This window comes from Streptomyces sp. NPDC085900 (assembly GCF_044540925.1).
Classification (GTDB): domain Bacteria; phylum Actinomycetota; class Actinomycetes; order Streptomycetales; family Streptomycetaceae; genus Streptomyces; species Streptomyces gilvifuscus.
In genome coordinates, this window is record NZ_JBITSP010000008.1 from 52793 (window position 1) to 279671 (window position 226879).

The 226879-nt window shown below is 69.9% G+C and carries 204 protein-coding genes and 11 pseudogenes (2 of these 215 cut by a window edge); 108 read left to right on the forward strand and 107 right to left on the reverse strand.

The features are described 5' to 3' along the window. From ACIGDI_RS26660 to ACIGDI_RS26680, 5 genes are all read left to right on the forward strand, one after another. On the forward strand, positions 1–10 hold the 3' portion of the coding sequence (locus ACIGDI_RS26660; RefSeq protein WP_200699468.1) for a hypothetical protein. Its footprint begins 230 nt before the window's first position; 10 of the gene's 240 nt are visible here — the last part of the coding sequence; its start codon lies beyond the left edge, outside the window; the stop codon is at positions 8–10. Further along, a complete protein-coding gene (locus tag ACIGDI_RS26665; protein ID WP_399901345.1) occupies positions 10–387 on the forward strand; it encodes a fic family toxin-antitoxin system, toxin component in 378 nt (125 codons plus the stop codon). Before ACIGDI_RS26660 ends, ACIGDI_RS26665 begins: the two co-directional genes overlap by 1 nt. Positions 388–549: 162 nt before the next feature. Next, positions 550–1242, forward strand: a complete 693-nt coding sequence (locus ACIGDI_RS26670) for an SMI1/KNR4 family protein (RefSeq protein WP_399901348.1) — start codon at positions 550–552, stop codon at positions 1240–1242. Positions 1243–1472: 230 nt separating this feature from the next. Further along, entirely contained in the window at positions 1473–1811 is a 339-nt protein-coding gene (locus ACIGDI_RS26675) for a hypothetical protein (protein WP_399901351.1), read from the forward strand. A 502-nt stretch (positions 1812–2313) separates the two neighbouring features. Further along, a complete protein-coding gene (locus tag ACIGDI_RS26680; RefSeq protein WP_200699465.1) occupies positions 2314–2559 on the forward strand; it encodes a hypothetical protein in 246 nt (81 codons plus the stop codon). A 30-nt stretch (positions 2560–2589) separates the two neighbouring features. On the opposite strand, the gene ACIGDI_RS26685 is transcribed toward ACIGDI_RS26680, so the two are convergent. After that, on the reverse strand, positions 2590–2805 hold the full coding sequence (locus tag ACIGDI_RS26685; RefSeq protein ID WP_399901355.1) for a hypothetical protein: 216 nt from the start codon (positions 2803–2805) through the stop codon (positions 2590–2592). A gap of 128 nt (positions 2806–2933) precedes the next feature. On the opposite strand from ACIGDI_RS26685, the gene ACIGDI_RS26690 reads away from it, so the two are divergent. Both ACIGDI_RS26690 and ACIGDI_RS26695 read left to right on the forward strand, forming a co-directional pair. Continuing rightward, the gene (locus ACIGDI_RS26690) at positions 2934–3770 is read left to right on the forward strand and encodes an ANTAR domain-containing protein (RefSeq protein WP_399901358.1); all 837 of its coding nucleotides are present in this window, start codon (positions 2934–2936) and stop codon (positions 3768–3770) included. Between the two features lie 156 nt (positions 3771–3926). After that, a complete protein-coding gene (locus ACIGDI_RS26695) occupies positions 3927–4589 on the forward strand; it encodes a LysE family translocator (protein WP_399901362.1) in 663 nt (220 codons plus the stop codon). A 15-nt stretch (positions 4590–4604) separates the two neighbouring features. Here ACIGDI_RS26695 and ACIGDI_RS26700 read toward each other — a convergent pair whose 3' ends face one another. Next, positions 4605–5807: an alkane 1-monooxygenase gene (locus ACIGDI_RS26700; protein ID WP_399901365.1), complete on the reverse strand. Its 1203-nt coding sequence runs from the start codon at positions 5805–5807 to the stop codon at positions 4605–4607. Positions 5808–5990: 183 nt separating this feature from the next. On the opposite strand from ACIGDI_RS26700, the gene ACIGDI_RS26705 reads away from it, so the two are divergent. Then, a complete protein-coding gene (locus ACIGDI_RS26705) occupies positions 5991–6626 on the forward strand; it encodes a TetR family transcriptional regulator (RefSeq protein ID WP_399901368.1) in 636 nt (211 codons plus the stop codon). Between the two features lie 27 nt (positions 6627–6653). Here ACIGDI_RS26705 and ACIGDI_RS26710 read toward each other — a convergent pair whose 3' ends face one another. Beyond that, positions 6654–7265, reverse strand: a complete 612-nt coding sequence (locus ACIGDI_RS26710; RefSeq protein WP_399901371.1) for a class I SAM-dependent methyltransferase — start codon at positions 7263–7265, stop codon at positions 6654–6656. An 89-nt stretch (positions 7266–7354) separates the two neighbouring features. Further along, complete coding sequence (locus tag ACIGDI_RS26715) at positions 7355–8989, reverse strand: LuxR C-terminal-related transcriptional regulator (RefSeq protein ID WP_399901374.1); 1635 nt, start codon at positions 8987–8989, stop codon at positions 7355–7357. A gap of 221 nt (positions 8990–9210) precedes the next feature. Between ACIGDI_RS26715 and ACIGDI_RS26720 the strand changes: the two genes are divergently transcribed. Next, positions 9211–9522: a WhiB family transcriptional regulator gene (locus ACIGDI_RS26720; RefSeq protein ID WP_200699461.1), complete on the forward strand. Its 312-nt coding sequence runs from the start codon at positions 9211–9213 to the stop codon at positions 9520–9522. 106 nt (positions 9523–9628) lie between these two features. Here the strand turns inward: ACIGDI_RS26720 and ACIGDI_RS26725 are convergent, their stop codons facing one another. Further along, a complete protein-coding gene (locus ACIGDI_RS26725) occupies positions 9629–10042 on the reverse strand; it encodes a DUF5994 family protein (RefSeq protein ID WP_399901377.1) in 414 nt (137 codons plus the stop codon). A gap of 620 nt (positions 10043–10662) precedes the next feature. Here ACIGDI_RS26725 and ACIGDI_RS26730 point away from each other — a divergent pair. After that, on the forward strand, positions 10663–11067 hold the full coding sequence (locus ACIGDI_RS26730) for a DUF5994 family protein (RefSeq protein ID WP_399901380.1): 405 nt from the start codon (positions 10663–10665) through the stop codon (positions 11065–11067). Between the two features lie 35 nt (positions 11068–11102). Here ACIGDI_RS26730 and ACIGDI_RS26735 read toward each other — a convergent pair whose 3' ends face one another. Next, positions 11103–11750 carry an MBL fold metallo-hydrolase gene (locus ACIGDI_RS26735; protein ID WP_399901383.1) on the reverse strand — a complete coding sequence of 216 codons (648 nt, stop codon included), beginning with the start codon at positions 11748–11750 and terminating at the stop codon, positions 11103–11105. A 120-nt stretch (positions 11751–11870) separates the two neighbouring features. Here ACIGDI_RS26735 and ACIGDI_RS26740 point away from each other — a divergent pair, with 120 nt between their 5' ends. Then, complete coding sequence (locus tag ACIGDI_RS26740) at positions 11871–12296, forward strand: MarR family winged helix-turn-helix transcriptional regulator (protein ID WP_399901386.1); 426 nt, start codon at positions 11871–11873, stop codon at positions 12294–12296. Positions 12297–12439: 143 nt separating this feature from the next. Continuing rightward, positions 12440–13513: an NAD(+)/NADH kinase gene (locus ACIGDI_RS26745; protein ID WP_399901389.1), complete on the forward strand. Its 1074-nt coding sequence runs from the start codon at positions 12440–12442 to the stop codon at positions 13511–13513. A gap of 49 nt (positions 13514–13562) precedes the next feature. Here ACIGDI_RS26745 and ACIGDI_RS26750 read toward each other — a convergent pair whose 3' ends face one another. Then, complete coding sequence (locus tag ACIGDI_RS26750) at positions 13563–14474, reverse strand: hypothetical protein (RefSeq protein WP_399901392.1); 912 nt, start codon at positions 14472–14474, stop codon at positions 13563–13565. A 531-nt stretch (positions 14475–15005) separates the two neighbouring features. Here ACIGDI_RS26750 and ACIGDI_RS26755 point away from each other — a divergent pair. Continuing rightward, positions 15006–16049: a ThiF family adenylyltransferase gene (locus ACIGDI_RS26755; protein WP_399901395.1), complete on the forward strand. Its 1044-nt coding sequence runs from the start codon at positions 15006–15008 to the stop codon at positions 16047–16049. Continuing rightward, positions 16046–16399 (forward strand): GNAT family N-acetyltransferase, encoded by a 354-nt coding sequence (locus ACIGDI_RS26760; protein WP_399901397.1) that lies wholly within the window; start codon positions 16046–16048, stop codon positions 16397–16399. The genes ACIGDI_RS26755 and ACIGDI_RS26760 overlap by 4 nt, the downstream gene beginning before the upstream one ends. Before the next feature lie 26 nt (positions 16400–16425). Here the strand turns inward: ACIGDI_RS26760 and ACIGDI_RS26765 are convergent. The 3 genes and pseudogenes from ACIGDI_RS26765 to ACIGDI_RS26775 all read right to left on the reverse strand — a co-directional run. Continuing rightward, positions 16426–17286: pseudogene (locus tag ACIGDI_RS26765) on the reverse strand (homoserine O-acetyltransferase); the annotation flags it as partial. Further along, positions 17283–18644 (reverse strand): bifunctional o-acetylhomoserine/o-acetylserine sulfhydrylase, encoded by a 1362-nt coding sequence (locus ACIGDI_RS26770; protein WP_399901400.1) that lies wholly within the window; start codon positions 18642–18644, stop codon positions 17283–17285. The pseudogene ACIGDI_RS26765 and the gene ACIGDI_RS26770, both read right to left, overlap by 4 nt. A 160-nt stretch (positions 18645–18804) precedes the next feature. Beyond that, positions 18805–19077 (reverse strand): hypothetical protein, encoded by a 273-nt coding sequence (locus ACIGDI_RS26775; protein WP_399901403.1) that lies wholly within the window; start codon positions 19075–19077, stop codon positions 18805–18807. 2 nt (positions 19078–19079) lie between these two features. Here ACIGDI_RS26775 and ACIGDI_RS26780 point away from each other — a divergent pair. The 4 genes and pseudogenes from ACIGDI_RS26780 to ACIGDI_RS26795 all read left to right on the forward strand — a co-directional run. Continuing rightward, positions 19080–19260, forward strand: a pseudogene (locus ACIGDI_RS26780) (transcriptional regulator); the annotation flags it as partial. A gap of 269 nt (positions 19261–19529) precedes the next feature. Then, positions 19530–22853, forward strand: coding sequence for a hypothetical protein (locus tag ACIGDI_RS26785; RefSeq protein WP_399901406.1), 3324 nt, complete (start codon positions 19530–19532; stop codon positions 22851–22853). A 179-nt stretch (positions 22854–23032) separates the two neighbouring features. After that, on the forward strand, positions 23033–23572 hold the full coding sequence (locus ACIGDI_RS26790) for a restriction endonuclease (RefSeq protein ID WP_399901409.1): 540 nt from the start codon (positions 23033–23035) through the stop codon (positions 23570–23572). A 364-nt stretch (positions 23573–23936) separates the two neighbouring features. Further along, positions 23937–24608 (forward strand): DUF4142 domain-containing protein, encoded by a 672-nt coding sequence (locus ACIGDI_RS26795; RefSeq protein WP_399902233.1) that lies wholly within the window; start codon positions 23937–23939, stop codon positions 24606–24608. A gap of 158 nt (positions 24609–24766) precedes the next feature. Here ACIGDI_RS26795 and ACIGDI_RS26800 read toward each other — a convergent pair whose 3' ends face one another. The 4 genes from ACIGDI_RS26800 to ACIGDI_RS26815 form a co-directional block, all read right to left on the reverse strand. Then, positions 24767–25549 carry a hypothetical protein gene (locus ACIGDI_RS26800; RefSeq protein WP_399901411.1) on the reverse strand — a complete coding sequence of 261 codons (783 nt, stop codon included), beginning with the start codon at positions 25547–25549 and terminating at the stop codon, positions 24767–24769. Next, complete coding sequence (locus tag ACIGDI_RS26805) at positions 25546–27177, reverse strand: serine/threonine-protein kinase (protein WP_399901414.1); 1632 nt, start codon at positions 27175–27177, stop codon at positions 25546–25548. Before ACIGDI_RS26805 ends, ACIGDI_RS26800 begins: the two co-directional genes overlap by 4 nt. Before the next feature lie 144 nt (positions 27178–27321). Continuing rightward, complete coding sequence (locus ACIGDI_RS26810) at positions 27322–27999, reverse strand: hypothetical protein (RefSeq protein ID WP_399901417.1); 678 nt, start codon at positions 27997–27999, stop codon at positions 27322–27324. 122 nt (positions 28000–28121) lie between these two features. Further along, positions 28122–28571 (reverse strand): spore-associated protein A, encoded by a 450-nt coding sequence (locus tag ACIGDI_RS26815; RefSeq protein ID WP_399901420.1) that lies wholly within the window; start codon positions 28569–28571, stop codon positions 28122–28124. Positions 28572–28856: 285 nt separating this feature from the next. Here ACIGDI_RS26815 and ACIGDI_RS26820 point away from each other — a divergent pair, with 285 nt between their 5' ends. Next, positions 28857–30368: a carotenoid oxygenase family protein gene (locus ACIGDI_RS26820; protein ID WP_399901423.1), complete on the forward strand. Its 1512-nt coding sequence runs from the start codon at positions 28857–28859 to the stop codon at positions 30366–30368. A 109-nt stretch (positions 30369–30477) separates the two neighbouring features. On the opposite strand, the gene ACIGDI_RS26825 is transcribed toward ACIGDI_RS26820, so the two are convergent. From ACIGDI_RS26825 to mmsA, 3 genes are all read right to left on the reverse strand, one after another. Next, positions 30478–31587: a substrate-binding domain-containing protein gene (locus ACIGDI_RS26825; protein ID WP_399901426.1), complete on the reverse strand. Its 1110-nt coding sequence runs from the start codon at positions 31585–31587 to the stop codon at positions 30478–30480. 248 nt (positions 31588–31835) lie between these two features. Further along, positions 31836–33134 carry a multiple monosaccharide ABC transporter permease gene (gene mmsB, locus ACIGDI_RS26830; protein WP_399901429.1) on the reverse strand — a complete coding sequence of 433 codons (1299 nt, stop codon included), beginning with the start codon at positions 33132–33134 and terminating at the stop codon, positions 31836–31838. Next, on the reverse strand, positions 33131–34681 hold the full coding sequence (mmsA, locus tag ACIGDI_RS26835) for a multiple monosaccharide ABC transporter ATP-binding protein (protein WP_399901432.1): 1551 nt from the start codon (positions 34679–34681) through the stop codon (positions 33131–33133). The genes mmsB and mmsA overlap by 4 nt, the downstream gene beginning before the upstream one ends. A gap of 214 nt (positions 34682–34895) precedes the next feature. On the opposite strand from mmsA, the gene ACIGDI_RS26840 reads away from it, so the two are divergent. Continuing rightward, positions 34896–36164: an ROK family transcriptional regulator gene (locus ACIGDI_RS26840; RefSeq protein WP_399901435.1), complete on the forward strand. Its 1269-nt coding sequence runs from the start codon at positions 34896–34898 to the stop codon at positions 36162–36164. A 25-nt stretch (positions 36165–36189) separates the two neighbouring features. Here ACIGDI_RS26840 and ACIGDI_RS26845 read toward each other — a convergent pair whose 3' ends face one another. Then, positions 36190–36528, reverse strand: coding sequence for a DUF4913 domain-containing protein (locus tag ACIGDI_RS26845; RefSeq protein WP_384816462.1), 339 nt, complete (start codon positions 36526–36528; stop codon positions 36190–36192). Between the two features lie 275 nt (positions 36529–36803). Between ACIGDI_RS26845 and ACIGDI_RS26850 the strand changes: the two genes are divergently transcribed. Next, complete coding sequence (locus ACIGDI_RS26850; protein ID WP_399901438.1) at positions 36804–38237, forward strand: hypothetical protein; 1434 nt, start codon at positions 36804–36806, stop codon at positions 38235–38237. A gap of 133 nt (positions 38238–38370) precedes the next feature. On the opposite strand, the gene ACIGDI_RS26855 is transcribed toward ACIGDI_RS26850, so the two are convergent. The 10 genes from ACIGDI_RS26855 to ACIGDI_RS26900 form a co-directional block, all read right to left on the reverse strand. Beyond that, a complete protein-coding gene (locus tag ACIGDI_RS26855; RefSeq protein WP_399901441.1) occupies positions 38371–39327 on the reverse strand; it encodes a YhjD/YihY/BrkB family envelope integrity protein in 957 nt (318 codons plus the stop codon). A gap of 7 nt (positions 39328–39334) precedes the next feature. Continuing rightward, positions 39335–39790: a hypothetical protein gene (locus tag ACIGDI_RS26860; protein ID WP_399901443.1), complete on the reverse strand. Its 456-nt coding sequence runs from the start codon at positions 39788–39790 to the stop codon at positions 39335–39337. 466 nt (positions 39791–40256) lie between these two features. Continuing rightward, positions 40257–41108 (reverse strand): GNAT family N-acetyltransferase, encoded by an 852-nt coding sequence (locus ACIGDI_RS26865; protein WP_399901446.1) that lies wholly within the window; start codon positions 41106–41108, stop codon positions 40257–40259. Between the two features lie 58 nt (positions 41109–41166). Continuing rightward, positions 41167–41832, reverse strand: a complete 666-nt coding sequence (locus ACIGDI_RS26870; RefSeq protein ID WP_399901449.1) for a dihydrofolate reductase family protein — start codon at positions 41830–41832, stop codon at positions 41167–41169. Then, positions 41832–42404 (reverse strand): SRPBCC family protein, encoded by a 573-nt coding sequence (locus ACIGDI_RS26875; protein ID WP_399901452.1) that lies wholly within the window; start codon positions 42402–42404, stop codon positions 41832–41834. The genes ACIGDI_RS26870 and ACIGDI_RS26875 overlap by 1 nt, the downstream gene beginning before the upstream one ends. Further along, positions 42388–42750 (reverse strand): ArsR/SmtB family transcription factor, encoded by a 363-nt coding sequence (locus ACIGDI_RS26880; protein ID WP_399901455.1) that lies wholly within the window; start codon positions 42748–42750, stop codon positions 42388–42390. Before ACIGDI_RS26880 ends, ACIGDI_RS26875 begins: the two co-directional genes overlap by 17 nt. A gap of 133 nt (positions 42751–42883) precedes the next feature. After that, a complete protein-coding gene (locus ACIGDI_RS26885; RefSeq protein WP_399901458.1) occupies positions 42884–43411 on the reverse strand; it encodes an STM3941 family protein in 528 nt (175 codons plus the stop codon). Positions 43412–43498: 87 nt separating this feature from the next. Beyond that, positions 43499–45535, reverse strand: a complete 2037-nt coding sequence (locus ACIGDI_RS26890; protein WP_399901461.1) for an ATP-binding protein — start codon at positions 45533–45535, stop codon at positions 43499–43501. A gap of 314 nt (positions 45536–45849) precedes the next feature. Next, a complete protein-coding gene (locus tag ACIGDI_RS26895; protein ID WP_399901464.1) occupies positions 45850–47463 on the reverse strand; it encodes an MFS transporter in 1614 nt (537 codons plus the stop codon). A 203-nt stretch (positions 47464–47666) separates the two neighbouring features. Then, a complete protein-coding gene (locus tag ACIGDI_RS26900; protein WP_399901467.1) occupies positions 47667–48164 on the reverse strand; it encodes a MarR family winged helix-turn-helix transcriptional regulator in 498 nt (165 codons plus the stop codon). 1341 nt (positions 48165–49505) lie between these two features. Here ACIGDI_RS26900 and ACIGDI_RS26905 point away from each other — a divergent pair. The 11 genes from ACIGDI_RS26905 to ACIGDI_RS26955 all read left to right on the forward strand — a co-directional run bounded on the left by ACIGDI_RS26905 (position 49506) and on the right by ACIGDI_RS26955 (position 62961). Next, positions 49506–51041, forward strand: a complete 1536-nt coding sequence (locus ACIGDI_RS26905; RefSeq protein WP_399901469.1) for an acyl-CoA dehydrogenase — start codon at positions 49506–49508, stop codon at positions 51039–51041. A gap of 43 nt (positions 51042–51084) precedes the next feature. Beyond that, positions 51085–51384, forward strand: coding sequence for an acyl carrier protein (locus tag ACIGDI_RS26910; RefSeq protein ID WP_200699430.1), 300 nt, complete (start codon positions 51085–51087; stop codon positions 51382–51384). Beyond that, the gene (locus ACIGDI_RS26915; RefSeq protein WP_399901472.1) at positions 51381–55400 is read left to right on the forward strand and encodes an amino acid adenylation domain-containing protein; all 4020 of its coding nucleotides are present in this window, start codon (positions 51381–51383) and stop codon (positions 55398–55400) included. Before ACIGDI_RS26910 ends, ACIGDI_RS26915 begins: the two co-directional genes overlap by 4 nt. Beyond that, positions 55384–55836 carry an SRPBCC family protein gene (locus ACIGDI_RS26920; protein WP_399901475.1) on the forward strand — a complete coding sequence of 151 codons (453 nt, stop codon included), beginning with the start codon at positions 55384–55386 and terminating at the stop codon, positions 55834–55836. Before ACIGDI_RS26915 ends, ACIGDI_RS26920 begins: the two co-directional genes overlap by 17 nt. Then, complete coding sequence (locus ACIGDI_RS26925; protein ID WP_399901478.1) at positions 55833–57128, forward strand: beta-ketoacyl-[acyl-carrier-protein] synthase family protein; 1296 nt, start codon at positions 55833–55835, stop codon at positions 57126–57128. The genes ACIGDI_RS26920 and ACIGDI_RS26925 overlap by 4 nt, the downstream gene beginning before the upstream one ends. A gap of 1 nt (position 57129) precedes the next feature. Then, positions 57130–58038, forward strand: coding sequence for a formyltetrahydrofolate deformylase (purU, locus tag ACIGDI_RS26930; protein ID WP_399901481.1), 909 nt, complete (start codon positions 57130–57132; stop codon positions 58036–58038). 157 nt (positions 58039–58195) lie between these two features. After that, positions 58196–59425, forward strand: coding sequence for a beta-ketoacyl-[acyl-carrier-protein] synthase family protein (locus tag ACIGDI_RS26935; RefSeq protein ID WP_399901484.1), 1230 nt, complete (start codon positions 58196–58198; stop codon positions 59423–59425). Between the two features lie 31 nt (positions 59426–59456). Continuing rightward, positions 59457–60008 carry an NADPH-dependent F420 reductase gene (locus ACIGDI_RS26940; protein ID WP_399901487.1) on the forward strand — a complete coding sequence of 184 codons (552 nt, stop codon included), beginning with the start codon at positions 59457–59459 and terminating at the stop codon, positions 60006–60008. A 285-nt stretch (positions 60009–60293) separates the two neighbouring features. Continuing rightward, positions 60294–60704, forward strand: coding sequence for a PepSY domain-containing protein (locus ACIGDI_RS26945; protein WP_399901489.1), 411 nt, complete (start codon positions 60294–60296; stop codon positions 60702–60704). An 89-nt stretch (positions 60705–60793) separates the two neighbouring features. Next, positions 60794–61525, forward strand: a complete 732-nt coding sequence (locus ACIGDI_RS26950; protein ID WP_399901492.1) for a response regulator transcription factor — start codon at positions 60794–60796, stop codon at positions 61523–61525. Further along, positions 61522–62961, forward strand: a complete 1440-nt coding sequence (locus ACIGDI_RS26955) for a sensor histidine kinase (RefSeq protein WP_399901495.1) — start codon at positions 61522–61524, stop codon at positions 62959–62961. The genes ACIGDI_RS26950 and ACIGDI_RS26955 overlap by 4 nt, the downstream gene beginning before the upstream one ends. Here ACIGDI_RS26955 and ACIGDI_RS26960 read toward each other — a convergent pair. Further along, complete coding sequence (locus ACIGDI_RS26960; protein ID WP_399901497.1) at positions 62952–63884, reverse strand: hypothetical protein; 933 nt, start codon at positions 63882–63884, stop codon at positions 62952–62954. The genes ACIGDI_RS26955 and ACIGDI_RS26960 overlap by 10 nt on opposite strands. Positions 63885–63980: 96 nt before the next feature. Here ACIGDI_RS26960 and ACIGDI_RS26965 point away from each other — a divergent pair, with 96 nt between their 5' ends. Next, entirely contained in the window at positions 63981–64190 is a 210-nt protein-coding gene (locus ACIGDI_RS26965) for a hypothetical protein (protein WP_399901500.1), read from the forward strand. A 304-nt stretch (positions 64191–64494) separates the two neighbouring features. Here ACIGDI_RS26965 and ACIGDI_RS26970 read toward each other — a convergent pair whose 3' ends face one another. After that, the gene (locus ACIGDI_RS26970; protein ID WP_399901503.1) at positions 64495–65847 is read right to left on the reverse strand and encodes a sensor histidine kinase; all 1353 of its coding nucleotides are present in this window, start codon (positions 65845–65847) and stop codon (positions 64495–64497) included. 47 nt (positions 65848–65894) lie between these two features. After that, positions 65895–66584, reverse strand: coding sequence for a response regulator transcription factor (locus tag ACIGDI_RS26975; RefSeq protein ID WP_385238235.1), 690 nt, complete (start codon positions 66582–66584; stop codon positions 65895–65897). A 153-nt stretch (positions 66585–66737) separates the two neighbouring features. Between ACIGDI_RS26975 and ACIGDI_RS26980 the strand changes: the two genes are divergently transcribed. The 6 genes from ACIGDI_RS26980 (at position 66738) to ACIGDI_RS27005 (ending at position 72447) form a co-directional block, all read left to right on the forward strand. Then, complete coding sequence (locus tag ACIGDI_RS26980; protein ID WP_399901506.1) at positions 66738–67265, forward strand: hypothetical protein; 528 nt, start codon at positions 66738–66740, stop codon at positions 67263–67265. Positions 67266–67485: 220 nt separating this feature from the next. Further along, complete coding sequence (locus tag ACIGDI_RS26985; RefSeq protein WP_399901509.1) at positions 67486–69744, forward strand: MMPL family transporter; 2259 nt, start codon at positions 67486–67488, stop codon at positions 69742–69744. Next, entirely contained in the window at positions 69741–70454 is a 714-nt protein-coding gene (locus tag ACIGDI_RS26990; protein WP_399901512.1) for an LmeA family phospholipid-binding protein, read from the forward strand. The genes ACIGDI_RS26985 and ACIGDI_RS26990 overlap by 4 nt, the downstream gene beginning before the upstream one ends. 95 nt (positions 70455–70549) lie before the next feature. Next, positions 70550–71398 (forward strand): inositol monophosphatase family protein, encoded by an 849-nt coding sequence (locus tag ACIGDI_RS26995; protein WP_399901515.1) that lies wholly within the window; start codon positions 70550–70552, stop codon positions 71396–71398. Next, the gene (locus ACIGDI_RS27000; protein WP_399901518.1) at positions 71395–71613 is read left to right on the forward strand and encodes a hypothetical protein; all 219 of its coding nucleotides are present in this window, start codon (positions 71395–71397) and stop codon (positions 71611–71613) included. The genes ACIGDI_RS26995 and ACIGDI_RS27000 overlap by 4 nt, the downstream gene beginning before the upstream one ends. 87 nt (positions 71614–71700) lie before the next feature. Beyond that, positions 71701–72447, forward strand: coding sequence for an SOS response-associated peptidase (locus ACIGDI_RS27005; protein WP_399901521.1), 747 nt, complete (start codon positions 71701–71703; stop codon positions 72445–72447). Positions 72448–72495: 48 nt separating this feature from the next. Here the strand turns inward: ACIGDI_RS27005 and ACIGDI_RS27010 are convergent, their stop codons facing one another. Next, complete coding sequence (locus ACIGDI_RS27010) at positions 72496–72840, reverse strand: cytoplasmic protein (protein ID WP_399901523.1); 345 nt, start codon at positions 72838–72840, stop codon at positions 72496–72498. 22 nt (positions 72841–72862) lie between these two features. Between ACIGDI_RS27010 and ACIGDI_RS27015 the strand changes: the two genes are divergently transcribed. Next, on the forward strand, positions 72863–73483 hold the full coding sequence (locus ACIGDI_RS27015; protein ID WP_399901526.1) for a TetR/AcrR family transcriptional regulator: 621 nt from the start codon (positions 72863–72865) through the stop codon (positions 73481–73483). A gap of 6 nt (positions 73484–73489) precedes the next feature. Here ACIGDI_RS27015 and ACIGDI_RS27020 read toward each other — a convergent pair whose 3' ends face one another. The 4 genes and pseudogenes from ACIGDI_RS27020 to ACIGDI_RS27035 all read right to left on the reverse strand — a co-directional run. Beyond that, positions 73490–74101, reverse strand: coding sequence for a dihydrofolate reductase family protein (locus ACIGDI_RS27020; protein WP_399901529.1), 612 nt, complete (start codon positions 74099–74101; stop codon positions 73490–73492). Between the two features lie 74 nt (positions 74102–74175). Then, a complete protein-coding gene (locus ACIGDI_RS27025; RefSeq protein ID WP_399901532.1) occupies positions 74176–75018 on the reverse strand; it encodes a helix-turn-helix domain-containing protein in 843 nt (280 codons plus the stop codon). 99 nt (positions 75019–75117) lie between these two features. Next, positions 75118–76247 (reverse strand): annotated as a pseudogene (locus ACIGDI_RS27030) (MFS transporter). Between the two features lie 78 nt (positions 76248–76325). After that, positions 76326–76886: pseudogene (locus ACIGDI_RS27035) on the reverse strand (aldehyde dehydrogenase family protein); the annotation flags it as partial. Between ACIGDI_RS27035 and ACIGDI_RS27040 the strand changes: the two are divergent. From ACIGDI_RS27040 to ACIGDI_RS27055, 4 genes and pseudogenes are all read left to right on the forward strand, one after another. Then, positions 76887–77288: pseudogene (locus ACIGDI_RS27040) on the forward strand (LysR substrate-binding domain-containing protein); the annotation flags it as partial. 346 nt (positions 77289–77634) lie between these two features. Next, complete coding sequence (locus tag ACIGDI_RS27045; RefSeq protein WP_399901534.1) at positions 77635–78327, forward strand: hypothetical protein; 693 nt, start codon at positions 77635–77637, stop codon at positions 78325–78327. Between the two features lie 132 nt (positions 78328–78459). Continuing rightward, positions 78460–79206: a phosphotransferase family protein gene (locus tag ACIGDI_RS27050; protein ID WP_399901537.1), complete on the forward strand. Its 747-nt coding sequence runs from the start codon at positions 78460–78462 to the stop codon at positions 79204–79206. A 100-nt stretch (positions 79207–79306) separates the two neighbouring features. Beyond that, a pseudogene (locus ACIGDI_RS27055) lies at positions 79307–79696 on the forward strand (helix-turn-helix domain-containing protein); the annotation flags it as partial. A gap of 315 nt (positions 79697–80011) precedes the next feature. Here the strand turns inward: ACIGDI_RS27055 and ACIGDI_RS27060 are convergent. The 5 genes from ACIGDI_RS27060 to ACIGDI_RS27080 all read right to left on the reverse strand — a co-directional run bounded on the left by ACIGDI_RS27060 (position 80012) and on the right by ACIGDI_RS27080 (position 85476). Then, positions 80012–80260 (reverse strand): hypothetical protein, encoded by a 249-nt coding sequence (locus ACIGDI_RS27060; protein ID WP_399901539.1) that lies wholly within the window; start codon positions 80258–80260, stop codon positions 80012–80014. A 165-nt stretch (positions 80261–80425) separates the two neighbouring features. Continuing rightward, positions 80426–81331 carry an RNA polymerase sigma-70 factor gene (locus ACIGDI_RS27065; RefSeq protein WP_399901542.1) on the reverse strand — a complete coding sequence of 302 codons (906 nt, stop codon included), beginning with the start codon at positions 81329–81331 and terminating at the stop codon, positions 80426–80428. Beyond that, positions 81328–82521: an NAD(P)/FAD-dependent oxidoreductase gene (locus ACIGDI_RS27070; RefSeq protein ID WP_399901545.1), complete on the reverse strand. Its 1194-nt coding sequence runs from the start codon at positions 82519–82521 to the stop codon at positions 81328–81330. Before ACIGDI_RS27070 ends, ACIGDI_RS27065 begins: the two co-directional genes overlap by 4 nt. Before the next feature lie 197 nt (positions 82522–82718). Then, complete coding sequence (gene manD / locus ACIGDI_RS27075; RefSeq protein WP_399901548.1) at positions 82719–83966, reverse strand: D-mannonate dehydratase ManD; 1248 nt, start codon at positions 83964–83966, stop codon at positions 82719–82721. 67 nt (positions 83967–84033) lie between these two features. Beyond that, on the reverse strand, positions 84034–85476 hold the full coding sequence (locus ACIGDI_RS27080; protein ID WP_399901551.1) for a gluconokinase, GntK/IdnK-type: 1443 nt from the start codon (positions 85474–85476) through the stop codon (positions 84034–84036). Between the two features lie 332 nt (positions 85477–85808). Between ACIGDI_RS27080 and ACIGDI_RS27085 the strand changes: the two genes are divergently transcribed. Further along, the gene (locus ACIGDI_RS27085; RefSeq protein WP_399901554.1) at positions 85809–86006 is read left to right on the forward strand and encodes a hypothetical protein; all 198 of its coding nucleotides are present in this window, start codon (positions 85809–85811) and stop codon (positions 86004–86006) included. 110 nt (positions 86007–86116) lie between these two features. On the opposite strand, the gene ACIGDI_RS27090 is transcribed toward ACIGDI_RS27085, so the two are convergent. From ACIGDI_RS27090 to ACIGDI_RS27105, 4 genes are all read right to left on the reverse strand, one after another. Next, a complete protein-coding gene (locus tag ACIGDI_RS27090; protein WP_399901556.1) occupies positions 86117–86530 on the reverse strand; it encodes a VOC family protein in 414 nt (137 codons plus the stop codon). Then, a complete protein-coding gene (locus ACIGDI_RS27095) occupies positions 86527–87111 on the reverse strand; it encodes a dihydrofolate reductase family protein (protein ID WP_399901558.1) in 585 nt (194 codons plus the stop codon). Before ACIGDI_RS27095 ends, ACIGDI_RS27090 begins: the two co-directional genes overlap by 4 nt. Positions 87112–87320: 209 nt before the next feature. Continuing rightward, entirely contained in the window at positions 87321–87884 is a 564-nt protein-coding gene (locus ACIGDI_RS27100; RefSeq protein ID WP_399901561.1) for a DinB family protein, read from the reverse strand. A gap of 113 nt (positions 87885–87997) precedes the next feature. Further along, complete coding sequence (locus ACIGDI_RS27105; protein ID WP_272175999.1) at positions 87998–88387, reverse strand: VOC family protein; 390 nt, start codon at positions 88385–88387, stop codon at positions 87998–88000. A 223-nt stretch (positions 88388–88610) separates the two neighbouring features. Here ACIGDI_RS27105 and ACIGDI_RS27110 point away from each other — a divergent pair, with 223 nt between their 5' ends. After that, complete coding sequence (locus tag ACIGDI_RS27110; RefSeq protein WP_399901564.1) at positions 88611–89513, forward strand: hypothetical protein; 903 nt, start codon at positions 88611–88613, stop codon at positions 89511–89513. 143 nt (positions 89514–89656) lie between these two features. Here ACIGDI_RS27110 and ACIGDI_RS27115 read toward each other — a convergent pair whose 3' ends face one another. Further along, positions 89657–90052, reverse strand: coding sequence for a cupin domain-containing protein (locus ACIGDI_RS27115; protein WP_399901567.1), 396 nt, complete (start codon positions 90050–90052; stop codon positions 89657–89659). 52 nt (positions 90053–90104) lie between these two features. Between ACIGDI_RS27115 and ACIGDI_RS27120 the strand changes: the two genes are divergently transcribed. Next, complete coding sequence (locus tag ACIGDI_RS27120) at positions 90105–91115, forward strand: GlxA family transcriptional regulator (protein WP_399901570.1); 1011 nt, start codon at positions 90105–90107, stop codon at positions 91113–91115. 226 nt (positions 91116–91341) lie between these two features. Here ACIGDI_RS27120 and ACIGDI_RS27125 read toward each other — a convergent pair whose 3' ends face one another. After that, a complete protein-coding gene (locus tag ACIGDI_RS27125) occupies positions 91342–93312 on the reverse strand; it encodes a lamin tail domain-containing protein (protein ID WP_399901573.1) in 1971 nt (656 codons plus the stop codon). A 180-nt stretch (positions 93313–93492) separates the two neighbouring features. Here ACIGDI_RS27125 and ACIGDI_RS27130 point away from each other — a divergent pair, with 180 nt between their 5' ends. Together ACIGDI_RS27130 and ACIGDI_RS27135 are read left to right on the forward strand one after the other, a co-directional pair. Beyond that, complete coding sequence (locus ACIGDI_RS27130) at positions 93493–94038, forward strand: AAA family ATPase (protein WP_399902237.1); 546 nt, start codon at positions 93493–93495, stop codon at positions 94036–94038. Positions 94039–94158: 120 nt separating this feature from the next. Continuing rightward, positions 94159–94338 carry a hypothetical protein gene (locus tag ACIGDI_RS27135; protein ID WP_399901576.1) on the forward strand — a complete coding sequence of 60 codons (180 nt, stop codon included), beginning with the start codon at positions 94159–94161 and terminating at the stop codon, positions 94336–94338. Between the two features lie 189 nt (positions 94339–94527). On the opposite strand, the gene ACIGDI_RS27140 is transcribed toward ACIGDI_RS27135, so the two are convergent. Further along, complete coding sequence (locus ACIGDI_RS27140; protein WP_058927601.1) at positions 94528–94962, reverse strand: response regulator; 435 nt, start codon at positions 94960–94962, stop codon at positions 94528–94530. Positions 94963–94965: 3 nt separating this feature from the next. After that, a complete protein-coding gene (locus ACIGDI_RS27145; RefSeq protein WP_399901579.1) occupies positions 94966–95286 on the reverse strand; it encodes a hypothetical protein in 321 nt (106 codons plus the stop codon). A 176-nt stretch (positions 95287–95462) separates the two neighbouring features. Here ACIGDI_RS27145 and ACIGDI_RS27150 point away from each other — a divergent pair, with 176 nt between their 5' ends. The 4 genes from ACIGDI_RS27150 (at position 95463) to ACIGDI_RS27165 (ending at position 99845) form a co-directional block, all read left to right on the forward strand. Then, positions 95463–97073, forward strand: a complete 1611-nt coding sequence (locus ACIGDI_RS27150) for an ATP-binding protein (protein ID WP_399901582.1) — start codon at positions 95463–95465, stop codon at positions 97071–97073. Beyond that, positions 97070–98284 (forward strand): PP2C family protein-serine/threonine phosphatase, encoded by a 1215-nt coding sequence (locus ACIGDI_RS27155; protein ID WP_399901585.1) that lies wholly within the window; start codon positions 97070–97072, stop codon positions 98282–98284. The genes ACIGDI_RS27150 and ACIGDI_RS27155 overlap by 4 nt, the downstream gene beginning before the upstream one ends. Before the next feature lie 159 nt (positions 98285–98443). Next, positions 98444–99112 carry a Type 1 glutamine amidotransferase-like domain-containing protein gene (locus ACIGDI_RS27160; protein ID WP_399902240.1) on the forward strand — a complete coding sequence of 223 codons (669 nt, stop codon included), beginning with the start codon at positions 98444–98446 and terminating at the stop codon, positions 99110–99112. 268 nt (positions 99113–99380) lie between these two features. Further along, positions 99381–99845: a hypothetical protein gene (locus tag ACIGDI_RS27165; protein ID WP_399901588.1), complete on the forward strand. Its 465-nt coding sequence runs from the start codon at positions 99381–99383 to the stop codon at positions 99843–99845. Positions 99846–99997: 152 nt separating this feature from the next. Here ACIGDI_RS27165 and ACIGDI_RS27170 read toward each other — a convergent pair whose 3' ends face one another. Further along, positions 99998–100459 carry a hypothetical protein gene (locus tag ACIGDI_RS27170; RefSeq protein WP_399901591.1) on the reverse strand — a complete coding sequence of 154 codons (462 nt, stop codon included), beginning with the start codon at positions 100457–100459 and terminating at the stop codon, positions 99998–100000. A gap of 266 nt (positions 100460–100725) precedes the next feature. Here ACIGDI_RS27170 and ACIGDI_RS27175 point away from each other — a divergent pair, with 266 nt between their 5' ends. Further along, a complete protein-coding gene (locus ACIGDI_RS27175; RefSeq protein ID WP_399902242.1) occupies positions 100726–101541 on the forward strand; it encodes a hypothetical protein in 816 nt (271 codons plus the stop codon). Positions 101542–101771: 230 nt separating this feature from the next. Here ACIGDI_RS27175 and ACIGDI_RS27180 read toward each other — a convergent pair whose 3' ends face one another. Continuing rightward, on the reverse strand, positions 101772–102164 hold the full coding sequence (locus tag ACIGDI_RS27180) for a peptidase inhibitor family I36 protein (protein WP_399901594.1): 393 nt from the start codon (positions 102162–102164) through the stop codon (positions 101772–101774). A 332-nt stretch (positions 102165–102496) separates the two neighbouring features. On the opposite strand from ACIGDI_RS27180, the gene ACIGDI_RS27185 reads away from it, so the two are divergent. The 3 genes from ACIGDI_RS27185 to ACIGDI_RS27195 all read left to right on the forward strand — a co-directional run bounded on the left by ACIGDI_RS27185 (position 102497) and on the right by ACIGDI_RS27195 (position 104141). After that, positions 102497–103186: a hypothetical protein gene (locus tag ACIGDI_RS27185; RefSeq protein WP_399901596.1), complete on the forward strand. Its 690-nt coding sequence runs from the start codon at positions 102497–102499 to the stop codon at positions 103184–103186. Positions 103187–103465: 279 nt separating this feature from the next. Next, complete coding sequence (locus ACIGDI_RS27190; protein ID WP_399901599.1) at positions 103466–103726, forward strand: hypothetical protein; 261 nt, start codon at positions 103466–103468, stop codon at positions 103724–103726. 28 nt (positions 103727–103754) lie between these two features. Then, entirely contained in the window at positions 103755–104141 is a 387-nt protein-coding gene (locus ACIGDI_RS27195) for a hypothetical protein (protein WP_399901601.1), read from the forward strand. A 1268-nt stretch (positions 104142–105409) separates the two neighbouring features. Here ACIGDI_RS27195 and ACIGDI_RS27200 read toward each other — a convergent pair. From ACIGDI_RS27200 to ACIGDI_RS27215, 4 genes are all read right to left on the reverse strand, one after another. Then, the gene (locus tag ACIGDI_RS27200; protein WP_399901604.1) at positions 105410–106312 is read right to left on the reverse strand and encodes a class I SAM-dependent methyltransferase; all 903 of its coding nucleotides are present in this window, start codon (positions 106310–106312) and stop codon (positions 105410–105412) included. Positions 106313–106646: 334 nt separating this feature from the next. Next, on the reverse strand, positions 106647–107489 hold the full coding sequence (locus ACIGDI_RS27205; RefSeq protein ID WP_399901606.1) for a MerR family transcriptional regulator: 843 nt from the start codon (positions 107487–107489) through the stop codon (positions 106647–106649). 46 nt (positions 107490–107535) lie between these two features. Continuing rightward, complete coding sequence (locus tag ACIGDI_RS27210; RefSeq protein ID WP_399901608.1) at positions 107536–107856, reverse strand: nuclear transport factor 2 family protein; 321 nt, start codon at positions 107854–107856, stop codon at positions 107536–107538. Between the two features lie 32 nt (positions 107857–107888). Continuing rightward, the gene (locus tag ACIGDI_RS27215) at positions 107889–108662 is read right to left on the reverse strand and encodes an SDR family oxidoreductase (RefSeq protein ID WP_399901611.1); all 774 of its coding nucleotides are present in this window, start codon (positions 108660–108662) and stop codon (positions 107889–107891) included. 69 nt (positions 108663–108731) lie between these two features. Between ACIGDI_RS27215 and ACIGDI_RS27220 the strand changes: the two genes are divergently transcribed. Both ACIGDI_RS27220 and ACIGDI_RS27225 read left to right on the forward strand, forming a co-directional pair. Continuing rightward, a complete protein-coding gene (locus ACIGDI_RS27220; protein ID WP_399901614.1) occupies positions 108732–108971 on the forward strand; it encodes a hypothetical protein in 240 nt (79 codons plus the stop codon). A gap of 116 nt (positions 108972–109087) precedes the next feature. Beyond that, positions 109088–109390, forward strand: a complete 303-nt coding sequence (locus tag ACIGDI_RS27225; protein WP_399901617.1) for a hypothetical protein — start codon at positions 109088–109090, stop codon at positions 109388–109390. 148 nt (positions 109391–109538) lie between these two features. Here ACIGDI_RS27225 and ACIGDI_RS27230 read toward each other — a convergent pair whose 3' ends face one another. The 3 genes from ACIGDI_RS27230 to ACIGDI_RS27240 all read right to left on the reverse strand — a co-directional run bounded on the left by ACIGDI_RS27230 (position 109539) and on the right by ACIGDI_RS27240 (position 112654). After that, on the reverse strand, positions 109539–109943 hold the full coding sequence (locus tag ACIGDI_RS27230) for a DUF6174 domain-containing protein (protein ID WP_399901620.1): 405 nt from the start codon (positions 109941–109943) through the stop codon (positions 109539–109541). Positions 109944–110104: 161 nt separating this feature from the next. Beyond that, a complete protein-coding gene (locus ACIGDI_RS27235; protein ID WP_399901623.1) occupies positions 110105–111295 on the reverse strand; it encodes a beta-1,3-glucanase family protein in 1191 nt (396 codons plus the stop codon). An 87-nt stretch (positions 111296–111382) separates the two neighbouring features. After that, positions 111383–112654: a family 16 glycosylhydrolase gene (locus ACIGDI_RS27240; protein ID WP_399901626.1), complete on the reverse strand. Its 1272-nt coding sequence runs from the start codon at positions 112652–112654 to the stop codon at positions 111383–111385. A gap of 1227 nt (positions 112655–113881) precedes the next feature. Here ACIGDI_RS27240 and ACIGDI_RS27245 point away from each other — a divergent pair. Next, complete coding sequence (locus tag ACIGDI_RS27245) at positions 113882–114793, forward strand: helix-turn-helix domain-containing protein (RefSeq protein ID WP_399901629.1); 912 nt, start codon at positions 113882–113884, stop codon at positions 114791–114793. Positions 114794–114868: 75 nt separating this feature from the next. Here ACIGDI_RS27245 and ACIGDI_RS27250 read toward each other — a convergent pair whose 3' ends face one another. Both ACIGDI_RS27250 and ACIGDI_RS27255 read right to left on the reverse strand, forming a co-directional pair. Then, on the reverse strand, positions 114869–115558 hold the full coding sequence (locus ACIGDI_RS27250; protein ID WP_399901632.1) for a response regulator: 690 nt from the start codon (positions 115556–115558) through the stop codon (positions 114869–114871). After that, the gene (locus tag ACIGDI_RS27255) at positions 115555–117222 is read right to left on the reverse strand and encodes an ATP-binding protein (RefSeq protein WP_399901635.1); all 1668 of its coding nucleotides are present in this window, start codon (positions 117220–117222) and stop codon (positions 115555–115557) included. Before ACIGDI_RS27255 ends, ACIGDI_RS27250 begins: the two co-directional genes overlap by 4 nt. A 235-nt stretch (positions 117223–117457) precedes the next feature. Between ACIGDI_RS27255 and ACIGDI_RS27260 the strand changes: the two genes are divergently transcribed. From ACIGDI_RS27260 to ACIGDI_RS27295, 8 genes are all read left to right on the forward strand, one after another. Next, entirely contained in the window at positions 117458–118318 is an 861-nt protein-coding gene (locus tag ACIGDI_RS27260; RefSeq protein WP_399901638.1) for an ABC transporter ATP-binding protein, read from the forward strand. Then, the gene (locus ACIGDI_RS27265; protein ID WP_399901640.1) at positions 118315–119193 is read left to right on the forward strand and encodes an ABC transporter permease; all 879 of its coding nucleotides are present in this window, start codon (positions 118315–118317) and stop codon (positions 119191–119193) included. The genes ACIGDI_RS27260 and ACIGDI_RS27265 overlap by 4 nt, the downstream gene beginning before the upstream one ends. Positions 119194–119246: 53 nt before the next feature. Then, positions 119247–120332 (forward strand): ABC transporter substrate-binding protein, encoded by a 1086-nt coding sequence (locus tag ACIGDI_RS27270; RefSeq protein WP_399901642.1) that lies wholly within the window; start codon positions 119247–119249, stop codon positions 120330–120332. Positions 120333–120519: 187 nt separating this feature from the next. Next, positions 120520–121173: a response regulator transcription factor gene (locus ACIGDI_RS27275; protein WP_399901644.1), complete on the forward strand. Its 654-nt coding sequence runs from the start codon at positions 120520–120522 to the stop codon at positions 121171–121173. Further along, positions 121164–122432 carry a sensor histidine kinase gene (locus tag ACIGDI_RS27280; protein WP_399901646.1) on the forward strand — a complete coding sequence of 423 codons (1269 nt, stop codon included), beginning with the start codon at positions 121164–121166 and terminating at the stop codon, positions 122430–122432. The genes ACIGDI_RS27275 and ACIGDI_RS27280 overlap by 10 nt, the downstream gene beginning before the upstream one ends. Before the next feature lie 38 nt (positions 122433–122470). Next, positions 122471–123742, forward strand: coding sequence for a hypothetical protein (locus ACIGDI_RS27285; protein ID WP_399901649.1), 1272 nt, complete (start codon positions 122471–122473; stop codon positions 123740–123742). 127 nt (positions 123743–123869) lie between these two features. Next, complete coding sequence (locus tag ACIGDI_RS27290; RefSeq protein WP_399901651.1) at positions 123870–124280, forward strand: BlaI/MecI/CopY family transcriptional regulator; 411 nt, start codon at positions 123870–123872, stop codon at positions 124278–124280. A 4-nt stretch (positions 124281–124284) separates the two neighbouring features. Continuing rightward, complete coding sequence (locus ACIGDI_RS27295) at positions 124285–125307, forward strand: M56 family metallopeptidase (protein WP_399901654.1); 1023 nt, start codon at positions 124285–124287, stop codon at positions 125305–125307. A gap of 70 nt (positions 125308–125377) precedes the next feature. On the opposite strand, the gene rfbD is transcribed toward ACIGDI_RS27295, so the two are convergent. From rfbD to ACIGDI_RS27310, 3 genes are read right to left on the reverse strand one after another with little or no spacing between them, the layout of a single operon-like run. Continuing rightward, the gene (rfbD, locus tag ACIGDI_RS27300) at positions 125378–126262 is read right to left on the reverse strand and encodes a dTDP-4-dehydrorhamnose reductase (protein ID WP_399901657.1); all 885 of its coding nucleotides are present in this window, start codon (positions 126260–126262) and stop codon (positions 125378–125380) included. Further along, on the reverse strand, positions 126259–127242 hold the full coding sequence (rfbB, locus tag ACIGDI_RS27305; protein WP_399901660.1) for a dTDP-glucose 4,6-dehydratase: 984 nt from the start codon (positions 127240–127242) through the stop codon (positions 126259–126261). Before rfbB ends, rfbD begins: the two co-directional genes overlap by 4 nt. Continuing rightward, positions 127239–128306 (reverse strand): glucose-1-phosphate thymidylyltransferase, encoded by a 1068-nt coding sequence (locus ACIGDI_RS27310; RefSeq protein ID WP_399901662.1) that lies wholly within the window; start codon positions 128304–128306, stop codon positions 127239–127241. The genes rfbB and ACIGDI_RS27310 overlap by 4 nt, the downstream gene beginning before the upstream one ends. Before the next feature lie 444 nt (positions 128307–128750). Here ACIGDI_RS27310 and ACIGDI_RS27315 point away from each other — a divergent pair, with 444 nt between their 5' ends. The 4 genes from ACIGDI_RS27315 (at position 128751) to ACIGDI_RS27330 (ending at position 133589) form a co-directional block, all read left to right on the forward strand. After that, a complete protein-coding gene (locus tag ACIGDI_RS27315) occupies positions 128751–130745 on the forward strand; it encodes a glycosyltransferase (protein ID WP_399901665.1) in 1995 nt (664 codons plus the stop codon). A 27-nt stretch (positions 130746–130772) separates the two neighbouring features. Beyond that, a complete protein-coding gene (gene rfbC, locus ACIGDI_RS27320) occupies positions 130773–131369 on the forward strand; it encodes a dTDP-4-dehydrorhamnose 3,5-epimerase (RefSeq protein ID WP_399901668.1) in 597 nt (198 codons plus the stop codon). Between the two features lie 154 nt (positions 131370–131523). Next, a complete protein-coding gene (locus ACIGDI_RS27325) occupies positions 131524–132786 on the forward strand; it encodes an alpha/beta hydrolase (RefSeq protein WP_399901671.1) in 1263 nt (420 codons plus the stop codon). Between the two features lie 158 nt (positions 132787–132944). Further along, the gene (locus ACIGDI_RS27330) at positions 132945–133589 is read left to right on the forward strand and encodes a DUF2461 family protein (protein WP_399901674.1); all 645 of its coding nucleotides are present in this window, start codon (positions 132945–132947) and stop codon (positions 133587–133589) included. A 41-nt stretch (positions 133590–133630) separates the two neighbouring features. Here the strand turns inward: ACIGDI_RS27330 and ACIGDI_RS27335 are convergent, their stop codons facing one another. Continuing rightward, positions 133631–135046, reverse strand: coding sequence for a cytochrome P450 (locus ACIGDI_RS27335; RefSeq protein ID WP_399901677.1), 1416 nt, complete (start codon positions 135044–135046; stop codon positions 133631–133633). A 240-nt stretch (positions 135047–135286) separates the two neighbouring features. Here ACIGDI_RS27335 and ACIGDI_RS27340 point away from each other — a divergent pair, with 240 nt between their 5' ends. Then, a complete protein-coding gene (locus ACIGDI_RS27340; protein WP_399901680.1) occupies positions 135287–136276 on the forward strand; it encodes an alpha/beta fold hydrolase in 990 nt (329 codons plus the stop codon). Positions 136277–136286: 10 nt separating this feature from the next. Here the strand turns inward: ACIGDI_RS27340 and ACIGDI_RS27345 are convergent, their stop codons facing one another. From ACIGDI_RS27345 to ACIGDI_RS27355, 3 genes are all read right to left on the reverse strand, one after another. After that, the gene (locus tag ACIGDI_RS27345; RefSeq protein ID WP_399901683.1) at positions 136287–137201 is read right to left on the reverse strand and encodes an NAD-dependent protein deacetylase of SIR2 family; all 915 of its coding nucleotides are present in this window, start codon (positions 137199–137201) and stop codon (positions 136287–136289) included. After that, positions 137198–138127 (reverse strand): protein-ADP-ribose hydrolase, encoded by a 930-nt coding sequence (locus ACIGDI_RS27350; protein ID WP_399901686.1) that lies wholly within the window; start codon positions 138125–138127, stop codon positions 137198–137200. Before ACIGDI_RS27350 ends, ACIGDI_RS27345 begins: the two co-directional genes overlap by 4 nt. A 280-nt stretch (positions 138128–138407) precedes the next feature. After that, positions 138408–139169, reverse strand: coding sequence for a nuclear transport factor 2 family protein (locus tag ACIGDI_RS27355; RefSeq protein ID WP_399901688.1), 762 nt, complete (start codon positions 139167–139169; stop codon positions 138408–138410). Between the two features lie 129 nt (positions 139170–139298). Here ACIGDI_RS27355 and ACIGDI_RS27360 point away from each other — a divergent pair, with 129 nt between their 5' ends. From ACIGDI_RS27360 to ACIGDI_RS27415, 12 genes are all read left to right on the forward strand, one after another. After that, the gene (locus tag ACIGDI_RS27360) at positions 139299–140195 is read left to right on the forward strand and encodes a helix-turn-helix domain-containing protein (RefSeq protein ID WP_399901691.1); all 897 of its coding nucleotides are present in this window, start codon (positions 139299–139301) and stop codon (positions 140193–140195) included. 446 nt (positions 140196–140641) lie between these two features. Next, a complete protein-coding gene (locus tag ACIGDI_RS27365) occupies positions 140642–141919 on the forward strand; it encodes a glycosyltransferase (protein WP_399901694.1) in 1278 nt (425 codons plus the stop codon). A gap of 28 nt (positions 141920–141947) precedes the next feature. After that, positions 141948–144317 (forward strand): ArnT family glycosyltransferase, encoded by a 2370-nt coding sequence (locus tag ACIGDI_RS27370; RefSeq protein ID WP_399901697.1) that lies wholly within the window; start codon positions 141948–141950, stop codon positions 144315–144317. A gap of 37 nt (positions 144318–144354) precedes the next feature. Beyond that, positions 144355–145092 carry a response regulator transcription factor gene (locus ACIGDI_RS27375; protein ID WP_399901699.1) on the forward strand — a complete coding sequence of 246 codons (738 nt, stop codon included), beginning with the start codon at positions 144355–144357 and terminating at the stop codon, positions 145090–145092. After that, the gene (locus ACIGDI_RS27380) at positions 145089–146612 is read left to right on the forward strand and encodes a sensor histidine kinase (RefSeq protein WP_399901702.1); all 1524 of its coding nucleotides are present in this window, start codon (positions 145089–145091) and stop codon (positions 146610–146612) included. Before ACIGDI_RS27375 ends, ACIGDI_RS27380 begins: the two co-directional genes overlap by 4 nt. Before the next feature lie 154 nt (positions 146613–146766). Continuing rightward, positions 146767–147030 (forward strand): carboxymuconolactone decarboxylase family protein, encoded by a 264-nt coding sequence (locus tag ACIGDI_RS27385; protein WP_399901704.1) that lies wholly within the window; start codon positions 146767–146769, stop codon positions 147028–147030. 96 nt (positions 147031–147126) lie between these two features. Continuing rightward, the gene (locus ACIGDI_RS27390) at positions 147127–147540 is read left to right on the forward strand and encodes an SHOCT domain-containing protein (RefSeq protein ID WP_399901707.1); all 414 of its coding nucleotides are present in this window, start codon (positions 147127–147129) and stop codon (positions 147538–147540) included. Positions 147541–147624: 84 nt separating this feature from the next. Beyond that, the gene (locus ACIGDI_RS27395) at positions 147625–149043 is read left to right on the forward strand and encodes a DUF2252 domain-containing protein (RefSeq protein WP_399901710.1); all 1419 of its coding nucleotides are present in this window, start codon (positions 147625–147627) and stop codon (positions 149041–149043) included. A 102-nt stretch (positions 149044–149145) separates the two neighbouring features. Next, a complete protein-coding gene (locus tag ACIGDI_RS27400; RefSeq protein WP_399901713.1) occupies positions 149146–150486 on the forward strand; it encodes a cation:proton antiporter in 1341 nt (446 codons plus the stop codon). A 128-nt stretch (positions 150487–150614) separates the two neighbouring features. Further along, positions 150615–150875: a hypothetical protein gene (locus tag ACIGDI_RS27405; protein WP_399901716.1), complete on the forward strand. Its 261-nt coding sequence runs from the start codon at positions 150615–150617 to the stop codon at positions 150873–150875. Between the two features lie 526 nt (positions 150876–151401). Then, complete coding sequence (locus tag ACIGDI_RS27410; protein WP_399901719.1) at positions 151402–152223, forward strand: PIG-L family deacetylase; 822 nt, start codon at positions 151402–151404, stop codon at positions 152221–152223. Positions 152224–152395: 172 nt separating this feature from the next. Next, on the forward strand, positions 152396–152806 hold the full coding sequence (locus tag ACIGDI_RS27415) for an ankyrin repeat domain-containing protein (RefSeq protein ID WP_399901722.1): 411 nt from the start codon (positions 152396–152398) through the stop codon (positions 152804–152806). Positions 152807–152869: 63 nt separating this feature from the next. Here ACIGDI_RS27415 and ACIGDI_RS27420 read toward each other — a convergent pair. Together ACIGDI_RS27420 and ACIGDI_RS27425 are read right to left on the reverse strand one after the other, a co-directional pair. Next, positions 152870–152989, reverse strand: a pseudogene (locus tag ACIGDI_RS27420) (transposase); the annotation flags it as partial. Between the two features lie 95 nt (positions 152990–153084). Continuing rightward, on the reverse strand, positions 153085–153516 hold the full coding sequence (locus ACIGDI_RS27425) for a hypothetical protein (protein WP_399901724.1): 432 nt from the start codon (positions 153514–153516) through the stop codon (positions 153085–153087). Between the two features lie 343 nt (positions 153517–153859). Here ACIGDI_RS27425 and ACIGDI_RS27430 point away from each other — a divergent pair, with 343 nt between their 5' ends. From ACIGDI_RS27430 to ACIGDI_RS27450, 5 genes are all read left to right on the forward strand, one after another. Beyond that, entirely contained in the window at positions 153860–154726 is an 867-nt protein-coding gene (locus ACIGDI_RS27430) for a DUF4132 domain-containing protein (RefSeq protein WP_399901727.1), read from the forward strand. Beyond that, positions 154723–159627: a DNA-binding protein gene (locus tag ACIGDI_RS27435; RefSeq protein ID WP_399901730.1), complete on the forward strand. Its 4905-nt coding sequence runs from the start codon at positions 154723–154725 to the stop codon at positions 159625–159627. Before ACIGDI_RS27430 ends, ACIGDI_RS27435 begins: the two co-directional genes overlap by 4 nt. A 96-nt stretch (positions 159628–159723) precedes the next feature. Continuing rightward, positions 159724–160884, forward strand: coding sequence for an AAA family ATPase (locus tag ACIGDI_RS27440; RefSeq protein WP_399901733.1), 1161 nt, complete (start codon positions 159724–159726; stop codon positions 160882–160884). Further along, complete coding sequence (locus tag ACIGDI_RS27445) at positions 160881–164489, forward strand: DUF5682 family protein (RefSeq protein ID WP_399901736.1); 3609 nt, start codon at positions 160881–160883, stop codon at positions 164487–164489. Before ACIGDI_RS27440 ends, ACIGDI_RS27445 begins: the two co-directional genes overlap by 4 nt. Continuing rightward, complete coding sequence (locus ACIGDI_RS27450) at positions 164486–166363, forward strand: hypothetical protein (protein ID WP_399901739.1); 1878 nt, start codon at positions 164486–164488, stop codon at positions 166361–166363. The genes ACIGDI_RS27445 and ACIGDI_RS27450 overlap by 4 nt, the downstream gene beginning before the upstream one ends. A gap of 179 nt (positions 166364–166542) precedes the next feature. Here the strand turns inward: ACIGDI_RS27450 and ACIGDI_RS27455 are convergent, their stop codons facing one another. Beyond that, complete coding sequence (locus ACIGDI_RS27455) at positions 166543–167046, reverse strand: hypothetical protein (protein ID WP_399901742.1); 504 nt, start codon at positions 167044–167046, stop codon at positions 166543–166545. 338 nt (positions 167047–167384) lie between these two features. Here ACIGDI_RS27455 and ACIGDI_RS27460 point away from each other — a divergent pair, with 338 nt between their 5' ends. Then, on the forward strand, positions 167385–167885 hold the full coding sequence (locus tag ACIGDI_RS27460; RefSeq protein ID WP_399901745.1) for a hypothetical protein: 501 nt from the start codon (positions 167385–167387) through the stop codon (positions 167883–167885). Positions 167886–168020: 135 nt separating this feature from the next. Here the strand turns inward: ACIGDI_RS27460 and ACIGDI_RS27465 are convergent, their stop codons facing one another. After that, entirely contained in the window at positions 168021–169016 is a 996-nt protein-coding gene (locus ACIGDI_RS27465; RefSeq protein WP_399901748.1) for an Lrp/AsnC family transcriptional regulator, read from the reverse strand. Positions 169017–169138: 122 nt separating this feature from the next. Between ACIGDI_RS27465 and ACIGDI_RS27470 the strand changes: the two genes are divergently transcribed. Together ACIGDI_RS27470 and ACIGDI_RS27475 are read left to right on the forward strand one after the other, a co-directional pair. Further along, positions 169139–169276 carry a hypothetical protein gene (locus ACIGDI_RS27470; RefSeq protein ID WP_399901751.1) on the forward strand — a complete coding sequence of 46 codons (138 nt, stop codon included), beginning with the start codon at positions 169139–169141 and terminating at the stop codon, positions 169274–169276. Positions 169277–169523: 247 nt separating this feature from the next. Then, a complete protein-coding gene (locus ACIGDI_RS27475) occupies positions 169524–171167 on the forward strand; it encodes a DHA2 family efflux MFS transporter permease subunit (protein ID WP_399901753.1) in 1644 nt (547 codons plus the stop codon). A gap of 180 nt (positions 171168–171347) precedes the next feature. On the opposite strand, the gene ACIGDI_RS27480 is transcribed toward ACIGDI_RS27475, so the two are convergent. Together ACIGDI_RS27480 and ACIGDI_RS27485 are read right to left on the reverse strand one after the other, a co-directional pair. Further along, positions 171348–174131, reverse strand: coding sequence for a protein kinase (locus tag ACIGDI_RS27480; protein ID WP_399901756.1), 2784 nt, complete (start codon positions 174129–174131; stop codon positions 171348–171350). Between the two features lie 254 nt (positions 174132–174385). Beyond that, a complete protein-coding gene (locus ACIGDI_RS27485) occupies positions 174386–174784 on the reverse strand; it encodes an STAS domain-containing protein (RefSeq protein ID WP_399902245.1) in 399 nt (132 codons plus the stop codon). Between the two features lie 182 nt (positions 174785–174966). Here ACIGDI_RS27485 and ACIGDI_RS27490 point away from each other — a divergent pair, with 182 nt between their 5' ends. The 3 genes and pseudogenes from ACIGDI_RS27490 (at position 174967) to ACIGDI_RS27500 (ending at position 177296) form a co-directional block, all read left to right on the forward strand. Then, positions 174967–175419 (forward strand): ATP-binding protein, encoded by a 453-nt coding sequence (locus ACIGDI_RS27490; protein WP_399901759.1) that lies wholly within the window; start codon positions 174967–174969, stop codon positions 175417–175419. A gap of 34 nt (positions 175420–175453) precedes the next feature. Next, positions 175454–176572: pseudogene (locus ACIGDI_RS27495) on the forward strand (IS630 family transposase); the annotation flags it as partial. Between the two features lie 310 nt (positions 176573–176882). Beyond that, positions 176883–177296 (forward strand): hypothetical protein, encoded by a 414-nt coding sequence (locus ACIGDI_RS27500; RefSeq protein ID WP_399901762.1) that lies wholly within the window; start codon positions 176883–176885, stop codon positions 177294–177296. Positions 177297–177372: 76 nt separating this feature from the next. Here the strand turns inward: ACIGDI_RS27500 and ACIGDI_RS27505 are convergent, their stop codons facing one another. Both ACIGDI_RS27505 and ACIGDI_RS27510 read right to left on the reverse strand, forming a co-directional pair. Then, on the reverse strand, positions 177373–177834 hold the full coding sequence (locus ACIGDI_RS27505) for a hypothetical protein (RefSeq protein ID WP_399901765.1): 462 nt from the start codon (positions 177832–177834) through the stop codon (positions 177373–177375). Positions 177835–178372: 538 nt separating this feature from the next. Further along, positions 178373–179221 (reverse strand): hypothetical protein, encoded by an 849-nt coding sequence (locus ACIGDI_RS27510; RefSeq protein ID WP_399901768.1) that lies wholly within the window; start codon positions 179219–179221, stop codon positions 178373–178375. A gap of 711 nt (positions 179222–179932) precedes the next feature. Between ACIGDI_RS27510 and ACIGDI_RS27515 the strand changes: the two genes are divergently transcribed. Further along, on the forward strand, positions 179933–180559 hold the full coding sequence (locus tag ACIGDI_RS27515; protein WP_399902248.1) for a TetR/AcrR family transcriptional regulator: 627 nt from the start codon (positions 179933–179935) through the stop codon (positions 180557–180559). A gap of 197 nt (positions 180560–180756) precedes the next feature. Here the strand turns inward: ACIGDI_RS27515 and ACIGDI_RS27520 are convergent, their stop codons facing one another. The 5 genes from ACIGDI_RS27520 to ACIGDI_RS27540 are packed head-to-tail and all read right to left on the reverse strand — an operon-like array spanning position 180757 to position 185425. Then, complete coding sequence (locus tag ACIGDI_RS27520; protein WP_399902251.1) at positions 180757–181668, reverse strand: amidohydrolase family protein; 912 nt, start codon at positions 181666–181668, stop codon at positions 180757–180759. 3 nt (positions 181669–181671) lie between these two features. Further along, on the reverse strand, positions 181672–182082 hold the full coding sequence (locus ACIGDI_RS27525) for a hypothetical protein (RefSeq protein WP_399901771.1): 411 nt from the start codon (positions 182080–182082) through the stop codon (positions 181672–181674). Next, a complete protein-coding gene (locus ACIGDI_RS27530; protein ID WP_399901774.1) occupies positions 182079–183671 on the reverse strand; it encodes an FAD-dependent oxidoreductase in 1593 nt (530 codons plus the stop codon). The genes ACIGDI_RS27525 and ACIGDI_RS27530 overlap by 4 nt, the downstream gene beginning before the upstream one ends. Next, on the reverse strand, positions 183668–184573 hold the full coding sequence (locus ACIGDI_RS27535) for an alpha/beta fold hydrolase (RefSeq protein WP_399902254.1): 906 nt from the start codon (positions 184571–184573) through the stop codon (positions 183668–183670). The genes ACIGDI_RS27530 and ACIGDI_RS27535 overlap by 4 nt, the downstream gene beginning before the upstream one ends. 18 nt (positions 184574–184591) lie before the next feature. Next, positions 184592–185425, reverse strand: a complete 834-nt coding sequence (locus ACIGDI_RS27540; RefSeq protein ID WP_399901777.1) for an alpha/beta fold hydrolase — start codon at positions 185423–185425, stop codon at positions 184592–184594. 248 nt (positions 185426–185673) lie between these two features. Between ACIGDI_RS27540 and ACIGDI_RS27545 the strand changes: the two genes are divergently transcribed. Further along, a complete protein-coding gene (locus ACIGDI_RS27545; RefSeq protein ID WP_399901780.1) occupies positions 185674–186168 on the forward strand; it encodes a GNAT family N-acetyltransferase in 495 nt (164 codons plus the stop codon). A 487-nt stretch (positions 186169–186655) separates the two neighbouring features. Here the strand turns inward: ACIGDI_RS27545 and ACIGDI_RS27550 are convergent, their stop codons facing one another. The 5 genes and pseudogenes from ACIGDI_RS27550 to ACIGDI_RS27570 all read right to left on the reverse strand — a co-directional run bounded on the left by ACIGDI_RS27550 (position 186656) and on the right by ACIGDI_RS27570 (position 190196). Beyond that, complete coding sequence (locus tag ACIGDI_RS27550) at positions 186656–187606, reverse strand: expansin EXLX1 family cellulose-binding protein (RefSeq protein WP_399901782.1); 951 nt, start codon at positions 187604–187606, stop codon at positions 186656–186658. 185 nt (positions 187607–187791) lie between these two features. Continuing rightward, positions 187792–187937, reverse strand: a pseudogene (locus tag ACIGDI_RS27555) (substrate-binding domain-containing protein); the annotation flags it as partial. 57 nt (positions 187938–187994) lie between these two features. Next, entirely contained in the window at positions 187995–189152 is a 1158-nt protein-coding gene (locus ACIGDI_RS27560) for an NAD(P)/FAD-dependent oxidoreductase (RefSeq protein ID WP_399901785.1), read from the reverse strand. Next, a complete protein-coding gene (locus tag ACIGDI_RS27565) occupies positions 189149–189346 on the reverse strand; it encodes a ferredoxin (RefSeq protein WP_399901788.1) in 198 nt (65 codons plus the stop codon). Before ACIGDI_RS27565 ends, ACIGDI_RS27560 begins: the two co-directional genes overlap by 4 nt. 40 nt (positions 189347–189386) lie before the next feature. After that, positions 189387–190196, reverse strand: coding sequence for a cytochrome P450 (locus tag ACIGDI_RS27570; RefSeq protein ID WP_399901791.1), 810 nt, complete (start codon positions 190194–190196; stop codon positions 189387–189389). Positions 190197–191597: 1401 nt separating this feature from the next. Here ACIGDI_RS27570 and ACIGDI_RS27575 point away from each other — a divergent pair. Beyond that, positions 191598–192707 carry an epoxide hydrolase family protein gene (locus ACIGDI_RS27575; protein ID WP_399901794.1) on the forward strand — a complete coding sequence of 370 codons (1110 nt, stop codon included), beginning with the start codon at positions 191598–191600 and terminating at the stop codon, positions 192705–192707. 103 nt (positions 192708–192810) lie between these two features. On the opposite strand, the gene ACIGDI_RS27580 is transcribed toward ACIGDI_RS27575, so the two are convergent. Then, positions 192811–194640 carry an alkyl/aryl-sulfatase gene (locus ACIGDI_RS27580; RefSeq protein ID WP_399901797.1) on the reverse strand — a complete coding sequence of 610 codons (1830 nt, stop codon included), beginning with the start codon at positions 194638–194640 and terminating at the stop codon, positions 192811–192813. A 221-nt stretch (positions 194641–194861) separates the two neighbouring features. Then, positions 194862–195422 (reverse strand): carboxymuconolactone decarboxylase family protein, encoded by a 561-nt coding sequence (locus ACIGDI_RS27585; protein ID WP_399901799.1) that lies wholly within the window; start codon positions 195420–195422, stop codon positions 194862–194864. On the opposite strand from ACIGDI_RS27585, the gene ACIGDI_RS27590 reads away from it, so the two are divergent. After that, the gene (locus ACIGDI_RS27590; RefSeq protein ID WP_399901802.1) at positions 195412–195675 is read left to right on the forward strand and encodes a hypothetical protein; all 264 of its coding nucleotides are present in this window, start codon (positions 195412–195414) and stop codon (positions 195673–195675) included. The two genes, ACIGDI_RS27585 and ACIGDI_RS27590, sit on opposite strands and share 11 nt — an antisense overlap. Before the next feature lie 142 nt (positions 195676–195817). Here the strand turns inward: ACIGDI_RS27590 and ACIGDI_RS27595 are convergent, their stop codons facing one another. Together ACIGDI_RS27595 and ACIGDI_RS27600 are read right to left on the reverse strand one after the other, a co-directional pair. Continuing rightward, the gene (locus ACIGDI_RS27595; RefSeq protein ID WP_399901805.1) at positions 195818–196570 is read right to left on the reverse strand and encodes a class I SAM-dependent methyltransferase; all 753 of its coding nucleotides are present in this window, start codon (positions 196568–196570) and stop codon (positions 195818–195820) included. A 469-nt stretch (positions 196571–197039) separates the two neighbouring features. Further along, the gene (locus ACIGDI_RS27600; protein ID WP_399901808.1) at positions 197040–197462 is read right to left on the reverse strand and encodes an Hsp20/alpha crystallin family protein; all 423 of its coding nucleotides are present in this window, start codon (positions 197460–197462) and stop codon (positions 197040–197042) included. A 357-nt stretch (positions 197463–197819) separates the two neighbouring features. On the opposite strand from ACIGDI_RS27600, the gene ACIGDI_RS27605 reads away from it, so the two are divergent. Continuing rightward, positions 197820–198242 (forward strand): Hsp20/alpha crystallin family protein, encoded by a 423-nt coding sequence (locus ACIGDI_RS27605; RefSeq protein ID WP_399901811.1) that lies wholly within the window; start codon positions 197820–197822, stop codon positions 198240–198242. A gap of 78 nt (positions 198243–198320) precedes the next feature. Here the strand turns inward: ACIGDI_RS27605 and ACIGDI_RS27610 are convergent, their stop codons facing one another. From ACIGDI_RS27610 to ACIGDI_RS27620, 3 genes are all read right to left on the reverse strand, one after another. Next, on the reverse strand, positions 198321–199415 hold the full coding sequence (locus ACIGDI_RS27610) for a glutamate--cysteine ligase (RefSeq protein WP_399901814.1): 1095 nt from the start codon (positions 199413–199415) through the stop codon (positions 198321–198323). A 484-nt stretch (positions 199416–199899) separates the two neighbouring features. Next, positions 199900–200415, reverse strand: coding sequence for a TspO/MBR family protein (locus ACIGDI_RS27615; protein WP_399901817.1), 516 nt, complete (start codon positions 200413–200415; stop codon positions 199900–199902). Between the two features lie 72 nt (positions 200416–200487). Further along, on the reverse strand, positions 200488–201936 hold the full coding sequence (locus ACIGDI_RS27620) for a LuxR C-terminal-related transcriptional regulator (RefSeq protein ID WP_399901820.1): 1449 nt from the start codon (positions 201934–201936) through the stop codon (positions 200488–200490). A 316-nt stretch (positions 201937–202252) separates the two neighbouring features. Here ACIGDI_RS27620 and ACIGDI_RS27625 point away from each other — a divergent pair, with 316 nt between their 5' ends. Then, positions 202253–202918, forward strand: coding sequence for a cutinase family protein (locus tag ACIGDI_RS27625; RefSeq protein ID WP_399901823.1), 666 nt, complete (start codon positions 202253–202255; stop codon positions 202916–202918). A gap of 347 nt (positions 202919–203265) precedes the next feature. On the opposite strand, the gene ACIGDI_RS27630 is transcribed toward ACIGDI_RS27625, so the two are convergent. The 5 genes from ACIGDI_RS27630 to ACIGDI_RS27650 all read right to left on the reverse strand — a co-directional run bounded on the left by ACIGDI_RS27630 (position 203266) and on the right by ACIGDI_RS27650 (position 209786). Continuing rightward, entirely contained in the window at positions 203266–203922 is a 657-nt protein-coding gene (locus ACIGDI_RS27630; protein WP_399901826.1) for a hypothetical protein, read from the reverse strand. Then, positions 203919–204752: an ATP-binding cassette domain-containing protein gene (locus ACIGDI_RS27635; protein WP_399902257.1), complete on the reverse strand. Its 834-nt coding sequence runs from the start codon at positions 204750–204752 to the stop codon at positions 203919–203921. The genes ACIGDI_RS27630 and ACIGDI_RS27635 overlap by 4 nt, the downstream gene beginning before the upstream one ends. Positions 204753–205019: 267 nt before the next feature. Then, the gene (locus ACIGDI_RS27640; protein ID WP_399901829.1) at positions 205020–207101 is read right to left on the reverse strand and encodes a HEAT repeat domain-containing protein; all 2082 of its coding nucleotides are present in this window, start codon (positions 207099–207101) and stop codon (positions 205020–205022) included. A 135-nt stretch (positions 207102–207236) separates the two neighbouring features. After that, the gene (locus tag ACIGDI_RS27645; RefSeq protein WP_399901833.1) at positions 207237–209285 is read right to left on the reverse strand and encodes a SpoIIE family protein phosphatase; all 2049 of its coding nucleotides are present in this window, start codon (positions 209283–209285) and stop codon (positions 207237–207239) included. 72 nt (positions 209286–209357) lie between these two features. Further along, entirely contained in the window at positions 209358–209786 is a 429-nt protein-coding gene (locus ACIGDI_RS27650) for a hypothetical protein (protein WP_399901836.1), read from the reverse strand. A gap of 419 nt (positions 209787–210205) precedes the next feature. Here ACIGDI_RS27650 and ACIGDI_RS27655 point away from each other — a divergent pair, with 419 nt between their 5' ends. After that, positions 210206–210502, forward strand: a complete 297-nt coding sequence (locus tag ACIGDI_RS27655) for a hypothetical protein (protein ID WP_399901839.1) — start codon at positions 210206–210208, stop codon at positions 210500–210502. 306 nt (positions 210503–210808) lie between these two features. Here the strand turns inward: ACIGDI_RS27655 and ACIGDI_RS27660 are convergent, their stop codons facing one another. From ACIGDI_RS27660 to ACIGDI_RS27695, 8 genes and pseudogenes are all read right to left on the reverse strand, one after another. Continuing rightward, positions 210809–211609, reverse strand: coding sequence for a hypothetical protein (locus ACIGDI_RS27660; RefSeq protein ID WP_399901842.1), 801 nt, complete (start codon positions 211607–211609; stop codon positions 210809–210811). A gap of 725 nt (positions 211610–212334) precedes the next feature. After that, positions 212335–212943 (reverse strand): GNAT family N-acetyltransferase, encoded by a 609-nt coding sequence (locus ACIGDI_RS27665; RefSeq protein ID WP_399901845.1) that lies wholly within the window; start codon positions 212941–212943, stop codon positions 212335–212337. Continuing rightward, positions 212936–215014, reverse strand: a complete 2079-nt coding sequence (locus ACIGDI_RS27670) for a penicillin acylase family protein (RefSeq protein ID WP_399901848.1) — start codon at positions 215012–215014, stop codon at positions 212936–212938. Before ACIGDI_RS27670 ends, ACIGDI_RS27665 begins: the two co-directional genes overlap by 8 nt. Positions 215015–215385: 371 nt before the next feature. Then, positions 215386–215661, reverse strand: a complete 276-nt coding sequence (locus ACIGDI_RS27675; protein ID WP_399901851.1) for a DUF3253 domain-containing protein — start codon at positions 215659–215661, stop codon at positions 215386–215388. Positions 215662–215741: 80 nt separating this feature from the next. Then, positions 215742–216143, reverse strand: a complete 402-nt coding sequence (locus tag ACIGDI_RS27680) for a hypothetical protein (RefSeq protein ID WP_399901853.1) — start codon at positions 216141–216143, stop codon at positions 215742–215744. Between the two features lie 252 nt (positions 216144–216395). Then, positions 216396–219347 carry a hypothetical protein gene (locus ACIGDI_RS27685; RefSeq protein WP_399901856.1) on the reverse strand — a complete coding sequence of 984 codons (2952 nt, stop codon included), beginning with the start codon at positions 219345–219347 and terminating at the stop codon, positions 216396–216398. 254 nt (positions 219348–219601) lie between these two features. Continuing rightward, a pseudogene (locus ACIGDI_RS27690) lies at positions 219602–219874 on the reverse strand (RICIN domain-containing protein); the annotation flags it as partial. Positions 219875–220088: 214 nt separating this feature from the next. Continuing rightward, positions 220089–220622 (reverse strand): YbhB/YbcL family Raf kinase inhibitor-like protein, encoded by a 534-nt coding sequence (locus ACIGDI_RS27695; RefSeq protein WP_399901859.1) that lies wholly within the window; start codon positions 220620–220622, stop codon positions 220089–220091. Between the two features lie 97 nt (positions 220623–220719). On the opposite strand from ACIGDI_RS27695, the gene ACIGDI_RS27700 reads away from it, so the two are divergent. Beyond that, the gene (locus ACIGDI_RS27700; protein ID WP_399901862.1) at positions 220720–221412 is read left to right on the forward strand and encodes a GntR family transcriptional regulator; all 693 of its coding nucleotides are present in this window, start codon (positions 220720–220722) and stop codon (positions 221410–221412) included. A 107-nt stretch (positions 221413–221519) separates the two neighbouring features. Here the strand turns inward: ACIGDI_RS27700 and ACIGDI_RS27705 are convergent, their stop codons facing one another. Next, the gene (locus ACIGDI_RS27705) at positions 221520–221933 is read right to left on the reverse strand and encodes a hypothetical protein (protein ID WP_399901864.1); all 414 of its coding nucleotides are present in this window, start codon (positions 221931–221933) and stop codon (positions 221520–221522) included. 647 nt (positions 221934–222580) lie between these two features. Next, a pseudogene (locus ACIGDI_RS27710) lies at positions 222581–223176 on the reverse strand (IS5/IS1182 family transposase); the annotation flags it as partial. Positions 223177–223493: 317 nt separating this feature from the next. On the opposite strand from ACIGDI_RS27710, the gene ACIGDI_RS27715 reads away from it, so the two are divergent. The 4 genes from ACIGDI_RS27715 to ACIGDI_RS27730 all read left to right on the forward strand — a co-directional run. Beyond that, complete coding sequence (locus ACIGDI_RS27715) at positions 223494–224567, forward strand: LLM class flavin-dependent oxidoreductase (protein WP_399901867.1); 1074 nt, start codon at positions 223494–223496, stop codon at positions 224565–224567. A 67-nt stretch (positions 224568–224634) separates the two neighbouring features. Further along, on the forward strand, positions 224635–224802 hold the full coding sequence (locus ACIGDI_RS27720; protein WP_107067791.1) for a thiomuracin/GE37468 family thiazolyl RiPP peptide: 168 nt from the start codon (positions 224635–224637) through the stop codon (positions 224800–224802). Between the two features lie 65 nt (positions 224803–224867). After that, positions 224868–225035 carry a thiomuracin/GE37468 family thiazolyl RiPP peptide gene (locus ACIGDI_RS27725; RefSeq protein WP_159027190.1) on the forward strand — a complete coding sequence of 56 codons (168 nt, stop codon included), beginning with the start codon at positions 224868–224870 and terminating at the stop codon, positions 225033–225035. 121 nt (positions 225036–225156) lie between these two features. Beyond that, a protein-coding gene (locus ACIGDI_RS27730; protein ID WP_399901871.1) for a hypothetical protein crosses the window boundary here: on the forward strand, positions 225157–226879 show its 5' portion. It continues 272 nt past the right edge of the window; 1723 of the gene's 1995 nt are visible here — the first part of the coding sequence; it begins with the start codon at positions 225157–225159; its stop codon lies off the right edge, out of view.

A 226879-nucleotide genomic window follows, 5' to 3' on the forward strand; every position in this document is an offset into this window, starting at 1 on the left:
CGCGGCCTGATGGACATGCACATCGACGTTCCCTGGATCCTGCAGGTCGCCGAGGCCGCCGGGGCGGACGATCCGGCTCCCGACGACTACGGCGTTCCCGTCTCGGCGGTCGCCCGACACCGGGCCGAGCTGTTCGAGCAGCCCATCTACGACGGCCCCTACGCCAAAGCCGCCGCCCTCGTGCACACGCTGGGCCGGTGCCGCTGGCTGGAGCGCTCCAACATGGCCGTCGCCGCCGCATCCGGCGTCATGTATCTCGAGGCCGCCGGAATCACCGTCAAGCCCGACCGTGAGGATGCCGTCGCCCTCAAGGACCTGTTGCTCGATCCCGCCTGCACCGCGGGAAGGATCGCCACCCTGCTGGGGACCTGGCCCACCGCCACGTGACGGCGCCACGGTGGTGGCACTCGCGGTAGACGCGGGGCCGACCGCCGAGGAATGTGTCGAACTCCAGCCCGTCTAGCCCCTCTAGCCTTCCAGCGCTTCCAGCGCTTCCAGCGCCGAGATAATCGCGTGTCTGTGCGCCCCGTGTACCACTAGCGTGTGTCCATGATCGAGGACATATGGGCGGGGGTCAGGGAGCGGGTGCTCCGACTGGGCGAACACCCCGGGACGGAGAAGATCTTCGGGGCGCGGGGCCACGGCTTCCGGCTCGGCCCGGTCCTGGACGAAGGAGAGTTGCGGGCGCTGGAGGCGGACCTGGGGATCGGCCTGCCGGTGGAGTATCGGAGCTTTCTGCGCTGTGTCGGAGGCGGCGGTGCCGGCCCCGACTACGGCCTGATGACGCCCGTCTCGGATGACAGCGGGTGGCAATGGCGCGGCGTCGGACTCGCCTACCCCGGACAGCCCACCACGGCCCGGTTCGCCGGGCAGCCCTTCGTGGCCGAGGCGTTGCAGGAGGAACTCGACTCGCTCGAGACGCAGGAGCCCGAGAGGGGCGCTTTCGCATCCGAGGACGCGTTCCGCCGCGCGTACGCGGCATGGGACGCACGCTACGAGGAGCTGAGTGACGCTCAGGAGGCCGGCGCGGTGTTCCTCAGTGAGCAGGGGTGCGGCTACACGTCGCTGCTGGTGATGACGGGCCCCCACCGGGGTGCCATCTGGGAGGACCTGCGGCCGGCGGACGGGGGGATCAGGCCGTCCGGACAGAACTTCGCCCAGTGGTACCGGAGTTGGCTCGAGCGCACGGAACAGCAACTCCAGGCCCTGTCCTCGGCACCGGAAGCCCCGGATCGGGTCTGAGCGCCGCTGCTCCGTCGCGCCACCGACCCTCGTACGTACGACTGATCGCGAACGGATAGTTTCTATCCTGCAACAGTTGGCATATAAACTTGTCAGGGTTCCGGTTATCTATCTGGGGGGCGTCGGTGGCGTGGTTCTCGAAGCGAAGACGGGACGAACCTGCCTCCGACTTCGGGGACGCCAACGTGGCCATTGAGCTGAGTCAGGCGGATTTCCGGATTCTCGTCCGCGTGATCGAACATGCCAGAGAGCGGATGGAGGCCGTCGGCGGCAGTGACGCCGACACGATCCGCAATGCCAGCGGTGCCGAACTCCTGCCGATGCTCTATCCCCGGGTCGGGACCGCCGTCGCCCGAGGCCACGCGGTGGCGATGCTCGTGTCCGAGATCCGGCACGTGGAGGCCGCCGTCATCAACCTGGAGTCCTACGGGGGACACGAGACCGTCCTCATAGAGGGCTACGCACTCCTGAAACGGCTGACCGCGCTCAAAGAACGGGCCAGAGTGGCGGAGACGGTCGACGGGATCCTCACGCTGCCTCGGCCCACACCGCACGCTCCCTGCGGCTGATCCAGGTCGGACGGCCGTCACGGAACCCTGCGCTCAAACGCGGAATCGCCCGAATGTTGCGAATCGGCCGCAATGTCACGAGGTGTTCGCAGGGCGGTGGGCGCACTGTCACGGGCAGCAACCAGGCCGGACCGGTACCGGTTGACGACGGCATGAACGAGCACCCCCAGCACGATGAGTACGTTTCCGGTGTACGCGCCGGACAGCTCGAACCCTCTGCTCAGGACGGCGGTTGTTTCGCGAGCGTCGACGCGGAGTGTTCCTGGTGTGCCCAGATGCAGGCCGCTGAAGAGGCGGCTGCCTGCGCCCGTCGACCGGACACGCGCACGTCCGAGCGCCCGTGACGCACTGCCGTACGGCTGTCGCCGCCTGAGCATCGGCGGATACGACAAGCATCGGATTGCATCCTTCGCGTGGTAACTCGCGCGGACCGCAACTGACAACCGGCCAACTCGCCTCTCCCACATCGACATCGACACCACCTGTGAGCAAGGAGCGCGGTATGACCCTGACGACCGACTCGTTGATCAGCACTCTGCACACCGACGACTACCTGATGCCGCCCCCCAACCCCGCGGACCGACTGCCCTGCCACATCGAGCCGCGTGACCTGCGCCGTCTGGAACTGCACGCGGTGCTCACCGCGGCCGGCATCGCCCCGCTGCCCGGCGACTGCGAAGCCATCGACCAGATCAGCGCCCTGCCCGCGGAGGTACATCAAGCCCTGCACCGCTGGCTGACCGCGTAGACGGCTCCGGGACCGAGCGGGGCCATTCGGTCAGGCCTTGCGGTCGGACGAGGCGGCGCACCGCAGCCACTCGCCGACCACGTCCTGGCACTCGTCGAGAGCCGGGTCACGACTGCCGCCAGGCGCGTGGGCCGGAGACCGGTCGGCACGCAGCGGCAGGCGGGCGCAGTACAAGGCCCGCTCGGCACCCACCCGCCCTGCGTCCGGCCGGTCCACCCCCTGTCGGTAAGTGACGGGCTCGGGCATGCATACAGTGGAGCCAGGTGTTCCGGCCGGAAGCACCGCATGACGCGCCCGTGCGCGACGCGCAGTCGCGTGACGCCGCACGGTCGCCGCAGAGTACTGGAGGCCCGACCGTGACCGACCATCCCAGCATGCCCGTCGCGCCGTCCGGCGGGGAACACTCCAGCGCCGAGGACGCCGTGCAGGGCGCCGGGGATGACGCCGTCGGGGAGCGGAACCGGCGGCTGGCCCACGCCGGTGTCGCACGGGCCGAGAAGCTGCTCATGTCGCGGTACGGCATCTCTTCCCAGCAGGAGGCCTTCGATCTGCTGCGCCGCACGTCTCAGCGGTTCAACATCAAACTCCATGTTCTTGCCGAGGTCGCGGCCCGCCTTCCCGCCCCCGATGCGCAAGCTCCCCACTGGGCCCCGAGCCGTCGGCGCGGGCCCGAGCCGCCGATGCCCGCGCTGCGGGCGAGCGGAGCGGGACGGGCCGGCTACGGCGCTGTCCTCAAGGCCGCCCTGGATCGGACGCTGCATCTCACGGGCGCCGAGATGGGCAACGTACAGGTGGTGGAGAGCGGGACGCTGCGCATGGAGAGGCACACCGGCCTGGACCGTCACTTCACCGACTACTTCGCCTTTGTCGGCACCTCGACGACCTCCTGCGCGCAGGCCGCCGAAGAGGTCCGGCAGGTCACCGTCAAGGATGTCGCCGCCTCCGACATCTTCGACGAAGGTTCTCGCAGGACGATCCTGGAGGCCGGTAGCCAGGCCTGTCACAGTGTGCCGCTGCTCGGTCCGAACGGCGAGGTGAGGGGCATGATCTCCTCCCATCACGAGCGTCCGCTGCACGGTCTGTCACCTGACCGCCTCGACGCGCTGCACGAACTCGGCAGGCAGGTCGGCCTGTGGCTGTCGTGGCACCGCCGCACCGTCGTCCCCGTCGCCCTCGACCACCTCCACCGAACCGTCACCGGCCGGAACTGACAGCCCGTCACTCCGGCACCGATCGCCAAGCGGGCAGGGTCACTCCGGCGTCGGCTCCACCTTTTGGACCACCAACCTCCTCCGACGGTCACTGTCCCGGGCCACCCGGGGTACCCGAGGCCACCTTCGCTCCAGACCCGACGAAACGGAGAGTGGATGTCGGTCGATCTCCTCGGCTTCCTCGGAGTGGTCCTGGTGGCCTACGTCGTCCCCGGCCCCGACTTCCTGGTGGTGCTCAGATCGGCCACCGAGCATCCCGTGAAGGGGCGGGCCGCAGCGCTGGGTGCCCAGGCAGGCTTGTGCGTGCACATGCTCGCCGCCGCCCTCGGGCTCTCAGTGATCGCCGCGCGTTCGCCGGTGGTCTACGACGCCGTCAAACTGCTGGGTGCGGCCTACCTCGTCCACCTGGGAATCCGCGCGGTGCTGGCCGCCCGTCGGGCGGCCGAGGAGCGGCGTGCCGGGCGCAATCGCACAGAGGGCGTCACAACACCGCACGCGAAGAGTGTGGTTGGACCCGGCGCCGGCCGTTGGCGATCCGGTTTCGCGCAGGGATTCCTCACCAACGTACTCAACCCCAAGGCCGCGTTGTTCTTCCTCAGCATCCTGCCGCAGTTCGTCCACGGCGGCGGATCGACGACCCGGCAGATCTTCCTCCTCGGCCTTCTGGACGTGTTGATCGGTGTCGTCTACTGGTTCGCGTTGGTCGCCGTCGCGGCGCGCCTTCGCGCGATTCTGGCTCGTCCGAGGATCCGTGACCGGTGGGAACTGATCACAGGCTGGCTGTTCATCGCCATAGGCATCGGCGTCGCGGCCGCCTGAGAAGCGCTGTGCCTGTCAGCCGGCGTTTCGCGCGTCCGGCGGAGTGTTGGGTGCGGTGGCGGTCAGTGCGCCCGTGGTGCCGAAGAGCCGGCGTCGCAGGGGCGGATGGAGGTTGGCGCGGGTCAGGTCGCTGTCGTAGTGGGTCATCAGCCGGTGGTCCATCACCCGGCGCCACAGCGGCGGGAACCAGGCCAGCACGATCATGGTGGCGTAGCCCGAGGGGAGTTGGGGCGCCTCGTCGAAGTGCCGCAGGGTCTGGTACCGGCGCAGCGGGTTGGCGTGGTGGTCGGAGTGCCGCTGCAACTGGAAGAGGAAGAGGTTGCTGACCGTGTTGTCGCTGTTCCAGCTGTGGCGGGGCGCCACGCGTTCATAGCGGCCGTCCGGTCGGCGACGCCGCAGGAGGCCGTAGTGCTCCAGGTAGTTGACCGTCTCCAGAAGGCAGAAGCCGAGCACCGCCTGGAGCGCCAGATACGGCAGGACCCGCAGGCCGAACACCGCGGTGAGTACGGCGAACAAGGCGGCCGAGAGCGCCCAGGCGGTCAGGATCTCGTTGTGCGGGCCGAACACCGCTCGCTTGCGCCGGGACAGTCGGCGCGCCTCGAGTTCCCAGGCCGAGCGGAGACTGCCCCACACGGTGCGCGGCAGGAACCGCCAGAAGCTCTCGCCCATGCGGCTGCTCGCGGGGTCGTCGGGGGTGGCGACCCGGACGTGGTGACCGTGGTTGTGCTCGACGTAGAAGTGCCCGTACCAGGTCTGCGCGAGCGCCATGCGGCTCAGCCGCCGCTCCAACTGCTCACGCTTGTGACCGAGTTCGTGGGCGGTGTTGATGGCGACGCCGGCTACGACGCCTGTCGTCACGGCGAGTCCCAGGTCGTCGGCGACCGACAGCCGGCCGGTCGCCCACTGGTCGCAGGCCCAGATGAGGGCGCCGAACTGGAGCGGCAGGTAGAGGTAGGTGCACCAGCGGTAGTAGCGGTCGGCTTCCAGGCGCGGCATGGCCTCGTCCGGTGGGTTGGCGCCGTCCGGTCCGGTCAGCCAGTCGATGAGGGGCACGAGGACGAAGGCGAAGAACGGACCCCACCACCAGAAGACGCGCAGGTGCGTGAGGGCGACCAGACCGCCCGCCTGGAACGGCAGGGTCGGCACGGCCAGGGCGAGCAGCCACAGGGGGCGTTTGGGATCCCGCCAGACGCGGGCATCGTACGGCGCTGGCTCCACGAGGACTCCTTGACGAAGGGCGCGTGCTTCCGCCGCACCGGTCCGGGACGGCGGAAGCACGCGTTGGGGGGTGAGCAGACAGTGCCACGGAGACGCGAGCGCTGACAAAGGAAGCGCCATGTAAACGTTCTGACGCTATGTCAGGTGCAGTGTGTGGAGACGGGGCGATGGCAGACTGCCGGGGTGCGCGAGAACCGTCCGTCCCTTCCCTCCGGGCCCCGTCCCGATCCGCCCCGGGTGGCGTGGCGCAAGCAGATGCGGGAGCGGGTGCTCCAAGAGGCCCGCGCGCTGGCCGCCGAGGGCGGCTGGGACCGGGTGAGGGTGGGCGACCTGGCACTGCGGGCGGACGTCTCGCGGCCCTCGATCTACAAGGAGTTCGGCGACCGGGCGGGCATCGGGCAGGCACTGGTGCTGCGCGAGACGGAGGAGTTCCTGCGAGGCCTCGCCGCGGTGCTGGACGAGCGCCGCGACGACCTCGCGGCCGCGTTGCGGGCCGGGGTCGCCCACGCCCTGGTCGAGGCGGGCACCAACCCCTTCATCGGTGCCGTACTCACCGCGGCCCGTGGTGGCACGGACGCGCTGCTGCCGTTCTTGACGAGCAGGCCCGAACCCGTCTTCACCAGCGCCTCGGAGCTGCTGGCGCAGTGGCTGGGCGAGGTGGCGCCGACGGTGGCGGCCGACCGCCGGGTGGAGGCGGCCGACCTCGCGGTGCGGCTGACGATCAGTCACATGCTCCTGCGCTCCCCGCTGACCGCGGACGCGCCCGAGCGCGTCTCGCGCGCGGCCTGTGCGGTGCTGGGGCTGCCGCCCGGTCCCTGACCACCGGGAAGTGCCCCGCCCGCGTGGTCAGGCGGTGCGCCGTACCAGATGGAACGTGGGCGCCGCCTTGCGCAGCGGCGCCGGCATCCCCTCGGTCGGTGCGGATTCGCTGTCGATGAGGTGCCAGCCGGGGAACGCGGTCTCGATGTCCGTGGCGTCGGCGCCCCGGGGCAGGGGTTTCGGCGCGGCGCCGGGCCGGAAGGCGAGAAGGATCATCAGAGCGTCCGGCGCCGCCACAGCGGTGGCCGAACGCCCCATGGCGGCGCGCTGTTCGTCGTCCAGGCCGTGGAAGCACCCGATGTCCAGCAGCAGGCGGTACGGCCCGCCGACCTCGGTGCGGTCCAGCGCGGTGACGTCGCCCTGAAGGACCCGTACCTCCACACCCGCCTCCGCGACGCGGGCGCGGGCGCGGCGCACCGCCTTGCCGATCAGGTCCACGCCGGTGGCCTGCCAACCGCGCTGGGCGAGGGCGACGAGGTGCAGCCCGGAGCCGCAGCCCAGGTCGAGCGCGCGTCCCGGCCCGCCGAGCTCCGTCTCGGCTCGGGCGATCAGCTTGTCGAGGGCGGCCGCGCCGCTGGTGCCGGCCCGCTCCCAAGGCGTGAGGTTCAGTGCGTACGCGACGGCGTATCCCCTGCTCATGACGGCTCCTGGGTCGTATCGGTTGGGGTGACCGTAGGAGCCCGGTGCGGCCGTCCGCATCGGGAGAACTATGCAGATCGCCTGTGGGTTCAGACGAGGTGGTGTTCGTAGGCGAACGCGGTGGCCGCGGCCCGCGACGACAGGTCCAGCTTGGTGAAGATGTTGGCGACGTGCCGGGCGACCGTCTTCTCCGAGAGGAACATCGACTCGGCGATGGCCCGGTTGGTGGCGCCGGTCGCCACCGCCCTGAGGACCTCGACCTCCCGCAAGGTCAGCCTGCCGGGGGCGGGTGGCACGGAACGGCGGGTCAGGCCGTCCATTCGCTCGACCTCCGGTACGGCACCCAGCTGCTCGAAGATCCAGCGGGCCGCACCGAGTTCGAGCTCGGCGCTCTCCTGGTCACCGAGGGCTCGGCAGGCGAGGGCGATCAGGGTGCGGCAGCGGGCCGCGTCGTAGGGGGCCGGAATCGCCTGGGCCAGCGACCGGGCGCGGCGCAGGCACGGCAGCGCCGCCACCGGATCGCCCTCAGCGAGTCGGACGGCACCGATGGCCTGCTGGGCCGCCGCGTCGAGCAGTGGGGCGGACCGCGCGCCGGAGATCTCGACGAGCTCCTCGGCCGCGCGCCGTGCCGCTTCGACGTCGTCGGCGGCGAGCGCGATCTCGACGTACGCGGGCAGCAGCCGTGCGCGCAGCGATGGGCGGCTCGCTTCGTCGAGGGCGCGGCGGATCGCGGCGAGCGCTGTGCCGGTTCGCCGTTCGGCGAGGCGCAGCAGGGCGAAGCCGGGCTGTGGGTCGTGCCCGACGCGGATCGCCGCTCGGTAGGCCGCTTCGGCGGCGACGAGGTCCCCGCGCAACCGCAGGAGCTCACCGCGCTGGTAGAGCGCCATCCCGGTGGCCGGGTCACGCATGAGGGCCTCGGCCTGGGCGCAGGCGCGGGCGACCTCCGCGTCCGCGTCCGGCCAGGAGCCGGTGAGCTGGAGGATCTCGGCACGGTGGACGGTGCACTGCCCGCGGTAGGGGACGAGGTCAGGCTGTGCGGCGCACCACCGGCTCAGCGCGCTGGTCCACTCCCGACTGCGGCGGACGTCGAAGACGTCGCGGCAGGTGTTGATCACGGCGCAGTAGACAAGGCCGACGAGCTGCGGCGATACGTCCTCGGCGGTGGTCACCCGGACCATCACCTCGTCCAGCTCGGAGAGGCCGGCCTCGACAGCGCCGCTGCCCACCAGGGCCTGGCCGTGCGCGTTGTGGGCGAGGACGGCCAGATCGGGGTCGCCGAACCGCGCGGCGTACCCGATCGCCTGCTCGGCGAGGGCGAGTGAGGTCGGTAGATCGTTGCCGAAGAACGCGGCCATGGCGCGGGGTACCAGCAGGAACCCGGTCCACACCGAGTCGGTCACGGAATGTGTGTCAAGGACGCTGCGGACACGACCGAACCATCCGCCGCCGCGGGCCGGCTCGTCTCGCAGCGTGAGTGCGAGGGCCAGCCAGTACGCCACGCGGCAGGCACCGCCGACGTCTCCTGCCCGCGTGTAGGCGTGGTGCGCCCGCTCGCGTGCGGTGTCGGACTCGGCGTCGTGACCGGTCAGGAAGGCGGCCAGCCCCCACCGTTCGAGGTCTACGGCGGTGAGATCGGCGCTCGCCGCGGCGGCGAAGAGGTCGCGGGCGGCGCCCCATCGGTGCTGGGCGTACTCGGTGCGCGCTGCCTCCGGTGTTGCCGTCACAGCGGGGATCATATGCGGGCCGATGCCCTGTTTGCGCCGGGACGGACATTGCGGCATCCCTTAGTTCTTCCCCACTCGGCAGGCAAGCATCGATCACCCGAAGGTGTGATGGTGCGGAGCAAACGCAGGAACGATCCTGTCAACGACGTAACGTCATATGCCTGTTGCTCAGGGCAACAGGCAACTCACAGCAGGAATCAGGGGAGAGGACGGCTCACGCAATGGCGGAGACGGACTGGAGTGAACAAGGGCTGTGCAGGACGGCCGACCCGGACGCCCTGTTCGTCGAGGGGAGCGCACAGAACCGCGCCAAAGCCCTGTGCAGTGGCTGCGTCGTCAGGACCGAGTGCCTGGCCTACGCCTTGGACCAGCGCATCGAATTCGGCGTATGGGGCGGCATGACCGAGCGGGAACGCCGGGCTCTGTTGCGGCGACGGCCGACGGTCACCTCCTGGAGGCGCCTGCTGGAGACGGCCCGTATGGAACACGGAAGAACCGGCGCTGCCACGACCGCCGTGCGGCAGGCGAGCTGACCCGAGACGCTGAGGTGGACCGGCTCGGCATCCAAGGTCATCGCACGGAGATCGAAGACGAGGAAGATGGGAATGACCTCGCAGGTCGAGCGGTTCGAGCCCCGAACTACTGTCCTGCCCCGGCCAACAACCGGGCGGCCGTGTCCGCGGGTTCCTCGTGCGACACGACCATGAGCATCCAGCGGCCCACGGTCTCGCAGTCCAAGGTGATCACGCCGGCCCCGTCGGCGGCTTCGGTCGGCTCCACGCTGATCACGCGGCCCGGCGCGATGACCGTGCGAGGTGCTTTCGGCCATTGAGAGGCGTCCACCCTGACGCGCACGGTCCCACCCCGTTCCGGCTCCAACAAGGCGACGAGCGAGGGCAGTTCGAGTTCCAGTACGTCGCAGCGCGGCCACCAGGCCCCGTCCAGCGGGCCGTGGCCGACGTCCTCGGCGAGGACCAGCCGGGGCAGAGGCATGCGATACGTGTGGGCGTCGTCCGTGGACATTGCCTCGGCCGCGGTACGGCTGGATTCCATCGTGCGGTCCCGTCCCGGGAGCCGAGGACGGCTGCCCGTTGCGTCACTCGCCGGGAACGGCACCGCCGGTCGCGCTGCGCGAAGAGCCCTCGGTGCCCTCAGGCTACCCCGAAGACCTTCGTTCGCCTTCTCGGCAGTCTGCTGCCGGCCTGTGAACACCCGGTCGACCCGGCCCTTCCCGCCGTCCGGCCGGTCAACGTCCCACGCCCGTACGTGTCAACGCGGTGCCTCCCGGAGCGCCTGCTCCCTGCGGGCCCTGATCAGGGGCGCTGCGGTCTTACCCCGCACGGGGAGTAGGGTGGGCCCAAAGAGGGTGGGTCACGCCCACCCGCCAGGTCGTATCCAGCACCAGAGGTGCCCGTGACCCCGGCCGCACCTCGGTCCCAGGGGCCTCACCATGGGCAGCGCCCACTCCACGCCACCCAGCCCCGGCACTTCCGCCGCGACGTCCGCGCCGGACACCGCCCCAGACCTACGACGGCACTTCCTCCTCCTCCCACCGGACGGCCCTGCTTCCGTGCGCGAGGCAGAGACCGGCCGTCTGTTCCGTGACCGGATCGCGGCTCGCCCGCGCCCGACCCTGGCCGCTCATCCGTGCAAGGCAGTTGGCAGGAGCCGTCATGACCGCCGCACTACATCCCCCGCATCCTCCTTCTCCCGACCTGCGCCTGCGCCTGGCGCCCCACGGTGACGTGCCCCGGTCCATCGACGGAGCGTGGTGGCCGCGCTCGTACGACCTGCTCGCCGAACTTCCGTCCCTGCTCGCAGGTTTGCCGCCGACGTGGGGGCACATCACCAGCGTCACCGTCAACGGCGCACTCTGGCCCACGACGCCAGGCCGGATGCTGGTGTCCAACGAGGTAGTGCGAGTGTGCAGGAACCTGGCGACATCCGCCCGGCACACCATCGTCCTCCTCGCCCCCGGCCAGGGGCGCTGGGACCTCCTGGTCGTGCCTCCGGACACGACCGAGGAAGCCGCGGGACCGCTCATGGCGGCCGCGGCCGGCACATCCCCGGAAGGCTGATCAGGGACGACGGACCGCAGCCGTGCGGAAAACGATCATTTCAGCGTGATGGTGGTCCCAGGCTCCAGGCGGGTGATCGGGATGCCGGTCAGTCCCTTCTCGCCGAGGAGGTTGGCGGTGGAGTGCTGGCCGAGCTCGCTGAGCATGAGTTCGTGTATCTGGATGATGCGCTCGGGCTTGACGGCACGGACGTAGTCGGCGGCTTCGCCGAGCTTGGTCCACGGGCCGCTGGTCGGCAGCAGGAGGGTGTGCACGGGCGCGTCGGGTGCGAAGTAGGCGTCGCCGGGGTGGTAGAGGGCGCCGTCGTCGAGCAGGTAGCCGACGTTGTCGGGGCACGGGATGTCGGCGTGGATCGGCGCATGGCGGTGGCCGTGGACGGTTGCGGTGATGGATCCAATGGTGACGGTGTCGCCCGCGGCCACGGCGTGGACGCGTCCGCCGTGGCCGCCGAGGGTGGCCGCTACGGCCTTCGTGCCGTAGACGTGCAAGTCGGGCTGAGTTTCGAGAGCGGCGGCGACCAGCTCTTCGTCGAAGTGGTCGAAATGTTCGTGAGTGATCAGGACGGCGTGAGCCCGAGCGACGGCGTCCGCCGCGTCCGGGGTGAAGGTGCCGGGATCGATGACGAGGCGGGTGTCGTCCTTTTCGACCGTGACGCAGGCGTGGGCGTGCTTGGTGAGCTTCATGGGGGCCTTCCTCGAAGAAAATCTACAACCAGACTGTACACCTTGGCTGTGGACGCATGGACGTAGAAGAATGCAGCTGAGGTGTACAGTTTGGTTGACGAGTTCGGTTATGGTGGCTCCATGGACGACGATCAGTTGGCCGAAGAGCTTCGCCTGACCATCGGACAACTCGTCCGCACCGTGCGCGCCGCCGACAAGATGCCCCCTGGCGAGGCCGCCGTCCTCGGCTATCTCGACCGCGACGGTCCGATGACCACCGCCGATGTCGCGCAGCAGCGGGGAGTCAGCCACCAGTCGGCCGCCAAGGCGGTCAAGGAACTTCACACCGAGGGCCTTGTGCGTGCCGAGGCGCATCCCAGTGATGGGCGCAAACTGTTGCTTCACCTGACGCCGGAGGGACGTGGCAGGCTGGCGGAGGAGCGCCGGAGGCGTGCGGGTTGGCTCGGCGCCGCGATCGACGAGGCCCTTGATCCGGATGAGCGGGAGACACTCGCAGCGGCGGTGCCCCTGCTGGCGCGCCTGACCGAGCACCTGAAGTCCAGATAGGCCCTTCGAGAGCCGTCCTCCGACTTTCCGTTGGCTGCGACTCGCCGCCGACCACGCCCGCCAAGGTGTCACCTGAGCTGTCGCTTGAGCGACACTCCGTACGGTGGCCACCACACGGTCACCGAGAACTTCCGGAGGCGGATGTGACTGTGGACCGGATCGGAATGGTCGTGCACGGCGGACGTCCTGAGGCCGTGGAGGCGGCCGGCGTGGTCCGCGCGTGGTCCGAGGAGCACGCCGTGCGGTGCGCGGACATCGACGTGTGGCACGACGGCGGGCGGCGCGGCGCCCGCGAGGAATTGGAGGCCGCGGGTGATCCCGACCTCGTCGTCACCCTCGGCGGGGACGGCACCTTCCTGCGCGGTGCCCGGCTGGCCGCGAAGAACGACGCACTGCTCCTCGGAGTCGATCTGGGCCGGGTGGGGTTCCTGACGGAGGTGTCGGCCGCCGACGTGCGGGAGGCACTGGACGCGGTGCGCGAGGACCGCATCAGGATCGACAACCGCATGCTGCTCGCCCTGCGGGCCTCCCGTCGCCTGGAAGTGCCCGAGCACATCGAGCCATGGGTGCGCTACGGCCGTGGCCCACTTCTGCCGCCGCCCCAGGTGCGCCCCGACTGCGACGTGGACGCCGACTGGGGTATCCCGCTGGACGTCACCGCACTCAACGACATCGTCCTGGAGAAGCTGGCCAGGGACCGCCAGGTCTCCGTCGGCGTGTACGTCTCCGGTCGCCTCCTGGCCTCGTACTCCGCCGACGCCCTGCTCGTGGCCACCCCGACCGGCTCGACCGCCTACAGTTTCGCCGCCGGCGGCCCCGTCGTATCACCCCGGGCGGAGGCCTTGGTCTTCACCCCGGTCGCGCCGCACATGGCCTTCAACCGTTCCATCGTCACCGCCCCCGACGAGCCCGTCGGACTGCGCGTACTGGAACGTTCGGGGCCGGCGGCCGTCAGCATCGACGGCCAGTTGCGGGGCGTACTGGATCCAGGGGACTGGATCGGCGTGTACGCCGCCCCGCAGCGACTGCGGGCGGTGCGGCTGGGACCGATGGACTTCTACGGCCGTCTGCGAGAGCGCATGAATCTCACCGACGCCCCGGCCGCGGTGGCCGACGGGTCCCCACCACCACTGTGGTCGGTGACGACGCCGCCGCCCGCAGACCTCGACCATCTGGCGCTGCTGACCTCTCCGGAGGGTTCCTCGCCCTTGTGGTGAGAAACAGAGCCCGGGCCGGGGGGTGTGACTGTGGGTCAGGACGTGGGGGTCAGACCCGGGTGAGGTGGACCGCCACCGTCTCGCTGACCGTCACCGCCTGGGCGTAGTCCGGGTCGGTTGCCGTCGCGTGGCCCTCGACCTCGACGTCCCCCTTTTGGAAGGGGACCGAACCGGTGGGTACGGCCGTACCGGTCCAGTTGACCGGGGCGCCGGGGGCGCAGGCCACAGAAGTGGAGTAGGAACCACGAATGAGGTCGCGCTTCTTCACCTGCGTGACGTTGCCGGTGACTGTCACCTGCACCGGCTTGGTGCAGCTCACCGTGCCGTGGAAGGTGGCCTTGCCGTTGAGGGAACTGGCCGTGCCGTTGAGGGCGATGTCGAGGCCGAGGCCGAGTTCGGCCGGCGGGGCCGGGTTCTCGATGTGGACCTCGCCACGCGTGGCCGGGGTGCTTCCCTCGCAGTGCTGCTCGAAGGAGGCGTCGAGCTTCTTCACATAGCCCTGGGGGCCGAACTCCACCGCGGAGATGGTGAAGGTGCCGGTGAGCTGGTTGCAGCCACGGCCGTTGCCGCTGAGCGAGAGGCCCGGCTCGGTGGCTTCGTTGAACGGGTAGCGCGTGGCACCGGTGTAGGTTCCGGGCGTCAGGGCCTTGCCGGTCGGCGCCGCGAGGTTCAGGGTCCACCAGTCGCCGTTGGCTCCGTCGACGGAGACCGTCACCACCCCGTTGTCCGTGTTGCCGGAGACGTTCATGCGGTCCTGGGACGCCGTCGTGTAGGTGTACGACCGGCCGCCACTGATGTAGTCGCCGTCGTCCCCGCTGAAGCTGAAGGAGCCCTCGGTGACAGGGAGGGCGTGTGCTTCGGTGCCCGCGAGCAGGCCCGTGGTGCCGGTGGCCATGGCCAGCGCGAGCGCGAGGGTGGCGGTGGCACGGCCCAGGACGCGTCTGGGCAGGCTGAGGTTCATGGATGTTCCCCCTGGTGAGATGACGTGAGCCTCGTCCGCCGACGTGATGCTGACGCGTATCTATTCGCACGTGTGTCCGCATGTGCGTCGGTGGGGCGAGTCTGTCAAGCAGAGGGATGTGCGACAACTCTGTTTCAGGTGTGCTGAGTTGATGTTTCGGCCAACTCTTGGTGTCAGGGATCGTGGATCCATGAAGGTCTCTGACCTGGCCCGGGGCCGTGTGGTCGGCTGATGGCCTGAACGCCTTTGTGCAGGGCCGGTGGGGGCGGGAAGTGAGACGGGGGCGACTTCTCGGCTGCAGGGTGCGGCGGCGCGCAGGGTGGCGAAAAGATCGCGCATGAATTCGAGTGTGCGCTCCCGTGTGACGAAGGGCTTTCCAAGATCGTTCGGCTGCTAGCTTCCCGTTTCATGATCCATTCAGACGCTCTTGCCGATGACGACCCCTGTTCGCGCCTGGAGCGGAGGCGTACGCCGGAGGACGCCTATCGGCCTCTGCTCCTGGACCTCATGGAGGCCGATGGACAAGCGACCTTGACGGCACTGTTGGAGTCGGGTGCCGTACGAGACATCCATGACCGCATCGACGACCAGTTGGAGGAACTGGTGCGCTGTCTGCGGCCGGGGGAGTCGCTGGACGACCGGGCTCTGGCCGCCGCCGCCACCGAGATGTGCGCCGGGGTGCCGCGTCGGCGCTACGGCACCTGGGTCTGGTACCCGTGGTCGGGACGGCTGGTCCACCTCCTGCCGGCCGAGGAGTTCCGCCTGGTCCGCACCGACCGCAACCGGGACAAGATCAGCCGCGTGGAACAGCAGGCACTGCTCGGCCGCCGCATCGGAGTGCTCGGCCTGTCCGTGGGCAACAGCGCGGCCCTGACCTGTGCCATGGAAGGCGTAGGAGGATCGTTCCGCCTGGCGGACTTCGATCGCCTGGGCTTGTCCAACCTCAACCGGCTGCGCGCCGGCGTCCACGATCTGGGCGTCGAGAAGACGGTCCTGTGCGCACGCCAGATGTACGAGATCGACCCCTATCTCAGCATCGAGATCTACCGCGAAGGCGTGACAGAGGAGACCCTCGAGGCCTTCTTCGGCACCGGTCCCGGCTCGGAGATGGACCTGCTGATCGAGGAATGCGACACCTTGTGGGCCAAGTTCGCGGTCCGGGAGCACGCACGTGACCGCCGTATCCCGGTCCTCATGGATGCCAACGACCGCGGTCTGCTGGACGTGGAACGCTTCGACGAGGAGCCGGACAGGTCCCTCTTCCACGGCCGGGTCGGTGAGACCACCGCACAGGACGTTCGCGCGATGGATGCCGGCGAAGCACTCGACCTGCTGCTGCGGATCGTGGACGCGGACCGGCTCCGCCCGGCCATGATGGACGCCATCGGCAGGATCGGCCGTACCCTCTCCAGCTGGCCGCAGTTGGCGAGCGGCATCATGCTCGGCGCGGCCCTGGTCACCGACACCGCTCGTCGCATCCTGCTGGGAGCGCCGGTTCCCTCAGGACGCTATTACGCGGACCTCGAAGCCCTCATCGCCGCCGACCACGCCCCTCTCCTCGGAACCGCGTCATGACCCACATCCCCGAACTGCACGGCGAACACCTGTGGTTGCGCGAACTGCGGGCCACCGACCTCGCAGCCTTCGAACGCATCCACACCCACCGCCTGCTGACCCGCTACCTCGGCATCGACCGGATGGACGCCCGGCAGGCACAGGACGCCTTCGCACAGTGCCTGGCCCAGCCCTACACCCACCCGCGCCGCAGACACACCCTCGCCATCTGCGCACCCGGCGCCGACACCATGGTCGGCACCATGGGGCTGCTGGTCGAGGACTACGGCCGCAATGCCATGCTCACCGGGCTCGTCCTGCTGCCCGACGCACCCGTCCGCGGCCATGGCCACGAGGCGGACGCCTTCTGATGGCCCACGGCTTCGGCCCGCTCGGCCTGCACCGGCTTGGCGGCATGGTGGTCGAGGTAGGACTCGACCTGGTACCGGCCGTCTTTCCAGGGCTCCTCCATGTGCTGGGGAGCACGACCGAAGCGGACCTGCAACTCGGGCTCGCTGCGGTAGGTGACGTGGGCGATGCGGCGGGCCAGGCCGAGTCCCGCGTGCGGACCGCGGCCCGTGTCGTGGTAGTCGCCGCCGCGCCAGTGAGGGTCGCTGCGGATGGCGTGGAGCTGGATGCCGGCCCAGGCGATCTGCTCGGCGCTCGCCGCCGCCGTGGTGGCGAGCAGGAGGAGTGCGTTCGTACGCTCCGGATACGACACGGCCCACTCCACGGCCCGCATCCCGCCCATGGAGCCGCCGATCACCAGGGCCCAGTGGTCGATGCCGAGTGCGTCGGCCAGTCCGGCCTCCGCGGCGACCTGGTCGCGCTGCGTCAGAAAAGGGAAGCTTCCACCCCAGCGTCGCCCGTCGGGACGCGTGGAGGACGGTCCGGTACTGCCCTGGCAGCCGCCCAGGACGTTGGGAGCGACGACGAACCACCGGTCCGTGTCCAGGGCCAGACCGGGCCCGATCAGCCCGTCCCACCAGCCGGGAGTGGGGTGACCGGGCTCGGCCGGACCCGCGACATGACTGTCACCGGTCAGTGCGTGAAGCACCAGTACGGCGTTGGAGCGGTCCGCTGCGAGCCGCCCCCACGTCTCGAACGCCAGCCGCACAGCGGGAAGTTCGCCCCCCGCCTCCAAACGCAGTGGTCTCACCCGCACGTGCCAGAGGCGGCGCCCCGGAGGGTCCCCCTCCCGCCAGGCCCCGGAGGCCGGCGAGAGGGGGACCTCGGAGGTAGCCGGCACGGTGTTCAGGACGCGCCCTTCGCCGCGCGGAATCCTGCCTCCAAGTCCGCCTTGAGATCGGCGAGGTTCTCGATGCCGACCGACAGACGAACCAGTCCGGGCGATGTACCGGTGGCCGCCAACTGCGCGTCGTCCAGCTGGCTGTGAGTGGTCGACGCGGGATGGATGATGAGACTGCGTACGTCGCCGATGTTGGCGAGATGGCTGAACAGCTCGACTGCGTCGACGAACCGCTTGCCCGCCTCGACTCCGTCCCGCAGTTCGAAGGCCAGCACCGCGCCGGCGCCGCGCGGCAGATAGCGCCGACCTGCCTCGTACCACCGGTTGGACTCCAGGCCCGGGTAATGGACGACGGCGACCTCGTCGCGCTGCTCGAGCCATTCGGCCAGGGCCTGGGCGTTGGCGGAGTGCCGTTCGAGGCGCAGGCTGAGCGTCTCCACGCCCTGCAGCAGCAGGAAGGCCGAATGCGGGGAGAGGGCGGGCCCGATGTCGCGCAGCAACTGCACGCGCAGCTTGATGGCGAAGGCGCCCGGGCCGAGTGCGGGCCAGTACCGCAGGCCGTGGTAGCTGGGGTCCGGTTCATTGAAGTCGGGGAAGCGGTCGGTGTGGGCGCCGAAGTCGAAGGTTCCGCCGTCGACGACGATGCCGGCGATGGTGGTTCCGTGGCCGCCGAGGAACTTGGTCGCGGAGTGGACGACGATGTCGGCGCCGTGCTCGATGGGCCGCAGCAGGTAGGGGGTCGGGACGGTGTTGTCCACGATGAGGGGGATGCCCGCGGCGTGTGCGACGTCGGCCACCGCCCGTACGTCGAGGACATTGCCGCGCGGATTGCCGAGTGTCTCGGCGAAGAGGGCCTTCGTGTTCGGCCGGATCGCCGCTCGCCAGGCGTCGAGGTCGTCCGGGTCGTCGACGAAGGACACCTCGATGCCGAACTTGGGCAGGGTGTGGCGGAACAGGTTGTAGGTGCCGCCGTACAGGGATGTGCTGGAGACGATGTGGTCGCCCGCGCTCGCCAGCGTGAGGATGGCAAGGGTCTCCGCGGCCTGTCCGGAGGCCAGCGCCACCGCGGCGACGCCGCCTTCGAGCGCGGCGATCCGCTGCTCGAAGACGTCCTGGGTCGGGTTGTGGATGCGGGTGTAGATGTTGCCCGGCTCGGCGAGGGAGAACAGGTCGGCGGCATGCCGGGTGTCGCGGAAGACGAACGAAGTGGTCTGGTAGATCGGCACCGCCCGCGCCCCTGTCGTGGGGTCGGGCGCGGCACCGGCGTGGATCTGCTTGGTCTCGAACGACCACGCCGAGGTGTCGGGGCCGGCGGGTTCGTCCTCGGGGGTGTGGCCGGCGGTGACGGAGTCGATCGGCTGGCTCATGATTCTCCCTTGTGCGGTCGTGCAGGGGTGCGTGAAAACACCGCGCGACTGCCGTCCGGACCGGAAACGGAAGCGGAAGAGGGCAGGGCGCGGGGGTGCGCGCGGCGCGAAGGCGCGGCGAGCGCGAGGGTGAGGAGAAGAGGGATGCCGGAGCGCGGCGTCAGCTCACGGCGGAACAACCCGTGGTGGTGACACGCACGTAGTCCACGTGGCGGCGGGTCACAAGCACGGTCATGGGCTCAGGAAACCACAGATGGTCAGCGCGCACCAGCATGACTTTGAAAGGGAGATATGCCCGAGGGGGCGGCAGATCCGGCTGCAGGGCAGGCGGTGTGGACGGCAGTGCAAGGGGGAGGCCGACGTCCGTCAGATCGATGAGGTCGACCTTGAACTCGCCGTGGCGCTTGGCCTGCTCGACGAACCAGCCGGCCACCGAACGGGGTGGTGCGCATCGTCCACCCGCGGGTGGGGGGGGGAGATACAGCTGGCGTACGAGATGCTCGGCCTGCCCGCCGACGACGACCAGCAGCTCGTCGTCCACCTGCCGGTCGAGGACGCGAGCGCCGCCGCACTCGACCGCCTCTCCGGCCGCCGGCCCGGCGCCCTGCGGGCGGTTCGACCGGCGGTCGACACCGGCGTCGACGAGTCCACCACGGGCCCTGAGCAGGCGCATGCCGTGTCTCGGCGACGATCGGCGGGGTGTGGCCGGCCGTAGCCGTGAACGCAAGGTCGTCGGCCTCGGTCCGGTCATCGTGCTGCTCGGCCCGTATCGCTCAGACCGCTGGCCCGGTCGGGTGAAAATCGGGTTGCGTGGGACGAAACACGCGGCTTGGACGCCTTGCCGGGGCTTGCGCATGGAACCTCCACGACGTGAACCACCGCCGGATGTCCTCTTCCGAACTGACCCAGAGGGGCTACGGGCGCGCCCGCACCTGGCGGAGCCGCAAGAGCCGCTGGTACGTCCCGGTGCTCGTGCTGACCGGCCTCGGCGCGGCCGTCGAACTCGCCCTGATCGTCATGGCTGTTGCCACGCTCATCGGGCCGCACAGGAGTCTCGACTTCGCGGGGAACAGGTGCGCGACCCACGGGCAGGCTTGCAGCATCCTTTCCGGCGTCCTCACACCCCTGCTCACCTTGGCCCTGGCCTCGATCACGTACCTCTTCTTCCGGTTCCGGCAGGTGAGCGGCGCCTATCTCAAGAAGGCCCAGGAGGCGCCGCTCGACCTGGTGGAGACCGCGGGCGGCATCTTCGGACGCGTGGTCGGGCGGGATCAACTCTGTGACGTGCTCATGGAGGACCTGCGGGACAGCCGGTTCCGCCGCGCCAACGTGGTCGTCGGCGGCATCGGGGCGGGGAAGACCGCGCTGCTGGTGCTCCTCACGCAGCGGCTGGCGGAGCGGAAGGCGGTGCCCGTTCCGCTGCGGCTGCGCGGTGTGGGGGACGATCTGGACTTCCGGAGGCTGGCGTTCGAGCGCTTCAGCCGGGAGGTGCAGGGGCACGTCCGGTCCGAGGGCGAGGCGGAGAAGGTGTGGCGGCGGCTGTGTCAGCAGGGCCGCATCGTGGTCCTGGCGGACGGCCTCGAAGACGCCCTGATGGAGGACAGGCACAAGGATGAACGCGACAACGTCATCCGGCTGGCGATTCGCCGTGCCAACGACGAACGGCTGCCGCTCATCATCACCTCACGTCCGCACGACACGCTGCGCGGCCTGGACGCATCGGTGACCGATCTGGAACCGCTCAGCGAGGAGGCGGCCCTCGCCTACATCTCCTCGGGCAGTGCCTGGGAGGACAGGCAGCGACTGGACTGGATCGTGGAGAAGGCGGGAATCGCGGAGGCTCCCACCTACCTTCAGGTCGCCAGGGAACTGCATCAGGAGGGCCTGTTGGAACGGGCGCTCACCGGCCAGAACGAGGAGGGCGTGGAGACGCGCGGCGGTGACCGGGCGGCGTTGCGCCTGCACCTGTTCGACACCTGGCTGAGGGCCCTCGTCACAGGACGGCTGCGGCCTCGGCTACCGCTGGGCCAGGACGAGCGCGGGCTGGCGCTCGAGTACCTGTCCGCACTCGCCTGCGTGGGGCTGGCCTCCGACTCCGCCGAGGTGCGCATCGCCGACGTCGTCAACGAGCACGACCCCCAGTCGTCCCCCTATCCCGAGATCGTCGCCGAACTGGCCAGGCGTGTTCAGGGCAGTCGGCTGGACATCAGGCTGGCCGCGCACTGGGGCTCGCTCATGGACCTGGTCGACCTCGGCAGCAACCATGTGCAGTTCCAGCACAGCGTGATCCAGGCCCACCTCGGGGCCCGGTTCATGAACGCGCTGATCCATCGGCAGATGCCCGAGAACCCCATGGACGTCGAGAACCACTACTTCAAGAAGGCGATGGAGAACCCCGGACGCGAACTGCTGATCGCCCTGGTCCTGCACTCCCGTACCAGCGACGGCTCCTGCCCGCGCGCGGCATCCCCGACGGCCGACCACACGTGGTGCCCGGTGTCCGCGTCCCGGGACCTGCTGCTGAGTGCGGCCTGCCGGGCGCAGTGGTGCGGCGGTGACCGTCCGGCCGACGACTCCACCGCCGCACCCCACGGCGTGCACCCCGACGGCCACCCGGACGGCGCACGGCCCGGGCAGGCCGACCCATGGTGTCTGTTCGCCCGAACCCTGCACACCAAGGCGCTGCAGCTGTACACCGCGGCCCTGGAGATCGACAGCGTCGACGCGGAACCCCGTCAGGGGGAGATCGCAGAGAAGCTCAGGACGTCCTGGCCCGATCTCCGGGCCCGCGACCCCAAGAGTCTCAGTGGGGCCAAGACGCTGCTCGTCTCCCGTCTGGGTGAGGCCATGCGCAGCGTGGACCGCCGGGGCACTGCGCGGCCCACGTACGAGGAACTCTTCCGCATCGGGTGTCTGGAACCGTCGTACGAGGTGCGGGTCGACATCGCACAGGAGATCGGCGCAGGCGGCGACAGTGCCTTCAGGGACCTGGAGCAGCGGCTCGGCGTTCTGCGGAGCGTGGGGAACCCGGGCGATTCGGGTGATCCGGCACTGGCGCGGGCCGACCGGCCGAATCCGGTGAACGACTCGTTACCGGCCGAGGGGGATACCGCGATCCTGCACAGGCTGGAGCTGGAGGAACGCGAGGAGGAGGAACGCGAACGACGCAGCCAGGCGCTGTGCGCCTGGCTGATGCCGCTGCTGGTGGGTTCCGTCACCACCCGCCGCCACCACGACACCCCCTTCGAGATCCTCGCGGACTGGGTACGGCGGGTCGGCGTCCCCGATGACAGGGGCGACGGCCTGGATCTCGCCCTGGAGACCGCGCTGGCCCAGGGTTTCAAGTACGCGGCCAACCGCCGGGCCCGCCATCCGCACGCCCGCCCGCAGGCCCGTGAGTACCTCAGCGAGCAGGCCCGGGACATGCTCAAACGCTCCCGGTTCTGGTTCACCCGGCTCACCCTGCTGCAAGCGCTGACCCTGTGGGAGATGCCCGAGCAAGGCGCCGTGGACGCCGGGCTCGGGCAGCACGGCTCCGAGCCCGCGAAACAGGTCCGTCAGTGGCTCGCGCTACCGGACAGCACACCTCAACACCCCCTCGTCGAGGCGGCCGCCGAGATGTGCGTGTGGGCTCTGAGGACCCGCCAGCCCGAGCGCTTTCTGTGGATCGACGAGGCCGGAGTGTCCTCGCACGTCGGCTCTCAGCCGGCCGACGACGGCCGGACCCGCAAGCACCAGCTGTGGATCCCGCCCTCCACCGGCTGGAGCACCCTGCATCCGCGTGCGCAGCAGCTCCTCGCCGACGTCATGCTGTTGCTCAACCTCGCCGAGCGCGGCGACTGGCCCAAGGACCGGCTTCGTCGGCTGCGCCGCACCGACCGGCCGGATCTGCCGCCCTGCTTGACCAAGGACCGCCGCCCGCTCGCCCCGGACCGGGCTCCCGTGCGCACGGCCGCTTCGCACGCCGGCTCCAACTGCCGTGACGACTGCGCATTCGAGTTGTGCCCCTACCCGTCGTCGGGGCGGTTGGACGGCCACCGTCCGGAGCTGTCGGAGGCTTTCTGCCGGGCGCAGTTCACCCTGCTGGCGCGCTCGCGATCCCGGCCGCGGCCCGAGGCCCGCTGGCAGCGCGGCACCGACCTGGGCGAGCTGAGGCGCTTTTGGGAGCGGATGGGCAAGCGGGCGCAGGACAGTTATCAGGGGCGGTGAGGTCTGCCGTTTCGGACCGGTGGCGTTCTGCCGGTCACTGACCCGTGCCGCGCGGCAGGCGTGTTGGGTCCGCGTGGGTAGACCGACGGCCCGGCGGGGAGCAAGAACTCACGCGAGATCGCCCGTCAGGGGAGGGGTTGGGCATGGGAGCGATAGGGCTGTTGGTGTTAGGACTCGTCGTGCTGGCCACGGTAGTGGTGGGGCTGGTGCGCGCGGGGTGGCGCGAGGCGCGGGCGGAACGCATGCGGCTGGCGCAGGAGGCGCGGTTGCAGGCTCGCCGGTCATTGGATGTGGTGTGGGCGATGGGGGACCGCGAGTTCGAGGAGTACGTGGCGGAGTTGTGCCGCCGGGACGGCTGCACCGGGGTGCAACGCGTGGGCGGCCGGGCGGACTTGGGCGCCGATGTGATCGGTTGCCTGCCGGACGGCCGCAAACTCGTCGTGCAGTGCAAGCGCTACGCCAAGCACCGCACGGTCGGCAGCCCGGACCTGCAGAAGTTCAACGGGACCGCCCGCAGTGAGCACGGCGCGGATGTCGCGCTCTTCGTCGCCTCCTGCGTGTTCACCCGGCACGCCCGTGCATTCGCGGCACGCCACCGGCTGACGTTGATCGATATCGATCTGCTCGGCTTCTGGCACAGCGGAACACCACTGAACAAGCTGCTGGAGCTGGACATCAGCCGGGCGGGAACCCATCACAAGCTCCAGCCGGACCGCTGAACGCATCGACACGTGCGGCGACGAACCGGGAAGTGCCAGAAGTGCGGGTCTGGTCCCGGCCCTTCCCGGCCGTCGCCCTCATGATCGAGGGTGGGGCCCCCGGTCCCGATAGGGCCGAACGGTCCCTGAGTGGCTCACGGGGTAGGGGCCAACGGCCCTTTTTTCTCTGGCGGTTGGGGTGTTCGGCGCCGGTGAGTGAGTCGAGCCGGGCACCTGGTCCGGACCGCCTCGTCGGCTTGACGAAGTCATTGCGAGCCCAAAAGGTTTTCTGGGTGCCGGCATCCGTATCCCTGGGCGTGCGGGTTCCGAATCAGAAGCAGGAGAGACGGTGCTCGTTTCACGGAAAGCGGCGGGAACCCTGTTCGTGGGTGGTGCGCTCGTCACCACTCTGGGGTCCCTGCTCTACCCCAGCATGCTCGGAGTCCAGAGGGTCAGCGCCGAACCGGAACTGGTCATCGCGCACCCGGCGACCGGGCCGCTGACCCAAGCCGACCGGGATTTCTTGGTCAAGGTGCGCGCGGCCGGACTGTGGGAGTACCCCGTCGGTCAGATGGCGCTGAAGAAGGGCACGACGAAGGCTGTGAGGACGGCCGGGGAGCATCTGATCGACGGGGACGCGGCGTTGGACGCCGCCGACCGCAAGGCCGCCGGTCAGTTGAACATCACGCTGCCCAACCAGCCGTCGGCGCAGCAGCAGGGCTTCGTGACCCGGCTGAACGGGGACAGCGGCAAGCAGTTCGACACCGACATGGCCACCATCCTGCGCGCGACGAACGGCCAGATGCTCGCCACGATCGCGAGCGTCCGCACCACGACGAGGAACTCGGTGGTCCGTGCCCTGGCCAACCTGGCGAACCAGACGGTTCTGGATGACATCACGGTCGTGGAGAAGACCGGTGTGGTCGACTTCGACCAGGCCCTGTCCCTGGAGACCACCGCACCCCAGACGCCGCCGCCCCCGGTTGCGGGCCAGCCGCAGGTCGTCCTCACCCCGCCGGCCCACAGCACGGCCTCTCCGAGTCCCTCGGTGAGATGAGGTGAGGTGACTTGAGGTGAGGCCTCGGGTCGAGTTACCCGTGCCTGACGGGCCATCGCGTCGGTGCCCAGCAGGGGCGCGCCGCTGAACGGAACCTCTCCGGGCGACAACTCACGCCGTACCGGAGAGGTGCTTCCCGCCTTCTCCTGCCCTCCCGTTCAGGAGCAGTCGTAGGTGAAGCGGGCGGTGCTCTCTCGGTGGGTGGGGGTGAGGATGCGCAGTTCGGCCTGTGCCGTGCGGTGGCCCTTACCCCGGTAGGTCCATCGCAGGTGGAGACGCGCGTGCTTCTGGCCCCGGACCGTCACTTCATGGAGCACGCCGGAGGCGGTGCCGTCGCTGCGGACCCAGCGATAGGAGAGGGTGCCCGCAAGGCCGTTCGTGGTCACGAGGCCGACTATGTCCGCGGTGCCGTCGCATCCCAGAACCGTCGGTCGTGCGGTGACGGCAACTGCGCCGACCTGCACGGACGGTGCCGAGCGCTGCCAGAGCAGGAAGGCGAGGACGGCAAGCACCACCAGCGTCGGCAGCGCGTGCCTGCGCAGCCTCCGGCGCCGGGGCTGGGGCGGGGGCGACGGGGGCGCGGTGGCGAGTGTCCGGTGATGGCGGTGCTCGATGGCGGCGGTCACGCCCGGGCCGAAACGCAGCACGGTGCCGTCGACGCGATCAGGGAGCGGCGACGGAGCCGGCGCCGGCTCCGAGGGCTCCTCGACGAGGGTGCGGTCGAGTTCGGGCCGCTGGATCCAGTGGCTGGCCAGCACGGTGGCGCTGTAGTCGTCGTCCGCGTCGCCGGGACCATCGCCTGAAGCAGTCCCGCTGCCGGCGGGACCATCGCCTGAGGTATCGAGGTGGACAGTGGCGGCCTGCGCGTCGGCGGGTACGAGCCTCCGAGTCGCCTCTTCTTCCTCTGCGGGCGGGGGAGTGACGTCGTCGTGAGTGGTCATCGCAGCTCGCACTGTCTGGTCAGGATCTGCTGGGAGGCGCCGCCGGATGCGGCTGCCGGGGTGGTCGTTGCCTGAACCGCCCAGTAGCAGCCGGCGTTCTGGAAGGTGTGCTGGACGGCGAGCGTGTAGTGCGTGGCTCCGCTTCGCTCGAAGGTCTGCGACGCGCCGTCCGGGGAGCCGAGCTGGCCGCCGATGTTGCCCGTGAACCAGGAGACGGAGATGGTGAGTGGCCCGGTCCCGTCCGTGGTGACGTCGATGGTCGCCGTGGCGGTCGAGGGGCCTGTCTGCTGGAGGGCCGACACCGCGACGTTCTTGACGGCGGCAGCGGCGGGCGAGGTGGCCGAGGAAGCCGTCGGTGTCGCCGGCGCGGTCGTCTCGCCGGGCGTCGATTCGGAGGTCGACGGAGAGGTCGCGGAGGCCGTGGGGTCGGTGGCGTCGCTGGTCGGCGAGGCCGAGGGGGAAAGGGTGGGGGAAGGCGACGGGTCGCCCGACGGGGACGGTGACGTGGGCGGCGCGGTGTCCCCGGGGGATGCGGCTCCGGTGTGGGCGCTGGTGGTGGCCACGGCCTGGGCGGACCGCTGCGCGGCGGCTCCCGGGGCGACATGGATGCCGTAGGTGAGGAGGATGCCCAGGAGTACGGCCGTGCCCGACACGAGCATTCCGGGCCGACCGGGCAGCCACGACCGGGCCCCGCCGTGGTGCGGCGCCTGGCTCAGGACCGTGCGTGCGGTGTCCGTGGTGGTTCGGGGTGAGCGCGCCGACGGCAGCAACATCGCCAGCAGTGCCACCAGGGCGGCGAGCCGGGCGCGGCCGCGTTCCTCCCAGTCGGGGCCGTAGGCGGCGCAGGCGGCCGTCTCCAGTTCGCGGACGAAGGCCTCGGCCTGTGCCGGCCGCTCCTGAGGTTCCTTGGCCAGGCCGCGGCGGACCAGCTCGCGTACCGGTGCGGGGACCTCCTCGACGGGGACGGGCGCATCGACGTGCTGCAGGGCGAGTTCGGCGAGGTTGTCGCCCGAGTACGGCTTGTGCCCTGTCAGGCACTCGAAGAAGGTGGCCGTGGCCGCGTACACGTCCGTGGCACAGGAGGCGGGTTCGCCGGTCCACTGCTCGGGGGCCATGTAGGACGGGGTTCCGGCCACACCGGCGGTGGTCCCGGCGTCCACCGCGATCCCGAAGTCGACCAGCTTGGACGATCCGTCCGGTTCGACCAGGACGTTCTCGGGCTTGTAGTCGCGGTGGACGACACCTATGCCGTGCGCGTCGGCCAGGCCGAGGAGCGAGCCCTTGAGGATGACGAGCGCTGCCTCGGGTTCGAGGGGGCCCTGCCGTTTCAGGAGGCTCCGCAGCGAGACCCCGTCCACCAGCTCCATCACGATGGCGGCGCCGTGCGGGCTCTCCACGTACTCGTAGAACCCGGTGACGTGCAGGCTCTCCAGGCCGCCGAGCAGGCGTGCCTCGGCCCGGAAGTCGTGCACGAAGTCCGGGCGCGTGCGCAGAGACTCGCTGAGGTACTTCACCGCGACCGGAACGCCGGTGTCCCCGTGCACGGCGGATACGACGCGTCCGCTCGCCCCCGACCCGAGTTCGTGCGACTCGGTGTATCCGGGCACCACCCATGTGTTCACATTCATCCCCCCGGTCGTCCTGCTGTCGTGCATGGCCCACTCCGTAGCCGCCGCATCATGCGACGAGAGACACGTTTTCAGCCACATCGGTTGCGGCACAGCACCCTGCCGGTCTCCCTTCCGGGTGCTGTGCGGCCGCGACGTGGTCGCTCAGGGAGTGAACTCCTCGTCGAGCCGGTCGATCGCCCCGTCGGCTCCCAGGTGGTACTTGAACACCAGACCGCTGTTGGGGTGGGCCTCCAGCCAGTCGAGGAACTCCTGGACACCGATGTGCTGGTTCTCGGTGCTTTCCACGATGGGGTTGGTGACGGTGATGTACGCCGCCTGGTCCATGGGCATGTACGTCTCCTTGCCCACGGTCTCGAAGGGCGCGCCGTCGGAGTCCGCGGGCGCGCAGCCCCAGTTGCCGTACTTGACGATGAGGCTCAGGGAGCCGCCTTCGGGGGTGTAGCGGTAGACCGCCACCTCGTCGGGCGAGATGGGCATCTTGTGGTCGCAGCCGTCGTCACCGGCCGTGCCGGAGGCGATCGGCTTGGCCGGCGCGGGCGCCGAGGAGGCGGGCTTGGGGGCCGCGGAGGACGTCGCGCCGCTGCCCGTGCCCTTCGGCTTGGCCGCGGGCTTCGCCCCGGTCGTCGGGGAGCCGCCCCCCGTGCCACTGCCGCCCGCCGTCGCCGTGGCGGTCTTGCCGTCGGCGGGGGCGGCCGTCGAAGTCCCGTCTCCGTTGCAAGCCGTGAGGACCACTGCGAGGACGGCAGCGGAGGCGCTGATCACGGCCGTACGGAGAACGGTGCCGGGTCTGTGCCGGTCGGACTTCGTGGAGGTTGTCATGGCGATCCTGTCTGGTGAGTGGCAGTCGAGGGTGACTGTCTCAGGCACAAACGATTTCCAGCCAATCGCCGGTTGCTGTGGTCACCGAGCCGTTGCCGGGTCGTGACACAGACACACCCCGCTCAGCCGCAGTGACCGTGCCCGTTGCCCAGCGCGCCCTCGATCGCGCCCAGCCAGAGGATGCACTGGCCGCGGGCGTCCAGGTACACGGGACCGGCGTACGTCGTGTAGAAGCCGTTGTCGACGACGGCCGGGGCGCCGCGGCCCGCGTCGATGCCCAGCGTCACGGCCATCGACACCGGTGCGCCGGGCGCGTTGCGGATGGTGACCGCGCAGTTCTTGCCGGTCGACTTGTTGTAGGTGACGTAGACGGTGCCCTTGTCCTCGACGGGTGTGGAGTCGATGACGGTGTAGCCGGTGCCGCAGGCGCCGTTGTAGGCGGCTCCCGCCGTGGTGGCGAGGACGGTGGCGGTGTGGGGCGCCGCGCCTGCCGGAGCGGCCAGGGCGACGGTTCCGCCGAGTGCGGCGGTGGCCAGGACGGCGGCCGTGGTGAGGTGACGTGAGACCTTCATGGTGTTCCCCCGTGGTCGGTGGTCAGGTGCTGCTCGGTCAGGGGTGCTTTCGGCACCCACGAGATGAGACAGGTCGACCTAGGGGGAAGTTGTGGCCGTGTTTGTCACTGTCCTGTCACCGCGTGCGGCCGGGCCCGCCGGGACGCCGTTGCCGGGGTGGCACCAGCACCACCCCCGATTCGGGGCTTGGGCCGACTCCCCAGCGGACGGCCGAGGAGGAGTGTTGCTCCTGCCACGGCGAGTCGAGCCGGCGCAGTCGGCGCGGATGACGAAACGGGAGACATGATGGCGAGTCACACACGGCGGCGACTTCTCAAGGGCGCCGCGGTCGCGGCAGCGGGCAGCGTGGTCGGCAGCGGCCTCGGGCCCGGCTTCTTCTCGACTGTGGCGCAGGCGAGTTCCTCGGCCGGCGGGAGCGGTGCGGTGGGCGCGACCCCCTTCCTGGAAGGGGCCTTCGCGCCGGTCACCGAGGAGTTGACCGCCTTCGACCTCGAGGTCACCGGCCGCATTCCGCGTGACCTGGACGGCCGTTACCTGCGCAACGGCCCGAACGCGCTGGGTCTGGAGGACGTCCGCGCCCACCATTGGATGCTCGGTGACGGGATGGTGCACGGGGTCCGGCTGCGGGGTGGGCGCGCGGAGTGGTACCGCAACCGCTGGGTTCGGTCCTCGCAGGTGACCGCGAAGCTGGGGGAGACCTACCCCGGAAAGGTGCCGCCGGACGACTTCGCGTGCAACACGCACGTGATCCCGTACAAGGGCCGCATTCTGGCGCTGCAGGAGGGCGGGCCGCTGCCGTACGAACTGGACGGCGAGCTGGGCACCGTACGCCCCTACGACTTCCGCTCCACGCTCCAGGGCGCCTTCACCGCGCACACCAAGTACGACGCGGCGGCCGACGAGCTGCACGCGATCGCGTACTACCCCACCTGGGACCATGTGCGGCACATCATGATCGACCGCACCGGCCGGGTGGCGCGGACCACGCGGATCGCCGTCGCGGACGCGCCGATGATGCACGACTTCGCGCTCACCGGGAAGTACGTGGTGATCGTGGACGTGCCGATCACCTTCGACGCCGCGGCCGCGGAGGGGGGCGCGAAGGTGCCGTATGTGTGGAACGACGAACATCCCATGCGCATCGGGCTGTTGCCGCGCGCGGGCGGCACCACGCGCTGGTTCGAGATCCCCCCGGTGTACTACTCGCACACGCTGAACGCCTACGACCAGGGTGACACGGTCGTGGTGGAGTACACCGGGTTCCCCGCGCCGTTCTACGCCGCCGGCCGCGGTATGGGCGGACCGTCCGCGACCGGCGCCCCGACCCTCGACCGGTGGACGATCGACCTGCGCGCGGGCCGGGTCCGAAGCAGTCGGCTGGACGACCGTCCGCAGGAATTCCCCCGTATCAACGAGTCCCTGGTGTCGCGTCGGCACCGCTATGCCTATACCGCGAGCGCGGCCGAGATGTGGCGCGCGTACGAGACCGTCGACGGCGTACCGCCGGACGAGAAGTTCACCAACTGCCTCATCAAACAGGACATGTTGCGAGGTAGTGGGCAGGTGCACCGTTTCCCCGCGGGCGCGGCGGCGAGCGAGCCGGTGTTCGTGCCGCGGCGCGGGGCGCGGGACGAGGACGACGGTTACGTCCTGTCGTACGTGAACGCCCCCGACCGCGGCGCGACCGACCTGGTGATCCTCTCCGCCCAGGACTTCGGCGGCCACCCGCTGGCCCGCATTCACCTGCCGGGCCGGGTACCGCTGGGATTCCACGGCAGTTGGATCCCGGATGCCTAGCGGCTCTGGAGACGCGTCGGCCCCGCGGCGATCCTGATCGGCGCGGGGCCGTGCGTGCCTTGGCCCGCGCCGGGGAGTGTGGCGGCGCGGGCAAGGGCGGGGGTCGGTGTTACTTGGTGAGGGGGGACAGCTTGGGGTCGTTGGCGTAGGCCTCGGCCGCGTTCTTCTTCGTCACGATCACCGGCGGCAGGAGGTAGGCCGGGACGACCTTGTCACCGTTGTTGTACTGCTTGGTGTCGTTGACGGCCGGCTTGTCGCCCTTCTGCAGGGACTTGATCATGTTGATGGTCTCCGCGACGAGCTTGCGGGTGTCCTTGTTGATCGTCGAGTACTGCTCACCGGCCATGATGGACTTGACCGACTCGACCTCGGAGTCCTGGCCGGTGACGACCGGGATCGGCTTCCCGGCGCCCTTCACCGAGGTGAGGATCGCGCGGGCGAGGGTGTCGTTGGGGGAGAGGACCCCGTCGAGGGTCTTCTTGCCGCTGTAGGTCGAGGTCAGCAGGGAGTCCATGCGCTGCTGGGCGTTCTCGGCCTTCCAGCCCTGTGTCGCCGTCTGCTTGATGTCCTTCTGCCCCGAGCCGACAACGATGTCGCCCTTGTCGATCAGGGGCTTGAGAACCTGCATCGCACCGTCGAAGAACACCTTGGAGTTGTTGTCGTCCGGCGAGCCGGAGAACAGCTCGATCGTCCAGGGGCCCTTGGCCTTCTTCGCCTTCATGCCGTCGATCAGGGCCTGGCCCTGGAGCTGGCCGACCTTGAAGTTGTCGAAGGCGATGTAGTAGTCGACGTCCGGGGTGTTGGTGATGAGCCGGTCGTAGGCGATGACGGTGGCGCCCTCCTCCTTGGCCTGCTTCACCTGCGTGGCGAGCTGCGAGGCGTCGGTCGCGCCGATGACGATGACCTTCGCGCCCTTGGTGACCATGGAGGAGATCTGCGCCTGCTGGTCGGCGACCGTGGTCGAGGCGCCCGCGTACTGGACGTCGGCCTTGAAGCCCGCCTTCTTGAGGCCGTTGGTGAACAGGTCACCCGCCAGCACCCAGTTCTCCGAGGTCTTGGCCGGCAGGGCGACGCCGATCAGGGAGTCCTTCGAGAAGCCCTTCCCGTCGCCGCTGCCGCTGCTGGAGGAGCCCTCGCGTTCGTTGGAGCAGGCCGTGCCCAGGGCGAGCAGGGCGGCGGTGCCGACGGCGGCGACGCTTCTGATGACGAGTCTGCGCATGGTGGAGTGGAACCCTTCGTGCGTGTTTGTTGCCGGAGTGTGGTGTGCCGTCGTGCGGCTCAGGTGGTGCGGTTCGGCCGTCGGGCCGTGTGCCGGTGCCGGGTTGTGGCTGGTGTGCGGAGGTGGACCGGACACCCGGCTGTCAGGGGGCCGGGTGTCCGGCCGTTTTTGGGACGTGCGCAGAGCGTTGGAGGAGACGGCTCGATGAGATGAGCGTCCGGTCGCGGCCCGGCGAACGCCCTGTGCGGTCAGCCTGCGATCTTGGCCTTGTCCGCGTCGGAGGCCGCGGCCGGTGGCGCCGCTGTGCCCGCCGGGTCGTCGCGCCTGAAGGGGCGGGTCAGCGTCGCGATGATGGAGAAGCGCCCCTGGCTCTTGTTGTAGACGTCGAAGGCGACGGCGAGCAGAAGGACCAGGCCCTTGATGATCTGGACCATGTCCGAGCCGACGCCCTGCAGTTGCAGACCGTTGTTGAGCAGCGCCATGACCAGACCGCCGACGATCGAACCGCTGACGGTGCCCAGACCACCGGACACCGCCGCTCCGCCGATGAACACGGCGGCGATGGCGTCCAGTTCCCAGCTCAGTCCGTCCTGCGGGCCGGAGGCCGAGGACCGGGCCACGAAGATCATGCCGGCGAGGGCCGCCAGCACCGACATGTTCATCATGACGGCGAAGTTGACCCGCTTGAGCTTCACGCCGGACAGTTCCGCGGCGCGGGCGTTGCCGCCGACCGCGTAGATGTGCCGGCCCCCGATGGTGTTGCGGGTGTAGTGCGAGTACGCCAGGACCAGGACGATCAGGATGATGCCGGAGATCGGCAGGCTGGTGCCGACCCGGCCGCCGGCGAAGCGCAGCGTCGCGAAGACGATGATGCCGATCATGACGGCCAGCCGGACGCCCGTGACCCACAGCGGCGCGAGGTCCGCCTTCATCTCGCGTCGGGTCTGCCGGGCCGTCCACTCCCGCCAGACGACGCCCGCGCAGGCGGCCACGCCGAGCAGCAGGGTCAGGTTGTTGTATCCGGTGTCCGGGCCGACCTCGGGCAGGAAGCCCGCGCCGATCTTGCGGAAGCCCTCGGGCACCGGCACGGTGTCGGCGTTGCCGATGTACTGGTTGGCGCCGCGGAACAGCATCATTCCGGCGAGGGTCACGATGAACGCCGGCACCCCGATGTAGGCGACCCAGAAGCCCTGCCAGGCGCCGATCGCCGCGCCGACGAGCAGGCCGAGGAGGATGGCCAGGGGCCAGGGCAGCGAGTGCTCCTGCATGGCCTTGGCGACGACGATGCCGGTGAACGCGGCGACGGAGCCGACCGACAGGTCGATGTGCCCGGCGACGATCACCATCAGCATCCCGACGGCGAGGATGAGGATGTAGGAGTACTGGCTGACGACGGCGATGAGGTTGCCGGAGGTCAGCGTCAGGCCGTCGGTCCAGATCTGGAACAGCACGACGATGGCCACCAGGGTGGAGATCATGCCGAACTGGCGGGCGTTGGAGGTCGTGCCCCCGAACAGGTTCTTCTGCAGGTCAGATATACGGCTCATGGAGTGGGGCTCTTCTTGGTAGCGGTCATCTGCTTCATCAGGACTTCCGGATCCGCGTCCGCGCGCGCCACCTCACCGGTGATGGCGCCTTCGAACACCGTGTAGATGCGGTCGCACAGGCCGATCAGTTCGGGCAGTTCGGAGGAGATGACGATGACCCCCTTGCCCTGGGCGACGAGCCGCTGGATGATCCCGTAGATCTCGAACTTGGCGCCCACGTCGATGCCGCGGGTCGGCTCGTCGAGGATCAGCAGGTCGGGGTCGGTGAACATCCACTTGGCCAGGACGACCTTCTGCTGGTTGCCGCCGGAGAGCTTGACGACGCCCTCGTCGACGCTGGGCGTCTTGATCCGCAGGCTCTCGCGGTACTCCTCGGCGACGCGGTGCTCGCGCACCGGGTCGATGACACGGCGGCGGGCGATCTTCGACAGCTTGGCGGCCACCATCGAGGCCTTGATGTCGTCCAGCAGGTTGAGGCCGATCGACTTGCGGTCCTCGCTGACATAGGCCAGCCCGTGTCCGATGGCGTCCGAGACGGTCTTGAGCCGGATCTCCTTGCCGTCCTTGAAGACCTGCCCGGCCAGCCAGGTGCCGTAGGAGCGGCCGAACAGGCTCATGGCGAGTTCGGTGCGGCCCGCGCCCATGAGTCCGGCGAAGCCGACGATCTCCCCGCGGCGGACGTTGAACGTCGAGCCCTTGCAGACCATCCGTTCGTCCGAGGTGGGGTGCCTCACCGTCCAGTCGCGGACCTCGAAGAAGACCTCGCCGATGTCGGGCGTGCGGTCGGGGAAGCGGCTGTCGAGCTCGCGGCCGACCATACCCCGCACGATCCGGTCCTCGTTGACGCCGTCGGCCTTGACGTCGAGGCTCTCGATGGTGCGGCCGTCACGCAGGATCGTGATGGTGTCGGCGACCGCCTCGATCTCGTTGAGTTTGTGCGAGATCATGATCGAGGTGATGCCTCGGTCGCGGAAGCCGCGCAGCAGGTCCAGCAGGTGCTGGGAGTCGGCCTCGTTGAGGGCCGCGGTGGGTTCGTCGAGGATCAGCAGTTTGACGTCTTTGGCGAACGCCTTGGCTATCTCGACGAGTTGCTGCTTGCCGACACCGATGTCCTTGATCAGGGTGTCGGGGTCCTCGCGGAGTCCGACCTGCTCCATCAGCTCCAGGGCGCGGCGCTGGGCGCGTTTCCAGTCGATCGCGCCACGGCGGCGTGGCTCGTTGCCGAGGAAGAGGTTCTCGGTGATCGACATGCCGGGCACCAGGGCCAGCTCCTGGTGGATGATCACGATGCCGGCCTGCTCGCTGGCGCGGATGTCGTCGAAGCGGACCTTCTCGCCCCGGTAGACGATGTCGCCGGTGTAACTGCCGTGCGGGTGAACGCCGCTGAGCACCTTCATGAGGGTGGACTTGCCTGCGCCGTTCTCGCCGCAGATCGCGTGGATCTCACCTTCCCGCACGACGAGGTTGACGTCGGCGAGCGCGGTGACACCGGGGAAGGTTTTGGTGATCGACCGCATCTCCAGCAGGTTCGCTGCGCGGGGAGTCATGAACGGCGCTCCTGACCGCCGGGAAGGCGTTCAGGCCTTGCCGAGCCTGCGGGCCTGCGGCATTGCATGGACATCAACTTGCCTCCGATGGCACTGCCCTGTGCCGTCGTGTCCGAGATTTCGTCTGCGGCACCGGACACTAAATCCATTTGTTTTACTAAGTCAATGGGCTGCGGGAGATAGGTTGGAGCGGGGTAACGAGAGAGGACCGCGCGTGCGGCAGGCAGGAACGAACCTTCCGAAGGTCGGGCGATACAACCGGGCCGTCGTCCTGGACCAGATCCAGCTCGCCGACGGCATCAGCCGCGTCGAGATCGCCCAGCACACGGGACTCACCCCGCAGACGGTGTCGGGCATCGTGCGCCGGCTGCTCGACGAGGGCATCGTGCGGGAGGACGGCGCCAGCAGGGTGTCCAGCGGTGGCAAGCCCCGCACCACGCTGCGCATCAACCCCGACGCCGGCAGCGCCGTGGGCCTGCACTTCGACCCCGTGGAACTCAGCTGCACCGTGGTCGACCTGCTCGGCCGCCCGCTGGTCGTCAAGAAGCGCCCCACCCATCCCGGCAACGATCCCGCCCAGGTCGTCAAGGCCATGGCGGAACTCGTCACCGACGTCCTGACCGAGACAGGTGTCGACCAGAACAAGGTCCTGGGACTGGGACTGGCCACCCCCGGCCCGATCGACCCCGGGCAGGGCGCCATCGTGGGCGCGCCCCAGCTCGCCCGCTGGACGCGGGTGCCCGTGCAGCACATGCTGAGCGAGGCGACCGGCCTGCCCGTGACCCTGGACAACGACGCCACCGCCGCCGCGATCGGTGAGCGCTGGTCCGGCGCGGGCAGGGGTGTGGCGGACTTCGCCTACTTCTTCTTCGGCACCGGCGTGGGCGGCGGCCTCATCCTCAACCACCAGGTGTACCGGGGCGGTTCGATGAACGCGGGGGAGTTCGGGCACTCCTCCGTGCTGCCCGACGGCCCGGAGTGCTACTGCGGCAACCGCGGCTGCCTGGAAGGCCTCGTCAACCCGACGGCCATCGTCGCGGAGGTGCACCGCAGACTCAGCGACGGACCCCGCCCGGACACCGCGCTGGCGCGCGCCTTCGCCCAAGACCCCGAGAGCGTGGACCACGCTGCCATCGCCGCGGCCGCGGCAGCCGGCGACCCGGTGGCGGCGGCGGTCATCGACGAGACCGCGGAGCACGTCGCCTCGGTCGCGGTCGACATCGTCAACTTCATCGACGTGGACCTGATCGTCCTGGGAGGACACGGCATCCAGCACGTCGAGTCGCGGTACGTCGAGGTCGTCGCCGCGGCCCTGGCGAGCCGTCCGCTCTCCCGTCACGTGCGGGTCGTCGACGTTGAGGCGTCCTGGCTCGGCACCGACGCGGCGGTCGTGGGCAGCGCCGCACTCGTCCTGCACGCCACGTACTCACCGCAACTGTCCGCACTGCTGGGCACGGGCGTGGTCCCGGGCGGACGGGCTTAGCCCAGGGGCATCGCACCGGGTGGGCTCAGCCGGGGTAGGGATCCATTCCCGGCGTCTCCTTGGCCCGGTGCGCGCCCGCCTTGCAGCCCGCGAACGGACCCGAGGGATCCCGCAGGGAGCTCATGACATGGCCGAGGTGGTCACGGTGCCACGTCGCGGGACCGGTCGCCGGGGCGTCCGGGCCGGTCAGGTCGTGCCAGGCCATCCACAACCCGTACAACTGGGCCACCGCCTCGGGATGCCTCCACCACGACGTGCACCAGGGGGAGGCCGACGTGACCTCCCTGCCGTAGACGGGCAGCAGCAGATGGCGCACCCACAGGGCCAGCCGGTGCAGGGCGTCGTCGTACTCCGAGCCCCCCATGTAGAGGATGAAGGCGGGGACCTGCTGATCCTGGGTCTCCCGTTGCTGCTGTTCCTTGCCTTCGGCCGTCGCGTCTGCAGTCGCTTCTTCGGCCGCTTCCGTTGCTTCCGGCGCGATGGTCATGCGCTCCTCCGTCCGCTCGATCATGGTCGTCGTCGACAACACGACGGCCCGGCACGGCCGTCGGTTCAGCCGGGCCACTGAACCGGCAGGCGTACGAGGCCCGTTGTGCCCGGCAGTCGGCGGCGTCCGGTCGCCCTGCGTGAGGAGCGCACATGCCCGAACGAGATCCGGTGAACGAACCGGAGAACCTCCTGGTCCACTGGTACGGACGTGAACTCAGCGACAACGCCAAGGCCGGGATGCGGGAGATGGCCGCCCGATTTCCCAACTCCAACAAGGAGTTGTGGGTACTTCCCCCGAAGCGCCCGGGGGAGACCGGACAGCAGGAGCAGCAGCGCCTCCTCGCCGGCTACGCGGCGGAGGCACAGAAGCACGGCTACACGGTGAAACACGTCCGCGACGAGACCAGGACCCTCGCGCGCGGCCTCGAACCGAAGTACACCAGCGACACCCTCAACGACATCTTCAGCATGGAGTCGGCCAACGACGGCTACATCACGACCAAGGACCTCGCCTACTACCTGGCGTCCGGCACCAAGACCAGCCTGAACGTGGACCTGTCGCACCACCACATGCGCGACTCCGAGTGGCAGGCGGTCCAGCAGAGCCCCCACTTCTCGCCGCAGGTCGTGGCGCCGGTCGACTTCTCCACCGCCGAACTGAAGATCGTCGACCTCTCCCACGGCCAGGACACCAACATGCGGCACGTCCTGAGCACCGACTTCCTCCCGATGACGCAGCGCTTCGACGAGGCGGACATCCAGCCGGAGTTCACGCGTCACCTCGACGTCTTCGCCATGTACGCGCGCGAAGGCACCCGGGGGCAGGAGTTCGCCAAGGCGGCCGCGGGCCAGTACATCGGCTACCTCGCGCAGATCGCCCAGAACGAGGAGCGCAAGGGCAACGTCACCTTCCGGCAGGGGGACGACCACACCCGGTTCCGGCCCGAGACCGTCAAACTCGTGGAGGACAACCTGCTGGGCGCCAAGTACAACCCCGGTGACGCGCGCCGCAACGACATGATCGGCATGATGAACATCGCCGCCGCCACCGACGCCGTCCACCTCGTCTTCGGCCGGCCCCGGACACCGGACGGCCAGGGCAAGGACTCCATGCCGGTGCTGCGTGTGGACCAGGCGACCTGGGACGCCATCACCGTGCAGGCGTTCGACGTGGACGGCGTCAAGGTGCTCCCGCAGCTGGGCCTGAGCAAGACCTTCCAGGGCAGCTGGCGCAGGGGCGACAGGGACGACGCCCTGGACCTGGGACCCAGCCTCGACGGGGACAAGATCACCCTGGTCCAGGCATCCAACATCGGTGTCGCCCAGGCAGCCGGCGCGGGCATCACCGGGCTCGACAGACCGTCGCGCATCCCCTACGACGTCCAGCGCTCGTCGTCGGCCGGCAACTCGCCCCGGCGCACCCCCAGTCCGCAGAACGCCCTCGACATGGAGCAACTGCGCAGCGAGGTGGCCTCGATGGCCATGCCCAGGACTCCGTCACCGGCGCAGGGCGAGCCCTCCGTACAGGCCGCCGCGGTGGCCAAGCCCACGATGAAGCGGTCGACCACCGGGCCGGCGCGCTGACGGCGCGGCGTCCGTCGGGGAACCCGTCGGCTCGCGCGGGGCCAATGAACCGGAGTCGATGACGGCGTGCACCGCCGGACCGAGGCCGCGGCGCCGGGCAACCAGCTCCGGGGGACCATGGAGCTACCCGGATCTACGAGTGGTTCGAGTCTTCGGTCCGGCGGCGCGAGACCTGCTCTCGTGCGGTGCGCCAGCGCAGACGCGCCTGTTCGAGAACGCTGTCCCACTCCTGGCGGACCTCGTGGTCCGAGGGGCGGTGCCCGGCTCGGATCCGGGCGAGTTCCTCGTGCACCTCCCGTCCCAGGGCTGCCGACGCCACGACGACGACCATCAAGGCGAACAGGGCTGAGATCATCGCGAAGACGGCGCCGACCGCTCCGTACCGTTCGGCGTAGGAGTTGAACAGTCTCGGCAGATAGACGTTCGCTCCCACGGAGTAGAGCGCCGTCAGTGTCGTCGCGATGATCCCGAAGGGGAGCAGTCGCAGCAGGCTGATCCGTTTGGCGGACAGGAGGCGGCCACTCCAGAGGAGGAAGACCGCGGTCACCGGTGTCTCGGCCAGCGCGGCCGCCAGGCCGAGTCGGCCTGTGCCCAGGACCGCCTGGATCCAGCCCGAGACCGCCGCATAGGCGCCGAGGCTCACCATCCACACCAGGTCATTGCGTGTGTTGCGCATACTGAGCGGCTTGAGCTCCCAGCACTGTTCGAACAGACGTTGTGCCGCGCGCGCGAAGCTCAGCGCCGAGATCGTCAGGAACACCACTCCGAGGATGCCTACGCTCGCGTTTGCGCCCTCGGCCTCACCGAGGAGCGCGTTCACTGACTCTGCTCCTTTGCCGGTGAGGCCGTAACGGTTGATGATGCGCTCGGCCGCGTCGTAGTGCACGAAGTTGCTCAGGACGGCGCCCGCGAGGATCGAGAGGGGGATGAGGGCGGTCAGGGCGCTCGATGCGAGGGCCATCGAACGGTCGAATCCCACGATGCGCTGGAAGCGGTTGAGCACGCGCAGGGCGAAAGCCGGACGCAGCCAGAACGTCAGTGTCCTGACAAGGCGCTCGCGCGTGATCTCGCGCCCGCCGACAGCCGGCATGCCGTGCCTAATAGCGCAGGGCCCTGGCGACTTCGGCGCGGACGGGGCCGGAGAGCTTGCGGTTGCTGCGGGCGGTGCCGCTGCCGTCCCTCCCGGCGGCGACGTCGTTGACCGTCACCACAATGGTGTCGAGAAGTTTGCCCGCGTTGTCGTGGAGGCTGACCTGAACCACGAACGACTTCGCTGAGCCCGCGGTGTTGTGCACGGTCACGGGGACGGTGATCCGACCGTCACCGGCCGAGGCCGGGGCGCCGAGGCTCACCTCGTTCTTCGCGTCGATGCCGTTCTTGACCTCGTCCAGGCGGCGCTTGGCCTCCGCCGAGGCCGAAGCGAGCGCGGAAGTTCCCTGGGAGGCCAGGGAGGCCACGGCGGAGGAGGCCGCGGACGCCGCCGAGGAGGCGGCCGAGGCCGCTTTGCTGCGGGCAGGCGACGTCGTTGTCGAGTTGTCGGAGCAACTGGTCACGCCGGCCACAGCACAAGCCATGAGCAGCACAGCCGCAGCGCACCGGTGCTGCTTGGTCTTCCTCAGGCGTCCTGCCATTTCTTCTCCCGTGCTGGACCAGCGGTTACCGACTTCCAGTCAAGGACACGCGGCCGGTGGCCGCATGCCGCACGGGGGTGGGCCAGGACGGTTCACCCGTATGGCACGGCGCGCACCGGCGGGTGAGCGTTCAACGGCCCGAGTCCTGGGGCCCGCCCCTACTGAACCCCTCACCGAGTCTTCCGGCGGGCGGACCGAGCGGGTATCACCCTTCGCGGGTGATACACCGCCGGTGCTTACTGCAGTGATCTTGATGCAGACTGGCACCCTCAGCGGCACGGTCGGAGTTCTGCGGCGGCGTCGGCGGCAAGGCTGACGAGGACCGCCCATACCGGGTCCGGCGGTCGGAGAGGCCGTCCCCTACCGGTGCCTCAAGGTGCGTCGAGGCTCAACTCGGTGCAACCTGCTTCACCAGAATGGCGCGGGTGTACAGCAGGTGGAATCCCCTGCGCTGCACGTTCTGCTGGGACTTGGAGGCCGGTTGGGTGGTGACGACGGCGATGTCGCAGCCGGCGGCTGCTGCGTCGGCCAGCCGGGTTGAGAGCAGGGCGGTCTGCACGCCTCGTCGGCGGTGTGCCGGCGCGGTAGCCGCACCCGTGAGCTGTGCGACGCCGTCCGTGACGCGGAGGCTGCCGCCTCCGGCGACAATGCCGTCGCGCAGGGCGATGTAGTGCACCACGCCGGCCGCGGCGAAGTCCCGTTCGGCGTTCGCAAGCGCCTGACGCGGGAACTCCTCGTGCGAGGGGATGCCCTGGTCGTCGGGGTGTGCGAAACCGTCCGCCACGGCGTCGAGCCATGCGTCGAACTCGTCGTCGCGGCACACCCGGACGTCGATTCCGGGGGGAGTCACCCGCTCGTACGAGTCGTCGAGTGCGAGCCCGAGCACGTTCTCGAACGACGTCAGCCGGTATCCGCGGTCCGTGAGCAGGGCGCCGACCGCGGGGTCGGCCAGATGGGCCACCTCGGCCTGCACGGCAGCGCCGCGATCGGCGAAGCCGCGCTCGATGTCGTCGAGCGCGGCCGCGTCGGGTACGCCGTCGAACCCGAGGCCGGCGATCTTGTTGAAGGGGGAGTCGTCCTCGGCGAACGTGGCCATTCCGCCCGCCACTGGCAGTGCGAACCCGATGTCGTCTCCTCGGCGCAGGCGGGCGGCCTCCGCTGCGGCGCTCATCAGCTGGGCCTCGGCGCGCTCGATGCGCTCCGCCAGGTCGACCGCACAGAAGAGCGGCAACCGATTCATGGCCGACCGTATCGCATGTCCACGCTCATGGTCCGAGGCTAGCGGCGACCTCTGGTGGCTACCTCTTCCCGACCGTGTAGGTCAGGTGGGTCACCCGGGACGACGTGTCCGCCCGGGCCTGGGCCAGCGTGAGTCGGTCGGGGTCCACGCGGTCGAACAGGCGGATGCCGGTGCCGAACAGAACGGGCGCGAGGGTGATCGAGAACTCGTCGATCAGGCCGCCGTCCAGGTACTGCTGGATGATCTCGGCGCCGCCGGCGATGCGGACGTCGCGCTCCCCGGCAGCCTCGCGTGCCTGGTCGAGGGCGCTGGAGATGCCGTCGTCGACGAAGTGGAAGGTGGTGCCGCCCTTCCGCTCCCATGGCTCGCGCCTGGTGTGGGTGACGACGAACACCGGGGTGTGGAACGGTGCCTCCTCCGGCCATGCCAGCTCGCCGGCGTCGAACATCCGCTTGCCCATCACGCTCGCGCCGGTGCGCTCGAACGTCGCCCGTGCGATGTCGTTGTCGAGGCCTTCCTCGCCGCCCTCGCCGAGCTTGAGGTTCTCCCTGAACCACCGCTGCGGGAACAGCCACGCCTGCAGTTCCGACCACTTCGTCATCCAGCGCCGGACCCTGGGGTCGTCACGGCCTTGGGGCGAGAAGACGTCCTCGACGGGCACGGGCTCGGGTGCCATGAAGCCGTCGAGCGACATCGTCACACTGAAGAACACCTTCCCGGCCATCAGCGCACCGTCCCGTCCTGTCCGGTCTCCTGCTCGGTCATGGTTTCGTCGGCGGTCGCGGGCCCGCGGCCGGTGGACCGCTCCCGGGCGACCTGTGCGACGTAGGCCGCCAGGTTGTTCAGCGTCTGTTCGCCGCCTTCGATCGCGTGGTACTTCTCCACCGCCTCGTCGCGGAGTTCCTTGGTGGGGAAGACGGTGTGCATCACGATCCGGGTCTTCTCGCCTGCGCCCTCGAAGGTCAGGACCGACTCGAAGGCGTTGGGGTCGTCGTGGGACTCGCCGTGCAGCAGGGCGATGCGCTGGGGCGGGACGATCTCCCGCCAGGTGATCCACTCCTGGTAGTCGGTGCCGTCCGGTCCGTGCATCACGAAGTCCCACGCCCCGTCGACGCGGAACTCGAAGGACCGCGTCGTGGTCGTGAACCCCTCCGGCCCCCACCACCGTGACAGGTGCTGGACTCGCGTGAACGCTTCGAACACCAGCTCCTGCGGGGCGTCGATCACCCGGGAGATCACGATCTCGCGGTCCGCGGTCGCGCGTGCGGGCTCGCCGTCGTCACTGGTCGTCGCCATCGCGTGGTTCCTCCTGCCTTGCCTGCTTCAGCTCCTGGACGTACTCGTCCAGCCGGTCGAAGCTCTCGTTCCAGAACCGCTCGAAGCCGCCGACCCATTCGTGGACCGGCCGCAGCCCCTGGGCGTCGAGGCCGTACAGCCGCTGCTTGCCCGCCTCGCGGACCCGTACCAACCCGACCTCGCGGAGGACCCGTAGGTGCTTGGACGCCTGTGGCTGGGTCATCCCGAGGTCTCGGGCCAGCTCGGTCACCGGCCGCTCGCCGCCTCGCAGCAGTACCAGGATCTGCCGCCGCTGCGGTTCGGCGATCGCGTTGAACGCGTCCGAGGTCGTCGCCGCTCGTGCCATGACGTCATCGTATGCCCATATGGGAATGTGTCAATGTGTGGTGTGTCGATGCGTGGTGCTTGGAGGGTGCTCATGTCGTGCGAGCAGCCGGTCCGCGACCGTTCGAGTCGGGGCCTTCGTGGCCCCCGCTGTGTCAGTACTGCACTGCGAGTCCGGGCCGGTGGCGCCGCATCGCCTCCACGACCTCCTCGGGCGGCACCGGCAAGGTGTTCGTGGCCATGTTGGCAGGGCCGAAGCCGAGTCGTGCGTTCATCGACGCGGTGCTGCGGACCAGCCTGGGCGCTCGAGTCAGGTAGGCGTCCGGGTCGTGCAGCACCAACTCGATGAACCGCTGCTCGGCGTTGCGCACTCGCTGCTCGCGTATCCGCACGGCGGCGATCTCGTCCCAGCCGAAGCGACCCAGCCGGACATGCTCCACTCCGGCGTCGTCCACCACCAGTTCCGGCCGGTCGCGCAGCAGGCGCTGGATGATGAGCACGGCGCACAACCCGAAGAAGGGCACGGCCGCGGCTCCCGCCAACGTCATCTTGACGGTGCTGTGGGCGACCAGGAAGACGATGCCCAGGGCGACGAAGACTAGAGAGCCGACCAGCATGGCCCATACGCGTGTCTTGGCGAGCGGGTAGACCGTCGGGGGCTGTGGAACGCCGTTTGTGATCACGGGCTGAGACGATAGGACCAAAGTCCTCGTCAGCGGAAGCCTTCTCGGCGGTGTGCGGTGGCGACTGTCTCGAAGCTCATGGAGCCCTCACGCCCCGGGTGGGTGTCCTCCGCGCGCGGCCCAGGACACGAGTGTCTGCCTGTCGCAGGTGGCGGCCTGCCGGCAGATGTCGTCGTAGGCCCTTTCGCCCATGGCGTCTATGAGCGTGCCCTCGCATTCGTCCCGCAGGGATGCCAGTTCCGGTGTGCCCCGTTGGGGATGGCCGACGGTCTCCCACAGGTGGGCCGCCGCACCGAAGGCGTAGGCCGCGGCGTGGTGGTCTCCCGTGTCGGTCAGGGAGATGGCGAGGAGATCCATGATCATGGCGATCCCGAAGGCGTCGCCGATGTGCCGCTTGGCGTCCAGGGCGGCGCGGGCGTGGTCGACAGCGTCCTGGGTGCGCCCTTCCAGGAAGGCGATGAGCGCCAGCTGGTGTTCGGCGTAGGAGCGCGTCCAGTACTCGTCGGACGCCCGGCAGATGTCACGCAGTTCGACGGCCTCCTGCCGGGCGTCCGCCAGGTGCCCGGACCCGGTGAGGGCGAAGACGTGCACCAGGCGGCACATCGCCGCCGCGCCGGTCAGCCGACCGGGGCGGGAGCCGGCGGTCACCGGCTCGACGACCTGCGCCGCCGCGAGCGGGCGGCCCTGCAGGAGGCGCAGCAGGCCGTCCACATAGGCCGCGCGCGCCAGTCCCTCGGCGTCGCGGGCGACCGCGGCGGCGTTGCGGCAGTCGGCGGCCACCAGTTGTGCCGCCTCGTGTTCGCCCTGGAGTGTCAGCGTCAGCCCCAGGCTCCACAACCCCTGTACCCAGATGTCGTCCTGGCCTTCCTCGGTGGCCGTCGCCGTCGCCAGCTCCAGGTACCGACGAGCCTCGTACAGGTAGCCCGAGCAGACCCAGAAGAGGGTGACGTTGCCGATCAGTTCCAGGGCCGCGGCCGGGTCGGTCGCGAGGAAGTGGTCGGCCGCGAGCCGGATGTCGGCGTGCAGGAACTCGAGCCGCTGGTACCAGCCGCGCTGGGCGGGACCGAACCACTCCAGGTGCGCCTGGCGGGTCTGGGCGAGTACGTGCTCGGCGTGACGGCGGGCCAGGTCCTGTTCGCCGTCGAGTTCGTGCAGCCACATCCGGCCGTACTGCCGTACGGAGTCCAGCATCCGGTACGTGCCGCCCCGCTGGACGACGACGGACTTGTCGCACAGAGAGGTGAGGGTGTGTGCGACCCGGCTGGGTGAGAGCGGGCCGCCGCTGGCCACCTGCCAGGCGGTGGTGGCGTCGAAGGAGCCGGGCAGGAACGACAGCCGGGCCCACAGCAGTCTCTCCAACGGGGTGCACAGCTCGTGGCTCCAGCCGATCGTGGTACGCAGGGCGGCGTGCCGTGTCGGGCGGGGAGTGTGCGCGGCCATGGGGGGAAGGTCGACCGCCGCGAGCGGACCTGCGCAGAGTTCTGTCAGCGACATACCGCGTAGTTGCGCGGCGGCCAGTTCCAGCGCCAGCGGCAGACGCTCCAGGTGATCGCACAGGCTCGCGGCCATCTGGTGGTCGCTCTCGTCCTTGAGCGGGCTGCCCGCCGCCGCGGCACGGTCGGCGAACAGCGCGACCGCGTCTTGTGCGGAGGAGAGGGGTGCGATCTCGACGACCGTCTCGCCCTGTACCCTCAGCGGTTCTCTGCTGGTGGCCAGGATCCTCAGGTTCGGGCAGGCCGTCAGGAGGTCGCCGGTCAGTTCGCGGCACTCGGCCGGCAGGTGTTCGCAGGAGTCGAGGACCAGCAGTATGGGGTGGTCGCCGATCCAGGCGCAGATCGCCTCCGTCGGCAGCCGCGGTGTGTGGTCGGACAGTCCCAGCGCATCCGCGACGGTGGCCGCCAGGAGCTGCGGATTGAGCAGGGGCGACAGGTCCGCCCAGGCCACGTCCCGTTCGGTGTGCGGCTGTCGGCGGGAGGTGACGCGCGCGGCGAGCCGGGTTTTGCCGACTCCGCCCGTACCCGTCAGCGTCACCAGCCGGCTGCGGCTCATCGTCGTGCCGATCAGATCGAGTTCCTCCGACCGGCCGATGAAAGAGGTCTCGTCGTCCCAGAGCATCCACACCATGGCGCCACTGTTTCAGCCGTTCTGACGTGTTATCAGCAGATCAGGCATTAGTACGTGGGCCATGTCCGGAGCTCGTAGCATGGAACGGCCCGTGCCGGAGGTCTCTTACGGGCGCAACGTCGGGGCGGCCTCGTCGGCGAGCGGATCCAGGCGGCGCCGAACATGGGTCTGCCCGAGGTGTTCGAAACCGCCGTACGACCCCGGTTCACGGGGGACGTCGTCCGTGTGGGGAAGACCGGTGATGTGCTGAACCGCCCCGACGGCACGGGGGACGGGCCGTCGGGGCGGTGCTCAGGGAGAGTCGCGACGCGAGGTCAGGCGGATGCTCCCACCGTGACGTCGGGCGAACCGTCCGGCCGCACCTCGCCGTCCTGGTCGACGTCCGGCGGGATCGTCGACAGGGCGCTGGAGTGCAGGTCCTTCGTCCGCAGCATGGTGAATCCGATGATCGCGGCGATGAACCCGAGGATCGCGCTGAGCGTCATCGCGCCGTGGAAGGCGTTCATGAACGCGTCCTGACCTGTGGCCAGCACCTTGTCGCGCAAGGGGCCGGCCGCCTGGGCGACCGTGTCGAGGCCACCGGCGCTGATGCCGTGTGCGGCACTCTCGGCCGCGTCGCCGCCCATCTGCTTCCCGACCGCGGAGTCCTTGAAGTCGCTGGCCACGCTGTGCTGGAAGTACGCGCCGACACCGGCGATGCCGACCGCGATGCCGACCTGCTGGAACGTCTCGTTGATGCCGGATGCCACGCCGGACTTGGCCGGCTCGGTGACGCCGATGGCCAGCGCGGCCCGGGCCGGGTTGAAGGCGCCCATACCGATACCGGCGATGATCAGAGCCGGGAGGAGGACGGTCCAGGAGGAGTCGGCCTCGGTCAGGTTCAGGAAGAGGATGCCGATGGCCATGACGAGCGTGGAGCCGCCGAGCAGGACGCGGAAGGGGACCTTGCCGATGAGGCCGCCGCCGAGCGCACCGGCCACGAACATCGCGCCCGTCAGCGGCAGGAACCGCAGACCGGTGCCCCAGGCGTCCACGTGCAGCATGTTCTCGAGGTAGCTGGTCTCGAAGAACACCGAAGGCAGGGCGCCGGCGTTGCCGATCATGGCGACGAGGCTGATGCCGACGAAGGTGGGACTGCGGAAGAAGGCCGGGTCGATCAACGCGCGTTCGCCCAGGCGGCGTTCGATCACGACGAAGAAGAGCAGGAAGACGGCGCTCAGCGCGTAGAGACCCAGCGTGACGCCGCTGGTCCAGCCCTCCACCGGGCCGCGGATCGTGGCGTAGACGAGCGCGCCGAGCGCGATGCTGAAGGTCGCCAGGCCACTCCAGTCGGTGGGGTGGGCCTTCGGGTTGAGCGACTCGCGCACCCGCAGGGCGCCGATCAGCAGGGCGATCACGCCGACCGGGACGTTGATGTAGAAGATCCAGCGCCAGGACAGCGCGTTGATCAGCGAGCCGCCGATCAGCGGGCCGGTGGCGACGGCGAGGCCCACGGCGGCACCGAAGGCGGTGAAGGCGGTCGCGCGTTCCCTGCCGTGGAACTCGTGGCTGAGCATGGCCGGGCCGACGGCGAACATGATCGCCGCGCCGACGCCCTGGATGGCCCTGAACCAGCTCAGCGCCCCTGCGCCGTCGGCGAGGCCGCAGGCCAGGGAGGCGGCGGTGAAGATCGCGAAGCCGACCTGGAAGAGCTTCTTACGGCCGATGCGGTCGGCGAGGGAGCCGGCGGCGACCAGGAAGATCGCGAGCGTGAGGGCATAGGCGTCGAAGACCCACTGGAGGTCGGAGAAGCTGCTGCCCAGGGACTCGTGGATCTGGGGAAGAGCGATGGCGACCACGCTCAGGTCGAGCATCAGCATGAACGAGCCCAACGCGACGATTCCGAGTGTCCACCACCTCGTGGGCGATGGCGCGCGTTCTGCAGGCATGCGACAACCTTCCAATCAAGCGGATCTATCGGATCTCTAGATGATGGAAATCTAGATGATTGGATCCTCCGTCGTCAATGATCCATGCGATCGCGGTCCGGCGTGTGCGACTCGTCACCCTGTGTGACCAAGGATGGATGTAGAAAAGGGCGTCGGACGAGGTGTCCGACGCCCGGAGGGGTGCTTCAGTGGGAGGGGGCGTCTCAGTCGGAGCAGACGGATGCGGGCCAGCGGCCGGCCAGAAGCCTGCCGAGCATCCCGCGCAGCGCCTCGCGTTCGCTCTCCTCCAGGGTGCCGAAGAACGAGGACTCGACCTCGGTGGCGATCCGGTCGGCCGTCGCCAGTGCCTCCCGGCCGGAGTCGGTGAGGATCAGGTTGTAGCGGCGGCGGTCGGTGGGGTTGCGTCGGCGCTCGACGTGCTGATTGCGCTCCATCTCGTCGATCACGGTGACCACGGTGGTCGGGTCCAGGTTCAGCAGGCGGCTGAGGTCCTGCTGGGACAGTTCCGGGCCACCGGAGAGGGCGGCCAGGACGAAGAAGTAGCGGATGCGCATGCCGACCGCGCCGAGTGCCTTCTCGACGTCCTCGACCAGGACCAGGCCGGCCTTGTGGAGCAGGTATCCCGGGCGTTCGGCGATGGGGAAGTCCTTCCGGGGGGACAGCTGCACCTCGGACGGCTCGGCGTTAGCGCTGCGCACCATGACCCGGTTCCCTTCGATCGTCCAGAATCTCCACCATCGAAGATAACAATGTTTCCCGGGTGAGTAACCAGGCGGGTTTCGGCGCCGGGTGACCCCTCGGTCCGGCCCCGAGCTGCGAAGGGGTGTGTGTGGGTCGCCGCGGGCTCGCTGAAGTCGACGGGTCGGCGCCGGCGACCGAACGCCCCCGGCGCCGCCGGCTCCCCATCCGTCTTCGAAGGGCTCGTCGTCTCGGCAGACCGGGCGCGCCGGACCTGGGCCCCAGCTGTCCATTCACGTGCGCTGGAATTCATTAGTCCGTAACATTCCGCTACGACTCGCCGACAAAGTGGCGAGATTTCTGGCGGAATTGTGTGGTCCGCATAGAGGATGCGGAACTAGGTATTCACTAGTGACGTGCCAGGTCATGCATGAATCCGCAGCTGCAGAATCGTTCACTCGATCCGAAGATCGAGAATAGGCGCGTGATCCGGGTCACGTGGCACGAAGTGACGCACCTGCTACGCTTTCACTGTGCCTGGCCAAAACATCACTTAATGTGGTCGAGAGGCGCATCGCGAGGAATCGATATTCGAGCCGGCGTCGCATGGGGGAACCAAGAAGCCGACGGCGGTTGCGGAATCGATCAGACCAGCTTCAGCAAGGCACGCCGATGAGGAGCTAGCCGGGGGTGGCTGTGTCTCCTGATTCGCGTCAAAACGGGGAGATTCACATGACGGTTCATCTGCAGTTCGGCTGCTGTCGCAGACGACGCTGACGATCGGGGACGCACGCCCATTCGTGCTGCTCACACAGGGCAGGTCGATGCTGTCGGCCTCTGCCCTGCCATGCCCGATCATAGCTCTGACATGCCTTGATCTGTCTTGAGTGCTGCGGCACGCCTGACCCTGGCACGTCTTTTTCCGATGCGCCGCGTCGCGTAGCTACGCGCGTAAACGAGGCGCGTCACCATACGCGCACTCCTGTTTCCGATTTGCCGTGATGCGGCGAGCGCGCTTTCGCGTGCACGCCTGTCCCGGCATGGATTCCTTCTGTCACGCCTGGAATGGAAAGCGTTCTATGACTCAGTTAGGCACCGAGAAACCGCCCGTCACTTCCGCTGCTCTCGCCGAGGCCTTCGAGGACTGGCTCGGAGACCCGGAAGTGGAATCGAATTCGATCTCCTTTGCCGGAGCTCTCGAACTGGATGAGCGGGACGAACTGCCTACCGCCGGAATCACCCGTGTGCGTGGTTTCGGATTCAACCGATATTTCGTTCCGGAGTGGCTCGGTGGGGATCTCCGAGCCGCCGAGGACATCCTCATGCTCACCCGCGTGATAGCCCGCCGGGACATGAATGTCGCCGTGAGCGAAAGCACCCAGGTATGGATGATGCTCGCCTGGATCGGCGGCACCGCCGAACAGCAGGCCAAGCACGCCGCCACCGTCCTGCACGGGGGAGTCGTCCCGTGCCTGGCCTACTCGGAACCGGAGCACGGCGCGGACCTGGCGGCCAACCGTTTCCTGGCCGTCCCGGACGGCGGACACTACGTCCTGTCCGGCGAGAAGTGGCCGATCAACCGGGGACGCACATCCACCCACGTCGTCGTCCTCGGCACCACCGGTGACGACACCACACCCGCCAAGCGCCTGCAGTCCATGTTCCTCGTGGACCGGTCGCAGGTGCTCTCCGGCACGGTGACCGGCGTCCCCCGCGTCCCCACCCACGGTCTGCGCGGCTGCGACATCAGCGGGGTCGCCTTCGACGACGCCCGGGTGGACGCCTCCGCCCGGCTCGGCGCCGAGGGCGAGGGGCTCGAACTCGCCCTGCGGGGGCTGCTGATCACCCGCACGTTCTGCACCGGCCTCTCCCTCGGGACCGGTGACACCATGCTCCGCACGGTGGCCGGCTTCCTCTCCGACCGGATCCTCTACGACGGCCCGGCGAGCGAGATCCCCTACGTCTCGGAGTCCCTCGCCAACGCCTACCTCAGCCTGCTGGTGGCGGAGTGCGAGAGCCTCGTCGCGATGCGCGGACTGCACCTGTACACCGAGCAGTTCAGCATCTGGGGCAATCTCACCAAGGTGCAGGTGGCCCGGATGGTGGACTTCAACACCAAGGTGCTCGCCCGCACGCTGGGCGCCCGGTACTTCATGCGCGCCCCCGAACACGTGGGGACGTTCCAGAAGATGCTCCGCGACGGCGCCGTCGTCTCGGTCTTCGACGGCAGCGAGCCGGTCTGTCTGGACAGCATCGCGCTTCAACTGCCCGCCCTGGTCAAGGCGCACGGCCACGACCGGGACGAGGACTGGCGTGCGCTGTACGACCTCGGGGCCGAACTGCCGGCCTTCGAGCCGCACCGGGTGAGCGTGTTCGGCCGCGGCCGCGACGCCACCTTCGCCAGCCTCCCGGCCCTGATCGACCGCCTCGCCGCACTGGAGCCGTCGGCCGGCTGCGACGAGCACCGTCTCGCGGCCCTGCGCGCCCAGGCCGAGCACCTCCGGCAGGAGCTCGACACCCTCCTCGCGCGAGTCACCGAGATCCGGCGCTCACCAGCCGTACAGAACGCGGCCATTCGGCCCCCCGAGACCGGCAAGACCACTCCGCCCACCCTGCTCCGCGTCGCCGAGGAACTCAGCGACCTGCACGCCAAGATCGCCGCGCTCGGGATCTGGCTGTTCAACCGCGACCAAGTAGACGCGTTCTTCGCCGACGGCGCCTGGCTGGAGGCCGCACTGACCCGCCGCAAGGTCCGCGAGTACGGAACCGGAGACCTCGACCCGGCGACCGCCCGGGCCCTCGTCGACCGGATGGACGCCCAGCGCACCGGCCACGAGTTCTTCTCCCTGCGCACCGTGCGCCTGGCGGCCCCGGGCGCCCGCGAAGCCACCACCGCCTGAGACCAACGACTTTCGAACCCATCGGAAAGGGTGACGACCTGCAATGAGCACCACACACACCGATCTGACGCTGGACGACGTCCGGAACATCCTCATCAAGGCGGTGGCCGCCGAAGCCGGTGTCGCTCCCGTCGAACTGGAGACCGACCAGCCCTTCACCGCCTACGGCCTCGACTCGATGGCGGCGCTCTCCGTCGGCATGGAGATCGAGGACGCCCTGGGCCTCACCGACCCGCCGGTGGACCTGCTCTGGGACCACCCCACCGTGGACAGCCTGGCCGAGGCCCTGTGGCAGCTGATGAACGGTGAGCCGCTCGCCGAGGCGACGGACGGACGGCGATGACCGAGCAGACAACGACACGCACCTACCCCGTCAACGCGCAGCAGGCCGGCCTCTGGTTCATCCACGAGACCGATCCGCAGTGCTCGGCTTACCACATCGTGTTCGGCGCCGAGGTCACCGCCGACCCGGAACTGGGGCTGAAGGTCCGAGGCATCCTCGACGACCTGACGCGTGAGCACGAGGCCCTGCGGGTCGGTCTGCGGGGCGGCCCTGACGGCCCCGTGCAGTTCACCCTGCAGACGGTGCCCCTCGTCATCCGGCACACCGACGTCCGGGGCCTGGCCCCGGACGCCCTGCGCGACCGCGTCCGCACCGACAGCCGGGAGCCCTTCGACCTGTCGCGGCCGCCGCTGTGGCGCGTTCACCTGTACCGCACCGCCGAACGCACCTGGGTGTTCACGGCCGTCGTGCACCACATCGTCGCCGACTTCTGGTCGCTCGCTCTGCTGCTGTCCGAGGTGCGCAGCCGCCTCGAGGGCACGCCGAACCGGTTCACGCTCAACGGCGGCGCCTTCGCCTCCTACGCCGAGCAGCAGCAGGCATTCCTCACCACCGACAAGGCCCGCGCCCTGCTCGACGCCGAGACCGAGCGGCTGGCGGACGTACCGCCGGGCCTGGACCTGTACGGTGACCGGCCCCGGCCGCCCGCGCCTTCCTACGACGGCGGCTCCGCGCCCTTCGCCCTCTCGGCCGAGGCCACCGAAGCGGTACGGCGCCTCGCCCGCGAGACGTCGTCGACGCCGTACACCGTCCTGCTGTCCGCCTACTTCGTGCTGCTGAGCCGGCTCAGCGGACAGGACGACATCCTGGTCGGCACGCCGACCTCGGGACGGTTGCAGCGCCAGTTCCGCGACGCGCTCGGCAACTTCGTCAACACGGTCGTCGTACGCGGTGAGGTCGACGAGGAGTCGACGTACCGTCAGTTGCTGACGTCGACCCGCGAACGGGTGCTGCAGGCTACCCGGGCGCAGGAACTGCCCTTCCCCTGGCTGGTGCGGGAACTGGCACCGCCGCGGGACCCGAGCCGGACGCCGCTGTACCAGGCGGGCTTCGCCTGGGACCGGCTGCCGTTCCTGCACGACATGGACGCGTTCTTCCTGCTGGATCCGGAGCCCGGCGCCCAACTCGACATCGCCGGCGCCACCTTGCGGCCGTATCCGCTGCCGCAGCAGGAGGGGCAGACCGATCTGTGGATCGAGATGGGCGCGGAGCGGGCGGGCGCCTACGCGGGTGTCCTGCGCTACAACACCGACATCTTCGAGGCGGGCACCGCCCGTGAGCTGGCCGACGCCTTCGTCACCACGGTGCAGACCCTGGTCGCCCACCCGGACGACGCTCTGCGCACCGTCGTCCGTGGGGACGACCGGCAGCGCGCGCGGCTCGCCGAGTGGGGCAGCGGTCCCGAACGCGAGGTGGCCGAGGCCACGTTGGGGCAGCGCTTCCGCCGGCAGGCCGAGCGAACGCCCGACGCGACCGCGCTGGTGGCCGACGGCGTGGAGTGGAGCTACGCCCGGCTGCTGACGGCCGTCGAGGAGACCGCGGCGGCGGTACGTGCCGCCGGGGTCACCGTGGGGGACCGCGTCGCGGTGATGGTGGAGCGCGGCGCACCGCTGGTGGCAGCCCTCCTGGGCGTCCTGGAATCCGGCGCGGCATACGTGCCGCTGGACCCCAAGCTGCCCGCCGAGCGGCTGGCGTACATGGCCGAGGACTCCCGCGCACGGCTCCTGCTCAGCCAGCGGAGCCTGAGTGAGAGCCACCTGCCGGGCCTTCCGGTGCTGAACCTGGAGGACCTGGGCAGCGGCGGCGCGTCCGCGGCGGAGCCCGTCGCGGGTCCCGCCGACCTCGCCTACATCCTCTACACCTCCGGGTCCACCGGCCGCCCCAAGGGCGTGGCGATCCCGCACCACGCGCTGATGAACCTGCTTCTCGCCATGCGCGAGGACACCGGATTCTCCGCGGCCGACAGTCTGCTCGCCGTCACCACGATCTCCTTCGACATCGCCGGTCTGGAGCTGTTCCTGCCCCTCGTCGCCGGCGGACAGGTCATCGTGTGCGACAGCGGGACGGCTTCCGACGGTGCCTCGCTCGCGGCGCGCATCGAGGCGTCCGGGGCCACCTGGATGCAGGCGACCCCCACCTCCTGGCGCATGCTGCGCGACGCCGGCTGGACCGGTGCCGAACGGCTGAACGTCCTGTGCGGCGGGGAGGAACTCCCTCTGGAACTGGCCGAGTTCCTGCACGGCCGGGTGGCGAGCCTGCGCAACGTGTACGGGCCGACCGAGACGACGATCTGGTCCACCTCCGGCCTGGTCGAACCCACGGCCGGCATCGACATCGGCACACCGATCGCCAACACGCAGCTGTACGTCCTCGACCCGCAGGGGCGTGCCGTCGAGCCGAGCTTCCCCGGTGAGCTGTGGATCGGCGGTGACGGTCTCGCCGCCTGCTACTGGGACCGGCCGGAGCTGACGGCGGAGCGGTTCGTGAGCGGACTGCCGGCCGCCCCCGAGCGGCGCCTGTACCGCACCGGCGACCGCGCCCGCTGGACCAGCGACGGGCGGCTGCTGCACCACGGCCGGCTGGACAACCAGGTCAAGCTGCGCGGCTACCGCATCGAACTCGGTGAGGTCGAGTCCGTCCTCGAAGCGATCGACGGAGTGTCCACGGCGGTCGTGGTGGTGCGCGGCGACCGGCTCGTCGCCTATCTGGTGGCGGAACCCGGCGCAGAGCTGCGGACGGCGGACATCAGGTCGGCGGCCGCGGTGGCGCTGCCGCCGTACATGGTGCCCGGGATCGTGGTGGTCCTGGACGAGCTGCCGCTGACGGCGAACAAGAAGATCGACCGCAACCGGCTGCCGGAACCCGTGGTCACCTCGGACGCCGGCTTCGAGAAGCCGCGGGACGCCACCGAGATCACGCTGGTCCGGATGTGGACGGAGATCCTGGGCATCCCCCAGGTCGGCATCCACGACGACTTCTTCGACGTGGGCGGTCACTCCCTGCTCGCCGTACGGCTCAGCGCGGCCATCCGCGCCGAGTGGGACGTGGACATCCCGATCTCCGTGATGCTGCGCCAGGGCACCGTCGCCGAGCTGGCCACCATCGTGCGACGCGGCGGCCAGGAGTCCTCGCGCACCCCGGTCGTCACGCTGCGCGAGGGAGAGCCGGGGACCCGGCCGGTGTTCCTGTTCCACCCCTTCGGCGGCACCGTCTTCTGCTACGTCGAACTGACCCGGCACCTGCCGGACGGCCGACCGGTCCTGGCGATCGAGGCACCCGGCATCCAGAACGAGGGCGAGGCCGAGATCAGCGTGGAGGCGATGGCCACCCGCTACCTGGAGCACGTCCGCGAGACCCAGCCCAACGGGCCCTACGCGATCGGTGGTTGGTGCTTCGGCGGAGTGATCGCCTACGAGGTCGCCGGGCAACTGCGCGCGGCGGGCGAGGAGATCGAGCTGCTCTTCGGCATCGACAGCCGGGCCCCGATCGAGGAGAACGTCCCCGAGTCGGCGGACGACGCGACACTGCTGTCCTGGTTCGCCCGGGACCTCGCCGTGCCCGCCGGGAAGACACTCGACATCCCGGCGGAGGACCTGCGGGCGCTCGGCGGCGACGCCGCGTTCGACCACATCCTGGAGCGAGCCGCCGCCATCGGCGTCCTGGCCCAGGACGCCGACCGCGCCCAGATCCTGCGCTACTTCGAGGCCTACCTCGCCAACGGCATCGCCCTGCAGACCTACCTGCCCGAACCGAACGCGCTGGACCTGGTGCTGCTGCGCGCGGCCGACGAGCCGGCCGACTACGGGCCCAAGCTCGGCTGGGAGGCACTGATCGAGGGCTCCCTGCACGTCGTCGACGTGTCCGGCGACCACAACTCGGTGATGTACCCGCCGCACGCGGAGGTCGCCGCCCAGGCGATCGCCCCGCACCTGGCACCGGCGGCCGGCCCGGACCCGACACCCGTTCCGCTTACCGCGACCGATCTGGAAGGAGACCGTCGTGACGGTCACCGCTGAGTACGCGTTCCACCTGCCCGCCACCCCGAAAGAGGCGTTCGAGCTGATCTCGGACCCGGCGCAGGACCCTGTGTGGCAGGCGGCCTGCGTCGACGTGAAGCTGCTCAACGGCGAGCCGCGCCCGGGTGGCCGTTACGAGATCACCTTCCAGCTGATCGGCAAGCGCATGGAGTTCACCGTCGAGATCGACGAGTTCGTGCCGGGCCGACGCTCGAAGTTCCACACCCTCGACGGGCCGTTCGGCTACGTCGGCACCTACGACTACGCCGAGAACACCGACGGCACCACCACCGTGCACTGGACGTTCGAGGTGGAGCCCGGGGACTACTTCGGAATCATGCCGAAGTCCCTGCTCAGGAAGGTCCTCGTCAACTCGGTGAAGAAGGACTCCGCAAAGCTCGCCACGACGCTCGGCCAGGAGGCACGAAACCGATGAACACCCATCAGCAGGACAACACACCGAAGGTCGTCGTCACCGGCCTGGGAGAGACCACACCGCTCGGCGGTGACGTCGCCGACACCTGGGACGCGATGCTGCGCGGTGACAGCGGCATAGCGCTGCTGGACGGAGAGCCCTGGACGAAGGACATGCCGCCCGTGCTGGGCGGCCGGGTCAAGGTGGAGCCCGGGCTGCGCCTCGAGCACCAGCAGCGCCGGCGGCTGAGCCGCAGCGCCCAACTCGCCGTGACGGCCGCCGCCGAGGCATGGGCCGACGCCGGACTCGACGGGGCGGCCGTCGTCCCGCACCGGGTGGCCGTGGTCGTCTCGACCGCGCTCGGCGACATGACCGCGATCATCGACGGCTGGGAGGCCCTGAAGACCCGAGGCTGGCGGCGGGTGCCGCCGATGACCGTGCCGATGGCGATGGGCAACGGCTCCGCCGCGGCGGTCGCCCTGCTGGTCGACGCCCGTCTCGGCGTGCACGCCACCGTCAACGCCTGCTCGTCGGGCACCCAGGCGCTCGTGACGGCCGCCGAGCTGATCCGCAGCGGGGAGGCGGACGTCGTCGTCGCGGGCGGCGCCGAGGCACCCCTGCATCCCATGGTGCTGTCCTCGTTCGCGGCCATGCGCGCGCTGTCCCAGCGCATCGACGACCCCGCTGCGGCCTGCCGGCCCTACGACGCGCAGCGCGACGGCATGGTTCTCGGCGAGGGCGCCGGCATCCTCGTACTGGAGTCCGAGCGGCACGCCCGAGAGCGCGGCGCCCGGATCTACGCGGAACTCGCCGGGGTGGGAATCTCCTCGGACGCCTACCACATGGTGCAGCCGGAACCGAACGGGACCGGTTCGGTGGCGGCGATCCGGGCCTCGCTGAAGGACGCGGGCGTCACCCCCGCTGACGTCACGCACTTCAACGCCAACGGCACGGCGACCTTACCCGGTGACGCCGCCGAGGCACGCGCGGTGCGGACCGTGTTCGGCGACGCCGGTCAGGGCCCCGCCCTCACCGCGAACAAGTCGATGACCGGGCACAGCCTCGGGGCCGCGGGCGCCATCGAGTCCATCACGACGATCCTCGCCCTGCACCACGGACTGGTGCCGCCCACCCGTAACTTCACCCACCCCGACGACGATCTCTCCGTCGACGTGGTGCACGGGGCCCCGCTGAAGCTGGGGGACGACCAGGTCGTCGCGGTGAAGAACTCCGCCGGGTTCGGCGGTCACAACGTGGCGCTGACGTTCCGCGGCGTCATCACCCCCGAGTCGCTGTCCGGGACGGGAATCTGACATGTCGCTCGCTGTCGAGACGGCCGCTGCGCCCGCCGGGACGACCCGCACCGGCCATGGGCACGCGTCCCTCGTGGTCCGGGGCAAGGATCGTCCGGGCATCGTCGCGGCCGTCGGATCGGTGCTGGGCGAGCACGGGGCGAACATCGTCTCCCTCGACCAGTACTCGGACAATCCGCAGGGCGGGGCGTTCTTCCAGCGCACGGTGTTCGGCCTCGACCACCTGCGGGCCGTGCTGCCCGCGGTGGAGGAGGACCTGCGCGGTCGGCTCGCCGGGGGCTTCGAGCTGGAGTTCACGTTGCGGGACCTGTCGGTGCCGAAACGGGTGGCGGTCTTCGCCTCCAAGTCCGACCACTGTCTGCTGGACCTGCTGTGGCGGCACCGGCGAGGACAGCTGCCCGTGACCGTCTCCATGGTGATCTCCAACCATCCGGACACCGCCGAGGAGGTCCGCTCCTTCGGAATACCGTTCTTCCACGTCCCCTCCGCGGGCCCGGACAAGTCCGCCGCGGAGGCCGAGCATCTACGGCTGCTCGAGGGCAACGTCGACTTCGTGGTGCTGGCCCGCTACATGCGGATCCTGTCGGCGGAGTTCATCGAGCGGCTCGGGGTGCCCATCATCAACATCCACCACTCCTTTCTGCCCGCTTTCATCGGCGCCGGCCCCTACGCCAGGGCCAAGGAACGCGGCGTGAAACTGGTCGGCGCCACCGCCCACTACGTGACGGAACAGCTCGACGAGGGCCCGATCATCGAGCAGGACGTGGTCCGGGTGAGCCATGCCGACACCGCCGCCGATCTCCAGCGGCGCGGCGCGGACGTGGAACGGGCCGTGCTCACGCGCGCGGTGCAGTGGCACAGCGAGGACCGGGTGATCCGGCACGGCAACCACACGATCGTCTTCGCGTGACCAACGCGACCACGGACGCGACCGGGCATGAGCGGGCAGGACGGGCTCGGACATGGCGGGCAGGACAGGTTCGGACAAGCGGTGCGGACCGGTCTGCCGCCCGCGCCGACCTGCAGGCCGGCCGCCGGAATAAGGCAGACACGGAAAGGAGCAGCGGATGAGCCGGGACAGCCGGGACGAGGGGGTGCTCGTGACGGGGCTGGGCGCCCTGACACCACTGGGCGGGAGCGCGGCCGAGTCGTGGCAGGGCCTGCTCCAGCAACGCTCGGGCATACGAAGCCTGCCGGCGGACTGGCCGGAGGACCCTCCGGTGCGGATCGCCGGCACGGTGACCGCCGACCCAGTGGAGGTGCTCGGCCGGGTGCACGCCCGCAGACTCGACCGGGGCGAGCAACTGGCTGTGGCGGCCGCCCGCGAGGCGTTCCGGGACGCGGGGGAGCCCTCGGTGGAACCTGAACGGTTGGCGGTGGTCGTCGGCACCGGCATCGGAGGCGTGTTGAGCGCCCTCGGGCAGGACGACCTGTACGAGCGGTCGGGGACGCGAAAACTGTCCTCGTACGCGGTGCCGATGCTGATGCCGAACGGGCCCGCCGCCTGGGTCAGCATGGACCTGGGGGCGCGGGCCGGGGCGCGCGCACCGGTCAGCGCCTGCGCCGCGGGGGCCGAGTCGCTGGCCCTGGGGTTGGACCTGATCAGGCTGGGGCGCGCCGACGTGGTGGTCGCCGGGGGGACCGAGGCGTGCCTGCACCCGTTCATGGTGGCCGCGTTCACACAGATGAAGGCGCTGTCCCAGCAGGGCGGGGATCCGGAGGCGGTCTCCCGGCCTTTCGACGCGAACCGTTCCGGCTTCGTCATGGCCGAGGGCGCCGCGGTCGTGGTCCTGGAGCGGGCCGGGTTCGCCCGTGCCCGAGGGGCCCGCGTCTACGGCACGCTGGCGGGCGCTGCCGTCACCTCCAGCGCCCGGCACATATCCGCGTCCGACAGCGAGGGCCAGGTGCTGGCGATGCGGGCGGCACTGCGGGACGCGGGCCTGGAACCGGACGACATCGGGCATGTGCACGCGCACGCCACCTCCACCCCCGGCGGCGACCTCGCCGAGGCCGAGGCGGTGGCCAAGGCGATCGGCGTGCACCCGGCGGTGACGGCAACGAAATCGATGACCGGTCACATGCTCGGCGCCTCGGGGGCGTTCGGAGCGATGTCCGCGCTCCTGGCACTGCACCACGGGGTGGTCCCGGCCACCCTCAACCTGGACGAGCCCGATCCGCGCGTCGGTTTGGACGTGGTCGCCGGGCACAACCGCACGGTCGACCTGGACGCGGCCCTGGCCAACTCCTTCGGATTCGGGGGACACAACGTCAGCCTGGTGCTGACGCGCACGGCATGACACAGCGGTGACAACGGGGGAGAGCAGCAACATGACGACGATCGGTGTACTGGGCACAGGCGGCATCGCCGACGCGCTCGCGACGATGTTCGACCGGGCCGGCCACGAGGTGCGGATCGGGCAGGGGAGGGAGGTCGTCGCGGAGTCGGCCGTGGTGATCCCCGCCGCACTCGGGGTGCAGGGCGCGGTACAGCGGCTCAGGCCCTGGCGGCCCTCGCTGCGCGGGAAGATCCTGGTGGACATCACCAACCCGTTCACGGGCGGCCACCTCGACTTCGTGGGGCCCTGGGCGGCGGGCGGCGCGCAGGACCTCGCGCGGGCCTTCCCCGAGGCCCGCCTGGTGGGCGCGTTCAAGAACGTGTGGTGGGAGACGTTCGACGGGGGACCCGACGCGATGGCCCCGGTCATCCGAGTGATCTCGGACGACGAGGAGGCCAAGGAGACCTTCCTGCACCTGTGCGGCCCCACCCCGTTCAGCTTCGTCGACGCGGGCGGCCTCGCCCAGGCCCGTCGGGTGGAACGGATGGCGCTGTCGGGGGCGGGGGCGTCGGGCGTCTTCGTGACGGACGCGGTGGGGGCGTGACGGCTTCGGCGTAGCGCGTACGGAGCCCTGGAGCCGGTGTCGCGGTTCGGGCCGAGGTGCCGGGCGCCAGGAGGTCGATCGGGGCCCCGGTCAGGCCTGGCCAAGGAGAACCTGGCCCCCGTCACCGTGCGGTGTGGCGGAACATTGGCAATCTGCTGGTCTCTTCCTCTCCGTCTGCTGGGCTGCCTCTCGACAGGGGGTTCCTAGGGTCGTGGACGTCCCCCGGAGGTCGGTCTACCAGGCCTCCGAACTCGCAAGCCACACCCAGCGTTTGGAGACCTTCCGATGCGTGTTCTGCCCCGCCGCGCCCTGCTCGCCGCCCCCGCCGCCGTGCTGATGTTCTCGCTGGTCGCCTGCGGTGGATCCGATTCAGGCTCCGACAGCTCCAAGGCCGCGGACACCCAGCAGTCGGCCCAGAGCGCCGGTGGCGCCGAGGAGGGCGGAGCAGCCGGTGACGCCGACGACAAGAAGGAACCGCCGCTGACCGGGGACACCAAGCAGAAGGCCGAGGCCGCCGCGCTCGCCAAGTACCCGGGCACGGTGGTGAAGTCGGAGGAGGACGCGGAGAAGCCGGGCATGTACGCGGTGGAGGTCAAGCAGTCGGACGGGACCTCGATCGAGGTCTACCTCGACAAGTCCTTCACGGTCACCGACACCAAGAAGGAGGGCACCGAGGAAACCGAGGACGCCGGCTGACGGCGCCGGACCGAACCGCTCTCGCCGGTGCCGGTCGGCTTTCCTTGAACCCTCCAACTCCGCTTGTACAGCTGTGCGAGCCTGGCACCATGCGCCTGCTCCTCATCGAAGACGACGAACGAATCGCCGCACCCCTCACCGAAGGACTCGGGCGCTACGGCTTCACAGTGGACCACGTCCGCACCGGCGCCGCCGGTCTCGCCGACACCACAGCCGCACCGGACCTGGTGCTACTGGATCTCGGTCTGCCGGACATGGACGGTCTGGACGTCTGCCGCAGCCTGCGCGCCCGGTCCGCCGTCCCCATCATCATGATCACCGCGCGGGGTGAGGAAGCCGACCGGATCGTCGGCCTCGAACTCGGCGCGGACGACTACCTCGCCAAGCCCTTCGGCGTACGGGAGCTGATCGCCCGTATCCGAGCGGTCACCCGCCGCGCCGCGGCTCCGGCTTACGCGCCCAACGGGCCCGCACAGGCGCCCGATGTCCGGCCGACGGCCTCCGACGCCCAGGCGTTGGGGCCGCTGGCCATCAGCCGCCGCACCCGCGAGGTCCGCCTCGACGGGCAGCAAGTGGCCCTGACACCGAGGGAGTTCGACCTGCTGGCCTACCTCGCCGAGGACCCCGGCACGGTCTACTCACGTCAGCAGATCATGGACACGGTGTGGGACCCGCACTTCTTCGGCCCCACCAAGACCCTGGACGCCCACGTCGCCGCACTGCGCCGCAAGCTCGGCGACCCCGGCTGGATCACCACCGCCCGCGGGGTCGGCTTCCGCCTCACCCTGCCGGACAACCACACCGCCGAGGCGGCCGGATGACACGCCGTCTGCTGCTCAGCTACCTCGTCCTGGCCCTGCTCGTCCTGGCCGTCCTCGAGATACCGCTCGGCATCATCTACGCCCGCGGCGAGACCTCCCGCGCCTCCCAGAGGGTCGAACGCGACGCTGCCATGCTCGCCGAAATCACCGAGGAGAACATAGAAAAAGGCCAGCTTGACATGCTGCCCGACGTGGCCGGCGACTACGCCGAGCGCACCGGCGGCCGCGTCATCGTCACCGACAAGCACGGCATCGTCCTGGCCGACTCCGACCCTCTCGGCACGACCGGCATCAGCATCACCGGTCAGCCGGACATCGCCCGCGCCCTGAACAATCGGCCGACGGTCACCACCACCACCGACGTCAACGGCACGGACGTCCTGTCGGCCACCATGCCCGGCGCCTCCGGCACCACCATCCGCGGCACTCTGCGCCTGACCTACCCCCTTGACCAGGTCACCACCCGCGTCCACCGCGTCTGGGGCGCCCTCGCACTGGCCGGAGTGTGCATCCTGGCCGCTGTCGCCCTGGTCGCCTTCAGCCTGGCCCGGTGGATCACCCGCCCCCTGCGCACCCTGGCGGCCGCCACCGCCCAGCTCGCCGACGGACATCTGGACGACCCGCCCGACGCCACCACCGGGCCACCCGAACTGCGCAGCCTGACCGCCTCGTTCACCCACACCGCCACCCGCCTGCAGCACCTCCTCAAAGCACAGCAGGCGTTCGCCTCCGAAGCCTCCCACCAGCTGAAGACCCCCCTGACCGCACTGCGGCTGCGGTTGGAGAACTTCGAGCCATACCTCGACCGGCGCGCCCACGCCGGCCTCGACGAGGCCGTCGGCGAGGTCGAACGCCTCGGCCGCATGGTCCAGGGTCTGCTGGCCCTCGCCCGGCTGGAGAACGCCGCCACCACGCCCGAACCCGCCGACCTCGACGCCGTCCTCGCCGACCGGGCCGCCATGTGGGAATCCCTCGCCGCGGAACAGTTCGTGACCGTCGACCTCACCGGTTCGCCCGTCGGCCACGTCTGGGCCATCCCCGGTGCGCTGGAGCAGATCGTCGACAACCTGCTCGCCAACGCCCTGCGTGTCTCCCCACCGAGCACGACCATCACCATCCACCGCACTCCCGGCGTCCAGCTCGACATCGTCGATCAGGGCCCCGGCATGAGCGAAGCCGACCGGCAGCGCGCCTTCGACCGGTTCTGGCGCTCCTCCGACGCCCACCACGACGGGACCGGACTGGGCCTGCCCATCGTCCGCCACCTCGTCGACGCCTCCGGCGGCACCATCACCCTCCACCCCGCCCCTGGCACCGGCCTCGACGCCCGCATCCAGCTACGGCCCGCTCCCGCACCTCAACGCCCCCGGACGCCGGCCACCGACTTCCACCCGCCCCGTGCCGGCCGCCGAACTCAGCGGGCTCATCAGAGGTAGTCCCAGGCCCGGCCGGCCGTCACCTCGCGTGCGATGCGATGCCACCGGTCCTCACCGCCGGGCAGAGGCCAGGCCCACGTCGGCTGCTGTGCGGTGTTCAGGTCGTGCAGCAGGCGGACGAGCTGTGGGCCGGCGGTCGCGGCGCCGTCCGGGACGGCGGGGCCGTGGGCGGCTCGGAGAGCGGCGAAGCGCGCCAGCTCGCGCTCGTAGAGGCGCACGGCCTCATCGGTACGCGCGCTCAGGTCATCGCGCGGCACCGTGCGGTGCAACTGCAGCAGCGGAGGCTCGACGGATTCGGCGATCGCCGCGGCGAGGCGTGCGTGACCGTCCAGGATCAGATGGCAATCCAGGCCACTGACCCACCACAACAGGACGGGCGGGAGCGTTCCTTCACGAGCTTGCTTGCGATAGGCCTTGACCCGGCTGTCGTCGACGTCGGGCATCGGCCGTAGCGGAAGGATCTCCCAGGAACAGGAATGGAGGAACCAGTCGATGTATCCGTCCGGATGGCCGTGGACGAGCATCGAGCTCCAGTACTCGGCATGCGAGGTCTCGGCGTGGCGCCAGTGAAGGAGCGGACTCTCGCACGAGAGCAGCCACCGGCCCTCGTGCAACGGGCTGTTTGGCGAGTAGATGAGGTGCTGCGCGAAGCGGTGCGCCCACCGTTGCGGGCTGCCCGCCAGGGCACGCGCCACATCGGCCCGCAGCGGGGGTACGAAGGAGCGGTACTCGTCGGTGCGCCAGAAGTCCACACCCTGCAGCTGCTCGTCGACGACGGCGAGCAGCACAGGCCGCGACGGACGACTGAGCAGCAGCCGCTGCCCGGCGCTGAACACGCGGAGCCCCGGCTGCTGGCGGTCCTGTACATCAAGTGACAGACCTACCCACGTACCGTCGTCCCGCGTGACGTCCCTGCGCTGCATGCCGAGAGCGTAGACGGCAGCTGCGGCGGACCGCGAAGTCCCTCGTGGTGTGCGACTCCGCCAAGGACGTGGGCGACGGCGCCGTAGGCTCCCGACATGAAGTCCGTCATCACAGCCATCGACGACGTGCCGAGCGACACCGACCGTAAGTGCAGCATGCACACCCTGCCGAGCCCGAACTGCAGTGGGCCGGTCGTGGCCGTTGTGACGTTCGATGACGCCGGCGGCAAGGACAACCATTGGTACGTCTGCCAGTGGTGGCTCACCAACAACCCGGACGCGGTCGCCTTCCGTTCGCGGTCGTAGCGGGGCTGTCGGTCAGGGTGGGGGCCGAGCCGAGGTCCGGCCGCTGTTCCGCCTGCCGTTGGAAAGTCCGGCCGTACCTGCCCTCGGCGATCCCCTGGACGACCCGGTCGACGGCGGCCCGCCGGGCGGCCTCGTCGGTCAGGGACAGGGCCCGGTCGAGGTCGTGGCGCAGACGGCGCGGCGCGTCCTGTTCCAGGCCAGACACGCTGCGGCGCCGCAGCGGTTTGCCCCGCCCACGTCTCATGTGCTCCTCCTCCGCACCGGGCCGTGCGCACGAGCATGGGCGCGCGTTCCTCATCGGGTGTCAGGGGAGTGTTCGGGGCGTGTAAGGGGCCGTGGGATGCGACGGCAGCCGGACGGTGAAGCGGGCGCCGCCCTCTGGTGCCCGCCCGGAGGCGGTGATGGTGCCGCCGAGGCGGGTGGTCAGGCGGTGGGCGATGGCCAGGCCCAGGCCGCTGCCGACGGGCCGTACCCCGCGGTAGCGGTCGGTGAGGGCGCCACGTTCGAAGGCGACCGCGATGTCGTCGTCGGTGAGGCCGGGGCCGCCGTCGCGTACCTCCAGCAGGGCGCCGGGACCGTCCGCGCGCACGGCCAGGACGAGGGGTCTTCCGGCCGGGGTGATGCGCAGAGCGTTCTCGGCGAGACCGTCCACGAGCTGCCGTACCCGGAAACCGTCGGTGATCACAGGCAGCGGACGCGCCGGGCGCTCGACGCGGAAGTCCACGTCGAGTCGGGAGCAGCGCGCCGACCAGGCCTGCGCGGCCTCGGCCACCAGTGCGTCGAGGTCCACCTCGTCGGTGTCGAGGCGGAAGTCGTCGGCTTCCAGGCGGGCCAGGGCCAGCAGGTCGCCGACGAAGCGTTCGAGGCGTTCGATCTCGCCGCGCAGGATGCGGCCGGCCTCGGGTACCTCGTCGCCGGTGACGACCTCGTCGGCGAGGGCCTCGGCGTAGCCGCGTGCCGTGGTCAGCGGGGTGCGGATCTCGTGCGACACGGAGAGCAGGAACTCCCGCTGCCGGTCCTCGCTGTGGGTCAGTGCCGCGTCCAGCGTGTTGAGCGCACCGGCCAGCTCCGCCACCTCCGCGGGTCCTTCGGCGGGCACGGTCAGGCCCCGTTCGCCCTCGGAGAGGCGGTGCGCGGTCCGCGCGGCGGAGACGAGCGGGCGGGCCAGGCGGCGGGCCAGCAGCGCACCCGCCAGGGCCGCGCCGGTCAGGCCGAGGACGAGCGGCAGGACGAGGCTGCCGCGCATACGGCCGGTGGCCTGATCGACGGCGCTCATCGGCTGGGTGAGGACCAGTCCGCCGCCGGTGGGCGTCGGTGCTCCTTCCACCAGGACCTCGCGGCCGTCGAGCCGGCCGGTGGTGGACAAGGTCTTCCCCGACAGGAGCGTCCGGCGGTCCTTGTCGTCCACCGTGCCCGCCGCGGGCCCGTCCACCGTGCCGGAGCGGCGGACGAGGGCGAGCTGGATGTCGTCGGCGCCGGCGATGCGTTCCTGCCGATCGAGCATCCAGGACGCCAGCGGCGGGGTGCGGGCGAGGACCTCGGCCTGGCGGGAGAGCTGCTCGCGTTCCTGGTTCTCGGCGTTGGTGCGGATGACCCGCCAGGCGAACAGCCCGGTCAGTACGACGGCCACGGCGGCCACGGCGGTGGTGAGCAGCACGATGCTCCCGGTCAGGGAACCGCGGCGGCTCGGTCGGCGCGGGGCGTTCATCGGCCGTCGGCGTCCGTGACGGCGTAGCCGACACCGCGGACGGTGCGCAGGGGGCTGGCGTCGCCGAGTTTGGCGCGCAGTTGGGAGACGTAGACGTCCATCACGCGCGTGTCCCGGTAGCCGGCGTACCCCCAGACCTGCGCGAGCAGCTGCTCGCGGGTGAAGACCTGGCCGGGGTGCTGCATCAGGAAGGCGAGCAGGTTGAACTCGGTGGTCGTCAGCTCCACCGGCCGGTCGTCGACGTGCAGGGTGCGGCGGCCGGTGTCCAGAGCGAGGCGGCCGACCCGGCGCACTGGGTGATGCTGCGGTCCGGCAGCGCGGCGCAACAGGCTCTTGACGCGGGCCACGAGCTCCTGCGGCGAGAAGGGCTTGGTGAGGTAGTCGTCGCCGCCGAGCTCCAGGCCGAGGATGCGGTCGGTCACGTCGTCCCGGGCCGTCACGAACAGCACGGGCGTCCAGTCGCCCTCCTCGCGCAGCCGCCGGCAGACCTCCATGCCGTCCATGCCGGGCAGTGCGATGTCCAGGACGACGGCGACCGGGCGCATGCGGCGTACGGCGGCCAGCGCGGCGTCGCCGGTGCTCTCGACGTGCACGCCGAAGCCCTCCCGGCTCAGGTAGCGCCGCTGCAGGTCGGCGATGTTGCGCTCGTCCTCGACGACCAGGACGAGCCCCTTGCTCTCCGGCATGTGCCTCTCTTTCCCCGGTCCGGCCCTCGATGCTAACCACCTCGTCCGGGCCTGAGCGTCCGCGCGACCAGCCCTTACACGCCCCGAACATTCGCCGAACCTTCCGCTCGTACGCCCCCGCCACGCTGAGACCGTCGATCAAGGGAGAACCTCATGCACAGCATGTCCGCCGCCGCGTCCCGCCGCGTCGCCTTGGCCGTCGCCACCACCAGTGTCGTGGCTGTCCTGGCCTGGACGGCGTCGACGGCGCGACCGGACAGCACGACATCGGCCGGCGTCGGCACCACCGCGGTCGCGCTCGCCGACGCCGAAACGACCGGCTTCACCGGTGGCACGTTCCGTACTGCGCCGGGCACGCTGCCGGCGGACCTGCGCGCCGACCTGCGCGCGCTGCCCACCATGCAACCGGAGCAGCGGCAGAAGGCGGCGGCGAAGATCTGGCAGGCCGCTCTGGCCGGCGGCTACGGCACCCGGGTGGAACTCCGCGCCGAGGCCGCGCAGCGCCGCTTCCAAGCGCTGCCCACCCAACTACGCCACGACATCGAGGAGTTGAAGGTCCTCAGCCCAGAGGCTCGAGCCGAGAAACGGACGGCCATCCGCGACAAGGCACTCGCGGGCGGATACGGCGAGCAGGTGCGGCACCTCGCCGAGCGCCGCGCCGCAGCCCGGCAGCAAGACTGAGCGCGGGCGGTACGGCCATGTCGGCGCCGCACGCCGCGCCCGTGACGGTGCCGACCCGGCCACCGGGCGGCAGCCGACCACCGGCATGGTGTACCCCACCGACGACCCGCGCCACGGGGCAGGGCCGCCGGTGCCGCTCGCCCCCGTACCCGCACGCGGCCACGCCCCGACACCATCACCGACCCGCCCCGCACGACGTGGGCTGAGAAGAAACGACGGCATGACCAACGCACCTGTCACCCCCCAGAAACCCGCCCGTCCCGAAGCGCCCGAACGCGTCGACCGGCTGCACCGGCTCGGCCGCTGGTGCGCCCGCCGACCGTGGTGGGTGATCTGCGTCTGGCTGCTGGTCCTGCTCACCGCACTGGCCGCAGACCGGGCCTGGGGCGGCAGCTACGACGACGATTTCGCCCTCCCGGGCACCTCCGTGCAGACCGGATCCGACCTGCTGGACGCGCACGGCTCCGCCGGCGTGCGTGGCACCGCCGCGCAGATCGTGCTGCACACCGGCACCGGCTCCCTTGCCGCCCATCGGGGCGCCGTCGACACCGCGGTCAACGAACTGAAAAAGCTGCCCCAAGTGATTACGGTGGCCGACGCCTTGAACACACCCGGCGCGGTCTCCGCCGACGGCGCCACCGGCATCGTCACGGTCCGCTTCACCGAGAACCCCGCCCGCTTCGCGGTCTCCTACCTGGACGGCGTCGACGACGCCGTGCACGGCCTGCGCGCCGACCGCGTCGAGGTCGAATACGGCGGCCCGCTGGGCCAGTTGGCCCGCCCGAAGGCCGCCGACCGGCTGTCGGAGCTGATCGGCCTCGTCACCGCCGTCGTCGTGCTGCTGGCCGGGTTCGGCAGCGTGGCCGCCGCCGGCCTGCCGCTGCTGACGGCGGTCGCCGGGCTGCTGACCGGGATCTCGCTGCTCGGGCTGCTGGCCGCGGCGTTCACCTTCGGCAACGCCGCACCCACGCTGGCCACCATGATGGGCCTGGGCGTCGGCATCGACTACGCCCTGTTCCTGATCACCCGGCACCGCCGGCTGCTGCGCGACGTCGACGATCCCGCGGAGGCCGCCGGACGGGCCGTCGCCACCAGCGGCCGTGCCGTCATCGTCGCGGCGGCCACCGTCGCCGTCGCCCTCGGCGGCCTGTACGTCTCCGGCGTGACCTTCATCGGCACCCTCGGTGTCGCCGCCGGCCTGACCGTCCTGGTAGCCGCTATCGCCGCACTCACCCTGGCGCCCGCCTTCCTCGGTGTCGCCGGCCGCCGCATCGACCGCTGGCGGGTACGCACCCCCGTCGACGAGCCGACCGGCACCGCCGACACCTGGCACCGCTGGGCTGCCACCGTGGGCCGCCGCCCGTGGCTCTTCCTCGCCGTCGGCGCGCTCGCGCTGGCCGTCCTGGCGATCCCCGCCGCCTCCATGCGGCTGGGACACGTCGACAACGGCGCCGACCCGACCGACTACACCGACCGCCGCGCCTACGACCTGATCGCCGCCGGCTTCGGGCCGGGCACGAACGGCCAGTTCACCATCGTCACCGACGTCCGCGACGCGCACACCGACAGCGCCACGCTGTCCCGGACACTCCACGACGCCCTGGCCGCGGCCCCCGGCGTGGCCCGCGTGACCACGCCCGTCGCGGCCGGCAACGAGCCGACGCTGCTCATCGCCATGGTCACCCCCGACACCGGCCCGCAGGAGCAGGGCACCTCCGACCTGCTACACCGCCTCGAGGACGACACCCTCCCCGACGCCCTCGCCGGAACGGGCGCCCGCGGCTACGTCACCGGCGTCACCGCCGCCCAACTCACCTTCCGTGACGTGGTCCTGGACCGTCTGCCGGTCATCGTCGCGGTCGTCGTCGCCGCGGCCTTCCTGCTCCTGCTCACCGTCTTCCGCAGCCTCCTGGTCGCCCTCAAGGCCGCCCTGCTCAACCTGCTGTCCATCGGAGCCGCCTACGGCGTCGTCGTCGCGGTCTTCCAATGGGGCTGGGGTAGCTCGCTGTTCGGCGTGGACGAGCCGGTCCCCGTGGAGTCGTACGTGCCGATGATGATGTTCGCGATCGTCTTCGGCCTGTCCATGGACTACGAGGTCTTCCTGCTCTCCCGCATCCGCGAGTCCTGGCTGCACACGAAGGACAACCACCTCAGCGTCGCCGCAGGCCTGGCGGGCACCGCCCGCGTCATCACCTGCGCCGCGCTCATCATGACCAGCGTCTTCCTGGCCTTCCTGCTCTCCACCAACGTGGTGATCAAGATGCTGGCACTCGGCCTGGGCGTGAGCGTCATCCTCGACGCCACCGTGGTCCGGCTCGTCCTGGTGCCCTCCACCATGTACCTGCTCGGGCGGGCGAACTGGTGGCTGCCGGGCTGGCTGGACCGCCTCCTGCCGCACCTGGACCCCGAGGGCCCGGCGCCCGCAGGGACCTCTGACGGCCAGACCCTCCCGGCCCTCACCGCGGAGGAGACCGGATGATCCGCGCCGCGTTCCGGCGACACCGCGCGATGTCCATCACCGCCCTCGCGCTGACCGTCGTCCTGCTCGCCGCCACCGCGGCCGAACTCGCCGCCCGCGCGTTGCTGCAGGACCGCCTGGCCACGGCGGCCGGCCGGGCCCTCGGCAGGAACAGCACGGTGGACATCGACGGCGGCCCCGCCCTGCTCGCCCTGCTCGACCGGCACCTGGACGCGGTGACCATCGGCAACGATCACGCCACCCTCGGCCGTATCCCCGACGTGTCCGTTCGCGCCCGCCTTCAGGACGTACGCCTGACGGGGGAGCGCGCGGGCACCGTCGCCGCCATCCATGCAGCCGTCGAGGTCCCCGCGACGTCCCTGGAGGACCTGACCGGCACGAAGGGAAGCCGCCTCCCCGTCACGGACGTACACCTCGATGAGAAGGCCGACACCATCACCCTGGGCCTCGGCCAGGCCGGCCTCGGTCAGGCGACCCTGCAACCGCGCCTCCAGGACGGGCATGTGACCCTGCACCTCGAGAACGCCGAGATCCTCGGCAGACCCGCACCGCTCCGGCTCGTCGACCGCATCCAGAACACGCTCACGACCCGCACGGCCGCCGACTACCCGTTGGGCCTGAAAGCCACCAGCCTCGACGTCACGCCCACGGGCCTGTCCATCGGCCTGGACGCGGGCCGCACACGACTGCCGGCGAGGACGAAGACATAACAGGGACCTCCGCGGCGCGGCTGAAGTGGCCGCACAGATTGGGAGTTGACGTGGTCAGCCGCACCCGGAGGTTGGAGCCGTGAAAGGCTCGACGGATGGACTACGCGTTCGACGCCCCGCCCGTCGACCTGGAACTTCTGGACTTCGCCGTGCGCCTGGCCGGTCGTGCGGGGCAGATGTCTGCGCAAGGCTTCTTTCGCGATGACTGGCACAGCCGTCTCAAGGAGGACGGCACCGAGGTCACCGAGATCGACGTGGCGGTCGAAGAGCTGATCAGGAACGAGTTGAGCCGGCAGGCGCCGGACGACGGAATCTTCGGAGAGGAGGGCGGTTCGACCAGCGGGTCGTCAGGACGACGATGGATCATCGACCCGATCAACGGCACGACGTACTTCACCCACCGAGTGCCGTTGTTCTCGAACGACCTTGCCTACGAGGACGAGTACGGCCCCGCCATCGGCGTGATCAACATGCCGCTGAGTCGGCAAATGGTCGCGGCAGCACGTGGGTTGGGCTGCTGGGTGCTGCCGGGCTCGGCCCCGGATCTGCGATCGGGCCGCCGCGCCCAGCTCACGGAACGAAGCAGTCTGGGTGGGGCAAGGACCATGATGCACAACCCGGCCGGCTGGCCCGGGGAACTCCTTGGTGCTCTCCACCGTCGGGTACTCCTGCTGCCCTCGACCGGCATGATCTTGGCCCTGGTGACGGGCCGAGTCGATGCCGGCGTCATCGCCGGTCCTCCGATGGGCTACGAAGACGTCGCTCCGATGCCGGTCATCGTCACGGAGGCAGGCGGCCGGGTGACCGACCTGCACGGAGCGCCCGTCCTGGATGGCGACATGTCGGTGCTCGTCACCAACGGTCGACTGCACGAGGAGTTCCTGCGGTTGGTGCACGGCTTGCCGCACAGCCGTGACCACCGAGCCCTCGACGTCGGTGAGTGACGCGACCGACAGGACCGGTCCGGGACGGGCCAGCGGCGTCGCTGGGCGGGGCAGGAGCCGCGCCGGACGACTCGGGGCCGCTGTTCGCGGCGCTGGACCGAGACCCGCACGGCTCCCTGGACGAGGTACACGACGAGAACAACATGCCGCTCGACGGTGAGCCGCAGCGAGTCCGCGACGACCTCGACGCCGACCGGGCACGCGCCTCGGCCTGACGGCAGCCAAAACCCGTCGCGCAACCCCGCTGAGCGACAGCGCGTCAGCGTGGTTGCGCGGCACGTGGTCGGTGCGAGAGTGGCGGTATGTGTGGTCGATACGTATCCGCTCGCAGTCCGCAGGAGCTGGCCCCGCTGTTCCACGTGCCCGACGTGCCGGTCAAGGAGGCGCTCGCGCCGAGCTGGAACGTCGCGCCGACCGACGACGTGTGGGCCGTCCTCGAACGTTCACCTCGTGACCGGGGTTCCTCCGACGCGGCGGTGGAGCGGCAGTTGCGGCCGTTGCGGTGGGGGTTGGTGCCGTCGTGGGCGAAGGATGTCAAGATCGGCGCCCGGATGATCAACGCGCGGGTGGAGACCGTGCACGAGAAGCCCGCGTTCCGTCGCGCGTTCGCCAGGCGCCGCTGTCTGCTGCCCGCCGACGGCTTTTACGAGTGGCAGCAGGCCAAGGACCCCGACACCGGCAAGGCGCGCAAGCAGCCTTACTTCATCCATCCCGAGGACGACCAGGTGATGGCACTGGCCGGGCTGTACGAATACTGGCGTGATCCGGAGGTCCAGCAGGACGACGACCCGGGCGCCTGGCTGATGACCTGCACCATCATCACCACAGAAGCCACCGACGCGGCCGGCCGCGTCCACCCCCGCATGCCACTGGCCCTCACCCCCGAGCACTACGACGCCTGGCTCGACCCCGACCACCAGAACCCCGACCGGCTGCGGGAGCTGCTCGATCAGCCTGCCGGCGGCCACCTCGACGCCCGACCCGTCTCCATCGCCGTCAACACCGTCCGCAACAACGGCCCGCAGTTGCTGGACGAACCCGCTTCATGAGGTCGTGAGTGCGGGCGGGCGATTGCAGCACTGTCAGGGACGGCCGCTTCAGGAAGCAGACGGTCCCAGCGTCGCATCCGTGCGCGGAGCGCCGGGCCGGGGTTCCTTGAGCTCGATGAACAGGGAATGGGTAGCCGTCTGACCGACATTGCGGCCTTGATGCTCCTGCGCGTCCAGCCAGCGCACCTGCCCGGACTCCAGCGTGACCGGGACCTCTCGGCCTCCGGCCGCGATCACCCGCTGGAACGAGGACAAGGTCACCATGACGCTGTCCGGATGGGCATGCAGATGCGTCGCATCACCCGGTACGTCGCGGTACTCCAGCACCCGCACGCGTTCGTTCTCCCACACGACCCGATACAGCTGCGGATCAGTGACCACAGGATCGTTCATGGGACTACGGTACCATGACGGCATGGAAGTACCATATGAGTCGACGGGACGCATCCGGCAGAAGCAGCGCACCCGCGACGCCCTCGTGGGGGCCGCCCGCTCCCTGCTGGAGAGCGGAAGCACCCCGACCGTCGAACAGGCGGCCGACGCCGCCGGTATTTCCCGCACCACGGCCTACCGCTACTTTCCCAACCAGAGGGAGCTGCTCCTGGCCGCGATACCGGCCATCGACCGGCCCAGCCTCCTCGAACAGGACGCACCCGACGACGTCCATGCCCGCCTCGACCTGGTGATGGCCGAGCAGACGGAGATCCTGCGCAAGTGGGAGCCGCAGCTGCGAGCGGCGTTGCGGCTGTCCCTGGATCAGGAACCACAGACGCCGCGCGACGGCCGCCCGGTCCTGCGGCAAGGCAGAGCCATCGCATGGATCGAGGACGCCCTGGCGCCGCTGGCCGAGTCACACCCGCACATCGACCGCAGGCGACTTGCCGTGGCCATCCGCGCGGGCTCCGGAATCGAAGCCTGGGTCTGGATGGTCGACATCGCCTCGGTGTCACGGACCGAGGCCGCGGCCCTCATGCGAGAGTCGGCACAAGCGTTGCTGGCCGCTGCCCTGACACAGCCGGGCGACCGCAGTCGCTGAAGAGCTCTAGCGACGCACCTTGAACTTCAGATGCAGGACCCGCTCGCCCTGGATGACCACGTGCGGATCCTCCAGCAGATGCTGCCCGTCGATGCCGCCGAAGTAGCGCCGACCCGACCCGAAGACCACCGGGACCACGTCCATCGCCACCTCGTCCACGAGACCGGCCGCCAGGATCTGGGCGCCGGCGTCACCGGCGTTCACCGCGACGGTCCGGTCCCCGGCGAGTTCCTGGGCCTTGGCGATGGCGGCCGCCGCGCCTTCGACGAAGTGGTAGGAGGCCTCCGGGTGCCACCCTTCCGGCTTGGGCCGGTGGGACACCACGACCACGTGGTCGCCGGCGGGTGGCTTGCCCTCCCAGCCGTTCACCTGGTCGAACAGGTTGCGGCCCATCACGATCGTGCCGATCGACTCCCACATCGACCGGACGTAGTCCGCCGACGCGCGCGAGACCTTGATGCCGCTTCCGGTTCCGGAATGGTCGTACTGCTCGTCCGCGCCTGCGACGATCGGGACGTCTCCGCTGAAGTACCACTCGTGGAGGGGCCCGACGTCGCCCTTCTCGTCGGCGATGAAGCCGTCCACCGAAACCACGCTGTGCATGATCACCGTACCCATGGGCCCTCCTCGCCATCGCCTCGCGGGTTCGCCGTCATCCTTTCGCGGCCGGAGGGATCCGGGCATGTAAGAAATCAATCGGCGGGCATCGGGCCGTCGTCGTGCGGTCCTCCCCGCTCGGTCGGGAATCGACGCCGCAGGGCCAGGTATTCCGTGGGGGTGTGGCCGGTGAAGTCCTTGAACTCCCTGCTGAAGTGAGCGTGGTCGAAGTAGCCCGCCGTCTGGGCGAGTTCGGACCAGTCGACCGGGCGCAGGGCGTCCACCGACAGGATCAGCCGCGCGAAGCGGTAGATCCGCGCCATCCGTTTGGGGGTGACCCCGACATGGGTCCTGAACATATTGGCCAGGTGATTGCCGCTCACCCCGGCGGCACCGGCCAGCGCGGCCACGGGGATCGTGCCGTGCGCGCTCTCCAGGCGTCGGCCCGTGTGCCGGACCAGATCGAGACCGCGTGCCGGGGCGTCGGCGAGACGTGAGCGCAGCTCCTCTTCCAGCACCCGCAGTGTCTCGGCGGCCGACGCGGCGTCGCCGACCCGGTCGCGGATCCGGTCCGCGGAGCGCTGCCAGACGGCATCGGCCGGCGCCCAGCGGTCACGCAGCTCGTCCGCCGGCACACCGACGAACGGGGACATCCCCCAGGGCTTGAAGTGCACGCCGACCAGCCGCACCCGCGGGGGGTACTCGAAGAGGAACCGCCTGGTCCACACACCCATGAACCAGGCATCGGTGAACACCGCCAGCGGCACCGAACTGTCGGAGTCCCACAGCCGGACGGGGCCGCCCAGGTGCAGGAAGAAGTGTGCCGACGGCATCGGCGGGACGTTCATCAGCCGGTGCCGCGGCACCCCCGTCAGACAGTAGATGTCGTCGATGAACTGGTCGAGCGGCGGAGCCGGCACCCGGCCGACGTATTCCATGGACCCAGTGTGGCCGCCGGGGCGTCGAGGTCGCGAGGGCGGTGTCGAGTACAGGGCGGCACGGCCTTCTTCGGGACCGTGCCGCCCTTCCGCGATGGGTCAGAGAGCGGGTGCGGCGGCCCCCTCGGTGACGGTGGCCTCCGCGTGTGCGGCGGCCCTGCCCGGCAGGGTGAGTACGGCCAGGAAGCCGGCGACCGCCACGGCTGCGAAGAAGTAGAAGCCCCAGGGGTGACCGATGCCGGCCGCCACGAGAGCGCCGGTGATCGACGGGCCGACGATGGAGCCGATGCGGCCGATGCCGGAGGCCGAGCCGAGGGCGGTGCCACGGACCGAGGCCGGATAGAAGTTCGTCACGTAGGCGTAGACCAGCACCTGGGCCGAGAAGACGAACACGCCGGTGAGGAAGACGACGGTGTCGAGCAGCAGGTCGCTGTGCATCCTGATGCTCAGGCAGGCCAGCATGGCCACCGATATCGCGAACCAGCCGAGCGTGGTGAGATTGATGCCGCGCCGGTCGGCGACGAAACCGCCCAGCACCAGGCCGGCGACACCGCCGACGTTGAGGATGAGCAGCTGGGTGACGGCCGTGGGGACGGGGTAGCCGGCATCGTTCATGAGCTTGGGCAGCCAGGTGTTGAGGCCGTAGACCAGGAGCAGGCCCATGAACGAGGCGACCCAGATGCCGATTCCTGCACGGAGGTAGGCCGGCTTGAGGAGTTCGGTGAAGGGAACCCGCTGGGCGGCGGGCGCCTTCTTGGCGTCATGGTCAGGGTGCTGGCACGCGCCCGGCGTGCGGCGGGCATGTGCTCGGCCATCATCGTCAGCGACGCCGGCATGCAGGCGCCGAGACCGATGCCCGCGATGAGCCTGAGTGCGGCGAACATCCCGACGGAGGTGGCCAGGGGCACCAGGAGGGTGAAGACGGAGAACTCCACCACCGAGCCGATGAGCAGCAGGCGCCGTCCGAACCGGTCGGCGAGCGGGCCGACGAGGACGGCGCCGATGGCGACGCCGACGAGCGAGAGCGTGGCGACCGTGGTGGCGTCCGCGGCCGTCATGCCCAGGTGGTGGGTCTTGAGCAGGGTGGGGATGATCGCGCCGAGGACGACGAGGTCGTACCCCTCGAGCAGGACGGTGATCCAGCACAGGACCACGGTCCAGACGTTGCGGTCGGACGTGCCTGTCGGCGAGGCGGCGCCGGTGGTGTTGGGCGAGGTGATGGGTGCCATGGCTGCGTTCCCTCTGAAGCGGCTACGGGGACGGTGCAGGGACGGGGGACGTAGGGGGACGGGGGTGAGGAGCGGGGATCAGAACGGGTAGTCGGCGATGTCCGGGCGGAGGGTGACCCACTGGGTCTCGGTGAAGGCCTCGACGTTGGCGGCGGCTCCGCCGAACCGGGACCCGGTACCGGAGGCCTTGACCCCGCCGAAGGGGGCGTTGGGCTCGTCGCTGACGGTCTGCTCGTTGATGTGGACCTTGCCGGAGTCGATCCGGTCGGCGAGCTTCATCGCCGTACCGACGTCGCCGAGGATCCCGACGGACAGCCCGTACTCGCAGTCGTCGACGATCCGCGTGGCCTCCTCCAGGGTGGAGAAGCCGATGACGGGTGCGACGGGGCCGAAGATCTCCTCGCGCCAGGCCGGCATGTCGGTGGTGAGGCCGGTCAGGACGGTGGCCGGGTATCCGGCGCCGTCGATCTCGCCGCCCGCGGCCGGCGTCGCGCCCGCCGCGACGCTGGCGGTGACGATGCCGTGCACCCGCTCCAGCTGACGCCGGTCGATGATCGGGCCGAGCGCCACGTCCTCGCGGGCGGGGTCGCCGACGGGCAGCGCCCGGGCCTTGGCGGCCAGCGCCGCGGTGTACTCGTCCCCCGCATCCGCGGCGCGTCCGTCACACTGGCGGATCTCGCGACCGAGCAGCATGCGACGGTGTACGGCCCCCACGGCCACGTCGTGCCCCGCTCGCTCCTCGCCACCCACGGCCTGCTGGAGCGCGTCGCCGTGGACGCCACGCGCTTCACGATGCTGCCCTACCTGCTGGAACACACCGACCTCATCGCGATCGTCCCCGAGTACGTCGGCGAGGTGTTCACCGCCTCCCACCGGCTTCGCCTGGTGAGGCTCCCGTTCGACACGGAGCCGATCGAGGTGGCGCTCTATGCCCGCCACGAGGCCTCACGCAGTCCGTCCCAGCGGTGGCTGGTGCAGTTCATGGCGGAGGTGCTGGGGGAGCTGGTCAGTCCGGCACAACTGCCGCCCAGCGCGGGCTGATTCGTCCAGTCGGCCGCTCATTTCGCGGGTGCAGGGCGTCGGGGCTTGCCCGCTGGGTGGCCGACGGACTGCTCGACGCCGGCCCGGCGGAGCGGATCGAAGCCGCGGTCTTTGGGACGACGGGACCCGGTGCGGGGCCGACCGGCCCTCGCGCGGGCCCTACGCCGCCCGGTATGCAGGAATGAGGCGAGGGGCGCCACGACGAGGGCCCGCCGCACGGGGCTCCGGCCGTCGGTACGGGCAAGGCGCGCGGCCAACAGCATCGACGACCGCCGCGCCACCTGCCCCGGTACCCGGCGAAGGGCTCGCTCCCCATCGACGCTCCCCATCGACCAGGGAGGACATGATGACCGAGCAGCAGTCATGCCGCAGGCGACCGCAAGCGCGTCTGCTCCCCTTCACAGTGGCCTCCGCCGCGCTGGCTCTCTACGCGCTGCGGTTGCGCCCGCGCCTGCTGACGTGGGGCGCGACTCCGGACGAGACCGACTCCGCGTACCCCGGCGACGAACTCTTCCCCGACGCCGACGGCACCTCGACCATGGCCACCACCCTTCCAGCGCCACCCGAGAAGGTCTGGCCCTGGCTGGTGCAGATGGGAGGAGACCGCGCCGGGTGGTACAGCTGGGACCTCCTGGACCACTTCGGAGAACCCAGCGCGGATCGCATCGCGCCCGAGTGGCAGACCCTCGAGGAAGGGCAGCGACTGCCGGCGACGCGGGACGGCCAGGCGTGGTTCACGGTGGCTCGCGTGGAGCCGAAGCGGACGCTGGTGCTGCGTTCGGATCTGCGCCTGCCCTCCGGTCACTCCTTCGACCCGGACTGGGACGCTCGTCCACCGGCGCGCATGGACGGGGTCTGGGGCTTCCATCTGCGGCCGACCGCCGACGGGACGACCCGCCTGGTGGTCCGCACTCGCGGACAGGGCCGCCCGCGAGCCCTCACCCGGCCGTTCGACCTGCTGCTGGGCGAACCCGCCCACTTCATCATGCAGACCCGGCAGTTCCACAACCTGCGCACCCGGCTCACCGCGGCAGCGTGACAGGGGGCCGAGCCGCCGGAACTTCTCCGAGTCCGCGGGCCTCTGGAAGGCTCGCTCCCACGCGGCCAGTCGCGTATCAGCACGTCAGAAACCCGGCGACGCCGGCGATCACCCCCGGGATACTGGTCGCCCATGGATGAGGTCGAAGTCGTCGTCGCCCATTCCGAGCGTGCGACCCTGCGCGTCGGCGATGTGTTCGTGAAGGTGGACGCCGATCAGGCGCGCATCGCAGCCGAGGTCGAGGCGATGTCCCTCGCGCCGGTGCCGACCCCTGAGGTCCTGTGGCACAAGCCGCCCGCGCTCGCGATCGCCGCACTCCCAGGGACGACACTTGGACGACTCGGCGGGCCGTCGACCGGGTCGCCGACGGCATGGGCCGCGGCCGGCGCCGCCATCCGGAAGCTGCACGACGCGCCGCTGCCGCCCAGGGTTGGCAAGGCCGGCCGGAGCAGCGTCGAGCTGACGGCGGAACTGGACGCCGAGTGCGAGTTGCTCGTGGCGAACGGCGTCCTGCCCGCCGAGCTGGTCACCCGCAACCGCCAGGTCGCCGAGGCCGCGTTCCGGCCGTGGACCCCGGCGTTCACTCACGGCGACCTGCAGATCGCGCACGTCTTCGTCGTCGGCGACGAGGTCACCGGCATCATCGACTGGTCCGAGGCGGGCCGGGGTGACGCCCTGTACGACCTCGCCACCTTCACCCTCGGACACGAGGAACACCTCGACGACGTCATCGCCGGCTACGGCAGGGACGTCGACCTCGACGTGATCCACGCGTGGTGGTCGTTGCGAAGCCTGCTGATAGTTCGCTGGCTGACCGAGCACGGCTTCGACCCGTTCGCACCGGGCTGCGAGGTCGACGTGCTGAGAAACCGCATGTGAGGCCGCGAGGGTCCGGCGCTGGGCGCGAAGGCGTTCTGGCGCATCGAGATGGTGTGACCATGCTTGCCGCGGACCGGCGGGACTGCCTGGACATGGCGGCATGGGGCGTCCAGAGCGTCCGCTGGATCCCGAGGCCGGTCCGGTGCAGCGGTTCGCCGGCGACTTGCGGCAGCTGCGGCGGGATGCCGGGGGTATCACCTATCGGGCGATGGCCGAGCGTGTCGACTTCTCCGCCGCCACGCTGTCCGAGTCGGCTGCCGGCGAACGCCTGCCGTCGCCGGCCGTCGTCCTCGCCTACGTTCAGGCCTGCGGCGCGGACCCCGCCGAGTGGGACTGGCCCGATTCGAACCGGGCGATAGCGGCCGCTTTTTGAGTTGGCTCCAACTGGTCTCCGATCTGACGGAGTTGACCCTTGGCCGACAGTTCGTTGCGGTCGTCGGGCACCTCGGGCAGCGGCGAGTCGTCCCTGCTGCGGGCGGGACTGGTTCCCGGCGCTGCGCGGCGGGGCCCGGCGGGGGCCCTATGTAATTTGTCAAGGTGGCGGTTAGCTCGCTGTTGATGTCAGACGGGGAGGGGGATGTGGTGGGGCCGTCAGGTGGAGGGCCGAACGCGCGGGCCGTCGAGGAGTGGCGGGACGTCTATGACCTGCTGGATGGCGTTCGGCGGCGCCATGAAGACGGTAACGGGGGGCGCCCTGCGGTCGTACGCATCCTCACTCCCGGCGGGCATCCGGTCCGCATCCCACGCCCGACCGCTCATTCCCGCCGACAGCACGGGCGGGGAATCCCCCTCCTGGCAGGACGGTTCAGGTGAGCACGCCCACCAGCACCGCGGCCGTGACCGTCAGCAACGCCACCGGCAGCATCAGCGTCCGCAGTCGTCCCCACTTGGACACCGGGGCCGGGCGTGCAGCGGCCGGTTCGGCGCGGCGGCTGCCGGCTCGGGAGGGCTGCGCATCGGGCCGCCGGCCGCGGCTGTCGACTGCGTACAGCCAGTACGTCCTGCTCAGCCGGGCGACGACCACCCCGTCTTCGTTCTCTTGGAGCGCGCTCACGCCTGGATCAACGACTCATGCGTCCCGAGGCCACGCGCGCGCTCTCAACACCCCGTAGACCGTAGACTTACCAGTCCCTGGGTTGCCCGTCACCCATACCAAGCTCACGCCGCCAGCGTAGACATGACCACCTCGCAATGCTGCCGGCCGGGCTTTACCGGACAGTCAGAAGTACCGCGTGCCGGCGGCGACCGCATGGAGCTTGTCGGGGTTGGCAACGTTGTGAATGGTCGAGATGCGGCCTTCCGGATCGACGTCGAGGGTCAGCGTGGCGATGACACGGTCCGGGCCTCGGAAGATCACGCCCGCGCTGCCGTTGATCCAGGTGAGCTCTGCCCGCATCTGCTCGGGCTCGATGCCCTGGTAGGTCGCGGTGCCGAGCGCGGCGAACCAACGGGCCACGATCTTCGAGCCGACGACCGGCTCGAGGGCTTGGCGGACCTTGCCGCCGCCATCGGTCCACAGCGTCACGTCCGGGGAGAGCAGCTCCATGAGGGTGTTGATGTCGCCGCCCGTCGCCGCCGCGAAGAAGCGCTCGGTGACGTCGCGTCGGCGGGCTCGGTCCGTGGCGAAGCGGGGCCGGCGGGCCTGGACGTGCTCTCGGGCGCGGTGCGCAGCCTGCCGGACCGCCGCCTCCGAGCGCTCCACCGCCTCGGCGATCTCGGCATGGCTGAAGGCGAAGACCTCCTTCAGTACGAAGACCGCGCGCTCCAGGGGACTCAGCGTCTCCAGCACGACCAGCAGGGCCATGGAGACCGAGTCCGCCGTGGCAACGTCGTCCGCGGTGTCCGGGCCGGTGAGGATCGGCTCGGGGAGCCATGGCCCGACGTAGGTCTCACGCTGGTGGCGAGTCGAACGCAGCCTTTCCATCGCCAGGTTGGAGACGATCCGGGTCAGGTAGGACTTGGGGTCGGCGACGTGGGAACGGTCAGCCGCCGACCACTTGAGCCAGGCGTCCTGGACCGCGTCCTCGGCGTCGGCGGCAGTGCCGAGGATGCGATAGGCGACGGAGAAGATCAGGCTCCGGTACTGCTGGAAGGCAAGCTGGTCGCGGCCGGTCTGCTGGGTCACTTGACGCTCCGGATCCGTGTGTAGCGGCCGCCGTGCGGCCAGAACGCGCCCGAGACGGGCATCCTCTTCATGCGGGCGAACGTCGGCCACGGTGCAGCGGTGACCGTCTCCTTGTACTTCGCTGCTCGCTTGCCGGTCAGCACGATCCGGCGCGGGCTGTCGTCGGGACGGGTGAACTGTACGACGGCGTCGTTCCGGCCCAGGCTGACGGGTGTGTGGTAGTAGCCGAAACGGAAGGGCCTGGGCTCCTTGCCGGCCAGCACCCGCAGGATCGACAAGGCCGCGTGTACGCCGGTGGGCATACCGCCCTGACAGGTCCCGTGCATCACGCCGTAGCCCTGCCGGATCGCCGCCGCATCGCCGACGGCGTAGATGTCCGGGTGCGAGACCGAGCGCAGTGCGCTGTCGGTGACCACACGGCCGCGCTCGTCGGTGTTCAGGCCCGCGGCGACGGCCAACGGTGAGACACGGGTGCCGCTGGTCCACAGCACCGCGCCCGCCGGGACGCTGGAACCGTCCGCGAGCTCGACGCCGTCCGGCAGCACCTTGACGACGTCGACGCCGCTGCGTACCCGTACACCGAGCCGGGCGAGCGCCGCGTCCAGGTAGGTCTTGGCCTTCGGATGCATGCTTGCGCCCGGCTCCTGCCGGCCCAGCAGTATCACCTGGAGCTCCGGGTGCCGCTCGGCGATCTCGGCGGCGGCCTCGATGCCGGTGAGACCGCTACCGCAGACCACGACGGTCTCACCGTCGAGCCGGGCCAGCCGGTCGGCGAGGATGACGGCATCTTCCGGGCTGTTGAGGGTGTAGGCGTGGTCGTCCACGCCCGGGACGGCGACGGTGTCCGCGATGCTGCCCAGGCCGTAGACCAGGGTGTCGTAGCGCAGTGTCCGGTCGTCGTCGATCCGGACGGTCTTCGCCTCGGCGTCCACGGCGGTGATCCAGCCACGGACGAAGCAGGCGCCGGTACCGTCCAGCAGTTCTGGGAGCCTGAGCTGGGCCGTGTCCTGACCGGTGGCGGTCATGTGCAGTCGGAGCCGCTCGGTGAAGGTGTCGTACGGGTTGATCAGCGTCACTCGCAGGTTCCCGCGCTTCCTGGTGCGGGCCGCGAGCTGGATCGTGGCGGAGAGTCCGGCGTAGCCGGCGCCCAGGACCAGGACCTCGTGCCGCTGTACTGCTTTCGCGTTCATCGCTCTGGCGCCTCTTTCGTGTCGGTCGTTCCCGCTGTGCGAACGACCACCAGACGCAAGCTGCCTTTCCGTTCGTGACACGGGGACGATGTGGCCCGCGTCACATAAGAAGGATGCGTTTGCAGCGTGAGGCCCGCCCACCCTGTGCGGGGGAGTGAGCCTCGTACCGGCCTCGGGAGAGGTGGCTGCTCTTGCCTCTACCAGTCGTGGACCGTGCCGTCCCGGAGCCTGTTCACCGGCAGGTAGGCCGGCTGATAGGGGAACCGGGCCGCCACCTCGGTGTCGAGGTCGACGCCGAGACCGGGGGTGTCGGAGGGATGCAGCAGCCCGTCCTCGAACCAGTACGAGGTGCGGAAGACCTCCAGGGTCCGCTCGGAGTGCTTCATGTACTCCTGGATGCCGAAGTTGTGTACGGCTAGGTCGAGATGGAGCGCGGCCGCCATCCCCACGGGCGAGATGTCGGTGGGACCGTGCATTCCGGACTTGATGCCGTAGACGCCCGCGAGGTCGAGCAGTTTCTTCATCCCGGTGACGCCGCCGGCGTGGGTGACCGCGGAGCGTACGTAGTCGATCAGCCGCTCGTGAAGCAACGTGGTGTAGTCGTACACCGAGTTGAACACCTCGCCGATGGCCAGCGGTGTCGTCGTGTGCTGCCGGATGAGGCGCAGCGCCGCCTGGTCCTCGCCCGGTGTGGCGTCCTCCAGCCAGAACAGGTCGTACGGCTCCAGCGCCTTGCCCAGGCGAGCGGCCTCGATAGGCGTCATCCGGTGGTGCCCGTCGTGGAGCAGGGGCAGTTCGGGGCCGAACTCGGCGCGTACGGCCTCGAAGACGGTGGGGAGGTGCCGTAGGTAGGCGCGTGTGTCCCAGGTCTCCACCGCGGGGAGCGGTCGGTCGCTCCCCGCGGTGGCGCGGCGTGCGGGTTCGTAGTCGTAGCGCTCGCCGCCGCCCGCGCTGGAGGTGGCCACGCCGTACACCGAGTCGAGGCCGGGTATGCCGGTCTGGATGCGGATGGCGCGGAAGCCCGCCTCCAGGTGTGCGCGGACGGAGTCGAGGAGTTCGGGCACGTCACGGCCGGACGCGTGGCCGTAGGCGAGCGCGCCGGTGCGGGACGCGCCGCCGAGGAGTTGGTAGAGGGGCATGCCGGCGGCTTTGGCCTTGATGTCCCACAGCGCTGTGTCGACGGCCGAGATGGCCGCCATGGTGACGGGACCGCGCCGCCAGTACGCGCCGCGGTACAGGTACTGCCAGGTGTCCTCGATGCGGGAGGCGTCGCCGTCCGTGATCAGCGGCAGGACGTGGTCCTCCAGATAGGACCTGACGGCCAGTTCGCGGCCGTTGAGCGTGGCGTCGCCGAGGCCGACGAGGCCGTCCTCGGTGGTGACGCGCAGGGTGACGAAGTTGCGTCCGGGGCTGGTGACGATCACCTCGGCGGACTTGATGCGCATGTCGGTTCCCCCTCTGTTCGGTCGGTTCGTCGGCGGTCCGGCGACGGCCCAGCGGGGCTGGGGATCGTCAGTGGGCGCGGATGCGCCGGGCCAGTTCGGTCTGGACCTCGGCGACGATCCGCTCGGGCGGCAGAGTCGCGTCGACCGTCATGCCGGCCTCGTCGTCCTCGAGCGGTTCGAGGTCGTCGAATTGCGTGGACACCAGGGAGGCCGGCATGAAGTGGGCCTCCCTGCCCGCCACTCGGGACCTGGCTTCGTCCTGGTCGAGCGCGAGGTGGACGAAGAAAACGTCGGGGCGGGCGACACGCAGCAGTTCGCGGTAGATGCGTCTGAGGGCGGAGCAGGTGATCACCAGTCCCTCCTCCGGGGCGGCGGCCCGCATCCGGTCGGCGATGGCGGCCAGCCATGGGCTGCGGCTGCGGTCGTCGAGGGGGATGCCGTTGGACAGCGACTCACGGTTGCACGTGGGATGGAACCGGTCGCCCTCCTCGAACGGCACGCGGAGCGAGTCCGCCAGGTAGCCGCCGACGGTGGTCTTGCCGCACCCGCTGACCCCCATGACGACGATGGGGACGTGCCCTGCGTCGATGACGGCGGCCATGGCCGTACGGAAGCCCGAACGGTAGGCGACGGGCAGGCCGTCCACGTCGAACTGGCGCAGCCCGGCGCGCAGTCGGGCAAGGACGACGGGGTCGTGCAGCCGACCGCGCCGGATCTCGGCCATGATGGCCTCCGCGAAGGCCTCCGCGGCCGTCGCCAACCCCTGATCGACGGCGTAGGCCAGCCCTATGTGCAGCCACATGGCGATCGGCTGCGGCCGTACCGGATAGTCCTGGACGGTGTCGGCACCGACGGCGGCCGGTACGGGGGCGAGCCTTGGCTCCTCGTCCCCGTAGGACCACCGGTCGATGCGGTGGTTGAGGGCCATCACGACCGGGTGCGCCAGGCGCAGGAAGAGCTCATTGCGCGAGCCGGCGAGGAGGCTGCGGTGGAAGGCCGCGTCGATGTCCCGGAAACGCTGGCGGACCGCGGCGCCCTCCCGCCGACGCGCGAAGTCAGGGTCCTCGCTGAGCGCGAGCAGCGTGCGGGCGTGGCTGGTCAGGTCGTGGCAGATCTCCGCGGATCGGCTGACGGCAGCCAGCCTGGCGGCGCGGGGCTCGATCACCTCGCGCAGCTCGGTGAGCGACCGCATCTGGCTGGCGGGTGCCACCTCCAGTCGCCAGGAGATGACGTCGGCGTCCAGCAGGTCCCAGCGTTCCAATGGCTGTACGGTGGCGCCGATCCGGGGCTGCAGATTGACAAGGCCCTTTTGGTGCAGGGCCTGCAGCGCCTCGCGGGCCATGGGTCGGGTGACCCCGAACTCGTGCATGACGGCGTCCACCGTCAGGTGCTGGTCGCGGGGCTTGCCGCCCTCCACGATCTGACATCCCAGCTGGCCGACCAACTTCGCCGTAGAACCTCGCAACGCGTCCTCGGACCCTGCGGGCAGGTCCGGTTCGGGACCAGTCATGGCATTGATGCTAGGTCACAGGGCCTCTCTGGTCAGCGGTCCGGTAAGCGGTGGAAGGAGTGCGGGGGGCTTCAGGGGCGCACGGCGGAGCGCATCCGCGGCAACGACTGCTTCTGAGCGACCAGTTGGCGCCGTGATGGCACATCAGAAGGCTTTTCTGATGTTGCTCATATGGGTACCGTGGTCATCATTCGAGTTGCTTCGGTGGTGCCGGAGCACTGGCTGGTGCGCGCGTCCAGAGGTTCCGATGTGACGGACCGGGCCGGTGCAGGCGCGCGGCAGCCGGCACATGGCTGCCCCATCCCGTCCTGACGCAGTCGCAGGAGAGCCGTATGCCCGAACCGACCTCGCCCACGCCACCGCCGGAGCGGTTGTCATTGCGCTGGGCCCTGATCCTGCTGGCCTCGGTCGTGGCGGGACTGCTGGCGGGCCTGCTGACCTACGCCGAGTCGGGCAACTGGCCGGGCTCGCTGCTGGCGGCCCTCGGCGCGAGCGGAGCGGCACTTACGGCACTGCCCTTGCTGCTGTGACACCGCGCGCGACGAAGCGGCGCCGACGCGGTCGACCCGGGGCCGATGCCGGGGTCGACACCGCGGTCGTGCCGAGTGAAGCTTCGTTGCTCCGCAGGCCATGCCGGCGCTCAGGCGAAGTCTGCTGCGGTGATGCCGTCGGGATGTCCGGGCGGCCACTCCACCAACTCGATCCGGTAGCCGTCCGGGTCCGTGAGCCACGAGGTCTTCGGCCCGTGAGGACCGCCCGGATACTGCACAGGCTCGGGCCTCAGGCCGGCTTCGGTCAGCGTCTCGAGAGCGGTGGCGAGGCTGTCGACCTGGATCGCGAGGTGGTCGAAACCGCTGCCCACGTCGACCGGTCCGTCGTCGGGACGGTGGACCAGTTCGAGCGAGGCCGCGGGTTCGTCGGGGAACTTGAGGATCACAAGACGCGCCCCGTCGCCGCCGTCGACCCGCCCCAGTTCGGCGTAGCCCAAGGCGGTGTAGAAACCGAGCGAGCGGTCGAGGTCGGTGACGCGGTAGGAGACGAAGAGCGTCTTCACGCGGCCTCCTCGGGCCGGCGCACCCGGTAGCGCAGGTGCGTGACGTCCCGATCCTCGAGCCGTCGGACGAGGTCGAGTTCGATGTGGTCACTGCCCAGGTGCTCGAACAGCCGTCGGCCGGCCCCGAGGAGCACAGGAACCAGGTGGATCTCCATCTCGTCCAGCTGCCCGGCGCGCAGAAGCGCTTGGGCCGCCCCCGCCCCATGAACCATGACCGGCCGGTCACCTGCCGCTGCGCGAGCCTGGCGGGCACAGTCCTCGACGTCGGTGACGAAACACGCGTGGCCGGGCGGCACGTCCCTGTCATCCACATGGTGGGTCAGCACGAAGATCGGCACGCCGTCGTGGTGATCGCCCTGCCAGCGCCCGGCCAGTTCGAATGTCCGACGGCCGGAGATCAGCGCGCCGGACGCCAGCGCCTCGCGGTAGACCTGGCCGCTCGGACCGTCGGAGTGCCGGTCGTCGAGCCAGTTGAAGAGCCGTCCTCCGTCGCGTCCGAGCTCCTGCCCCGGCCGATCGTCCGGGCCGGCGATGTAGCCGTCGAGCGACATCGACATATACAGCCGAATCGGGTCGTTCATCCTGGCCTCCATTGCTTCCACGACGACTGGATCCGGCTGTTCCCGATCCGCCGACGCGGCGAGCTCGTCACAAGAAAGACCTCAGGCGGCCGGCAAACTCATCGGCCCGACGCGCCGACCGGCAGACTGCCAGGCTGAGGAGGCACGAGCCACGAGCGACATGGAGCCCACGCAGCTTTCCGAAGCGACGAGCGCCGGTCAGCGGCAGGTCATGTCCGGCGCGGCACGGCTCCGTCCTGCCAGCGGAAGAGGTCGCGCAGCAGGGAAATCTCAGCGCCGTGATGGATCAGCTCCCTATTGACGTGCAGGACCCTGTTCTCCATGGGAAACCGCTCAGGACCCACCGCGGGCGGATTCTCCAAGTCGGCGTCGGAGAGCGCACGGACCCCCGCGTTCCATCTCCCGTACATCTCATCGAGCTGTTTCAGCGCCTCGTCAGCGGTCCCCGCGTAGGCGAATGTCTCGGAGTCGACGTCCTGGCCGCCGAAGTACCATCCGACCCGATAGCCCAGGCACGAGACGATGATGTGTGCCAGCCGCCAGGCAATCGTGGTCACCGGTGCCGGCACCGGGCCAGGGGACGCGAAATCCATCGCCCACGCCCCCGAACCTTCCGACATCGGTGCGGCCGACGTGCCACGCGGGCGGACGCTCCAGCAGTCGCGCACCGGCTCCCAGAAGTACTCCTCATCGGTGAGGCCGTCCAGCCGTGGTCGCAGGTTCGTGCGCCAGTGCCAGTCCAACTGCTCCGCGAGCCGCTCGCTTCTTGTCATGTCCGCACACTACATACAACGGAAAGCCAGGCTGCGATCCTGGCGGACGCCGTCGTCGGCGGTGGGCCGCGAGAGCGTGGGTTGGGTTGAATGACCCCAATACAGGCCTCGTCCTACGGCGCCAAGGTGCGCACGACGTCGAACTCGTTGCCCTCGGGGTCAGCCATGACCACCCAGTTCCGGTCCGGGCCCTGGCCCACGTCCACCTTGACGGCGCCGAGAGCGAGCAGTCTGGTCACCTCGTCCTCGGTGCTGCGGTCGATCGGGCTGACGTCGAGGTGAAGCCGGTTCTTGACGGTCTTGCCCTCAGGCACATGGATGAACACCAGGGTGGGCGGCATCTGGCGGGCCCGGATGTCCTCGACGGTTGGCTCCCAAGAGCCGATCTCGACCTTGCCCTCGCCCCGGTCGATCACCTTGAAGTCCAGGACCTCGCACCAGAAGGCCGCGAGCCTTTCCGGATCACGGCAGTCAACGGTCAACTCGGTGAACCTGCTTGTCATGTTTCTCCCTTGTAGTGCGGACGGGGCTCAGCGTAGGTAGCCGGCCTGACAGATCCGCGATCTTTTTGACTAGAGGCATCAAACCGAAGGCTGCCCTCGGTTGCTGCCGTAGGCATTCCTCCCACCTCAAGGGCTGGCTGCAGTCGGTCCGTTGAAACTCGCGAGCCGCCTCCGAACCCGCGCCGTATCCTCACTCACTGTGATCTGCGAGGGAACCACGGGCATGGATGAAGGCGCTCCGACGACAGTGCGTCTGCGCGATGTACTCGACCGCGCTGGGCGCGTCGTGATCGCCGAGGCATCTCCTGCCGAGGCGGACTCCGCCGAGGTGGCTCGGATCGTGGTGAGCGGTGCCGCGATTGCCGACTTGACCGACCTGCTGGCCATTGTGGACGGCGGCACCGGCGACCGGTGCCGATGCAACGGCTGGCCGACGATCATGGTCTACGACACAGTTGGCCGACTGATCGCGTGCTGGACGCTGCACCACCAATCCGGCCTTCGAGGAATCGGCGACTGCGATGCCGACCTGCGCGATGGGCCGGCCCTCACCGAGTGGCTGGCCGAGCGAGGCCTGACCAGATCTCAAGCGGTTCAGGAGCAGTTGGCCGCGCAAAAGGCTGAGGGGGATCAGCGTCGGCTTCGCTGGCTCCGGGCCGCGCCCGCCGGGCTACGCGATGCGGCCACGGACGTCTGCGACCCGCCCGGGCCTGAACTGGAAGCCTGGTCAGGTCGGCTTCGCGTAGCCGAGGCGCGGCTCGCTGCACTCGTCCAGCATGACTACCCCGACCACATCGAGCGGATCCGCGTCCTGATGGCATGGGCCGGCGTTCCCACCAGGGAGCCCACCGGCGGCCTGAAGTGGTACGACATAGCGGTCCAGCAACAGCTGCTCGACGAAGATCCCGATGCCATCCTCACCGCGCTCACCACGCGCCCGCCGAGTCCGGCCCAACTCGACGGCGCAGCCGAACTCTTCGCGTCTTTGGAATGGACCGCGGCGCACGGCAAGCAACTGCCCCAGTCGCTGCGGTCGATGCTGATCGGGCACATCCAAGCAGAGGGCACGGGCCCCATGAGGTTCCGGATGAGCCACGGTTACTACGCCGCCGAGGGGTCTGCCTGACCAGACGCTGCCGGCTCGCCACACCAAGGTCCTGGAGCACGTCCTGCTGTTGCTGGGGCGACGTCGGAAAGCAGTCCGCAGGCCACCTCGTCGCCTACGAGGGTCTCGCGCCCCGGGGACCCGAAGCGAACGCGGGCGGACGGTCAAGCGTTGAGTTCATGCCCGGTCGTCGCGTCCACATGGTCGGGGATCTCGTCGTGGCGATCGCCCACGGTCGGTGTGCCGGTGGGCTCGAACATGAGGATTGCGGCGCCGGACGGAGCGTACGGCTTGTGCTCCGTGCCTCGGGGGACTGTGAAGACCGCCCCCTGGGGGAGGACGACCGTGCGCTCGCCATCGGGCTCGCGCACCGAGATGTGCAGCTCCCCGTCGAGCACGAGGAAGAACTCGTCGGTGTCGTCGTGGACGTGCCAGAGGTGTTCGCCCTGGACCTTGGCGATGCGGACGTCGTAGTCGTTGACGCGCATGACGATGCGGGGGCTCCACAGCGCGTCGAAGGAGGCCAGGGCCTTGCTCAGGGAGATCGGTTCGTTGGTCATGGGCTCATCCTGAACGCTTTCACATGGGCGGCGTGAGTGCTAGGAATTGCATATGGCGCAAAGATCCTCGCACCGTGTTCACGCGGCGGACGTTCATGGGGTCGTCGTGATCGTGGACGAGAACTCGAACCCCTTCGAACTCGGCTGCGCGACCGAGGTCTTCGGTCTCCGCAGACCGGAGATCGGTCGCGACCTCTACGACTTCAGGCTCTGCTCTCCGGAGCCGCGCACCCTGATGCGAGACGGGTTCTTCACGCTCACGGGAGTCGCCGATCTGACGGCGGCCGACGCGGCGGACACCTTGATCGTCCCCAACCGCCCGGACGTCGAGGTGCCCCGCCGCCCCGCCGTGCTCGATGCCGTCCGACGGGCGCACGCACGCGGTGCCCGGCTGATCGGCTTCTGCAGCGGCGCGTTCACACTGGCGGAGGCCGGAGTCCTCGACGGCCGCCGGGCCACCGCGCACTGGCAGTGGGCGGACTCCTTCCGGGCCCGCTTCCCCTCCGTCCACCTCGAATCCGACGTGCTGTTCGTGGACGACGGCGACATCCTCACCGCTGCGGGGAGTGCGGCCGCACTCGATCTCGGGCTGCATGTGGTTCGGCGCGACTACGGCGCGGAGATCGCCAATTCCGTGAGCCGGCGGCTGGTCTTCGCCGCGCACCGCGACGGAGGGCAGCGGCAGTTCGTGGAGCGACCCATCCCCGAACTGCCGGACGAGTCGCTGGCGCCTGTCCTGGCGTGGGCCCAAGAGCGCTTGGACTCACCACTCACGGTCTCCGACCTTGCTGCACGTGCGTCGGTCAGTTCGGCGACGCTGCATCGCCGCTTCCGGGCTCAGCTGGGAACGACACCGCTGGCGTGGCTCACAACTCAACGACTCGCCCTGGCATGCCGGTTGATCGAGCGAGGCGAGCACCGCTTCGAAGTGGTGGCGCGGCACAGCGGGCTTGGCACCGCGGCCAATCTGCGGATGCTGATGCGCCGCGAAACCGGCATCACTCCGTCGGCGTACAAGGAGCGGTTCGGGCCGGAGATCAGCCGCCCGAGCATGGACGGATGACGAAGCCGGGGCCGTCGGACGGGGTTGTGAGCTGAGTTTGGCGCATGCGGGGCGGCTGAAGGTGCTGTCGTCCACCCCTCGCTGGACCGTGTACGCGAAAGCTCCCGGTAGCCGGCCGGTGGTATCGGCCGTGGCCGACTGCCGGGAGCTTCCTTGCTGCGTACTGCTCGGGTGCCTCACCTTGGATACGGCGCACGCTTGGGGCCGCTTCCCAAGATCGGCAGGATCAGCAGGGGAAGGTGCCGCTGTAGATGGCGTGTCCGTAGGAGGAGCTGCCGGAGCCGAAGCCGTAGATGCCGTCGTCGCTCCACACCGCCTCGCGGAAGCCGTTGACGCAGGTCTGCGGCGGTGCGATCGCGAAGCCCTCCAGGTTGTCGGTGGGCATGACGGTCGGGTTCGTGTAGGTCACGTCCGGTACGATCGCGCCGCCGGCGTTGACCTTCATGAAGGTGTGGGTCTCGCCGCAGGTGTTGTCGCACGTCGCGATGAGGCGCTGGGTTCCGGCGTCGAACGTCACGTCCATCACGGAGACCTTTCCGATCACGATCGTGCCGAACGTGGTGAACGTACCGTCGGAGTTGAGTCCGTAGACGTGGAGTGTGCCGTCCCATTCCAGGCCGGCGAAGAACAGGCCCGAACCGTGCAGCGGGTAGTTCGCGGGGTCGTAGGCGGCGCCGGTGAGTGGGTCGACCCAGCCGTTCGCGGTGAGCCAGCTGTCCGGGACGTAGCCGACGCCCTCGAAGCCCAGGTTGGCGTCGTCCTTGCTGCCCGTGTTGAGCTGCGGGAACTGCGAGGTCATGTCCCACTGGTGGATCGGCGTCAGGGTCGATCCGGTCGCGGTCGGATCGAACTCCATGATCGTGTCCTTGGGGACCGTGTTGTTGGCGTTGTCACGCTCTGAGGTCACGTAGATGTGGCCGTTGGCGCCGACCGTCAGGCCCTCGGAGTCGGGCTGGCCGGTGCCACCGGCGAACCGAATCTGCTTACCGGTCGCGCTCCACGACGCATCAGGGACCCACTTGCCGTTGCTCTTGACCAGCTTGTACAGCCAGTTCTTGTTCTTGGCGGCCCACAGCACCGACGGGTTCGCCGGGTCGAACGCCAGGCCGCTCACGTCTCGTCCTTCGGGGCCGGTCGACGTGGTGAAGGCACAGACGTCGTCGGCGATCGTCACGTCCGCACCGCCCGGCCACGCCAGGGTGCCCGAAGGGACGGAACCCGTACCTGAGGGCGCCTCCGGGGTGCAGCCGCTGGTGAGCGAGCCGCCTCCGCCCAGAAGTTGGCCGTCGGTACCGCCGCCACCACTGCTGCCCGTGCACGAGTTCGCGCCGCCGAGCGTCGCTGTCGTGGAGGTCTTGAACCAGCCGGTGCCGTTGGCGCAGCGTTCGTCCGACGGCTTGGCCCCGCCGGTCGTCCAGGTCACCGAGTCGACGGCGTTGCCATTGCCGTCCAGGAGGAAGAGCGAGTCGTTGTCGCCGAGCCCGAGGCCGGAGTCGAAGGTGACGTAGCCTCCCGCGGGGATGGTGGTCGCGCTCGGCGAGGAGGACGAGATCGAGACGGGGGAGTGGGCGGTGTCGTTGTCGACGTACTTCCACGATCCGATGCTGACCGCGCTCGTTCCGCCGTTGTACACCTCCACGGTGTCCGCGTTGTCCGAGGTGACCTCGTTGATCCGTACCCGGCTCGACGCCGGTATCGACGACGGGCAGGCCGAGGCGTTCGCGGCGCCGAACGTGGACGCGCTGGTCGTGGTCACCCACGCCCCGGTGCCGTCGCCGCCACAACGCGCCATCGCCGGCTTCGCCCCGCCGGTGGCCCACTCGACGCGGTCGACCACCGTGCCGCTGGTCGTGTAGATCACCAGCTTGTCCGAGTCGCCAAGTCCCTTGGGCGAGTTGAAAGCGACAAAGCCGCCTGCAGGGATCGTGCTCGAGGACGGGCTGAACGTCTGCGGCGAGAAACTGTCGTCGGACATCTTCCAACCACTGATGCTCACCGCAGCGGAGCCGGTGTTGTACAGCTCCACCGTGTCGCTGTTCGACGAGGTGACCTCGTTGATCCGAACATTCTGGTAGCCGACCGGGTCCGCGGCGGCCGCCGGCTGTGCGGCGACCACCCCTGTGACGAGCAGTCCTGAAAGCGTCAGAGCCGTGGCGCACACGGAGGCGACGGCGGCACGCGAGTGTGAGGTAGACACGAGGCGGAACTCTGCCGACACGATCTTGAAACGGCGTGTATTCCAGCTGAACTTAGAGCGCACGCCTCCGCGTTCTGCCTGTGCGCACCTCGCTGTCGGCTGCGCTGCGACCTCTCGACGAAGAGGAAAAGGTCATCCTTGCCGACGTCATTCCCGGCACTGCCGACAGCCGCCGATATCGTGACCGCCGTGAGGGTGGGTACCGAAGAAACTCGTCTGGTGATGCTGCGCGGCAACAGCGCCTCAGGTAAGTCGTCCGTCGCGGCCGGCCTGCGCGAGCGGTTCGGCCGCGGCCTGGCCCTGGTCAGTCAGGACAACCTCCGCCGCATCGTGCTGAGAGAGCGCGACCGGCCCGGAGCGGCGAACATCGGCCTGATCGACCTGACCGCCCGCTACGCTCTGGACGCCGGATTCCACGTCGTGGTCGAAGGCCTCCTCTACGCCGACCACTACGGCGACATGCTCACCCAGCTGCGCGCCGACCACCGCGGCCCGACCCACGGCTACTACCTGGACGTGCCGTTCAGCGAAACCCTCGCCCGGCATGCGACCAAGCCGATCGCCGACGACGTCGACGCGACCCAACTGCGCGACTGGTACCGGGCGCACGATCTGCTGCCCGGGGGTATCGAGACCGTCATCGGCGCCGACAGCCCCCTGAACGAGACCGTCGACCGCATCATGAAGGACACCGGCTTGGTCCACCTGCCCGCCGTGGACCGTTGACCCGGTGGATGATGCGGCAGATGGCGCTCGTGCGCCGTGGGACCACGGAGCGTTCGGTGTTCGCTCGGAGCCTGGCTAACCTTCTGCCGCGGAGCCCTACTTCGATCCAGGGAGTACCTGGTGAGTCGGCGAGCCGATTGGGAGGCCGACGACGCGAAGGCGGGGCAAGGGGTGGCCTCGGCGGCCGAGAACTACGCCGCATACCTCGACGGTGAGCTGGCTGCGCACCTCCGGACCTATCTCTTCTGGATCGAGGAGCGACGATCTCCGACGGAGGCCGATCGGCTGCCGCAACTCTGACTGCCAGGGTGTATCGGTCGCGGAGTCAGCGACGGATCGCGGCGACGACCGGTGCCCCGGAAGACGTGGACGCGCTTGGAGTGGCGCGCCGTCACGGCGCAGGTGCCCGTCAGTCGGCTGACAAGGCCTTAGGGTTCGCTGCGCGCCCGGGGGGCCGGGACGGAACGCCCCGGCCGCGCACCGCTTGCCCTACTCCTTGGGCGGCTTGACGGCGATGTCGAGGTAGAAGGCGTCGATGCTGCGGACCGCGGCCTCAAAGTCCTCCAGGTTCACCGGCTTGGTGACGTAGGCGTTGGCGTGGTGGTGGTAGGCGCCGGTGACGTCGTCGGGGGCGGCTGAGGTGGTCAGGACGACGACCGGGATGGTCCGCAGGTCGGGGTCCTCCTTGACCACGGCGAGGAATTCACGCCCGTTCATACGCGGCATGTTGAGGTCGAGCACGATGAGGTCGGGGCGCTCGTTGTCAGGGTCGCGCAGGTACTCCAGGGCCTCGACGCCGTCGGAGACCTGTGTGAGGTTGCGGGTGCCGCGTTCGGCGAGGGCGTCCTGGATCAGCATCGCGTCGGCGAGATCGTCCTCGACCAGCAGCACGTCGTAGGGGCGGGTTGCGGCGGCAGCGGCCATGAGTCACGAACTCCAGGGGGTGGGACGAGGGGCTGGGCGGGCGGTGTTGTTGGTGATCAGGCCGGGCCAGCGACGCCGGGCACCCTGCCGGCTCATGCTCAGGGCACGGCCGATCTCGGGGTAGCCGGCTCCGCCGGCGGCCGCGGCGTGGGCGGCCTGGTCCTCGAGGCGCCGTACGGCCAGTTTGACACCTGCGAGGATCTGCAGTCGCAGCAGAGCATGTCGACGCAAGTCGTCGGCCGCCTCGGCGGCGGGTTCTGCCGACGGACCAGGTCTTTCCTGCATCAGCTTTCGGGTGAGCTCCTCCACAAGCTGAGTCAGCATCGCGGCCATGTCCTCGTTCGGCGGAAGGGATGCTGCAGAGGGACCGGGCATGGCATCACCCTAAGACGTCGATCTCGGATGGGACAACACGCGTTGTCGAAGCCACGGGTAAAGTGTGCTGGCCGCGCGTCACGGCGCGACCTGGATGGCTGGCCGAGGGAGAGTTGTGGACCGCGATGACGAGTAAGCCGTCGCACAGCGAGACAGCGTTCTCCGCGTGGACCACGCGACGCTGGCTTCGAGTGGGCGTGGCGACCACGCTGGCCGTCTTGGCGGTACTGGGATCCCTGGGCGGCTGGGCCATGTGGCGCACCTCACAGACCACGGCTCTGCTGACGGACCGGCGCTCGCCCGCTCTGATCGAGTCCATCCGGGTTGAGGAAGCCCTGGTCAACCAGGAGACCGGCATCCGCGGCTACGGCCTGTCCGGCCAGCAGGACTTCCTGCAGCCCTACGCACAGGGCGTGTCCGACCAGAAGGCGGCCATCAAGCGTCTGCGGCCCCTGCTCGGCGACGACGAACGAGCCCTCGACGACCTGGCCGAGGTGGAGAAGCGCATCAGCACCTGGCAGGAGCGAATAGCCCGCCCCGTTTCAGCTGCCTCCTCCAGCCAGGCAGCTCAGATCTCCACGGCACGCGCTGCCGAGGGCAAGACCGCGTTCGACGCACTGCGTCGAGCCATGGCCGACCAACAGACCCACCTGCAGGCCGAACGGACGGCGGCAACCCGCGATCTGCGCCGGGCGGAAACCCTGCGCAACTGGATGTTCGCCATCATCGCCGCCGTCATCGTCATGGTCGCGGGGCTCGTCTTCGAGGGCCTGCGCCGTGGCGTCACCGGGCCCCTGAGCGCGCTCGGCGCGGCAGCCCGCGACGTCGCGCAGGGGCGCTTCGACCGTTCCCTCACAGGTGCAGGCCCCGCCGATCTACGTCGGCTCGCCTCCGACCTGGAGGCCATGCGCCTGCGGCTGGTGGAAGAGCTGCGCTTCAGCGAGGCGGCCCGCAGGCTGCTGGACGAGCAGGCGGAGGACCTCAAGCGATCGAACACGGAACTGGAGCAGTTCGCCTACGTCGCCTCTCACGACCTGCAAGAACCACTGCGCAAGGTGTCCAGCTTCACTCAGCTCCTCCAACGCCGCTACGGAGGGCAGCTGGATGCGAAGGCCGACCAGTACATCGCCTTCGCCGTCGACGGCGCCAACCGCATGCAGACCCTCATCAACGACCTGCTGGCCTTCTCCCGGGTCGGCCGCGTCCACAACGACCACCAGACCGTGGACCTCGAAGCGGTGCTGAGCCGAACCCTGGACACGCTGAGCGTGGCCGTGGAGGAGAGCGGCGCCGAGATCACCCACGACACCCTGCCCACCGTCGTCGGAGACCCGACGCAGATGGGCATGCTCTGGCAGAACCTGTTGTCCAACGCCATCAAGTTCCGCAGCCCCGATCGGCCGCCCCGCATTCACATCAGCGCCGCGTCCGACAACGGCGTCTGGGAGTTCGCGGTCACCGACAACGGCATCGGCATCGCGCCGGAGTTCCAGGAGAAGATCTTCGTCCTCTTCCAGCGACTGCACACCAAGGACGCCTACCCCGGAACAGGTATCGGCCTGGCCATGTGCAAGAAGGTCGTGGAGTTCCACGGCGGCACGATCAAGATCGACCCCGACTACAGGCTGGGCACCCGCGTCCTCGTCACCCTTCCCGCCATGATCGCCGAGACCGCTGCAACGGCCGAGACAGCCGCCGCAGCCTCGACGGGGGATGTGGACAGGAGGCAGCCGTGACCGCCCCGGTCCCAGGCCGCCGCGACGGGTCGTACGACCTGCTGCTGGTGGAGGACGACGACGGGGACGCCCTCCTGGTCGAAGAACTCCTCTACGACACCGATCTGCCGCACACCCTCACCCGGTGCCGTACGGCCGCCGACGCGCGCCGCGTGCTCGCCGCACGTGCCGTCGACTGCGTTCTGCTCGACCTGCACCTGCCGGACGCGTCCGGGGTGGAGACGGTCAAGGCGATCCAGACCGACACCGATGCCGCCATCATCGTCCTGACCGGCCTGGACGAACCCCGCGCCGGAGTCGACGCCCTCGCGGCAGGTGCCCAGGACTACCTGATCAAGGGCAAGGTCGAACCCGATCTGGTGCAGCGCGCCGTGCGCTACGCCGTTCAGCGAAAGCAGGCCGAACGCGCCAACGCCGCCTTGCAGATCGGCCGGCTGCGCGCCGAGGAGAACGCGCGCCTCGAACGCGGCCTGCTGCCCGAACCCCTCCTGTCCTCCACGACCGTCACCACCTCCAGCCGCTACTACCCCGGGCGGGCACAGGCCCTGCTCGGCGGCGACTTTCTCGACGTCGTCCAGACCGACGACGGACAGGTCCACGCCGTCATCGGCGACGTCAGCGGCCACGGACCCGACGCCGCGGCACTCGGCGTGTGCCTGCGCATAGCCTGGCGCGCACTGACCCTCGGCGGCCACCGCAACCAGCAGCTGCTCCACCTGCTGGAAAAGATCCACATCGCCGAACGTGCGGGCAGCGACCTGTTCACCACCTGTACCCTCATCACCCTCGACCCGAACGAGGCCAGCCTCACCCTGCACCTGGCCGGCCACCACGAACCCCTCTTGATCACCCCCGACGGAGCCGGCGAGGTCACCGCCGCACACGGAGTCGCACTGGGCATCGCACCCGGCCTGGGCAAGTGGCCCGCGACCAAACTCGCCCTTCCGCCCCGCGGCGCGCTCATCGCCTACACCGACGGTCTCATCGAAGGCTACGCGGGCGACACGACCACACGGCTCGGCGTGGACGGCCTCCTCCGCATCATCGAGACGCTCCCCACAGCCGACCCCGGAACGCACCTGGACGATCTCATCGCCCGCACCCGCACCCTCAACGCCAGCCGGCACACCGACGACCTCGCCATCCTGCGCCTCGATTGGAACGCCGACGCACCCCGTGCCGGGTCGAAGACGCGGGGGAGTGCACCGTAGGTCGCGCGCCACTCGGGCTGCGGACGGACAGCGGGCGTGAGCAGCCGTGCTCACGCTCTTGCCGATGCGGTCCACGCTGCCTCGCTCGACCGCACTCGAATGATCTGCGCCCGTCCCGGGCTCGTTGCACGGGCCCTTCAGTCATGCTTGGCTCGCCCGATGAACTTTCTGCTGACGGCGAGTGGCCTGCGCAACGAGACACTGCGGGACGCACTGCGGGACATGCTGGGCAAACCGTTCGGATCGGCGAACGTCGTGTTCGTTCCCACGGCTTCAGTCGCCGAGCCCGGGGACCACGGATGGATGGTCGCCGACATGAACCGCCTGTACGGCCTCGGCTGGCGGCAGTTCGACATCCTTGAGCTGAACGGCCTGCCCCGGCAGACAGTGCTCGACCGGCTGCTGAACGCCGACGTCATCTATGTCGAGGGCGGCAATCACTACCACCTCGCCCGCAGCATCACCGGCAACGGCCTGACCGACGGCTTCCTGGAGGCACTGGAGAACCGGGTCTACGTGGGGGTCAGTGCCGGATCCATGATCTTCAGCCGTCACCTCACCGAACACTCCGCCGACGTCATCGGCGACACCACGGATCTGCACGTCCTGGGTGCGACGACCGTGCACCCGCCGTTCGGCCTCTTCGACTGGTACCTCAAGCCTCACCTGTACTCGCCCGACTTCCCCGAGCGGGACGACGCCTGGGCTGATCGCATCGTCGCGCGGGCGGACTTCCCGATCTACTTCATCGACGACGAGACGGCAGTTCGCGTCAGGGACGGCAAGGTGGATGTCCTTTCCGAGGGCCGGTGGCGGTTCCATCCGTGACCGGCACCGGGCAGCTGTGCCGCCGAGCTCGGTCGCCGGTGACGTAGACGGCCGGCGAGCAGGTCGCGGCGGCGGTCACCTCCGTCGGTAACCCGGTCCACGCCGGCGCGTTCAAGCACGCACGCGAGCCGGACGTCCTCCAACTGCGGGACAAGGCCTTCCAGATGAGGGGAGGCGGCCACAGCTGGGCCGGCAAACCAGGTAAGTCTCCTAAGGGACGAGAACGGCCGTGGTCCCAGCATTTCCGGGTCTACGGCCATGCCGACGTGTGTTTGCCGTCGGCGCGAGCGGCAACGCGCAGTACATGAATCAATCGAACAGTGGCACGAATCAAGATTCCCAATCCAAACGAAGCGCTACCGCCAAGGCCAGGCAGGCCACAGCGAAGGCGACTGCCCCCGCGTCGCAGGCGGCGGACAAGGCCGCCGAGAAGTCCGGTGACGCGGGCTCAGCAGCCGTGGGTGTGGCCGAGCGTGCGGCAGGCACCGGCACCGCCGTTGTGAGCAGCGCGGCCGAGCGGGTCCAAGCGGGCCGCCAGGCCGTCATCGACGCCTCGGGGCAGGCCGCTGCCCTCGCCAAGACGGCGTGGACGGTGATCGCTCATCGTAAGATCCTGGCCGCAGGTGTGGGTGCCGGCGTGTCGGTGCTGGGCGCCACGTCCTACCTGGCGGGCCGCCGCGCGGGTCACCGCACGCAAGGTCCGATCACGCGTCTGACCGGTGGCCGGATCTGAGGCGGGGGGCGTGCCTCGCCACCCAGGCGGGGCCGCCGGGGCCCGCGCAACTCGACCAGAGACCACGCACGACAGACGGCGGCCTAGCGGGATGCGGTCGGGACGCGGTCAGACGGCGGGGCAGCATCTCGGTGCCCCGCCCTCGGCGCACCTCAGTCCACGTACCACTTACCGCACTTGGTGATGCCGTCGAACTCTCCACATGCGCGTGCGGCGTAGTTGGAATTGAAGACGGACTGAGTGCGGCTGCCGGTGTAGGGGCCGCACATCTTCCAGCCGTCGCTCTTCGCCTGCTGGTCGCTGACGATGCCCTTGAAGTCGGGGAACGAGCGATAGCTGCGGTCGACCCACAGCCGGTCGCCGGACTTGCGGCCGGACTTGATCTCCGCACGACTGTAGCGGTCGAGCGCCGACTCGTTCTGCAACTCGACGCGGCGGCCCCTGAAGTCGAACGAGGCTCCGGACTCGACGGCGCGGAAGACGCCGATGACGCCGATGCCGTCGCAGTCGTCCTCGGTGGCAGAGGCCACCGACGAGGGGACGAAGGCTATGGCGCCGCTGCTGGTCAGGACGGCCAGAGCCGCGACCACGCGGCCCATGCGAGGCTTCTTCACTTGATTTCCTTCTGAGTGACTACGGGTGGGGGGCTACCGCAGCGCTGGACGGGCCGAGACTCCGCCGAATGAGGCGCATCGACACCTCGGTGCCGCTCAGCCGCGTTCCGCGCTGCCCACCGAACACTGAGGCACGCGCCTTGCGGAAACCTTGCGAAGGTGCCCCGAGGCGGAGAAGGGCCGGCCGGTACGGGTGGCTCCGCGGTCTGGGTAGGTTGGTGGTCACCCGACCCAGGAGATGTTCAGTGCTCAGCCGCCCCAGCGTTCTGTTCGTGACCGATCTCGCCTACGAGGCGCGAGGGCGGCGCTACTGCGACGAGGACATCTTCCTGTCCTCGCGGCTACGCAACGACTTCGACATCGCCTTGTGCCATCCGCTGGACGCCGCCGCTCTGATGGACGGCTTCGATGCGGCCGTCGTACGCAACAGCGGTCCGGTGGTGCACTACCAGAAGGAATACGACGCCTTCCGGAGCCAGGCCGCAGCGCGCGGCACGCGTGTGTACAACCCGCTGACCGGCCGGGCCGACATGGTCGGGAAGCAGTACCTGCTGGACCTGACCACAGCCGGATACCCGGTCATCCCGACGATCGACCGGCTCCAGGACCTCGGCCGCCTGCCCGGGGCCGACCAATTCGTGGTCAAGCCGAAGGCAGGGGCGGACTCCATCGGCCTCAGCTTCGTGCCCCAGGAGCGGCTGGCCACCCTCGCCTACGGCGACATCCTGGTCCAGCCTCGCATCGACTTCCGCTACGAGGTGTCCTTCTACTACGTGGACGATGTCTTCCAGTACGCCCTGTACGCGCCCGACCCCGACCGGCGCTGGCTCCTTGAGCCCTACCTGCCCACGGAAGCGGACCTCGACTTCGCCCGCCGCTTCATCGACTGGAACACCCTCGAACACGGCATCCAACGCGTGGACGCCTGCCGCACCCAGGAGGGTGACCTGCTTCTGGTCGAGCTGGAAGACCTCAATCCGTATCTGTCCCTGGACCACGTCGACAGCCCGACCCGCGACACGTTCGTCACCAGCATGACGGCCTCCCTCCGCCGGTTGCTGAGCATCCCAACTCGCGGCTGAAGCGCCGCCGTTGACGGCCATCCGGCCCGCGATCGGCGAGCGGGGCCGGCCGCACGAGAGACCTCACGGGATCATGCGCCGGATGCTCGGCGCCGCAGGTACGCCCAACAGGGCCGTTGCTCTGTCAGTCGTGCCCTGTCTCCTGGGGGTGAGCCGTCCACGCGTGAGGAAGACGTGCTGGGGGCACCCGATGGCGGGGAGCCCCCTGTCGCCGATGGCCCGTACGTCTCTCAGCAGGGCTTCACATACCAAACCCATGACCAGTCGGCGGAGGCGTCCGTGTCATAGGCACCGTCATCCCTCCAGCGGGTCACGTGGTCGGAGCTCCTGAATTGCGCGCGGGTTCCCGGGGTCTGGTTGTTGATCCACGAACCCAGACTCGACCACGGCATGTCGTATTCGGTGCAGTTGTACATGAGGATGGGAGTACCGGTGAAATTCGGTCCCGGGTAGGCGCAGAAGTACTTGTACGGGCAGCTGGCCGCCGCCGCTGCGGCGGTCCCGGCACTGTGTGTCGCTGCGTCGGCGGTGGAAGCCATGGTGAGGGCGGCCGAAAAGCCGGTGGCGACTGCCACCATGCCACGCACCCATGTCCGACGGCTTCCGCCGCGGTTTTCGGTCATAGTCAAACTCTCCTTGAAGAGACCCTGTTGGTTGACTTCACCGAATCTAGGGATGCCGAAGGAACGACGCCAACCTTTCGACCTGACCCGAATTGAGCGGCTGCCCGCTTCTCGCCGGGCGATTTCATCTGTAGGGTGTGAACTTTGACACAGCCTTTAGACCGCTCAGGAATTACCTGTTGAGCCAGGAGGGCCTAGCGGATGAGGTCGCCTGCCTGTTCAGGCCGACTGGAAGCGATTGAAGCCGCCGTCTCTGTCGACGGAACCGACCATCGGCACTGGACGTCTGACGCCTCAGCACACCGATCGACCATGGATCACTGACCAAGGACGTGGCAGAGGTGTCCCTCGGGTTCGCATCAACAACGGGCAGTCGACGCACATCTGCCGCGTCGGCCGTCGCGCTGCTCCTGCTCGCCGCAGCCCTGACCGGCTGCGGCAGCTCCACTGCCACAAAGACGTCCGCCACCTCCGGCGCCCTCCGGGCCGGCGCCTCCGGCTGCCCTAAGACCGGGGGCGGTTCCGGCATCCCACCGGGCCAGGTCGCCTCGCCGGCCCGCCTCGGGCGGCTCTCCCGCCTCGACAAGGCAGTCGCGCCCGGGGGACGGCCGGCCCGCTTCGACATCACCGTCACCAATCCCACTCCACGGACCACTCGTCGGGCCTCGCTCGCCTTCACCATCAGCGGCCCCCAGAGGATCCCCACATTCAGCGGCGGTCTCCAGATCCACTACCGCGACCGATGGTGCGAGATCGCCACCCGGATGCAGAACGAATCCGAGGACTCCCCGTCCCTCTCCGCCGCGATCCCGCTCACCCTGGACCCGCGCAGCAGCACCGTCCTCCACTTCCGGCTCTCCGGTTCACGGCCGACGCCCGGGGGCCGCTTCGAGGATGTTGTCGGCTACACCGTCGAAGTCAACTTGCTGGCCACCAAGGACGTCCGAGGCCACCGGCTCCACTTCGACCTCGCCCCGGACCCCACAACCAGCCCGACGTCGAGCTCCGCATCCCCCTCGTGAGACAGGACAGCCCCGGTCACTCCTCGGACGCTTCGACGGTCATGGAAATGGTGGCATCCGCCCCTGCCCACACCTAAGTTCAGGCGACGTGAAAACGGCCGCTCTGAAAGGGCAGGGCACATGTTGAGGCAGTTGAACAAAGGGCTCGCTTCCCGTCGCGCCGCCGCATCGGTCGGCGCAGTGGCGTTGGCGGCGGCCGCGGTCTGTGCGGTCGCCACGCCGGCGTCGGCCGCCGGCTGGGCATGCGATCACGACGGGCATACCGTGTGGTGCGCATCCGTGACCGGCATCTCCGCCGGTTCCTACCTGGCCTCCCACAACGGGCCGACCTACGCATCGGGTACGACCGGGCACCGCTACCACAACGGCGACACCATGATGCTGGCGTGCTGGACCACGGGGGACGGTGACGCGGACGGCCACGGTGACCACTACTGGTTCGCGCTCGATTTCGACAGCGACAGCGGTTACATCAACGACTGGTACGTGACGACCGGATCACCGTCCCAATGGAAGCCGCACGTCCCGCAGTGCCGCTGATGAAACACACTTCGTCAGGAGATTTCGCATGCGTCGAATACTCATCGCACTGCTGGCCTGTTTCGGGCTGACCACGCCCGTGGCCATCGCATCGGCGATGCCCGCGTCCGCGTCCCCGCATTCCGTGCAGACCGTCGCCTGCAATTCGGGTTATGTCTGCATCTACAAGGGCGATATCTGGGACGGCAGTTCCAATCACCCGAAGGTCTACAACCTCTACTACTACGGCACGTACAACGTGCAGAACCTCGTCGGTGAGTACACCGTGGTGAATTGCCAGACCGGCCGCGCACGTGTGCAGGGCTGGACCGGATACAACGCCACGGGCAGCGTTGCCTGGGACATCGGCAACAACTGCTCGACGGGGCTGTGGACAGACCTCACTCCCACTAACTCGGTGCGGTTGTACGCCTGAACTCGCTGCACCTGCGGGCCCGTCAGCACGCTGACGGGCCTTTGGGCCCGCAGATGGTCGAGCAGGGGCGCGGTGGATCGCGGGGGCCATGGCCCCGGCGGCCACGACCTCAACACACGAGCTCCCCAGTCACGCCGGGTCCCCGACTCGCCGCTCGCGAAATGACGTGACGTCCTGAGCTTGCCCCCTTCACCAGATCAGGCACCAGTAGTTCCCCGAGTTGCCGATTCCGATCCGGGCCACGGGGGGTACGAGGCTGGGGTCGGGCGGACCTGCCGAGGCCAGGGAACATGCGGGGTCGCCGACGGTTTCGGCCAGGGCCATGCGCTGTGCGGCGGCGACAGCGGCAGGGGACGTGTACCACGTGGTGGTGACCGGCCCACTGCTTGCCGGGTGAGGCGTTGACGTCGACGGCCTCGGGGGCGGCGCCGAGGCGGTCGACGTCGGCTGTGTCGTGGTCTCGGAGGGCCGCGTCGTCGGCTGAGGACGTGTGGGCGGAGGGGCTGTGTGCGTCGGCGGCGCTGACTGGGTCGTATGCGGGCCGATCGCCCCCGGGGGAGTCGTCGGGCGGTGCGTGGAGGGCGCCGGCTTGGGGGAATGGGATGTGGTACGCGCGGTCGGCGTGGGTGTCGCCGGCGGCGTCGAAGGCGCTGAGGTGGGGGTGCGCGGCTGCTCGGGTGTTTCCGACGGTCCCGCTCTTGAGGTGGATGCGCTCGGAGCCGTCGCCGCTGAGTGGGGTGTGTTCCCGTCCGATTCCAGCAACAGCCACGTCCCGGTGCCGCCGAGTACGAGAACGGCGGCGCCGCCCGCTATCCACGGGGCCCGCCGAGGCGGGCGTCGGTGACGGCTCATGGTTTCACTGTCGCATTGCCGCGGTGATCCCGCAGTGGTACGCAGCGGAGGCCGGACCGTGCCCTTGCGCACGGGTCAAAGATGATCACGCCTCGCGGGGTCTATGAGGAGCGTGTCACCGCCTTCCGCATGCGGGTGATCCACGGCCGGGCTTATCGTTCAACCGTTCGAAGTCACGTCGATCGGTATGCGTAGGGCCTCTGCGTCCACTGCGAGCCGTAGACCGTCGCTCCACCGGGTTATTCGGCCCACCGAGATCAAGGGGCCGGCCGGCAGAGACGCCTGACGGTGGTCACCTGGTCGTGGTAGCCGGCGATCCAGCCCGCATTGCATTCGTGCGGGATCGGCACGCTCCCTGTCGAAGCCGCAGAACTGCGAATCATGAAGCGCGGTATGTGGGCCCTTCCCCCCGGCACTCAGCCGCGCTCCGCGACCGCCACCCGCCCCGACCGCAACGATGACCGTCCCCGTACCGGGCCGCCGAGGCCTTGCGTGAAGGTGAGGAGGGTGTCGTCCGCAACCACCCGGAGGTCGTGCTCGGCGAGCAGCGCGGCCATCTGCTCCGGTCTCCACAGCGACAGCCACGGCTCGCCCGATGTGAGGGAACTGCCGAGCAGGCGTGTCAGAAGCCTCCCCGCGGCCGCCTTGGCCGACGGGGCCTGGTAGTTGACGATGAGCGTGCTGCCCGAGGCCGACCGGGTGGCGAGTGCGGCCACCGTGGCGCGTACGTGCTCACGTGTGAGGTACGGGACGACGCCCTCCCACAGCCAGGTCGTCGGCGCGGTCGGGTCGTGGCCGGCGGCGTCCAACGCCGCGCCCAGGTCGGCCACGGCGAAATCGACCGGCGTGAACCGCACCGACCGCGCAACGGCCCGCAGTTCGGTGTCGGGGTGCGGGTTCCCCCCCGGCCCCCGTTGCGTCAGGCGGGCGCGTTTGTCCTCTTGCGAGGCCGGATGGTCGACCTCCCACACATCCGTGCGCGCGAGCTCCGACAGCCGCCATGTTCGGGTGTCCAGGCCCGCACCGAGGATCACCAGTTGACCGGCCACACGGGCGCGCAGGGCGTCGTCGATCGCGACCGTCCGGGGTACGACGACCTCCGCACACGCCCGCACACCCTCGTACGCGACGCGCGCCTGCCAACCCTGTGGCGGTGTAGCCGCGCGCACCTCGTCCACGGTCGTACGCTCCCCGTCGCGCAGCAGCCGTACGGCCACCGGATCCGAGAACCGCCCCACGGCAGCCCTCCCGTCCGCTACCGCCCGCCCCTGACAGACCAGCACCGCCGTACGACTGGCCGCACGCCCACCGGGATTCATGGAGGCATTCAACACCCCGTCCGGTTCGGAGCTAGCGGGGGCGCGCGTCCGCTGAGGCCAGGACCGTCGACCGCCGCGCCGACCAGACCGGAGCCGGAGCCCACTCGGTCCGCCTAACGCCACAGGCACGCTATGCTTGGTCTCGAACCGAACGCCCAACTCCGGGCCTTCGGACGCGCGTTGGTGGTCCAAGGAAAGACGCCCCGCTTCCTGCGGGGAAATGCAGGTGCAAGGCCTGCCCGGCGCTCCACTGTGCGAGCCTCATCCCGCCGTCCCCGGGATGGGGCTCGTACCCGTTTTGTCCCTCTGGCCGACTCATTGGGTGCCGCGGCTGCTACCTCGTCGATCGGCTGCTGTCGGGGTCAACGAGCCATGCGACGAGGGTTCGCCAACGGTCCGGTTGGTCGGTGTCCCGCGGTCCGACGAGGTAGATCTCCTCGACGAGGTCCTGGGCTCTCAGGCCGTTGTGCGAGGCGAAGGCGCCGACGGCGCTGTAGGTGAGGTCGATGTCGTCGTGCGGGCCGCGGTGGGTGGCGACGGCGGCCGTGCGCTGGGGGAGTTGGAGCAGCTTCACGGTGGACGGTGCTCCCGGCGGCAGGGGGGCCTCGGCTGGGAGATAGACGATGGCGCGGCCGTGTCCGTCGGTGAAGAGGGTGTGCTGGTAGCGGCCGCCAGGAGGAAGCACCGGGCGATCTCCGACGGCTGCGTCCAGGTCTGTCATGGCGGCGTCGTACCAGCTCAGGTCGGCTCCGGGCGGGATGTCGAGGGTCACCGCGAGGACACGTTGCGGCGGAAGGACCTCAAGGTTCACCGTTCGCTCGGCCTGCGGGTCCAGGAGTTCCCGAAGTGCCTGGACCGCCCGCTGGGTCTGGCCCAGTCGGTCCTCGAGCCGGCGGAGATGGGCGGCGACGATCTGCTGTGCCGCATGGCCTCCTTCGCCGGTTCCGCCCGACTGGGTCCGGAGGAAGTCCCGGACGTCTGCCAGCGGGAGGTCGAGTTCGCGCAGTCGCCTGATGGTCAGTGCGGGGCGGATCTGTGCGGGGGTGTAGTAGCGGTAGCCGGTGCCGGGGTCGACCTCCGCGGGGACGAGGAGGTCCTGTTCGTGGTACCGGCGGAGTGTGCGGATGCTCAGGTGAGTGATCCGGGAGAACTCGCCGATGGTCCACCGTTCCGCCACGCCGTCCTCCTCGTCGTCCACATCCGGCCGTGCTGAGGCCTCGATATCAGGGTGTGATGTCCAGCAGTGTGATCTTCCCTTGTGTGTTGCGTTCGAAGGTGAAGCGCAGGGTGACCGGGCTGCCGGGGAAGTCGCCGGACACCTCCGCGACGGCCGTGCAGGCGGTCGGTGTGCCGGTGACGTCGTGGAGGTCGTAGCGTACGGGCGGTACCTCGGTGCGCCAGCGGCGTACCGCCGCGAGCCCCTGGTGGCTACGGCCGTCGTCGTGTACGACGACATCGTCGTCGAAGAGCGCGAAGTAGCGCCCGCGGTCAGAGGCGACCGCCGCGGCGAAGTACTCCGTGACGAACTCCTGGGCGTCCTGCATGGTCTTCTCCCATGGTGTGAAGAGGGGGCCGGTCAGAGGGTGCGGATGGTGCCGCCGTCGATGATGTGCTCGGCACCGGTGACCGCACTCGCCCGGTCCGAGGCCAGGAAGGCGATCAGCTCGGCCACCTCTTCCGGCTCGGCGGGCCGCCCCAGCGGAATACCGCCCAGCACCTGCATCAGATCGTCGAGGGCGGTCTCACGTGTGATGCCGCCCTCGCTCATCCGGCGTGCGAGGAGTTGCTCGGCACCGTCGGTACGGATGAAGCCGGGAGCAACCGAGTTGACCCGCACCCCACTCGGCGCCACCTCGTTGGCAAGGCCTTTGCTGTACGTGGCCAGCGCACTCTTGGCTGCGGCGTACGCCAGTGTCGAGTCGTGCAGCGGCATCCGGCGCTGGATCGACGTCACATGCACTACGGCACCCGACCCGCGGGAGGCCATCCCGGGCACCAGCGAGCGATCCAGCCGTACTGCGGAGAGCAGATTCAGGGCAAGTTCCTCCGCCCACGTCCCGTCCTCCAGGGCCGCGTAGCCGCCGGCCGGGGCGCGGGAGCCGCCTGTGACATGCACGAGGATGTCCGGCACACCGATGAGCTCGGCCACTGCCGCAGCCGCCGACGCGGCTCCCTCGGGGGTGCTCAGGTCGGCCTGGACGAAGAGAGGGTCGGCTGTCTCCGGCGGCGTACGGGCGATCGTGACCACCTCCGCCCCGCCGTCCCGGAGTCGGCGCGCTGTCGCCAGCCCGGTTCCCTTGCTGCCACCCGCCACCACGGCGCGACGTCCGTCGAGATCACTGCTGTTCATGCCGCGACGTTGGACCCTCCCGCAGGGAGAGGGTCAAGACGTGGGGTGGAGGCAGGGACGGATGTGTGCGTGGTGGGGAGTCGCCTGCGACGCGAATGGAGACGCTTCCGCGCAGGGCTCGCTCTCGACAGTGACCACCTGGGACTTCTGGCCGACTACGCCGAACTGTGCCTGCGGGCGGACTCCTTCGAGTACCCGGGACGGGCCGCACGAGCTGTCACCCTGGCCAAGCGCCTCAACGAGCTGGCGCCGCGGTCCGCCGAAGCCGACCGGCTTGCCGCCGCCGAGCGCTGGGCCCGGCGAGGTTAATGGGTCGATTTGAGGATGAGAGCGGCGGCCCGTGCGTCCGCCGGCCACGACACGCAGGCACAGGCCGTGCCCTCGCCGAGGACCTCCGCCATGGCGGCGACGTCGCCACCATGGGCATGAATACCGAGGACCGCGACGCCGTCGTACGCGCGGCAACACTCAAGGCGTTGTCCGGGCCGTGGGACGCTCCGGTGCGCTTGTTGGGCCGGCACCGCACGGTCGCCTGGGCTCAGCGGCATCCTCTGTTTCCTGACCAACACGATTCTGCGCCAGAGCGGGGTCGTCACTTCCTTCGTGCGTGGGGCTTCCTCTGGGCTCTTCCGGTACTCATTGTCGATCGCCGATTCGCCGCTGTACGCAAGGAGGCCGAGGCCCAGCACATTGCCGCCCTCGAAGCGGCGCTCGCTGAGCGGCGCTGACGGGAGCGGGCGTAGGACACGCGCCCGGCCGGTCCGAACCTGGTCCTCCGGTTGGTGTGAGCGGAGCAGCGTATTCCCGGGGCTCGGCAGCTGCGGGTGATGCCGGCGAGGGCCTGTGGCGGCGAAGCCGAAGCACAGAACGTGACCGTCACGGCGCCGCCACCCTGAAGGAGCTGATCACGTACAGGGCCTCGTCGTCGATGGCGTTCTTGTCCCAGTCAAGGGTGATGCGCAGGGGCCGCCCGTCGGCCGCGTACTCGGCGTCCGCGGTGTCCGCGTCGTCACTGCGGGCCGTGGCCAGCTTCTTCAACAGCTCCTTGATCGTGGGGACTTCACTGAACTGCTCGTGTGCCTGCCGCCGACTGTCCTTGTCGACCCCAACCGCTTCCACCACTTCGCCGTCGCGGACCTTCACCCGGAAGGTCCCCGCCAGGACCGAGGTGGCCGAGGTCAGTGTGTAGTCGTACGCCTCCGGCTCCTGCCAGGCAGGCGTACTTGGCGCGGTGGCGCTCTTCAGCTCGCCCGAACCACACGCGGCGGTCGCGCACAACACCGTCCCGACCAGGATGGTGGCGGAAACGGAACAGGTTCGGGAACGACGCCGGGCAGAGGCAAGCATGGTGGCCCTTTCGAGGACGGTTACGACTACGACGCCGGCCGGTCCGTGGAGGTTCGGACCGGCCGGCGTCGCTGCCGCGCTCCGCGTGGATGTCCTCAGAACGGCGACAGCGTGAGCGTGAAGCCGGTCGGCCGGGTGTCCTGGATGTAGGAGGCGAAGTCCGCGACGTCGTCGAAGGCGAAGCCGTAGGCCTTGCCGTCCTTGGTCGCCGCGTGGATCGCCTTGGCGTAGTGGTTGGTGAGGTCGCCCTGGTAGAAGGTGGCGGGGTCAGTGGAGGGCTGGGCGGTGTCGCTGAGCAGTGTCGAGCGGTTGAAGCCCGCCCCCAGGACGGCGGCGACGGGGCCCGTGGTGCCGTCGTTGGGCGCGGCGAGGTTGCCGTCGCAGAAGAGGACGTCGCGGGTCGAGGGCTTGGCGAAGGACACCGAGGCCGGTCCGTCGAAGGTGAAGCGGTCACCGCGAACCCGGCCGGTGAACGTGCCGGCGTTGGTGGTGACCTTGAGGTCCTTGCCGGTGTAGGTGCTCCACACCTCGTCGATGTACGGGGCGAAGTAGTCCGTGGCGAAGAGGCCCGCGTCCAGGCCGTGGCCGGGAGCGATGATGCGCGTGTCGTCCACGACCAGTCGCGCGAAGTCCTCGACCTGCTTGAGGGCGGCGAAGGCGGCGGCGCGCCCGCCGTCGCGCAGGGTTCCCGTCGTCTGGTCCTTGTCACCGGTGAGGCGAATGCTCATCGGCACGCTGAACATGTCGACCATCGTGGTGTTGCAGAACATGCCGGCCGCGTTGTACGTGAACTCGGCGCAGTCGTGCAGGATGCCGTAGTTGGGGTCCGACGCGACCCACCCGGCCGGGTACTGCAAGGCCGCGTTGCCGTTGCCGTCGGTGACGGCCTTGAACTTGAGCTTGTCGCCGAGCGACACGTAGATCCTGCCCGACATGTAGGGCAGGGACAGCTTGGTGTCGCCGCTGGTCGACAGGGGGATGGCGTAGTCGGTGAAGCCGTCGGCTCCGTTGTCCGACAGGGCGATGGGGGCGACCGTGCCGTCCGGGGTGAGTCGTACCTGCTTGCCGTCGAGGTTGCCGACGACATAGAGGTGCACGGAGGTGTCGGCGAACGAACCGCTGTTGTTGACGACGGTCACCGGGAGCGAGTCACTCGCGGAGGTGCCGTCCTGGCTTGCGAGGGCGTAGGGGGCGACGGTGGCGATCGCCGGGACGGCGACGGCCGCGCCGCCCAGGGCGAACAGCATCTTGCGGCGGGTCAGGTTGCGCTGGTGGCGGGGTGTCATGGGTACTCCTTGGGGCCCGGTTTGGGGGGGGCCGGGGTGATCGGGGGAGTGGGAGAAGGGGGAGGGGCCGGCGGGGAGCCGGGACGCTCAGCCGATGGTCCACTTCTGGTTCGTGGCGCCGGTGCACGCCCAGATCTGCAACGGGGTGCCGTCGCCCGAGGAGTTGCCCTTGGCGTCGAGGCACTTGTCGGCGCCGGTGTTGGTCAGGTCGTGGGCGGCGGTGTAGGTCCACTGCTGGGCGGTCGTGCCGTTGCAGGTGTAGAGCTGTACGACAGCGCCGTCGTCGTGTGAAGCGGCCTTGACGTCAAGGCACTTGCCGAGGGCCCGTACGGTGCCGTCGCTGCCCAGGGTCCACTTCTGCGCGTCGTTGCCCGTGCAGTTGTGCAGCTGGATGGGGGTGCCGTCGGCGGTGCTTGCGCCTGCGACGTCCACGCACATGTCGCCGATGCCCTTGATGGCGCCGGTGCGGGCGGTTCCGCTGGTCGCTCCGGAGTCGGAGGTGGTGACGTGGACGTAGTCGACGGTCATCGTCTGCGGGAAGGAGGTGTTGGCGTCGGGGCTGCCGGGCCAGTCACCGCCGACCGCGAAGTTCAGGATGATGAAGAACGGGTGGTCGTAGACCCACTTGTTGCCGCCCGCGTCGGCGGGGGTGCGGGTCTCGTAGGCCTGGCCGTCCACGGACCAGGTGATCGCCTTGGGGCTCCAGTCGACGGCGAAGACGTGGAAGTCGTCGGCGAAGGACTTGCCGTTCGGCAGGGTGTACGCGGCGCCGATGCCGCCCGAGCCGGAGTAGCCGGGGCCGTGGATCGTGCCGTGGACGGTGCCGGGCTCGTTGCCGACGTTCTCCATGATGTCGATCTCGCCGCTGTTCGGCCAGCCGGTGCTGCCGAGATCGTCGCCCAGCATCCAGAACGCGGGCCAGACGCCCTGGCCCCGAGGGACCTTGATACGGGACTCGAAGTGGCCGTACTTCTGCGTGAAGGTCTTGGCCGTGTTCAGCCGTGCCGACGTGTACCGGCAGGTGCCGTACCAACACTGCAGGCCCTGGTCGGTGTTCTTGCGGGCGGTGACGACCAGATCGCCGTTGCCGTCGAGCGTGGCGTTGTCGGTGCTGTTCGTGTAGTACTGCAACTCGTGGTTGCCGTTGCCTCCGCCACCCGTCTCCAGGGTCCATTTCGAGGAGTCGGGCGCGCTGCCCGCGGCGCCGTTGAAGTCCTCGGACCATGTCTGCGTCGCGGCGGCGTTCGCTCGGTTCGTGGCCGGACCGGACGTGTTGAAGAGGATGGCGCAGGCGAGGGCGGCGGTGGTCAGCAACACCAGCCCTCCGAACGACCATCGGCGTGCGCGATGAGCTGCCATGCGGGAAACACACCTCGTCTTTGGGGATGTTCGGCGTCGGGCGGCGGACGGCTCGCGTTGAGGGCGCGTGCAGAGGGGTGTTTGAGAGCGCTCTCTTTTTTGCGCCGGGAGCCACTGGTGGGCCATGACGATACGCACGACCGTTGGTCCTGCCAACCGGAACGTGAAGCGCCAAATCCCTTTGACCTGCGACAACTTGACAGGTCGGGGGAGACTGAAGAATGTTTAATTCGCGTTTAAACCACGCTTAAGGCGTCGGTCGCGGGTGGTGATCTTTATGTCCGGGATGCCTCTCGCCGCCGTCGCGGCCGCCTGCTCGTCCTGACCCGCCCGCGGCGCGGCCGACCACGCTTCGTGCCGGTGGCAGTAGCGTCCCCGCCCACCCATCAGTCGTCCATCCTGCCGGGTCCCCCTTTGGCGCCAGCCCCGTGGGCGCCAAAGGGGGGCCGGGCGGGACGGTGCTGTCGGTCGCCCGGGCGGGGTGTGGCCTGCATGGTGCGCGCCGCGGCGTGCTGCGCCGGGCCGCCCCGATGCCTGTGTGCTCCTCGGGCTCGTCGGGGTCGCGGCAGTCGCGGATACAGGACGGGCTCATGGGGGCTCTCCTCACTAGGTGAGTCCGCTGCCTACGGTGGTCGGAAAGCCCTGCGCAGGTTCCGGCCCCAGTTGTAGGGCCGGTGACGACGGGCCCGCAATGCCCTTCGCCGCAGGTCGGAGGAACCCCGGAAAACCGGAAAACGTCCGCCCTGGCCGGCGGCCCGTCTTCCGCCGTTAGTCGGCCTGCCTTCCAGCCCTCCAAAGGCCGTTGACGTCTCCGAGGGCGAGGGCGCCACGAGCAGAGCGTGCTGCCAGTAACAGACGAGGCCGAACCGGACCGGACCGGACCTGTTCCTGGCCGTGCTCAGGGAGCGGGCGTGGGCCGACGACCTGACGGCGCGGCTGCCCGAGCCCCGCAATAGCTCCGGTTCGAGGGCGAGTTACCGGCCTCCCGGCCAACCCGCAGGCCCGCCTGGCGTGGTGGGTCCTGCGCCGGCTCAGCGAGACCGACCCTGGCTGCCTGCCCCGGCAGCTTGTGCCCACCAGCCGGCTTGCCCGTTGGTCTGAACTGCTCGCAGCCGACCCGCGCCGCCTCGCCCCCGGCCCCTCTGTGACGGGTCGTCGGAACCGGTGGACACCATCCACCTCCACCCGGACAATGTCGGGCATGCCGCCTCTATCCGGGGGGAATGCATGGCGCGGCCCGAACAAGATCTTGTGCGCGACGGCACCCCGCTGCGCGAACTGGCTTTCTGGCTGCGCGACTTGCGTGCAGGTTCGGGCCTGACCTACGCCCGGCTCGCAGCCCGCTCCGGCTACTCGATCAGCACGCTGCAGGAGGCGGCCGCCGGACGCAGACTGCCCACCCTGGCGGTGACCGTGGCCTTCGCGCGCGCCTGCGGCGCGGACCAGGAGGCCTGGCAGCGCTACTGGACACAGGTGCGCCGGGCCCTGGACAGCGGGAGCACGGTCGCCCCCGCACCGCCCTGGGACGCGGAGTTACCCCGCCCGGACGGCTTACGGAGGACGAACGGGCCCAGCGGGACGGATGACCCAGGCCACGCTGACGGGACCCAACCACCCTCCAGAACCGATGAGTTGGGTTCGCTGCCAACGGCCGGAACCCCCCGATCCAAGGAAGCTCGCACTGGCCGGATCGCCGCCGCCTCCGGACTGCTGCTGGTGGCCGTGGGCGTCACCGGCGGACTGTGGTTGGCCCTGTCGCCCGACCTGCCCGCACACCGCGACTTCGCCTCCGTCGTCGTACAGAACAAGGTGGCCATCGGCCCCACCACGCTCGTAGAGGACAAGACCCCGGCCTATCTGTCCAGCGAGACCATCTCCCACTGCGCCGCACGAGGCTGCAAGCTCGCCGGCACCGAGATGTGGAGCGGCGCCAAGCTCGTCGTCTTCTGCTGGACCCGCGGGGAGAAGCTGACCAACGAGGACATCACCTCCGCCGCGATCGCCGCGAACAAGGGCGGCGTCACCTCCGACCTGTGGTACCGCGCCAAGTGGAAGGACGGCCGCACCGGTTACTTCCCCGCGGTCTACCTCGTCCCCGCCGACAGGGGAGGCTCCGGTCTGGCCCACTGCACTGGTTGAGACGCCGCGGATCAGCCGTGTACGGGGCGACGCGTCTTGCCGGCGCCAGCACCCAGGCGGTGTCCGCGGCGCGGTTCAGCGCGCGATGCGGTAGCGGTGTTCGGGGCGGCCGTTGGTGCCGTAGCGGAGTTCCAGGCGGACCATGCCCTCCTTGACAAGGTAGGAGAGGTAGCGCTGGGCCGTGGCGCGGGAGACGCCGGTCGCCTCGGCGGCCTCGGCGGCCGACAGGGCGGTGCGTGCGGAGCGTAGCGCCTGGTGGATCGCGCTGAGTGTGGGCGCGGAGTGGCCCTTGGCCGGGATGCGGGGAACGGCGGGTGGGCGGGCCGCGCTGAACAGGGCGTCCACGTCGGCCTGGTCGGCTGTGCTGGTTCGGCTGAGCGCGTCCACGCGGGCGCGCAACTGGCGGTAGGCATTGAGCCGTTCGGCGAGGTCGGCGGAGCCGAACGGTTTCACCAGGTAGCCGACGGCTCCGAGTTTCATCGCCGCGCGGACGGATGAGATGTCGTGGTCCGCGGTGATCATAAGAGCGTCGGGGCGGCTGTCGCCCAGGTCCTGGCTGAGCCTGCGCAGGACGTCGAGTCCACTGCCGTCGGGCAGGAAGATGTCGAGCAGCAGCAGGTCCGGGTGCAGTGTGGTCACCGCAGCCAGCGCCTCGGCCACGTTGGCCGCCTCGCCGACCACTTCGAAGCCCGCAATACGGCGCACGTAGTCGCTGTGGATGTGCCCGACCCGGAAGTCGTCGTCCACCACGAGGGTCCGGATCATCGCGACGCACCTCCCGTCGGCGACGCCGTCGTGAACGACGTGTCCTCCGGCGTCCGCGCCGTGTTCGGCTGTGGCAGTACGACCGTGAACACCGCCCCCGGGCCTTCGCTGACCGTGATGGTTCCGGCCTGCCGCTGCACCAGCCGGTGCACCAGGGCCAGCCCCAGGCCGCGCCGCGCGGTACCGCGCTCGGGGCGGGTCGACCAGCCGTCCTCGAAGATCGACCGGGAGGCGCCGGGGGCGATGCCCGGACCGCTGTCCGCCACACGGATGAAGATCAGCTCGTCGCTCTCGACCAGTGTCAGGCTGATATGGCGTCCGTCGGCGGCGGGGGGCGCCTCGGCTGTCGCGTCGATGGCGTTGTCGAGCAGGTTCCCGACGATGGTCAGCAGGCGCCGCAGATGCGGTGGGTCGTCACCCAGCGCCGAGTCGTCCGTGAGGGCGATGCGCACTCCGCGTTCGGAAGCGACGGTGGTCTTGGCCACGAGCAGCCCGACCATCAACGGGTTCCCGATGTGTCGGCGCACGTCCTCGGTCAGGGCCTGCCCGGATCGGGCCGTTTCGATGGCGAACTCGTAGGCCGACTCGTGCTCTCCGATGTCCAGCAGACCGGCCAGGGTGTGCATCCGGTTGGTGAACTCGTGCTGCTGGGCCCGCAGCGCGTCGGTCAGCCCACGCACCGAGTCCAGCTCGCGCAGCAGGCCGATCAGCTCGGTGCGGTCCCGCACGGTCACCACGGCCCCCAGCTCGCGGCCGCGCAGCGCGACCGGCATGCGGTTGACGACGAGACAGTGGTCGTCGGTCAGGACACTCACATCGGTGCCGGTCAGGGTTCCGTCCAGGGCGCGGCGCAGCCGGCCGTCGGGCAGCACCTCCGCCAGTCGGTGGCCGAGCGCGCTGCCGAGGCCGAGCAGCCGCCGGGCCTCGTCGTTCACGACGGTGATCCGGCCGTCGGGGTCGAAGGCCACCACACCCTCGCGGATACCGTGCAGCATCGCCTCGCGGTCCTGCAGCAGGCCCGCGATCTCCTCCAGCTCCAGGCCGAAGGTGGTGCGCTTCAGTCGCCGCGCCAGCAGGTAGGCGGCCGCCGCACCGATGGCGGTGGCCATCGCCGCGTACAGCCCGAAGGTGGGCAGCTCACGCCACAGCTCGCCGAGGACGTCGTGCTCCGGGATGCCCACCGACACCTCACCGAGCAGCGTGCCGGACGACCCGTACAAGGGGGCCTTGGCGTTTGCGGACCGTCCGGTCGCGCCCTGGTCGGTGCCGACGTGCGCGCGGCCGTCCTTGGCCACGACGGGCTCCGCCACCGGTTCACCGATCAGGGCCGGGATGGGATGCGAGTGCCGTATGCCGTGCAGGTCGATCACGACCACGTACGACGCCCCGGACGCCCGGCGGATGCGCTCGGCGACCGTCTGCACCACATCGCCGCCGCCTTCGTGCTCCATGGCCTGTTTGATCTGCGGTTGCGCGGCCGTGGTCCGGGCGATGGCCAGAGCCCGCTGCTCGTAGGAGCGGTCGAGTTCGGCGCGCTGCGCGACGGCGCACAGGACGAAGCCGATCAGGCCGGTGAGCGCGAGGATGGCCAGCTGGTTGGCGAGGATCCGCGTGGAAAGCCTCCGCTTTCCGCCGCGGCCTGTCCGGAAGCGGATGGGTGTCACGGGTGCCTCTTCGTTCCGGTGGTGCGACGTGCCGGGGCGCGCCTGTGCGGGGTGTCCGGGTGGCGCGATTGTGCCCCAGCCGCGAGACGCTGCCCACCCTCTGTCCGCTGAGCAGAACGAGCAGAAGCCCGCTTTACGCGACTATCGCGAGATAGCTCGGAAACAGCGACGTAATACGCGGCCGTCTCTAGCGTCTGTCGTCCTCGACCTTCGAGGACGGAAGGAGACAGCCCCTATGGCTTCGCGAAACGATGTCGCGACGAGCCCGGCCACCGACGAAACCGGCCGCGACAACGCGCGCATCGAGATCTCCAGGCTCACCAAGCGGTTCCTGACCCCCGCCGGGAAGGTGTTCACGGCGCTGCAAGGCGTTTCGTTCACTGTGGAGCCGGGCCAGTTCTGCGCCGTGGTGGGTCCCACCGGCTGCGGCAAGTCGACGACCTTGAGCATGGTGTCCGGCCTCGACCGCCCCAGCGAGGGTTCCGTCACGGTCGGCGGCCGTGAGGTGGACGGCATCACCGACGGCGTCAGCTTCATGTTCCAGAGTGACGCCCTCCTGCCCTGGAAGACCGTGCTCGGCAACGTGCTGATGGGCCCCGTCTTCCGCGGCGTGCCCAAGCAGCGGGCCCAGGCGTCGGCCCGCGACTGGCTTCGCCGGGTAGGTCTGTCCGGGTTCGAGGACCGTTACCCGCACCAGCTGTCCGGCGGCATGCGCAAGCGTGTGGCGATGGCCGCGGCCCTGATCAACGAACCCAAGATCCTGATCATGGACGAGCCGTTCGGCGCCCTGGACGTCCAGACCAAGGCGATCATGTCCACCGAACTGCTGAGCCTGTGGGAGCAGATTCGACCCTCCGTCGTCTTCATCACCCATGACCTCGACGAGGCGGTGGCGCTTGCCGACCGGGTGGTCGTGATGACGTCCAGTCCCGGATCGGTGAAGGCGGTCTTCGACATCGACCTGCCCCGCCCGCGCGGCTCGGTCCAGGAGATCCGCTTCCAGCCCCGCTTCATCGAACTCCAGCACCAGATCTGGGACACGCTGCGCGAAGAGGTGGAGCGCGCCTACGCACTCACCGCGGGAGGCCAGGCATGAGTACGACGTCCTCCGTTTCCGGGTTCGATGTCGCCGACGGCGCCACGGGGCCCGCCGCGAGCGCCGCTCAGCGCGCTGCTCGCCGCCGGGTCGCCCGGGTATGGGCGGGCCGGGTCGGCCTCGCCGTCTTCGTGATCGGCGGCTGGCAGGCTTTCACCACCTGGGGCATCGTCGACCCGTTCTTCTTCGGGCAGCCGTCGGGCATCTGGCAGCGGCTGATCGACCTCTTCCAGCACGGCACCCAGTTCGGCTCCTTCTACGCCAACATCTGGACCACCATCCAGGAGGCGCTGGTCGGCTTCGTCGTGGGCTCCCTCGCCGGGATCGTCTTCGGCGTCGTACTCGGGCAGAGCCGCTATCTGTCCGACGTGCTCGGCCCCTACATCAAGATGGTCAACGCGATCCCGCGCATCGTCCTCGGCTCGATCTTCATCGTCGCCTTCGGGATCGGCGTGACACCGAAGATCCTTCTGGCCGCGGTGCTGGTTTTCTTCATCGTCTTCTTCAACGCCTTCCAGGGCGTTCGCGAGGTCGACCGCAACGTCCTCGCCAACGTCCGGGTGCTCGGCGCCTCCCGCATGCAGATCACCCGGCACGTCATCGTGCCCTCGGCGCTGACCTGGATCATCGCCAGCCTGCACAGCGCCTTCGGCTTCGCCATCGTCGGCGCGCTCGTCGGTGAGGTGCTCGGCGCGCAGAGCGGCCTCGGCCTGGTCATCAAGACGGCGCAGAACAACTTCGACCCCAACGGCGTGTTCGCCACGATGCTCGTCATCGCGGTGATCGTGCTCGGCGCGGAATGGCTGATCGGCAAGCTCGAACACCGGCTGCTCGCCTGGCGACCGCCGGCCCCCTCCGAGGCCAACACCCTCTGAACCTCCCCCTCTTCGAACAGCCTCCACACATCCCGAAAGGTGCAGACTCCGCCATGCTCAAAAGAACCCTCACCGCATCGATCATCACCGTCGCCGTCCTCGGCGCCGCCACCGCGTGTTCCGGCAACTCCGGCAGCTCCGTGTCATCCGGCTCCGGCTCCACGCCCACGGTCAAGCTCATGGTCGGCGGCATAGACAAGCAGATCTACCTGCCCTACCAGCTCGCCCAGAACCTAGGCTTCTACAAGAAGTACGGCGTCAAGGTCGAACTCAGCACCGAGCAGAACGGCGGCGTCGGCGCCGAGGAGGCCATGGCCTCTGGCCAGGTCGACATGGCCGGCGCCTGGTACAACCACACCATCGAGTTCCAGGCGAAGGGCAAGGCGGTCGAGGACGTCGTCCAGCTGTCCGGTGCGCCCGGCGAGCGCGAGATGTGCACGACGAAGAGCGGCGTGACCTCGGCCGCCGACTTCAAGGGGAAGACCCTCGGCGTCACGGACCTGGGCTCGGGCACTGACACCCTCACGCAGTTCATGGCGGCGAAGAAGGGCGTCAAGACCAGTCAGTTCCACCGGCTCGCGGTCGGTGCGGGCTCCACGGCCGTCGCCGCCCTGCAGAACGGGAAGGCCGACTGCGTCATGACCACACAGCCGACGGTCGCCGCGATCCAGAAGAAGGGCGTCGGCACCTCGGCGATCGACCTGGCCACCACCGACGGTGCGAAGGCGGCGCTGGGCGGCGCGTTCCCGGGCGCGAGCGTCCTCGCCCGCACCGACTGGGTCACCTCGCACAAGGACGCGACGCAGAAGGTCGTCGACGCGCTCGTGGCCACGATGCACTGGATCAACACGCACAGCGCGGCCGACATCGCCGACAGGCTGCCCGCCTCGTTCGTGCAGAACCAACTGGTCACCAAGGCCGACTACATCAAGGCCCTGACCGAGGACAAGGGCCAGTTCCTGCCGGACGGGATCATGCCGGCCGGCGGCCCGAAGACCGCGCTCGCCACCGAGAAGCTGGTCGGAGGCGTGACCTCGTCGGTGGACCTGAGCAAGACCTTCACCAACGAGTTCGCCCTCAACGCCAACAAGAAGGAAGGCTTCACCACCACCACGGCACCGGCCGGTGCCAAGGGCTGAGACCTCTGCGCTCACGGTGCCGCCCCGGCGGCACCGTGAGCTTTCGTATTCCGTACCGCAGCCGGCTGGGTGAGCGTCGGTGGTCCTGCCACGAGCCCCCGGCTGCGCCGTGGCCGCTCGCGCCCGGGTGTCAGGCACCTGATCAGGGCGGATGGAGAATCCGGACCCGAGTATCTAGGGTCAGCGCGTGGCTTTCATCATGGTGTGCGAAGACGACGCGGCGGTTCGTGGCGTCCTCAAGCGCGCCCTGGAGCACGACGGCCACACCGTCTCCGTCGCCGCGACGGCCGACAGCCTGCTGCGGCAGCTCGCACCGGCGCCCCAGTTGGTCGTCCTGGATCTCGGGCTGCCGGACGCCGACGGCCGCGACGTCTGCCTGGCCCTGCGGGCTCGCGGCGTCGACGTACCGGTGTTGATGCTCACCGCTCTGGACGGCCTGCATCACAAGGTGGGCGGCTTCGAGGCCGGGGCCGACGACTACATGACCAAACCTTTCGACATCCCGGAGCTGCTGGTGCGCGTCCGGGCGCTGTTGCGCCGGGCCACCGTGGTGTCCGTACCGCAGGAAGTCCTCCTCGACCCGGCGAAGCACGTGGTGACCTGCGATTCGGTCTCCATGAGCCTGACCCCGACCGAGTTCCGGCTCTTGGGCCGTCTGATCGCCTCGCAGGGCGAGGCGGTACGCCGCCACGCCCTCGTCGCCGCCGGCTGGCCGCACGGAGCCCAGGTCAGCGACAACACCCTGGACTCCTTTGTGCGCCGGCTGCGCACCAAGCTCGCTCCGCTGGGTGCGGCCGAACGGCTCGTGACCGTCCGTGGCGTGGGCTACCGATGGCAGTGACGGGATTCCGCAGAAGCGTCGTCGCCCTCACCGTGCTGATCGCCACCGCCGTGGTCGCGATCCTGGTCGTGGTCTCGCACGTGCTGCTGAGCCGGGTGACGGACGCCGACGCGCACGACCTGGCGCATGCGCGCGCCGAGACGGTCGCGGCGAATGTCACCGCCGAAGGCGGGCGGGTGGTGCTCACGGAGAACGGCAGCGAGGCGCTGGACGAGGTCGCCTGGGTGTATGCCGACGGCCGTCTGATCGACGGGGACGTGCCGGTGAGTGTGGCCGGGCGCGTCGAGGAGCTGGCGGGCTCGGGGCGAACTCAGACCGTGTCGGTCGGCGACTACCTCCTGTACGCGCGGCAGGTCCCGATCGACGGCCACCACGTCATGGTGATCGTCCGGGTGGACCTCACGCCCTACGAGACCTCCGAGCAGCGCAGCCTGGCCTTGTCCTTGATCCTGGGCGGCCTCACGATCCTCCTCGCCGGCGGTGTCGCCCATCTCGTGGTGCGCCGCGCGCTGCGGGTCGTGCACGAGATGGCGGCCCTCGCCGATGACTGGGGCCATCACGAACCCGGGCGCCGCTTCAACCTCGGTGTCCCCCGTGACGAGTTCGGGGAACTGGGGCAAACCCTGGACCGCCTCCTGGAGCGTGTCGACAATGCGTTGTCGGACGAGCGCCGGCTCACCGACGAGATCGCCCATGAACTGCGGACACCGCTGACGGTCCTGCGGGGCGAGGCGCAGTTGGCGCAGATGTCCGGCGAGCCGGTGGCGCCGGAGGCGGTCCTGAGTGAGGTCGACCGCCTCGATACGGCGATCACGACCATTCTGCGCGCCGCGCGCGCACGGACCGACGACGGAACCCGGTGCGATCTGCGTTCCGCTGCGTGGCAGGCGATCGGCTCTCGCGCGGTCGAGGTCGCCTTCCCCGCGAAGGTCGAGGTGGCCGTGCCGCCCGACGTCGCCGTGTCGCTGCTGTCACCGCTGCTGGAGAACGGCCTTCGGCACGCGCGGTCGCGTGTGTGGATCACCGCGCGCAGCCAGGGCGAGGCGATCGTGGTCGATGTCCTGGACGACGGGCCCGGCTTCGATTCCGCGGACGTCGACCGGGTCTTCGAAGCGGGTGTGACCGGCGGCGACGGATACGGGCTGGGCCTGCCGGTGGTCCGGCGCATCGCCGCCTCGGCCGGTGTGGAGGTCCGCGCGATCGCGGACGGCCGCGGTCACGTCGAGGTGAGGCTCCCGGCCGCTCGCACGGTCACGTAGTCAGGTTGCTTGCAGGTTCCCCGCGTAAACCTCCCTGCATGACAACGACCACGGAAGCGCGCACCCGCAGCGGGCGCCTCATGCTCAACAAGGTCCCCGAGGTCACCATCTGGTTCTGGGTGATCAAGGTCCTGTGCACCACGGTGGGCGAGAGCTTCGCCGACTGGATCAACATGAAGCTGGGCGTCGGCCTGGTGAACACGGCCTGGATCTTCACCGCGGTGTTCGTGGTCGTCCTGGCCGCCCAGCTGCGGCTGAAGCGGTACGTGCCGTTCCCCTACTGGCTGACCGTGGTCGTCGTCAGCGTCACAGGAACCCTGTACACCGATATCCTCACCGACCAGTTGAACGTGCCTTTGTGGATCAGTACCGCGGTCTTCTCCGTGCTGCTCGCGGTGGTCTTCGGTACCTGGTGGCTGCGCGAGCGCACGCTGTCGATCCACTCGGTCACCACGCTGCCGCGTGAGTCGTTCTACTGGCTCGCCGTTCTCGTCACCTTCGCGCTCGGCACGGCGACCGGCGACTGGACACTGGAGCTGACCGGGTGGACCCCGGGCGCCTCGGTGCTGCTGCCGCTCGGCCTCATCGCGGCGATCACGGCCCTGTGGCGGTTCGGCGCCAACCCCGTGCTGTCCTTCTGGCTCGCCTACATCCTGACCCGCCCGCTGGGCGCGAACATCGGTGACTGGCTCGCCTCCCCGAAGGTCGCTCAGCCGGGCGAGCCGACCGGTCTCGCGCTGGGCACGTTCACCACCAGCCTGATCTTCCTCGGCCTGATCCTCGCGACGGTGCTCTACCTGACGGTGACGCGCTCCGATGTGACCGAGACCTACGAGGCCGCCCACGCCGCCCACGCCACCGGCGACCTGCGAAAGGAGCGCGTCGGTTTGGCCGGCTTCGGACTGCTCGCCGTCGCCACCACGGGCCTGCTGATCTGGGCTCACAGCCAGCCGCATGTCGGCCCGGCGCCGGAGGAGGACAACACCTCCGCCGTCCAGATGGCTCCCGGCGAGGCGGTGAAGAAGTTCCCGCCCGCCAAGGTCGCCGCGCTGAAGGCCCTCGCCTCCACCTCGCTCAAGGACGCCCGCTCCGGGAACGCGACGGGAGCGCACGCGGCCGCGCAGTCACTGCGTGACCTGTGGGATGCCGACCAGGCCTCGCTGCAGCCGCTGGATCAGACGGGCTGGACGTCCATCGACGCCCAGATGGACAAGATGCTCAAGACCTTCGGCATCGACCACTCGAACCCGCCGATGGCGCCCGCGCAGCAGGAGAAGGAGCTGAACGCCCTCCTGACGGACATGGGCTGACCGACCGCCCAGCGCCCGGAGACGGGGTGACTGTGCAGCAGCTCCGGCGGTGGTGCAGGTCGCCCCGTCCTACAGGCCGTAGTAGCTCCCTGTAAGGTGGGTGGCCGAGCGGTGAGGCGGTGAACAGGTGCGTGAGCGCAAGAGCGGGGAAAGCGGCGGGGCGAGCAGCAGAAGGGCGCGCGGGGAGCTGGAGAGTGATGTCCTCGCCGCTCTGTGGGCCGCGAAAGAGCCGCTGACCGCACGGCAGGTCCTGGAACGCCTCCCCGGGGACCTCGCCTACACGACGGTGCTGACGATCCTGTCGCGCCTCCACGACAAGGGAATGCTCGTACGCCATTCCGTGGGCCGCGGCAATGCCTTCGCGCCCGTCCGGGACGAGGCGACGGAGACCGCCGTGCGGATGCACAGCCTGCTGGCGCGAGGCTCGGACCGGGAGGCGGTGCTGTCCCGCTTCGTGTCCGAACTGTCCCGGGAGGACGAGCAGTTGCTGCACCGTCTGCTGGGCGAGCAGGACACCGGCCGCGACGACGGGCAGTGAGCCGGTGACGATCAGCGTCTATGTCCCGCTCGTGGTCACGGTCCTCGCGGTGCTCGCTCCTCGGGTGGCTCGGCAGCGCGCACCGCGGCCCGCCGCCTGGTCCCTGGCGTGTGCGGCAGCAGTAACGGCGACCGGCTGGCTGGGCTCGCTGGCCCTGCTGGCATTCACCGCCTTCGCGCAGATCCCGGAGGTCGCGGAAGAGGGCCACTGGTCAGTGGCCGCACTTCGTACGCACGACCCGGTGGACCTGTCCGTCGCGGCCGTCAGCGCCCTGGCCCTGGCGGCGGGACTGGTGTCACTGGGAGTCGCCTCCGCACGTCAGGTACGTCATCTGATGTGGGCCCGTAGGGAATGCGGCCGGATGCCCGGAGACACCGAACTGGTGGTGCTCGACGACGACGTTCCGCAAGCGTTCGCGCTGCCCGGTGCGCCCGGGCGGATCGTGGTGTCCCGGGGGATGCTTCGCTGCCTCGGTGACGCGGAGCGCGAGGCCCTCCTGGCGCATGAACGGGCCCATCTCCGTGGCCGGCACCACGTCTTCCAGGCCGTGTGGCGCCTCGCGGCGGCCGTCAATCCGCTGCTGCGACCGCTGGCCGAGGCCGGCGCGTTCGCCTTGGAGCGTTGGGCCGACGAGGAGGCCGCCGCCCGCACAGGCAGCCGCACGGTCGTCGCCCGCGCCGTCGGACGGGCGGCCCTGGCGTCCGCTGCCGTGGCACGCCCTGCCGCCCTGGCCGCGACCGGTGGAGCGGTGCCCCAGCGGGTGCAGGCCTTGCTGTCCCCGCCGCCCCCGCCGCGCACCCTGCCTTTCGCGGCGGGGGCTGTCCTGCTCACCCTGTGCTGCGTCAGTCTGGCCAACGCCGCCTCGGACAGCGAGAACCTGGTCGACAGCGCGGAGCACGCCTGCTGCGCCGCGGGCCCGCATACGACCGGTGGTTCATCGAGGGAGCACGTCCAGCACGGCCCAGGGCTCTGCACCGGGTCATGCGGGGCCGACGAACGGAACGAACACGGGAAGCACCGCAGTTGACGTCCTCTCCCTTGCACGGGGGAGCATTCCGCCTGCGGGGTGTTGACCGTTGGGTGAGGCGGCGACGGGATTACGGCCGCTCGGCCGCCAGCATCGCCGGAAACGCTTCGTAGAGGGCCTCGCGCCACCCCCGGATCGGCTCGAGCTCGGCTGGTGCCCAACGGTCATGGCCGAGGACGCTGTAGCTCGGCCGGGGGGCCGGGCGGAGGTAGGCGGCGCTGGTGGTCGGACGGACTCGCTCGGTATCCGCGCCGAGCAGCCGGAAGACCTCCCGGGCGAGGTCGAACCAGGTGGTCTCACCGGTGCTGGTGCCGTGGTAGATCCCGGCCGGGGCGACACCGTTCAGAGCGGAGCGGCCGAGGCGAACGAGCCGGTCGGCGAGGTCGACGGTCCATGTGGGCTGGCCGCGCTGGTCGTCGACCACGTCGAGGATGTCCTTGACGCTCTCCAGTTTGATCATCGTACGGACGAAGTTGCCGCCGCCGGCTCCGTACAACCATGCCGTGCGTACCACGTAGCCCGAGTGGGGGAGTGCGGCCAGTACGGCCTGCTCGCCGGCGAATTTGGTGCGGCCGTAGGCACTTCGTGGCGCTGTGGGGGCGTTCTCCGCGTAGGGCGAGTCGGCGTTGCCTGCGAAGACGTAGTCCGTGGAGACCTGAAGCAGCTTGGCGCCGGTCGCGGCGCAGGCCTCTGCCAGGTTCCGGGGGCCGTGGCCGTTGATCCGCAGGGCTTCGGCCTCCTGGGTCTCGGCGTCGTCGACGGCGGTCCAGGCGGCGCAATTGACGACCACGTCCGGCCGGTACTCGGCGACGGCTTCGTGTACCGCGTCCGGGTCCGTGACGTCGAGGTCCCCGCGGGCCAGGCCCACAACCTTCTCCATGTCCGCCGTCAGGCGGGCCATGAGGTCCTTGCCGAGCATGCCGCCCGCGCCGGTGATCAGCCAGGTGGATGTCACAGTGTCGCGCGCTCCTTCAGAGGCACCCACCAGTCGCGGTTGTCCCGGTACCAGGCGACGGTCTCGGCGAGGCCGGTGGCGAAGTCCTTACGGGGTTCGTACCCCAGTTCCGTGCGGATCTTGGTGCAGTCCACGGAGTAGCGGCGGTCGTGGCCCTTGCGGTCGGCGACGTACTCGACGCTGTCCCAGTCGGCGCCGCAGGCCTGCAGCAGGAGGGAAGTGAGTTCCTTGTTGGACAGTTCGGTGCCGCCGCCGATGTTGTAGACCTCGCCGGCGCGTCCCCGGGTGCGCACCAGGTCGATGCCCTGGACGTGGTCGTCGATGTGCAGCCAGTCGCGGACGTTGCCGCCGTCGCCGTAGAGCGGGACCTTCTTGCCGTCCAGCAGGTTGGTGATGAACAGCGGGATGACCTTCTCGGGGAAGTGGTGGTGCCCGTAGTTGTTGGAGCAGCGGGTCACGCGGACGTCGAGGTCGTGGGTGCGGTGGTACGACAGCGCGATCAGGTCGCTGGCGGCTTTGGCCGAGGAGTAGGGCGAGTTGGGCTGCAGTGGGTGGGTCTCCGGCCAGGAGCCGGAGTCGATGGAGCCGTAGACCTCGTCGGTGGAGATGTGGACGAAGGTCTTGATGCCGGCCCGGTGTGCGGCGTCGATCAGGGTGTGGGTGCCGACGACGTTCGTACGGACGAACTCCGCGCCGCCGTCGATGGAGCGGTCCACGTGCGACTCGGCCGCGAAGTGCACCACCTCGTCGTGCTCGGCCATCAGCTTGCCCACGAGCTCGGGGTCGCATATGTCGCCCTGCACGAAGGCGAAGCCGGGGTGGTCGCGGACCTGGTCGAGGTTGGCCGGGTTGCCCGCGTAGGTGAGCTTGTCCAGCACAGTGATGGCCACGTCGCCGGGGCCCTCGGGACCGAGGAGGGTACGGACGTAGTGGGAGCCGATGAAACCGGCGCCGCCGGTCACCAGGATGTTCGTCGTCATGAGGAGATCTGCACCTTGCTGTGGTCGCCGAGGACGAGACGGTGTACCGCGGGATTGCGGGGCGCGGGGGTGACCTGCACGTTGCGGCCGATGAGCGAGGTCTCGACGCGCCGGACGCCGGTGATGGAGGAGTCGCGCAGGACGATCGAGTACTCGACCTCGCTGTCCTCGATGCGGCAGCCCTCGGAGATGGAGGTGAACGGGCCGACGTACGAGCCGTTGATCACCGTACCGGGGCCGATGACGGCAGGGCCGACGATGCGCGACCCGTGGACCTCGGCGCCCGCGTCGATGCGCACGCGGCCGATGATCTCGCTGGAGTCGTCGACGGTGCCCTCGACGTGTGGCTCGAGCCTCTCCAGGACGGAGCGGTTGACCTCCAGCATGTCGGCGACGTTCCCGGTGTCCTTCCAGTAGCCGGAGATGGTCGTCGAGCGGACGTCCTTGTTCTGGTCGATCAGCCACTGAATGGCGTGCGTGATCTCCAGCTCGCCGCGCCAGGACGGCTCGATGCTGCGGACGGCCTGGTGGATCGCGGCTGTGAAGAGATAGACGCCCACCAGCGCGAGGTCGCTCTTGGGCTGTTTCGGCTTCTCCTGGAGCCCCTTGACGCGGCCGTTCTCGTCGAGCTCGGCGACACCGAAGGACGTCGGGTTGGGCACTCGGGTCAGCAGGATCTGGGCGTCGGGGCGTTCCGTACGGAACGCGTCGACGAGGCCGGTGATGCCGCCGACGATGAAGTTGTCGCCGAGGTACATCACGAAGTCGTCGTCACCCAGGAAGTCGCGTGCGATGAGCACGGCGTGGGCCAGCCCGAGCGGCTTGTCCTGCGGTATGTAGGTGACGTCGATTCCGAATGCGGAGCCGTCACCCACGGCTTCCCGGATCTCTTCGGCGGTGTCGCCGACGATGATTCCGACGTCGGTGATGCCGGCATCGGCGATGGCCTCCAGCCCGTAGAACAGCACGGGTTTGTTGGCGACCGGCACGAGTTGCTTGGCCGAGGTGTGGGTGATGGGACGCAGGCGTGTACCCGAACCACCCGACAGCACGAGGGCTTTCATTCGCGGCATGCTAGATCCTGTCAAGTTACGGCTCCGTCGGCTGTGTCATAGGTCGTCGAATCATGTCGGATATTCCATGATTTTCATGAGTAAGAGTCCGGTGTGACGTCACTCTGGTGTGATGACGGTGGATCGACCGGGGAACACGTCGATGTCGGAGCGGGCAGCTGAACACTACAACATGTAGTAGGTTCGTCGATGCGGGGGCGGCGTGCCTCCGGGTCGGTGCCCTGGCCGCCGGCGGGCCGACAGACGAACCGCCTGCCGGGCAGGAGCCCGGACGGGTGGTCGGGGTCCTCGCCCGAACGGAACTGCCGACGATCTCGTCCCGTCTGTACGACAGTGGGCCCGGCAGGTCGGCGGCCAGGGCTGCTGCCTGAGCGGGCCGAGGAGTCCGAGAGGGCCGTCACGAAATCGCTGAGTAGCGGAGGAGCGGAAAGTCACGTGCCGATCAAAGTGAGCGTGGTGATCCCGGTGTACAACCCGGGCGTGTACATCGAGGACTGCATCGCCTCTCTGCTGCGCCAGAGCCTGCCGGACGACGAGTACGAAGCGATCTTCGTCGACGACGGTTCGACCGACGAGACCCCCGAGCGCCTGGATCGGCTCGCCGCCGAGTATCCGCACATGCACGTCATCCACCAGGAGGGGTCCGGGTGGTCGGGCAAGCCCCGCAACGTGGGCATGGCCGCCGCCAAGGGTGAGTTCATCCAGTTCGTCGACAACGACGACTGGCTGGGCGACGAAGCCCTGGAGCGCATGTACGACTACGGCGTGGAGAACGGCGCCGACGTCATCGTGGGCAAGATGGTCGGCAAAGGGCGTCCGGTCCCGCGGGAGCTGTTCCGCAAGAACAGGCCCTACGCGAATGTCGAGAACGCCCCGCTGATCGACAGCCTCACCCCGCACAAGATGTTCCGGAAGGCCTTCCTGGACAAGTACGACCTCCGCTACAAGGAGGGACGCCGCCGCCTGGAGGACCACGTCTTCGTCGCCGAGGCGTACCTGCGGGCGGAGAACGTCGCCGTCCTCAGCGACTACCTGTGCTACTACCACGTCAAGCGCGAGGATGCCTCCAACGCGGGCTTCCAGCGATTCGACCCCGTCGGCTATTTCACCAATCTCCGTGAAGCCCTCGATGTCGTCGAGGAACTCACCGAGCCCGGGCCGCTGAGAGACCGACTCTTCCGGCGCTGGCTGCGCAACGAGATGGTCGAGCGGATGCGCGGGCAGCGTCTGCTGAGGCTGCCCGCCGACTACCGTCAGGAGCTGTTCGACGAGATGCACAAGGTGGTCGTCGAGCGTTTCGGGCCCGGAGTCGCGGCCGGCCTGCCGACCACGCAGCGGATCGTCGCCGACCTGATCGCCGCCGGCCGACTCAGCGACATCGAGGAGTTCGCCCGGTGGGAGTCACAGGTCAAGCCCTCCGGTGTCCTCGATGACCTCGGCTGGAAGGGCGGCAAGCTGACGATCGGTTACACCGCCGAGTACAAGTCGGGCGGCGAGCCGATCATCTTCCGTACCGACGGCGAGAAGGACCTGCTCGTCCCGCCGTTGCCACGGACCAGCCTGGACGCCATCGCCCGACTCGGCGCGGACACTGCCGCCCCGCTGGCCAAGTCCAAGGTCGATCTCGTCCTGCGGGATCGCGCGACGGCCGCGGAGTTCTTCCAGCCTGTCGAGTTCACCCGGGAGAAGGTCCCGGTGAAGCGCCGGGAGGGACACTTCCGGCACGTCTTCCGGGCCACCTCGCGGATCGACCCGCTGTCGGCGGCGAACGGCGCCGCACTGGATGCGGGCGTCTGGGACGTCTTCATCCGTATCACCTCCTGCGGGTGGACCAAGGACACCCGCCTCGGTGCCGTACGCAGCGAAAGGGCCGGGCGTGGACGCGGCGCCGCCGTCATCGGTTCCCCGGCCCGTCTGTTCCTGCCCTTCTGGACCGATCCGCACGGCAACCTCTCGCTCGACGCCGACCAGCAGACCGACAGGATCGCCTACGAGTTCCCCAGTCTCACGTCCGCCGACGTCATCGTCACAACGGACCCCGGCCGCCTCACCGTTGCCCTGCCCTTCCACGTCCAGGGCGAGGGTGGGGCAAACCTGAAGCTGACCAACGCTGCGACCAGCCGTTCGGTGGAACTGCCCGGCACGCTGAGCTCCCGCGGTACCGGCCGGGCAGAGCTGAGGGCAGACCTCCCGCTCGAAGAACTGACCGACGGCCGATGGGGGTTGGAGCTGATCCTGCCGTCGAACGGAGACGGCAAGCCGGTGGCGCTCCCGCTGGCGCTCCAAGTCCGCGCGAACGGGGGTGTCGTCGTCAAGCGCCTCGCTGCCGCAGCCAAGAAGCCCGCGCGCAGTCGGCCTGCCTTCCGCCTCCTGAGGCCGGCGTTCTTGCGCCGCGCGGCGGGCAGGCTCCGTCGAACCCTGAAGAAGTAACCGAACGACGCGAACAAGGATCACCACGTGCGACCACTGAGCATCGAAGGCACTTGGGTACTGGAGCCCAAGATCTTCCCCGACGACCGCGGCACCTTCCACGAATGGTTCCGTGGCGACGACTTCCGCGAGGCGACCGGCCAGGACCTCAACCTGGCGCAGGCCAACTGCTCCGTCTCCAGGCGGGGCACACTGCGCGGCATCCACTTCGCCGACGTCCCGCCGAGCCAGGCCAAGTACGTCACCTGTGTGCGCGGGGCGGTCATCGACGTCATCGTCGACATCCGCGTCGGCTCCCCGACGTACAAGCAGTGGGAAGCCGTCCGGCTCGACGACCAGACCCACCACGCCGTCTACCTGTCCGAGGGCCTGGGCCACGCCTTCTTCGCCCTCACGGACGACGCGACGGTCGTCTACCTGTGTTCCGAGGGCTATGCCCCCGAGCGCGAGCACGGCATCCATCCGCTGGACCCGGACCTCGCCATCGAGTGGCCGGACGGCATCCGGCCGCTGCTGTCCCCGAAGGACGAGCAGGCGCCGTCGCTCGCCGAAGCGGAGGCACAGGGCCTGCTGCCGGCGTACGAAGACTGCGTCGCCCACCGCAGGACTCTCGCCGGCGACTGACGACTGCTTCGGCCGGCGACGGGCCCTTCACAAGGAAACGCGGAAGGGCCCGCTCGTATGTTCCATGAGCGTTTCTTGGTGAACGCACAAAGGTCGCCACACCTCTTCCTGGTGACGGAATGACCACGAGCAAGGAAACCAGGGACTGAGTGGCATGGGCTTGACCAGCAAGACAACCGAGTACGTGATGGCGGCACTGGCCGCCCTCTCTGTGACGCTGTTGATCTGGTTCTGGCCACGGCTGGCCAGGCAGGGGCTGTGGCAGGTGCTCGGACGGCTGGCGGCCGTCGGCGTGACCCAACTGACGATCATCGCGACCTTCGCCTGCGCGCTGAACTCGTCGTACCAGTTCTTCGGATCGTGGGGCGAGCTCTTCGGCAACGTCGACACCGCCCCTGTCGGCGTCACGCAGGCGGGCGGCCACAACGGCGACGGGACCGTCACCGGCGTCTCCGTGAAGGGCCCCTTGGTACAGTCCGCCGGCGATGAGCAGCTGAGCCGGGTCAGCGGACTGCCCACCGGGCCCGCCGCGGTCAACGGACGGGTCGAGTCCGTCAAGGTCATCGGGCGCCGCACGGGCGTGATCGACCCGGCGTTCGTCTACCTGCCGCCGCAGTACTTCCAGAAGGCGTACAACAGGCAGCGCTTCCCGGTGATCGTCGCGCTCAGTGGCTACCCCGGCAGCATCTTCAACCTCGCGCAGTATCTGCGGGTGTCGCAGACCGCCGGACAGCTGCAGAAGAGCGGCCAGATGCAGCCGACCATCATGGTGATGATCCGGCCGACGATCGCCCCACCGCGCGACACCGAGTGCGTGAACGTGCCCGGTGGGCCGCAGACCGAGACGTTCCTGGCCAGGGATCTCCCCGACGCCCTGAAATCCACCTACCGGGTGGGCCACGACGCCAGTTCCTGGGGCGTCCTCGGTTACTCCTCCGGCGCCAGCTGCGCCCTGCAGCTGACGATGCGCGACCCCCACGTGTACACAACCGCGGGTGCCCTCTCGCCCGACTACAAAGTCAAGGACGACCCCACGACCGGCAACCTCTTCGGCAGCGGACTGGGCCGGGTCAACCGGATCAACGGACACGACCTGATGTGGCGGCTCAAGCACCTGCCCGCGCCCCAGGTCTCCGTCCTGGTCGCCGACAGCAAGCACGGCGAGAAGGGCTACCCCCAGACGCTTGCCTTCATCAAGGCCGTCAAGGCACCCATGCGCGTGGTGTCGATCCTCCCCGACAACGGCAGCCACAACTTCCCCACCTGGACACGGGAGATGCCGGCCACCCTGAAGTGGATGAACCAACAGCTGTCCTTCCCCCAGGACGTCGTACCCCGGCACCACCGCACACCGGCACACACCGTCGTGCGCGCCTCGGGCGTCGCGCCCTCACGGACCGCCACCAGGCACAGGTGACGCAACGCGGCCACCGCCCGGTACGAGGACGTCTGTGCAGGTCCGCCGAACAATCAGCTCCGCATCGGCTGATGGGCTTAGCGTCCGCCTGCCGTAGCATCACCTCCTGCACGCACCTCAAGTCCTGGCGGCACGTGGAGACCGGAGGACCGTAAGAGATGGACAGGGCACGGCAGTTCGCCGGTTGGGACGAGGCCGCGTTCGACGTGCTGTTGCGTCTCGACGGTGAACCGTCATCAGAGCTGATGCGCGAGGTTCGCAAGGACCGCGAACGCCTGGTGCGGGAACCGATGCTCTCGCTTCTGCACGACTTGGCCTGGGCAGATCCCGCTTTCGAGGACCATTCCGTGTGGCGGTACGGGAAGACAGCGTGGTGGTGGCAGAACCAGTCCGCTGTCGTACGCGTCGCCCGGAACATCGAGATCGGCCTGCGCTTCAACCTGGATGGACTGCACGTGCAGGGCGCGTGGTGGTACGCCGACACCCTTCAGATCGGCAGATTCAGGGCGGCGGTCGCAGCTGAGCCAAGCGGCACCGAACTGGGTGACCTGGTGTCAGACCTACGGAACAAGGGGTTCGAGATCACCGGGGACCTCCTCAAGCGCGTGCCCCGGGACTACCCCACAGACCACCCCCGAGCAGACCTGCTGCGTCACCGATCGCTGCTCTCCGTACGGCACCTCGGCTGTGACGAATGGCTTCAGACACCGGAGGCCGTCGACCGAGTGCTGGCCACGCACAGGCAACTCAGGCCACTGCTCAGCTGGTTGACCGCCAATGTGGGGGCTGAGAAGGACCGGTAGCGCGGAGTGCCGCCCTGTCTGTCGTCGCCTCGGTCGGCCCGTCAGTCAGCCGATTCCCGGTGGAAGCCCATGGTCAAGGCGTCGGGTTTGACCGTGATGATGGCTTGGGCACGTGGCGGAGGGGAGGTCATCTCGAACCGGGGCCAGAGTTGGAGGACAGTCGCGAGGATGATGGTGAGTTCGACCCAGGCGAAGTTCTCCCCTATGCACTTGCGTCGGCCGTCGCCGAAGGCCAGGAAGGACCCTCGGGTGGCCGCGGCGCGGTCCGTCTCCCAGCGGTCCGGGTCGAAGGTGTCCGGGTCGGGGTAGTAGGAGGGGTCGTGCTGGTGGAGGTAGGGACTCCACACGACATCGGCGCCCTCGGGTATGAGGTGTCCGCCGAGGTCGATGTCGCGGGCGGTGGTCCGCGTCACCATCCAGGACACCCCGTACTTTCTGATGGCCTCCTGCAGAACCCTTCGGGCGTACGGGAGTTGGTCGAGGTCGTCGTAGCGCAGCGGCCGGTCCTGGCACACAGAGGCCAGTTCCTCGCGGAGACGTCGTTCGACGGTGGGGTTGGCGGCGATCTCGTACAGAGCCCAGGCGAGTGTGGTGCCGGTGGTCTCGATCGCGCCGGCCAGCAGGGTGATGGCCTCGTCCTGGAGTTGCCGTCGGCCGAGTTGGTCCTCGACACCGATCAGGGTCTCGAACAGGCCCCCTGGCTGTCGGCGGTGCGCCTGGGACGCGTGCGGGCACGCCTCGGCGCCGGACGCACCGTCCGCCGCAGCGGACCTGGGCGCGGTGGCGTCGGTGTGATGGTCGATGGCCTGATCGATGAGCGCGCGCAGGCGGGCGACACGGTCGGCGTGCGCGCGATTGGAGGGCAGCGGCAGCCGCGAGATCCAGGACGGAAGAAGGACCTGCCGAATCGTTCCTCTCATGATTTCGGGCATGAGGGCGGTGAACTCGCCCTCCAGGTGTGGGGGCAGGTCCGCGCCGAACACGGCGACGAGGAACGTCGCGAGGGTGATCTCGTTCATGCCGGCGAACATGTCGCGCGGTTCGGCCTCCGGCCACGCGCCGACCATCGTTCGTACCTGATCGATCATGGCGTTACCGCGCTCGGCGATGTGTGCCTTGCTGAACATGGGCTGCATCAGACGGCGGTTGCGCAGATGAGTGTCGCCGTCGGCGACGGTCGCGACTCCGTCACCCAGGAAGACCCGCAGTGCGTCGTAGTACTTGCCGCCTTTGGGGAAGTGGGATGCATCGGCCACCAGGACCCGCCGGGCCAACGCGGGGTCCGTGACGACGTAGGCGGGTGTGGGGCCGATGCGTATGCGCACCACACTGCCGTGTTCGCGCAGCGAGGTGATGAACGGCAGCGGATCGCGGACGAGGCGGAGTCCGTGCCCGATCAGGGGCAGTCGGCCGGGGGCTGTGGGGGTGGGGATGGGTGCCGTGGTGGGGGCGCTCATCACGCGCTCACTCCTCGTGGGGGAGGGATCGAACGGTGTGGGGGTGGGTTCAAACGCCGGAATGCATGCCCATGGCAGCTTCTTTCGATGCACCCTCGTGACGATCTCTGCGTCACATATCGGTCCCTTGTGCCCCTGTCCGGCGATGTTGCCAGAATGGCAAGGCTGATCGCGTCGGGCGGGTGCTGCCCCGCATGATCGATGGGTAGCCGTGTCCGCCCACGAACTCAGGAGAAGCACATGCAGCCCGAGCCGACTGCCGAGCTCCACCACCGCACCGTCGAGGCCCCGGCCGGGCGCCTGCACCTGGTCGAGCAGGGCACCGGCCCGCTGGTGCTGCTCGTGCACGGCTTCCCCGAGTCCTGGTTCTCCTGGCGCCGCCAACTCCCGGCCCTCGTCGCGGCCGGCTACCGGGCGGTGGCGATCGACGTGCGCGGCTACGGCCGCTCCTCCAAGCCCGCGTCGACCGAGGCCTACCGGATGCTCGACCTGGTGGAGGACAACGTCGCCGTTGTGCGCGCCCTCGGCGAGGAGAGCGCGGTGATCGTCGGGCACGACTGGGGTTCCAACATCGCCGCCGCTTCCGCCCTGCTCCATCCGGAGGTCTTCCGCGCCGTCGGCCTGCTGAGCGTCCCCTACGCGCCGCCCGGCGGTCCGCGCCCCACCGACATCTTCGGCCAGATCGGCGGCGCAGAGCAGGAGTTCTACGTCGCCTACTTCCAGAAGCCCGGCCGTGCCGAAGCGGAGATCGAGCCCGATGTCCGGGGCTGGCTCGCGGGTTTCTACGCAGCCCTGTCCGCCGACACCATGCCCGTCCATGGCGAGCCCGACCCGCACTTCGTCGCCCGCGGCGAGGGCCGGCTGCGCGACCGTTTCCCCACAGGGGTCCTCCCGGCCTGGCTGAGCGAGGACGACCTCGACGTCTATGCGGGGGAGTTCGAGCGCACCGGCCTCACGGGGGCCCTCAACCGCTACCGCAACATGGACCGCGACTGGGAGGATCTCGCCGCGTACCGCGGAGCCCCGATCAAGCAGCCGTCCCTGTTCATCGGCGGCGCCCTGGACGCCTCCACCACCTGGATGGCCGACGCCATCGACGACTTCCCGACCACGCTGCCCGGCCTGTCGGCCGCGCACCTCTTGGACGGCTGCGGCCACTGGATCCAGCAGGAGCGCCCCGACGAGGTCAACCGTCGGCTGACCGACTGGCTCGGCACTCTCCAGGGCTGAAACAGGCGGGCTACGTGGCCGGCTTCGCGGTTCCTTCGGGGTGGGCGGCGGTGTAGCGCATGGCAATGCGCTCGGTGATGCCGAAGAGTGCGTCGAGCAAGTGGTCGGCACCGACCGGTACGGACAGGGCCCGACCGGCGAGGTCGGCGGGGGTTTCGGGGTGGGTGGTGTTGACGCGTACGAGGCGTGCGCGAGGGATCCGGCGGGTGAGATGTTCGCCCGGCCATCGGATGACGCCAGGGGTGTTGAATCCGGCGCCGAACTCGAGAATGAGCAGGCGGGTACCGGCGCCGGTTCCCAGCCAGTCCTGGAGGCGGTGGCCCGCGGGGAGATAGGGGTCGTCGACGAACTCCGGGCCGACGCGGACGTTGATCTCCACCCTGCCGCCGCAGTTCGGGCAGTTGGGCAGAGGGCCGGTGACTCCGCCGGTGGCCGGGTCGTAGGTGGCGAGGAGCCGTGCGACGAGCGGGCGGCTGTCGAAGGTGGTCGGAGTGCAGGGAGCGGCGCACTGGTAACGGCCGTAGTCGCCCTGCGGGGTGAAGACCCGGTCCGGGGCGAAGCCGTTGCGGGCGAAGAGGCCGTCCACGTTGGACGTCATCACCCAGTGGTCCTTGTCGCCGACGAGGGAACTCAGCCGCTGGTAGAGGGGGTTGGGGTCCGGGGAGAAGCGGATGTCGTCGATGTGGACGGCCCAGTAGCCCCACCACAGCTCGGGCGACAGCGGTACGCCGACCATGTAGCGGGAGCGCAGGCCGAGGCGGTGCAGGGCGGGGAAGAGTTCCCGGAAGCGGTCCTCGTCGCCGTAGTCGTATCCGGCGGCGGCGCTGAGTCCGGCCCCCGCGGTGATCAGGACGCGGTCGGCCTCGCCGAGCCAGGCGCGTATCGTTCCGGCGGCGGCTTCCAGGTCGAAGGCGGACTCGTTCATCGGGGCTGGGTCCTTTCGGTCAGTGCCCGGAGGTAGGCGGCGCGGTCGTCGTCCGCGTACACGTCGAAGATCACGCGATCGAGCCGTCCGGGGTGGAGGTCGAGCCATTCGGCCACGGTGTCCAGGGCGATGCGCGCGGCGGGCGCCTTGGGGTAGCCGAAGACGCCGGTGCTGATGCCGCAGAACGCGACGCTGCGGATGCCGTCCACGTCGGCGGCGAGGTCGAGGCAGGCACGGTACGAGGCCGCCAGCGACTGCGGGTGCTCCGGGAGCACGGGATCGTCGACGATCGGGCCGACCGTGTGCAGGACGTACCGGGCGGGCAGGTGGTAGCCGCGGGTGATCTTGGCGGTGCCGGTCGGCTCCGGATGCCCCTGCCGGGACATGATCGTGTGGCAGTCGGCGCGCAGGCGAGGGCCGGCCGCGGCGTGGAGGGCGTTGTCGATGCACGGGTGCATCGGCCTGAAGCAGCCGAGCAGGGCGCTGTTGGCGGCGTTGACGACGGCGTCAGCGCAGAGAGTGGTGAGGTCGCCCTGCCACAGCACCGTCCGGTCGGCGGCCGCGTACGTGGTGTGGGGAAGCGTGTCGCGGATGGTGGGCAGCGCGGCCGCGTCGGTGGTGCCGCGTGCCAGACGTTCGCCGGCCAGGAGCGCGTCCAGCACGCGGGCGGCCTGCGCGGGCAGCGGGCCCGGTTCCCGAACCGTCAGCACGGCGCGCAGGAGCCGCCGGGCGTCGTCGTCGGTCCGAGCCGCCGGGCCGGAGTGCAAGCCGGGCCTGGCGGCCGGGTCGTCGGCCAGCAGATCGAGCACCTCGCGGACCAGGTCGGCGGACCGGGCGCCCGCGTCATGGACGGCGTCCGGGCGGAACGGCTCGTCGAGCGCGATGACGGCCCGGTATGCGGCCAGCGGCAGGGAGGTCGGGGACACGGTGGTTCTCCGGGCAGTGAGCACGTGAGGGGGCGGTGGGGGAGGGGTCCGTGGAACGCGGCGCCGCCGTGCCCTCGTTCCGGGTCGGTCGAGGCACGGTGGCGGGGCCGATCAAACGGATTCGAGGGTGCCGACCCGCTTCGGCGACGCGGCTCGTAGGTCCAGAACGCTTGGTCATCAAGGGCGTTGAGGTCCATGAGGTGGCTCACGGACATGCCCGACGAAGGTCCTCCCGGCGTAGGTCAGCGCACTCATCGCGTTTGTCCTCGTCGGTGCCGTGTCAGAACAGGCCATTGCCGTGGGGCAGTTCGGCCGGGATGGGGGAGATGACGTCCCAGTGCTCGACGATCTTGCCGCCCTGGACGCGGAAGAGATCGTAGTAGGCGACGGCGACACCGAACTCGCCCTCGGACTGGAGCAGGACGAACTCGCCCTCGGCGATGACCTTGTGGACGGTCTTGTAGACGAGGTTCTTGCCCTGCTCGGCCCACTTCGCGGCGGCGGCGCCGAAGCCGTCGAGGCCGTCGGCGGCCTCCGGGTTGTGCTGCTCGTAGGTCTCGGGCGAGATGTAGTCCGTGAGCACCGAGTAGTCCGCGCCGACCAGGACCTTCTGCGCGAACTCGGCGACCAGGGCCCGGTTGGCCTCGGTCTCCTCGGGCGTGGTGACCTCGGTGGGGCCGTCGGTCTGCGAGCGCCCCGAGGCGGTGTCCTCGACCAGCGGGGTCAGGGCGTCCCAGTGCTCGGCGAGCTTGCCGGAGGCGTCGACGCGGAAGACGTCGAAGGCGACCAGCGGGACGGGGCCGAAGCCGTGGTACGTGCCGTGCAGGGCGACCAGGTCACCGTCGGCGATCACCCGGGCGCCCTCGTAGCGGAACCCCTCCGGCAGGCCGGCGACGAGCTGACGCAGGGCCTCGGGCCCGTCGGCGGCCAGGGTGCTGTGCTGTGTGTAGTCGGCGGCGACCCAGCGGTCCACCGCATTCGGATCCTTCTGTCCGAACAGTTCGCCGGCGGCGGTCAGGACGGTGTTCCTGGCGTTGCTCATGACGCTTCTCCTCGCAAGGGCGGTTTGCCGTCCTCTTAGTTTTTTCCGACATCGCCTGATGCCGGATGGGCTGACAACTCCAAACTAAAGTCGCTGGCCTGGGAAAATCAGATACGCTGGCGACTAGTGATGGTCAAAAACCGACACGATGCCGACCGGGGGATTCCAGAGGTCTCGTTCGCGGCGCCCGCCGGCACCCCCGCCGGCGTAGAAGCGCTGTCTCTCGCCGACCTGCGCCACCGTGTGCCGGTCGAGCGGCTCACGGCTCCCCAGCGCCCGGACTTCCACCACCTGCTCACCCTCACCCGCGGCACCCTCCGGCACGCGGTCGACTTCACCGCCTACACCCTCGAACCCGGCTCATGGCTGTGGGTTCGCCCCGGCCAGGTGCAGCAGTGGGGCGACCTCACGCACGCCGAAGGCACCCTGATCCTTTTCCGCCAGGACTTCCTCGACCCGGCCACCATCACCGGCGCCCACGTGGAAGACCCGCACGCACCGGTCCTGCGCCGTCCCCTGCCCGAAGACGCAGAAGCCCTGCGACTGGCAGTCGGCCATCTCGTCGCCGAGTTCCATGCCCTGGGACACCTGCCCCTGGAGATCCACACCACGGCCCTGCGTCACCTGCTGGCCGTCCTCGTCCTGCGACTGGACCACCTCACCGTCCCGGTCGGCAGCCCCGCCCGCCAACCCGACGCCACCTACCTGCGCTTCCGTGACGCGGTGGAAAACGAATTCACCCGAACCCGCCGGGTCGAGGACTATGCCCAAGCGCTCGGCTACTCGGCCCGCACCCTCTCCCGCGCCACGCTGGCCGCAGCCGGCGTCGGGGCCAAGGAGTTCATCGACCGCCGCGTCGTCCTCGAGGCCAAGCGCCTCCTGGCCCACAGCGATCAGAGCGCCGCCCGCATAGCCGACCGCCTCGGCTTCTCCAGCGCCACCCACTTCAGCAAGTACTTCCACCAGCGCACCGGCCGGACCCCGATCGCCTTCCGCGACACGGTTCGCGGCCTCACCCCTCGGTGAGCCGCGCCCCCCTACGCGCAGTGCGGCGGAGAGTGCCAACTCAACGGCCCGTGTTCGGTCCGAGCGGACCGGGAGCGGCCCGACGAACCCCTCACCGGAGAGTCGCACCTGCCGGCAGGAGAGGTACGGATCGTGAGATCAGGCGCGCACCGGTGACCGCACCGCCCCGACAGCGCACGCGAGACCGGTCTGGCCTGCGGGGCCTTGCACAGCGTTCTCTCGGCGGGTTCCCGGGCCGCTGACCTGTGGCTCCCAGGTCCTACGGCAAGGATCGGCGACGTCCTTCGCCGCCTGCCGGTGAGCGGACTGACAGCGGACTCCCCGTCAATTCCCAGCTTTCTCCCCGGGTTTCCCCTGGCGCGCCGGTCAGAGTCGACCCCGGCGCACCACGAGGGCGTGGGCGCGACCGGGAGCCGCCCCACCGACCCCCACCGCTTGAGGAATCCATGACGCATACCAGCAGCAGTTTGCCCATCGCCCGGCGTTTCCAGCCGGCGTCGCGAGCAGACGTTCCTGGCTCGACCACCGCGCACACGCCGACCGTCGAGGTCGTCATCCCCGTCTACAACGAGGAACGAGCCCTGCCGGGCTGCATCCGCACTCTCCACGCCAGACTGCGCGACCAGTTGCCCTACCCCTGGCGGATCACCGTGGCGGACAACGCCAGCGTCGACCGCACCCTCGCCGTGGCCCGCGAGCTGTCCGAGGAACTGCCCGGTGTCGGCGTCCACCACCTGGAGCGCAAGGGACGGGGTCTTGCGCTGCGTACCGTCTGGGCCAGGAGCGACGCCGACATCGTCGTCTACATGGACGTCGACCTGTCCACCGGCCTGGACGGACTGCTTCCGCTGATCGCCCCGCTGGCCAGTGGTCACTCCGACCTCGCCATCGGCAGCCGCCTCGCCACCGGCGCCCGTACCGTGCGCGGGCCGCGCCGCGAGCTGATCTCCCGCTGCTACAACGCGTTGATCCGGCTCACCCACGGCGCCCACTTCAGCGACGCCCAGTGCGGGTTCAAGGCGGCCCGCACCGACGTGCTCCGCCCGCTGCTGGCCAAGGCCGAGGACGACGCCTGGTTCTTCGACACCGAACTGCTGCTGCTCGCCGAGCACAACGGCCTGCGCATCCACGAGGTCCCCGTCGACTGGGTGGAGGACGTCGACACCCGGGTGGACGTGGTCGGCACGGCCGTCGACGACCTCAAGGGCCTGTGGCGCATGGCCCGGCTCAAGGCGTCCGGCGCCGCCCGCGTCCCGGTTCCACGACGTCCCGGGCCCGCCGCCGAGCACCCGGACGCGGTCCTGGCGCCGGACGCCGCACGCTCCCAACTCGCCTGGCAGATAGGCTGCTTCGTCCTCATCGGTATCGCATCGACCGCCGGACAGGCCCTCCTGTACTGGCTGTTGCGTGGCTGGTGGCAACCCGCCGCCGCCAACTTCGTCTCCCTCGTCGTGCTCACCCTGCTGAACACCGAGGCCAACCGTCGCCTGACCTTCCGCTACGCGGCGGAAGGGGTCGGGGCGGGTCGGGCACACCTGGGCGCCGGTGCCCTGTTCGTCGTCGGCTACATCTTCACCTCCGCCGCGGTACTGCTGTTCCGCGAGGCCGTGCCCGACGCGTCGGCGGCCGCCGAGACACTCGTCCTCGCCGCCTCCTCGGTCCTGGTGACCGCCCTGCGCTTCCTGGTGCTGCGACTGGCCGTCTTCCGCCGCCGCGCATCCTGACCCCCTACTCCCCGAGAGCGAATCCACCATGACCCCCACCACCGAGACGCACACGGCAGCCGTCCTGGGTCTCCCCGTCACGGCCCGTCCTCTGCCCCGCTGGGCGGCCCCCGCCGCCCTCGGCGCGATCCTGCTGTTGTCCGCCCTGCTGTACGGCTGGGCCCTCGGCTCCCTCGGCTGGGCCAACGGCTACTATTCGGCCGCCGTGAAGTCGATGGGACGCAACTGGACGAACTTCCTGTTCGGTTCCTTCGACCCGGCGGGCGTCGTCACGGTCGACAAGCCTCCGGCGGCCCTCTGGCCGCAGGTCGTGGCCAGCAAGATCTTCGGCATGCACGGGTGGGCGCTGATCCTGCCCCAGGTGGTGGAGGGCGTCGCCGGCGTCCTCGTGCTGCACCGTACCGTCCGGCGGTGGGCCGGCGAGGGCGCGGCGCTGCTCGCCGCGCTGGTGATGACGCTGACCCCGATCACCGTCGCCATCAACCGCGACAACAACCCCGACACGCTGCTCGTACTGTTCCTGGTCGCCGCCGCGTACGCGCTGACCCGTGCCCTGCAGACCGACTCGGACCGGCACTCCACCTGGTGGCTGTGCGCGAGCGGATTCCTGATCGGCTGCGGGTTCCTCACGAAGATGATGGCGGCCTGGATGGTGCTGCCGGCCCTCACGGTGGCCTGGCTGGTGGGTGCGCGCGGCACCTGGCCGGCGCGCACGTGGCGGCTGCTGGTCGCCGGTGCCGTGTGCGCGGTGTCCTCGCTGTGGTGGGTGGTGATGGTCGCCTGGTGGCCCGGCGAGAAGCCGTACATCGGTGGCAGCACCGACGGCGGCGCCTGGGACCTGGTGACCGGCTACAACGGGCTCGGCCGGATCTTCGGCGAGCGCGCGGGCGGTGGCGGCATGGGCAACTTCGCCGGCGGCTTCGGCGGCCAGGCCGGGTTGCTGCGGCTGTTCAACGACCAGGTGGCCGGGCAGATCAGCTGGCTGCTGCCGGCGAGTGGCGTGGCGCTGGTCGTCGCCGTGGCCGCGGCCGTTCTGCGCCGGCGGGGCAGTGAGTCGGCGGGCGAGACCCTGGCCGCTTCGGGATGGCTGCTGTGGGGGACCTGGCTGGTGGTGTGCGGGTTGGTCTTCTCCACCCAGGAGGGAATCTTCCACCCGTACTACACCACCCAACTCGCCCCCGCTGTAGCCGCGTTGACCGCAGGGCTGGCGACCGCGCTGATGCGGGCGCACCGGGCGGGGGCGCGCTGGGCGCTGCCCGTCGGCGCGGCGACCGTGCTGGTGACCGTCGTGTGGGCGGTGGTGGTGATCCGCCGGGTGCCGTCCTGGCACGGGTGGCTGGCCTGGGTCGTGCTGCTGCTGGGACTGATCGCCGTCGGTCTGCTGCTGGCCGCCGGGCGGGCGGTGCGGCTGATTCCGGTCGCCCTGGGCGGTGCGCTGCTGGCCATGTTGCTCGCGCCCGCCGCGTGGGCGGTGAGCGTGACCGGCGGGTCCGGCGCGGCGATGGGCGGAGCCAACCCGACGGCCGGTCCGGCGACGATGCCGTTCGGTGGTGGGAGCGGTGGCCGGTTGCCCAAGGGCGTGGAACTGCCCGAGGGCTTCGGCGGTGGGTCCGGCACGCCCAGCGGATCCTCGGGCGGCCTGCCTCAGGGCGTGCCCAGCGGGTCGATGCCGGGCGGATCGTCGGGCGATCTTCCGCAGGGCGTACCCAGCGGATCGTCGGGCGATCTGCCCCAGGGCATGCCCACCGGTTCCTCGGGCGAGCTGCCCCAGGGCGCGCCCGGTGGCTCTTCGGGACAGTCGCCCCAGGACATGCCCTCGGGAATGCCGAGCGGCAGGCCCGGTCTGCCCGGAGGGAACGGCGGCGGCTCGGGGCCCGCAGGGGGCGCCATGCCCTCCTTCCCGGGAGCCGGCGGCGACACTGGCTCGGGCGGCCGAGGCGGTTTCGGCGGGCCGGGCGGTGCCACGAAGCTCACCTCCGACCAGCGCAAGATCCTCGCCTTCGCCACCAAGCACTCCGGCGGCGCCCGCATCACCCTCGCGGTCGAGGGAGGAGCACAGAGCGCGGCCACGTTCATCCTGAACAGCGACGCCACGATCATCGGAATGGGCGGCTTCAGCGGCTCCGACAACGCACCCTCGGTGCAGCAGCTGCGGAAGTGGACCAAGGACGGCGAACTGCGCTACGTACTCGGCTCCGGCTCGACCGGCGGCATCGGCCCGATGATGGGCGGCAAGGACAGCGCGGCTGCCCAGCGGTCGACATGGATCAGCGAGCACTGCACCAAAGTGCCCGCCAAGGAGTACGGCGGCACCACGAGCTCCGGCGGCAGCGGCTCCGCCGCAGGCGGCATCATGGGCCTCACCGGAACGACCTTGTACGACTGCGCCGCCAAGTAGCCCGTCACAGCAGCGGCAGAACGGACCACCCAGCACCATGCCCGAACCGCCCGCCGCCCCGTCCCCGTACCGGCTCCTGGTGGTCGAGGACGACCCCGGTATCCGCATGCTGCTGGAGTCGGCGCTGCGGCTGTCCGGCTACGCGGTCGCCGGCGCGGCCACCGGACGGGACGCCCTGCGGGACATCGAGGCGCTGCACCCCGACCTCGTCCTGCTGGACGTGATGCTGCCCGACCTGGACGGCTTCGAGGTCACCCGCAGCCTGCGCGCCGCGGGTGTGCGGACGCCGGTGTTGTTCCTCACGGCCCGCGGTGAGGTCGCCGACCGCATCGCGGGCCTGAGTGCGGGCGGCGACGACTACGTGACCAAGCCGTTCAGTATCGAGGAGGTGCTGCTGCGTATCCGCGCCATCCTGCGGCGCACGGACCCCGAGCACTTCGACGCGGAGAGCGCCGACAGCGGGATTCTGCGCTTCGCCGACCTCGAACTGGACGAGAACGCCCATGAGGTCCACCGGGCAGGCGAGTACATCCCGCTGTCACCCACCGAGTTCAACCTCCTCACCTACCTCATGGAGAACGCCAACCGGGTACTGAGCAAGACCAAGATCCTCAATCACGTGTGGGGATACGACTTCGCCGGCGACAGCCGCATCGTGGAGACCTACGTCAAGTACCTGCGCCGCAAGATCGACCGCTTCGACCCGCCCCTGCTGCACACCGTGCGCGGCGTCGGCTACTGCCTGCGTCTGCCCCGCGCCGGGACCGACCGGTGATCCGCGGCCGCCCTCGGTCGCTGCGGGGCCGGCTGGTGTGGGGCGTCACCCTGCTCGCCGCGGCCGCGGTGCTCACCGCGCAGACCATCGGGTTCCTCGTACTGCATTCCTGGCTGCTCAACCGGGTCGACCAGCAGCTGACGGACTTCAACCTCCCGGACCGCGCCTTCGCCGACGAGACCGGACTGCCCATCAGGCCGGCCCCGGACTCCACCACCCTGCCGTCCGATTTCCGGATCACTTTCTACGATGCCTCGGGCAAGGAGCGCGGGACCCTCGGGGGCGGTACGAAGCCCGGCCCGGCGCTCGCGCCGAACACCGGCGGACTCCACCTGGACAAGGGGCGCGAGGCCACCGTCCCGGCCGTCTCCGGCGACGGGCACTGGCGAGTGGTCTGGAAGGACGCCAGACCCGGCGGCACGACGTACGTGGTCGCCCTGCCTCTGGACACCGTGGACGGGGCGACGTCGAAACTGCTGGCCCTCAACGTCGTCGTCTTCGCCGTGGCCGTGGTCGGACTGATCGCCGTCGGCCGGTGGGTGGTCCGCCTCGGCCTCCTTCCGCTGACCAGGATGGAACACACGGCCCAGGACATCACCGCGGGCGACCTGAGCGTGCGGCTGCCCGACACCGACCCGCGCACCGAGACCGGCCGCCTCGGGACCGTCCTGAACGACATGCTCGACCGCCTGCAACAGGCCCTGCGTGAACGGGAGTTCTCGGAGGCCCGGCTGCGTCGCTTCGTGGCCGACGCCGGACACGAGCTGCGTACGCCCCTCACGTCCATCCAGGGCTTCGCCCAGCTGGCCCTGCGTCACCCGGACCGCCCCGCCGGGCAGCGCCGGGAGGCCGACGAGCAGGTCGCCAGGAACGCGGAGCGCATGAACCACCTTGTCGACGACCTGCTTCTGCTGGCCAGACTCGACCAGGAGCCGGCCTACCGCAGCGTCCCCGTCGACGTGCTGTCCCTCGCGGCCGACGCGGTGAGCGCGGCGGCCGTACGCGGCGGGGGCGAGCACCGGGTGACCCTCAGCCCGCTCGACACGAAGGCCGGGGCCGGGGACGCCGAACTCGAGGTCGTGGAGACGGTGGGGGATCCGGACCGTCTGCTGCAGGTACTGAACAACCTGCTGTCCAACGCGCTCGTCCACACGCCGCCGGGCACTCCGGTCGACGTACGCGTGGGTACGGGCCACGCGGGGGCCACGACAGGAGGTACCGACCGCCCCGGCCGGGCCGGCGGCTCACCGCCGCTGACCGCGGGCGCCCCGATCTGCGTGGTCGAAGTGGCCGATCAGGGTCCGGGACTGCCGCCGCAGGAAGCCGACCGTGTGTTCGAGCGCTTCTACCGCGTCGACCCCTCCCGCTCCCGCGACCACGGCGGCAGCGGCCTTGGCCTCGCCATCGCCGCGGCGATCGCCCGAGGTCACGGCGGCCGCCTCGAACTGGACACCGAAGTGGGGGCGGGGTGCACGTTCCGCCTGGTACTTCCTGCCAGGCCGATCACCTCGTACGGGTGAGGCGGGACGTGGCGGGCCGAGCTCTTATGGGAGTGCACCACACCACACCACGCCCAGGAAGGGAACACGGATCATGGCCGAGAAAGGGACAGGCGCACAAGGCGTCGCCGCCCTTGCAGAAGCTAACGCCCCCGTCTTCGAGACACTCGTGCAGATGACCCTCGACACGTTCGAGCGTTCCGGGCTGGACGAGGAGACGTACCTGCTGGCACGCATCGCCGCCCTGGTGGCCCTGGACGCCTCCGCACCCTCCTACCTCCTCAACATCGGCACCGCCGCGGAAGCCGGCGTGCCGCTGGAGAAGATCCAGGGAACGCTCGTGGCGATCGCCCCCGTGGTGGGCAGCGCCCGAGTGGTGTCCGCGGCACGCAGCATCGGTGAAGCCTTCGAGCTCGACATCAGCACCCAGGACGAATAGCGGCTGGGGCGACCGGGGTCGCCCGTGCGCCCCGCCCGCCTTCAGGTGGGGCCCACAAGGGGCCGCCGGGGCCCTGACGGACGACGAGGAGAAGCAATGAGCAGCAGCGTGAATCTGGCCTACGACTTTCCCGTTCTGGGAGCCTTCTGGTCGATCATGTGGTTCTTCCTGTGGATCATGTGGTTCGTCCTGCTCTTCCGCGTCATCGTGGACATCTTCCGTGACGACGATCTGAGCGGGTGGGGCAAGACCGGTTGGCTCGTCTTCACGGTCGTCCTCCCCTTCCTGGGCGTCTTCGTCTACGTCATCGCCCGGGGCAAGGACATGGGCAAGCGCGAGCAGCGCCATGCCAGGGCCCAGCGGGAGCAGACGGAGCGCTACATCCGCCAGACCGCCGGCAGCGCGAGCACCAGCAAGGCGGACGAACTCGCCAAGCTCTCGGAGATCCGGGACAGGGGCGACCTCACCGACGACGAATACCGCCGCGCCAAGGAGAAGGTCCTTCACTGACCCGCCTGTGCCCGCGGTGCGGCCTCCGAGGGGGCCTCGTAGAGCCCCGCACAAAGCAGGTCAACCCACAGTGAAGGAACCGCAATGACCAAGAATCATCTCTCCGGCGACGAGACCCGGCACCTCACCCCGCAGGAGCGGGCCGAGCGCGGCAGGGCCGCCCGCTCGGACGCCCCCCGGTCGAGCCATGCCGAGTTCAAGCCGCCGCCGAAGCGCCCGGACCCGGTGGAGATCATCGAGAGGCAGTCCGCGACGCGGGTGCCGGAACTCGTACCGATCCGCTACGGCAGGATGAGTGAGGCGCCGTTCCGCTTCTACCGCGGGGCCGCCGCCATCATGGCCTCGGATCTCGCCGAGACGCCGCGCAGCGGCTTCAGGGTGCAGTGCTGCGGGGACGCGCACATGCTGAACTTCCGGTTGTTGGCCTCGCCGGAACGCCACCTGATGTTCGACATCAACGACTTCGACGAGACGTTGCCCGGACCGTGGGAATGGGACGTGAAACGGCTGTCGGCCAGCTTCGTCATCGCCGGCCGGGCGAACGGCTTCAGCAGCAAGGAGCGTGCGTCGGTGGTGCGGGCGACCGTGCGGTCCTACCGCGAACGCATGCGGGCCTTCGCCGGAATGGGCAATCTCGACGTCTGGTACACGCGCCTCGACCTGGACGAGCTGCGGCAGCAGTTCGATCCCATGCTGAGCGCCGGACTCCGCGACCGCTTGACGCGAACCGAGAAGCGGGCCCGCGCGCATGACACGCTCCAGGTTTTCGACAAGCTCACGCACGTCGTCGATGGAAGGCGCCAGATCGCTCCCGATCCACCGCTGCTGGTGCGTCTGCAGGACCTGCTGCCCGACCGGGAACGCGGTGACCTCGAAAAGGAGATCAGTCACCTGGTCGAGCGCTACGGCCAGACCCTGCAGACGGACCGCCGCTTCCTTCTGGAGCAGTACCGCCTGGCGGACATCGCCCGCAAGGTGGTCGGTGTCGGAAGCGTGGGAACCCGTTGCTGGATCATCCTGATGCTCGGCAAGGACGACGAGGATCCCCTCTTCCTCCAGGCCAAGGAGGCGGACGAGTCGGTTCTGGCGCCTCACGTCGGCCGCAGCACCTTCCGCACGCAGGGCGAGCGCGTCGTCGCCGGCCAGCGGCTCATGCAGGCGACCAGCGACATCTTCCTCGGCTGGGAACGCCTCACGGGCATGGACGGCAAGCAGCGGGACTTCTACCTCCGCCAGCTGCGGGACTGGAAGGGCATCGCCGTGGCCGAGGACATGTCGCCGAAGCGGATGGGCCTGTTCGGCCAGTTGTGCGGTGCCACGCTGGCCCGCGCCCACGCCAGGTCCGGGGACCGGATCGCGATCGCCGCCTACCTGGGCGGCGGCGACACCTTCGACCGTGCGCTGGTGACCTTCGCCGAGCTGTACGCCGACCAGAACGAGAAGGACCACCAGGCCCTGGTCGACGCCATCCGGACCGGACGGGTCCAAGCCGAAGCGGCCTGATGCCCGCGAGGGCTCCCACGGCGGTCCGCTCCACCAAGGCCGCCCCGCGTGCGTCGGCCTCAGCCTCACACGAGGCGACGTGCCGTCGGGCATGCCCGACGGATGGATCCGGAGGGCCGGAGCATGAGCGGTGCTGCCTGGACCGGTGTGGCGGTGGCGGGCGTGACTGCCGCTTACGCACTGTTTTCGCGTCGCCTGTCGTCGACGCCGCTGTCGTCGGCGATCGTGTTCGTCGGTTCCGGCATCCTCATCGGCCCGGCCGCGCTGGACATCATCGACCAGGGACGCGACACCGCGCCGATCATCACGCTTCTCGAAGCCGCGCTGACCCTGGTGCTGTTCACCGATGCCATGGCGGTCCAAAGACGTGACCTCGTGGCCGGTGGTTTTCTGCCGGGCCGGCTGCTGGGCATCGGACTGCCTCTGAGCATCGGGGCGGGCTGGCTGCTCGCCTGGCCGTTGCTGCCGGGGCTGACGGTGTGGGAGCTCGCACTCGTCGGCGCGATTCTCGCCCCCACCGACGCCGCCCTCGGTAAGAGCGCCATCTCCGATCCCCGTGTCCCGGCGCTGGTACGGCATGGACTGAATGTGGAAAGCGGCCTCAACGACGGCATGGTGCTGCCGTTCTTCGTGGTGTTCCTGGCTGCCATTCCGGGCACGCGCTACGCGGAACAGGGGACGGGGGGTGTCTTCTGGCGCGCGCTCCTGCTGAGCACCGCGTTGGGCCTTGTGGTGGGTGGGCTGGGAGGCGGACTCCTGCAGTGGTCCCGGGCCAGGGGATGGGTCACGCGGGAGTGGCGGCAGGTCCATGTGCTGGCCGTCGCGGTGGCAGCGTACGAACTCGGAGTCGTGACGCACGGCAGCGGCTTCATCGCGGCCTGGGTCGCCGGATTCGCCTTCGGGTTCGCGCTGCGCCGCCACCGCACCGGCGGCGTGGAGGAAAGCCCTGATCGCACGGCCGAGTTCGCGGAGGATCTCGGAGGGCTCCTCGCATCGATCAGCCTTCTCGTCTTCGGGGCGGTGCTGCTCGGTCCCGCCCTGGGGCACCTGAGTTGGCGGATCGTTCTGTATGCGCTGCTCAGTCTCACTGTCGTCAGGGTGGTGCCGGTGGCCCTTTCCCTCGTCGGAAGCGGGCTGCGGACGCCGACGGTCGCGTACATCGGATGGTTCGGGCCGCGCGGTCTCGCATCCGTCGTGCTGGCGCTACTGGTGGTGGAGGAGTCCGCGCACGTTCCGGGGGTGGACCTGCTGGGCAGGGTGGTCGCTGTCACCGTCGGCCTCAGCGTTCTCCTGCACGGTCTTTCGGCCGTGACCTTCGCCGAGCGGTACGGCCGCTGGTACGCGCGGGCCGCGGCCGCCACCCGGGGTCTGCGTGAGGAGGCATCCGTGCCCGAGTCCCCGGGGCGCCGCAGGCTCGGCCCTCTGGACCGCCCCGAGAGGTGATGGGCGTGATCCGGACGATTGCGGACAGTCTGTCGGCTGTCCGCGTCCACCCGCGTCTCCGGGACCCTCACCGGCCTCGAGGCGTGGATCGGGATGCGATGTGGTTCTCCCCGTTGGATGGTGGAGTCATGAACCATCACCACCAGTCCCAACGGACGATCGAGATCAACACTCACCTCGTGACGACCGGTGTCGTGCTCACCGCGGTCGGTGCCGTGGTGGCATGGGCCGGCATGGCCATCGCGGCCTCGGCCGTGTTCGCGGCCGGCCGACGCATGATTCGCGAGATGGACGTTCCCCCGTCCCAGCAGGCGGCCGCGAAGCTGCGGCAGGCCAAGGAGGCGTCCCGAGCGGGCATGCAGGCGTGGCATTCCGCGTCCGACGCCTAGACAGTCGTTCGGCGCCAGGCCGAACTGCGGCTCCGCCGGCTCACAGACACAGTCTTCGCGAGGGACTCCCAGCGGGAGGGCCGAGCGGTGACTGCGGGGGAAAACACTCGCTCAGGCTCACGCCGATCCGCGTGGGCGTGGAGTCGCCATGGGCGTTGTGCTGGGTGCGCATCAGCGGGCGACCGAGATCGCGCAGGGTCGCGACCGCACCCGCAGAAGTGGCCGCGCTTCAGTTCGCGCGCGGGTGCGCGTCGTCCTCCGGCGACCGAGGAGGCCAGGACGCCCCGCACCAGCCTGGCATGTACGTCGTTCCCCTTCCTGGAAGCGTCGCCGCCCGGAATGTCAAGCGGCCGCGATGGGAACAGCCGGTCCGGTCGGCAGGTTGCATCGACCGAGGGACCGGCGTCGCACGGGCGGGGACCACGGAGACCACGGGGTCGTCCGCCCCTGATGGCCCGGACCTTCAGGAGGCGGCACGACTGCCGCGCATGTGGATCACGACGTACTTCTGCAGGAGGACTGTTTGATGCCCAGCCGGCCTTTGACGCTCATGGCAGTACACGCCCACCCCGACGATGAGGCCACGGGAACCGGCGGGGTCCTGGCTCGGTACGCGGCGGAAGGCATCCGCACGGTTCTCGTGACGTGTACCGACGGTAGTTGCGGTGATGGACCGGGGGGTGTCAAGCCGGGCGATCCCGGGCACGATCCGGCCGCTGTCGCCTTGATGCGCCGTCAGGAACTCGAGGCGAGCTGTGAGGTCCTGAAGATCAGCGATCTGGAGATGTTCGACTATGTCGACTCCGGAATGGCGGGCTGGCCGAGCAACGACGCTCCCGGGTCCTTTTGGCAGACCCCAGTGCAGGAGGGGGCGGCCCGACTCGCGGAACTCATGCGGCACTACCGACCTGATGTGGTTGTCACCTATGACGAGAACGGCTTCTATGGCCACCCCGACCACATCCAGGCCCACCGCATCACGATGGCGGCGCTGGAGATGTCCGGACTGACGCCGAAGGTGTACTGGACCACCATGCCGCGTTCGATGATGCAGCGGTTCCGCGAGTTCGGCGAGGAGATGCCGGAGCCGGATCCGGCGGAGGCCGCCGCGCTGGCCGAGATCGGTCTCCCCGACGATGAGATCACCACATGGGTGGACACCACCCCGTTCAGCGGTCAGAAGTTCGACGCGCTGGCCGCCCACGCCAGTCAGGGCGAGAACATCTTCTTCCTCAAGATGGGCAAGGAGAGGTTCGGTGAGCTGATGGGCATGGAGACCTTCGTACGTGTCCAGGACGCCACCGGCGCGGCCGTCCCCGAGAACGATCTGTTCGCCGGACTGCGCTGATCAGCCCGTCCGCCCGGCGCGTAGAGCACGTCGACCAGGCAACCGATGACGGGGGCCTGGTCGACCTGCTCCCGGTCGCCTGCCCACGTGCGGCATTGCCGCCCCTGGGCCTGGCTGGCAGTGGGCGGGGGTGCCCCTATCTATTGGGTGAAGCCGGGTGAGGATGGTCGGCATGAGGGATCGGGATCGGTTGGGTCGGACGGCGGTGCACTCTGCGGCTGCCGACGGGAACGAGGATCGTTTGAGGGTGCTGCTGGCCCAGGGCGCTGACCCGGGGACTGCCGATACCGAGGGTTGGACTCCGTTGCATTTCGCTGCTCAGGCACAAGCTCCCTTGGCCGTCGAAGTGTTGCCGGCCGCGGGGGCTGCGGTCGATGCCGTGGACGGTCATGGCAATACGCCGTTGTGGAGGGCGGTGTTCTGTTCACGGGGTGAAGGCGGGGCGATCCGGCTCCTTCTGGAAGCCGGTGCTGACCCTGACCGGGACAACGCTCATGGCGTGAGCCCGAGAGCGCTGGCGGGACGGATCGCCAACCATGACGTGGCTGTTCACCTTCCTGCTGGAGACGGGACCTCCTCCTAGGCCGTCTGCCGTGGCTGGCTGGGGCCCGGCCCGTTCGAACTGCTTGGATTCCTCGGTCGCGCCAGCCAGGTCGTCGTCGAAGCCGACGATCATCTCCACCTCGGCGATCGTCTCGTCCTCACCGTCGATCGCCCGCAGTAGGTGCGGCATCGCGCGGGCCGCGTCGGCGATGATGAAGGCATCCCCTGTAGAGGAGACGGGGCCCCGCAGGGGTCTGTGCTCCGACGTCCTTGGCGGCCTACGCGGCGGGGGTCGGGCCTGCGGTAAGTCGGATGCCGCTAGACGCGCGTGCCGTGAACGTGGCGCGGTTCGGCCAGCAGGCCGTAGATCACCAGCACCGACACGAGCATCGTGAACAAGGACCAGAACGGGTAGACGGGCAGAAAGATCATCTGGCCGACCAGGCACAGTGACGCCAGACAGATTCCCGTGAGCCGCGCCGCCCTGGAGCCCACGAGGACGCCGAGACCGGCGAGGGCCATCACGATGCCGACGGCCACCCAGATCCACCCCCAGGCGGTGTAGTTGAGAATCAGCAGCCGGTTGCCCTGGGAATACACCTTCGAGTAGTAGCCATGGTTGAAGATCGCCACAAATCCGTTGAGCAAGTTGAACAGGGCGCTGAGCATCAGCAGGATCCCGGCGAAAGCCACCCAGTGCGAACGCTCCATCGGCGGCACCGCGCCCGCTGGAGAAGCTTGTCTCTGCATGGGTCCATGAGACGCAGCACCGCGGGAAACCGCAATCCGTGGTCGGCCGACAGTGTCGCGCCGCCTGCCCGTGCTCTCGGGCGTCCTGCTCGCACCCCATCACCTGGCTGAAAGAGCACGGTCGGACAGAGGCCTCCACGGGCTTTGCTGTCAGCGCTCGAAACCGTGGACGCACCCGCATGCCGGCGCCGTCACCCGGGACTGCAGGAGCCCTGTGACCCGCTCCCGCCACCGATTGTCAGTGATCGCCGCTAACGTTCCTCACATCGTCGCACTGGCGCCGGGATCTACCCGGCTGAACTGTGCTTTCTTCTTGCTGTCTTGATGTGGAAGGCGGGGACTCGTGGGTTGGCTCTCGGCGGGTGACGGGTACGAAGTCGCCCTGGTGGACGGGCGGGTGGCGGCGCGTGCCACCTCGGGCCGGGCCGCGGGGCGGCAGTTGAAGTCGCTGCCGCGCGCGCTGCGCGACCATCCTGAGGTGGACCGGCTGCGGCGGTTCGCCGAATGGCTGGATCGGCACGCCACGGCATGCGTCGCGCAGGTCGACTCCTGGATGGTGTCGTCGCTGCCCGTCCCCACCGGTCTGCTGGCCCGCGTGTGGCCGGACGAGGCCTGGCAGTCGGCGCTGCGCGACCTCGCCGTGGTGGGCGACGACCCCGACGAGGTCGGATTCCTGCGCGGGGCCACGGAGGACGGCGAACTGCGGGTGGTGAACCTGGACGGTGAGACGGTACGGCTGTCCCCGCGCACGGTCACCTTGCCGCACCCGGTGCTGCTACCGGACCTGGAAGACATCCGGGAGTTCGCGGCGGAGCTGGGCATCGTCCAGCGCGTGGAGCAGATCCACCGCGCGACCTGGCAGCGGCCCGAGGACCTCGACCCCAAGGCCACCGAGATACGGGAGTTCACCGGAGGTTCGTTCCGGTCCCGCTTCGCCCTGGCCGCACGGGCGAGTTCGCTCGGCTACCGCGTCTCGGGGGGCTACTCCACGGCCCGGGTCCGCGACGGCCACCGCACCGTCGAGGCCGGCGTGTGGATCGGTGAGCCGTACTGGCAGGACACGGTGGAGACCGGCAGCCTCACCTGGCACGACCAGGACGGCCGCGCCCTGCGCCTGCGCGAGGTGGGACCGGTGGCCTGGTCGGAGGGGATGCGGATGGCCGCGGCGCTCTACGCCGGGCGCACGATCGAGGAAGGCAAGAACGCATGAGCGGGGGGACGCAGGTGTCGTACGAGGAACTGCTGACGGCGGGCGCGGTGCTGCCGCCGGATGCCGAGAAGGCCGGCGAGCGGGCGGTGCCGCTGACGGCACGCGCCTACCGTCACCCGGGCCTGGAGGACCGTGTGGTGGTCCGGCTGGTCGCCGGTGAGCTGGGCGCCGCCGAGGACCTGGCCGCCGGGTTCCTCGGTCTTGAGCCGGCCGCGGAGCCGGCCGTCGTCGGTCTCGGCCTGCGCCAGTCGCTGGGCTTTCCCGAGTGGGTGCTCGTGCACCACCCAGAGGACGGCCACCATGCCCTGGGCGTCGTGCCGGACCTGGAGCGGGCGGCCCGGCAGGCGAAGTCCCGACCGAAGGCCGCGCTGGACGCCTACCTGGAACTCGGACAGCGGCTGGCCGCGTCGGTGCCGCACTTCCTGCCGACCTTCTACGAGCAGGCCGGCCGGGTGTTCCTCGCCGAGGAGAACGCCACCTACGCCGCCCAGTTGTTCACCCGCGCCCGCAAGGCGGAGGCGGAGCACGGACTGACGGTCCAGGAGGAGCGCCTGGACGATGTGTTCCTGGAGTTCGCCCTGGCCGGCGCGCTGCCGGTGAAGGTGCTCTCCGCCTACGGCAGGGAACTGGCCGCCCGGGTGTCCGCCGAGGAGGCGCTGGAGCGCTTCACCCGCCTGTGCCTGCGCCGCACCGCGGGCGGCCTGCCGCCGTCCGCGCAGATGGCCAACGACCTGCGCAAGCTCGCCCGCGGCGCCGGCAAGGACGCCGACCGGGCCGAGCAGGACTACCTGGCCGAGCTGCTCGGCCTGCCGGCCACACTGCGTGCCGCGGCCGGCTGGTGGAAGGGGCACCGCGCCGCGCTGGTGGCGCTGGCCGAGCGGGACCCGCGGGTGCGCGGCACTCTGCTGGACATGCTCCCGGCGGGCGCCGACGAGGACATGCCCGCGATGTGGCTGCAGGTCCTGGAGGCGTCCGGCGCCACGACCGGCCTGTGGGACGACTCGCTGCCCGCGGAACAGCGGCCGAGCAACGGCACCGCGGGCTGGCTGGAGCGCTTCCTGACGTTCAGAGAGCGGGCCCGGTCCTGGCGCAGCTCCACCCGGATGCCGGAGCTGTACCCGCTGGTGGAGCGGGCCACCCCCCGGCTGCGCACCGAACTCGCCGCGTCCGGGCGAGGGTTGAGGGTCACGCATGACATCGACCTGATCGACCTGCTGCTGTCCCTGGACGTGCCGCTGACCGCTCCCGGCAAGGGCGAGGAGCTGCCGCTGACGGCCTGGGCCATCGGCGAAGGACAGCGGGACCTGACCCACCTCAGCGCCGACACGCGGTTCCTCAACGCCTTCCTGCGGGGCGCCGACAGTTTCCACCACGGCGACCAGGCGCTGCGCGCCATCCGTCTGCTGGCCACCTCGCCCGGCGGCCGCCCCTGGCTGGCCGAGTGGGTCAGGACCGTGGTGCGCCGCTTCAGCGCCGTGGGCCTGCCCGGACTGCCGAACGCGCTGCACCGGCTCGCGTGGCTGCCCGCCGAGGCGTTGGCGCTGGCCGAGGACGACGTCCGCGCCGCCGTCGGCACCGACCTCGCACCCGTGCTGGCCCGCACCCTGCGCGCCGGAATCTTCGACGAACTGGGCTGGCCGGCCTGGGAGGAGGCGACGGCCGAGCTCGTCGCCAAGGACCGCGTGCAGGACATCGTGGTCGCCGACGCCTGGCCGCACCTCGTCGTGGCGGGCAAGGCCCAGGCCCGGGTGATCGGCGCCGACGGCACCCTGCTCACCCACGACCTGCGCCTGCCGGCCAACGACGTCTCCGGCGACCCGGGCTTCCACCACGTCGACGGCGAGCTCCTGGTGTACTGGAACTCCCGCCGAGACGGCCTGCGCGGCTACTGGCACTCGCGTGCCGACCGCATCGAGTCCCTCAAGGGTGCGCACGCGACCCGGGGCACCGAGATGGACTGGTACCGCGGCGACTTCCCGATCACCCTGCCTCTGGCGAACGGCGGCCGGACCACAGGTCGCGGAGTCGTGCACCCCGGGGACACCACCCTGCCCGACGAACGGCCTTTGCTCTTCGACGGATCGTCGTACTGGGTCTGGCACGCGGACTCCGAGGACCGTGAGGCGCACGGCTGGTACGAGTACGACCCCGCCACGAACGAGCGCGGGCGGATGAGCAAGCCCGCCTTCCTCGCGGACGCCCTGCGCAAGGCCCCCGCGGGCAGCAGCTATGTGGGCGGCAGGCTGCGCCCCGCTCCCACCACCGACGTCACCCCGGCCTGCGCTCCCGTGAACGGCCTGGCCGGCCTGCGCGTGGTGGAGCTGCCCGACGGTTCACGGCGCGCCGAGGACCTCGCCGGACACAGCGTCACCCTGCCCGCCGCAGCCGGTGTGCCGAACGCGCTGCTCGTCTTCCCGGGCGCGGAGCGGGCGACGGCCGTCGTGCGCAACAACTGGCAGCTCGAACTGGTCGACTCCGACGGTGTGCACACCGCCTGGGCCAAGACCGACCGCACCCCCGGCGACTTCGGCGAGGGCACCCTGCTGCTGCCTCCCGTGCAGTTCTGGGAGTGCCTGACAGCCCGTGACCCTCAAGGGTCGAAGGCGCTGCGGACCATTGACCGGGACACGGCGGCGGCGCTGTTGGCCGCCGCGGCCGGCAAGGACGGGGAGGCGTTGACCGACGCCGTCCGCGCCCTCCTCCCGGTCAGCCACGACGCGCTGGTGAAGGGGATCGCAGGAGTCGCCCGCTACGCTGCGGCCCAGCAGGCCGTACTGGACGCGGCGGCCACCCGGCTGACCCGCGCCCTGGAAGGCGGCCTGGAGGACGAGGGGCCGGGGGGACCGGCGGACACCCTGCTCCAGGCGGCGATGAACGGGCTCGGTTCGTCCCGCAGCTACTGGTGGAACCGCGACGACGAGGCCGACACCGTCTTCCGTGCCCTGCGCGTCCTGGCCCGGGCCACCGGACTCGCCGACACCTCCCTGCCCGACCTCGCGGACGTCCGCCTCCACCTCGACGGTCACCCGCTGCCCTCCGGACAGCCCGACCTGGAGACGCTGCTGGAGAGGGCGACCGCACTGGCCTACCGAGCGGCCTCCGCCACCACCGCGGAGGAGCACCGCGAGGTCCTGCGCACCCTCCTCGCCGAGTTCGACCGCCTCGGTCTGACACCGGACGACTCCACCGCCTGGCGCAAGGTGCACCTGCATCTGGAGGCGGCGCCTTTGCGCACGGCTGCGGGCGGATGGCGCGACGGTGCGTGGACCGGTGTGCTCCCGCTGGCCGACGGCGCCTTCATCGCCGTCACGGGCCGCCGCTCCCTCGACGACGACGGCGCTTGCCTCTCCGGCTACTTCCACGACCCGGCCGGACGGTTCGAGACACCGCTGCCCTACAAGTCGCTCGGGTCGCGGCCGCTGGGCGAGAACCCGGTCCCGGGCCGGACCCGGACCTTCCTCGCCGAGCTGGCCGAACGCGGGCCGGCCCCCTGGTTCCCGGAGGCAGCCGAGGAGTTCGCCCGCCTCACCGGCGTGACCGAGACGATGGCCCGGCTCGTCGTGGCCGGTCTGCCGGGCATCGACGTCTACGAGCGCAGCTTCCTCAGCACCGAGGCACGCAACCTCATCGGAGTGAAGGTGGCCCCGGCGGCCGTCGCCAAGGACGAACTGCACGGCGTCGACGGCGCGGTGCGGGCCGCGGTCGTGGGCGCCCTGCTGCCCGCCGAGCCGGCGCGGCTGTGGACCGAGGGCCCGGACGTGGCGGCGGCCGCCGCGGTGTGGAACGCCAAGGTCGGCAGGCGGGTCGCCGTCCCGGAGGAGCTGCTCGGTGACGCGATCCGCGCCTTCCGCCACACCTCCTGGCCGATCCGGCAGGCGCTGCCCGCCCTGGTGGACCCGGCCTCCTCACCCCGGCTCAGCCGGGACCTCACCTGGGCGGTCAACGGCGACCGGGTGCGGCCCGTCGGCGACGACACGGACGGGTTCACCGCGGAGACGCTGGTCGGTGCGGTCGGTCTGACCGCGTGGCTCGCCCACCGGCTGCCCGCCGGCGACCCGGTCCGCGCCGCGCTGCCCCCGGCCCTCACCGCCGTACGCGAACGGCTCGCCCACCCCGGACTGATGCTCGACCTGGGCCGCTACATCAGCCTGCCCGACTTCCGTAAGACCGCCGGCACCCCCACCGAGACCGGGCCGGGCTTCGAGCGGTACGGCGCCGTCGTCCTGGCCACCCACGACGACCAGCCCGCCCCGGCCATCCGCGTCGACCTCCTCGACGAGGCCGGCCAGGACCCCTACCTGCCCGCGGTGCGCGTCGACAACCAGCGGCCCTACGCCGCCGAGGTGGCGCTGCGCCTGGTGCGCGACCAGGGGTTCGCGGCCCTGCTCGCCGACCCCGGTGAGCCGATCGCGGGGGAGCGGGGCAAGCACGCCACCTGGTGGCCGCAGGATCCCAGCCGCTCGGTTCCCGAGCTGGTCACCGAGGTGGCCAAGGAGTACGGGCTGGGTGAGGACGCCGCCACGCTCTATCTGATGCTGCTGGCCATGCCCGACCCCACCGACCGCATGACGGCCCGGTGGACGGGCTGGAAGCCGGCACGGCTGAAGGCGGCGCGCGCCGAACTGGCCGCCACCGACCTCGTGGTAGAGGCCAGCCGGACCCGGGCCGGCCGGTCGCTGTTCCTGCCCGGTGGCTGGGTGGAGCAGTCGGCCCCGCGGGTGCCGCTGGAGCGCTGGAAGCTGCCGCTGTTCGGTGAAGTGAGCGACGAATACGTCCCGTTCGGCGTGATCGTGCCGTTCGAGCCGGCCGCGGACCTGTACCGCAGGGCGTGGCAGCGCGTGCAGGACGGCGACGCTCCCCGCTTCGAGGAGCTGAAGGTCCGCCGAGGCCGTCGCCGCTGACGTACCGCCTGCTCGGGGGTGCCGCCCTCCGGCGGCGCACCCACCTGCGCCCCTCCCGCACATCGATACCGACCGAACTACCGAGCAAGGACATCCATGCCCCTGACCGACACGGTGACGGCCCTTCCGGCCCGGCAGACCCTGCCCGCCGAAGAGCGCTTCGCCACCGAACTCGCCTTCCTCGCCGCCCACGACGACGGCCCCCGCCCGCCCGGCTGGCTGCTGACACCCCGCGACGTGATCACCTTCGTGTGCGGCAGCGGAGGCGAAGCCCTCAAGCTGCCCGAGGCCCCCGAGGGGCTGCCCGACGAACTCGTCATCGCCCCCAAGTTCGTCGGTGAACGCGCCCTGGTGGAGCGGTGCGTGGTCACCCTCGCCGGAGAGCGCGGGCTGCTGCTCGTCGGCGAGCCGGGCACAGCCAAGTCGATGCTGTCGGAACTGCTGTCGGCGGCCGTCTGCGGCACCAGCGCGCTCACCGTGCAGGGCACCGCCGGCACCACCGAGGACGCCCTGCGCTACGGCTGGAACTACGCCCTGCTCCTCGCCCAGGGCCCCACCCCGCAGGCCCTGGTGGACTCGCCGGTGCTCGCCGCGATGCGCGCCGGCAAGGTGGCCCGGGTCGAGGAGATCACCCGCTGCCTGCCCGAGGTGCAGGACGCCCTGGTGTCGATCCTGTCGGACCGGCGGATGAGCGTGCCGGAGCTGTCCGGCACCGACGACGCCCAGGTCGCCGCCGCTCCCGGCTTCACCGTCATCGCCACCGCCAACCTCCGCGACCGAGGCGTGTCGGAGATGTCCGCCGCCCTCAAGCGCCGCTTCAACTTCGAGACCGTGCACCCGATCGCGGACGTCGAGGCCGAGACCGAACTCGTCAAGCGCCAGGCCACGGCCGCCGTAGCCCGCGCGGGCGCGGCCTTCGGCGTCGACGACGCGGTTCTCGACGTCCTGGTGACCGTCTTCCGCGACCTGCGGGCCGGACGCTCCGCCGAGGGCTGGGACGTGGAGCGCCCGGGCACGGTGATGTCCACCGCGGAGGCCGTGCAGGTCGCCGTCTCCCTGGGAGTGGCCGCCGCCTATCTCCCCGGCGGCGACTCGCTCGACCTGGTGCCCGGCCATCTGCTGGGTGTGGTCCGCAAGGACGACCCAGCCGACCACGCACGCCTGCTCGGCTACTGGGACGGCCCGGTGCGCCGCCGTGCCGAGGACGGCTCGGCGACCTGGCGGCGCCTGTGGGACCTGCGGGAGAACCTTCGGTGACGCTCGCTCTGGAACCGAGGGCGGCGCTGACCGCCCTCGCCGACTGTGCCGCCCCGTACCTGCTGGGCGTACGGCACCACAGCCCCGCGCTCGCCGCCGCGGTGCCCGCCCTGCTGGACGCCGCCGGCGCCGAGGTCGTCTGTGTGGAGCTGCCCACCGACTTCCAGTCGTGGCTGGTCCATCTCGGCGCGCCGGGGACCGTCGCCCCGGTCGCGTTGGCCGGGGCCGGCGAGGGCGGCCGGCTCGGCTTCTACCCCTTCGCCGACTTCTCGCCCGAGCTGGCGGCGATCCGTTGGGCACGCGAGCGCGGGGCGGAGGTCGTCTGCTGCGACCTGCCGATGTCCGATCCGCGGTGGGGCGCCGACGGCCCCGCCGCGGCCCAGGAGGGCCGAGCCCGGTCCGCCGAGGCGCCCACCGCGTTCGCGGCGGCGCTGACCGCTTCCGCAACCGGCCGCGACGGCGACGACATGTGGGACCGCAGCGTGGAGGTCCTCGCCCCGAGCTGCGCCCCGGAAGCGATCCGGCGGGCCGCGCTGGGCGTCGGCTGGGCGCTGCGGCGTGACGCCGAGTCGTCCGGTGGCGTGCCCGCGGTCGATCTGGCCCGTGAGGCCCACATGCGTGCGACGATCGCTCGTGCCTCGGCCGATGGCCGCCGGGTCGCGGCCGTCGTCGGGGCCTTCCACGCCCCGGCGCTGACCGCCTGGGAGACGGCCGAGCCCGCTGGGCCGGTCAACGCCGAGGATCACCCGGCCGTGGTCACCTCCCTGGTGCCGTACGCCTTCGACCTGCTGGACTCCCGTTCCGGCTATCCGGCGGGCATCCGCGACCCGCGCTGGCAGCAGGCGGTGTTCACCGCGGGCGGCGACCCCGAGCGGCTGCACGACGCGGCCGCCCGCGCGATCACCGGTGTGTGCCGCGAGCTGCGGGCGGCCGGACACGTCGCCGGCACGGGCGAGGCCCGCGAGACCCTGCGGGTGGCGTGCGACCTGGCCCGGCTGCGCGGACTGGCGGCACCCGGCCGCGGAGAGGTGCTGGAAGCACTCACCACGGTCATGGGGCAGGGCGAGCCGCTCGGCCGCGGCCGCGCGCTGGCCCGGGCGCTGGAGACCGTCCTGGTCGGCACCGACCGCGGCCGTGTCGCCCCCGGCACCCCCCGCTCCGGTCTCGGCCCGTCCGTCGAGGCCGAACTCGCCGCACTGCGGCTGCCCGGACCCGACGACCCCGCACCGCGCGAGCTGCGGCTCGATCCGCTGCGCTCCGCCCTCGACGGCCGCCGCGAGATCCTCCTCCAGCGCCTGGCGGTGTGCGGCACCGGCTACGGCGAGCCGATCCAGGTGACGGGTACCGGCGACGCGTCCGCCCTGACCACCCGGTGGCGGCTGTCCTGGACTCCGGCCGTGCCGGTCCGCCTTGACCTGGCCGGCATCCGCGGCGTCACCGCGGCCCTGGCCGCCGAGGGCACTCTGCGGGAGACCTTCCGCAGGGAGGCGGCGGAGGGCGGGCCCACCAGCGCCCTGGTCCTCGCGGGACTGCGCGACGCCGCCCGGTGCGACCTGCCCGCGCTGGTGTCCGAGCGGCTCGCCGACGCAGCCGAGATCCTCCCCGCCTGCGCCACCCTGCCCGAACTCCTGACCGCCCTGGACCTGTTGGAGGCCCTGCGGCGCGGCCACCTGCCCGGCACCACGCCTGAGAGCCGGCAGGACGCCGCCGAACTCGCCACGCAGCTGCTGGAGTCGGCCGTACGGTCCCTGCCGGGCCTGGCGGGCAGTGACGACCCGCAGGACGCCGACGCCCTCGTGGCGCTGGCCTCCCGGGCCGGCGAACACCGCCTGGGCCTGCGCATGGACGACGCCCTGGACGACCTCGCACGCCACGCCTCCCCGCTCATGCAGGGCGCCGCGCTCGCCGCCCGGGTCATGCTCGACCTGGACGACGCCGCCGGCCTCGGCCGCCGTACCGCGGGCTGGATCGACAACGCCACCGGGCCGGACACCCGGCACGCGATGAACCGCAGGCTCACGGGGCTGCTCACCGGCGCCGCACCCCTGCTCCAGTCGGCGCCGACCGCGCTGGCCCCGCTGCTCGACCGGATCGACACGCTCACCGACCAGGGATTCCTCGACCGCCTGCCCGCCCTGCGCGGCGGCTTCGACACCCTCAGCCCGGCCGGCCGCGACCGGCTGCTGTCCACGGTGACCGACCGCCTCGGCGACCGTCTCGACCTGTCGCTCAGCGCCTCACCGCGGCTGCTGGCCCTGTGGACGGCGGCCGACGCGGCGGGCCGGGCGGCGGTGACGGCCCTGCGCCCACCGCTGGGAACGGGGCTGAAGGGCGCCGCGGATGGCCTGGCGGACCCGCCGCTGTCCTCTCCGTCTGCCGAACCCGCGCCCGCCGAGGCAGCGGCAACGCCGTCCCCTCCGTCCGACGAAGGCGCGCCCGCCGATGCGCCGGCCGGCCCCACCGAACCTCCGGCCGGTCCCGCCCCGCACCTCACGCCGGCCGACCGCTGGCGTCTGCTGCTCGGCCGGGAGAGCGAGAAACTGCCGCCGAACGCCCGCCGGATCGCCCACGCGCTCGACGAGCTGTACGGCACCGGCCGCGGCGAGGGCTCCTCGGACCTCGGCCGGGAGAGCGGCCAGGGCGGCGGCCAGGAAGCCTCCTTCCCGACCGCCCGCGAGTGGGCGGAGGAACTCGATGCGCTGTTCGGCGCCGATGTCCGCGAGGAGGTCCTGGCCCGGGCCGCCGACCTGGGCCGCAGCGACGTCCTGGCCGAACTCGACCCCAAGGCCGTACGCCCTTCCGTCGACCTGCTGACCTCCGTGCTCACCCTGGCCGGCGGGATGCCCGAGCAGCAACTCGCCAGGCTGCGCCCGCTGGTGCGCCGCCTGGTCGACGAACTCGCCAAGGAACTGGCGACCCGGCTGCGCCCGGCACTGACCGGACTGGCCACCCCGCGTCCCACCCGGCGCCCGGGAGGACGGATCGACCTGCCGCGCACCCTGCGGGCCAACCTCGCCCACACGCGCCGGACCGACGACGGCCGCACCCTGGTCGTCCCGGAGCGGCCGGTGTTCAGCACCCGCTCCCGCAGGGAGGCGGACTGGCGGCTGATCCTGGTGGTCGACGTGTCCGGGTCGATGGAGGCATCCGTCGTGTGGTCGGCGCTGACCGCGGCCGTCCTGGGCGGAGTGCCCACGCTCAGCACCCACTTCCTCGCCTTCTCCACCGAAGTGATCGACCTGACCGACCGCGTCGACGATCCGCTGTCGCTGCTGCTGGAGGTACGGGTCGGCGGCGGCACCCACATCGCCGCCGGCCTGGCCCAGGCCCGGTCGCTGGTCACCGTCCCCAGCCGGACCCTCGTCGTGGTCGTCAGCGACTTCGAGGAGGGGTATCCGCTCGGCGGACTCCTCGGCGAGGTACGAGCCCTCGCGAACTCCGGGGTGCATCTGATGGGTTGCGCCGCCCTGGACGACACCGGCACCCCGCGCTACTCGGTCCCGGTGGCCCAGCAACTCGTCGCGGCCGGCATGCCCGTCGCCGCCCTCAGCCCCCTCGCCCTGGCCCGCTGGGTGGGCGACCGCCTCCGCGGAGAGAACCGATGAACGCCGAACTGCCTCCCGTGGCACCCGAGGTGGTCGCCGCCGCCGTGGAGCAGCTGACGTCCCGGCTGCGCAAGAAGCTGGACGCCACGATCGAGACGTATACGACACTGCCCGTCACCACGGACGGCACGGTCCGGCGTCTGCGGTGCGGTGAGGACGCCGAGGTCACCCTCACCCCCGGTCCGTCGGGGGCGATCACGGATGCCGCCCAGGCGGAGTGCAGCTGTCTGCTGGCGCCCCGGTGCCTGCACCGCGCGGCGGTTCTGGGGGCCGCGCCGGTGGCCGACTCCGACGCGGTGGCCGACCCCGCGAACCAGCAGTCAGAGGGCGGAGCCGAAGCGGCGGTCGGGCCGGAGGACAGGGCGGGGGAGTCCGGCACGGCGGACGCCGACGCGACCACCGCATCGCCGGCGGGCCCGACCGCGGCGCAGGTCGCCGCCGCGGCCGGGCTGTGGGCCGCGGCGGCAGCGGTGCTGGCCGCCGGAGTGCCCGGCGCGGGCGCCGTACCGCAGGCGGAGTTGCTGCGGGCCGCGCACACCGCCCGGCTCGCCGGCCTGCACCGCGCCGAGGCGGCCGCACTGCGGGTGGTCCGCGCGCTGCGCGCCGCCCGCGCCCGTCACGACGGCCATCGGCTGGCCGACCTGGTCGCCGGGCTGCGGGAGCTGCTGCTCACCAGCGGCCTGCTCGCCGCGTCCGACCCCGACCCGGCCCTGGTCGGCACCGCACGCCGGAGCTACCGCCCAGGTGGAAGCCTCAAGGTGCACGGGGTGTGCCGGGAGCCGGTGATCTCGGCCACCGGCTACGGCGGGGTCGTCACCCACGTCCTGGCCGACGACGGGCGCTGGTTCTCCGTGTCCGACGTCAAGCCCGGCGGACCGGCAAGGGCACGCGGCGCCGCCACGGCCACCGTCGCGCTCGGCTCCGGCAGCCTCGACCACGCGCAGCTCTCCCGGGGCGGCCTGCTGATCTCCGGCGCGACGCTCTCCCCGGACGGCCGCCTCGGCGCCGGCAAGGGCGTGCGGGCCACCCCCGTCACGGGGCTGTCCTGGACGTCGGGCCCGCTCGCCCGTCTGTTCACCCGCCCGCTCGCACAGGCCGCCGCGGCACAGCTCGCCCAGGGCGAGGACCCGGAGCGGCCCGGGCCGGAGGCGGGCGGACTGATCGGCTGTGACGTGGTTGTCGTAGGAGCGGCTGAGGACCACCTGCTCGCCCGGGAGCTGACACCCCACGGAGCCGACTCCGAGGGCCTGTTGATCCGGCTGGTGCCGGCCAACGGCCATCCGGAGCTGGCTCATGCGGCCAACTTCCGCAAGCTGGCCTCGCGCCCGGGGCTACGGCTGCGCGTCGTGGGGCGCCTCGACCCCGACCGCGCCGCGACCCTAAGGCCGCTGGCGGTCGGCCCGGTGCCGGACGGTACGGCGACGCTGCTGCTGCCGCCCGAGTGGGCGGGACACGCCGATCTCGGGTACGACCGGCTCGAAGGCGCGCACTTCCCGCCCCCCGGAGAGTTGCCGCCGGTCGAAGGCCCGACCGTGTTGCCGCCGGATCCGGTGGCCGAGGCGCCCTTGTGGCGGCTGCGGCGGCTGGTCGAAGTCGCGGTGTCCGGTGGCCGCCGGGCCGCCGCCGAGCCCGCACGCGACGGTGACCGGGCCTCGGGCGCGGCGGCGCTGCGGCGCAGCGGCTTCCGTACGGCCGCCGATCTGGCGGACGCGCTTGCCGCGGAGGCGAACCGGCGAGGCCGCGACGTGTTCGGCCGCACCCTGCAGGCCGATCCGGACGGATACGCGCGGGTGTGGCTCAGCGCGGCCGTGTACCTGTCCGGCACGGAGCGGGCGTTGGTCGAGGCGACGTGGCAGGTCCCCGCGGCGGCGTGACCCTTGGTTCGTTTTCCGTGCCACACCCAGTCGACCGACCTGCGTCAGCAGTCCGGACAGGCAGCCGGTCTGTCCGGCTCCACGACACCGTGTGCGGTGAACGCGGCTCAGCCCGGACGAACCGTCCGGGCTGAGCGGTTTCACCACCGCGAGTGCGAGGCCCGCTTCGCAGGAGGGGATCAGCAGTTGCGGATGGACCAGACCGGGTCCCAGTTGTAGGGGACCGGTTCGCCACCGGGCTGGAAGGATGTCAGGACGTTGCCGCTCTGGTCGTAGAAATACGACGTGACATTGCCGGTCTGGTCGTCCACGTAGTCGCCCTCGCCGTTCCAGTCGGAGAGGTAGTAACGGTTGCAGTTGTAGAAGAAGAAGGTCTTCCAGTCGTTCGTCGTCGGATCCCAGACGTTGGTGCACAGAGTGCCCGCGTCACAGACGTACGTGGACCCCGGAGGTCCGTGCTCGGTCCGCACTGCCGGAGACGTCGTCGGCGAAGCCGCGGCCGCGGCCTTGGCGGACACTGCCGGCCCTGCTCCCTTGGGCGCCGGAGGGAGTGTGACGACCCGAGCGGCGGGCCCGTCGGCGGAGGGAACGGCGGCCAGCGCCGGCCCGCCGGTGGCGAACAGCGTCGCCGACAGACAGGACAGGGCACCGACGGAGGTGAGGAGAGAGCGTCTGTAGCGCACGTCGAACAACCCCCTGGAGAAGACAAGCGGTACTTCGTGCCGGACGACTTCAACGTAGGGTTCGGCTCGAGTGAAGTGCCAACGTTTCGACGACCGTCGAAGCGTCTCGCCCTCCGCAAGCAGGGCACCCCGCTTGCCGTCTCGTTGACCGGCGGCACTGACAGGATGTCGGGCACGTGCTGTGCAGGCTAGGCCAGTTCAACGGCAACGAGTCCAAGAACAGTGCCCCGGCGAGCAGTCCCGCGCTCTGACGCGGTCATCCACCTGCCGACCCCGTTCGGGGAACCGGCCGCGCGGGTATGCCTTGCTCCGGTCAGCTTTCGACCGTGGGGCCGTCAGTGCGACACAGAGTGGCGGAACTGGGACTCGGAGATATCCGCGGCGATCACGCCGTCATCAACTCCGCGACAGGCAGCATGGCGCAGGTGCTGCGGGGCTTCCTGCTGATTCTCTGGAGCGCCCTGCTTGTCGCTACCGTCGTCAACCCCTCCGCGGTCGACGACAATGCCGCTGTCGCGACCGCCGTGGTGGCCGCGGTGTACGCCCTGAAGTTCGGATGGCGTCGGCTGACCGCTTGGCTCGGTGTGAACAGGTGTTACCTGTGCGCGGACGGCGTGGCCGTCACCGGCCGGTTCGGCCGGGTACGTGACTCGGTGGCGTGGAGCGAGGTGACCGGGGTGCAGCAGACGACAGCGGTGGGTCACGTCGTGGCCTTCCATCGCATCGAAATCTCGAGGAGCCGTTCCGCCGTGCCCCTCTGGTTCGTGGCACCGGGGGCGAAATCCGCCCTGGTGCCGGCTCTGCTCGGCGAGGGCAGGCGCAGCGGCGCCCTCCAGTGAACGCGTCCCGCAGGGATGCCCGCGGACAGGGCGACGGCGTGGGTGTCGTCGCGGCGATACGGCGCCTCCCCGCGCCGCCGGGCCCGAGTCGGCTGGTCCGGGCCGAGGCGTCGGGTCCCACCGTGTCGCGCGCTTCTACGCGGGTGTCGTAGGGACCAGGCGGCCGTGGAAGATGAGTGAGGCGGCCTGTTTCAGGCGGCGGACGCGAATGCTGACTTCGTAGGCGTCGATGCCGTCGATGGCGGCGACGCTGGTGGTGAGGTACCGGTAGAAGTCCTCGGCGTCGCGGCAGATGACGCTGACCATCAGGTTGTGGTGGCCGCTGATGGCACCGGCGAAGGCGACTTCCGGATGTCGCGCGAGGGCCGTCCCGGCTTGTTCGAGGCGGGCGGGGGAGACGCGCAGCCAGAGAGTGGCGTTGAGGGCGTGGCCGAGGCGCTCGGGCAGCAGTTCCACGTCGTAGAAGAGCGTTCCCGAAGTCTCCAGGGCCTCCAGGCGGCGGGCGACGCGGGCGTTGGACCAGCCGGTGAGCTCGGCGAGACGAGTGTGGGTGGTGCGGCCGTCCTCGGCGAGGGCGTCGAGCAGAGGGGCGTCCTCCTCCATGGGGGGCCGCAGCGGTCCGGCGGGGGCGGCCGGCCGGTCGGCGGTGACCTGTCGTACCTGCTCGGAGGTGAGGCCGTCGCCGTAGGCGGTCCATTCGCTGGTGCCGGTCTCGCCGAAGGAGTGCAGGAGGAGGTCGATGCTGACGTCAAGGACCGAGGCGGAGCGGGGCAGTTGGCGCAGAAGGACGTCGTCGCGCTCGGCCTCGACGGGGGAGCGGATCATGCAGATGATCTCCGATCCGCCGGAGGCAAGGTTGGCGTAGGCGATGTCCGGCCGCTTGGCCAGGGAGTCCGCCAGTGGCCCGACCCGGTCGGGGCGGGAGCGGATGCGAGCCACCCACTGAGCCTTGCCGTGGACGGCCGGGTTGACCAGGCCGACCACGCGCAGCACTCCACTGCGGCGCAGGGCGTGGTAGCGGCGGGCGGCCGTCTGCTCCGACACGCCGGTCACTTCGGCGATGTGCCGGAACGGTAGGCGCGGTGCGCACTGCAGGGCGTGGAGGATTTTCCTGTCCACATCGTCGATCACGAGAGAAGTCTGACACGTTGCCGCGTCAGCGTAGAGGTTTCTGTTCGTTTCGGGCTATCGGGTTCATGGTTGTGGACTGCCGGCCGCATGCTGGTCGCGTCCAGAAGAAAGGGTGTGACTCCATGGGTACGAGGCTGGCGCCGACGGCGGCCTGCATCGGCACCGTCGTCCTGCTGACGCACCTCACCGCGGCGGGCGTGACGCCGTCCCACCGGACGAAGCGCCCTCTCACACCCCCGGCCGACGCCCCGGCCATCTGAGTCACGCAGTCGCACCACCGCACACGACCGGTACGACTCCCATCTGCCCGCGTAGCAGGCGGAGTTCGCGCTCGCCGCGCAGGCCGTGGGGCGCCATCACCCACCTACGTCCTGGGGCGTGACCGTCTCTCCCCCCGGCCGGGGCTGCCGGCTCGCACATGGCAGCCCCTGAGCAGCACCACCCACCCCCTCCTCACCCAACCGAGTAAGGCGCGCGCGCCCTCACAAGAGAAGCCGGAGAAGTTCCGTGAACGTCACCACAGCGGCGAGCGGGTCGACGGACAGGCGGGCGGCCACCGTCGCCATGGCCTGCCTCGGCGTGTTCGTCGCCTACCTGCCGATCACCACGGTCGCCGTCAGCCTGCCCGCCATCCAGCGGGCACTGAACACCTCGACCGCCCAACTGTCCTGGGTCCAGGACGCGTTCGTCCTGCCCATGGCCGCCTTCATCCTGACCGCCGGTGTCTTCGGCGACGTCCACGGCCGCAAGAAGGTCTTCCAGGCCGGCCTGTTCTTCAGCGCGGTCGGCGCGTTGGTCGCCCTGTGCGCGCACAACATCCAGACCCTGTGGGCCGGACAGGCCCTGGCCGGTCTCGGCTCGGCCGCACTGCTGCCCACCACGCTGGCGCTCATCAGCCACGCGGTGCCCGACTTCCGTGAGCGCGGCAAGTTCATCGGAATGTGGGCCATGGCCCTGCTCGCTGCCCTGGCCGTGGGCCCGGTCATCGCCGGCGTCGTCCTCGACCACTACTCATGGCGATGGATCTACCTGTTGTCCATCCCCCTGTCGCTGCTCGCGCTGGCCGTCGCCGCCCCGCTGCTGACGGACTCGCGCGCCCCGCACGGGCGCAAGCTCGACTGGCCCGGCCAGATCACCGCGGCCGTCGCCGTCACCGCCCTGGTCTACGGCGTGATCGAGGGCGGCGCCGACTCCTTCACCGACGGCAAGGTGGTCGCCGCCCTCGCTCTGGGCATCGTCGCGCTTGCCGCGTTCGTCGTCGCGGAGAGGCGCAGCGCGAGCCCCATGCTGGACCTGGCGGTCTTCCGCAGCGCGGCCTTCACCGCCACCGCCCTCATCGCCCTGATCACCTTCCTCGGTCTGATCGGCTTCTTCTTCGTGCTCAGCCTGTACTTCGGCATGGTGCAGCAGCTCGGCACCCTGGAGGCCGGCGCCCGCCTGCTGCTGGTCCCCGTCGCCGCGATCGTGGCCGGGGGCCCGGCCGGACGCCTCATGCACCGCGTGCCGGCCCGCTGGATGATCACCGTAGGGCTGCTGTTGATCGCCGGGTCCCTGCTGGCCATGACGAACCTCGACGCCGGCACCTCCTACGGCTCCATCGCCTGGCGGCTGATCGTGCTGGGCGTCGGCCTCGGACTCGTCACCACCCCGATGACGGCCACCGCCGTCGCCGCCGTACCGCACCATCTGGCGGGCATGGCGTCGGCCGCCAACAACGCCTTCCGGCAGGTCGGCGGCGCGCTCGGCCCGGCCGTCCTCGGTGCCCTGCTGTCCACCCGCGCCGTGCACGCCCTGCCCGGCCACCTCGCGGATGCCGGCGTGACGGGCGGTGAGGCCCAGACCATCGTCGCCACCGCGAAGGAAGGTGGCCTGGGCGCGGTCGCCGGGATGAACCTCGGCTCCAAGGCCGGCCAGGTCTACGCGGCCCTGGGCGACTCCCTCATCGACGGCATGCGGCTGTGCCTCATCGTGGCGGCAGGGCTGGTACTGCTCGCCACCGTGTGCGGAGTCACCCTCCTGCGCCGCCCCCAGCAGGCCTCAGCGGCCCCGGCGAAGGGCACGGGAGAGGCACAGAAGGCCCCCATGGGCGCCCCCGCCGAGAACGTCGGTGCGGCGGGATCCGCTGAGCCCCTGGGACACCGGCGCGGCTGAGCGGGCGGTGCGAGGGGCGGGACATCGCCCGGGCCGGTCACACCGACCGCCAGGCGATGCCCCGCCCCGCGCCGAGACGAGGTTCGCCCACGTCCCAAAGGCGCTACGCGTCGGCCGCTGCGCGTCCCAGCCACATCTACAGCCGGTGACCGTAAGGCATGGCGGGACGACCCCGTCTGCTCATGTCCTTCCGGTCGACTTCACCATCGCCAGCAGCGTGCGGGCGTCCCGCACGGTGGGGTGCCCTTCCCCGAGGTGCTTGGCCGCCTCCCCGACCACCCGTTCGGCGTGCGCCACTCCGCCGGGCTGGTCGAAGCCGAGCATGGCGTGCGAGACGCGCAGCCGTAGCGTCAGGGGGTGGGCCGCACCGAGCAGGGCGCGTGCCTCTTCCAGGAACTCGCCGCACTCGTGGCGTGTCTGGGCCATTTCCCGGTCCTCGGCCTCCCGCTCCCACGCTTGGATCCGCGCTTCGAGGTCGGCGGCGGCGTTACGGGCGGGGGCCGAGTCGCCGTCCGGCACCGCAGGCCGGTCACCGTCGCTTTCCTGGCCGTGGGCAAGGGGCGCCGTGGGGTCGCCGGCCGGCAGTGGACGCGTCGGGGCCGCGCCGCCCTCTGCCGCATCGCTCGTGTGGGCGAGGGTCTCGTAGAAGCGGGTGGCGGGCATCGTGGCGTACGTGGCGACGAGGTCCTGGGCCTCCGGCGAGAGGGAGAGGGGGCCGAGATCGCCGTCGGCCACCCCGGGTTGCAGGGCTTCGGCCACCTCGTGAGGCGTCGGCCGCCGGGTCGGATCGAGGTGCAGACACGAGCGCACCACGTCGTGCAGTGAGGAGGGCAACCCGCTCAGGTCGGGTGTGCCGGCCCGGATGTTGGCGACCACGGTCGCCGTGTCCTCGCCCCAGGGACTGTGCCCCAGGGCGAGCCTGGCCAGCACGGTGCCAAGGGAGAACACGTCGCTGGCCGCGGTGAACACCGGCTGCTCGCGCAGCTGCTCGGGAGACGCGTACGCATAGGTGCCGGCGAACCCGCGGCGCGGCTCGGTGAGCAGCTCGATCTGCGCGATGCCGAAGTCGATGACGCGCGGTCCGTCCGCGGTGAGCAGGACGTTGCCCGGTTTCAGATCGAGGTGGACTATTCCCTCCGCATGGATGGCGGTCAGCGCCAGCGCTATGCCGGCTCCCAGGCCTCGTACGGTCGGCTCGTCGAGTCTGCCGCACTGCTCGAGGAGTTCCTGCAGCGAGGGAGCGGCCACGTAGGGGACCGCCATCCACGGCGTGTCAGCACCGGGGTCGGCGGCGATCACCGGCACGGTGAACCGCCCGCTGACCCGCTGGGCCGCCTCGACCTCGTGGGCGAAGCCCTGCCTGATCGAGGGGACGTGCGCGTACTGGGCGTGCAGGGTCTTCACCGCGACCATCACACCCTCGCGGTCCTGGCAGAGATAGACGTCGCCGAAGCCGCCCCGCCCCACCCGCTCCAGCACCTCGTACCGGCCGAACGCGGACGGTCCATCCGCCTCCTTGGTGGGCCGTACCCGACCCACCTCCCGCCACTGTCCGAACGCCTCGGCCCCCGGATGGAACGCCACACCACCGGCCGCGGGCCGTGCGGCTGCCTGCTGCGGCGAGGTCGTCTCCTCCGGTACGACGACCACGGGGGCGTACACCGGTTCGGCACCGGTGAAGGCGTAGGCCTCGACCTGGACGTTCGACGAGTCCATGGGGGACACGTACACACCCAGCAGCCCCAGGCGCCTGCACAGCTCGGCATCCGCGGCGGTGGGCCGACGGTCCGGACGGGCGAAGTACAGAGCCGTCGCCTCCAGCCGTTGCTCTGCCAGGTGACGTATCACCGCCGACCACTGCTCCGCGGGGACCTGGGTCGGCGTGAGGTCATCCGTCTCGTCGAGGACGACGGCGACACAGGTGGCGTGCGTGGCTTCCGGTCGGCGCGCCAGGACGCCGCACGCGGTCTGGGGGGCGGCCTGCACCTTCTGCCCCAGCAGCGTTCCGGTCCGCTGCCCGATGCGGAAGGTGACGCGCGCGGCGTTCCGGGCCAGTTCTTCGCGCTGGCCGCGAAGGATGTCGTACTCGCGGGTTCCCGGCCCGCGTCCCTGCAAGGCCATGCAGGCGAGGACCGCGTCGAAGTGTTCGGCGGCTTCCGCGTGATCGCCCGCGTTCACCGCGGCTTTGGCCTGCCCGACGAGCGCGGAGAGAGTCTGTGAACTGGCATGTCCGTAGAGGCGTTCGCACTGGGTCGCTATCTGCCCGTACAGGCGTGCGGCCCGGCGGAAGTCACCGGAGGCCTCCACTTCCGCCGCCGCCGAGATGAGGTTCTGCAGGCCGTCGTGGCCCCCCTCGTTGCCGAACGGCAGATCTCCGGCGAGTTCCGCATACCGTTGGCGGGCGATCCCGGTCAGTTTGTGCTCCGGCCCCAGTTCCCGCTGTGCGCTGCGCAGCATCTCGGCGAACGTACGCAGCGCGGCCGCTGTGTCACCGGCCTGCCGCTGCCAGTACCCGACCTCGCACATCAGGGACAACGCCGTCTCGGGGCGGCCTTGTTGTACGGCCACCCGCCGCATGATCTCGTAGCGGTTCACGGCCTCCTGGAAGTGGCCGGCCCTGCCGTACCAGTGCGCCAACTGGTGCCGGGCGAGTTCGGAGTCCGCATGGTGCGGTCCCTGGAGCCGCTCACGGTCCGCGAGCAACCGGGCGAACAGCTCCACCGCGTTCTCGGGACGCCCCGACTCCCCTGTCCAGTGGGCCAGTTGATGACGTGTCGCCAGCGTCTCGGGGGCCTCCGGCCCGAATTGCCGTACTGCTTGGGCGACCGCGGCCTCATAGCGGCTCGCGGCCTCGGCGGCGTTCCCCCGCCGTCCCGCCTGTTCAGCCGCCGCGGCGTCGGCCGGCGGTGATGGGCGATCCTCGGAGTCCGAGGTCTCCTTCGTCTTGCGCCTGCCCCACTTCACCACAGACCCACCCCCAGGTCGGAGCGCCAATACGCGCCGCACGGTCGTCCGTGCCGCTCCAAGCTACCCAAACGCAGGCGGGACTTGATCGCTCGCCGACCAAGTTTTCGAGGAGTGTCCGCGCATTGCCCGCTGCCCGGGCGCCCGTGGTGCCGTGAATGCTCAGGCCACCGCCTTGGTGCCGGCTCCGGACCACCCTGCCGACGTGACGCTCGTCTCGTCAGGATGTACCGGCCTGCCGCGGGTGGGGGAGGTCAGGGGTTCAGGGCCTGCTCAACGGTGCGGTGACAGGAGATGATCTCGTCGATGCCGACCATGTGCAGCAGACGCACAACGGAGTCCTGAGCGCCGGCGATGCGCAGCCATCCCTGGGCGTCGCTCGCGCGCTGGTAGGCGGCGACGAAGACATTGATGCCGCTGGAGTCCATGAAGGTCACCCCGCTCAGGTCCGCCACGATTCGCGGCGGCGTGATGCCGTTCTCGAAGAGCAGGGCCTGGCTGAGGAGGTCCTTGACGTCGTGGTCGATCTCGCCGTGCACGGCCACGACGCGGACGTCGCCGACCAGTGCGTGCTGGATGGAGAGCCGGCCCGGCCGGTTTTCTTTGTGGATATCGCTCGCGTCTCCTCGGATGTGTCTGAGCTTGCCCTTCAGAGTACGCCGGGACGATTGCGCCCACCGCAGCGCCGGTGCGGGCCCGGGGCGACTGTGCTGGAGAATGCCTGGGTGACATGCATGTCGATGGCGTGGGTACCTGCGCACGTCACGGGGGAGCGAGGGCGAGATACGTGGGATCCCATAATGACAATGAGCGCTCTACCGGAGATCAGTACCTGATGCGAGCCGGCTATGCCCTGGACGGAGGCGACGGCTGCATCGCCGACGCCCGCCACCACGCTGTCGCCTTCCTCGACCGGGCTCGCGCCGATCACCGCCTGCCCGTGTCCGCTCGCACGCGAGACCTCACACAACTGGTGGTCAGTGAGCTGGTCACCAACGCCCTGAAATACGCCCCCGGCCCGGTCTTGATGGAACTGCGCATCACCGCCCACGCCGTGGATGTCGTGGTGTGGGACAGCGACCCCACCGTGCCCGCTGCCCGACCCGCCGATCCCGACAGGATCGGCCAGCACGGCCTGGAGATCGTCAAAGCCGTCGCCCAGCAACTGTTCACCGAGCAGGAGCCGGTCGGCAAACGCATAACGGCCCGCATCGCCCTGTCCGACCCGCTCAGCGGCGACACTGCCGGGATGCCGCGTGGCGACGCGCTGAAGGAGTGGGGCCGCTAGTGTCCTGCGCCAGTAGTTGATCGTTAGTAGTTGTGTGACTTCTGCTGCTGGTGCGTCAGTTCCCCGTCGGGGCCCGAAGCTGGAACCGCTGCTGCTGTGTGACGACGAGCGGGCGGAGTTGGAAAGATGGACGCGTCGGGCGACATCGGCCCAGGCCCTGGCCCTGCGGGCCCGGATCGTGCTGGCCTGTGCGGGACCGGAAGTACCGCCGATCGTCGCGGTCGCCCGGGATCTTCAGGTCACCGCGGACACCGTCCGCAAGTGGCGGCGGCGCTTCCTGGCCGAGCGGCTGGACGGGCTGGCCGACGAGCCCAGGCCGGGCCGGCCGCCCACGATCAGCGTCGATCAGGTGGAGGCGGTGGTGGTCACCACGCTGGAACAGCTGCCGAAGAACGCCACCCACTGGTCGCGGAAATCGATGGCCGAGCACAGTGGCCTGTCGAAGTCGACCGTCGGCCGGATCTGGCGGCAGTTCCAGCTCAAGCCGCATCTGGCCAACACCTTCAAGCTGTCGACGGACCCGTTGTTCGTGGAGACGGTCTACGACGTCGTCGGTTTGTATTTCGACCCGCCCGAGGGGGCGGTGGTGCTGTCGGTGGACGAGAAGTCGCAGATCCAGGCCCTGGACCGGTCCCAGCCGGTGCTGCCGATAATGCCGGGCATGCCCGAGCGGCGCACCCGTGACTACGTCCGCAACGGCCTGACCACCTTGTTCGCCGTCTTCGACATCGCCACGGGTGAGGTCATCACCGCCCTGCACCGCCGGCACCGGGCGGTGGAGTTCAAGAAGTTCCTGATCCGGATCGACAAGACGGTGCCCGCCCACCTGCAGGTCCATCTGATCGTGGACAACCACGGCACCCACAAGACACCCGCGATCAGGGCCTGGCTCGCCAAACACCCCAGGTTCGAGCTGCACTTCACTCCGACCGGCTCGTCCTGGATCAACCAGGTCGAGCGGTGGTTCGGCTACCTCGCCCACCAGATGATCCGCCGCGGCGCACACAAGACCATCCATGCCCTGGAAGCCGACATCCGGGCCTGGGTCAAAGACTGGAACGACAACCCCAAGCCGTTCATCTGGACCAAGACCGCCGAAGAGACCCTCGACTCCCTCGCCCGCCTCTGCCGACGAATCTCTGGCGCAGGACACCAGCTCAGCGCCGCACCGCCGGAGGGGCGGGGTCGCTCAGTCGGCCGGGCGTCGGCCGGACCCGGCAAAGACCGTGCGCGTAGCCACGTGGGATTTCCGGACTGGGCGTGGTCACGGGCGCGGTCATGTCGAGCAGCGTCATGGCGTCGTGGTCGGGTGTGCCGGGGTCGGCGGTGTAGACGCCGATGCGCTGGCCGGGTGCGCCTTCGAGCTGCATGGACTGGGAGGCGAGTGTGATCGTGCCGACGCGGCAGCCCTGCTCGCGTGGGCTCACACGGCCTGCGCCCTCGGGTCGCTCGGGGGCGCCGGAGTGCGTTCCGTCAATGCCTGGGACTTCGCGGAGCAGGATCTGCCGGACCGCGGCGGTACGGCCGTGTGGACCTGTGCCCGCGCCGACACCTGGAGCCGACCAGGGGACGTGACGGTGACCCTGCGTACGGGCAGGGAGCCGTCGGCCCGCACGGTTGCCCGGGCGCGGTCGACCGCTGCCTGCAGCCGATTCGGTCAGAACATCGCCGCGACGACGGGCAGCCGGTCACCGACCGGTCACTGGTTCGTGCTGTCGGCCGTCAGCAGGGCGGTGACCCGGCTGACGGTGAGCGGGGACGTGACGGCCACGAGGCAGGGGCGAACCCTGGACCTGCCTGCGACCCGCAGGCCACGAACCCACGTTCGGGCCACGCCGGCCACGGGAGGACAACTGAACGCCTTCGAGTCGCAGTGAGCGAGAAGTGGCGGGGGGCCTTCCCCGATCGGTGCGTCGCAGCTTGACCACGGCAGGCCTGCCGGATCATCGAGCACTAAATATGGATGAGGATCTGCTGTAGGGGATGCCCGAGCGCGTCCGTGAGCGTGGCCAGTTCGTCGGCGGTCAGCCATGAGCGGTTCGGATACAGGACCTCGATGCGAAACCGTGCGAATCCCATCGGCCAGTCGTACACCAGCTCGTTGAGCGACGTCTCACCGTCACAACAGGGAACTGTCACCACGAGCGTGCGGAAGCCCTCGTCGTAACGTTGCGAGACGGCCTCGGCCCACCAGTCGGGAGCACACTCTGCGCCGCAGCGCGGACAGAAGATCCTCTTGAGATTGGAACCACACCAGACCACTTCGACACTGTCATTCCATTTGGCTTCCAGACCACGGCGGGCATCGTCGTCGGGAAGCATCCCCGACAACGCGGCCGCAGCACGATCCGCCGCGTCCCTGTCGGGCTGCCAGTACGGATCGGTCGGAATCACCGTCAGGTAGTTGTCACTCATCGGCCCGCATCCCCGTTCCCCCAAGAGGTGCTCGCTGACCAACCCGGCAAACCTAGCCGGTCACAGGCGCTGTTCCGGAAGGACTTCGCGCCCCCACCGGTCGGCGTCCTCGAAGACGGTGAACGTCACCGCGCGTCCGTGGCTCCTCATCTCCTCGCCGATGGCGCGCCGGCTGATGAGCTTCAGGGCGAGGGCCGCTGGTGCCCGCCGGGTTGTACGGCGAAGCGACGGATGCCCAGATGCTCACCCGGCCGCAGGGGAGCGGCCGCCTCCACGAGGTCCCAGACCGCTGCTGACGACGGGGTCCTCCGCGCGGTCCTCGGGAAGCGGTGCGTCCAGCCGCAGGATGGCCATGAACGACACGGGCGCGGGGGAGCCCGCGTAGCGCTGGACGCGGAAGGCCTCCGGCCGGCGGCGCACGCAGTGCCCGACTGCGGCCGCCGCCCCTTCCGAGGGCCGGTGACGGGAGCAGGGGTACGGTGGTCAGCCATGCCCATGCCCGTGTCCAGGTTAATGGTCGGTGGGCGCCCCGAACCGCTTACCTGACGTCGACGAAGTCGCCGGGCGCCGTTGCGGCGGCGGTGGTGGTGGTGCCGGCGAAGACGTAGCGGTAGTAGCCGTCGACCGTGGCCTTGGTGGTGGTCTTCAGGAGGCCGGTGCTGTTGGTCTTGACCGTCTTGAGTGTGGTGTAGGTGTTGCTGCCCTTCTTGCGGAACTGAAGCTTCGCGGGCTGGGACACGTAGCCCGCATACTTGCCCGTCGACCAGTTCGCGCGGGCGAGCTTGCCCGTGACCGTGATGGTCTTGCCCTTCTTGACCGGTTCGGGCGTGGCGTTGACGGTCAGCGTGGACGCCTTTTTGATCGCGGTGGTGGTGACGTCGTCGTTGTAGCTGGCGTTCGCGTACAGGTCCCAGGCGCCCAGGAACAGCTTCCAGGTCCCGGCCACTCCGTTGTCCTTCATGTCAGTGGCGGGCTGGATGTTGAAGACGGCCTTGCAGGTATAGGTGCCCTGGGTCGCCGTCTCCGTGCAGTTGGGGTTGTCGTCCGTGCCCAGGCCGCCGGTGATGCCATCTGTGGTCGAACTGTCGGTGCCCTGCCACAGGAAGGCCTCGGTGAGGGCGACACCGTTCTGGTCCGTAGCGGTGTACGTGACGGTGACGGACTTGGTGCCAGTGGTGCCGAGGACGATGTCCTTGCCGCCGTTGATGACAGCGTGCGAGAACTTGGTGTTGCCCAACGAGTCCTGCGATTGAACGGACTTCGAGGCGAAGGAACTGAGCTTCCCTGCCGCACCTGTCCGCTCCGCTGCCTGGGCGGCCACCGGAAGAGCGAGCGCGGACAGAAGGGCGGCACCGGAAACTACGGCGGCCGCAAGGCGTATACGCATGATTCCCCCATGGGAAAGTGAGAGGCCCGTCCAAGTCCCCCCTTGGCCAGGCCTGTTGATCCCGGCATCATATGAACATTGTTGGGGAACAGTGAAGATCTTTCTGTAAGAAGAGGTCGTTTTCACCTTTAGTGCAGCGGTATTTCCGCATTGCGCCCGCTGATGTGGCACCAGTGGGGGTGGCCGCGGGGGCGACCGGGGCGCTGGACGGCCGCCCTGCCGTCGTCGCCAGCGGCGACCGAACCCGAGTGGATGTGGGACGCAAGCACAGGGCAGCAGATCGGTGCATACGCCTTTCCCTCACGGATCAGGGGACTGAGGGTCGCGTCCGAGGGGCGGCTGGTGGTCGGCTTCTGTGCGGACAGAGCGGTCTTGACCCATCGCTACTGACCTTGCTCGCGCGATATGTGCCGCAATGGTGTCCCGTCGCCATATGGTGTTAGTCGATCAAGCAAGCGGAGCGTGCAGGTCGCGCTGCTGACCGCCGTTGGCGGCGACATTGCCTACGCGTTCGACGCTGAGGAGGACACCGGCTTCGTCCCCGCACGGCAGGGCCAGCCCGTTCACCCGCCTCGTCCAATCGGCGATCTTCATATCGGAAACGGTGTCGCTGTTATGGTGCCGTCCGAGGAGGTGGGAGGTTTGGCGGCAGCGTCTGATTCCGCCCGAGCGGGCACGCCTTCGGCTCGGCGTTCCCCGGGGCGGCCGCCCGTGCCTTTGGAGCGCATCGTCGCGACCGCATTGCAGATCGTGGACGAGGAGGGCTCCGACGCCCTCTCGATGCGCACCCTGGCCCAGCGTCTGGGCTCGGGTACGGCTACGTTGTACCGGCACTTCGACAACCGGGCAGACCTGGTCGCCCACGTCGTGGACCGCGTGTTCGGCGTCGTGGAGATGAACGGCGGCGAACTCCTCGCCATGGGCTGGGAGCAGGCGCTGCGCACGGTCGCGACCACCATGTTCGACGCCCTGGCTCAGCACCGTAACGCCGCCCGGCTGATGGTCGAGCAGGTTCCTCTGGGGCCGAACGCCATGGCATTGCGAGAGCACTGTGTCGCGGTGCTGCTGAACAGTGGCTTCCCGCCGCGGGTTGCCGCGTACGTGTACGCGACCCTGGCCCGCTACGTCCTGGGGTTCGCCGTGCAAGCCGAGCGGAACCGTGGGGCGGGACAGCCCGATGGCGCGCAGGTGGCGGCCGTCTTCGGAGGCGTCGATCCGGACCTGTACCCGGCGACCGTCACCGTTGCCGAGGTGATGCCGATTCCGCTCGGCGACGAGTTCTCCTTCGGCCTCGATCTTCTTCTCAGCGGGCTGGCCCACCTGCGCGACCAGCTCTGACCACGTGCCCGGGGCGACTCGCGCAGAGCCATCGCGCTCTTCGGTGCCGCCGTCACGCTCGTCTCCTCGACTGTGAACAGGAGCCCAGACGGTCTTGCCGGTGCGCCACTGCCCGCGGGGTGAGCCGAATGTGGCCCATGCCACTCGGTCCACGTCTTCGAGCACGCCTGTTCCGGCTCGTCGGTGACTTTGCGGTGTCAGGCAAGTGAGCCCGCGGGCTGGATGCTGCGTAGCAGCCGTTCTCCGGACTCACGGAGCCGATCCTTGACCTCTTCGAGGCCGGTTGCGAGCAGGGCGTGATCGCGCTTGCGCCAGCTCCCGGCGACCAGCACAGCTTCGATGTTGGCGATGTCGGCGTGCAGGACCGTGGCGACCGGGTCGTGCGCCGGCCACAGGTTCAGGGCCCGGGCATCGACGGCGACCAGGTCGGCCTGCATGCCTACCGCGATCCGGCCCACCCGGTCGGCCAGGCCCAGCGCCCTGGCCCCTTCGACGGTGGCCCAGGCCAGTGCCTGTTTGGCCGTGACCGAAACAGTATGTGCGTACGTCCCAGTCGCCTGCCGGTGCCGGGCGTGGTCCAGACTGCGTTGATGGGCCAGGGCGATGCGTGCGGCGGTGGGCACGTTGCCGGGCACGGCGGTGTCGATGTCCGTACCCAATGACGGCGCAGCACCGTTGCGCAGCAGTGGGTCGGTGATGGGCGTGCCGTGCCCCTGACCCAATTCGTTTTCCGGGGTGCTGGTGAAGGTGGCGCCCGCCTCGACGAGCGTCTTGATCCAGTCGTCGGGCAGGTCGGCTCCGTGGACGATGTTGGTCAGCGGACCGAACAGCCCTGCGGCGCGCAGGGCTTGCCAGCCGGGTGAGGGCTCTCCACCGCTCTGGTGTGTCGAGATGACGAGACCGCGTTCCGCGCCGGCCCGGAAGTCGGTCATCGCGGTCTCGGGTGAGGAGTACTGAGGACCCTGGAGTGCCATGCCCAGAGTGAGGAGTCCGTTCCCCCTGGCGGGGCCGTCGAGCAGCCGGTCGATCTCGGCGAGTGGGTGGGGAATGTCCGGCGACCGATAGGGGGTGCCGTGCAGGAAGACTGTGCGGATCCCGGTCTGGAGCAGTCCCTAAACGGCCGCGTCGGCGTGTTCGGGGGACAGGGCGTTGTGACACCAGTCGCCGAGGGTGGTCGTACCGCAGTTGATCTGGTTCAGTGCCCCCGCGAGATTGCTGATGTGCATGTCGTCCGGGGTGTAGTGCCTGACGCACTCGCCGTGGAGATGAGTGAGGTACTGCAGCAGCGTCCAGTCGGCGCCGGCGGAGCGCAGAGCCGTTTGCCAGGTGTGCAGGTGGGCGTTGACCAGGCCGGGGATGACGATGCGACCGGAGAAGTCGACGACTTCGGCATCGGGCGCCTCGATACTCTCCTCGACGGCCGCGATGCGGTCGCCGTCGACGAGGACATCGAGGTGTTCGGCGTCGGGCCGGTCAGGCGCCATCGTGATGACCTGCGCTCCGCGGAGCAGTAGGAGGCTCATGCGGTGGCCTCCCGAGCGGGGGCGACGTGGGGCGGCTGGGACATGGTGCGGCTCCTTGCCCATGGCGTCATGGCACGTGCGGCGGACTGTGCGGTGGTGAGGAAGTTCGTAGTGGCGATGTGCCCGATGTAGCCGTCGGGGCGGATCAGTAGCAGCGTGTCGCCCTTCAGGCCATAGGCACGCCTCAAGGTGTTCGCGGAGTCGGAAAAGGTGAGGGCGTCGGCGGCGGCAGTCCCCACGGTCAGTCGCTCCAGCGGGGCGCCCGCGGTGGGCCACGCGAGTTGTCCGAGGCTACGGGCGGCTTCGGGGCCGTAGGCGATGGCGGTGAAGTGCGGCCCGCGGAAGATGTCGAACAGCCGCGTCGCCACGCGGTCGGCGCTGAGCAGTTCGGCGTCCGGGGCGCGGTCGCCCACGCGCAGTGTCGAGGTACGCATGCCGTGGACGGGGGCGAGCGGGCCGCCGTAGTAGGTCAGGGAGAGTTGCTGCTCGTCCTTGCCTCGCTTCATGCTCGACGGGTCGAGCTTGGCGATGCCTGCCCACTTCGCCGTGGACAGTCCCAGGACTCCGGCGGCGATCGGCTGCCGCTCGGCCTCGTAGGTGTCCAGCAGTGTCCCGTCCGCCCCGGCGAGGACCTGGGCGAGCTTCCAGCCGAGGTTGTAACCGTCCTGCAGACCGGTGTTCAGGCCCTGGGCTCCGGCCGGGGTGTGGACGTGCGCGGCGTCACCGGCCAGGAAGACCCGTCCCCGCCGGTAGCTCTCCGCCAGACGGATGTTGGGCCGAAACACCGACGTCCAGTGAATGTCGTGCAGCTGAATTCGCCTGTCGCGGGTGTGGTCGTGGATCCGGCGGACGATCTCGTCCCCCTTCGACGGCGGCTCCTCGTTCGGCGCGAGGCGGATCATCCACTGGAACAAGTCGCTGTGGGGGAGCGGGCAGGCGCCGATGAATCCGCCGCCCGGGCCACGCCACATGTGCCACCAGTTGCGGGCCAGGCCGGTCACCGACGCATCGACGATGAGCATTCGGTCGCTCTCGTGCGTCGTCCCGACGAAACCGACACCGAGCTGCTTGCGCACCGCACTGGAACCACCATCGGCACCCACGACGTAGCGGGCGACGATGTCCTGCGTACCGTCCGTACCCGCCACCCTGGCGACGACCGTGTCCTCACCCTGGGTCAGCTCCGTCAGCTCACGGCCTGACTCGACCTCCCGTCCGAGCCGGCTCAGCCGGGCGCGCAGTGCGCGGTCCGTGCGGAACTGAGGGATCAGCCAGGTGTTCGGGTACGGGACGTCCGCGGTCGCCTCCTTGTGGGGGAACATCTTCCAGGGCACGGCGAGCGGTCCCGCGTGCAGCCCGAGCTTGGGGTAGGTGCTGCCACCGGCCAGCACGTCGTCGAGGACACCGAGGTCTTCGAGGACTTCGAGGCTGCGGGGCTGCAGGCCCTTGGCGCGGGAGCCGTCGAAGGCGTGGGGCGACCTGTCGATGATCCGGACGTCGCATCCCCGGCGTACGAGGTCGATCGCCAGGGCGGCGCCTGTAGGGCCTGCACCGACGATCAGCGCGTCGATGACGTGCGGGTTGTTCACGAGCCGAGCCTTTCGCCGTGTGCGGCTACGAACGGGGCGATCTGGTCGGCGACGTCCTGGGGCCGTTCGTACGGGGCCATGTGGCCACATTCCGGGATCACGTGGTACTGCTGGGGTTTGAGCAGGGCACGTGCCGTGTCGAATTGGAGCAGCGGCGTGACCTCGTCCTGGTCGCCCCACAGCAGCAGGGTCGGGATGCCCAGCGTCCCCGTTCTCTGGAAGAGGTCGTCCCGACCGGAGACCGGCAGATGCTGCAGTGTGTCGAAGACCGCGTGGAGCGAGCCTTCAAAGCGCTGGGCGTCGAGAACCATCTCCGCCAGTTGCGCACCGAGTTGGGGGTCGTGGACGTTGTGGCCGAGGTGCTCCTGAAGTATCCGGCGGCCGCGTCGCCGGGCGACGAGGCCCGCCAGCAGGTCGCTGCGCAGGATCCGGTGGGGGGAGGTCAACTGCGGTTTTGCGAGACCGGCGGGGCCGACGACGGTCAGAGTGGAGACCGAGGTGCGGTGCTGGGTCGCGTAGGTCATGCCAACCAGTGCGCCCATGGAGGTGCCGACGAGGTGCAGCGGACGTGTGGCCAGGCCGAGTCGGTGCGTCAGCTCGGTCAACTGCCGCGCGAACAGCGTCTCGTTGTAGCACGCCCGTATCCGGTCCGAGTAGCCGCGGCCGTACCCGCTGAACGTCAGGGTCCGCAGGCCGCGTGCGTTGAGCTCGGTGACGAGGCCGTCCCAGTAGAACAGCGGGATGGTCAGTCCGCCGGCCATCACGACGACCTCCCCGTCCCCTGGGCCTGTCAGCTCGTAGTGCGTGACGCCGTCGGATAGCTCGATGAAGCTGCCGCGCAGGGCGTGGCGTGTGTCGGGGGTGAGCCGGCGGTTCTCGCCCACTGCGATGAAGTACTTGATGGGACGGCCCTCCTGGGCTCAGTTCGTGGGGGTGTCGGGGGAGGAGCCGAGGAACTTTGCGATCGCGTCTGCGACCCACTGCGGTTCCTCTTCTGGCAGCAGGTGACCGCCGTGGGGATGGACGTGCTCCTGGGCCCCCGGAATGTCGCGGGCGAAGTGCTGGCCGCCGATGCCCGCGCTGCGCAGCACGAGCGTGGGTACGGCGACGCGGCCGATCTGCGCGCTACGGTCGGGCTGTTCGGTGTTGCAGAAGTCGATGAAGGCCGTGCGGTTGCCTTGCCGGCTCATGAGCTGGTGGGCCCGCTCCACCATGGCGTCGTCCACGATCGTGGAGCGTGGGCCGACGCTCGAGCGCAGACTGCGCGCGATGGCGGCGCGCGGCATCACCCGTCGCAACAGGGGGCGCAGCAGCGGGTTGCGGGTCAGGCGCATGCCCGCCGGCATCTCCTTCTCCGGGTATCCGGTGGCGTTGACCAGCACCAGGCCGCTCAGCCGCTTCGGGTGATCCAGTGCGAGGTTCCATGCGATGTTGCCGCCCAGGGAGTTGCCGGCCACCGCGTAGCGCGACACACCCAGAGTCTGCAGGAAGGTCGCCACGGCGGTGGCGTAGGTCGGGATGCGGTAGTCCCGGTCCGCGCGAGGGCCCGTCAGGCCGGCTCCCGGGAGGTCGGGGCGAATCACCTCGAACCGTTCAGACAGCAGCGCCGCCACATCGTCGAAGTGCTGAAGCGACGACGCGCTGCCGTGCAGGAGCACGAGCGCCGGACCGTGACCAGCGCGTTTGTAGTGGATCCGCAGGTCGTCCACCACGACGAACCGGGAATCGGACTGCGGCTCAGACCAGGTACTCATAATGGATACACTGTTGCCGATAAGTGGTCGTGTCAAGTGCATGTCCTATTGCGCTACGGCCGTGGTGGTCGGCAGTGTTGCTGTGGAACGTATGGGCGCCTGTCCTTGGCCGGGCCTGCCGACAGACGGCAGGGGGTGTCCGTGACAGGTTCTGTCGGCCCCGCCCGTGGCTCCGGCAAGTTGTTTTGGCCCACCCCGATCGGGTGGGTTCAATTTTGGGGTGGAGCGAGATGGATGGATCGACGCGTATGGATCTCCTTCCATTTGCCGATGCTCACGCCGTCACGGTGGCGGGCTGGCCGACTTCTGTCGACGAGGTCGTCATGTGGTGCGGGCGGAAGGAGTTCCCCGTAGACGTACAGACGATCATTGATTGGCAGCGGGACGACGACGTGCGGGCCCAAGTCCTCGTGGAGGGTGAGAAGGTCGTCGGTTACGGTGAGTTGTGGTTCGACGCTGAGGAAGACGCGGTCGAGCTCGCCCGGATCGTCATCGCGCCCGACCGTCGCGGGAAGGGACTCGGTCGCGTGCTGGTGCGGGGGCTTCTCGCGCACGCCATCGGGGTGGGCTTTTCCGACGTCTTCATGCGCGTTCATCCAGACAATGAGAAAGCTTTGCGCTGTTATCGGGGGCCGGGTTCATGCCGGTCGACACCGGTCTGGCCGAGAGCTGGAATGCGGCTCAGCCGGTCGACTATGTCTGGCTTCAGGGTGATACGGAAGCTCCGGTCAGCTGAGCTCTGAGGCCTGGAGGCCGGGGTAACCGGCATACACCCGGCGCCTGTTCACGCTCGGTGCACTGTTCGCAGTCGGCCAGGATGCGACGGTAGGTGGGGATCCGCGCCCGGACCAGGGCCGGACAGGGGCAGGAGCACCAACTGTCGGCAGCCCCTGTCTGCGAGACAGGGCGATCGACGTGATGCTTCGCCTTTTCGACCTTGCGGCAAGAGGGGCGGGGCGCATGGCAGGCGCCAGGCGGCAGGGGCCCACGGCTTGCCAGAGTGCTGGTCTCCGTCTGCGATCAGCGAGACGGGCCTTCGCAGGCCCGTTGACGTCTGTGTCTCCAACTGACTCAGCCACTGCGCGACTGCTCGTCGGCGTCCATGGAGATCACCTTGATCAGCGGTTTCGACTTCCCCTCGCCATCAGCACGGCGGTCGCACTGAAGTCTGTGCGACCGCCAACGCAAGACGCCACTTCGGGACCGTAGGCAGCGCTGACGGTGCTGAGATCAGTGCTGGGCGAACTGGGCCCGCGTCCGTTGTACGACGTTCGGCAGGACCGCGAGTCCGCTGACGGTCAGCTGTTCGCCATAGAGGTCGGTGACTCTGATCGCCTTGCCGCAGCCCTTGCCGTCGGCGGAGATGAAGTAGTTGAAGCTGGTGCGGGGCAACTCCCGCCAGCCGCCCTCGGTGCGGACCTCAAGCCGTGCGACGGGGTTGCGGTGACCGATGACCTGGATGCCGCACCAGTAGGCGCTGGATCCGGTCTTGTACCGGATGGACATCGTGCCGATGGAGGTGGGGCTCACCAAGCTCCAGGTGATGGGAAGCCGGCCGACCTTGAGGTCGGCGAGCTTGACGAAGGCCTGTTGGCTGAGGTCGATCTGCCCGGGTGCGCAGGGCAGAGGGCATTCATTGGTGATCCGTACTGTGATCGACTTGCCGTTGGCCGCGCGGACGAGCACGTACGCGCCGCAGGCTCTGGAGGTCTGATAGTCGGTGGTGTTCATCGCCGCGATCATCATGTCCGGGCTCGGGCCGAACAGGCACGCCCCGTCCCCGACACCGGCCTCGTAGGCGGTCGCGACGCCCTGGTACGAGGTATCGGGCCGGATCCGCCCTGCCGCCGGGGGCGTGCTCGGGCCGCGCGTCGCCTTTTGTGGGCTCTTCGCAGAGGGCTTCGCCGCCTTGGGGCTCGCGGTGGTCTTCGGGCTGGTCGAGGCGCTCGGACTCGGACTTGACGACCGGCCCGGCGTCGCGCCGACGGCCGCCGAGCCGGCGGCCTTTGGCTGGGCGGTCACGAGTGGGGTGGCTGCAGCCGGCCCCGCGTCGACCTTGTGGCCAGGGAGCAGCGCCATGACCAGGGCCGCGAGAACGCCTGCTGCGGTGACCGCCATTGTGGTGCCCAGCACGACTCTGCGTCTGCGTCTGCGCTGCCGTGCGGCCTGCCTCGTCGTCATGATTTCTTGTCCGTTCGGGATCGAGCCGATGGTGCACTGGCCAGTGGCCGCCCACGGCGAAAAGGTTGCCGACGACTTTTGCGGGGCCCAGGTGCGCGGACTGGCACGCGTACGAGCGGGTCTTCAGGCCGGGAGCGCTTACGAGCCCTGGGCGGTCAAGTCCGGGTGCAGAGCGACGGGTGTGCTCAGGCCGATTCGCGCACGACCAGCGTGGTCCGGAGGATGACGTGGCGGTAGGCCACGGACGGCGCTCCTCCATGTCCTCCGGGAGCAGCCGGATCATGGCCTGGCCCATCTCCTCAAGCGGTTGACGCACCGTCGTGAGCCGTGGCTATGTGCGCTCCAGGCATCTTCTGGCAGTCGACGTCACCAAGCTCGAATGTCACCGTCACGGTGACGGCGGCAACGACGTGGCGGCCAAGGCCCGTAGCGCGGCGACCGGTTTACGCAGTCCGTAGGCGACCACCGTCGACGTTCCGTCAGCGTGGCTCCAGGACAAAACTGCGCGTCCGTCGGCCACGCTGCCTTGCGCCGTGGTCGGTTCACCGAGGAGCGGCAGACGGCCGACGATCTTGACGGTGACACCGGTGACCTCGGTCCAGAAGTAGTCGTCCTGCGCTGATTCCGACGGAGGAAGACCGAGTGCCGAGGCCGCCGCGATCCTGCCCTGGGCGACGGCGTTGGACCAGAAGGGCGCACGCCGGTCGGGCCGTGTGCCGTGGCCACGGAGGTAGGTGATATCACCGGCGGCGAACACACCGGGCACGCTCGTTGTGCAGGCATGGTCGATGCCGACGCCGAGGCGGCCCGCGAGGCCAGTCCCTGTCAGCCAGCCGACGCACGGTACTTCCCCGGCGCAGGTGACCACCAGGTCCGCGGTGAGTTCGGTGCCGTCCGGGAGCGCTACGCCGTTCACGGGGTCACCGGTCAGCGTGGCGAAGCCGGTCGCCTGTACGAAGCGGGTGCCGTGTCTGGCGGCGCGAGCGGTGATCTCGGCGGACAGGTAGTCGCCGAGGATGCGTTGCAGCGGAGGATCGGCGTCTACGACGGTCACCGGGATACCGCGGGCGGCGCAGGCGCTGGCCACCTCCATGCCGAGGAAACCGGCGCCGACCACGATCGCCGAACCGGCGTCCGCCAGGCGGGCGCGGAGCAGGCGGGCGTCATCCAGGGTGCGCAGGACGAGTTCGCCCCGCTGCCCGGGGGCGGCGAGCCGGCGGGCGTCCGCGCCGGTGGCGATGATCAGCGCGTCATAGCCGATCTGGCGGCCGTCGGCAGTGGTGACGGCGTTCTGGCGGGTGTCGGCGGCGACGGCGGGCGAGCGGATGACGTCGGCGTCAAGGCCATCAAGGACCAGGCCGAGGGTCTGGTCGGCGGATGGGTCCCTAAGAATCACTTTTGACAGGGGCGGGCGGGAGTACGCGCCGTGCTCCTCGGCACCGACAAGTGTGACCGGTCCGGCGTAGCCGAGGGTACGCAGGTGGCGGGCGGCAGTGATGCCGGCGAGTGACTCGCCGGCGATGAGCACCGAGCGCGGTGCGCTCACTGCAGGACTCGCAAGGCGGCGACCGGGCAGGCGTGGAGGGCCGCGCGAGCGGCGGGCTGCCGCTCGTCGGGGACGTCGGTGCCCTCGAAGCGGTAGGTGAGTTCGGCGTCGTCGTCCAGGCTGAAGACGTCAGGGGCCTGGTCGGCGCACAGGCCGTGGCCTTCGCAGCGTGGATGGTCGACGGAGATCTTCATGGTGCTGTCCTCAGCTGTCCTCGAACGGGTGAGCGGCGGTTCAGGCGGCGATGAGTTCGAGCGGCAGGCGCTCGAGGCGGTGGATGACGTTGTTCAGGGCCCACTCGGGTGGGCCGGTCACCTCGATGCGCTCGATGCGGTCGACCAAGGCGCGCAGGATCGCAGAGGTCTCCATGCGCGCCAGGCCCTGGCCGGCGCAGCCGTGGGTGCCCTGCCCGAAGCCCAGTTGGCGGGCGGCGTCGCGGCGGATGTCGAAGGTGTCCGGCTCGTCCCACTCCAGCGGGTCGCGGTTGGCGGAGCCGTAAAGGACCAGCACCCGGGAGCCCCTGGGGATCGGCATGCCGGCCAGTTCCGTGTCGTAGGCGGCCGTCCGGGAGAAGGCCCGGATCGGGGATTCGTAGCGGACGACCTCATTGACCGCCTTCGGGATGAGCTCCGGGTTTGCCTTCAACAGGCGCCACTGTTGGGGGTGGATGGCGAACAAATACAGGGCACTTGAGATGGCGCCGATGGTGGTGTCCAGGGAGGGTGCCAGGTAGTCGATCATCATCGTGACGCACTCAGCCGGCATGATCCGGCCCTCGTCGGCGGCTCGCAGCAGGTCGTGGCCCATGCTGCCGTCCAACACGGACCGGTCGCGCACGACACCGCGCGCGTAGCGCAGCATGCCGAGGGAGGCGGGAAGTGCGCGGGCCGCCTGGCAGTTGAGCGGACCCATGGCGTCGAAGGTGGCGCCCGCCCAGCGCAGGAGGTGCTCACGGCCCTGACGGGGCCAGCCGACCAGGTCGGGGACGACGGACATGGGCAGCGCCGTGGCGATCTCGACGGCATCGACCGTCCGGCGGGCCACAGCGTCCTCCACGATGGCGGCGGCCTGGTGGTCGTGGTGTCCTTCATTGTGCGCAGCGCCCTGGGAGTAAGGCGGTGCGCGAGGAGAGAGCGGCGACGGGCGTGGTCCTGACCGCCGCTGAACAACGTGGTGCCCTGACCCACGCGGTTGGCGACGGGGTTGAGGGCGACGCCGCCGGAGGAGACGAAGGTGTCGTCGTCCAGGAGTACTTGCTTGCACTCGGCGTAGCGCGGCAGGGCGTGGATCTTGTGCTTGCTCAGGTGCACTACGGGGCCGAGTTCACGCAATGCGGCGTAGTGCGGATAGGTGTCGCGGATGGCCGAGGCCGAGTACAGATCGGGGTGGTAGACGGGGATCTCCGTACGCACGGGCATGAGGAGCCCTCCTGAAGGAGCCGTAAGGGAGCGGAGGCAGGGCGGGGCACTTAGGTGGGGGCTGGCGCGTCCATGGACAGCTGACGGGAGCGCGGCCTGGATGGTGTTCGCTCCACAGCCGTTGCGCGAAGACGGGCGGCGTCCGCGCAACAGCGCCGTATTGATGAAATAATCAACCTTGATGGAAGGGAGGGCCAAGGGTTAAGCCGGAACCAAATCGATGAAATCATCAGAACTGCCGGTGCTCCCCTGCGTGTCGGGCCGGCGGGCGCCTTGGCCGGGTGACCGACCCGGCCGCACACGCACACCCTGACCTTCAGCCCATCCGGCGCCAGCTACGAGACGGACGGTGGCCCCGAGGCGCCGGGGTGCTTCCCACGCTCAGCTCGGCCCACGTCCTGCCTTGTCGAGGTGTCCAGGACGGCACCCTGACCGAGCCGCAAAGCCCGCAGCAGCGCTGGGATCGGCATGCCGTGCGCCGGCCGGCGTGCGCGTCCCAACTGTCGACGGGACGCCGGCAGGAGGCTCGTGAGCCATCGGGCATCAGCCGCCTCCCGCTCGACGCGGTTGCACACTCCGGGCGGGGCGGTCAGCCAGCGGCGATCGTCACTCCGGCACATGCCATCCTCGTCAGGGCCGGTACGGCGGCGGGCAGGGCTCGCACGGGCGGGTCGCCGTGGCGCATGTGGACCACCGGGCAGCCAGCATGAGCACAGCCAGCCCGGCAGCGGCGGCCATGCCGAGCGGAGCCAAGGCCAGGCCGGGCAGCAGACCGGCGGCTCAGGCGACCTCCAGTGCGCGGGCTCGGCCCATTCGCGTGCGCGATCGGCCCGTCGTCTCCGCAACGCCGGCACCGGGGACGTCGGATTCGCCATCCCCGTCACCAACACGGGCCGCCGACAGGGCACCGAGGTGGTCCAGCTCTGTGCCGCTCCGCCGCGGCAGCCACGTTTGAGGGCCCGGCGCAGTGGCAGAGCAAGATTGACGCCGCAAACGCGGGAAGACCCCCAGTGAAGGAACCTCAGGCATGGCCGGCCCTGAACACCCTCCGCCCGCCGTCGAACAGGCGGTCCTCGACGACCTGCGCTCAAGGCTTCGAGCCTACCGACGCGTGGATCTCCCCCACGGTTTCGGCTGGGAACGAGGGGTGGACGCAGACTACCTCTCCGAATTGGTCGAGTACTGGGCGGAGTCCTACGACTGGCAGGAGCATCAGGCAAGGATTCGAAGTCTGCCGTGGGCCCTCACAGGGGGCGGCGGCACGCCCGTACGCAGCGTGCACATGCGCTCAATGGACCCCGAAGCGGTAGCCGTTGTGTTGCTTCACGGCTGGCCTGACTCCGTTCTGCGATTCGAAAAGGTTCTTCCGCTGCTGTCGGACCTGCATCTGGTGGTGCCCGCGCTGCCCGGCTTTCCGTTCGCTGCACCCATCGCTAAAAGAGGAATGTCGGCAACGGCGATGGCCGAAGCCGTCTCGCGGGCGATGAGCGAACTCGGCTACGACCGATATGTCATCTCTGCCGGTGACGTGGGATGCGATGTCGCCGAGGCCCTTGCCGCGTCACATCCCGAACAGGTCATGGCCCTGCACCTCACCGATGTCTCGCAGTACCACTTCCTCATGGACCCGCCGCAGGATCTTTCCGAGGCGGAGCGTGCCTACGTCAGCCACGGCCATCGTTGGCAGGCGAGAGAGGGTGGCTACATGCACGAGCAATCGACCAAGCCGCACACGCTGGCCGTCGGCCTCGGAGACTCCCCTGCAGGGCTTGCCGCGTGGCTTGTGGAGAAACTGCGCACATGGACCGACTGTGACGGTGACGTCGAAAACGTCTTCACCCGGGACCAGTTGCTCACCTGGATCACCGCGTACTGGATCAGCGGTGCGATCGGCACGTCCTTCACCCCGTACGCGGAGAGCGGACCGAAACCAGTGGGACGCGTCAACGTACCCACAGCCTTCACGATTTTTCCTCAGGACCTCGTCAACGCGCCACGTGAGTTCGCCGGCCGCTTCTTCGACGTCCGATCCTGGACCGAGCACCCGACCGGCGGGCACTTCGCAGCATGGGAATGCCCGGACGAGTACGCAGCGGGGGTCCGCGCAGCCGTGAACCTCGCATCCGCGTCGTCGTAGCCGAGTCCGGGCATTGAGTCTGACGTCGCCGCCGAGCAGCGCAGTGGTCAGGGCGCCTGGCCCCGGCAGCCAGGGACGGCCGGGGCGCACGGCGTGCCGGTGGTCACGGCGTGACGATGGCGAAGTCGGAGTCGGGCGTGTCCAGCAGGCCGACGAGGGTGGCGAAGACCCGCGTGTCCCCTTCGACCTGCACGCCCTCCAGCCCTCCGCCGGCCAGGACGCCGAGGAGTTGCGGCTTGGTCAGGGTCAGAGTGAGGTCGGCGGCCTTGACCGGCCCGCCTGTCTCGGGTGTGGTCTCGGCGCTGCGGTAGGTGAGGGCGCCGTTGGACAGCAGCAGGTGCCAGGTGCGGCCCTCGTCGGTGACGTTCCAGGTCATGGTGAGCGTCAGGTCCCATGCGCGGGGGCCGTCGATGCGGATGGCGAGGGAGTCGATCAGCATGTCGACGGTCAGGGCCATCGCCATCTCGGGGTTGGTGGTGTCCAGCGGGGTGTGGGCGATCGTGCCGCGCAGCTCCTGGGCGCCCATCAGGTAGAAGTTGCGCCAGGGCCCGTTCTCCGCGCCGTACCCGAGTTTCTCGTACACAGTGGCCAGCGCGTTCTTGGCGGCGGTGTCGTCGGGGGCGGCGAAGACCGCGTGTCCCAGCAGCGTCGCGGCGAAGCGCAGGTCCCCTGAGGCGGCGTACTCCTCGCCTTTGGCGACCAGGGCGGGCACGCCGCCGTAGTCGGCGGCGAACCGCTTGGCCTGCTCGACCGGCGGGTGCTCCCACAGGTGGGCCGGGTTGCCGTCGAACCAGCCCATGTAGCGCTGATAGATGGCCTTGGCGTTGTGGCTGACGGAGCCGTAATAGCCGCGGTTGGCCCATCTCCTGGCGATGGCCGGCGGCAGTTCCATCCGCTCGGCGATCTCCAGGCCGGTCAGTCCCTGGTTGGCCATGCGCAGGGTCTGGTCGTGCAGGTAGGCCCACATGTCCCGCTGGCCGCTCAGGTGCTCGACAATGCGATCCTGGCCCCAGGTGGGCCAGTGGTGGGAGGCGAACGCGACCTCGGCCTTGTCACCGAACAGACTGATCGTCTCGCCCAGGTAGTGCGCCCAGATGCGGGTGTCGCGGACCATCGCGCCACGCAGGGTCAGGATGTTGTGCATGTTGTGCGTTGCGTTCTCCGCCATGCACAGGGCGCGCCGGTCGGGGAAGTAGAAGTTCATCTCCGAGGGCGCCTCGGTGTCCGGCGTCATCTGGAAGACGATCCGTACGCCGTCGACGGTCTCCTCCTGGCCGGTGCGGGTGACGTCCAGCGTCGGCGGAACGAGCGTGACCGTGCCCTTGGAGGTCGTCATGCCCAGCCCGGCACCGATGTGCCCGGCGGGCCCCTTGGCCAGTTCGGCGCCGTACATGTAGACCGCGCGGCGGGTCATCGCGCCGCCCGCGTACACGTTCTCGGCGACCGCGTGTTCCAGGAACCGGGCCGGCGCGATAACCGGTACCGGGGCGTGGCCGTGCGGCAGGATCCCGCGGGAGCCGCCGAAGTGATCGCCGTGCGAGTGGGTGTAGATCAGCCCTGTCACGGGCCGGTCGCCTCGGTGCTCGCGGTACAGCGCGAGCGCGGCGGCCGCGGTCTCGGCAGAGATCAGCGGGTCGATGACGATGACGCCGGTGTCGCCCTCGACCAGCGTCATGTTCGACAGGTCCAGGTTGCGGACCTGGTAGATCCCTGCCGTCACCTCGAACAGGCCTTGTTTGTTGCACAGCTGACTCTGCCGCCACAGGCTGGGGTGCGCGGTGTCGGGGCATTCCTCGTCCAGGAACGCATACGCGTCACCGTCCCAGATCACCCGGCCGTCTTCGGCCCGGACGACCGCTGGTGCGAGGGCGGCGATGAAACCTCGATCGGCGTCCTCGAAATCAGACCTGTCGGCGTAATCGAGATCGGTCATAAATAACAAATACCTCAAATAGTATCCACTCGCTCACGGCCGCACCGGACAACGGTGATGCACGGTGTGCTCTCGCGGATGTGCACCGGTACGGCGCCACGACCGAACCGTGACGGTGGCGCGCGCCGGCGCCGATGCTCGTCCAATGCCGAGGCCGAATCGCGAGATGGGGAGTCGCACGCTCATGGGGTCCGAGATCGTCTGATGTGTGGCGGGTGTTGCTACCGCGTCGGGAACGGCGTGCCCCAGCGTTCCTCCTCGATGAGGAGTCCGTTGGCGAGGTAGCTGATGGTTCGGTACCAGCCGATCAGCACGAGGAGTTCGAGTAGCTGAGCGTCCTCGTAGTGCCCGCCGATGGCGTCCCAGGCGGACCGTGAAAGCTGGGCCGTGTCGTGCAGTTCGTCGACTGCGTCGAGCAGTGCCGCATGGCGTGGCAGCCATGCGGCTGCGGCTGCTGCGTGGGTTTCGGTGGTTGCCCGGAGCTGCTCAGGGCTGAGCCCGGCCTGTTGCGCGAGTGTCGCGGCGTGCACGCCCCACTCGTAGGCGCACCCGGTGCGCGCGGTCACGCGGGCGATCACGATCTCGCGGTCGACGGCGGGGAGGAGTCCGTGGCCCAGCAGTCCGGCGCCCAGGACGAACATGCGTGAGGCCAGTTCCGGATTGCGGTGGAGCACTCGGAACAGGGTGAGTGGCTCGTGCGGCACATCGGGAGGCATCCATCGGCGGAGCGCCCGGTCGACGGAAGCGGGGTAGGGCGGGGTGAGTGGTTCGATGCGCGACATGCCGGCCTCCTGCTTCGGTTTTCGAATCACTATGATGCTTCGAAAACAGAAGCGCAAGGAGATGGGCATGGAAGCCGCAGCACCGCGGCCGGGCGTGCCGGTGCCAGGCTCCGAATCGGGTCGTCCGGTCATGGCCGTACTTGATCTGCTCGGGCGGCGCTGGACGATGCGCATCCTGTGGGAAGGAGCCAAGCGCCGGCAGGCCTCCGCGAACTGCAGCGACGATGCGAGCGCATGTCCTCCAGCGTGCTGAGCACACGGCTCGACGAGGTGTCCGGCGGCCGCCTGGTCACCCTGCGCGAGGACGGCTACCACCTCACCCCGCTCGGGCGGGATCTCGTCGAGGCGCTGAGTCCACTCGCCGCCGGCGGCCGACTCAAGGCCTGCCGCTCAGATCAACTGATGCCACGTCGTGCCTTCAAGGCGATCAGCTGGTACTGCGGATCCGGGCGTGCCCTGTCCTGGTCCGGAAGTTCAGCGAGCCGTCGGCATACGTCTGTCACGTGGCCCGCGGTCGCTTGCGAGCACCATGGGATGCGGCACGCTTCGATCGCCTCCCGCCACCTGCGAGGGCTGCGGCCCTGTCCTGTCCCGGGGAACAAGGTGTGCCCTGCGCGATCCAGTCCCCGCTTCGCGGCCCAGCCAAGCACCGAGGCGGAGCCGTCGGGCACTCGAGGAGCGTATTGACGCCGCAACTCCGCCGTGACCTGGGCGATGTCACTGTCCTGGACGAAGTAGGCGTCGTCCTTGTCGACGGTGCTGATCAGCACCCCGCCGGGCCGCAACACCCGGGCCGCCTCGGCGAGTACGGATGCGGGGTCCGGCAGCAGATGCAGCAACCAGACCATCACGACGGCGTCCACCCCGTCCGACGCGACGGGCAGTCGCCTCGCATCGCCGCGCACGACGCCTCCCGGAACCCGCCGCCCGGCAAGGCTCAGCATCCCGGGCGAACGGTCGACGCCCACCACCACCCGCTCCGACCGCAGCAGTCTTCTCGTCACGATGCCCGTGCCGCACGCGATGTCCAGGATCGAGCAGGGTCCTTGCGGCAGCAGCCGTTCCACCGCGGCTGCCGCGGCCAGGGCTCTCGGTTCACCGCCGCGGGCCGCGTCGTAGTTTCGGGCCTCGTCGTCGTAATCGATCACCCGCTCATCCTGACCGAGCGGCTCGCGCGCGGCGCCCCTTCTGCGGAGATCCTTGGAGCGTCATTCGGGACCACACTTCAAAGATGTGAGCATACGGATCTTGGTCTGCCTCTCGGGTTCGAGAGGCGGCCGTGTCTCGTCACGGCCACCTGTCCTGCTCGGCACAGATGTGTGAGCTGCCCCATTGCCGACGCAAACGGCCCGCCCGCACCATGACCGGATCAGCGACGTCCAGGAAGGCGGCTTCTCATGGGTGATCATGTGCATGTGCGGCTCAGTCAGGGGCTGAGCGTGTCGGATGAAGGAGAGCTGATCGAGCACTCCCGCTGCCGATGCGGGGCCACCTTCACCAAGGTCTTCCATCCGAACGGCGGGGAGCCTGAGCGCCCGTCTCACCCGTAAGGTGCACCAGGCCTACAGGGCCCCGGCATGATGCCCGAGGCCCTGCGGTTTTGGTGTCACTGTGGCGTCAGCCGCCCAGTTCCCTGCGGTCGCTGCCGCCGCTGATGGAGATCTTGCGGGGCTTGGCCTGCTCCGCGACCGGGATCCGCAGCTTCAGCACACCGGCCTCGTAGGAAGCCTCGATCTTGTCGGTGTCGAGAGTCTCACCGAGGAACAGTTGGCGACTGAACGTCCCCGCGGGCCGCTCTGTGATCACCGTGCGCGTGTTCTCGCCGTACGCCGGCTTGCGTTCGGCCTTCACCGTCAGGACGTTCCGTTCGACATCGAGGTCGATGGACTCCGGGTCCACGCCCGGCAGGTCCAGCTCCACGAAGAACGTCTCATCCTCACGCCAGGCGTCCAACGGCATGCCCGCCGGGTGTGCGGCTGTGCCCCAGACCCTGTCGAAGAGCCGGTCAAGCTCACGGAAGGGATCCGTACGCATCAGCATCTTTCAACCCTCCTTGATGTCCAACTCGCGTCCCTCGCTCTCCTTCTGATGTACCACTACTCGGCAAAGTTGACAACTCAGGACTCAACTTTCTTCGAGTGTTCTTGGCGGAGACTCGCCGCAGCCAGGCCCACGACGGCCCCTCCAGGCATCCCGTCGCGCTGGCCGGGGACGCCCGCCAGGGCTGTCGGCGCAACCGAACCATCGCATCCCCGACAGGCCATTGAGTCCTCTGCTATCAACTTCCTGAAGTCGGTACTTGGCAGTTATTCGCCGGGCGGGGTATATGGATAGGCGCACTCAAGCGACGGGCCGCAGTCCTTGTGGGCTGCCCCCCCAGGGAGGGAGAAGTTGAACATGCTTGCGCGTACGGGCGTTCTGGGTGACCTCGACCGGCTCATGCATCAGCTCGCGCATGCCGACGCCTCGATGGACAGCGTCATACCGGCGGATGCCTGGCGTGATGACGAAGCGCTCTACCTGCAGTTCGACCTGCCCGGCATGGACCGCTCCACGATCGAGCTGACCACGGAGCGGCACACGCTGACCCTGAGCGCCGAGCGGCCTTCCCCGATCCCGCCCGACGCTCGGGCCGTACTCAATGAGCGACCCACCGGCCGCTTCACCCGTCGCCTGGCCCTGTCCGACGTCCTGGACACGGCTGCCACGGAGGCGGCCTACGACAATGGCGTCCTCACCCTCCGCATCCCGCTGGCCGCACACGCCAAGCCCCGCAAGATCGCCATCTTGGGCGGCGGACCCAGGCAGCTGACCTCTTGAGAGCCATCTGCTCGCCTGTCCCATCGCGGGCCGACGGAGAATGTATCGGCTCAGCCGGCGTCTCGCGGTGGCGGTGTCTCAGGGCAGGGTGCTCTGGGCGAGGACCAAGGCGGTGACGGCGGGCAGGCCGCCTTCGAGGAGGGCGGCGCGTTGCCGGTCCGCGCCGGTGCCGTCTTGGAGGAGCCGGTGGACCAGGGCCGTCACCTGTCGGCTGTCGCCGGAGGCATCGAGTGCGGGAGCGATATACCGCAGGAGCTCGTACAACATTTCCCCGGCCCGGCGTTGTCGGCCCGCGGGGTCGACCAGGGTGCTGCTCAGCCCGTGGCGGGCGGCATGCCACATGCTCGCCTGCAGCAGTTCCTGGTCGCAGTCGAGCGTGGGAGCTCCGGCGGTCACCTCCGCAAGCGCGGTCTCCACCAGCGCCCGGACGAGGCCCGTGAGCATCACGGCGTCGTCAGCGCGCAGCTGTACGTCCAGGCACCGCACCTCGATGGTGGGATACCGCTCCGAAAGGCGGGCCTGCCAGTACAACTGACCGGTGTCCGAGATCAGACCGCTGTCGAGCAGTTGCTGTACGCGCCGGTCATGGTCGGCGATGTCGGCGAAATGTGGAGGCATTCCGCTGACGGGCCAGCGGCTGAAGATCACGGTGCGCCAGCTGGCGAAGCCGGTGTCGTGGCCGTCCCACAGCGGAGAGTTCGCGGACAGGGCGGTGAGGGTCGGCAGCCACACCCGGATCCGATTCATGATCCGCACGCCGGTCTCCCGGCTGGGGACGCCGACGTGTACATGCATGCCGTTGACCAGCTGCTCCGCCACGAGCTGGGGTGCCTGGGTGAGCATGGCGCGGTAGCGGGCCTGGTCGGTGACGGCCACGGGGTGACCGTGGCGCAGCGGGGGTGTGCCGCAGGCCGCGATCCGACAACCGTGCGCCTCGGCGGCCGTTCCGATGGCGTGCCGCAACCGGTACAGGTGTCCGCCGACCTCGTCCAGAGTGCCGCACACCGAGGTGGCCACCTCCACCTGCGCCTGCAGCAGCTCGCTGTGCACCTCTCGGTCGGACACGAGATGCCCCAGGCCGGCCGCGGCGCGCACTTTGTCCGCCATGGGAACCGGGAGACCCGTGACCGGGTCGAGTAGCAGGTACTCCTCTTCCACACCGATCGTCGTCATCGATCGCCTCGGTTCTGCCTCGTCGGCGGGCTGGACATCAATGCGCCTGGCCGGTGCATCTCACGGCGACGGTTGCCCCGGAGGGGACGGGACCGTCTCGGTGACCGAGTGCCGCAGCCTTTTCGTGGCAAACGCTGGCATATCTCCATCTCCACGAGACGGCGGGCATTTTCCGGGACCCGAGCAAGGAGATTTCGAGGTCCATGGACTTGTCCTCATCCCAGGGACCGGAAGGGCCGGTCGTTTCCCTGGCCAAGCGGACGGCGTCCCTGGTGCGGTCCATGAGGACGGCCACCGGACCGAGTATCGACGCCTTCATTCTCCCCGGCCGGTGTGTGTTCCCGCGAGTGCGCTCAGGCGCTGCTGTCGTTTTCCGTAGGAGTGGGGCGCTGGTGCGTGATCGGGGCGCCGGGGCCCGGGCCGCCACGTGGCGGCCAAGGGCCGGGGCCGTCCGGGGCCCGCGGGTGCTTTCGGGAGGGGACCGTCAGCGCGTGGTGTTCTGCCGGACGAGGGAGGCGTTCAGGGCGGTGGCGAAGGCGCACCATCCCGCGTAGGGCAGGAGGGCACGGCCCGCGGCCGTGTCGGTGCGGGCGGTGCGACGGAGGAGTTGCGCGTTGCTCAGGTTGAGGAGCAGCGTGCCGGCCAGACCGGCCTTGGGGTTGCGCAGACCGAAGAAGAGCCAGTTCCATCCGGCGTTGAGTGCCAGGTTGAGGGCCAGGCTGGTGGCGAGGCGGTTGCGCTCGCGCCGGTCGGGGGCGGTGCCCAGAGCGTGGCCGGCGGCGTAGGCGATCGTGGCGTACAACGGTGTCCAAACGACGCCGAACGCCCACGACGGCGGCTGCCACACGGGCTTGCGCAGGGACCTGTACCAGGCACTGTCGGCATCGACGGCGCCGGCTCCCGCCACGGCCGTGGCGGCCACCGCTACGGCGCTGGCGCCGTAGCGCATCCATGGTCCCGGCGCCCGTCCCGCGCTTCCGCGTTCGCTGATCAGCTTCATGCCGCTACGGGTTCCCGGCGCCACGCAGCGCGTACCGAGAATCGCAAACGGCCCCTCTCCTGCCGTCGGCCTTCAAGACTCGAGTCGGCGGGCCAGGGCCACCCGGGAGCGCACGCCGAGCTGGGTGAAGATGTTGCGCAGGTGGTACTCGACGGTCCGGGTGCTGATCGACAGCTGGCGCGCCACTTCGCGGTTGGTGGCGCCCTGAGCCACCGAGTGGGCGATGCGCAGTTGCTGCGGGGTGAGCTGGGGGAGCGATTGCGGGCCGGATCCGGGCGAAGGGTCGGTCAGGGGTGTCTCCCCGGCCGCCCGCAGTTCGGCGTCGGCCTGCTGTGTCCAGACGTCAGCGCCGCAGTGATCGAACCCGATGACAGCGCTGCGCAGTTGGGAGCGTGCTTCCACGAAACGGCGTCGGCGGCGCAGCCACATCCCGTACGCGAGGTGAGTGCGAGCGTGCTCGTAGGGGCTGTCCACCCTCTCGTGCTCCGCCAAGGCCGAGGTGAAGAGGCCCTCGCTGTGTTCGTCGCCCGCCAGCAGGGCACGGCAGCGCAGTACGATCGCGGGCGCCTGCGGGTCGGCGCCCAGCGAGGCCCACCGGGCGTACTGCCCCAGGAGTTGCTCCACGTCCTCGTGCGCATCGACGTCGCAGCCTGCGAGGACCGCAGCCTCGACATAGCAGGGGACCACCAGCATGCGCAGGCCGAAGTGACCCTGCCGCGGTCCTGCCGCGACGAGTGGGGCAAGTCGTGCGGCGGCGTGATCCGCGTTGCCGTGGCCGAGGTCCGCGCGGGCCCTGGCCCATTCGGCGAGCGTCCTGGCCTGGCTGAGTCCGTGGGCGTGAGCGATGTGCAGGGCCGCCTGCGCGTGCGCGGCCACGGCGGTCGGATCGCCCGCGATGGAGGCGGCCAAGGCGAGGATGGCGGACAGGCCGGCCGTCACATTGCGTTGCGGATGTTCCGCGGCCGCCTCGAGACCCGCCTCGGCGTGGACGCGGGCCTGGTGGTGGCGGCCCGCGCGCAGTTCGGCGTAGGCGAGGTGTTCCAGGATGCGGGGCAGGAGCGTCGGCGTCGCTTCGGAGCGGGCGGTGGCCAGCGCCTGGCCGAGGACCTGCCGTGCTGTCGCAAGGTCGCCAAGAATGAGCGCGATCGTGCCCGCGGACAGCAGCCGCGAGGGCTGCTGCTGCGCGCTCAGCACGGTCAGTACCGGGCCCAGCAGAGCCTCGGCGTGCTCGAAATCGCCGTGCAGGACGCTGCGCATGCCGTCGCTGTAGGCGCTCCAGAAGGCGTCGATCGGGTCGTGGGTGTCCGCGGCGGGGATCTCACCGGCTGGAGGGGTCAGCGCGTTCAGTGCAGTCAGGTAACCCTCGCGGTCGCCGGCGGACCATGCAGCCAGCGAGGCTTGGACGCCGGCTTCGCGCGAGCGGACGACGTCGGTCGCCCTCAGGGTCCGTGAGGCGAGGAGCAGTAGGTGGTGGGCGTCGGCGACGGGGCCGTCGCGCAGGAGCCGAAGCCCGAGCGGCATCTCCTCCTGCGCGGGCGGCAGTTGCTCGCCCTGTGCAGCAAGAGCGCCTCGTCGGTCGGGATCCGTGCCAGGTGACTCATGCCCCACGCGCACCACCGCTCTCTGTGGCCTTGCCGTGCCGATGGTAGCGATCGGGCGTCGCGCGCGGGCGCGTTCTCCGGCATTGCTGACTGCATGTCCAACAGCGGGCGCCCGGTGGCCGACTGGTGATTTCACCGATACGCGTGGGGCGTGGTGCTTCCTACGGTGCTGTTGTGTTCGGCGGACGGATCCCGTCCGGAGCGCCCGCACCACCGCTCGAGAAAGAGGAACCCCCATGTCCCGTCACGCTTCACGGCGTCGTCTCACCCTCGTGTCCCTCGCCGGTGTCGGCGCGCTGAGCGCGGCCGGTATCTCCCTGCTGCCCTCCCTCGCGTCCGCGGCGCCGTGTCCGAACGTCGAGGTCGTCTTCGCACGCGGCACCGGAGAGGCTCCGGGGCTGGGCATCACGGGAACTTCACTCGTGAAAGGCATCAAGAGCGCTCTGCCGGGCAAGACGGTGTCGTCGTACGCCGTCGACTACGCGGCGAACTTCTCGCAGACGAGCGCTGGGCCCGGAGCCACCGACATGACCGACCACGTCAAGACCACCGCGGCCAACTGCCCCGCCACTTCCTTCGTCCTGGGCGGCTACTCCCAGGGCGGCAGCGTCACTGACATCGCCCTCGGGATCCCGACTCGGCTCGGCACCGGCCGCACCATTCCTCCGCAACTCGCGAGCCGAGTCAAGGCAGTTGTCGTCTTCGGCAACCCCCTACGGCTGTCGGGCCGCACCATTGCCTCGGCCAGCGACCTGTTCGGTGCCAAGGCCAAGGAGTTCTGCAACACCGGCGACCCGGTCTGCGGCAACGGCCGCAACAGCGCAGCGCACCTGACCTACCACCTCAACGGCAGCGTCGAGCAGGGCGCGCGCTTCGCCGCCGACAGGATCAACCAGAAGTGAGACCGGGGGCGGTGGCGGGGGCCGAGGCCCGATCCAGACGCGGGACCGTCTGACCCGGCGGTAGCGGAGTGGCTCGTCGCGCAGCTGCGCTTGGACGTTCGGCAGCGCACCGTCGTCGTGGAGGCGATCAGGATGCCCGGCGGGAGCGGTGGCTCCTGACAACGCCCGCGCCACAGCCGGGCCTTGGCCCTCACGCCCGCGTGCTCCCGTCGCGGATCTGCCGTGACCTGCCCGGCCCAGGCGTCTGTTCGTGCGCGTAGCCCACGCGCGAGCGCCCGCCGACGCTGGCCGAGGACGCCGCCGTGGTGGTTGCAGCCTGCACTGGTGCGGGCACGCCGCTGCAGACTTCATGCCTTTCGGCGGGTGAATGCCTGTGCAATGGCGACTGCAGCCGCCAAGAAGCCCACATTGACGGCGAGTAGAGCGCCCGTGGGGGCCAGGGCGTCCGCCGAGTCCGGCGTGTTCTGCAGGTGGGTGAGCATGATGTTGACCGGGGAAACGCCTTTGCCCAGCAGGACGGCGAGTAGGAGCAGCAGGGAGACGGCGAGCGCGTAGCCCTGCCGCGAGAGCACCAACCGCGAGCAGACCAGCCCGATAGCCATCCCCGCGAGGGCACAGGTGAGTTGGGCCTCGGTTCCCAGCGCCACATCCGCGAGGCCGGCTGTGTGGGTCCCGAACATCAGCGGCAGCACCAGGCCGGCGAGCATCAGCAGCAGGCACCACACTGCGGCCGTGACGACTGTCGCGAGCAGGACGCGCAGATGGCTGCCGGCGCTGACGACGACGATCGAGCGGTGCGCCTGGTCCTCGAGGCCGATCAGTGTCATGGTCAGCCAGATCGAGCACGGCAGCATGGCCCCGGCCACCGAGGCGTAGGTCGCGGTGAGCGGGCCCGTGTCGCTGCTGGTCAGCACGACCACCAGACCGAGGAACAGCAGCAAGGGTGCCAGGTAGCGCTGGGAGAGCAGCAGCACGGTGGACATGTAGCGGACCAGGGAGATCACGGGGCGGTCCTCCCGGCATCGCGCCGGAGAGTGCGTTCGTCTGCGGCCCCGGCCAGGCTCACTACCGACCACCGATGCTGCAGCGCCGTCAGCAGCACGGCGTCCGAGTGCTCTCGCCTGACCTGCAGGACGACCTCCCCTCCGCGCCGCGCGGTGTCCGTCACGCCCGGCAGCATGGACCAGTTCACCTCGGACGGAATGACGCCGGTGGGCGGCACGGTCAGGACCAGCTCGGCCATCGAGGTCCGGCTCCCGTCCTGGGGGCCGCCGTGCAGGGTGACCCTGCCGTCGCCGATGGTGTAGGTGCCGCGGGCGTGTGACTCGGTGATCGCCTCGCGGTGATCGGTGAAGACCACTGCCCCGCCCTGTGCGGCCACTTCGTCGATGAACTCGGCGAGGACGCCGTGGGCCGTGGCATCCAGGCCTGACCAGGGTTCGTCGAGGACCAACAGGTCGGGCTGAACGAGAAGGGCTTGGGCGAGCACCACCTTCTGCGCGTTGCCCTTCGAGAGCGTACGCAGCGACGCGTCCCGCTCGCCCTCCAGGGCCAGCCGGTCCAGCAGTTGATGGCCTCGGTCACGTGCGGCGGAGGCCGCCAAGCCATGGATCCGCCCCATGTGAGTGAGATAGGAGACGGCCGAGATGCGGTCGTGGACGGTGAATCGGTCCGGTACGTAACCGATGCGCGGTGGTCGGCCCGACACGCTCCCGGTGGTGGGCTGCGACAGTCCGACGAGCATCCTCAACAAGGTGGACTTCCCCGAACCATTGCTACCCACCACCGCGAGCACGTCACCGGCCGCAACCTCCATGTGGACGTCCCGGAGGATCCATCGTCCTCCGCCGTAACGTTTGCCGACCGCCTCACAACGCAACAACTCGACTCCTCGCTGTGGCCTTACGCGCTTGGCTCCTCAAGCCTGCCAAACGGACTTGGTAGTCATGCTGACAGGCAGAAAGGTCCCTGGCAGAGGCGATTCGCTTCCTGTTCGCCCGACTGCGGACGTCGCCGTCAGCAGCAGGATCCATGCGCAGCACGCCCTCCGGGTCGGGCCGGGGCGGCGACAGATCACTCGTCCGCCGCCCCGGCCCAGGGATCAGATGGCGGTCAGGATGGCGCGCAGCCGTTCGTCCTCGCGGATGATGCTGTTCGCGATGCCTGAGGCGACGATGCGCCGGTCCTGTTCGGCGAGTTCGGCGACGCGGCGGCGCTGGTTGGTACTCAGGGCGGTGGAGCCGAGAGCTTGGAGCGCCTCGCAGGCGCCGGAGATGTCCGCCCCGATTTCGGCGGAATGGAGGGCTGCCTCGGCGAGGTGGCCGACGTCGACGACGTCGGGGTCGGTGATGGCGAGCAGGGCGAGGGCGGCGGCAGGGGCCTTCTCGGGGTCGGCGAGCAGTTGTTCCAGCCGGGGGATCAGGGGCCGGGCGGCCGCGCCGAGGAGGGCGGTCGCCCGGATGGCGCGGACGACGGTCCACCGGTACCAGGGCTGGTTGACAGTGGTGCGGTCGAGAACGGAGGCCAGGATCGTGACGGCTTCCTCGGTGTCGCCGTCGATCCGCCACACGGCGGTGGCGATCGCGATGTCGCGGTCCAGTTGCGGGGTGGTCGGCTCGGCGTCCTGGCTGACGGCCGCCCGCAGGGTGGGGAGTAGCCCGGCGGCCGTCGCGCCCAGGGTTGCGGCGGCCTCGGCGGCTTCGGTGACCTCGCGCGGGCCGGCGGCGACCGCCTCGGCGACGGCGTCGAGCAGGACGTCGGTTGCGCCGGTGAGGTCGTGGTGGGCCCGCGCCACCATCAGCGACGTGGCGGCGGCACGCAGCACGGCGCCGGCCTGCTCGCGCTGGGCCTGACTGCCGGCGGCTGCCACGGCGGCGATGGCGGTGGCCGCGTACTGGAAGCGGGGCAGCACGGCGTACAGCTCGGGCAAGGCGGTAGCGGCCTGCGGGCCCCACTGGCGGAGCAGGTGGACCAGGTCGGCGGTCTCGTTGTTGCCGAGCCCGTCCGCGGCCAGGCGTGCGCGGACGGCGGAGAGCATGCCCGGGTCGAAGGGGAAGGCGGGGGCTCGGAAGTCTCCCGCGGCGTCGAGGGCGCGGGGGCGTCGGCCGAGGTCCCGGGCGAGCAACGGGGCGGCCTGGCGGGGCGCGACCCGGACGAGGACGGCCAACGCCTGGTCAGCCGCCTCGTCGTCGGGCTGGGCGGCGAGTTCGGCCAGGGCGGGCGCGGCCTCGGCGGCGGCCGGACCGAGCTTGCCGAGCAGGGTTGACGCCGGGTGCTCGGCGGCGAGTGGGGCGATGGCCGGGACGAGTCGTTGGGGAGCGCTGCGGGAGAGGTAGCAGGCGTGGTCGGCCGCGGAGAGTGCCTCGGCCCGCACCTCGGGGCGGCCGTCATGCAGGGCGGCGTCCAACAGGGCGAAAGCGGCCTCGCGGTCAGCCTCGGTGCCGCGCTCCAGCAGGCTGTCGACGATCACGTGCAGGGGCTGTCGGTGGTGCATGCTGTACCGGTCGACGGTGAGTTCGCCGGCGGGAAGCAGGTTGAGCGCGGCGTCGTGGTGGGCGCCGGTCCACGGCTCACCGGCGGCCAGAGCGACGAGGAGCGCTGCCAGACGCAGCGGAGCGGGCGTGTCCGCACCGAACAGCACACGCGTCTCCACAGCGGCGCCGGGAAGGTCGACCCGGCCGAGGGCGATGAGCAGTTCAGCCCGGACACCGGGGTCGGCCTCGGCCGTCCACCGGCTTCGCAGGGCTGCCGAGGCGGCCTCGGTATTCCGGGTGTGGCCGAGCGTCCAGGCGGTGAGCATCCGGACGTTCGCGTCTTCATGTGCCAGCAGCGGTATCAGCAACGGGATTTGGGTGGCGACGGCGGCTCGGACGGCGCCCGGCGTGATCTCCCGTTCATCATCGCTTTCGGCCAGTCCACCGAGCAGGCACAGGACTTCGGTCGTCCCGGGCCGGGCGGCAGCGGCGATGCGGGCGAGGTACGGTACGGCGTCCACGCTGGCGGAGTACACCGTGCCCTGGTGGAGGATGCACGAGTACAGCTCGGACATGGCCTCCTCGGCCTCCCCGCCGCCCTCGGCGAGGGCACGCAGCAGGTCGGGCAGGTCCTCGGCGGGGCCGTAGGCGTGCGAGACGGAGGCCCAGGGGTGGGCGTCGAGGCCGGAGAGGGCGTCAGCGAGATCCATGGCGTGATCTTCGCAGCCGGGTCCGGCAGGAGGGTCGGGGGCCTGAGGTGACCTGCGTCAGCGCGCCTGCCACGTCCGCCTGAGTCGCGGTGCCGGTCCTCGGCCGGCATGGTCCTTGCGCCCGCAGGACTGCCGTCACCGGTGCGGGCGGACCAGGAGCAGCGCGATGTCGTCATGGCGGGGCGCGGATCGATCGGCGTGGTCGAGGAGGCTGTCGGCCAGGGCTTCCAGGTTCTCGTCCTGCGCGCTGGTGAGACGGTGGGCGAGCGCGGTGGTGGCGTCGTCGATGTCGGTGCTGGGGGCTTCGACGAGTCCGTCGGTGTAGAGAGCGAGAACGGCGCCGGGTGGGAGGGGGACTTCAGTGGTGGGGTAGTCGGAGTCGGCGTCGATGCCCAGCAGGAGTCCGGGGGACAGGCGCAGGGTGCCGGCGCGACCGCTGGGATGGCGGAGCAGGGGTGGTGGGTGGCCTGCGGTCGCCAGGAGGGCGCGATGATGGGGCAGGTCGAGGTGGGCGATGAGGCAGCTGGCGAACAGCCCGGTGTCGAGGTCGGTCAGCAGGCGGTTCGTGCGGGCGAGGACGTCGCCGGGTGAAGAGCCGGCGGTGGCGTTGGCGCGCACGGCGGTACGGACCTGGCCCATGAGGGCGGCGGCGCTGGTGTCGTGTCCCTGGACGTCCCCGATGACCACGACGACGGTGCCGTCCGTACAGGGGATGAGGTCGTAGAAGTCGCCGCCGATGTCGATGCCGCGGCCGGCGGGCCGGTAGCGGGCTGCCGTTTCGAGGCCGGGGATGTGCGGCAGGGTGCGGGGCAGCAGACCGGCCTGCAGGCTGAGGGCAAGTGCGTTCTTGGCGTCGTAGAGGCGGGCGCGGTCGAGGGCCTGGGCGATCAGCCCGGCCAGTGAGGTGAGCAGGGCGCGTTCGGCGGGCGGGAAGATACGGGGCAGGCCGTAGGCGAGAACGAGGGTGCCGACAGGACGGCCGGAGACGATCAGGGGAAGGAACGCCCAGGACGCCATCTCGTCCTGGTCCACTGCCGGCGGGTAGGTCTTCCTGAGGTCCGCGAAGGTGGGGAAGAAGGCGGCAGTGCCGGTGGTGACGGCGTGCACGGCAGGGGTGTCGGAGGTCATGGGGGTGGCTTCGAAGTGGGCCATCAGCTCGGCGCTGTAGCCGCGGTAGCCGGTGATGCACAGGCGCCCCTCGTCAACGGTGAGCAGGGCCAGTGCTTTGGGGCCGAAGGCGGGCACGATCTGATCGGCCGCGAGCTCGACCACGTCGTGCACACCGGCGGCCTCGGCCAGGGCGGTGGCCAGGTGTGTGAGGTGGTACAGGGCCGTCGCACCGATGGGTTCGGCCGGCTGCGGCAGGTGGGGTGCGGTGGCGGACGGAAGCCTGTCGGCCGGGGTGATGTGGACGCTGATCCCGCTGTCGTCCGGGTAGAGCTGGAACAACAGCCAGGCATCGGGCGGACGCCTGGCGGTGAAGGAGGTGGGCTGGCGGCTCACCACCGCCGCGCGGTAGCGGTCCTCGAACATCGGATCGTGCAGCCACCGGAGTACCTCCCAGGGACGGTAGCCCAGCAGGGAACCAGATGTGGCACCGACCAGATCGGCGCCGGCAGCGTTGATGAAGGTGAGCCGCCCCTCCAGGTCCAGAGCGCAGCAGCCCACCGGCAGGCGCGCGGTGAAGGACAGGGCCGCGGCGGCCTGCACAGGATCGGCGTCCTGGGGGTGGGGCGGCGGGACTATCCGGGGCTCATCCGGAGCATGCAGCGGGTTGCCACTGTCGGCGGCCCGGTGCAGTACCGCTGCCGCACGGCGGCAGCAGGTGTCGATCGTCTCCTGTTCGGCCGTGCTGAGAGCGGGTGGGTGCCAGACGGGCCACAGCAGCACGATGCCGCCCCACACGGTGCCGTGGCCGGTGATCGGGACCGCGGCCAGCTTGAAGTCATAGGGAAGGACGATGCCGACTCTCGGGTAACGGCGGGCGATGTCCTCCTGGCCGCCCACCCAGACCGGATGCCGATCACGCACCGCGTCCGCCACCGGGAACGCGGCGTCCATTGGGATGCGGGCCCACGGGGCGGCGAGCCTCTCCGATACGCCGCCCGCCAGGACCAGCCACAGGACCCGCTCCTCCGGTTGCAGCAGGTACAGCAGCCCCACTGAGGCCCTCGTGTCCCGCATCGTCTCAGCGAGAACGTCATCCAGCGGCGCCATTCCGTGCACGGGGCCTTGGGCCGTGGGCCTCTGCACGACTCACCGCCCGTCCCGGCCTGAGCGGGCCGCGCGGCGGGTGCGCTCGAAGCGGTCACGGGCCGCCTCGGCGGTGATGCCCAGCCCCGCACCGGCCTGGGCACAGCTCGCCCCGGAACGCCGGTCCGCGACAACCGCCGCACGGATCAGCTCGCTGGCCAGGCCTGGATTCTGGGCAGCTGTGGCGCAGTGCCATCTCGCCAGCGGCCTCGGCCAGCGCGAGCTGCCACAGCCCTGGGCGAGGCGATTTACGTGCGGCAGCAGGACTCCATCTCCTCCGGGCACCCCTTCCCGCTCGGGCGCAGCCCGCTGCCACCGGCGCCGGGCCTGCCATACGGCGGCCTGCCGGTGCGCCCGCCCACAGCAGCGGCGCCCGTGTGCCGCCGGCCCCGACAGCCCGGCACCGCACCAGCCGCACCGCAGATCACTCATACACGGACGATACGCCCGCCTTGCGGTGACGGCGCCCTACTAAGTCGTTGCCTCCGGGGGCCAGCGGCGCATGGGGAAGCGGCACACCTCCGGGAACGACCGGCAGGCTGGGTGCCTGTACGCGGATCGGCTGCCTGGCCTGTTCGACGGGATCTGGACGGTCGGCTGGGTGGCGGTCGGGAGTCAGCCGCGGCTGTTGCGGCCTGACCTGCGCCCGCCCACAACCGTCGGCCCTCTCGCCGAGCGTCGAGGACCTCACCGCGCTGCGAGCTGCCACGATCCTCGGCCGATGTGCCCAGGATCCCCTGAGAGGGAGGTGCCCTGCCCCTGGCGGTTTGCCGAACCGAGTGGGTTCGCCGGCCAGTGCCCGGGGTGACGGCAGGCTCGCATTGTCAGTGGCGGCTGAGAGGCTGCACTGCATGAACGGAGATGAGCAGTTGCTGCGCGGTCGGGTCTACGGCCACGACCACGACGACCCTGACCCAGGACCGCGCCCGCAGCGGACCTATGCCCTGCTCATAGGTGGGCCGCTGGACGGACTGCTGCTGGACATCACGGGCTGGCGGCCAGAAGAGATCGAGAACGGCGCGGCCCTGTCCACCGAGCTCGGGCAGTTTCCCGGCGGGCGGGCGCTCTACGACCCGCACCCCGGAGAGCCGCGCACACCGGGTCCGGGTGTGAGCTGCCGGCTCTATCACTCCGGCGACACGCCCTGACCGATGTCCGCAAGTGGCTACCCGGATCGATGTCCGTAAGTGCGGACCCGGGCGGGCAGCCAGGAGATCCTCCGCTCGACGATCCAGCGACAGGTGTCCCGACCGGTGCAGTGGGGCTGGCGGTGTTCGGCGGTCACTCGCGGAAGTCGCGCTACCGCATGCGCCGGTGCTTGTAGTGGGCGTAGCCGCGGTCGGCGAACAGCATGCCGAGCCACCTGCACGAGCGTCCGAAAACGCCGGCAACGGCCGGGATCTTGTCGATCGACCGGTTTGGGTCTGCTTTTGGCCCCTGCAGGCGGCTCGCCATCAGTGTGCCCAAGGCAGGGGAACCGCCTCGATTTCGGGGTCGTTCAGCAATGCGTTGATGAGGGCTGGTGACCCGACGACCTTGGTGCCCCATAGGTCGTAGTCGGTGCAAAGGACCCAGGAGCGGTCATCGGCCCAAAGATTGGACGGGCTGAAGTCTGCTTCGGACCGGTCGTACAGGACCTCGGCGTCCCCGAGCCGACCCGCACGCACGTGGAGGTTGTCGAAGTCAGTGGCTCCCAGCGTTAGCGGGCTGTAGTAGGCAAGGCAGCGGGTGTCCGAGCCTTCGGAGCTGTACTGGGTGAGGGTTGAGATCAGCCGATTCCAGGTCTCCCGGTCCAGGCTTCCTTCGGCCGGCGGGATCATGCTCAGTGGCCAGCTGCCCTCCCTTTTGACCGAGGGGAAGCAGCGGTAGGAGGGCATCAGCCCGTCGGGCACTATCGGGTCGCCGGTTCGCCGAGCAAGCTCGCTCCATCGCAGCCGCCGCCAGCCAGGGCCGGGGTGCCGGGCACGACCCAGACCTCCCCCCGTGGCGATGCTCACGGCGTCGAGGTCGAGGCCTCTGACAATGTGGGGTCGGGTACTTCCGTCGGCCAGACGTGCCTGGTGGTACTCGTCGTCAGACACTTCGGTCGACCCTTGCTCGTGCTCGTACATGGCGTTGAGCACCCACACCGCGTCAGGCATCGCCGGAGGCATGAACCCGGTCAGGCCGTCGCCACACAGCTCCAACAGCCAGTCGGTGACCCCAGGTGACACAAGCGGCCACGGGCGGGCCATCGGGTTCGGTTCCTCGGACATCCGCTCATGGTCCCACCCGACGGTTGGCACCGAGCAACTTGACCTTCGCCAGCACGACCATGTCCCGATCCATCGATCCCCTTCGTCCCCGCCCCTCTCCGACCGGCGCATGTCCCACGGCGAGACAGCACGGCGAACGCGCCGGCAGCCGACGACGGATGCCGGCACGTGGGCCGGAGAGTGGATGACGACGAGTCTGCGGGCAGGACGCCACCCGCAACAAGGCCGTACAGGCGTGCGCTTCGTCCTACCGAAAACGTCTCCGACCAGGCATGATGGACCTGACACTCACTCAAGCCCCGCCCTCGCGCGTCAGCGCCGTGCGCTGATCGGCAGATACGGGCAGTTCGGCGCTCGGATCACGTCGGTGATGAGGACCGCGCCCAGCCCGGTGTTCTGTTCACCGGTGGGCTTCACCCCTACCGAGTAGAGCCCCGGCTGGACGGGGGAGACCAGCCGGGGCCGCTAGCGGTGGCGTGCGGAGGGCGGTCGCCTCTCGGCGGGATGCTCCATGGGGCTTCAGCCGAACGATCGTCCCCATGGGCGGAAGGTGAGGCCCGGGGACACTGTCCCCTCCGCAGCCACGTAGAGATGAACGGTCAACCACCTCGGAGTGTTCCTGCGATGCCACTCCTGCCGGCGTGAACTGGAGCACAATGCAGGGCGGCGGCCATCTCCTGGAAGGCCCCGCCGGGATCCTGTTCCCTTCCTGCGCTCTTCAGGACTCACGCAGGGAAGACCACCGTCCGCTCGAGGAAGGCGAGTTGGGCCGTCTTCTCGGGCAGGTACACGTCGGGGAGGTCGATCTCCGGCAGGACGACCACCGGCCCCGCCTCGAAGCCCTGCCGCAGAAAACGGGCGATCGCCTTGGCGTTGCGCACATCGGGATCGACGACGATCCGGCGTCGGCCCACCCCCAGCAGCACGTACCCGGTCACCACCGCAAGCAGCGACTGCGACCATCCCGGCCGTGCGCCGCCTTCACCGGCGGGCGCGAGCAGTAGATGCACCCCGATGTCCCCGTCCCGCACCTCGTAGCACTCACCGACGCGGTCGGCCCGCGGCTCGTAGGTCTGGAGCAGCGCCACCGGTTCGCCGTCCTTGACGATCAGGAAGGCGTGATGGGTGGCGAGCCCGGCCATGTGCGTGTAGATCTCGGCGACGTCTTCTCGGCCGAGCCCTTGCATGCCCCAGAACACGGCTCGTTCCTCACGCACCCAACGGTGCACGACGTCCGCGTCCGCGTGCGGGTCGAGCGGCAGGACGCGGACGGTGCCGAAGCCGTCGAGGCGCTGTTCGTGGACGGCGGCGCGGGAGTCGTACAGATCAGACATCGCTCTCCTTGGTGAGCTGCTCGAAGTCGGTGACGACCGGGACGAGATCACCCCTGACCCACAGGGGGAGCTGATCGCGGTGATGCGGTGAGCCCGGCACTCCCGAGGCCCCGAATGGCACCACCCATCGGCTGTCCTCCCGCCGTGTCAGATCCCACACGTAACGGGCGGCGGGCGCCCGCGCGCTCAGATCGGTCAGCCCGGGCACGGACGAGGTGCACAGCACACAGTCGTGGTCGCCGGCGAGGCCGGGTTCGTCGTCCGAGGTGGTGGCGAGCGCCCGCCACGGGGCGAGCCGGTGCCTCTCGCCCCAGGGGGCGGCCGGTGGCCGGGCGGCCACTTCCTCCAGGGCCGCGGCTATGATCGCCGGCCGGTCGACGCCGTACAACTCCTCGGCAAGCAGCAGGTGTTCGAGGGCGAAGGCGATCCGGGGCAGCAGGGCGAGCCAGGGTAGGAGAACTTCCGGGTAGGCGGCCGGGGTTGCCAGCGCGGCGAACGCCGGGTGCGCGGTGAGCCGTCGTACGACCGCGCCGCGCACGGCTGCGTAGACGGCCGAGTCGGTGCTCTGCGCGTCCATCCGGCGGTCCCAGCGCAGGAGACGGTCGCGGAGGGCGGCGGCCGTGGGGGACAGGTCCTTGAGGGCCCGCAGGTGGTCCAACAGGGGTGCGGCGGAGCCGAGATGGGTGTCCAGGTGGATCGCGGGCATGTCGGCGGGTGACCAGCGATCCTTCTCCGCCAGCAGGGCGGCGATGCGGTCGGCGCGGTGCGGCGGGGCGAACTCGACGCCGAGGGGCGTGGCCAGGCCGCGCTGGTTGGCCATCACCGCGACGTCGCCGGCGGGTTCGGCGCGGGGTGTCTCGTGCCAGCCCCGCCACTCGTGTCCGGACTCCCAGGCGGGGACGAGCCGGTTGCGGTTGGCCTCGGAACGGATCGGCACCCGACCGGCGACCCGGTGCAGCACTCCGCCCTCGATGTCCGCGGCCAGGACCACGTTGACGGGCTCGGCCCACAGATCGAGGGCCTTGTCCACGTCGGCCGTGCGCCGGGCACGCAGGAGCGGGAGCAGGGCACTGAAGCCGAGGTCTCCGGTCACGCGGGGCGGGTAGCGCAGGGCCACGGCCGGCGGCTCGTCGTCCGATACGCCGCCGTCGAGCCCTTCCGGTCCCCCGGCGATCACGGGTCCGCGTTCCGTCTCGATGACCTCGGCCTCGGCGGGCGCCTCCCCTGCCACCTGCACGCTTTCCACCCGCCGGAACGCCCTCCGCCACACTCCGTCCGGGCCGAGGGTCTCCACGCCCGCACCGGTCCGCCGCAACCGCTCACGGTAAAGGTCCTGGTAGTCGGCCATGGCGTTGGTGATGGCCCAGGCGACCGTGCCGGTGTGGCCGAAGTGGGCGATGCCCGGTATCCCGGGGACGGCGAGGCCGACCACGTCGAAGTCGGGGCAGCTGAGGTGGATCTGCTGGTAGACACCGGGGTCCTCGATGAAGCGGTGCGGGTCGCCGGCGATGATCGCCTGACCGGTCGTGGTTCGCGCCCCGCCGACCAGCCAGCCGTTGCTGCCGGCCGTGCCGGGCCCGTCCGTGGCGAACAGCCCTACCGCCCGAGGACCGAGGTGCCGTACCGCCAGCTCCCGCCAGAGCTTGGCCGGGAACCCGGCGAACAGGATGTGCGTGGCGAGCCAGACACCGAGCGGTGTCCAGGGCTCCCAGTTGCCTGGAGTGAGGCCGGCACGGGTGAACTCCGGAGCGGTGGTGGCGGGCAGCTCCTGGTTGACGCCGTCGACGTACGCCCGGACCCATCGCGCCGTCTCGGGGTCCCGTTCCTCCAGCGCGGCCCAGCAGCGCCGGGCCGTGTCGTCGAGCCGCGCGCGGCGGGCGAACACGTCCCAGGACAGCGCCTGCGGCCCCAGGAAGGACGCGGAGGTGCCCTGAGCCCGGTGCCGTTCGACCTCCAATTGCCAGGCCCGGTCGCGGGCGGTCACCACACCCTGGGCACGGGCGAGTTCGTGAACGCCGTCGGCCCGCAGGTGCGGGATGCCCCAGGCGTCCCGGTGGATCTCGGAACCCACCACACCTCCATTATTTTAGGTAAGCCTTGCCTAATCACTCGGGTGAAATCGTACGTGAGCGGTGAGACACCGATGAACTCCGGCCCCCGCACTTTCCAGCGCCCAGGGGATTTCGGTCTGGCGGTGCCTCGGGGAAGTCGCCTCCGGAGGCAGTCGAGTCGGCAGAGCCGCACCATCACACCGACCGTCGGGACAGCGCGGGAGCGCCGCACATCTCTCGGCGGCCGCCATGACATGGCCTGCCCCGCCTGTTGACGCATGGCCTCTTGACGTCAGGAACTCATCCTCATCGCGTGGATGGGTCGGCGGCGAAATCAGTGAGGCCGGGGATGGCCTGCAACGTGATTGCGGTACGCCGGCCGGCAGCGGGGCTACCGGCGTGCGCGACGGATGCGAATAGGTCCGTGTGCCTCGGCCTCCGTGACGGGCCGACCGCCCTGGGTCACTTCGACTTGGCCGGCCGCCACCAGATGCCATGCCGCTCGGCGGACCGGTTCCATCAGCTCCCGCCAGCCTTCGTCGTCACCCTCGTAGACCTCACGGGCCACGTCGGACGGACAGATCGAAGCGGCCTCGGCACGGCGCTCGAGCAGGCCAGTGATCGCCGCCTCCAGCCGCTGAGCTAGCTGCCTGTCTGTCTCCGCCATGCGTTCAGTGTGGCACTGCAACGGAGGGGTCGCGTGAGGAGACCGTCGCCGATGCGCCGTGCGGGTAGAGGCCTTCCGACTCAGACGCATCCCTGTCCACCCTGGCGGTGCATGAACGGCCGGTCGAGTATCTCGATGTGCATGATTCTGCCGTCCACGACGTCCAGGATCAGCATGCCTTTCGAGGGCGAGAGAGGCACACACCGATGGCCCGGGCCGTACGGCTGCCCCCGCGGATGATCTGCCGTACGGATGCTCTGGCAGAAGTCATCGGCGCAGCCGCACTCGTCAGCCAGGCGAAGATCCCACGCGCAGATAGCCAGCTCGCGCTCTCCTTCATCTTCCAGGAGGGTGGTCAGCTCGGCGATGAGATCTGGGAAGACGTCGCGAACGAGGGGGTGGTCCTGATCCGTGGGCGGAGGGTAGCCGGGGTTGCCGGCTGGATGCGATGAAAAGGAGGACGCGGCCACCACCGGCAGCAACAGTGAACTCCTGTTGGAGTGGGCAGCGTTGCCTTGCGCATGATTTGCGGCGTGCTCAATGGCCTGTCCTTGCTGGGTCGATGAGCCGCCACTGGTGCGAGGCTGCTGTGGATTCAGTCGCGGATGCGTTTGCGTGGCGGCTCCCGTCCTGCGGAAGCCGCCACGCCTCGTTTGTGGCTGCAGTTGGCCAACGTATGTTCGGATTCGACCTACGGAGTGCTGAGGGGGCCGCAGCCTGACCGCCGGTCGACCTCAGTCGTCCGATGGGCAGATGAAGTTCCCGGACGGTCCCCACCGAGTGACAGGGGCCGCCTTCGCTTCGACGGCCCCGCAGGTCAGGTCGTTGATCGTGGTGCCGTCGCTTGTGATCTCCTGGATGTCGACCTCTTTGTTCACCGGGTACTTGCGACCCTTGCCGAAGGTCATGATCCCCGACTCGCCCACGAAGTCGGTGAGTCCGGTCGTCTGGAGATACGTGACGACTGCGCTCGGGGTGAACTGCGGGTCCGTGTCCATGATGTCGTTCATCACCAGGAAATAGACCTTGACCGCGTCGTAGCCTCCGGCGGCGTCGCTGTCGGCAGAGACTCCGTACTCCTTCTTGAAGCCCGCGGCGAAGGGGCCCTTGCCCTCGGGCAGGCCGGACTGGTTGTAGAAGAGATGGAGGGAGCCGTACAGCTGCGCCATCAGCTCTGGGTGCTGGATGAGATGGGGAGCGGGGCTTTCCGCCAGTACGGCGATCTGACCTTGGTGCGTGTGGCACTGCTTGTCGTTCTGCAGGTAGTAGAACAGGTCGTACATGACGCTGGACCGGCCTGCGTAGAGGATGAATCCGTCGGTCCTGCGGATGAGCGCGCAGACACTGGCTGCCACGGAGGGCGTCTGAGTTTGCTTGCTCGCTTCGCCGTACGGCACCGGGTAGACCGGCCCCGCCGAACCGTAGGCGTGAGTGAACCGGTCCTTCAGGTCGACGCTGAAGTAGGTGTCCTTCGGGTCGAAGACCAGGACGGCGGCGGGCGCCGTATGCCCGGCGGTGACCTTGGCCAAGGCCGCCAGCCGGGGCGAGCGTCGGGCGAAGGACGCCATGACGCGGGCCACCCGCTCATCCGGGGCGGAGAGCTGGGAGTACGACACCGGTGAGTCCTTGACCATGCGCTGGCCCGAGACGCCGGTGCCGAGGACCGGGACGCCTTGGGCGTCGAGTTCGACGGCCGCCTGGAGGGACTCCGGGCGGCTCTGCGCGAGGCCGATGACACCGGCGATGTGGTCGCGGTGGACTCGGTTGATGATCATGCGAGCGACGTCCACACGGCTGTCGTTCTTCAGGTTCAGCCCGCCGTGCGACCCGAACCTGAAGTACTCCCCGGCGTTGGCGATGAGCAGCCGGATCGGCATCTGAGTGTTGAGATGGAGGTCGTTGACCTGCTTCTGGGCGAGCAGCGCGCCCCGAAGCATCTGGAAACCGGTGGGCACGGTCCGGCGTGACTCGGAGCCGACGCTGAGCGGGGCGAAGAAGACCAGCGTGCGATATGGCTCGCTCCGGTCGACCTTCGCGTTCTGCCGGCCCAACCGGTCTTCGAGGGAGCGCAGTTCGTGCGCGTACAAGCCGTGGGCGAGGTCGCACCGGTCGCTGCCGTCGGTGAGTCCCACGCGTTCTCCGGTGTCGACGCGGGGACACCAGGTGTCGCTGGACCGGGACACGGGCGTGGGAGTGGGGGCATGGCGTGTCCCTCCGAGCCCGGGCACGTGTACGAGTGCGGTGCCGAGGCCGACCAGCACAGCCAGGGCGACCGTCGTGGCGACGCCGGGACGAAGCCAGTCGCGTCCTCGAGCCTCCCTGGAGCGCACGGGCCGCTGCACAACGGGCCTTTCGGCGTTCGTCCCGTTGTCGGGCACCGGTGACAGCGGCACCGTACAGACGGCTTCGACCGGTTGCCCGCAAGCGCCCGCGGCGAGCAGCGAACCCACTGCCCGGGCTGTGGCGCTCTGGCCGCCTGGCCGCACGCCCTGGCCCGGGATGCCCGGCCGAGGCAGACCGACGGCGTACGGCGGGATGTCGGCCGTGGCGGCGCCCAGGACGAACAACGGGCAGATCGCGGTCTCCTCGGCCACCGCGGAGAAGGAGTTGAGGAGCCTGCGGCTGGGGGAGTCCTCGCCGCCGACCGTCGGCAGCAGCAGGACGAAGGGCCATCGCCGCCGTGGCCCTCGCACACTCCACACCGGCGGGCGCGCCGCTCGAGCCAGGTCGCGGATGAGAGCGGTCAGCAGGATCTGCCGGACCACGGCCTCGTCACGGGCCGCCACGGCGGAGGCCGCCGACCTGGCGGTGGCCGCCGCTGCCCCCGGATCAGCCGGCGTTCCCTCATCGGCCCGGCCCTGGGCCCGGGACCGCACATGCGCGTCCCGCAACGACATTGAGGCGTTGAGGAAGCTGCGCCCCGGCTCGTCCAGCATCCCGCCGACCCAGCGGAAGCGGCGGCCGCGGTCGATCCGGCGGCCGTACAGCCACCGCCACAGCCACGCCAGCGGGGTGGTGATCACCTTGGTGATCGCCGACCAGCGCTTGGCGCCCAGTTCGTTGCCGAGGGCGCTGACCTCGGCGGCGAAGCCGAACTTCCAAGCGCACTTGTCGTAAACGTGGTCCCGCAGCGCCCGCCGCTCCTCCGTCACGTCTCCCGCAGCGATGCCGGCGCGCAGGACCGCCAGGCAGACGTCGAACTCGGGGAGACGCAAGGTGCCGGAACCGTCCGGCATGGTGGCGCGGAGCTGTCTCGCCACCCGGTCCAGCAGCCGTACATGCGGGCCGTCCGGCTCGTCGGCGTTCTCCCCGGATGGTTCGCAGGTGAGCAGATCCTCGTCGACGATCGCGTGCGGAGCGAGGCTGGCCAAGTGTCCGGTTTCACCGGAACCAAGGCGTACCAGACGGTGGTGGTAGACGTGCACCAGGGCCGAGAGCGCCGGGTCCGGCTCGCCCCGTCCGGCGTCGCCTGCCGCGACGCCGACCCTGGTGTCGCCCTCCGGGGTCGCGCCGGCCGCCCGCTCGCGAGTGAACAACAGCGCGGGCAGTCGGTGTCTCGCCCTGCGATGCCTGGTCGGGACCCCCGTTCGTCGGTCGGCGACATAACGGTCGACGACGCGGACGATGTCCTCAAAGCCGCTGGGCAGGACGAGATCGCTCTCGCTCGTCCGATGGGGCAGGGGCACGCTGGACCTCCCGGATCCTGAGAAACAGGAGGTGAGCCTAGGGTGAACTCCGGGTGATTCCGGATGCTTTGCCGTTAATAGTCGCCCATTGAATGATTAGGGCTGCTTGCCGCTCGCTTCGGACAGACGCGAACGATCCGCACAGGTCTGCGTACAGGAGAAACACGTCGTCGTGCATCGACTGACGAAGCTGGAAGGCCGTATTGGCAAGCGCTGCTCCACCTAGCGGACCACCGTCAGGCCGCCGTCCGCGGTCAGGACGCGATGATCTGCCACTGCTCCTGCGGAGCCGCGTTGTACGTCCACTGGTCGACGTCGGCACCGTCGTCCTGGGAGCCGCCGCCGACGTTCAGCGCGAGGCCGCTGAAGCGGTTGACGAGCAGGTGGTAGCCGCCGGTTGGTGTCACCGCCCAGTGCTGCTGCGGGGCATTCGCGTCCACCCAGATGCCGACGTCCCCTCCGTCGGAGCGCGACAGCCCGGCAACCTCGAGGAGCTTGCCGCTGCCCACACCGCGGATCTTGAAGTAGTGCCAGGTACGCCGACCCACGGTCGGTCACGCCGAGCTCGGCCGCCTCCTCGGCGGTCTCCGGGGCGAGATAGATGAACAGGTGGGCGGCGCTGACGGCACGGCTGACGGCGCGGACGACGCTCAGGTCCATCGGGCCGCCGCGGTTCCGGGTGGAGTCGGGACGAGCGTCGAGGTGCATGGCGGTAGTGCCTCCGGGAGTCGGGCGGCGCTGTCAGGCGGGTGTTTCGGCAGTGGCGATCAACACCGCGCGTCCGAGCGTGTGACCGGCCATGGTGAAGCCGAGGAAGGCCGGTGTGGCGTCGGCCGGGACGCCTGTCGAGGGGATGTCGAGGGCGTGCACTACGACGAAGTAGCGGTGCGGGCCGTGACCGGCCGGCGGGGCGGCGCCTGTGTAGCGGGCCACGCGGGCGTCGTTGGGCAACTGGTAGGCACCCTTGGGCAGATGTGAGCCGGTGTCGTCGCCGGCGCCCTCGGGCAGCTCGGTGACCGTGGCGGGGATGTCAGCGACCGCCCAGTGCCAGAACCCGGACCCGGTGGGAGCGTCAGGGTCGTAGACGGTGACGGCATAACTCTTGGTGCCCTCCGGAGCGCCGCTCCAGGACAGTTGCGGCGAGGTGTCCTTCCCGCCGGACAGGCCGGAGGAGCGCTGCTCGGCCGGCCATGCGGCGCCGTCGTTGACGGTGGTGCTGGTGACCGTGAACGAGGCCGCCTGGGGGAGGCGGGCGAAGGGGTCGTTGGCAGGCACAGGGGTCGTTCCTTTCCGGATGTGGGTGTCCTCACCCTTACGGAATCGACAGTAACACGAATAATCGATTATCTGGCGGATCATCTAGGATGAGCTCATGACTCAGACGGCGCACTCCTCGCCCTCGCCGGGGAAGCAGATGCTTTCCGAGCAGGTCTACGCACACCTGCGGGACGCGATCATGCGCGGGCACTACACGCCCGGTGCCCCCCTCAAGCCGCAGGATCTCGCCAGGGAGCAGGGCGTGAGCCTGGCTGTGGTGCGCGAGGCGCTCGTGCGGCTGGTCGGCGAGGGGCTCGCCGACCGGCTGCCCAACCGCGGTTTCGCGGTGCCGTCCTTCTCCGATCGCCGCTGGCAGGAGATCGCGGAAGCCCGTCGGACCGTCGAACCGGTCGTCCTGCGCATGTCCATCGAGCGCGGCGACGTCGACTGGGAGGCCCGCGTGCGGGCCGCCCACCATCGTCTGGTGCGCACTCCGGCGTACGTGCCGGAGGAGGGCGAGTACTACAGCGGAGCCTGGGCCGAGGCTCATCGGGCCTTCCATCGCACGTTGTTGGAGGGGTGCGGCAACCGCGAGCTGCTGGAGGCCTTCGACCGGCTGTGGACCGCCAGTGAACTGGCCCGCCGTTGGTCGGCGCACCGCAACCCCGGCCGGGACGGCGCCAAGGAACACCGCATGCTGGAGGAGTCGGTGCTGGCCCGCGACGCCGACACCGCAGCCGCGGTCCTGGTCCAGCACCTCACGCTGACCGCGGCTGCACTGACCGACGATTCAGGTCAAGCCACCTAGGCTTACGTCACAACGGCAAGGATTCGCTGGGAGCGTGTCAGGGGGCTCGACGCGTGCTACTTGAACGGCGTCGCCATCGGAGCCCGCGGGCCGCGCCTCGCTTCCGGTCAGCTCAACCGGGCCCCGGCGGCGGCGAGTCGGGCGTACCAGTCACGCATCCGTGCCGCCGCGCCACCGTTGAGCAACTGGTCCACGGCACCGCCGGCCGCGGTCGGGCTCGGCGATCCGGATCCGGTGTCCTCCAGTGCCCGATGCTGGTCGGCGCTCGGCGCGGGGGACAGGGAGGCGCCCCGCCCGACGAGGGCGTAGCGCCGTCCCTCGACGGTCAGCACGAGGGTGCCGAACCGGGTGAGGCGGCCGGTAACCGCGCGTGGGTCGGCCCGCAGAACGGTGCGGAGGGAGCGATCCCGCACCTGCAGGTCATCGGGGCGCAGGATTACCAGGACGGGCTCGCAGCGGGCGCCGTTCCACACGCTGCGGCGCCAGTGGACGATCCCCGAGTGCCCGGTGTCTGTGCTCATGTCACAGATGATGGCATGGACACGATGCGTACCGTCGCGGTCGAGGCCGAGCGCGAGTTCCGCGGTCGAATGGCCCGGAGGGACCAGGGGAGACGGAGCGTACCTGGGTGCGCGGTCGCGGGCGGCCCGCTCGTCGACCCGCTCCCTCTTACCTTGTTCTTTGTCTTCCGGCTGCGTCATAGGGCGGAGACGGAAGATTCCAGACGGCGTCTGACCGGCTGACGACCTTTCGGAGTTCGCGGGCACTTCGTGGTGATAGGGCCTGCATCACGGTGTCGAGGAGGGCTCGGGCTTCGAAGGGGTCGCCGCAGCAGTACCAGTGCACGTTGCCCCACTCGTGGTCGTGCCACAGATCCCGCTCGGGCTGGTGGACGTAGTCCCTCCACAGACCCACAGCCGCGCTGACGTCGCCTGGCTGCAAATAGTTGCGGGTGTGCTCAAGACGGATGATCTCGGAGAGAGCACATGAGGACATGCCGTTGATGACTGGTCTTGCACCTGTCGTCCAGTGGCTGCCGGGGGCGCCGGCACGGATCCGTCCCGGCCGCCTACGCGGCATGGACCTTTCGGTTCGTCGTCATGGAGTACATGGTCTCACGGTCTCGAACGACGTCTCGAACTGAGTCGCACACCTCGGAGTTCGAGCGCTACGCGTAGGTCGCTGAGACCAGACGCCTGAGACAGATGAGACTGCAGGCCAGTTCGAGCAGGACTTGGTGGATGTCGGTCTGTCGTTCGTAGCGGATGCCGAGTCGTTTGAACTGGTGGAGCCAGGCCAGCGCGCGCTCGAACTCCCAGCGGACCTTGCCGAGCCCGGAATCGTGAGCGACATCGTGTCGGGCGATCACCAGCTTGATGCCCCGCTTCCAAAGAAGGGGCGGTACTTGCCGAAGTCGTGGCCCCGGTCGGCGTACAGGCGCCGGGGGTTCCTCCGAGAGGCACTCCGTGACGGTCGACGATCAGGTGGTTTTTTGGGCAGGACGGGCGCGATCGACGGGCGAAGGTCCAACTTGTCCTCCTTTGGGCGCCCGGACTTGTGATCCGTCCACAACACAGTCGTCCAGCAGCTCGGCGCGGCGCAGCTCGCTCAAGAGGGCGGCGTAGGAGCAGGCTACCGACCCGGCGGGGACGTCATGCCAGGCGGCTCCTGTCCCCAGCACGTAAATGACGCCGGCGAGGGCCGCTCTGGACGTCTCGGTGGACGGGAATACATGCTTGCCGATCTCCTCGGTGAGCACGGGGGCGACCCGCACCCCGAGGAACCAGTCGGGTGCTGAGTTGCCTGATCTGTTCGTGCCGCCCAGGAAGCTCCGCTGTTGCGTATGTCAGAGCGAACTCTTCTGACCTGGGCTTTTGTTGTCGGCGGGGGTGGCTGCGCGGGCGGTTGGGTGGCTCGTGCGTGAGAACCCTCATCCTCGAAAAGGAACCTTGCCACGGCTCAATTGCCTCGGCGGTCCGGCGTAGCGTCCTCCGTGAGACACCCCGGTGGCGCCGACAGGCCCGGGACCGCGTGGGTGCGCATATCTCACGTCGATCCGATGGGGATCAGGTTGGTAGGGAGTGGTATCGGTGCGCTTCGGGCTTTCCTTTCTTCCTGACTGCACGCCGGAGACGAAATCTCCGCAGGCCTACTTCAGCGACGCGCTGGAGTTGTCGGTCCAAGCCGAGATCGGGGGTCTGGACTCGGTCAAGATGACCGAGCACTATCTGCACTACTACGGCGGGTACTGCCCCAGCCCCCTGGGTTTCCTGTCCGCCGTGGCCGCCCGGACGAAGTCGGTCAGGTTGATCACCGGCTGTGTACTGCCGGTTTTCCATCATCCCATTCAACTGGCCGCGGAAGCCGCCCAGGTGGACGCGATCAGCGGTGGCCGGCTGGATGTGGGATTCGCCCGGGCCTATCTGCCGGACGAGTTCGACGCGCTCGGTCTGGAAATGGACGAGAGCACCGACCGCTTCCGTGAGTCGATTCGCGCGGTGCAGCGTATCTGGACCGAGGAAAAGGTCAGCGAGCAGACGCCGTTCTTCTCCTACCGTGACGTGACGGGACTGCCGCGGCCCACCCAGCGGCCGCATCCGCCGATGTGGGGCGCCGCGGTGCGCACGCCGGAGAGCTTCACCTGGCTGGGCACGGAAGGGCTGGGACTGCTGATCACCCCGCTGATCTCGCCCCACGAGTTCCGTGATCACCTCACCCTCTACCGCGACGCGTTCCAGGCCGCGCACGCCGACTCCGGGCTGCGGCCCCGGGTCGCGGCCAGCCTGCCACTCGTGGTCGCGGACACGGACGAACGTGCCGCGGAGATCGCCGAGACCTATCTGCGCCGCTACCTGGACGTGTGGGCGGAGGCCGTGAGCCCGTGGGACAAGCGGGAGTCCTCGGCCTACCGCGGCTACTCCGGCTTCGGCTGGATGCTGCGCGGTCTGCGGCCGGCCAAGCTCTACACCGAGGGCGGCGCGATCGTCGGATCTCCGGCCACCGTCGTCGAGCGCATCCGCGCCTTCAACGACCACATAGGCGGCGTCGATCAGATCCTGTGGCAGATCGATTTCGGCGCGATGCCGCTCCCCGAGGCTCGGCGGACCTTGGAGCTTTTCTGCGACAAGGTGCTGCCCGAGGTGAAAAAGCTGTGACATGAAAAGCGGCTGTTGCAGCGATTTCACTTGTCCAACAAGCGCAGTGCAAAGGGAGGTGTAAGACATGGAGGAATTCGACGAGTTGGTGCTGGATGACAGTGCCTTCGAGTTGGTGGACCTGGGCAAGGTGGTGCCGGCCTCGGTGACGGCCGGTTACGGCCTCACGGAGCTGTCCGCTTCCGGCGGTGCGAGCAGCTGTTGCTGCTGCTGCCCGTGCTGCTCCTGCACCTGATCCGGCGATCGGTTCCGGTGCGGACTTTCGGTTGTCGATGCGGAGCGGGAAAGGGGGTGTAAGACGTGGAGGAATTCGACGAGTTGGTGCTGGATGACAGTGCCTTCGAGTTGGTGGACCTGGGCAAGGTGGTGCCGGCCTCGGTGACGGCCGGTTACGGCCTCACGGAGCTGTCCGCTTCCGGCGGCCAGAGCAGCTGCTGTTGCTGCTGCCCGTGCTGCTCCTGCACCTGATCCGGGTGCTGAACCTTCCGGCACATGTGCTCTAGCCGGTGCGTGCAAGTGAACGGGGACCGGGTGGCTCTCGGTCCTCCTGCTGACCAGTCATCAACGAGTTCATGAAGAAGCGGTGGTCATGGAAGTAGATGTCGAACGGGTGCGGCCGCGACTGCGCGGGGACGTCTACGTCATGCGCGTCCAGGAGGGCGCGTACATCCGCAGCAACCTCGGCGGGTCGATGCTCAAGGGCGCGTCGACGTACGAGTGGATCCAGCGGATCGCGCCGATGCTGGACGGCACCAGGACCCTCGGCGAACTGTGCGCGGCTGTGCCCGAGTCCAGCCGTGCCGCCCTGGCCAAGCTGATCCTGCTCCTGCACGGGAAGGGGTATGTCAAGAACGTGCTGGACGACCGTCCGCACACCCTGACTCCCGACCTGGCCAAGACCTACGCGGCCAACATAGCCTTCGTCGAGTACTTCACCGACTCGCCGGAACTGCGTTTCGAGCGCTACCGGGACAGCACTGTCGTACTGGCAGGGTCCGGACCGCTGTTGCAGGCCCTGGCCAACTCGCAGTTGCGTGCCGGGGTGCGCACGCCCGTGCTCGCGCCGTTCGCCGAATCGCCGTTCGACCGCGACCGCGTCGCCGAGCACCTCGCCGTGGCCCAGGCGCGGGACCCGGAGCAGCGGATCGCCTACCGGGACGTCGATGGCGGGCACCTCGACCAAGTGGCGGCCGGCGCCGCCATGGTGCTGCACGTCGCCGATCGCCCTATGACGCAACGCGCCCAGCTGCTGAGCGCCGCGGCCGGTGCCGTGGGTGCCGCGTCCGCGCAGGTGATCGTGGTGGGTGACGAGGCCTGGATCGGACCGGTGATCGGCAAGGACGGCGACACCACGGCCTGGGAATCGGCCTGGCGCCGGCTGTGCGCGCTGGCACCCGACACCGTCGGCGCGGATCTGTGCGACCACCCGGAGGCGGCGCCGAGCGATTTCCTGCGCGGTCCCACGGTCGCGCTGGTCGCCAACCACCTTTGTTTCGCCGCGTTCCGGCACCTGACCGGCATCGACGTGGGCACGGGTGCCGATCAGCTGATCCGGTTCGACCTGGAGACACTCGAAACCTCGAACCACGCCTTCCTGCCGCATCCGCTGGCGCTGCCCGCCGTTCCCGACGACCCGGCCCGGCTGGCCGCACTGGCCGCCGCGGCGCCCGTCGACGACGAGGAGCTGGCCCGGCGGGCGGTGGACTGTGTCGACCCGCGGACCGGGGTGTTCGCCGAGATCACCGAGCGTGACTACGAGCAACTGCCTTTGTTCGTCAGCGAGGTCATGGTGTCCGACCCGGTCGGCCTGGTCGGCGGGCCGTTCCCCGTGTACGGCTGGGGGGAGAGCGTCGTCGAGTCGCGCCGGCGTGCGGTCCGGCACGCGCTGGAGCGTTACGCGGCCGTCATGGCCGACCCCCGCAGGGGCGACCGGCTGCACGGCCTGGACGTGCTGACCGGTGAACCTGTTGCGGTCGACGCGACGGCTGTCTTTCCGGCGGGGATCGCACCGAGGGCCGCCTCCGGGAGCGACTGGCCCGAGGCCGTGCGCGCCGCGGTGGTCGCGGCGGCAGGCGACAACGTCGTAGCGGCGCTGTCGTCCGCGGCCGAACCGTTCCGCAGGCTGGACATGGACGCCGCCGAGCTGACCTCGCGCGGAGCGCGCTACCTGAAGCTGCTGGAGATCGTCGGGCAGCCGTTCGAGGTCTACGATCTGTCCGGTCCTCTCGGGCTGCCGACGTTCGCGTTCACCACGCCGAAGGGCACGGTCGCCTACGTGAGCGACCTGGAGCCCGGCGCCGCGCTGGAGAGGG

Bases quoted from the DNA above. Each gene is read 5' to 3' on its own strand.
- ACIGDI_RS27450 (WP_399901739.1), top strand. From the start codon at position 164,486: ATGAACGCCGAACTGCCTCCCGTGGCACCCGAGGTGGTCGCCGCCGCC.
- ACIGDI_RS27115 (WP_399901567.1), bottom strand. From the start codon at position 90,052: ATGACCAACGAACCGATCTCCCTGAGCAAGGCCCTGGCCTCCTTCGAC.
- ACIGDI_RS27415 (WP_399901722.1), top strand. From the start codon at position 152,396: ATGAGGGATCGGGATCGGTTGGGTCGGACGGCGGTGCACTCTGCGGCT.
- ACIGDI_RS27425 (WP_399901724.1), bottom strand. From the start codon at position 153,516: ATGCAGAGACAAGCTTCTCCAGCGGGCGCGGTGCCGCCGATGGAGCGT.
- ACIGDI_RS27225 (WP_399901617.1), top strand. From the start codon at position 109,088: ATGAATACCGAGGACCGCGACGCCGTCGTACGCGCGGCAACACTCAAG.
- ACIGDI_RS27270 (WP_399901642.1), top strand. From the start codon at position 119,247: ATGCTCAAAAGAACCCTCACCGCATCGATCATCACCGTCGCCGTCCTC.
- ACIGDI_RS27080 (WP_399901551.1), bottom strand. From the start codon at position 85,476: ATGACTGGTCCCGAACCGGACCTGCCCGCAGGGTCCGAGGACGCGTTG.
- ACIGDI_RS27110 (WP_399901564.1), top strand. From the start codon at position 88,611: ATGGATGAAGGCGCTCCGACGACAGTGCGTCTGCGCGATGTACTCGAC.
- ACIGDI_RS27650 (WP_399901836.1), bottom strand. From the start codon at position 209,786: ATGAGTGATCTGCGGTGCGGCTGGTGCGGTGCCGGGCTGTCGGGGCCG.
- ACIGDI_RS26895 (WP_399901464.1), bottom strand. From the start codon at position 47,463: ATGCCTGCAGAACGCGCGCCATCGCCCACGAGGTGGTGGACACTCGGA.
- ACIGDI_RS27020 (WP_399901529.1), bottom strand. From the start codon at position 74,101: ATGGGTACGGTGATCATGCACAGCGTGGTTTCGGTGGACGGCTTCATC.
- ACIGDI_RS27365 (WP_399901694.1), top strand. From the start codon at position 140,642: ATGACGCATACCAGCAGCAGTTTGCCCATCGCCCGGCGTTTCCAGCCG.
- ACIGDI_RS26880 (WP_399901455.1), bottom strand. From the start codon at position 42,750: ATGGCACGAGCGGCGACGACCTCGGACGCGTTCAACGCGATCGCCGAA.
- ACIGDI_RS27655 (WP_399901839.1), top strand. From the start codon at position 210,206: ATGAACGGAGATGAGCAGTTGCTGCGCGGTCGGGTCTACGGCCACGAC.
- ACIGDI_RS27210 (WP_399901608.1), bottom strand. From the start codon at position 107,856: ATGCAGGACGCCCAGGAGTTCGTCACGGAGTACTTCGCCGCGGCGGTC.
- ACIGDI_RS26805 (WP_399901414.1), bottom strand. From the start codon at position 27,177: ATGAATGTGAACACATGGGTGGTGCCCGGATACACCGAGTCGCACGAA.
- ACIGDI_RS26985 (WP_399901509.1), top strand. From the start codon at position 67,486: ATGACCAACGCACCTGTCACCCCCCAGAAACCCGCCCGTCCCGAAGCG.
- ACIGDI_RS27660 (WP_399901842.1), bottom strand. From the start codon at position 211,609: ATGTCCGAGGAACCGAACCCGATGGCCCGCCCGTGGCCGCTTGTGTCA.
- ACIGDI_RS27505 (WP_399901765.1), bottom strand. From the start codon at position 177,834: ATGAGTGACAACTACCTGACGGTGATTCCGACCGATCCGTACTGGCAG.
- ACIGDI_RS27345 (WP_399901683.1), bottom strand. From the start codon at position 137,201: ATGAACGAGTCCGCCTTCGACCTGGAAGCCGCCGCCGGAACGATACGC.
- ACIGDI_RS26990 (WP_399901512.1), top strand. From the start codon at position 69,741: ATGATCCGCGCCGCGTTCCGGCGACACCGCGCGATGTCCATCACCGCC.
- ACIGDI_RS26870 (WP_399901449.1), bottom strand. From the start codon at position 41,832: ATGGCCGGGAAGGTGTTCTTCAGTGTGACGATGTCGCTCGACGGCTTC.
- ACIGDI_RS27005 (WP_399901521.1), top strand. From the start codon at position 71,701: ATGTGTGGTCGATACGTATCCGCTCGCAGTCCGCAGGAGCTGGCCCCG.
- ACIGDI_RS26760 (WP_399901397.1), top strand. From the start codon at position 16,046: ATGACCCACATCCCCGAACTGCACGGCGAACACCTGTGGTTGCGCGAA.
- ACIGDI_RS27050 (WP_399901537.1), top strand. From the start codon at position 78,460: ATGGATGAGGTCGAAGTCGTCGTCGCCCATTCCGAGCGTGCGACCCTG.
- ACIGDI_RS27250 (WP_399901632.1), bottom strand. From the start codon at position 115,558: ATGATCCGGACCCTCGTGGTGGACGACGACTTCCGGGTCGGGCACATC.
- ACIGDI_RS27235 (WP_399901623.1), bottom strand. From the start codon at position 111,295: ATGACACCCCGCCACCAGCGCAACCTGACCCGCCGCAAGATGCTGTTC.
- ACIGDI_RS27590 (WP_399901802.1), top strand. From the start codon at position 195,412: ATGCGCGACATGCCGGCCTCCTGCTTCGGTTTTCGAATCACTATGATG.
- ACIGDI_RS27360 (WP_399901691.1), top strand. From the start codon at position 139,299: ATGGTCAAAAACCGACACGATGCCGACCGGGGGATTCCAGAGGTCTCG.
- ACIGDI_RS26950 (WP_399901492.1), top strand. From the start codon at position 60,794: ATGCGCCTGCTCCTCATCGAAGACGACGAACGAATCGCCGCACCCCTC.
- ACIGDI_RS26935 (WP_399901484.1), top strand. From the start codon at position 58,196: ATGAGCCGGGACAGCCGGGACGAGGGGGTGCTCGTGACGGGGCTGGGC.
- ACIGDI_RS27280 (WP_399901646.1), top strand. From the start codon at position 121,164: ATGGCAGTGACGGGATTCCGCAGAAGCGTCGTCGCCCTCACCGTGCTG.
- ACIGDI_RS27370 (WP_399901697.1), top strand. From the start codon at position 141,948: ATGACCCCCACCACCGAGACGCACACGGCAGCCGTCCTGGGTCTCCCC.
- ACIGDI_RS27150 (WP_399901582.1), top strand. From the start codon at position 95,463: ATGACGAGTAAGCCGTCGCACAGCGAGACAGCGTTCTCCGCGTGGACC.
- rfbB (WP_399901660.1), bottom strand. From the start codon at position 127,242: ATGACGACGAACATCCTGGTGACCGGCGGCGCCGGTTTCATCGGCTCC.
- ACIGDI_RS27195 (WP_399901601.1), top strand. From the start codon at position 103,755: ATGCGTCGAATACTCATCGCACTGCTGGCCTGTTTCGGGCTGACCACG.
- ACIGDI_RS26995 (WP_399901515.1), top strand. From the start codon at position 70,550: ATGGACTACGCGTTCGACGCCCCGCCCGTCGACCTGGAACTTCTGGAC.
- ACIGDI_RS27120 (WP_399901570.1), top strand. From the start codon at position 90,105: ATGGCGCAAAGATCCTCGCACCGTGTTCACGCGGCGGACGTTCATGGG.
- ACIGDI_RS27395 (WP_399901710.1), top strand. From the start codon at position 147,625: ATGACCAAGAATCATCTCTCCGGCGACGAGACCCGGCACCTCACCCCG.
- ACIGDI_RS26945 (WP_399901489.1), top strand. From the start codon at position 60,294: ATGCGTGTTCTGCCCCGCCGCGCCCTGCTCGCCGCCCCCGCCGCCGTG.
- ACIGDI_RS27085 (WP_399901554.1), top strand. From the start codon at position 85,809: ATGCCCGAACCGACCTCGCCCACGCCACCGCCGGAGCGGTTGTCATTG.
- ACIGDI_RS26875 (WP_399901452.1), bottom strand. From the start codon at position 42,404: ATGGCGACGACCAGTGACGACGGCGAGCCCGCACGCGCGACCGCGGAC.
- ACIGDI_RS27335 (WP_399901677.1), bottom strand. From the start codon at position 135,046: ATGAGCGCCCCCACCACGGCACCCATCCCCACCCCCACAGCCCCCGGC.
- ACIGDI_RS26900 (WP_399901467.1), bottom strand. From the start codon at position 48,164: ATGGTGCGCAGCGCTAACGCCGAGCCGTCCGAGGTGCAGCTGTCCCCC.
- ACIGDI_RS27575 (WP_399901794.1), top strand. From the start codon at position 191,598: ATGGCCGGCCCTGAACACCCTCCGCCCGCCGTCGAACAGGCGGTCCTC.
- ACIGDI_RS26925 (WP_399901478.1), top strand. From the start codon at position 55,833: ATGAACACCCATCAGCAGGACAACACACCGAAGGTCGTCGTCACCGGC.
- mmsB (WP_399901429.1), bottom strand. From the start codon at position 33,134: ATGAGCCGTATATCTGACCTGCAGAAGAACCTGTTCGGGGGCACGACC.
- ACIGDI_RS27435 (WP_399901730.1), top strand. From the start codon at position 154,723: ATGAGCGGGGGGACGCAGGTGTCGTACGAGGAACTGCTGACGGCGGGC.
- ACIGDI_RS27490 (WP_399901759.1), top strand. From the start codon at position 174,967: ATGCGAGCCGGCTATGCCCTGGACGGAGGCGACGGCTGCATCGCCGAC.
- ACIGDI_RS26730 (WP_399901380.1), top strand. From the start codon at position 10,663: ATGACCGCCGCACTACATCCCCCGCATCCTCCTTCTCCCGACCTGCGC.
- ACIGDI_RS26890 (WP_399901461.1), bottom strand. From the start codon at position 45,535: ATGGTGTGGATGCTCTGGGACGACGAGACCTCTTTCATCGGCCGGTCG.
- ACIGDI_RS27700 (WP_399901862.1), top strand. From the start codon at position 220,720: ATGACTCAGACGGCGCACTCCTCGCCCTCGCCGGGGAAGCAGATGCTT.
- ACIGDI_RS26685 (WP_399901355.1), bottom strand. From the start codon at position 2,805: ATGCCCGAGCCCGTCACTTACCGACAGGGGGTGGACCGGCCGGACGCA.
- ACIGDI_RS26960 (WP_399901497.1), bottom strand. From the start codon at position 63,884: ATGCAGCGCAGGGACGTCACGCGGGACGACGGTACGTGGGTAGGTCTG.
- ACIGDI_RS27325 (WP_399901671.1), top strand. From the start codon at position 131,524: ATGGGCTTGACCAGCAAGACAACCGAGTACGTGATGGCGGCACTGGCC.
- ACIGDI_RS27200 (WP_399901604.1), bottom strand. From the start codon at position 106,312: ATGAATCCCGGTGGGCGTGCGGCCAGTCGTACGGCGGTGCTGGTCTGT.
- ACIGDI_RS26955 (WP_399901495.1), top strand. From the start codon at position 61,522: ATGACACGCCGTCTGCTGCTCAGCTACCTCGTCCTGGCCCTGCTCGTC.
- ACIGDI_RS26750 (WP_399901392.1), bottom strand. From the start codon at position 14,474: ATGAACCTCAGCCTGCCCAGACGCGTCCTGGGCCGTGCCACCGCCACC.
- ACIGDI_RS27385 (WP_399901704.1), top strand. From the start codon at position 146,767: ATGACCCTCGACACGTTCGAGCGTTCCGGGCTGGACGAGGAGACGTAC.
- ACIGDI_RS26680 (WP_200699465.1), top strand. From the start codon at position 2,314: ATGACCCTGACGACCGACTCGTTGATCAGCACTCTGCACACCGACGAC.
- ACIGDI_RS26845 (WP_384816462.1), bottom strand. From the start codon at position 36,528: ATGGGGGGCTCGGAGTACGACGACGCCCTGCACCGGCTGGCCCTGTGG.
- ACIGDI_RS26690 (WP_399901358.1), top strand. From the start codon at position 2,934: ATGCCCGTCGCGCCGTCCGGCGGGGAACACTCCAGCGCCGAGGACGCC.
- ACIGDI_RS27105 (WP_272175999.1), bottom strand. From the start codon at position 88,387: ATGACAAGCAGGTTCACCGAGTTGACCGTTGACTGCCGTGATCCGGAA.
- ACIGDI_RS27440 (WP_399901733.1), top strand. From the start codon at position 159,724: ATGCCCCTGACCGACACGGTGACGGCCCTTCCGGCCCGGCAGACCCTG.
- ACIGDI_RS27610 (WP_399901814.1), bottom strand. From the start codon at position 199,415: ATGACGACGATCGGTGTGGAAGAGGAGTACCTGCTACTCGACCCGGTC.
- ACIGDI_RS27245 (WP_399901629.1), top strand. From the start codon at position 113,882: ATGGCGCGGCCCGAACAAGATCTTGTGCGCGACGGCACCCCGCTGCGC.
- ACIGDI_RS27675 (WP_399901851.1), bottom strand. From the start codon at position 215,661: ATGGCGGAGACAGACAGGCAGCTAGCTCAGCGGCTGGAGGCGGCGATC.
- manD (WP_399901548.1), bottom strand. From the start codon at position 83,966: ATGCGCATCAAGTCCGCCGAGGTGATCGTCACCAGCCCCGGACGCAAC.
- ACIGDI_RS26850 (WP_399901438.1), top strand. From the start codon at position 36,804: ATGCCCGAACGAGATCCGGTGAACGAACCGGAGAACCTCCTGGTCCAC.
- ACIGDI_RS26820 (WP_399901423.1), top strand. From the start codon at position 28,857: ATGGCGAGTCACACACGGCGGCGACTTCTCAAGGGCGCCGCGGTCGCG.
- ACIGDI_RS27580 (WP_399901797.1), bottom strand. From the start codon at position 194,640: ATGACCGATCTCGATTACGCCGACAGGTCTGATTTCGAGGACGCCGAT.
- ACIGDI_RS27145 (WP_399901579.1), bottom strand. From the start codon at position 95,286: ATGCTGACTCAGCTTGTGGAGGAGCTCACCCGAAAGCTGATGCAGGAA.
- ACIGDI_RS26855 (WP_399901441.1), bottom strand. From the start codon at position 39,327: ATGCCGGCTGTCGGCGGGCGCGAGATCACGCGCGAGCGCCTTGTCAGG.
- ACIGDI_RS26825 (WP_399901426.1), bottom strand. From the start codon at position 31,587: ATGCGCAGACTCGTCATCAGAAGCGTCGCCGCCGTCGGCACCGCCGCC.
- ACIGDI_RS27470 (WP_399901751.1), top strand. From the start codon at position 169,139: ATGGGTACGAGGCTGGCGCCGACGGCGGCCTGCATCGGCACCGTCGTC.
- ACIGDI_RS27620 (WP_399901820.1), bottom strand. From the start codon at position 201,936: ATGCCGCTCGGGCTTCGGCTCCTGCGCGACGGCCCCGTCGCCGACGCC.
- ACIGDI_RS26665 (WP_399901345.1), top strand. From the start codon at position 10: ATGGACATGCACATCGACGTTCCCTGGATCCTGCAGGTCGCCGAGGCC.
- ACIGDI_RS27095 (WP_399901558.1), bottom strand. From the start codon at position 87,111: ATGAACGACCCGATTCGGCTGTATATGTCGATGTCGCTCGACGGCTAC.
- ACIGDI_RS26975 (WP_385238235.1), bottom strand. From the start codon at position 66,584: ATGCCGGAGAGCAAGGGGCTCGTCCTGGTCGTCGAGGACGAGCGCAAC.
- mmsA (WP_399901432.1), bottom strand. From the start codon at position 34,681: ATGACTCCCCGCGCAGCGAACCTGCTGGAGATGCGGTCGATCACCAAA.
- ACIGDI_RS27605 (WP_399901811.1), top strand. From the start codon at position 197,820: ATGCTTGCGCGTACGGGCGTTCTGGGTGACCTCGACCGGCTCATGCAT.
- ACIGDI_RS27510 (WP_399901768.1), bottom strand. From the start codon at position 179,221: ATGCGTATACGCCTTGCGGCCGCCGTAGTTTCCGGTGCCGCCCTTCTG.
- ACIGDI_RS26815 (WP_399901420.1), bottom strand. From the start codon at position 28,571: ATGAAGGTCTCACGTCACCTCACCACGGCCGCCGTCCTGGCCACCGCC.
- ACIGDI_RS27240 (WP_399901626.1), bottom strand. From the start codon at position 112,654: ATGGCAGCTCATCGCGCACGCCGATGGTCGTTCGGAGGGCTGGTGTTG.
- ACIGDI_RS26740 (WP_399901386.1), top strand. From the start codon at position 11,871: ATGGACGACGATCAGTTGGCCGAAGAGCTTCGCCTGACCATCGGACAA.
- ACIGDI_RS27525 (WP_399901771.1), bottom strand. From the start codon at position 182,082: ATGAGCCTCCTACTGCTCCGCGGAGCGCAGGTCATCACGATGGCGCCT.
- ACIGDI_RS26720 (WP_200699461.1), top strand. From the start codon at position 9,211: ATGGCGGAGACGGACTGGAGTGAACAAGGGCTGTGCAGGACGGCCGAC.
- ACIGDI_RS26865 (WP_399901446.1), bottom strand. From the start codon at position 41,108: ATGAATCGGTTGCCGCTCTTCTGTGCGGTCGACCTGGCGGAGCGCATC.
- ACIGDI_RS27100 (WP_399901561.1), bottom strand. From the start codon at position 87,884: ATGACAAGAAGCGAGCGGCTCGCGGAGCAGTTGGACTGGCACTGGCGC.
- ACIGDI_RS27265 (WP_399901640.1), top strand. From the start codon at position 118,315: ATGAGTACGACGTCCTCCGTTTCCGGGTTCGATGTCGCCGACGGCGCC.
- ACIGDI_RS27160 (WP_399902240.1), top strand. From the start codon at position 98,444: ATGAACTTTCTGCTGACGGCGAGTGGCCTGCGCAACGAGACACTGCGG.
- ACIGDI_RS27545 (WP_399901780.1), top strand. From the start codon at position 185,674: ATGGATCTCCTTCCATTTGCCGATGCTCACGCCGTCACGGTGGCGGGC.
- ACIGDI_RS26810 (WP_399901417.1), bottom strand. From the start codon at position 27,999: ATGACAACCTCCACGAAGTCCGACCGGCACAGACCCGGCACCGTTCTC.
- ACIGDI_RS26800 (WP_399901411.1), bottom strand. From the start codon at position 25,549: ATGACCACTCACGACGACGTCACTCCCCCGCCCGCAGAGGAAGAAGAG.
- ACIGDI_RS27665 (WP_399901845.1), bottom strand. From the start codon at position 212,943: ATGTCTGATCTGTACGACTCCCGCGCCGCCGTCCACGAACAGCGCCTC.
- ACIGDI_RS26725 (WP_399901377.1), bottom strand. From the start codon at position 10,042: ATGGAATCCAGCCGTACCGCGGCCGAGGCAATGTCCACGGACGACGCC.
- ACIGDI_RS27310 (WP_399901662.1), bottom strand. From the start codon at position 128,306: ATGAAAGCCCTCGTGCTGTCGGGTGGTTCGGGTACACGCCTGCGTCCC.
- ACIGDI_RS27140 (WP_058927601.1), bottom strand. From the start codon at position 94,962: ATGGCCGCTGCCGCCGCAACCCGCCCCTACGACGTGCTGCTGGTCGAG.
- ACIGDI_RS27260 (WP_399901638.1), top strand. From the start codon at position 117,458: ATGGCTTCGCGAAACGATGTCGCGACGAGCCCGGCCACCGACGAAACC.
- ACIGDI_RS27540 (WP_399901777.1), bottom strand. From the start codon at position 185,425: ATGAGTACCTGGTCTGAGCCGCAGTCCGATTCCCGGTTCGTCGTGGTG.
- ACIGDI_RS26915 (WP_399901472.1), top strand. From the start codon at position 51,381: ATGACCGAGCAGACAACGACACGCACCTACCCCGTCAACGCGCAGCAG.
- ACIGDI_RS26770 (WP_399901400.1), bottom strand. From the start codon at position 18,644: ATGAGCCAGCCGATCGACTCCGTCACCGCCGGCCACACCCCCGAGGAC.
- ACIGDI_RS27640 (WP_399901829.1), bottom strand. From the start codon at position 207,101: ATGGATCTCGCTGACGCCCTCTCCGGCCTCGACGCCCACCCCTGGGCC.
- ACIGDI_RS27705 (WP_399901864.1), bottom strand. From the start codon at position 221,933: ATGAGCACAGACACCGGGCACTCGGGGATCGTCCACTGGCGCCGCAGC.
- ACIGDI_RS27405 (WP_399901716.1), top strand. From the start codon at position 150,615: ATGAACCATCACCACCAGTCCCAACGGACGATCGAGATCAACACTCAC.
- ACIGDI_RS26710 (WP_399901371.1), bottom strand. From the start codon at position 7,265: ATGAGCAGGGGATACGCCGTCGCGTACGCACTGAACCTCACGCCTTGG.
- ACIGDI_RS27015 (WP_399901526.1), top strand. From the start codon at position 72,863: ATGGAAGTACCATATGAGTCGACGGGACGCATCCGGCAGAAGCAGCGC.
- ACIGDI_RS26735 (WP_399901383.1), bottom strand. From the start codon at position 11,750: ATGAAGCTCACCAAGCACGCCCACGCCTGCGTCACGGTCGAAAAGGAC.
- ACIGDI_RS27215 (WP_399901611.1), bottom strand. From the start codon at position 108,662: ATGAACAGCAGTGATCTCGACGGACGTCGCGCCGTGGTGGCGGGTGGC.
- ACIGDI_RS27565 (WP_399901788.1), bottom strand. From the start codon at position 189,346: ATGAAGATCTCCGTCGACCATCCACGCTGCGAAGGCCACGGCCTGTGC.
- ACIGDI_RS27285 (WP_399901649.1), top strand. From the start codon at position 122,471: ATGACAACGACCACGGAAGCGCGCACCCGCAGCGGGCGCCTCATGCTC.
- ACIGDI_RS27720 (WP_107067791.1), top strand. From the start codon at position 224,635: ATGGAGGAATTCGACGAGTTGGTGCTGGATGACAGTGCCTTCGAGTTG.
- purU (WP_399901481.1), top strand. From the start codon at position 57,130: ATGTCGCTCGCTGTCGAGACGGCCGCTGCGCCCGCCGGGACGACCCGC.
- ACIGDI_RS27330 (WP_399901674.1), top strand. From the start codon at position 132,945: ATGGACAGGGCACGGCAGTTCGCCGGTTGGGACGAGGCCGCGTTCGAC.
- ACIGDI_RS27045 (WP_399901534.1), top strand. From the start codon at position 77,635: ATGACCGAGCAGCAGTCATGCCGCAGGCGACCGCAAGCGCGTCTGCTC.
- ACIGDI_RS27600 (WP_399901808.1), bottom strand. From the start codon at position 197,462: ATGCTGATGCGTACGGATCCCTTCCGTGAGCTTGACCGGCTCTTCGAC.
- ACIGDI_RS26670 (WP_399901348.1), top strand. From the start codon at position 550: ATGATCGAGGACATATGGGCGGGGGTCAGGGAGCGGGTGCTCCGACTG.
- ACIGDI_RS27355 (WP_399901688.1), bottom strand. From the start codon at position 139,169: ATGAGCAACGCCAGGAACACCGTCCTGACCGCCGCCGGCGAACTGTTC.
- ACIGDI_RS27070 (WP_399901545.1), bottom strand. From the start codon at position 82,521: ATGAACGCGAAAGCAGTACAGCGGCACGAGGTCCTGGTCCTGGGCGCC.
- ACIGDI_RS27390 (WP_399901707.1), top strand. From the start codon at position 147,127: ATGAGCAGCAGCGTGAATCTGGCCTACGACTTTCCCGTTCTGGGAGCC.
- ACIGDI_RS27375 (WP_399901699.1), top strand. From the start codon at position 144,355: ATGCCCGAACCGCCCGCCGCCCCGTCCCCGTACCGGCTCCTGGTGGTC.
- ACIGDI_RS27625 (WP_399901823.1), top strand. From the start codon at position 202,253: ATGTCCCGTCACGCTTCACGGCGTCGTCTCACCCTCGTGTCCCTCGCC.
- ACIGDI_RS27585 (WP_399901799.1), bottom strand. From the start codon at position 195,422: ATGTCGCGCATCGAACCACTCACCCCGCCCTACCCCGCTTCCGTCGAC.
- ACIGDI_RS26910 (WP_200699430.1), top strand. From the start codon at position 51,085: ATGAGCACCACACACACCGATCTGACGCTGGACGACGTCCGGAACATC.
- ACIGDI_RS26695 (WP_399901362.1), top strand. From the start codon at position 3,927: ATGTCGGTCGATCTCCTCGGCTTCCTCGGAGTGGTCCTGGTGGCCTAC.
- ACIGDI_RS27400 (WP_399901713.1), top strand. From the start codon at position 149,146: ATGGATCCGGAGGGCCGGAGCATGAGCGGTGCTGCCTGGACCGGTGTG.
- ACIGDI_RS27645 (WP_399901833.1), bottom strand. From the start codon at position 209,285: ATGCGGGACACGAGGGCCTCAGTGGGGCTGCTGTACCTGCTGCAACCG.
- ACIGDI_RS26785 (WP_399901406.1), top strand. From the start codon at position 19,530: ATGTCCTCTTCCGAACTGACCCAGAGGGGCTACGGGCGCGCCCGCACC.
- ACIGDI_RS26965 (WP_399901500.1), top strand. From the start codon at position 63,981: ATGAAGTCCGTCATCACAGCCATCGACGACGTGCCGAGCGACACCGAC.
- ACIGDI_RS27025 (WP_399901532.1), bottom strand. From the start codon at position 75,018: ATGGAATACGTCGGCCGGGTGCCGGCTCCGCCGCTCGACCAGTTCATC.
- ACIGDI_RS27180 (WP_399901594.1), bottom strand. From the start codon at position 102,164: ATGACCGAAAACCGCGGCGGAAGCCGTCGGACATGGGTGCGTGGCATG.
- ACIGDI_RS27615 (WP_399901817.1), bottom strand. From the start codon at position 200,415: ATGAAGCTGATCAGCGAACGCGGAAGCGCGGGACGGGCGCCGGGACCA.
- ACIGDI_RS26940 (WP_399901487.1), top strand. From the start codon at position 59,457: ATGACGACGATCGGTGTACTGGGCACAGGCGGCATCGCCGACGCGCTC.
- ACIGDI_RS27340 (WP_399901680.1), top strand. From the start codon at position 135,287: ATGCAGCCCGAGCCGACTGCCGAGCTCCACCACCGCACCGTCGAGGCC.
- ACIGDI_RS27010 (WP_399901523.1), bottom strand. From the start codon at position 72,840: ATGAACGATCCTGTGGTCACTGATCCGCAGCTGTATCGGGTCGTGTGG.
- ACIGDI_RS27410 (WP_399901719.1), top strand. From the start codon at position 151,402: ATGCCCAGCCGGCCTTTGACGCTCATGGCAGTACACGCCCACCCCGAC.
- ACIGDI_RS26980 (WP_399901506.1), top strand. From the start codon at position 66,738: ATGCACAGCATGTCCGCCGCCGCGTCCCGCCGCGTCGCCTTGGCCGTC.
- ACIGDI_RS27550 (WP_399901782.1), bottom strand. From the start codon at position 187,606: ATGACGACGAGGCAGGCCGCACGGCAGCGCAGACGCAGACGCAGAGTC.